This is a genomic window from Bradyrhizobium sp. McL0616, assembly GCF_049993385.1.
In the GTDB taxonomy this organism is placed as follows: Bacteria; Pseudomonadota; Alphaproteobacteria; order Rhizobiales; family Xanthobacteraceae; genus Bradyrhizobium.
The window spans coordinates 4,720,260-4,940,234 of record NZ_CP188255.1; the positions used below are offsets into that span (position 1 = coordinate 4,720,260).

The window sequence follows — 219,975 nt, forward strand, 5'->3', positions numbered from 1 at the left end:
GTGAAAACACGAATGCGTGCGGTACGATTGGCGTTGGATCCATGGGGCCTAAGCCAAGCGGTTCACTGCCTTCACAACCGCCAGCGTCATCGACCCCGCCGCCGCGCAGAAACTGAAACGAAGCCCCGCCGGTGGTGATGCCGGCGGGGTTTTTCGTCAAAGATTTTTCACAACCCAAAACCATCGTAGACGAACAGCTTTCATTGCAGACCACTTTCAGCTACTATAAGCCATTGAATTTGAACACACTTTTCCTTTCTTCGGATTCCCGTCAGGCCTATATTAATCGCACCAAATCACCAACTGGTGCGAACCAAGATGACCGAACAAACGTCCGACCATTTCTCCGAACGCGCCGTGTTCAAGTGTTCGCCCGAGCTGCTTGAGGTCATCGACCGCGCGGCGGCTGCGAGCTTCACCACGCGTTCAAGCTTCCTTCGCGGCACGGTGGTGGAGCGGCTGCGCCGAGAGGGCGTGATCCCCTCCCCGCGTGCGACTGCGGCGGGGGCTGCCTGACATGCGGGGCAATAGCAAACCTCACGAAGATCTCGTTGACGAGATCAATCATGGATCCTCCCATGATGCCTTTGCGATGCTGATCGCCGGCATCGCCGATCGGATCGAAGGCGCGCGCCTCAACCCCGTAAAGGTCTCGGACCTGGTGTCGATCCTCCGGGAGGACACGACCAAGCTTTACAAAGCCGTGATGCGGAAGGGCTAGGCGCAATGGCGGGCTCGATCTCACTTTCCATCAGCCAGCAATTCGATGGCCTCGGGAGGCCACTGGCTGGCGGGAAACTGCAGTTCTACCAGGCAGGAACGACCGCAACACCCCAAAGCGCCTATCAGGATAGCGCCCCGACGATCGTGCATCCAAACCCGATCACGTTGGACGCGGCGGGCCGTGTGTACTGGCTGACGACGGGCAGCGTTTCAAGGTTCGCTTTCAGATCCTCCCCATGGTCGATGGCATTCCGGCCTGGGTTGACGATGAAGCTCGCATCGAAACGGGCCGGTCGCAGACCTATGGCATCAGCGAACATCACCGATTGATTGTGGAGGAAGTCGAGGCTCCCAGCGTCGCCTTGGCGCACGCAATCGACATTGCAGCCCATCCCTAAGATCAACAACGAAAAGGTTCAACCATGGCAAATCGAGAAGCACTTGCGCGGTCCGCATTCGCCAAGCGTCATCCCGAATGGGAAGACGAGCTTAAGGGAGCCAATATCGGCATCGCGTGGGCGCATAAAATGGCGTCCGAAGGCAAGCTGACGCACAAGGAATACAAGGAATATGAGGCGCACCTCTGGAGCGAGATGCTCGAAAAAATGCCGATGGAGGTGTTTTCGGAGATGCAGGCCGATGGGTCGCTCAACGATCTGGAGGCCCTGGCGCGCGGTTACGAGGACGACCGCGATTCCCACGATGTGACTGAGGGTCGGAAGGCTATCGACCGGAAAGTGAAAGCTGACGTGCTTGAGCAAAAGTGGCTGGAAGGTGCAATCGACCACAAAATGTATGCGCAGCTTTCCCGCGAGCACGTCGGCAAGAGCGAACGTCTGGACGATTTGATCGCCGACGGTAAACACGATGACGCCGCAGTTGAGGCATTCGCGAGCCAGTATGATGACAAGCCCGACCATGACAACAAGCTCGCGAGCTGGCTGAACGAAAAGTACGGTGGCACGAAAAACCCGGACGGCAGCAAGTGGAAGCCGTATGAACCAAAGCGCGATACTCGCTCTAACCAAGAAAAGGCGACCGACAAGGCCGGCATCCTTGATCTCGACATGCTGGCCGATCTCGAGAGCGGCGGCGGTTCTGATCACTCTTCAGATGGTCCGCCTGGATATGTCGAGCGTGAGACGGTGCTCGATATGGGATCGATCCTCTCCGACAAATCGAGCAATGAAGACGATGGCTGAGCAAGACTCGAAAACCGGTCGGTTTCTACCCGGCAACAGCGGCAACGGTGGGCGTCACAAGGGTGCCCGCAACAAACTGCACGCTGATTTCATCCAAGCGCTGTTGGACCACTTCCACATGAAGGGCGCCGCAGAAAATGCGACTGCACTTCCGCGTGGTCAGGCCGCGATTGAGATCGTCTATCGGGAGAACCCACGCGATTATCTCAAGCTCATCGCGAGCGTGCTTCCCAAGGAATACACCATCGAGGACAACCGGTATGACGACGTCGGTGACGAAGAGCTTAGAGAAATCATCGACGACTTCCGCCGAAAAGCATCTGAGCGAGAAAGAGGCCAAAGCGTTGGCGAAGGCGCAAGCGGAGCTAAACCGGCGCTTAACTGAGAATCGGCTGAAATACTATCGGCCTTACCCTAAGCAACGATCGTTCCATGAAGCCGGCCTCGTTTATCGTGAGCGCCTGTTCATGGCGGCCAACCAGGTTGGCAAGACAATCGCCGGCGGGTCTGAGGCGGCAATGCATGCGACCGGTCGTTATCCCGACGACTGGAAGGGCAAAGTTTTTGACGAGCCCACCTTTGCGTGGGTCGGCAGTCCGACCGGCGAGACGTTGCGGGACAATCCGCAGCGCATCTTGCTGGGCCGCGTTGGGCAGCATGGGACTGGAACGATCCCGAAAGACGCGATCGTGGAAACGACGCCCGGCGCCGGCGTGTCTGACCTAGTCGGGAGCATCATCGTCCGCTGGGGCGGTGGTGGTGATGTTCAGGCTGGTCACAGCTCGATCGGCCTGAAATCCTACGTTCAAGGCCGCGAAAAGTGGCAGGGCGAAACCCTGCACTGGCTCTGGCTCGATGAGGAATGTCCGGAAGATATCTATTCGGAAGGCTTGACCCGAACAAACGTAACCGGTGGACCTGTCTGGCTGACTTTTACCCCTCTACTCGGCATGTCGGAAGTTGTGCGCCGCTTCCTGCTCGAGAAATCCCCGGACCGGCACGTCACGGTCATGACCATCGACGAGGCCGAGCACTTCACGCCGGAACGCCGCAAGCAAATCGTCGACGGTTACGCGGTGCACGAGCGGGACGCCCGCACCAAGGGCATCCCGATCCTGGGCTCTGGGCGCATTTTCCCGGTCACCGAGGAATCGATCACGGTCGCGCCGTTCGAGATCCCCACCCATTGGCACCGCATCGGCGGGATGGACTTCGGCTGGGACCATCCCTTCGCGGCAGTGGAGCTCGCCTGGGATGCTGACCAGGACGTGGTCTATGTGATCAAGGCCCATAGGCTGCGCGAGGCAACGCCCGTGGTGCATGCTGGCGCGATCAGGTCATGGGGGGCCCTGCCCTGGGCATGGCCTCGTGACGGCCGCCGGGAGACGTTGGAGGGCGCTGGCGTGGCGCTTGCAGAGCAGTACCGCGACCAGCAGCTCAACATGCTCCATGAGCACGCGCAGTTCGAGGACGGCTCCGTGAGCGTCGAAGCCGGCCTGATGGACATGTTGACCCGGATGGAGACCGGTAAGCTAAAGGTGTTCAGCACCCTGCTCGATTGGTTCGAGGAATTCCGTCTCTACCACCGGAAGGACGGCAAGGTCGTGAAGCTGGGGGACGATCTGCTATCGGCGACCCGCTACGGCATGATGATGCTGCGGTATGCAGAGCAGATCTATCGGCGGGACAAACCGCGGCGCCGGCGCGGGTTCTTCTGGGGTGGCGGGCACGACTCGGGCGCCTGGATGAGCGGTTAGTTTGCTAGCAATTTCGCCGGTGCCGGCAAATCATTCGTCCCGGTCGTCGATATCAACCGAAGGATAGTCCTGCACCGCCTTAGCGAACATAAATCGATCTATTCGAACTTTCATCGCGTTGACGCATTCAAGCGCCTTCTCGCGATAACAGGCCTGATTGTCGCGGAAAACCTCCCAGTTGGAGAGTTTTCTGCAGTTCTTGGCAACGTGATCGGAATCAAAGAAGACATAGCGAGTGGTATGCGCGAACGCGTTGCGAATGGACTTGATGATGCGCAAATCGTTGCGGTGGGCCTCATCGATCAGTTCGAACATGTAGGCAATTTCGATCTTTGAGGCGAAATTGCTGAGCGGGCCGCCTATTCCGAATATCCTGCTAGCGTCGGCGTTACTCAGTTGACGCCCGGCGGTTAGCAACAACTTTTCTAACCAGTCCTCAATGAGCCCGGCAATTACCAGTGCGTTTCCAGCCTCGGTTTGCCGGTTGAGCAACTGCCTCAGATCCATCTCAGTGATGGGCCTTCGCTCGTCTTCCGCCGTCAAATCCGCCTCCATACTATAAATGGTCCAGTCGGAACTAGTTTAACTTCAATGGAGCGGACGGTTTGGAACGAGCCGCCGGAGGCGGCGATGGCGCAGGCGTTGATGTTGAAGCGTCATTCATCTTTCTGCTCGCGACGTACGCACGATAGTCGCCATCGCTATCAATTCTCGTCATAGCATCCAAGCAAGGGGCTCGCCTTGCAAGTTGCCGAATTTTGTGAGCTGCCAGATCTGTCCCGTCGCGGAATCCAGCAAGTATTGATCGCCCCGAAACTGAGGGTGCATAAAGATCTGATATCGACCCGATTGTTTCAGCTCGGCGGTTTTTGGCAGATCTGGTGCTAGGCCAACTCCCTGCGCCGGTGAGCGGGCAACATAGAAAATGCTCGCAAGGACGGCGACAATGGCCGTGTAAACGAGCGTCCGCCGCCCAACCCGCTCCATATACATCATCGACCAAGCCTCCAAATCGAACTCAACCGAGACGGGCGCGCAAAGGCAAGCCCGCCTCGAACCTAGGTCGGTGGCTTACCCTGGAATTGAATGTTGCACTTTTTCTGAATGCTCGCCTGCTCGATCGCGACCATCTGGCCTTTCATGTTCGCAAGTTCGGCGGCAGTCTGTTTGTCTCCACCGACAAAAAACGCTGCCGGTCAAAACACAACGATGGCAGCCGCAGTAACAAGCCCGTCCTTGGTGCGCTGGCTGTCTTGTGCGCCAGAAAGGGTGGCAGCACGCGTGGAGATGCCTTGAGCCTCCAAAGCCAGTTGTTGGCATGTGTAAGATTGGTAGGCTACGGGCGAAACGTACATAGGCGTGATGTCCGACGAAGCGGACGCACAGCCACCCAACGCGGCGCCGAGCGCCACGATTCCCAAAACGCGCATGAACGTGCCCCCCGGCCGATTCTTAAAGGGCGATCCAAGCGCAACCATTACGCGAGATCAATAGGCCGCTCGTATAAGTAGTAAAAATACGGAGGACGATTGCCAAGGATCGCGCTGCAACAAGCAGTGGATTGAGCCGGTCGGTCCTTTGACCCGCCGCGACTCAGGCCGCGCTTTTCGCACCTGACGTCTTCCACCTAAAACTACTGTGGCTCGCTTGGCTTATCTCGCTCATGGCTTTCGGCTTCGGCGGCCGCGCACGCGTCCATGCCATGGCACCTGCTTAGATAGTACCGAGCTCCCGCGACGATCGAGCAAATCATCATCACGGAAACCAGCAGGAAGATCATCCACCGTCGAATCGACATTCCATGACCTTCTGCGGTGATAGCCTTCTATTCACGCTCAGCGCTTCGTGGGAATAACGGCCCTCAATGCTTCGTCGCCCGCAGCGGTAATGCAATAGGTGCTGCCGTCAGCTTGCTTCTCGATCCAGCCCTTCCTTATCATTCCGGCAATAGTCTGCTTACCAGCTGGATGCAATTGTTCTGCCCGAAGCCCCTTAGTCAGGTTCATTTTTTGTAAGGCGGTGCGCTCTGTAGAGTGCGGAATGTAACTAGGCCGCGCCGGCATTCATTTCCCTTTCGCGTTCGGCCCAATCTCTACAAGCTTCGGATGGCCCCTTTAATCAGCCGTCGCTTGCGGACGGCCTTTTCGTCGACTGAAGCCTGCGTGCCTGGGCGTAGACCGTGCCTGGGCGTAGACTATGATCTTGCCGCGCGAGGACTAGCCCTCTGCCGCTTAGGCGCTACCTTGATCTGCAAGCCCATGGCCGTAAGCACAGCGAGCACTGTGGTGAAGTTCGGAAGTGCTGAGTGGGTTTGGAAGGCTCGATAGATACTCTGCCGCTGTAAGCCCGTCTCCCTTGCCATTTCAGAGATATTGAAGTCGGCAAGCGCGTTCCCGATTGCTTTGCAAATTCTGTGGGGTTCAGCCGAAGCTAGCGCCATGTTCAGCTCGCTAGCAAGGTTCGAAGGGATGACTGGTCGGTACGTTTTCGTCATTTCGATCTCCCAAACAAAAAGAAGGGCCGGCTTTTTGAGCCGGCCCTTCTCCTCGAAAAGACGTTTTGCTTAGTACCTTGAGATGCCCGGGCCGCCAAAGCGGTAATTCACACGGACCGTCGCAAGATCAACGTCGCCGCCGGAATTGTAAGTCGCGGCAAGAGGCAAGCCAGTTGCTGTAGCAACGAAAGTCACGTCATGACGGTTGAGGAAAATATGGTCGTACTCAACGCCGACCGACCAATTAGGAGCAAAGCCGTACTCAAGACCTGCCCCCACAGTGCCGCCCCAACGCGTGTTCCAGTTGACCGATGCAGTTGCCAAGCCCGTGGCGTTCGAGATGAAGTCAAAGCGGCGATCAACGACGGCGGCACCACCCTTTGCGTAAAACAACACGTTGTTCCAAGCGTATCCGACTTGTCCGGTAAAGAGGCCGAAGGCATCGATCTTGCTCGAGAGCGAGTTCGCCGGATTGCCCAGATTTTGCGTTGTGCCATGAATGTCAGCCCAATCACCCTGGGCCTCAAGTCCGAACACCCACTGTGCCGACTGCCAGCGATAGCCAATCTGACCGCCAGCCACCGCACCGCTCGGATCATAGCAACCAAGGAAGATACCCACGGTGACATTGTGACGGCAGTCGCGCGCCCAGCCGCCGCCGCCGTTTGCACCGATGTAAAAGCCGCTCCAGTCGTAGACCGCTGCTGCGACCATCGGCGGAGCCTTGGTGTAAGGACGTGCGGCCATATCCGCCGCACTGGCCGGAGCCGACAGCCCCAAAGCAAGGATTCCGGCTGCAGCAAAAAAGAGTTTGTTCATATGTGTCTCCCCAGAAATGCGATTCGATTATTCAGGCGGCCGCCCAACTCTATGTCGAACGGTACGTCGTCCGCCTCCATATTGCTGTAGCGGGCATGCAACACTGATCGCCAAAGACAGGCGGAAATTCTTGATATTTGTTAGGGGGTTGAGTGGAACCCTAAGCCCGTTCAAGTGCGCTTCTCCGCGCCAAAGGGTGCGGTTTCGCATCTGCAGGTCGTGGGTGTGGAAAAGGTGTCGCTTACTCTGCCTGGCGTCGGAATCGCGTATGTTGGCGACGGCGACGGAATCCGGCTGGGACTGGACAGTTGCACCCGAGGGCGGCACGGCTTAGATCACGCGCGCCCTCGGGCAATCGATGCGGCGTTCACGCCGCAGGAGCTCACCAGACAGCAGGCCGCGGCCTTTCTTTTTCCAAATGGCGAAGCGCAGGCCTGTGGGGATTAGGACACACCTCCAGGAATGTTCAACAAGATTGGAACTGTCTGGATCTACTCGGCTTGTGTGGACGGCGGCCGCCTCTGCTCTAAAGAGGCTCAGCCTGTCCGGAAGGCCCCAGCATCATCTTGCCCCCCGGCCCCGATGCTGGGGCCTATTTCTTTGCACGAGGCACCATTGGACGAGACCTGGAGAGTAGTCTTCGCGATTAGTGCGACGGCTATTGCGGCCGGCGGCGCCTACTTTGCCATCCGGTTTATAATGGGATTGCATCTGTCACACGCGAGCCGTCAGGCAGGCAGCGCGAGATCACGAAAATGTGTGCATGATGTGTGAACGGCTAATTTCTTGCCAACTCAGCCAGCAGCTAAGTGCTTGAATTTGTTGGCTCCCCGGGCTGGATTCGAACCAGCGACCATCCGATTAACAGTCGGATGCTCTACCGCTGAGCTACCGAGGAAAAGGCGAACCAGTCGTTCGCGCGCGGCTGCGTATAACAAAGCCGCTTGCGCTTGCAAAGGACGAATTCGTCATCTTCCGCAACGCGTCGAGGAAGGGCCTTCCTGAAGTTCTTGGCGGCCCCTCCTCATGGCCAACAAGGACGAACTACTCGGCAATGAAGGACGTGGTCTTGGTGCCGGAATCGTAACGCAGCCTCAGCACGTTGAACTTGCAGAGGTTGACGTTCTTCCACAGCACGGACTCATCGTAATTCTGCCAGTCGACGCGGATGTTCCAGACGCAGCCTTCGCCGTCATCGTCGAACTCGACATAGGTGGACGCCTGGTTCTGGAGCACCTTGTCCAGCTCATTGTCCCATTCGTCCACGCCGTCGTCCGGCGCGTTGAAGCCCAGGAATTTGATGGCATAGCCGGTCTCGTTGACCACGGAGACGTTGCGGGCGTCGGCGGCAAAGGCCGCTGTGGCGGCAATCGAAAGTCCGACGGCGATCAGTCCAGACAGAAAATACTTCATGTGAAATCCCCCGATCGAAAAACGACTCCGGCGCCTGACGTCGATCGGCGCAGGCGCCGCGGCAACCCATGCATTGCCTGAAAGAATCGTCCGGAGCGCGATCGAAAGGTTATGACGCGATCGATCGGCACTCCGGAAGACGTGCGCGACGCGAGACGCGCACACCCTTTTCTTAGCGATTCCATTCACCGCAGCAAATGAACGGACATTCATAGATCCGCGCCGTTTGTTTTCTCCGGAGCGGGCACAGCCGCCGGCGCTAGCACTGCACCGTTGGCCTTGCCGGTGACCGCGCCGACCAGCGCCTTCACGGGATCGTCGCCGGGGGCAAAGCCGCCCTGGCGCAGGATCTCGTCGATCATCGGACGCAGCGCGTGCACCTTGAGGAGCTCGCCGGCGAGCCCCTCGCCGAAACCGACATTGCCGCCACCAGCGCCATTGCCGCCGAACGCGCCGCCGGTGTGCAGGATGCGGACGTCCTTCAGGTTTCCGATCGGCTTGACCATCTCGGCCAGCGCCGACGGTATGGTCTCGATCCGCTTCTTGGCGAGCTCGAAATCGATCATGTTGGGGCCGAGCTTGTTCTGTGCCTCGTTCTTGAGCGTGATGATTGCTGCCTCGGCCTCGCCGATGTTCCTGACGCCGACGGCCTTGATCTTGTTGGACTCGGCTTCCGCCGTGGCCAGCGTCTTGGTGGCCTCGGCGCGGTCGAGCGCCGCTTTCTTCTCGGCTTCGGCCGCCACGATCACCTCGGTCGATTTGCGCTCCGCCTCCGTGCGTGCGGCGAGCACCTGGGTCAGACGGGCGCGATCGGCGACTTCGACCGCGCGCGCGGTCACGACCTTTTCCTCCGCGGAGACGGCGATCGCTTCGGCTGTCTTGGCTTCGGCGACGGCCTCGGAGGTCTGCTTGCTCTTGGAGGCGATCTGGATCTCGTTCTCCTGCGTGGCGATCTGGATCTCGCGCTGCGCATCGGTCTTGCGCTTGTTGATCGCCAGATCCGACTCGATCACCGCGGTTTCCTTGACCTGCTTGGCGCCGGCTTCCTTCTCGGCGACAGCCCGGTCGGTATCGATACGGGCGTTCTCCTCGGTCAAGCGCGCGGTCTGTGTGGCGGTTGCGACTTCAGCCCGGGTGCTCGCGGTCTTGTTGGCGACATCGCGCTCCTGCGAGAGCTCGGCCTCCTTCTTGGTCCGTTCGATCGTCAGGGTCTGCTGCCGCGCCTCGAGGTCTTTCTGGGCGATCGCGACTTCGTTGTCGCGCATGATCGAGTTGCGGTCACGTCGGCGAGTCTCGGTGACCGTCTTCAGCTGGGTGAGACCTTCGGCATCGAAGAAGTTCTCAGGGTTGAAGAACTTGACGTCGGTCTGGTCGAGTTTTGTCAGTGACACCGACTCCAGCTCGAGGCCGTTCGACTTGACGTCGGACTCGACGGTGGCCTGCACGTGCTTGACGAAATCGCTGCGCTTTTCCTGCAGCTCCAGGATGGTCATGGTGGCTGCCACCGAACGCAGGCCGTCGACGAATTTTGCTTCGACCTGGTTACGCAGGGCCTCGGCGTCATTCGTCAGCGCGCCCAGCGTCTGGCTCGCGAGCGCAATGCTCTCATCGTCGGGGCGGACGCGCACGTAGAACTCGGCCACGATGTCGACGCGGAGACGGTCCTTGGTAATCAGCGATTCCCGCTCCTTGCGCTCGACGGTGAGCCGCAGCGTCTTCAAATTGACGCTGGCGTAGGAGTGGAAGATTGGCAGGATCATGGCGCCGCCGTCGAGCACGACCTTCTTGCCGCCGAGACCGGTGCGCACGAACGCCTCGTCGCGCGTGGCGCGTTTGTAGAGGATGGTGAAGACGATCCCCATGACGACGATCAGCGCGACGCCGATCATGGCCGGGACTGCGATATCGAACATGACTTTCTCCGATAATGATTTGCTAGCTGCTTAGAGGTGGTTTGGACGGCTTGAGTTCATCGTCGGCCTTGACCGCCACGAAGCGGGTGCCGGCGCGATCGACCAGAAGGACCAGGGTTCCCTGCGGCAATGGTCCCGATGCGGGCGCAGCGACCGCCCAGACGAAGTGCCGGTTGCCGTGGACATCGGCGACACTGACACGGCCGGGCGGCCCCTGGTCGAGCGGGCCGATGACGACCTCACCGACGCGGCCGACGAGATCGCCGAGACTTACGGCGTAGCTCTCATCCTTGGGAATGGCCCGCGCGATGGCACCGCTGGCGGCGCGGACCAGCGGAACCGACACCACGACCGCCCCGACCGAGGCGATCGTCGCGGGCAAGGGACCGGCGACCATCCGCGCGACATCCTGGATGAGGAAGCCAGTGATGGAGAATGCGCCGAGCACCAACAACAGGAAGATCAGAGGCGGCACGCCGCCGACATTGATCCAGGAGATCGCATTGATCACGCCGTTGTCGCTGGGATGACCGAAATCGATGGTGGTGCCGAGCATCTCGCTCAGCGAGGCCCCGACCAGCATCGAGACGACCTCGACTGAGCCGACGATGAGGATCATGGCCGCCGCGATCGCGAACGGCCTGACCTCCGGCGCCATGACGTGTTCGAGCAGTGCGCTCATGACACGTTACTCAGGAGCGGGACTTCAACCGCGCCAGCCTCGCTGCAATCTCCTTGTCGCGATGCAACGTGCTGAGCTCGTCGATGTCGCTCGAATACGGGATGCCCTGCGGCACGCCGGTGGCGCGCGCCACGGCCTTGCCCGCACGCAGTGCTTTCGCCGCAGCCGAGGCGCCGCCCTGTTTCCGGGGTGACGTCGAGGCCTGGTGGCTTGCGAGAGCCTCGCTCTTCGCGAGTTCGGCGCGACGCTGCTCGGCGTCCTGGAGCGCCGACAGGACGGCGCGCAACGAGGTGACGTTATTCTCGATCTTCTCGTTGTTCTCGTCGATGGCGCGGGACAGCACCTCGAACTGCGCCTCGAGGTCCATCTGGCGCGCGATGCCGGCGCGGGCGAGATCGTCGCGGCTATCAGCGATCGCGCCCTCGATCTTGGCGGCGAGGTCGGTCATCTCGCGCTCGATCTCGGTGCGCCTGGCGTTGAGACGGTATTCTTCGGCCCGCGCTGACGCGAGTGCGTCGCGCGCCTCGATTTCGGCCCGTTCGATCTCACGGATGGCCTGTCCGACCACCCCAAGCTTGTTCTTGCCTTCCGCCTGCTCGATCGCGTCATAGGCGATGCCGGCGATCAGGCGCCCGACTCGTGACAGGAAGTTCTCGGGAGCGGCTGCGATGGTATCCATGGCGTTCTCCTCCTCTGGCAGACTGTTCGGCGTGACGCCGTAGTGAACTTCGAAACCGTCATCGGTGCGGATCAGGTGCGCGGGTGCGCTCTGCCCCCACCCCTCCGCGTAGCCGGCATAGTCGAAGGGCACGCTGAAGCGCCCTTGCACGGTGGCAATCGAAATGGTGGCCGGGCCCTTGATCTTGGCGAGCTTGTCGTCGAGCGGCAGGCGACGGCCTTGGGCGGCGCGATAATCGGCGCGGTCGCGGAGGCCCAGCGTCACCAGGCGCGACGGCAGCGCGGTCTGCTTGCGGATCGGCTCATAGGCATGGGCATGCAGCAGCACGACGTTGGAGCCGACATTGTGGGTCCGCGCGACCTCATCCAGAATCTCCATCATGCGGTCATAGGCCTGGAACGTCGCCTCCATCGCGGCCTTGGCGGCCGGATCAGGGGCAAGCCTGTAACGCAGCGCAGACGGCGCGTTCTTAGGCGACGGGCTCATGGAAAGCACTAAAGCACCATTTTGGTGCTTTACAAGGGGGAAGCTCAATCACGTTCCACTGATCCTTATGCACTCTGTGGGTTAGTCGCGGGCCGCAGGTCGTGCGTTCAAGGCGGCTATCATGTCCAGAGGCTCTTGTGTCCCGGACAAGCTACAACGCCCCTCGCACGTTGAAGATGCGCGTAAACGCGCTTAAGGCGTTGCGGCGCAGAGCCGGGATCCAAGGGGCCGCATCGTACGCCGCTGCATGGGCCCCGGCTCAGCAGCGCACCGCTGAAGAGCGCTGCGCTGCATCAGGGGCACGAGAGTGATGTCGCGAGGCACGCCGCTCTCGCCGCGCCGTCATTGCGAGGAGCTCTTGCGACGAAGCAATCCAGACTGCCTCCGCAGATGCATTCTGGATTGCTTCGCTTCGGCCTTCGCTCTCGATAGAGCATTTCATCTCCGTCGCGGGCGTCTCGAACGCCCGCGAAATGCTGCGTTCAGCAGGACGGGCAAGCGGACAGTACGCGATCAACGCGAGCCAAAGGCGCAACCGTCATCGCTATCATTGAGGCGCCGACCACCCTTCGACGGGCTCATCTTCGCTCTCGCTCGCCGTTCCAAAAGATGACGAGAGTGCCGAGGCTACACGACGGCAGTGGCGCGTTTTGGGCCCAAAGCCGTGCTGTTGCTCTTGCGAAACACTTCCGCAACATCACGGACGATTCACCTTGGTGTCATCCAACATTCATAACCACCGCAAAGAATCGGGCAAATCATAGGGCTTTGCCGCGAGTTTTCTTTTGTGCGTTTCATGCGGAGGTGGCAATGCATTGCAGGTATCATCTAATAGCATCTACTGTCCCGTTGATGGCTTGGATGCTGGTTCCCGGTGTGGCGGCAGCGCAATCGATGTCGGATGCCGAGAAGATCGAACGGCTTGAGCGCCAGACCGAGATACTTCAGAGACAACTCAAGGAGCTTCAGAAGGAAATCGCGAGCACGCGCAAGAAGACCGATAAGGTGGAAGCCGTGCAGGCACGCGCTGTCGTGCCCGTGGCTGCGTCGCCTTCGCCGCCCGACAAGGGCCCGATTCTCAAGTCTCCGCCGCCCGCGATAACCGATAAGGTCAAGGTGACGGTGGGCGGCTTCATCGCGGCGGAATCGGTCTGGCGCCAGCGTAATGAGGTGGCCGACATCGGATCGAATTTCGGCGCGATACCTTATCCGTTCTCGCCGCTCTATCACGAGAACGAGTTCCACGGCACGGCGCGACAGAGCCGAATTTCCTTGTTGGTCGAGGGTGCAATCGATCCGCAGCAAAAGCTTGCAGGCTACTACGAGACGGATTTTCTCGGGGCGGGGAACACCTCGAACTTCAATCAGAGCAACAGCTGGGCTCCACGCTTACGCCAGGTCTATGGCACCTATGACAACCTGAACTGGGGCATCCATGTTCTCGCCGGTCAGTCCTGGAGCCTGCTCACGCAAAACGTGGTCGGGATCACGCCGCGCAAGGAAAACATCCCGCTGACAATCGATGCAAGCTACGTTGACGGCTTCAACTATACGCGCAATTGGCAGGTCCGTTTTGTGAAGGATTTTGGTCCGCAGGTGTGGTTCGGCGTTTCGGTCGAAACTGCCGCCAACATCGTTTCCGCCAGCACCGCGACCGCCCCGGCGGGCACCGGCGGCGCTTTCGCGAGTGGCGGCATCGTCAACGGCGTCGTCACCAATTTCGCCAATCCCGGAGGCAGCTTCCTGACCGGCGCGACCGTCACGACCGACAAGGCACCCGACATCATCGAAAAGGCCGCGTTCGACCCGGGCTGGGGCCACTACGAAATCCTGGCACTTCAGCGGTTCTTTACCGACAGCATGCTGACCTGTGGGCTCGCACCATGCATCGTCGGCTCGACCGCACAGGCTGGCACAACCTCCGAGAAGACGGCGTTCGGCTGGGGTGTCGGTGGCTCGGTTCTGCTGCCGCTCATTCCCAAACAACTCGAATTCACCGGCAGCGTCCTGTATGGGCAGGGCATTGGCCGCTACGGCGCAGGCCAGTTGCCCGACGCGACCATCGCAGCAGACGGCTCGCTAACGCCGTTGACCGGACTGCAGACGATGATCGGCTTGGTCGGCCATCCGATCGAGGGGCTGGACATCTACGCCTACGCCGGTCTCGAGCAGGTGGAGGCAAAGTACTTCAATTCCGGCACGACCTTGCTCGGCTATGGCAATCCTGGCTTCAGCAACGTTGGTTGTACGCTCGCGACCCCGAGTTCCTTTGCCGGCACGACGCCAACCAACTGCATCGCCAACAACCGTCGCCTGGAGGAGATCACGGTGGGCTTCTGGCAGAATCTGTACAACGGCGTCTATGGTCGCGTGGCTGCCGGTGCCCAATACGAATACATCAGGCGCCAAGCGTTCAATGGACTTGGCGGTGCACCTTCGACCGACGACAATATCGTCATGACATCGCTGCGGTGGTACCCGTTCTGAGTGAGGCAGCACAAGCGACTTCAACGCGAGGCGGCGTAGCGCGGGACCAGTGCCGCACCGCGGCTCGCGCGGTGATCGAACATTCCGAATTCGATAAAACTAAATCGTCTCGATCTGCGCGCAGATGTGCACGATCAACGAATCACTTCGTGTGGTTATAAACAGAGATATGACGTCCGAGGGACGCATCTGCGGCCGGCATCCGCAGCACATGACCCTCTTCCACAGCTTGTCCGCAGCATATCCACAGGCCGACTATGCCGGATTCGCGAGCCCGCGGAAGCTACTTGCTGCGCACAAATCCACAGGTCCGGGTCTACCCGCCGGCCTGGTCGAACACGGTGCGGCAGGCTTCGCTCAAGCTCGACCGGTTGCGCCGCAGGCACGCGGTGATGGCACGGACGTTGGGGATCTCGCCGGCGCAGAGCCGGTAGACGTCGGGCGTGCATGCCCGGCGCTGCTCCGGCGTCCCCTGCTGCGCATGGGCGGCGGAGGCAAACAGCGTCAGGAACAGCCCGACCGTCGACGCCCGGCGCGCCCTGCTCTTCACGCCCGCAAATCGCAAGAACCTCGCCTTCATGACCAGTCTCCTGTCTGCCCGACCCACGTTGGCCGGTGTGTGCAAAGGGGTAGGAGGAATAAATCGCGGGGGATGTGATCTCTTTCACACTGGCCGCTGCAGGGAGACGCCTAGGGTTCCACCTGCGGTTCCCTGGGGATTTTTTTGGGATTTTCAGGAATCGCTAACCAAACGGGACCCGATCGCCGGATCGTTAAAATGCGAACGATCGGCTCAATCGGGAAACAAACCGGCTCTGCGACAGTGCGCCATCCGCGTTCCGGAGGGTGCGATGAGCGAAGCCGAATTCAACTTGCTGCTGGATACCGTCCGCGACGCCATGGTCCATGACGATTTCGCGTTTGCGCCGGAGGAGAAATTCGTGCCCCGCTCGTGGAGCTACGACGCGACGCCCAAGGCCGCGAATGACAACGAGGGTGCCTGGCCCCTCCTGCCCTTTCCGGACAGCTGGTACGCGTCCTGCTGACCCCTAGCCAGGTCTCATTAGCCAGGTCTCATTAGCCAGGTCTCATTAGCCAAGTCTCATTAGCCAGTCTCATCAAGCCAGACCTTGCGAACGGACGCGCCCGCCGCGGTCACGATCAATTCTTGACGCTCTCCTCGCCGTCCTGCGGCGCCCTGTCGGGTGCGGCCGGCGGAAAGATGCTGTCATAGATCGCACGGGCCTCGGCAATGAGACGAGCCCGCTCCAGCTCAGACTTCGGGGTAAATCGGACGATCTCGCCCACGTGCTCTCCAGCGCTCGATGGTTGGGGACTGCATCCCTTCGCAGATGCGAAGTCTGTGCCATCGGGCCTGAATCGAGGGTTTCCAGCAAACCCCGGGCAAACCCGGTGACCGGGAGTCACCAAGCGACGCATAAGCGAAGGGCGAAACCCACGCTGATATCGGATTTATGATGATATATCAGTAGCTTGTGATGGAGGCCACGTCGGGACTCGAACCCGAGTAAACGGTTTTGCAGACCGGCGCGTAACCACTCCGCCACGTGGCCCCAACGAGGGCGGACCAATATAGAGGATCAAGGGTTTAGGCAACCGCCTTCGTCCGACTTGCCCTACCAACGTGTGACCGCTTCATGTGGCCGCTGCCGAAAAACAAAAAAGCCCCGCTGAGCGGGGCTTCTCCGTTATTGAGACCTGAGGAACGATCAGTACCTTGCGACGACCGGGCCGCCGAACTTGTAGTTCAAGCCGACCTTCGCGATCGAGAGCTTGTTCTTGAAATCGACGTTTGCCGTCGCAGGGGCACCGACGATAGGCGAGAAGTCCAATGCGACGTTCTTCTTCTCGAAGTCGATGTAGTCGTATTCAATGAACGCGCTCCAGTTTTGGTCAAACGCGTATTCGGCGCCCAAGCCCAGCAACCAACCCAATGTCGTGGCGCTCGCGCCGACGGATCCCACACCAAGACCAAAACCGCCGGGGATGCTGAGGCTGTGGTCGGTGTGCATCCAGGCCGCGCCACCCTTCACGTAGACAAGGGTGCGATCGCCAACGACGCCACCCAACCGGGCCGTCGCGGTACCCAACCAGTCGCTCTTCGCCGTGCAGGAGGCGGCGCCGGCCACGCAGGGTGTCGTGCCCTTCACGTCCATGCCCGCAATGTCACCCTGGACACCAAAGACAGCCCAGCCGGACTGGAAGTTGTAGCCGATCTGGCCGCCGCCGAGGAAACCGCTTCGGCTATTTTGGGCGATGGCAAACCCGCCCGGGATCGCGCCGCCGGGATTGATGGCGGTCAGCGTTGACTCTGTGGTGCCCCAACCGGCGCCGACGTGACCGCCGATATAGAATCCCGTCCAATTCCAGACGGCTGCCGGCGCAACATAGGGCGCCTTGACGGCCATGTCGGCTGCGTAACCCATCGAGGTGGAAGCCAGAAGAACGGCGGCGGCAGCGAGATGAATCTTCATAAAACCTCCGATAGATTGATCGAACTTCTACAATTCTACTGATGCCGGTAAACCTACGGTCGCTGATCCGGAACTACTAGTGTTCAAAAGCCACACCGCCTCTTGTTGAGGCTGCTGCATACAACGATCAGGGCGCTTGAGGCTCCACAGCGGGCACAGCGCGACGGATGCCGATTCAAGCGACGCTTTGTCGCGCTTGCAGCACCCGCGGCTCTATTCCTTTCCGGCGCTCGCGAGATACTGGCTGAGAATGTCTTCGGTCGGTCCGGCAGCGACGATCCGCCCCTGCTGAAGCAGGATCGCACGGTTGCAAGTGCTCTTGATGAGGTCGATGTCGTGCGAGGCCAGCACGAGAATGCCGGCGCGGGCCACGATCTCGTTGAGCCGTTGCCTCGCTTTGATCCGGAACTGCTGGTCGCCGACGCCGATCCATTCGTCGAGCAGCACGATCTCGCCTTCGACGGCGGTCGCGACCGCAAAGATCAGGCGCAACATCATGCCGCTGGAATAGGTGCGCAGCGGCAGATCAAGCCGGTCGCCGAGCTCGGTGAATTCGGCAATCTCCGCGCGGCGCGCGTCGATCTCGGCGCGCCGCGCGCCGATCACGAGGCCGCGGCGCATGATGTTCTCGTAGCCGGTGGCCTCCTCGTCGAAGCCGGCCGACAGGTCGAACAGCGACAGGCAGCGGCCGAGCACGTCGATGCTGCCCGCCGACGGATGGTAGATGCCCGCCAACACCCTCAGGAGCGTCGTCTTGCCGGCACCGTTGGCGCCGACGAGGGCGACGCGGTCGCCTGCGCGGATATCGAGACTGACGTCGTTCAACGCAGCGACGATGCGCGGGCGCGGTGCCTCCCGGCGCAGCGTCACGGCGCTGACGAACCGGCTGCGCAGCGAGCGGTCGCGAAACGACAGCACCGGAAACGTCACCGAGACGTTGCGAAGCACGATGTGGGCCGCGGTGCTCATGCGCGCCTCACAGCCAATATGCCACGCGGTGGCGGTATCGCGCGTAACAGCCGAGGCCGATCACGGCCACGATGGCCGCGTAGATGACCCCGAGCAGCCATTGCTCCGCGTCGGTCGGCTGCGACAGCAGCGGCCTGCGCACGAGATCGAGCAGCGTCGCGAAGGGATTGGCGCGGATCAGCCAGTGAAACGCGGTGCCGCGCACGGTGTCCTCGGTCCAGATGATCGGCGTCAGAAAGAAGACGAATTGCAGGCCGCTGACGATCGCAGACCCAATGTCGCGAAACCGCGCGCAGAGCATGCCGAGCGCAATGGAGCCGCCGAGCAGCGCGATCAGCAAAATCGCAAAGCCGGGCACTGCGAGTACGATGTTCCAGTGCAGCGGCCATGGCATTACGGCGTAGAGCAGCACCACGATCACCAGATGATGCGCGAAGATGAGGACGTTGCGTGCGATCATCTGCAGGACATGCACGATCAGCGGCGCCGGCACCGCCTTGATCAGATGCCCCGACGCCACGAAGATGTTGGAGCCCTCCTGTAGCGTGGTCGCGATCAGGGTCCAGACGATCAGGCCGACCGCGAACAGCGGCAGGAAGCCGGCAATGTCCTGCTTGAACAAGGTCGCATAGACCGTGCCGACGCTGGCGATCGTCGCCGCGAGCGTCAACGTGATCCAGAGCGGGCCAATCACGGTGCGCCGGTAGCGCAGCGAGATGTCCATCAGGGCGAGCGTGCCCCAACGATCGAACCGCACCGCCTGTGCTAGGATTTCCTTCGCTGCGGCCTGAATGCGACTGCCCCCTTTTACTTTCGGGATTCACGACGGTGTCACAGATAGCAGATGGCCAACATCTGGCCGAGGGTCTGTATCCGTCCACTCCCCCGGGGGCAATCAACCGTGCCGAGGATGCGGGCCGAAGTCAGGCTCGCTTGCCCCGCCGGACACCGCGCCGACGGTCCTTCACTGGCGGCTTCGGAGCCAATTCCGGCATTTCGGCCTGGACCTCGCGGTAGCGTGTTAGCATCCGTTCAAAACTGGCATTCAGCGTCTCGGCGATGTCGGGGCGCCGCTCCAGACCGGCCAGGATTATCGCGGCGGCCTCGATGGTCGACAGCCCGTCCTTGCGCGGCTCCTTGCGCAGGCGCCCGTAGCGCGAGGGGTGCGCCGGGTTGAGGATCACGCGCTGGCATTTCAGCATCCAGGGATTGCGCCACCACAGCGCCTTGGCCTGGCTCCAGGTGCCGTCGAGCAGCACCACGCCTTCGAGCTTGCCCAGGATGGCGCGCTGGTTCTCCGCGATCTCACCCTTGCGGGTCAGCGCCAGGATCTCACCCTCGGAATCGAGATCGGCCGCGCGTGCCGAGCCGAGATAGAGTACGGCCCAGCGTGCGGCATTCTCGACCGGATATCCGAGCGCCTTGGACAGGCTCGGCCAGGACAGGCCGACCCGGACCGTGGCCTTGGCGAAATGCTGAGCAGTCAGCCGCGCCGTTCCGAGCCCCTTGTCCTGCTCCTGCGGGTGCTGGAGGATCAGGAGCCCGAGGCGGTTTTCAATGGGCGTGACACTGTCGCAGACGCACAGCGGCATCGGCTTCTGGCAGTGGGGACATTCGGGGATCGGCTCGGCCGGCGCGGCGGCGGTGGGGTTCGACATGGTCGCCGCTATACGCTTGAAGCGGCGGTTCAACAACCCGCCTATTCCGCCGGCGCAGGCAGGGCGCGCGGCTCGGACCGGCGCCGCAGCCGGTCGATCAGCAGATAAATCACGGGCGTCGTGTATAGCGTCAGGATCTGCGAGACGAACAGGCCGCCGATGATGGTGATGCCGAGCGGCCGCCGCAGCTCCGTGCCCGGACCGGTCGCGACGACCAGCGGGATGCCGGCGAAGAGCGCCGCCATGGTCGTCATCAGGATGGGACGAAAGCGCGCCTGGCAAGCTTCGAAGATGGCTTCCGCCGAAGACAGGCCACGCTGGCGCTCGGCGTCGAGTGCAAAGTCGACCATCATGATGCCGTTCTTCTTGACGATGCCGATCAGCAGAATGATGCCGACGAAGGCGATCACCGTCAGCGGCGTGTTGGTGATTTGCAGCGCAAGCAAAGCGCCGAGGCCGGCCGAAGGCAGCGTCGAGATGATCGTCAGCGGGTGGGCGAGGCTCTCATAGAGCACGCCGAGCACGATATACATCGCCACCAGTGCGCCGAGGATGAGCAGCGGCTGGCGGCCGCTGGTCTTGGCGAAATCGCCGGCGTTGCCGTCAAAGCTGCCGCGGATGCCTTCCGGCATGTGCAGCTCGTCGACCGCGCGCTGGATGTTCTGGGTCGCGGCCTGGAGCGGCACGTCCGGCAGCAAATTGAACGACACCGTGGTCGAGGGCACCGACTGCGAATGATAGACCGCAAGCGCCGCGAGCCCGCGCGTTGCATGCACCACGGCTGACAGCGGCACCTGCACGTCGTTGGCGCCGGCGACATAGATGCGATCGAGATTAGACGGATCGACCTGGAATTTCGGATCGATCTCCAGCACGATCATGTACTGATTGCGCTGGGTGTAGATGATCGAGATCTGCCGCTGCGAGAAGGCGTTGTTCAGCGCATTGTCGATGTCCTGGACGCGGACGCCGAGCATCGCAGCCTTCTGGCGGTCGATGTTCAAGGTGAGCTGAAGCCCGCCGGGATCGCGATCGCTGGAGATATCGGTGATGCCTTCGACGCTCTCCATCCGCTTGGCCACGATCGGCGCCCATTGCTGCAACAGGCCGAGATCGGTGCTGGACAGCGTGTACTGGTAGTCGGAATCGCTTTGCCGCCCGCCGGCGCGCACGTCTTGTGCCGCGAACATGAACAGACGGATGCCGGGCACCGGGAACAGAGCACGCCTGAGACGGTCGATCACTACCTGGGTCGAGACGTGATCGCGTTCCTCCGGCGGCTTCAGGCTGATGAACATGGTGCCGCGGTTCGAGGTCGCGGCCCCCGGTCCCCCGCCTCCGCTGCCGACCGTCGAGCCGATGCCGGCCACCGCCGGATCCTGCATCACGATGTCGGCGAGCCGCTGCTGCAAGCTCAGCATCGACTGGAACGAGATGTCGGCCGAGGCGCGCGTGGCGCCGATGACGAAGCCGGAATCGTCGGTCGGGAAATAGCCCTTGGGAACCTTGATGTAGAGCACCACCGTGAGGCCGATGGTGGCGAAGAACACCAGGAGCGTCAGCAATGGGAATTCGAGCACGTTGCGCAAGGTGCGGGCGTAGAAGGCGACGATGCGCGTCAGCGAGCCCTCGATGATGCGGTCGAACAGGGTCGCGGTGCCCGAGGTGGTCTGCCGGATGTAATGGGCGCAGATCATCGGCGTGACCGTCAGAGACACCAGGGTCGAGACCACGATCGCGAAGGTCAGCGTCAGCGAGAATTCGCGCAGCAGGCGGCCGACGATGCCGTCCATGAAGATCAGCGGCGTGAACGCCGCGATCAGCGACAGGCTGATCGAGACCACGGTGAAGCCGATCTGCTTGGCACCCAACAGTGCCGCCTGCATCGGCGGCATGCCATGCTCGAGATTGCGGAACATGTTCTCGATCATCACGATGGCGTCGTCGACCACGAAGCCGACCGAGATCGCGAGCGCCATCAGCGACAGATTGTCGATCGAGAAGCCCGCGACCCACATCCCGGCACAGGTCCCGGCCAGCGCCAGCGGCACCGAGATGCCGGCCGCGATCGTCGGCGTGAGGCGACGCAGGAACACGAACACCACGACCATCACCAGGATGGCGGTCGCCAGCAGCGTCCACTGCATGTCCATGACGCTGGCGCGGATCGTGCTGGTGCGATCGACCAGCGTGGACACATCGACGCCGGCCGGAATCCACTGCTTCAGCTCGGGGATCAGCGCCTTGACCCGGTCGACGGTGTCGATGACGTTGGCATCGCCCTGCTTGGTGATCTGGATCAGGACCGCCGGCTGCTTGTTGAACCAGGCGATCGAGCGCGCATTGCGGACGCCGTCCTCGATGTCGGCGACATCTGACAGCCGCACGAAATTGCCGTTGGAGCTCTTGATGACGATGTTGCGGAACTCTGCGGCCGTGCGCATCTGCTTATTCAGCGACAGCGTCTCGCTCTGGCGTTCGCCGTTGAAGATGCCGACGGGACCGAGCGGGTTGGCGTTGATGATGGCGGTCCGCACATCGTCGGTCGCAATCCCGGCGTTCGACAGCGCTACCGGGTTGAGCTGGATACGCACCGCAGGCTGATCGGCGCCGCTCACCGTCACGTCCCCGACGCCCGGAACCTGTGAGATGCGCTGGGCGAGGACCGTATCGGCGACGTCGTAGATCGCGCTCGCCGACAGCGTCTTCGAGGTCAGCGCCAGCACGAAGACGGGCGCGCCGGCCGTGTTGGCCTTGCGGAAGCGCGGCAGCGCCGGCAGGTCGCTCGGCAGATCGACCAGCGCGGCATTGATCGCGGCCTGGACGTCACGGGCAGCCTTGTCGATGTTGCGGCCGATGTCGAACTGGAGCTGGATGTTCGCCGTGCCGAGCGAGGACGTCGAGGTGATCTGGTTGATGCCGGCGATTTCGCCGAGCCGTCGCTCCAGCGGTGCGGCGACGGTCGCGGCCATTACGGACGGATCGGCACCGGGACGGCTCGCCGAGACGAAGATGGCGGGAAAATCGACATTCGGCACCGAGGCGACGGGCAGGAACTCGTAGGCAACGGCTCCCAACAGGAACAGTCCGATCGAGAGCAGCGTGGTCGCGACCGGGCGGCGGATGAAGGGCTCCGAGATCGATGCCATCACTGCATCCCCTCGGTCGCCCCGGCCGTGGGCGGCGCGCCGGGCTCCGCCGGCGGCAGCGCTTGCTCGAGGCGGCTGTTGATGCGGTCGAGCGCGAGGTAGATCACGGGCGTGGTGTAGAGCGTCAAGAGCTGGCTGAGCAGCAGGCCGCCGATGATGGAGATGCCGAGCGGAAAGCGCAGCTCGGCGCCGGTGCCGCTCTCGATCGCCAGCGGCAGTGCGCCGAACAGCGCCGCCAACGTCGTCATCATGATGGGCCGGAAGCGCAACAGACAGGCCTGCACGATCGCCTCGTGCGCCGGCATGCCCTGCTTGCGCTCGGCCTCGAGCGCGAAGTCGATCATCATGATCGCGTTCTTCTTGACGATGCCCATCAACAGGATGATGCCGATCAGGCCGATCACCGAGAGGTCCTGCCCGCACAGCATCAGCGCGAGGATCGCGCCGACGCCGGCCGAGGGCAGCGTCGAGAGGATGGTGATGGGATGGATGTAGCTCTCATAGAGCACGCCCAGCACGATGTAGATCGTGATCACGGCCGCGAGCAGCAGCCAGGGCTGTCCGGCAAGCGCCTTGGCGAATTCGGCCGCGTCGCCGGCATAGACGCCGACGATGCTGTTGGGCATTTCGATGCGGGTCTCGATCGTCTTGACCGCCTCGACTGCATCGCCGAGCGCAGCACCCGGCGCGAGATTGAAGCTGAGCGAGATCGCCGGGAATTGCGCCTGGTGCGAGATCGCGAGCGGCGCCGTCGTGCGCTTGAGCGTCGCCACCGCGTCGAGCGGCACCTGGGCGTTGGGCGCACCCACGGTGCTGCTGGCGCCGCCCGGCAGATACAGCTTCGACAGGATCGAGGGATCGCGCTGGTACATCGGCAGCGCCTCCAGTACCACGCGGTACTGGTTGGCCTGGCCGTAGATGGTCGAGATCTGGCGCTGCGCAAACGCATCGTTCAGCGTATCGGTGATGCCCTGGAGACTGACCCCGAGCTGGCCAGCGCGGGTGCGGTCGACATCGAGCTGCGCCCGAAGGCCGCCTTCCTGCGCCTCCGAGGACACATCGCGAAACAGCGGATCGCGCCGCATCTCGTCAACCAGCTTGCGCGACCATTCGGAGACCAGGGTCGCGTCGGTGCCGGTCAGCGTGTACTGGTATTGCGAACGGCTCGACTGGGTCGAGATCTGCACGTCCTGCACCGGCTGGAAATAAACGGTCATGCCGGGAATGCCAGCCACCTTCTCCTTGAGGCGGGTAATGACCGCGCTGACATCGTCGTGCCGCTCGCCGCGGGGTTTCAGCGTCATGACGAGACGGCCGACATTGGTGGTCGGGTTGACCGAGCCTGCGCCGATCACCGAGACCACACCGGTCACATCAGGATCGGCCTTGATGGCGTCGGCGGCCTCGGCCTGCCGTTTTTGCATCTCGGCGAACGATACGTCGGGCCCGGCTTCCGTCACCGCCGTGATCGAGGCGGTGTCCTGGAGCGGCAGGAAGCCTTTTGGCGCGACGACATAAAGGACCAGCGTCGCAAGCAGCGTGGCGAAGGTCACGACCAGCGTGGTGCGCTGGTGCTGCAAAACCACGAGCAGCGTCCGGTGGTAGAACTCGACGGTGCGATCGATGAAGCGGCTGATCGCGGCGAGCCCTGGCACCGCAAATTCTTCATGAGCGTGCTTGAGCAGCCGCGAGCACATCATTGGCGTCAGCGTCAGCGAGACCACGGCCGAAGTCACCACCGCGATCGTCAACGTCAGCGCGAATTCGCGGAACATGCGCCCGACGAGACCCGACATGAACAGCAACGGGATGAACACCGCGATCAGCGAGACCGTCAGCGAGATCACAGTGAAGCCGATCTCACTGGCGCCCTTGAGCGAGGCCTGCATCGCGCTGTCGCCATTCTCCATATGGCGGACGATGTTCTCGATCATGACGATGGCGTCGTCGACGACGAAGCCGGTGCCGATGGTGAGCGCCATCAGCGACAAATTGTCGAGGCTGAATCCGGCAAAATACATGATGCCGAAGCTCGTGATCAGCGACAGCGGCAACGCCACGCCCGCGATCAGTGTCGCCCGCAACGAGCGCAGGAACAGCAGCACCACCAGCGTTACCAGCACCACACTCAGGATCAGCGTGAACTGCACATCGTGAACCGAAGCACGAATCGTGACGGTGCGGTCCGAGACGATGGTCAGGTGCACGCCGGCCGGAATTGCGCGCTGAACTTTCGGGATTTCGGCGCGGATCTGGCTGACCACGTCGATCACATTGGCGCCGGGCTGGCGCTGGATGTCGATGATGACGGCCGGCGTGCCCTGGTACCAGCCGCCAGTGCGGTCGTTCTCCAGCCCGTCGACGATCTGCGCGACGTCGCCGATCGTGACAGGCGAGCCGTTGCGATAGGCGATGATGATGGGACGGTAGGCGTCGGCCACGGCGATCTGGTCGTTGGCGGCGATGATGTAGGATTGCTGGGCGCCGTCGAGCGAGCCCTTCGGCCCGGAGACGTTGGCGTTGGAGATGGCGGCCCGCAGATCCTCCATGGCGATGCCATAGGCAGCCAGCCGCGCCAGATCCGCCTGGATGCGTACGGCTGGCTTCAGCCCGCCGAGCACCGAGACGCGCCCGACGCCGGAAATCTGGCTCAGCCGCTGTGCCAGTAACGTATCGGCGATGTCGCTCATCGCTCGCAGCGAGATCGTGTCGGAGCGCAGCGCCAGTGTCATCACCGGCGCATCGGCCGGGTTCACCTTGGCGTAGGTCGGCGGATAAGGCAGCGTCTTGGGCAGGACGCCGGCTGCGGCGTTGATCGCGGCCTGCACGTCCTGGGTCGCGCCGTCGATGTCGCGGTTGAGGTCGAATTGGAGCGATATCTGGCTGACGCCGAACGAACTCGTCGAGTTCATCGCCGACAGCGACGGGATCTGGCCGAGCTGCCGTTCCAGCGGCGCGGTGATCAGCGAGGCGATCACATCGGGGCTGGCGCCGGGAAGCTGCGTCGTCACCTGCACGGTCGGGAAGTCGACCTGCGGCAGCGCCGAGACCGGCAGCGCGAAATAGCCGAGCGCGCCGCCGATCAGCAGCGCGATGCCGAGCAGTGAGGTGGCGATTGGCCGGCGGATGAAGGGTTCTGAGACACCCATGGGATGCGCCTGCCGCTTAAGCGGCTGTTGTCGGGATCATGGCTGCTTGGCTCCACTTCCCGATTGCTCAGCCCCCTGCGCCGGTGCCGGACCGGTCTGGCCCTTCTGGTCGCCCTCGCTGCTCATTCGCTTGGCGCGCCGTTCCTGCCCGTCCTTGGTTCCGTCCTTGGCTCCGTCCTTGGGCTGGCCGTCTTTGACCTGCCCGTCCTTCTGGCCGTCCTTTTTCTGCCCGTCAGGTGCACGCGTGCGTTTGCGCGGCGCGAGATCGGCCGATGGCGTCTGCTCGTCGCGGCCGACGACGACCTTGGAGCCGTCGGCCAAATTGGCAAAGCCCGTCGTCACGACCCGATCGTTCGGCGACAGGCCGCTGGCGATCACCGCGTCATGCTCGTTCTGCTGCGTCACCGTCACGGGTTTGGCCGAGACGACGTCGCCGTCGCCGATGACGTAGCTGAAGGTGCCGATCGGACCGCGCTGGACCGCCGATGTCGGCACCACCAGCGCCTGCATCAGGGTCTCGACCTTGAGGCGGACATTGACGAACTGGCCCGGCCAGAGCTGGTAATTGGCGTTGGGGAACTCGGCCTTGAGCTTGAGCGTGCCCGTGGTCGGGTCGACCTGGTTGTCGATGCCGGTCAGCTTGCCGGTGTCGATCACGGTGACGCCGTCATTGCCGAACACGTCGACTGCCAGCGTGCTCTTGGCGGCAGCGGCATTGACGCGCATGATCTGCTGCTGCGGCAGGCTGAACCACACCGCGATCGGCCGCAATTGCGTGATGACGACGAGGCCGGTGGTGTCGGCGGCGTGGATGATGTTGCCCTGGTCGACCTGGCGCAGGCCGGCGCGGCCCGAGAGCGGCGCCACGATCTTGGTGTAGCTCAACGTCGCCGCCGCATTGTCGATCAAGGCCTGGTCGGCCTTCACCAGCGCCTCGGTCTGTGCGACCGCGGCGCGCTGGGTGTCGGCCTGCTGCTTGGAGCCGGCATTGGAAGCGGCGAGCTGCTCGTAGCGCGTCAGGTCGATGCGCTGGTTGGCGAGCTGGGCCTCGTCCTGAGCCTTCTTGGCGACGGCCTGGTCATACGTCGCCTGGTAGAGCGCCGGGTCGATCTCACCGAGCACGTCGCCCTTCTTGACGTCCTGACCTTCGGTGAATTTCACCGCGATCAACTTGCCGTCGACCTGCGAGCGTACGGTCACGGTGTTGAGCGCGCGGATCGCGCCGACGCCGTCGAGATAGACCGGCACGTCCTGGATGCGCGGCGTCGCCGCCAGCACCGGCACCGGGAGATCCGGGCGCTGGTTGCGGCCGTTCGCCTGCTGCGGCTGCTGATGCCAGACGGTCCAGCCGAGATAGCCGAGGCCGCCGAGGATCGCGAGCGTGATCAGGGTCATGACGAAGCCGCGGCCGCGCGACTTCTTCGCCGTCGCCTCTTTCGCGCCTTGCTTCGTATCCGGCTTAAAGAGCATTGACCGGTTTCTCCATTCGCGGCTCCCAGCCGCCGCCGAGCGCCTGATACAGGCTGACGATGGCGAGAAGCCGTGCGAGTTGGGCCTGCCACAGCGCGTCTTCCGCCTGAAATAGTGTCTGCTGGACGTTCAGCACGGTCACGATGTCGGCGGTGCCGGCGCGCAATTGCTGCTCGGCAAGATCGAACGCGCGCTTCGACGAGGTAACGACATCGCGCTGCAATTGCAGCTTGATCGTGGTTTGCTTGATCGAGTACAGCGCATTGTCTACGTCGGCAAAGGACTGGACGATGGTCTTGCGGTAGGTCTGGAGCAATTCATCCTGCCGCGCCTTGGCGAATTCGAAATTGCCGAGGATCTTGCCACCGTCGAAGATCGGTTGCGTCGCGCTGCCGACGAGCTGGAAGAACGCAGCATGCGGCTGGAACAGCGACACCAGCGCCGAGCTCTGATAGCCACCATTGCCGGTGAGCTGGATGGTCGGAAAGAACTGCGCGCGGGCGTTGCCGATATTCGCGGTCGCCGAGGCAAGCTGCGCCTCCTGGCGGCGGATGTCGGGCCGCTGCGTCAAAATCTCCGACGGCAGGCCCGGCGTGACGCGCGGGATCGCGATGTTGTTCAGCGAGCCGCCGAGCACGCGCACGCTCTCCGGCGGCCGCGACACCAGTACGGCGAGCGCGTTGATGTTCTGGTCGAGCGTCTGCCGCAGCGGCGGCACCAGCGCCTTCTGGTTGGCGACCACGCTCTCCTGCTGGGCAACATCGAGGTCGGTCCCGGTGCCGGCCTTGCGGCGCTCGCGAATGGCATCAAGGATGCGCTGCGCGCTGGCGATGTTGTTCTGGGCGGTGCGTAGCCGATCCTGCGAGGCCAGCACCTGGAAATAGGCATTGGCGACGCCTGAAAGGGTCGTCAGCGCGACAACATCGCGATCGAAGCGGTTGGCATGCGCGGTCTCTTCCGCCGTTTGCAGCGCGTCGCGGTTCTGGCCCCAGAAATCGAGCTGGTAGCTCGCGCTGAGCGAAGCCTGGTAGTTGACGACCTCACGGCCGCCATTGGTGAGCCCGGAGGCCGAAGAGCCGGAGGTGCGCGAATAGGCCTCCTGTCCGGTGCCGGAAAGGCTCGGCAACAGCGCCGCGCCCGCCTGCCGCGCCTGGGCGTCAGCCTCCACAATGCGCGAGACGGCGGCGGCGATGTCGAGGTTGACGGTCTGCGCCTCTTCCATCAATTGCGTCAGCTCGGTGGAACGGAAGCCGCGCCACCAATCCAGCGTCGGCGGCGCGTCGGCCTTGCCCGCGTATTTGTACTGCGCGGGCACATCGAGCGCCGGATCAGGAAGGTCCTGGGTCAGGACGCACGCCCCCGAGCTTGCCGCAAGGCACAGCACGGCACCCCAGCGCGCCGCGCGCAGCGTCCGGAACGCAGACCCAAGTGATCGCCGCATGGCGACCGCCGGAACTCGCTGTGTCACATCCACCCCCTGCCGGGCAGACCGAACCGCCGCCGCGCAGCCGGATTAACCGATTCGCAGCAGGGCAGTCGGGGGGCTTTGGGTAACTCGTTCACAGCGCGATGCTTTCTGCGGAACCTGAATTCCATCCTAGCCGGGTGCGGAACTGCGGGACAGTCCCGCACCTGCGAAAGACACATCCGAGCGCGCCGGCCTCCGGACCGGTAAAATACAAAATGTGCCTGTCTCACAGGGTCTTTTTGAATTCCCGCGTCATTCCAAAGCGCGTTCAAGCTTACCAAGATTTCATGTGATATTGTGGCCACACCGGAAGCGAGACCAGCGAAGGCGACCCGCCCTCCACTGAAACCTGCGCCGCAACGCACCGTAGCTTGTCCAGCACGAGGCAGGGGCATTTACGCATGCGTATCGCGGTCATCGGGACGGGCATCGCCGGCAACGCGGCGGCCTGGACGCTTTCGCGGCGCTATCCGGTGACGGTCTATGACCGCGAGCTGCGCCCGGGCGGTCACAGCCATACCGTCACCATCGACTACCGGGGCACGCCGGTCGCGGTCGACATCGGCTTTATCGTCTACAACGAGCTGAACTATCCCGACCTGACGGCCATGTTTGAGCATCTCGGCGTCGAGACGGTGGCGAGCTGCATGAGCTTTGCCGTATCCGCCGACGGCGGCCGGTTCGAATGGCGCGGCGGCGGCAATGATTGGTGGGCGACGGCCGCAGGCCTGTTTGCGCAGCCCGGCAACCTTCTCTCCCCGTCTTATCTGCGGATGCTCGCAGGCATCCTCAAGTTTGGCCGGCAAAGCGTCGACGACCTGCGTAACGGCCGCCTCGCCGGACTGACGCTCGGAGACTATTTTCGGGAACGCCAATTGTCGCAGCGGCTGCTGACCGACTATCTCGCACCGATGGGCGCGGCGATCTGGTCGGCACCCGCAAGCGAGATGCTCGATTTCCCGGCCGAAAATTTCATTGCCTTCTTCGACAATCATCGCCTGCTGCACTACGACCGGCCGGTCTGGCGCGCGGTCAAGGGCGGAAGCCAGCGCTACGTCGAGCAGCTCCAGGCCGCGTTCAAGGACAGCATCCGGCTCGGCTGCGCCGTCACGTCGATCGAGCGCACGGCGCATGGCGTCGTCGTTCATGACAGCCATGGCCGGCACGAGACTTACGATCACGTCGTGATCGCGGCCCATAGCGATCAGGCGCTCGCCATGCTCGCGGACGCAGACGCGCGCGAGCGCGAAATTCTCGGCGCCATCGGCTATTCCCCGAACAAGGTCTATCTGCATCGCGACACCAGGCTGATGCCGAGGCGCCGCGGCGCCTGGGCGTCCTGGAATTTCCTGCGCTGGCAGCGCGAGGACCGCGCCACCAACGATGTTGCGGTGACCTACTGGATGAACCGGCTCCAGGGCATCGATCCCGACAAGCCGTTGTTCGTCAGCCTCAACCCGCCGTTCGAGCCTGCGCTGGAACTCACCTTCGGCCAGTATCTCTGCGAGCATCCGCAGTACAATGCGGCGGCCTTCGCCGCGCAGAAGCGGCTGGACGAAATCCAGGGGCAACGGCACACCTGGTTTTGCGGCGCCTGGACTGGCTATGGTTTTCACGAGGACGGCCTGCGTTCCGGTCTTGCCGTCGCCGAAGCGCTCGGCGCAGTCGCGCCGTGGCGCGAGGCGCCGGTCGAGCTGGCGGAGGCCGCGGAGTAGCGCGATGGCGACCACAGCCCTTCCCGCAACCGATGCTGCTTCGCTCTATTTCGGCGACGTCATGCACGCGCGGCTCAAACCGATCGGCCATCGCTTCAGCTACCGCGTCATGAGCCTGCTGATCGATCTAGACCGGCTCTGCGAAGCCGATCGGCAATCGACGCTGTTCGGCGTCAACCGCGCCGCGCTCTACAGTTTCCACGAGAAAGACCACGGCCCGCGCGACGGCTCATCGCTCAAGGCCTATGCGGAGCGATGCGCCGCCGCGCACGATATCGACCTTGCCGGCGGCCGGGTCGAGCTGCTCTGCTATCCCCGCCTGCTCGGCTACGGCTTCAATCCGCTCTCGGTGTATTTCTGCTATCGCGTCTGTGGCGAGTTGGCACTGGTGGTCTACGAGGTCCGCAACACCTTTGGGGACATTCATCCGTACGTCCTGCCGGTGCGGCCGGGCGAACTGAATGATTCCGGCCTGCGTCAGCAGCACGAAAAACTGTTCTACGTCTCGCCCTTCATGCCGATGGCCATGCGCTATCACTTCCGCCTTCTGCCGCCGTCCGACACGGTCAAGCTGCGCATCCTGGAGAGCGATCGTGAGGGTCCGCTGCTCGCGGCGACCTTCAGCGGCCGCCGCCGCGCGCTCACCTCCCATGCCCTGCTGCGATCGCTCGTCGCTCTGCCGCTCGTGAGTTTCAAGGTCATGTCGGCAATCCATTGGGAGGCGCTGCGGCTCTGGCTGAAAGGCGCACGGCTGGTGCCACCACCTGATGTCGCAGGCAAGCCTGGCGCCGAAACCACCTTGGCGGCCGGCGAAACGCCCACATATATTGTCCGTCGCTGACCGCATGCGGGGCGTGCTCGGAGCTGGCGAAATTGAGAGTCGGGCGCGCGTGGCTGGCGGTCGGACTGTACCTGTGCAGGTGATGGATCCGCCGATGCCGAATGTCGTCTCGGTGACGCCAGATAGTGTGGAGACGGCGTTCGCCGACTTGCCGCGCCTCGTCCGTCTTGCGATCACCTTCGGCTCGCGGCTGCGGCGCGGCACGCTGGACGTCACTCTGCCGGACGGTCGCATGATCAGGCTCGGCGGGCAGGAGCCGGGCCCGAACGCGGTGATGCGGCTGCACAATTACGGCTTCGCGACGCGCCTGATCAACGGCGGCGATATCGGGATCGCGGAGGCCTATCTCGCCGGCGACTGGGATACGCCGGACCTGACGCAGTTTCTCTACCTGTTCTGCGTCAACCACGATCTGATCCAGGCCATGCTGCGCGACAAGCCGCTGATGCGGTTCGTCCAGGTGGTGCAACACTGGTTCAACCGCAACACAAGGCGTCAGGCGCGGCGCAACATCCACGCCCATTACGACATCGGCAATGCGTTCTACTCGTCCTGGCTCGATCCCAGCATGACCTATTCGTCAGGTCTGTTTGATGAAAGCACCACCGACCTCGCAGCAGCCCAGACCAACAAATATCGCCGCCTCGCCGAGGCGCTCGACCTGAAGCCGGGCCAGACGCTGCTCGAGATTGGCTGCGGCTGGGGCGGCTTCGCCGAATTCGCCGCCAAGACATTTGACGCGCGCGTCGTCGGTTTGACCATCTCGACCGAGCAGCGCGATTTCGCGCAGAAGCGCATCCAAGAGGCGGGCCTGGCTGAGAAGGTCGAGATCCGCCTCCAGGACTATCGCGACGAACGCGATCGCTACGACCGGATCGCTTCCATCGAGATGATCGAGGCGGTCGGCGAGCAGTTCTGGCCGCGATATTTCGCACAGTTGCGTGACCGGCTGCTGCCGGGCGGGCTTGCCGGCATCCAGGCCATCACCATCCAGGACAGGCTGTTCCAGGGTTACCGGCGCGAGGTCGACTTCATCCAGCGCTACGTCTTTCCCGGCGGCATGCTGCCCTCGCCGGCCGTGCTCAAATCGCTCGGGGACCGGTTCGGCGTCCCCGTTATCCGCGAGCGCATCTTCGGGCAAGATTATGCCAAGACGCTTGCCACCTGGCGAAATAACTTCCGTAACGCCTGGCCGGGCCTCGTCCCGCTGGGCTTTGACGACCGCTTCCGGCGGCTCTGGGAGTATTATCTCGCCTATTGCGAGGCCGGTTTCCTGTCCGGGAATATCGACGTCCGGCACGTCATCTTCGCAAAGCAGCAATAAGAGTTTGCGGGGGCGGCTTGCAAGGGTCGCTTGTAAGGCTGGCGACCCTACTTTAGGGTCTGCGCGCACGTCATAACCAGCCGGTAATTGCCTGACATGACCATCAAAAATGACGTTGTCGAATCGATCGGCAACACCCCGCTCATCAAGCTGAAGCGCGCCTCGGAATTGACCGGCTGCACCATTCTCGGCAAGGCCGAGTTCATGAATCCCGGCCAGTCGGTCAAGGACCGCGCTGGCAAATGGATGATCCTGGAAGCCGAGAAGCGCGGCGAGTTGAAGCCCGGCGGGCTCGTTGTGGAAGCGACTGCCGGCAACACCGGCATCGGCCTTGCGGTCGTGGCGAGCGCGCGCGGTTACCGCACGCTGATCGTGATCCCGGAGACGCAGAGCCAGGAGAAGAAGGATTTTCTGAAGCTGTGCGGCGCCGAGCTGATCGAAGTGCCGGCATTGCCTTACGCCAATCCCAACAGCTACCAGCATGTCGGCCGCAGGCTCGCCGACGAGCTGCGCAAGACCGAGCCCAATGGCGTGCTGTTCGCCGACCAGTGGAATAACCTCGACAATGCCAAAGCGCATTACGAGTCCACGGGGCCTGAGATCTGGGAGCAGACCAGCGGCAAGGTCGACGGCTTCGTCTGCTCGGTCGGCAGCGGCGGGACGCTGGCCGGCGTCAGCCGCTATCTGAAAGAGAAGAACAAGAACGTCCGCATCGCCTGCGCCGATCCGCACGGCGCGGGCATGTTCGAATATTTCAGGACCGGCGACCCCAAAGCGACGCCGGGCGGCTCGATCACCGAGGGTATCGGCCTCAACCGGGCAACCGCGATCGTCGAGAGCGCAAAGGTCGATGACGCCTATCTCATTCCCGACACGGACGCCGTCACCGTGATCTTTGAGCTGCTCCAGCACGAGGGCCTGTGTCTCGGCGGCTCGACCGGGATCAACATCGCCGGCGCCATGCGCCTCGCCAAGCAGCTCGGGCCGGGGAAAACGATCGTCACCGTGCTCTGCGATTCCGGCAGCCGCTATCAGTCAAAACTGTTCAACGCCGATTTCATGCGGGCCAAGAACCTCCCCGTGCCGGAATGGCTGGAGAAGCGCAGCAACATCAAGCCGCCGTACGTCTAAGCCCGGAGCTTAGCTCCAGGTCGGACGCGGCGTGCCTTGCGACACGCGCGCCAGACGTGCACCCGAGAGCGACGGGGTGGCCGCGGTCTGGCTCGGCTGGCCGGGATTGCCGTAAGAGCCTTCGCTCCCGCCGCTCGGCCAGAACGTGAGAGCAAGCATCAGCCCGAGATTGATCAGTCCGCCGATCGTCGTACCCTGATGCTCCTGTCCGATGGCCCAGGCCGGAAACCGCGTCGCGACCACGTGATCGACGATCATGAGCGCGAACCATGCCGGGATCACGCAGACCGGATCCCAGCCGATGTCGCGGATGCGCATCGATTGCAAGGTGAAGGTCCCAAGCCCCAAGAAGGCAATTGCGGCGATGATCGCCCAGTTCGACATGAGGTCGTCCGGCCGGATCATGCTCGGCGAAGTGGTGCGCAGGACGGCCATCGCGATCGCAAAGCAGATCGCAGTCATCACGATCGCAAGCGCGACCGAGGCCAGGAAGAAATGCAAGCGCCCGAGGCGGGCATTGAGGCCGAACACGAAACCGAGCATTGACGTATCCCCTTTCGCGCACCATGCACGGAAAGAGCTTTCGGACGCGTGAAGCGGCGGGAAGTCGCAAGCGGCACGGTTTTTAGCCCGCGACGAAATTGCGTAGAATTTTAAGCTTCGGCGTCCTCGCAGCCCTGCGAAGCCGAGGCACAATAATCGCGCCAGAACTGGCTATAGCCTGCCTCCACCCTGCCCGCGTAGATCTCGACATTGCCGGCGGGCGAGCCTGCGATCTGAGCCGGCAACTGCGCGCGCAACTTCGCCAGATGAGCGGGCTGGTGATATTCGCTTCGGGAATACCGTGCGCCACAAATCGCGCTGGCCCGCGAAGAGTGTAACTGATTCGCAAGCCGGGCCGGCCGATCGGCTACAAAGCCGGGATGTCCCGGAGATCAGCGCAGGATCTGGCTCAGGAACAGCTTGGTGCGGGCGTGCTGCGGGCTGGCAAAGAACTCATGCGGCGTGTTGGCTTCAATGATCTGGCCGGCATCCATGAAGACGACGCGGTTGGCGACTTCCTTCGCAAAGCCCATCTCATGGGTGACGACCAGCATGGTCATGCCTTCCTTGGCGAGGTCGACCATGGTGTCGAGGACCTCCTTGACCATCTCGGGATCAAGCGCCGAGGTCGGCTCGTCGAACAGCATCACCTTCGGGTTCATCGTCAACGCACGTGCGATCGCAACGCGCTGCTGCTGGCCGCCGGACATCTGGCCCGGAAACTTGTTGGCCTGGTGCGGGATCTTGACCCGCTCCAGAAATTTCATCGCGGTCGCCTCGGCGTCCTTCTTGGGAATGTTGCGCACCCAGATCGGCGCCAGCGTGCAATTGTCCAGCACCGTCAGATGCGGGAACAGGTTAAAACTCTGGAACACCATGCCGACCTCACGGCGCACCGCGTCGACATGCTTGAGGTTCGGTCCGAGCTCGATGCCGTCGACGACAATCTCGCCCTCCTGGAATTCCTCCAGCGCATTGATGCAGCGGATCAGGGTCGACTTGCCGGAGCCCGAGGGACCACAGATCACGATACGCTCGCCCTTCTCGACCTCGAGGTCGACGTCGCGCAGCACGTGAAACTCGCCATACCATTTGTTGAGGCCGGAAATGTTGACGATGGGACTATTGGACATGGCGAGCTCGATCAGTTGCGGCGGTGGGCGTTGAGGCGGCGCTCGACGAAGAGCGAGTAGCGCGACATTCCAAAGCAGAACAGGAAATAGATGATGCCGGCGAAAGCGAAGCCGGTGAAAGCGGTCGAAGGCGTCGACCATTTCGGATCGGAGAACGATGCCCTGAGCGAGCCGAGCAGGTCGAACAGCGCCACGATCGAGACCAGCGAGGTGTCCTTGAACAGCGAGATGAAGCTGTTGACGAGGTTCGGAATGACATGACGGAGAGCCTGCGGCAGCACGATCAGCGAGGTCGTCTTCCACCACGAAAGCCCGAGCGCCGCCGCCGCCTCGCCCTGCCCGCGCGGGATCGCAGCGAGCCCGCCGCGAACGTTTTCGGCCTGGTAGGCGCCCGTGAACAGCGCAATGCCGATCAGGGCGCGCACGAGACCGTCGACCGAAAAATTGCCTGGCAGGAACAGCGGCAGCATGTAGGTCGCGAAGAACAGCACGGTGATCAGCGGCACGCCGCGCCAGAACTCGATGAAGGCGATCGAGAAGATCCGGATCAACGGGATTGAGGCTCGTCGCCCCAGCGCCAGTGCGATGCCGATCGGCAGCGAGGTGACGATGCCGGTGACGGAGACCACCAGCGTCACCAGCAAGCCGCCCCACAAATTCGTGGCGACGATCGGCAGGCCGCCGTGATCCAGCCCCATCAGCTTGATGACGATCGCGATAGCGACGAACGTGGCAATGCATGATGCGAGAGGCCGCCCGCCGCTGCGCATGCCGCCGGTGAGAAAGAAAGCGATCAGCGAAACAAAAGCCGTGGTGATGGCGAAGTCGACCCAAACCGACTGGCCCGTTGCCTGGATCTGGTCGCGCAGCCAGGTCAGCGGGAAGATCAGCCAATGGATCGCGGTGCCGACCAGTACGATGAGGTTGCCGATGGCCCACAGCAACGGAGCGATGGCCGATGTCTTGCTCAGATTGAGCAGGACCTGCCCGGCGCTCATGATGCTGTCGTCGAACAGTTGCAGCAGCCCGGCTGTCCAGCTCAAGCCGAAGCCGGTGATGCCGCCGCCAAGCAGCAGGAAGAATGCGATCACCGGAAACGCGAAGAAAAATAGGCCGGCGCTGAGCCCCTTCGCCGGCAGGCGCGGGATGAGCAGCGGCACCAGCAGAACGACCGCCAGGAAGAGCACGAGGTTGACCCGCCAGCGCTCGGCTTCGGGATAGAAACCGTAGATCAGCTGCGGGAGCTTTGCCTGGATGAAGGGCCAGCAGGCGCCGACGGTAAACCCGGTATTCTCGGCGAGGCAGGCCGTGCGATCCTTGCCGGTCCAGACCGCATCGACCATCAGGAACCTGACGGTCGGAATGATGGTGTACCAGAGCAGCAAGGCGCCCAGGATCGTCAGCAGGATGTTGGTCGGCGAATTGAACAGGCGGGTGCGCAGCAAGCCGATGAAGCCCGTGGTCTTTACCGGCGCGGGACGCTCGGCGACGAGGTCCTCACGGACGAAGGATGACGCGCTGATGTCGGTCATGCGCCAAGGCTCCGGCTGATGCGCCAACCATAGATGCTCATGACGCCGCTGGTGATGAGCGAGATCAGGAGATAGACGCCCATCGTCATGGCGATGATCTCGATCGCTTGCCCGGTCTGGCTCAGCGACGTGCCGGCGAACACCGACACCAGGTCAGGATAGCCGATCGCGACCGCCAGCGAAGAATTCTTGGTGAGGTTGAGGTACTGGTTGGTCAGCGGCGGCACGATGACGCGCATCGCCTGAGGCACGACGATCAGCCGCAGCGTGGTACCGCGGCTCAGGCCCAGCGACGATCCCGCCTCCATCTGTCCCGCGTGGACGGACAGAATGCCGGCGCGCACAATTTCCGCGATAAAGGCGGCGGTATAGGTCGACAGCGCCAGCGTCAGCGCCACGAACTCCGGAATGATGCGCGAGCCGCCGGCGAAATTAAAACCCTTGAGCTGCGGCAGCTCGACAGTGAAGGGCCGACCGAACACCAGCATCGTGACCAGCGGGAGCCCGACGACGAGGCCCAGCACATAAGGCCAGATCCGGATCACCCTGCCGTACTGAAACAGCGCCCGCCGCGCGTAGGTGCGCAGCGCCAGCGCGACCACGATGCCGATCGCCAGCACCACCAGGAACGGCTCGAGCCCAGCTTCGCCGATCGGGCTCGGAATAACCAATCCGCGATTGCTGATGAAGGCGAGGCCGAACAGCGAAATGCTCTGCCGCGGATTGGGCAGCGCCGCGAGCACGGCCAGGTACCAGAACAGGATCTGGAACAGGAGTGGCAAATTGCGGATGAGCTCGACATAGATCTCGCCGATGCGCGATAGCAGCCAATTGGGTGACAGCCGGCACAGCGCGACGACGAAGCCGATCAAGGTGGCGAAGACAATGCCCACCACCGAGACCACGAGCGTGTTCAGGAGCCCGACCACGAACACCCGCAGGAACGTGTCGGAGCCGGTGTAGGAGATCAGGGTCTGGTTGACGTCGAAGCCGGCGTTGTTTCGGAGGAAACCGAAGCCGGCGGCAATGTGCTGGTTCTCGAGGTTGGTACGAGCGTTGGAGATGATCTCGTAGGCGATCCAGCCGAGGACCGCCGCGAAGGCAAACTGGACGGCGACGCCGTTCCAGCCTGCCTTTCCACCCAGAATGCGCCTGATCTTCAGTGCGATCTGGAGCGGCGGTTTACGAGCTTCGGTGCTCATGGCCACTGGCCTGCGGATCGCGCGGGATCAGCGGATCGGCGGCGCGTACTGAAGACCACCCTTGTTCCAGAGATTGTTGAGGCCGCGATTGATGCCGAGCGGCGAGCCCGCGCCGACGTTGCGATCGAACACCTCGCCGTAATTGCCGACGGCCTTCACGATCCGGATCACCCAGTCCTTGGTCACTCCGAGCTGCTCGCCGAAATTGCCGTCGCTGCCGAGGACGCGTTTCAGCTCCGGATTCTCCAGCTTGGCTTTCTCGTCGACGTTCTTCGAGGTCACGCCGAGCTCCTCGGCGGTAATCATGGCAAACAGCGTCCATTTCACGAGGTCGAACCACTGGTCATCGCCGTGGCGCACCATCGGTCCGAGCGGCTCCTTCGAGATGATCTCCGGGAGCACCATGTGATCGTTGGGATTGGCAAGCTTCAGACGGTTGGCGTAGAGGCCGGACTGGTCGGTGGTGAAGACGTCGCAACGCCCGGCTTCATAGGCCTTGACCGTCTCGTCGTTGGTGCCGAATGCGATCACCTCGTACTTCATGTTGTTGGCCTTGAAGTAGTCGGCGAGATTCTGCTCGGTGGTGGTGCCGGTCTGCACGCAGACCGAGGCGCTGTTCAGCTCGAGGGCGGAATTCACCTTGAGCGACTTCTTCACCATGAAGCCCTGCCCGTCATAATAGGTCACGCCGGTGAAGTTGGCGCCGAGCGAGGTGTCGCGCGAGAGCGTCCAGGTGGTGTTGCGCGAGAGCACGTCGATCTCGCCGGATTGCAGCGCCGTGAAGCGATCCTTGGCCGAAGTCGGCACGAATTTGACCTTGGTCGGATCGTTGAAGATGGCGGCCGCAATAGCGCGGCAGACGTCGACGTCGAGCCCGGTCCAGTTGCCCTTGTCGTCGGGCGAGGAGAAGCCAGGCAGGCCCTGGCTGACGCCGCAGGACAGCACGCCCCGGTCCTTGACGGTCTTGAGCGTTTGCGCGTCGGCGGCTTGGGCAGAGAGGCCGGCGGCGAGAGCAAGAGTGAGAGCCAGGGTTACGCGTTTCATGGGTTGAAGGCCTTTCAAAGTCGTCTCAAGGTCAGGAATGTTGTCTCAGGATCGTCTCTGCCAGGGCAAATCCTACTAAGACTAGCCCTGCAAAAGTCATGCTGGAAAACCTTGCCGAACACCCGCCCATCCTTGAAAGGCCATACCTTAATCCCCGCCGCAGGCGCCCGGCCGTCATGGCTGTAGCGCAAGGTCCGGTCAGACGGTGGATCGAAGGTCGCGGCAGGCCCCTCAACATGCGGCGACTGAATAGCACCTGCGCATCACAGAACGACTGGCGAGCCGGGTCAAGGGGTTGACGGGACTCTTCTGTGTTCTGTTATTAACGTTCGCGGCCCCAGCCCGGCCCGCTGGCGCACTCCGCGCCTGGCAGAAACGCGGTTTTGAAAGCAGACGCATGGATTCCTCGCACCCCTCCCAGCAGCACGCCGAAACCCGGCTGGTCACCTCCGGCCGCGACACCAAGGCGCAGAAGGGGTTCGTCAACCCGCCCGTGTTCCACGGCTCGACCGTGCTCTATCCGACCGCCGAGGATTTGCACGCCCATCGCGGCGAGTTCACCTATGGCCGCCATGGCAGCCCCACCACCAAGGCGTTCCAGGAGACGCTGATGGCGCTGGAGGGGCCGCAATGCGCTGGCGTCGGCATCGTGCCGTCCGGCCTGTCGGCGATCTCGACCACCCTGCTCGCGGTGCTGAAGACCGGCGACCACATTCTGGTCTGCGACAATGTCTACCGGCCCTCGCGCAATTTCTGCAACGGCGTGCTCGCCCGCTTCGGCGTCGAGACCAGCTATTTCGATCCGATGATCGGCGCGGGCATCGACAAGCTGTTCAAGCCCAACACCCGCGCGGTGCTGGTCGAGGCGCCGGGCTCGCAATCCTTCGAGATGCCTGACATCCGCGCCATCGCCGAGGTCGCACATGCCCGCGACGCGCTCGTCATCGACGACAACACCTGGGCGACGCCGCTCTATCATCGCTCGCTCGAGCAGGGCGTCGACATCAGCATGATGGCTGCCACCAAATATATCGGCGGCCATTCCGATATCATGTTCGGCACGATTTCGGCCAACGCCAAGGCCTGGCCGCAAATTGCCGAAGGCATCCGCCTGCTCGGCGTCTGCGCCGGCCCTGATGACGTCTTCCTCGCGCTGCGCGGCCTGCGCACGCTATCGGTGCGGCTCGCACAGCATCATCGCTCCGGCCTCGACATGGCGCGCTGGCTGGCCAGCCGGCCCGAGGTCGCGCGCGTGCTGCATCCGGGCCTCGAGACCGATCCGGGCCATGCGATCTGGAAGCGCGACTTCACCGGCGCCTCGGGCCTGTTCAGTATCGTGATGAAGCCGGTGCCGCAGACGGCGGTCGACACCATGCTCAACTCACTCAAGCTGTTCGGCATGGGCTTCTCCTGGGGCGGTTTCGAGAGCCTCGCGATTCCCTTCGATTGCGACGGCTACCGCACCGCGACCAAGTGGGCGCCGGGCGGTCCGACTCTGCGTCTGCATATCGGGCTCGAGAGCGTCGACGATCTCAAGGCCGATCTCGATCGCGGCTTCGCTGCCCTCAAAGCGGCAATGTGAGCCTGCTGACAAGGCATCACGCCGCGGGAACGAGCACCGACGCAAACGTTAACGCCGACGCGCCAACAAAGGGTTGATCCGCCGGCATTTGGCGCTAGCCTCATCAATCGACTCTCATCCGGACGTGGAGCATGGGAACGTTGGTTCTGCTTGATCTGATGGGCGGCGTGGCGCTGTTGCTGTGGGGCCTGCATATGGTCCAGAGCGGCATCCTGCGCGCCTTTGGCCCCGACCTTCGGCGACTCCTCGGCCAGGCACTCGGCAACCGCTTAAGTGCATTTGCCGCCGGCCTCGGACTCACCGCGTTGCTCCAGAGCAGCACCGCGACCGCGCTGCTCACCAGCTCCTTCGCCGCAGGAGGCTTGCTCAGCCTCGTCGCCGCGCTCGCCATAATGCTCGGCGCCAATGTCGGCACCACGCTGATCGTCCAGGCGCTGTCGTTCAATATCGCGGCCGTCGCGCCCGTGTTGTTCGTGGTCGGACTCGTCGCCTTCCGGTCTGGCCCACGTTCCCGGATCAAGGATATCGGCCGTATCGCGATCGGCCTTGGATTGATGCTGCTGTCGCTGCACATCCTGCTCGACACGCTGGCGCCGGCGGAGAATGCGCCCGGCGTCCGCGTCGTGATGGCGGCTATCACCGGCGATCCCGTTCTGTGCATCGTCGTCGCGGCTCTCATCACTTGGGCGGTGCATTCGAGCGTTGCCAGCGTGCTCCTGATCATGTCGCTGGCCTATTCGCAGTTCATTACGCCCTACGCCGCTCTCGCACTGGTGCTCGGGGCCAATCTCGGCAGCGCCATCAACCCCGTGTTCGAGGGGGCCAGACGCGACGATCCCGCGAGCTATCGCCTGCCGGTCGGCAATCTCATCAATCGCGTCGTCGGAATTGCGCTCGTCCTGCCGTTCCTGAGCGTGATCGCCGAGCGCATGCATATCTGGCAGCCCGATCTCGCCAAGATGACCGCGGCCTTCCACATCGCCTTCAACGTCGGCACAGCCGTCCTCTTCATCGGCCTGCTCGACACCATGTCGCGCCTGTTGACGTGGCTACTGCCAGATCGCGTGCAGGAGGCCGACCCGGCCCGGCCGCGCTATCTCGACGAGACCGCGCTGGAGACGCCGTCACTGGCGCTCGCCGACGCCGCCCGCGAGGCTCTGCGCATGGGCGATCTCGTCGAGGTCATGCTGCGCAAGGTGATGGCGGCGATGATGACGGGCGACCGCACGCTGGTCGACCAGGTCTCGAAGATGGACAATGTCGTCGACAGTCTCGACGAGGCGATCAAGCTTTACTTGACGAAACTGACACGCGGCAGCCTCGACGAGAGCGAGGGACGGCGAGCGATGGAGATCATCTCCTTTGCCATCAATCTCGAGCATATCGGCGACATCATCGACAAGAATCTGAGCGAGCTTGCGACCAAGAAGATCAAGCGGCGCTTCCAATTCTCGCCCGAGGGGTCCGAGGAGCTCGCCGCTTTCCACAAGCGTACCATGGAGTCGCTCCGCATTGCCTTTGGCGTGTTCATGTCGGGCGATGCCAACGAGGCTCGCAAGCTGCTGGTGGAGAAGACGGCGCTGAAGAACACCGAGCTCGCCGCCGTCGAGCGCCATCTCGACCGCCTGCGCGAGGGCCGGCCAGAGACCATCGAGACCACGTCGCTACATCTGGACGTGCTGCGTGACCTGCGCCGCATCCATTCGCATATCTGCTCGGTCGCCTATCCCGTGCTGGATGCGGCCGGTGAGGCCTATCGCAGGAGCGAGGCGGATGCGGCCGCCCTGCCCGCGGCAGGCGCGGCGTCGGCCTTGCCGCGCTGATCTTGAATCGGCCTCAGTTATCCAGCGTCTTCGATGCGCTGCCGCGGTTCTTCACGATCAACATAATGTTGCGCAGATAAATGATGGTCGCAAACAGCTGCCCCATGATGATGACAGGCTCACGCTTTACGACGCCGTAGATCAGTGTCATCAGGCCGCCGCCCATCGAGCAGAACCAGAACGCAATCGGCACCACGCTGTTTCCGGCGCGTTCGCTCGCGATCCACTGCACCAGGAAGCGCGCGGTGAAGAACAGTTGCGCGATCAGGCCGAACGCCAGCCAGAAGTCGAATTTGGCCACGAAGACGTCGTAGAAATAGTTGCTCAGCGCCTGGCCGTATTGAATGATCACGCGTTCACCTCAGTCACTTCTGGTGTCGGCTTCTTACGGCGGATCAGCCACCACACGCCGGCAAGATCCATGATTCCGATCCACAGCCGGTCGAAGAAACCGTAATTTGACACGCCGGAATGGCGCGGCCGGTCGATCACATCGACATAGGCGATCTCGTAGCCCTCGCGGCGCACCAGCGCCGGCAGGAAGCGATGCAGGCCGTCGAAATAGGGCATCATCAGGAAGACGTCGCGCCGGAACGCCTTCAGCCCGCAGCCGGTATCGCGCGTGCCGTCCTTCAGGATCGACCCGCGCACGCCGTTGGCGATGCGCGACTGGAATTTCTTGAAACCGGTGTCCTTGCGTCCGACCCGCTGGCCGGCGGCGAGCCCGACCCGCGCGCCCTTCTCGACCGCCGCGATCAGGTCCGGCAGGAAGGCGGGATTGTTCTGGCCATCGCCGTCGAGCGTCGCGACGATCGCGCCACGCGCCGCGCGCACGCCGCTGCGCACGGCCGCCGACTGGCCGGTCGATTTGGCGTGGCGAAGCTGCCGCAGATTGTCCCGCTGCGCCATGATGGCGGCCAGCCGCTCGCCGGTCGCGTCCGTCGAGCCGTCATTGACGTAGATGATCTCGTAGGGCCAGCGGCCGTCGAGCGCCGCGCTGATCTCAGCAATCAGCGGCGCGATGTTGTCGGCTTCATTGCGCACGGGGACGACGATGGAAACCGAAGGCTGGGACGACGACAAATGAGGCTCGTGGTTGGAATTGGCTTGGCTCGGGGAACCGGCGCCCCCGGCAGGCAGCCGCTTTTATGGGGCGGATGCCCCGCGGGCAACCCTTTTGAGGCGGCCACCGATCGGTCCGGGAAGGGCCACAATGGTGCCGTCGGCGCGGATGGCAAAGCCGAGCCTGCGGGCCGCAAACCAGTAGCGGACCGCCATGGCGCCCACCATGCCGACCAGGGCGCCGGCCGTGACGTCACTCGGGTGGTGCGCCAGCAACACCAGACGCGTCAGGATGATCACAATCGCGTAGGTGAACATGAACACGCGCAGACGCGGCCACAACGCCGAGACCGCAAACGCCAGCGCGAACGCGGTGATTGCATGGCCTGACGGCAGGCTCGCATAGGCTCCCGTTCCCTCAAACGGGATGAAGTTGAACGGATCAGCCTTGCCGCCGACGAAGGGCCGGCCCCGACCGATCAGATATTTCAGGACATCTCCGGCGAACGTCGACAGGGCAACAGAAAAAAACAGGAACTGGAGCCGCGTGCCTAAGCCCAACAGCAGCACGCGGCGGGTGCCGTGAAGCCCGGCCGCAACGAGCGCCACGACAACCAGCGCAACTCCCAGCACCAAGAGCACATTCTCGTCCTTGCCGAAATCGGTGAGGATGCGGATCGGCCACAGGCCAGGCGTGCCGCGCGCGGGCATCAACTGGATCTCGGTCAGATCAAAGGCGAGCATGAGCGTGATGACCAACGCCGCCCCAGCCGCACTGAGCCACAGCGAGTGCCGCGCCAGCTTTCGCGCGGCCTCGGCGCGGCGCGAATGCGAGGGCGTGTGCACGAGCTGAGCCAGCGCACCGCCAAAGATCGCGAGCAGTTGCGCGGGATAGCTCGCGCGCGGCGCAATGTTGGTGGAGGCCGACATCCTACTCGGTGCCTTCAGAGCGGAAGATCGAGATCGAGATCGCGCGTCCCTGCGAGAAATTATAGCCGTCGATACGCGCACCGACCTTGTAGCGCAGCCCGGTCGCTTCGGCGCGCTGCACGAAGCTGCGCTCCGAGCGCTGCTCGATCAGCGCGAACCGGCAGCTCCCCTGCCGCAGGAAGTCTGCAGCGCCGGAGCCATCCGTGAGCAGCGTCGAGGTGCCCGTCAGGAAGACGAGGCTTGGCTCGTGATAGCCGGCCGAGGCTGCTTTGGGCCCGACGCAGGTAACACTGCGCAAAGCGCGTGCGATTTCGATGCTCGGAAACACCGGCGTCAGCGACGGCAGCACGATGCCGTAGACCACGACCGCGAGCATCAGGGCTGCGACCAGCGCGTTGAGCACCGAGCGCTCGGCGCGGTTGTTGTCGTAGAGCCACCAGGCGAACAAGCCAAAGATCAGCGAGGCCGCGATGAACGGCCAGGCCACGAAGGCTGGCTGCCGCGTCAGCATGACCGCGCCGACCACCGCAATGATCGAGCCGAGTGCGGGGATCGCGAACCACCAGGCCGAACCGCGCATCAGCCAGGAGCGCGACAGCACACGCCGCTCCAGCGCGCCGACGGTGAGGATCGCGATCGCAGGGTACAGCGGCAGCACGTAATGCGGCAGCTTGGTGAGCACCGCCTCGAACACGATCCAGGACGGGATCAGCCAGGCCAGCAGGAACTGCGCGCCCGGCTCGCGCCGCGCCCGCCACACCGCAGGCGCAGCCATCGCCGCCAGCGGCGCGCCCGGCCAGAAGGTGATCCAGAACAGCGCCAGGTAAACACCGGGCGGAGCGCCATGGGACTCCTGCGCGCCGATCTTGCTCAGCATGTCGCCGCCGACGGAATCGGCGAAGAACGCATCGCCCGCGCGCCAGAAAATCGCGATGAACCAGGGCAGCACCAGCACCAGCATCCACATCAGGCCCCAGACCGGGCGCAGCTTCCACAGCCATGAGGCATCGCGGTCCTGGATCGCGAGCACGACCACGGTGAGCCCTGCGAACATCAGGATCAGCGGGCCCTTGATCAGGATGCCGACGGCAAGCGCGGTCCAGAAGATCGCGGGCCAGCTCCAGGGCGGATGCGTTTCGTCCTCGGCGCGCTGCCAGGACAGATAGGCCCGCGACATCGCGCCCATCGCGGCAACGACGCAAAACAGCAGCATCGCGTCGGTTTTCGCGAGCCGTGCCTCGACACCAAGCAGCACGGAGGCGCACATCAGCAGTGCGGCCAGCACTGCCGCGCGCCGCGTGACGAAGCCGAGCGCTGTCCAATAGGTCATGAGCACGGCGCCGATTGCGCCGATCAGCGACGGCAGCCGATAGACCCAGATTCGCAGTTCGGCCTTCGGCAACTTGAGTGCCGTTGCGATTTCGACAGCGGCGGATTGCAACCAGTAGATGCCGACCGGCTTCTTGTAGCGGACGTCTTCCTGGAAACGGATATCGACATAGTCGCCGCTCTCGACCATCTGCTTGGTGGCCTGCGCAAAGCGCGCCTCGTCGCGGTCGACCGGCGGGATGGTGAAGAAGCCGGGCAGAAACAGCAGCAGCGCACACAGCACGAGAAAAGCGACCGCACGGGCGTGGCTGGCGGTGGCGTAGTCGAGCATCAGCACGAGCCGGCTGCCCGGATTCACCGGCGTTTTCGGCTCTCGCGGCGCGCCAAAACGGGGGCTGGGATAGGTCTCGGCCATTGGTTCCGCTTACGCTGAAACCGCCATCGCCACAACCGCTTAAGGCAAGGTCATTGAATTCGAATGACAACTGTGTCCGCGGCGCCCGTGGCATCGATGATGGTGAGCCGGGCAAAGCCTGGACCGGGCGGATCGATCAGGCGCTGGCGCCGGCCGTCGATCTCGCCGAGGGCCGTACCGTTGACTATGACAGTCATCGGCAAGACCCCGCCCGCGACCTTCACGGGCATGGCAGCGGCCTCCGGCCCGCCGGAGCGGTCGACATCGATCCGGGAGCCGTTCAGCGGGAACTGGATATGGGGCGCCTGCTCACCCCCGGTCCGGACGAGTTCCCCGACCGGGCGGAACCGCTTCAACGGCAACGGCAGTTTGGCGTTGCTCGCAACCAGGGTTCCCTTCGGCGGCTTCGGCAACGGCGTCAGCGTCTTGCCGGTCCGGGCGAAGGCGTCGAACAGGATGGGGGCTGCGGCCACACGGCCGATCAGGCCGGGAACCGGGGCACCATCGGGCCGGCCGACCCAGACGCCGATGGTCATGCGGCCGTCGAACCCGACCGACCAGGCATCGCGATAGCCGTAAGAGGTGCCGGTCTTGAAGGCGATACGATTGTGGGGGGCGTTTTCCGGCGGCGGCGTTCCCAGCAGCACGTTGCCGACCTGCCAGGCCGCGACCTGATCCAGCAGCCGCAGCGGTTCGCGGTCATCCTTGCCGGCCATGACCTCGCGCAGCGGCTTGGTGGTGCCGAGCCGGGCAAAGCCCGTATAGAGTTGAACGAGGTCCTGCAGCGTCACGCCGACGCCGCCGAGGCCCATGGCGAGGCCCGGCGCTTCGTCTTTGGGCAGAACCAGATTGCCACCGGCCTGCCGCAGCCGCGACGATAGCCGGCTCGCGCCGACGCGGTCGAGCAGCACGATGGCCGGCACATTCAGCGACAATTGCAGCGCCTTCTTCACGGGCACCGTGCCCTGGAAGGTCATGTCGAAATTCTCCGGAGCATATGAGCCGAAGCGGACCGGGCGGTCGTCGATCAGACTGTCGGGATGGACAAAACCATCCTCGAAGGCGAGGCCGTAGATGAACGGCTTGAGCGTCGATCCCGGCGAGCGGATGGCGCGGGTCATGTCGACCTGCCCTGCCCGGCTGTCGTCGAAATAATCCGCCGAGCCGACGCGAGCGAGCACGTCGCCGCTGTCATTGTCGACGACGATGATGCCGACCGAGATGTTCGGCCCGAGCGCAATGGCGCGGTCGCGCGCCAAGGGCTCCAGCACCTTCTGGAGATTGGAATCCAGCGTCAGCTTGATGACCGGCGTATTCTTGACCGTCGCGAGCGCGCTGTCAGAAGCATGCGGGGCCAGGATCGGCATCGGCTTGCGCAGCTTTGACAGCGGGACGGCCTTGGCCTGACTGGCGTCGTCCGCGTTGACCACATGCTCCTCGACCATGCGGTTCAGCACGCGGTCGCGAGCCTTGCGCGCCGCATCGGGATAGCGATCGAGCCTGCGCGTCTCCGGCGATTGCGGCAGCGCCACCAGCAGCGCGGCCTCGGCCAGAGACAGCCGCTTCGGTTCCTTGCCGAGATAGGCGATCGAGGCTGCACGGATGCCTTCGAGATTGCCGCCATAAGGCGCGAGCGCGAGATAGAGGTCGAGGATCTGGCTCTTGCTCAAGCTGCGCTCGATCTCGATCGCACGCACCATCTGCCGCAGCTTCGCATAAAGCGAGCGTTGCCGCCGCGGCTCCATCAGCCGCGCAAGCTGCATCGTGATGGTCGAGCCGCCCGACACGATATGCCCGCGCGTCGTGAGCTGTAACGCGGCGCGGCCAAGCGCCAGAGAATCGATGCCGTCATGGGCGTAGAAGCGCTGGTCCTCATAGGCGAGCAGCAGCTTTAGATAGGTCGGATCGACGTTGGCCTTGGCATCGACCGGCAGCCGCCAGCGGCCGTCGGCCATGGCGTAGGCACGGAGCAGTTTTCCATTGCGGTCGACGACGGTGGTGGAGACCGCGCGCGACTCGTCGAACGGCAGCGGGCCGAGGGAATAGACCCAGCCGACGAAGCCGACGACGGCGAGGATGAAGGCGAACGCGGCGGCCGAAAGGGCACGCATAACACCGCGCCGCCCTGCTCTACCGCCGTCCTTGTTTAGCTCGCTCATCCCAGCATCACTCACTTCACCGTCCGCACCTCGACATTGCCCGTTCCCGTGCGGCCGTAGCGCGAGGGGTTGTACATGTCTTCGACATAGGCCTGCGGCAGCACGTATTTGCCGGGCGAGACTGCGCGCACGACATAGGCGACCGTGAAGACCGCCTTGGAATCCGCGGCCCGGTCGACGGCCGCCGTGAAGCGATCGTCGCGGAACTCGGTATTCTCCGGCTCCTGACCGTCCTCGATCCAGTCGAGCGTGCCGCTGTCACCCGACGACACCAGCTTTGGATTGTCGATCTCCAGGCCCGCCGGCAGATAGTCGGACACCATGATGTGGCCGTACTCGGGCTTGGCTTCGGTGATCTTCAGCACTACGGCAAAGCGATCGTTCTGCTTGACCTTGCTGATGTCCGCGGCGTTGCCGTCGAGCGTGAAGTAACTGCGCTCGATCTTGAAGCCGTTGGACGCCGCCGGCTCCGGCGTCACCGGCGAGCCCGACACCGAGATCACAGCCTGCACCGGTGCGTCGCCGGTGTTGGTGATCTTCAGCGGCTTGCCCTCCAGCGTCGCAGCCTTGTAGCTGCGGTAGAGCGCCGTCTTCACGGACTGGCCGTCGACCTCGATCGAGAGGTTTTCCTTCGCCAGCGCGCGCGCCGCCAGCACCAGCCACGCATTCTCCTGCGTCGAGGTGTAGGGCGTCAGCCCGCGCGCGGTTTCGACCCGCGACACTGCCTGAGTCAGCGTCGCCTTCGGCGCGTTGCCTTCGCTCGCAAGCGACACCAGCGCAGCGGCGTCGCGAAGCTGCGAGCCGTAATCGGTGCGGCCGAATTCGAGCACGGGTTTTGGCGCGAGGCTGTCGAGCGCGGCTCCATAGACCAGCTCCGCGCGGTTGCGGTCGCCGACCAGCGCGAGCGCCGCCGCGAGCTGCGACTTCGCAATCGGCGTCGCGAGGTTGTTCAGCTTGGTGTCCGCGAGGTAGCGGAGATCGCCGATTGGCGCTGCGCCGTTGCGGGCGAGCACGTAGAGGCCGTAGGCGAGATCGCGCCCACCGTCCTTCTCGGGCTCGTTGCCGTTGACGACGGAGTTGCGGATACGATCCAGCGCGTTCTTGAACAGCACGTCCGGCACCACAAAGCCCTTCTCGCGGGCGCGGGTCAGGAAGTCCGTGACATAGGCATCGAGCCAGGAATCGTCGCCGCCGGCCGACCACAGGCCGAACGAGCCATTGGAGCCCTGGCGGGCCAAAAGCCGCTCGATCGCGTCGCGGATGCGCTGGTCGACCTCGGTATCCATGGCCAGATGCGCGCCGGCCGCGAGATCGTTGACATAGAGCAGCGGCAACGCGCGGCTGGTAATCTGCTCCGAGCAGCCATAGGGATAGCGGTCGAGCGCTTTCAGGATCGTCGCCGCATCGAGCGCGGTCGACAGGCTCGCCGAGACCGAGACGCTGCCGGTGCCCGGCACGAGGTCGGAGAACATGTCCGAGGTCAGCGTCAGGCTCTCGCCCTTCGCCAGTGTGCGGATCGAGCGCCGCGCCAGCACCTGCGTCGCCGCCTTGACGTCGAACGCATAGTGCCGCGCCAGCGCCAGGCCGCTCGGCCCCTTGATGTCGACGTCGAGCGTCGCCTGCCCCGCCGCGGTCGCATCGAGCGCCAGCGAGAATGAGTTACGCTGCTTCGCGGCAAGCTTCACCGTGGTGGCGGGATTGCCGGTCATCTTCACCGGGCCGCCCGTCTTCACGTTGATGACGTAGTCGCCGGCCTGCCCTTCGACATTGTCGATCTCGAGATTGACCGTGCCGTGGTCGCCATTGAGCAGGAAGCGCGGCAAGGTCGTGGTCAGCACCACGGGATCGCGGATCACGACATCGATGTTGGCACGCCCGAGTTTCGTGGCGGTCCACGCCGCTGCCATCACGCGCGCGGTGCCGGCGAACTCCGGAATGTCAAAACTCACTTCGGCGGTGCCGTCGGCAGCAACGGTGACGATGCCCGAATAGAGCGCGAGCGGCTTCTGCGCCGGCGGCGAGCCCTGGAGCTCGGCCGCACCGGCGTCGCCGCCGGACTTGATCTGGCCGCGCGTGCCCGACATGCCGTCGATGAGCTGCCCGTAGAGATCGCGGAGCTCCGCGCTCAGCCGGCGCTGACCGAGATAGTAGTCATCCGGCGCCGGCGGCTTGTAATTGGTGAGGTTGAGGATGCCGACATCGACCGCGGCGATGACGATCTTGGCGTCCTCACCCGGATTGAGCCCGTCGAGCTTGACCGGGATTTTCAGCATCGCATTCGGCCGGATCAGCACCGGCGGTGAGAGCTTCACTTGTAGCGTACGGGTCTGCTTGTCGATGCCGAACCACTTTAATCCGATCGCCCGGCCCGGCATGCGCTGCGCGGCTGCGTCGAGCGGACGGCGCAAGGTCGCCACCACATAGGCGCCGGTGCCCCAGTCCTTGCCGACCGGAAGCCTCACCTGCGCGGTGCCTTCCTTGACGTCGATGGTCTGCGTCGTCAGCAGGCGATCGCCGAGCACGTTGATGGTGAGCTTGCCGGGAGTGCGCACGTTCACCGACACCGTCATGGTGTCGCCGGAGTCGTATTGCGGCTTGTCGATCGAGGTCTCCAGCAGATCCGGCGTGTCGGCGCTGCCGTCGGAGTACCAGCCGACGTCGAACTGCAGCGAGGTCACCGGGCCGTCTGCGTCGTTCGACTTGACGTCGAGCCGGTAGCGGCCGGGCTGGGGGTTAAGCGAAACGCGCGACGGCTTGTCAGCGGCGATGGTGACGTCGCCGTCAGAAACGCGCGAGGTCGACTTGACCGGCTCGTAATCCCAGTAATTGTTCTGGCGATACCATTGATAGCGCGACTCCATCTTCAGGAGTTCGTAGCGCAACCCGTCGCGGGGCAGCGTCTTGCCCTCGGGCGAGACGAACACGACATCGAACTCGGCCTTGTCGCCTTCGGCCACGTTCTTGTCGCCGAACAGCGGCTTGATGCCGATCATGGCGGCGGCAGGCGCGACCGGCAGCACCAGCTTGCGCTCGACGGCGCGGCCGCCGGTCTCGACCATGCGAACGAAGATCTGTGCTTCCTGCGGGCGCGTCGAGGCCGGCTGCTTCTCCAGCGTCACCGGGAAAGTCGCAACGCCATTGGCATCGGCCTCGGGCAGGTTCTCAAGCGGCGTGCGCTCGTTGGAGGTGGTCTGCTCGTCGTCGACGCCGAACTGGTAGCCGGCAAAGCCGGGCCGCTCAGTGGCGGGTGCAATCAGCATGTCGCCTTCGAGCTGGAGGCCCGAAGCCGGTGCGCCATAGAGGAAATGGCCGTCCGCCTTAAGCTCCACAGGAGCGTTAGCTTTGATCAGCTTGTCCTTGGCAGACAAGTCGAATTCGATCCTGTCAGGGACGTAGTCCTCGACCATGAAGGTGGTCTCGCCGACCGAATTACCCTTCGGGTCGGTGAAGGCGCGCACCCGCCAGGTCCCGGTCGGGACAGCGGAGTTGAGCGGCACGGACAGCGTGCGACCGCCCGCGCCTTGGTCGGACAGTACGGCGCGGCGGAATTCGACGCCGTCGGGGCGCTCGATCACCAAGGTCAGCGGACCACCGGTCACCGCATTGCCCTGCCCGTCGCGCAGGAGCGCGGTGAGATAGACGGTTTCGCTGGAGCGGTAGACGCCGCGCTCGGCATAGACGAAGGCGTCGGCGCCAGCCGGCACGACGCGGCCCGCCACACCGCGATCGGACAGATCGAAGGCCGAGGTCTTCAGGCTGAGGAAGGCATAGTCGGCCTTCTCGCCGGTGACCGTCAGCAGCGCCGGCGACAGCCCGCCCTCGCCGCGCGCAAGGCCGGCCTCGAACAGGACGTGGCCGCTGTCGTCGGTCTTGCGGGTCGCCAAGATCTCGTTGTTGCGGGCAACCAGCCGCACTTCGGCCTTCCCGACCGGATCGGTCGAGGCCAGCGAGTTGACGAAGACGTGGATGCCGTCATTGCCGGAATAGGCCGACACACCGAGATCGGAGACGATGAACCATTGGGTGGCGAGCTGGGAGTCGTCGTCAGAGCCCGGGCCCTTGGCGGCCGCCGTCATCACGTAGACGCCGGGCTGGAGCTCGCCGAGCGCCTGGTCGACCGGAAATGCAGTGGTGACGTCCTGGTTCAGCGTCATCGCAGTGGCGAGTTCACCGGACCAGACCTTGACGCCGCGTTCACCGCCGAGATCGGTTAGCTGGTACTTCGACAGCGTCTTCTGGAAGTCGCTGTCGACCACCGTGTTGATCAGATTGCGATCGCCGATCCGGAACACGTTGATGTTGACCGAGGGCGTGTTGACGCTGACCACGGGAATGCCGCGCTGGCCAGTTTTTGGCAGCACATAAGCGCGGCTGGTGAAGCGTACGAACGGTTTACGGTCACGCACATAGACGTTGAACTCGGCCGATTTCGGCAGGCCTTCCTTGACGGTGGACGGCAGGCCGGCGCGCAAGTTGATGTTGTAGCGCTCACCATGCTTCAGCCCGTCGACGCAGAGCTGCTTGCCCTCGGCCGACAGCGCCGGCTTGTCCTGGCCCGCCAGCGCCAGGAACGGCGCGAAATCGGTGCGCTTGGCAAGCTCCTCGGAGAACTGGAAGCAGGCGCGCGGACTGGCCGAGTCCGAATCCACGGTGTAGTCGAGCAGCCGGAAACCGTGCTCATCGCGCATCTTCTCATATTGGCCGCGGACGTCGGCGACCTCGCGCATGTCCAGCGACAGCCGCAGCGCATCCAGCGCCGGTCGCCACAGCTTGCGTTCGGAGAGCGACTTGCCGAGCACGGCGAGCGCGTCGGCCTCCTCGCCCGGATTGCCGGCGCGCATGTAAGCGATGTAGGCGGCGGTCGAGGCGCGCTCCAGCAGGAACGTCTGCTCGCTCGAGCTTTTGGGCGTGATCTGGAAGATGACTTTTGCGAGCCGCAGCCAGTTGCCGGCATCCCCCGGCGCGGTCGCCGCGATCTGGCCGAGAACTGACAGGCCCGTACGGTAGTCGTTGCGCCTGAACGCAGCGTCGGCATCGGTGCGCAGCGTCGCACTGGATTTGGCGACCGGCCCCGCCTCGCTCTTGATCTGTGCTTCCAGCTTGATCGCGGAATCAGCGAGATCGTCGCGCTTGAACGCCTTGTCCGCGGCCTGCGCTGAAGCCAGCCCAAGAACCGGACCAAGAACCAGGCCAAGGCAGAGCGTTGCGCAGACCGTGACGGCGCGAACCAGACCAATCATGACGGAGACTCCAGGAATCGCGGACGAGCGCCGCGTAAGGCAATGAAATGCGCGGAAAGGTGACCGACTCAAGGCGATGGAACCAGGATAGCAAAACGTCGCATGCGCCATGGCAAGCCGAGCCCAGAGGAGACCGATCAAGATACCGCCGCGCGCACCGTCCTAACGGCGCAGCAATACCAAGCCAGTCGACCGACGGCCGTGTCCCGGAAGCTAGCCAGCGCCCCCGGCGATGTGATCCATCGTCCAGTACGCTTCCGCTCAACCCGGCACCCTGACACTCCGCCGTCCCGCTTTGTCGCGGCTGTGAGGAAATCGGTTCGGTTCAGGCTTGGCTAAACACCAGATTTTTCATATTTGGGGTGATAGAAGACCGGCAGTCGGTAGCCGAGGCCGGCCCGGACGGTCCCGTAGCTCAACTGGATAGAGCATCAGATTTCTACTCTGAGGGTTGCAGGTTCGATTCCTGCCGGGATCGCCAGCCTTTCATCTCTCAAATTAATGGCTTGGCTGAGTAGCGGCTTCGTTCTGTTGAGCAAACCGTGTTGTGCGGCGTTCCGGAGTGCTGACAGCAAATTCAACGCGTTACGCGGCGCTACAAATCGCTCCACGCAACACGACCACAACACGAACGCTTCCCTATCTGTTCACTGGAGCCGGTCAATGACCGCGCTCATCGGGATCGTCCTCGGCATGTTGCTTGGCATCATCGGCCGCGAGTTGTGGCCGCGGCGGCGCGAGCTCCTGATGGCAGCGCTGCTGTTGCTGGTCTGGACCTATCGTCTGGTTCATGGTGGAGCTGTTCTTGCGGATGCGGCGCGGGTAGATATTCACACCCACGACGCGCAGTAGCTCGCGCGCGTTCCGAGGCTAGATCCGTTGTGGATTTGACTCGTGACCGCTGCCTCGTTTCGGTGGCGGCATGCCTCGACCCCAACGCCAATCCTCACTTGGCCACCACGCTGATGGTCGCCCCGTAAAGATCACGCTCGGAGAGATGCGCGAGACTGGCATCCGCGATCTGCTCGTCTTCGGCCAGGACTACAAGTGCAGCCACAACGTGAAGCTATCGGCCGCCTGCGTCGATCGATGGCCGGACGAGATCCGGCTGTCAGAATTGGAGCCGAGGTTCATCTGCCAAGCGTGCGGGAAGCGCGGCGCGATACTGCAGGGTGGCAGCGCGGCGGCCCGACTATGCTTGCGCGGATCGGGGTCCTGCGGGCGTTGAACCGGCACTACGTCCCCGAACTCGATCCAAAGGGGAAAGAGGGCCGCGTAACCTGAAGCGGACCAATGACCGAGGCCGCAAACTGAGCCGCCGGTCTCCGCGGATGGAAGACGCCGCCCGCTTAAATGTGTCGCGGGCGGCATTTTCCTCGTAGCACTCCGGGGCTGGCAAGAGCGCTTAGCCGCTACGGCTCCTGCGCATTTAGTTTCTATGAATGTGTCCTAATTCAACTGATGTGATGTTCTAATTGGGACAGCACCAAATCGTCTCAAAAGACAGGACGCGTATACTGTCCATGTCAGATGCACTGCCATCCATTCTGCAACAGTCGCTTCGGTTTCCTCTAATGGAACAACGATTCATGTTGCACCGTACACACACAGGGATAGCCTCGTGGATGCCGGGGCTGGTCCATATTTCACCTATTTTTTAAACCCGGCGCGGGCCGCAGCGTCGAAAGGTGCTGCGGCCTTCTTGCATTGCAAAATGCGCCAGCCTGAACCGGCGAGCCCAGCATTTAGATGCCGGATAACTTCTTGCCGGAGATAGCAAGGTGCAGGCTGAGCTTGAGTCACAATCTACCGAGGAGGAGCCGGATCAGGCGCATCCGCAGCCGAGTACCGAGTTTTGGATTTGCTCTGATGAAATTTCTCATGGCTTGTTGCACGTGCGACGTTCCGGAACTCAACGTCGCGCCCTCGTGCAGCGTTGCGATCGAAGTTCGCACCCGCTCTGCGCTGGGCATACGCAACTGGCGGCGGTTCTTCATGCAATCCTTGCAGCGCCTGACGAGGTAGCCGAGATGCTGCTCATAGAATGTATTGTTCATCGTCCGGATGTGGCCGTTCTTGCATCGCTCTGCGGTTCGGCGGTTATCAGCCGATCGCTGAATCGCCAGCTCCACGTTACGGTTTTCCGGACGTCCGCTGCCGCTTGTTCATTCGCTTTCGCTAGGCGCCTAGCTTCGACCGCCCATTCAGGGTGCAATTCGCAATGCTTCTTGAACCGCTGTGCGCTTACCAATGCCGGCGTTAGCCTTCCCGACGTGAGCCTGCTCAGCGTTTCGCCTTCAGTCAGCCTCCGCATAAACTCAGCGGCGAGGTCTTCCGCCATACCCGGGGGTGCATTGAGCCATGTCAGCTTTGCAGCGCGGCGGGCTTCACTCGAATACGTGGACATAGCGCCCCTCCACAAAGCGCACAATTGCGCTGCGGAGAGCGCGCCTGAGTCGGGGCGCTACCGTGACGAAGAGGCTGCTTCGAGGCTTCGCGAGCTCAGTACCAGTCGCGGTTGTTTTGAAAGCATGCCTGCATGGTGCGATCCCACACGAAATCCCGGCCGCCGCAGGGAGGACGTGGGCGCGACGTTGCCGGGCACTCGTTCCGTACGTTAGCGCCGGTACCCCAGCCATCTTTGCCAGCGGGTCATTGAAGCCTTCCCACCGTCCAACTGTGCAATATCGCTCACTCCGCCTTTATTCCGGCAGCCTTGATGATTGATGATTGGCCTGCCAGGCTTCCAGCCTGCCATCGGGGTCCGAGCCGGACTCCAATTACAAAGGCCCAATCGCTTTCGAGGTGTGACACAGAAAACGGGCGAGATGGTCATTCCACCGGTAAATCCACGGGCACCGCCCCTCGCTCAAGCCAATCGCCATGGTTCGGCAACATGGGCCTGTCACGGGGTGATATGAGCCCTTAACTTGGTCTTGTGTCCTATCCCAAAACTTGCGGTAGATGTTGGACGACCGTCCTGAACCTCGTTGGTACGACTGAAAGATGTCTTCTCAGCACGAAGAGCAGGCCGCGGAGCGTACAGATCTTGCCGAGGCGCATTCCGCCTGGGCACCGTTCGCAAGCTACGCGTTTTGCTGGCTGTGGCTGGCCAATACAGTGTCTGCCCTGGGGACCTGGATCCAGAACACGGCCAGCGCGTGGATCATGACGGACCTGGCGCCAAGCCCGATGACGGTCAGCCTGGTCCAGGCGGCCGCGCAACTGCCGGTGCTTCTGCTTGCACTGCCGGCCGGAGCGCTCGCCGACCTGATGGATCTCAGACGCAACCTGATCCTGTCGAACATGCTGATGTTGGTGGCGGCCATCGCGCTGGCGATCGTCGCGGCGCTGGGACACCTTGATGCCACCATCCTCCTGGCGCTGACGGCCCTGCTGGCAGTGGGCGCCGGGTTGAACAATCCGGCATGGGCCGCTTCCGTGCCGCTGACGGTGCCGCGTCAGGTGCTGCCACAGGCGCTCGTCCTCAACGCGGTCGGGTTCAATATCGCCCGCGCCGTCGGTCCTGCGGTGGGCGGACTGATCCTGACGGTTGCCGGTGCAACGGTCGCGTTCGCCACCAACGCGGCTTCCTTCGCCTTCGTTGCGCTGGTCATCGGCATTTTGCTGACCTTTCCGCGTACGCGGACGTCAATTGATGTCCCGCCCGAGCAATTCCGATCGGCGATGCGGGTCGGCCTCGCCCACGCGCTGGCCGAGCCGGTCGTGCGCAGCACGCTGATCCGCTCAGCGGCATTCTTCGGCTGCGCAAGCGCGATTTGGGCGCTGCTACCGTTGTATGTTCGTCAGGTGCTCGGGCTTTCATCCGCATCGTTCGGCGTGATGATGGGGGTCATTGGCGCCGGCGCGGTGCTGGGCGGACTGATCATGCCCCTGCTGCGCAAATTAATTTTGCGCAACAACCTGATCACGCTGGCCGGCGTGGCCTGCAGCCTGGCATTGGTTCCCCTCGCACTCATTCCCAGCGCCATGACCGCGTATCCGGCCCTGCTGGTGTTCGGCATCGGCTGGATCGTCGGCGCATCGAACCTGCAGGCGACGGTGCAGTTGGCGGCAGCGCCGTGGGTGCGCGCCCGCGTACTCGCGCTGTATCAAGCGATGTACAACGGCGGCATGGGTCTGGGCGCGCTGCTTTGGGGCGTGCTTGGCGAGCACGCGGGTCTGACGGGGACCATTCTCGCTGCGGGCCTTGCAGGCTGCGTTATCGCGCTCCTGACGCGAGCGGTGGAGCTCCCGGCTGAGATCGGCGATCCATCGGCTCCGGCCTTAGCGGTTCCCCGCACCTTGTCGATCGCGCAGGAGATGGCGCCGCTTCTACACAGCGCCCGGCATCGGCTGGTGCTCGCGATCAGCTACAGCATCGATCCGGCCGACGTTACTGCATTTCGCGCCGCCATGGCGGAGGTCCGGCTGTCCCGATATCGGCACGGTGCGGTGGGCTGGGTATTGTCGCGTGATGTCAGCGACCCGACGCACTGGGTGGAGACATTCCGTCTCCGTGATTGGCATGAACTGCAGCGGGGGATCGAGCACTACAATCTGATGGACAGCGAGGCCGTGGTTCGGGCCCGCGCCTATCACCGCGACGCGGAGCCGCCCCGCATGACGCTGCTGCTGCAAGAGCAGAAGACGTGACGCTGCACGCGACGCCTGCCACGGCGGGTAGCCCTTAGACACTGCTAAGAGATTGATTTTATTCAAAATGGCGCTTCTGCTGGGATCGCCAGTCTCCCAATTCAGAAATCCACGCTGAGCCCAAAGGAGCTGGCCCGGTCGCTCACGCACTCAGCGTCACAAGCACCGGCCTTAACCGATACGCATCGATCGCGGCATTCGACAGCAGCAATCTGCGCCGCTCCCCGCGCAGCATCAGGCGGTCGATCCTGTTCAGGATGAAGCGGGCGGAATCCTTGTGCTCACCGGAGAGCAGGCCAGACTGGTCGAGATATTTCCAGGCAATCTCGAAAGACTGTGCGCGCAACTCGGGATCGGTCATAGCCGCCCAACGTCGGCGAAGATCGGATGTTCCTATCAGCGAGCCTGCTGAAGGCTGCCACTAGATCTCGGTGTGATCAGTCCGTCGGCTCGTCGTCGCGCCGTTCGCGCGCGAGTTGATGCCAGGCCAAAGCGATTTCGATCAGTCGCTGCCGGTCGGCGCCTTCGGACGCCGCCGCCCGCTTCATCGCGGCCTCGGCTTCGTACTGTGGGTCGTACTTGGTACACATGAGGCCGACTCTAGCCGGCCGATCTGGACAAGTGCGTGGCAATTTTGTCCGTATGATTGCGGAGGCGTGCCGCGAGCGGTTTCGACACGCTCTAATTGTGGCCCATATAGAATTGCACTGGCGGTTTCAAACGGCTCAAGCCGCGCACAAAGCGGTGAGACCGGTTCATTCACGCCGATCTGTGAATTGCATCACAGCCGCGGCCCGGCGCGTTCGCTAAACAGCAACACAGCGCTCCACAGAACGCGGCAGAGGATCGATGGCTGTTCCCCTCATGAGACAAGAAGCAGAAGCCGCAGCACAGGCTGACACAGCGTCGTCGTTGCGTAAGGCCGACCTGCACGGCCTCGCCTGTCTCGCAACCATCGGCGTCGTGATGACCATCTGGATCGGCGCCCTGGTCTGGGCTGCGATGGCGTTCCTGAGCTGGCTTGTTTCGTAGCAAGCTCAAACAACCGCGCGTTAGAACAGGTAGTGCACGATCTGCACCGCCTTGATCCCTCCGCAAACGATCATGGCCCATAGCGCCAAGCTGATCTGGATTGCATCCAGCATGTTTCTGTCCCCCGTGACTCATGTACGATTTTTTCTTTGATCAATCGCGTGATGCCGCAAGGAGCGCCAGTGGAAATTTGAGGCAATTGTTGTGCGCTGCCGCGAGGATTCACCCGCAAAAATACGGGCTCCTGTGACCTCCAGAAACAAATGAGGCGGGCATCACGCCCGCCTCATTCAATCCAGAACTCGCTCGAACACTCAGTAGCAGGCGCGCGGATCAGCCTGCACATACTGGCCGCTCGGATAGCGGTAGTAGCAATTGCCCTGGGCGAAATAGTAGCCGGGACGCGAAGCGGCCGTGGCACCGGCGATCGCGCCGGTGGCCCCGCCGATCACGGCGCCTGCAGCCGCGCCCGAGGCGTTGCCGGAAATCAGGCCGCCGAGCACACCGCCGACGATGGCGCCGCCAAGCGCGCTTGCGCCGGGGTCTACTGGAGGCGGCGGAGGCGGCGGCGGTTCATAGGCGATCGGCGGCCCCGGCGGTGCGTAGGCCACCGGCTCGTCGTCGATATAGTCTTCGGAGATGTAGGCTGGCGGGCCGTCCATCCGCTGCGGATAATAGTACCAGACGCCGCCGACGTCCCACCACCAGCCGGGGCGGCCGTTGTGGACCTCATGGCGCCATCGCCCGCCGTCCCAGGCAAGGTTGCCGCGATAGGGGTGCCCGCCCCAGTCGCGCGCTGGCGCGGGACCGCGCGCCATGTAGCGTCCTGGGGGTGGGCCTCCAGGGCCGTGCGGACCAGCCCCGGGGCCGGGACCGGCGTGAACGGGGCCGCCGGGCTGCGGACCGGGCCGCACCGCCTGCTGCGGCGGGGGACCCTTGCGCATGTTTTGCGGATTGTTCTGGGGCGGCGCACCGGCGCCCGGCCCCTGGCTGTCCCTTCTCGGACCTGAATCCTGCGCCTGCGCCGAAAGCGCCAGCAATGACATGGCCGAAACCAAGGGAATGATGATCTTCTTGCGGTTGGACGCACTCATGCGTGCTTGACCCCTACTCTCTCGATTGCCGTGGTGCCTGCGCGATAGCCGATTCGGGTCGCGCCTGGCTGATGCCGGCCGACATAACTGACCTTCTTGATCAGCCAAGTCCCGTTACAAATGTTTAAGATCACGGCAATTTTTCGTCCGGACGTGTCTCGGAATGCGCTAGCGGGCTGGCTCGATTACATCGCAATTGCTGCGCCCCGACATCACGCAATCCTGCAGCTTGCTGGCGGCGGTGAGGTCGCGGGCGAGCCACAGGCCGACGCCGAGGATCACGGCAGCGATGATCAGCCCCGCAATAGCACCACGGCGGCTGTCGCCCGACTGTGGCTTGGGCCGAGAACGGGGTTTTTCGGCTGATTCAGGCTTTGCTGGTTCAGGCTTCGTTGGATCAAGCTTGGACATGACGCCCCTGTCGCTTCGCGAGGGCGGCTTTATCACCTCTGCGACGTCGCGTCACATCACGCTCAGCCCCGGGTCTGCTTCACCGCATCCTTGCGTGAAGTTTCGACCGCCGGGATCGCCTGCTGCACGCGCGGCGCGCAGCTCGTCAGGACGAACGCCGTCTGTGTGCATTCCCAGGCGGCACCCAGCACGGTGCTCTCGATCGGTTGCGGACGGCCGAGCAGCAGTACCGCGCCCGCCACCGCCACCGCGGCAACCGTCATTGCAAGGGCCTTCAGGCTCAGCCGGAAAAAAGTCATGCCCGTGCTCCGTCTCGTAGTGGGGCGGACGCTAGGCGCCGCCTCAGTGTGCCCCTATGAGGGACATCACAATTCGGCAGTTTTTCCGGGCTACGAAGGGATCGGCTGGTCCAGCGATTTTTCGTCTACCTGATCGGCTGCGATTATGGGTGGCGTTGCGGCGCGCGCGGATGTACACGCATCTGCGTCGCGTGGTGCCTGCTATGCCCAGCCGACGTACCAACAGGCAATGATGTAGGATTGAAAGCGAGGAAGGCAAGGCCCGTGAGTGGATTTAGGGAACCCGGGTTTTCAGACCGGCAGAAGGCGGCGCAGGACGCACGCAAGAATCTTTTGAACAAATTCAAATCGCAGCCGGGGCCGGATGATCCCGCTGTTGCGGCGAAGCGTGCCGAGCGCGAAGCCCTCGCGGCCAAGCGCGCCGAGGCGAAGGCTGCGCGTGAGGTGGAGAAGGCCGAACAAAAGCGTCGCGACGAAGAGGCTGCGGTGCTCGAAGCGGCGCGGATCGCCCGCGAAGCGGAAGAAGCGGCCGCGAAGCTGGCTGAAGCCGAGGCCGATCAAAAGGCCAAGCGCGACGCTCGCTACGCTGCCCGCAAGGCCAAGCGCAAGTAACGTTCACAAGTAACGTTCAACTGAAATTGAACTGAGGCACGCCTCAGTTCACACCTTACGACGGGACGGTCTTGCCGGACCCGCGAAATCTTGGCCCGATGCCAGGCGACCAACCCGGAATCGCGAAACACCGGGCTCGCCTCATTGAGGCGTCCCGGCATGACGGCGCAGGATCAATTCTTCTTCATCATCCCGTCGTCTTTCTTCATGCCGTCCTTCGACATCGTGTCCTTCTTCATACCGTCCTTCATGCCGTCGTCCTTGGACATGGTGTCTTTCTTCATGGCGTCCTTGGACATCGTGTCCTTCTTCATCATGCCGTCGTCCTTGCCCATCTTGTCCTGGGCGAAGGCGGCCGGCGAAAGCGCGAGGCCAAACGAGAGAGCGGCGGCGGAGACGCCGAGCACGATGCGGGTACGAATGGTCATGATTCATCTTCCCTTCGGGATGGTGTTTGTTAGCGACGGGTGCCGCTACACAATCTCGACGGATCGACGCCCTCGCTTGTTACGCGACGTTGTGGATTTTTTCGCAGGTCGGCCGCCCCGCGCAAGCGCCCCCGGACGGGGGGCGTCGCATTAACGCCCCAGAACAATTCCAAGGTCGGTGTGCGGCGCAGCAATCACGCGACTTGCAGCCGCATCCGATCTCGAACTATCAGATGAGAGAATATCGGGTGGAAGACCGGCTAGGATGGGCCCTGAGCCGGCCTCAAAACCCGATCATGCCAACAAGAAACAGTCCAAGGGGATCACGTCATGCTTACCCGCCGCAACCTGCTCGCGACCGCCGTCGCAGCACCCGCCATTCTCCGCTTCGGCATTGGCACCGCGCATGCCGCGACCACGCTGAAGATATCGCACCAATTCCCGGGCGGCACCATCGACAAGGGCGATTTCCGCGACCGGCTCTGCCGCATGTTCGCCGCCGAAGTCGCCAAGCGCAGCAATGGCGACATCGCCGCCGAGATCTATCCGAACTCCTCGCTGATCAAGACCAACGCGCAGTTCTCCGCGATGCGCAAAGGCGCGCTCGACATCTCGCTCTATCCGATGCCGTATGCCGGCGGCGAATTGCCTGAGACCAATATCGGCTTGATGCCCGGCCTCGTCACCACCTACGACCAGGGCATGCGCTGGAAGAAGGAGCCGGTCGGCAAGGCGCTCACCGATTTCCTCGCCGACAAGGGCATCATCCTGCTGTCCTGGGTGTGGCAGGCCGGCGGCGTCGCCAGCCGTTCCAAGGCGATCGTGTCGCCGGAAGATGCCAAGGGCATGAAGGTGCGCGGCGGCTCGCGCGAGATGGACATGGTGCTGCAGACCGCCGGCGCTTCGGTGCTGTCGGTGCCGTCGAACGAAATCTACGCGGCGATGCAGACCGGCGCCTGCGATGCCGGCATCACCTCCTCCACCAGCTTGATCTCGTTCCGCCTCGAAGAGGTCGCGAAGTCGCTGACCTCCGGCGCGGGCGCGTCGTACTGGTTCATGCTCGAGCCGCTGATGATGTCGAAGGCGATCTTCGACAAGCTGCCCAAGAACCAGCAGGACATCCTGCTGGCCGTTGGCGAGGAGCTCGAAACGTTCGGGCGCAAGGGCGCGCAGGACGACGATGTCGAGGTCACCAAGGTCTATGAAAAGGCCGGCGCCAAGGTCTCGGCGCTCGATGCCGCGACCGTCGGCAAGTGGCGCGACATCGCCCGCGATACCGCCTGGAAGGATTACGGTGCCAAGACCGCGACCGCGGCGAACCTGCTCAAGCTCGCCTCCGACGTCTCGGCATGATCCACGGTCCGCTTCCGGATCGTGACGGCCAGGCGACCGCTGCCGCAAGCACAGGCCTTGCGGCAGCGCTCGATCGCGGCCTCGCCATCCTCAACCGCATCATCGTCGTGTTCGCATCGCTCGCGCTGGTCGCGGCCTGCGCCATCCTGAGCTACAGCGTGCTCAGCCGCGCGCTGTTCCACGCCGCCAATTACTGGCAGGACGAGGCCGCCGTGTTCCTGCTGGTCGGCGCCACCTTCATGTCCGCGGCCTATGTGCAGCAGAACCGCGGTCATATCGGCATCGAGGCCTTCGTCGGCCTGCTGTCGCCGCTCGCAAACAGGATCAGGCTCTGGTTCGTCGATGTGGTGACGCTGCTGTTCTGTGTTTTCTTCGCCTGGAAGTCGTGGACGCTGGCGCATGAGGCTTACGTCGACGGCCAGGTCTCGAACTCGATGTGGTCGCCGCCGCTCGCCATTCCCTATTCGCTGATGGCGCTCGGCATGAGCCTGCTCTGCGTGCAGGTTCTCGTGCAGCTTGCGCTGCCCTTTGCAGGAAGCCGGCGGCCATGAGCGTTTTCGGTATCGGACTCTCTTATGGGCTCGCGACGCTGGTTGCGATGTTTTCCGGCATGCCGATTGCGTTTGCGCTCGGCGCGGTCGCCGTCGTGTTCATGGGCATCTACATGCCCGCAGCTTCGCTGGATACGGTGACGCAGAACGTCTATGAGGAAATGGCCTCTATCACGCTGCTGTCGATCCCGCTCTTCATCCTGAAGGGCGCGGCGATCGGCAAGTCGCGCGCCGGTCAGGATCTCTATTCGGCGCTGCACGCCTGGCTGCATCGCGTGCCCGGTGGGCTCGGTGTTGCCAACGTGTTCGCCTGCGCGCTGTTTGCGGCGATGGCGGGCTCCTCGCCCGCGACCTGCTCGGCAATCGGCTCGGCCGGCATCCCCGAGATGCGCAAGCGCGGCTACTCCGGCGGTTTTGCCGCCGGCATCATCGCCGCCGGCGGCACGCTCGGCATTCTGCTGCCGCCCTCGATCACCATGATCCTGTTTGCGGTCGCTGCGGAAAAATCGCTCGGACGACTGTTCCTCGCCGGCATCGGGCCCGGCCTGCTGCTGGTGTCCCTGTTCGGCGGCTATGCCGTGATCCGCTTCCGCCAGGAATATGCCGCGGCTGAAGCTGCCTACAAGAACGGCGGTCCCGAAGCGGCGATCCTCGCCCGTGACGAGTACACGCTCGCCGAGCGCTTCAGCGTGCTGCCGCGCGTGCTCCCCTTCGTCCTGCTGCTCACCGGCGTCATGGCCGCGCTCTATGGCGGCTATGCCACGCCGTCGGAGACCGCCGGCCTCGGCGGTCTGTTGGCGCTGGCGCTGATCGCGATGATCTACGGCGTGTGGCGGCCGAGCGACCTCGGCCCGATCATGAAATCGACGATCCGGGAATCGACCATGCTGATGATGATCATCGGCATGTCACTGCTCTATTCCTATGTGATGAGCTATCTGCACATCTCGCAATCGGCGGCCGAATCCGTCGTCGCGATGCAGCTGCCACGCTGGGGTCTACTGTTCGCAATCCTCGTGATGGTCGTGGTGCTCGGCTTCTTCCTGCCGCCGGTCTCGATCATCCTGATGACGGCACCGATCATCCTGCCGCCGTTGCGAGCCGCGAATTTCGACATCATCTGGTTCGGCGTGGTCATGACCATCGTGATGGAGATGGGATTGATCCACCCGCCCGTCGGCCTCAACATCTTCGTCATCCGCAACGTCGCGCCGGATATTCCCCTGAGCGAGGTGATCTGGGGCACGCTACCCTTCGTGCTGTTGATGATGGCCGCGGTGCTGCTGCTCTGCTTCGTGCCGGGGATCTCGACCGCGTTGCCGGACCTGGTGATGGGGGCGGACGGGAGCAGGTGATGCTCTCTCCACCGTCGTTGCGGGCAATGACGGAGAATTAGGAGGCAGCCCGCTTCTTCTTCGCATTCAGCGCGGATGCCACACGGCTCACGGGCGGCTTGCCTAGCACGCTGCTCATCGCATTCGTCGCCGCCAGCAGCTTCTCCATATCGACCCCCGTCGTGATCCCCATGCCCTCGAGCATGTAGACCACATCCTCGGTCGCGACATTCCCGGTCGCGCCGGGCGCGTAGGGGCAGCCGCCGAGGCCGCCGGCGGCGGCATCGATGACGCGGACGCCCTGCTCCAGCCCGGCATAGAGATTGGCGAGCGCCTGACCGTAGGTGTCGTGGAAATGCATCGCGAGCTTGGATGCGGGAATGTTGACAGCTACCGCGCGCAGCATGTCCTTGGCCTTGGTCGGCGTGCCGACGCCGATGGTATCGCCGAGCGAGATCTCGTAGCAGCCGAGATCCCACAGCGTGTTGGCGAGATCGGCAACGGCTTTCGGCTTGATCTCGCCGTCAAAGGGACAGCCCAGCACGCAGGAGATATAGCCGCGCACGGGCACGCCATCGGCCTTGGCGCGCGCAAGGACCGGCTTGAACCGTTCGATGGATTCCGCGACCGTGCAGTTAATGTTGGCCCGCGAAAAGCCTTCGGAGGCAGCGGCAAACACGGAGACCACTTTTGCGCCCGCCGCGCGCGCGGCGTCATAGCCCTTTTCGTTCGGGACCAGAACGTGGAATTCAGCACCCCTCACGTGGCTCACGCCGCGCAGTACGGCGTCCGAGCTTGCCATCTGCGGGATCGCCTTGGGCGAGACAAAGGCGCCGACCTCGACGGTGGTGAGGCCGGCCGCGACCAGCGCCTCGATGAAAGCGATGCGGACCTCGACGCTCACCGGCGTCTTTTCGTTCTGGAGGCCGTCGCGCGGCCCCATTTCGACGATGCGGACGGGCTCGCTCATGTCACTCACCGGAAGCCTCGACCACGGCGAGTTCGACGCCTTCCTGCACGATGTCGCCGACCTTGCACTTGATCGACTTCAGCACGCCGGCATAGGGCGCCCGCAGCGTCTGCTCCATCTTCATCACCTCCAGCGTGAGGATCGGCGCGCCCTTCTCGAGCGTTGCGCCCTCCTCGGCCAGCACTGCGACGACGGTGCCCGGCAGCGGCGCCGCGATCTTTTCTGCGGCGGTCTGCTCCTCGGTCTCGCCGCCGAACGGATCGACCCAGTGCAGGTCGAAGCGGCCATTGCGCGTGCGCAGATACAGCTCGTGGCCGCCGATGACGGCAGCGACCGATGATTTGACGCCGTCGAGCGTCAGGTCGAAGCCACCGTCCTTGGGTACGATCGCAAATGCCAACTCCCGTTCGCCGATCACCAGCGTCGACGGACCGCTGCCATAGTTCAACGCGACTTTCAGCTCAGGCCCGTGGCCGACGCGGAAGGCAAAATTGCGCTGGCGGCGGCCGACCGGCATCCAGCCAAAAGTCTGCCAGGGCGAATTCGCCTCTGTCTGCGCAGACTGCCGCTCGTCGTTGACGATCGCGGCAACCGCGGCACAGAGCTCGAGCTCTCCCGGAGCGGCCGCGGACGCCGTCAGAGCCGCCAGCTCGCGCTCGATGAAACCGGTGTCGATCGCATTCGCCCGCACCTTTGGATGGGTGATCAACGCCGACAGGAACGGGATGTTGGTGACAATGCCGCGGACGTCGGAGTCCTCCAGCCCGCGGTTCAACCGCTCGATCGCGGCATCCCGCGTCGGTGCCCACGCAATCATCTTCGCCAGCATCGCATCGTAGTAAGGCGACACCGCATCGCCCTCGCGATAGCCGGCGTCGACGCGCAAGCCTCCGGTTTCCGCCGGCAGCCGCCATGTCGAGATCCTGCCGACCGATGGCATGAAATTCTTGGTCGGGTTTTCGGCGTAGACCCGTGCCTCGACCGCATGGCCGTTGAGCCGAATCTCGTCCTGCTTCAGCGGCAACGCCTCGCCGAAGGCGACGCGCAGCTGCCATTCGACGAGATCGATACCGGTGATCAGCTCGGTCACGGGATGCTCGACCTGGAGGCGCGTGTTCATCTCGATGAAGAACACGTCCTTGCCATCGGAGACGAACTCGATGGTGCCGGCGCCGACATAATTGACGGCTCCGGCCGCTTTTCGCGCAGCAGCGCAGACCGTTTCGCGCTGCGCGGCATTGAGCGTCGGCGAAGGCGCTTCCTCGATCACCTTCTGGTGCCGGCGCTGCAACGTGCATTCGCGCTCGAACAGCGACAGCAGATTGCCGTGGCTGTCGCCGATCACCTGCACCTCGATGTGGCGGGGATTGTCGACATATTTCTCGATCAGCATGCGATCGTCGCCGAACGCCGCCTTGGCCTCGCGCTTGGCGCTGACGATCGCTGGCGCAAGTTCGTCGGCAGAACGCACGATACGCATACCGCGGCCGCCGCCGCCGGCGGATGCCTTCACGAGCACGGGAAAACCGGCCTTCTCGGCCGCCTTCGCCAGCGTCGCCTCGTCCTGCGCTTCGCCGTGATAGCCGGGCACCAGAGGCACGCCGGCCTTCTCCATCAGTGCTTTCGAGCCGGATTTCGAGCCCATCGCCGTCATCATCCCGGCGGTCGGGCCGACAAACACCAGGCCGGCATCGAAACACGCGTGTGCGAAATCGGCATTCTCCGACAGGAAGCCGTAACCGGGATGCACGGCCTCCGCGCCGGTCTTGCGCGCGGCTTCGATCAGACGCTCGACATTGAGATAGCTGTCACGCGCCCGTGCCGGGCCGAGCAGCACGGCCTCGTCGGCAAGCGCGACGTGCATCGCATCGCGGTCGGCCTCGGAATAGACCGCGACTGTACGCAGGCCCATGGCGCGGGCGGTGCGGATGACGCGGCAGGCGATCTCGCCGCGGTTGGCGATCAGAAGCGTGCGAAAACGCCGGTAGAGCTTTGAGCGGTCCATCGCATCACATCCTGAACAGGCCGAATTTCGTAGGCTCGATCGGCGCATTCGACGCCGCCGAGAGGCCGAGACCGAGCACGAGCCTCGTGTCGGCCGGGTCGATCACGCCGTCGTCCCAGAGCCGTGCGGTCGCATAATACGGATGCCCCTGGCTCTCATATTGCGCGCGGATTGGACTGCGGAACTTGTCTTCTTCCTCTTTGGACCAGCTATCGCCCTTGGCCTCGATATTGTCGCGCCGGACCTGGCTCAGGACCATCGAGGCCTGCTCGCCGCCCATCACCGAGATGCGCGCGTTCGGCCACATCCAGAGGAAGCGAGGTGAGTAGGCACGTCCGCACATGCCGTAATTGCCGGCGCCATATGAGCCGCCGATCACGACGGTGAACTTCGGCACGGACGCCGTCGCAACCGCGGTGACGAGCTTGGCGCCGTCGCGCGCGATGCCGCCAGCCTCATATTTCTTGCCGACCATGAAGCCGGTGATGTTCTGCAGGAACACCAGCGGAATGCCGCGCTGGCAGCACAGCTCGATGAAATGCGCGCCCTTCAGCGAGCTCTCGCTGAAGAGAATGCCGTTATTGGCGATGATGCCGACCGGATAGCCCCAGACATGGGCGAAGCCGCAGATCAGCGTCGTGCCGTAGAGCTTCTTGAACTCGTCGAACTCCGAGCCGTCGACGACGCGGGCAATGATGTCGCGTACGTCGAACGGTTTTCTGCCGTCGACGGGCACCACGCCGTAGATCTCCTCCGCCGCAAACAGCGGATCGCGCGGCGGATGCATGTTGAGGTTCGGCCGCGCCTGTGGCTTCAGCGTGCCGACGATGCGGCGGGCGATGCCGATCGCATGCGCGTCGTTCTGGGCATAATGATCGGTCACGCCCGACTGGCGCGAATGCACGTCGGCGCCGCCGAGCTCTTCCGCGGTCACGACCTCGCCGGTCGCGGCCTTCACCAGCGGCGGGCCGCCGAGGAAGATGGTGCCTTGATTGCGCACGATGATGCTCTCATCCGACATCGCCGGCACATAGGCGCCGCCGGCGGTGCAGGAGCCCATCACGATCGCGATCTGCGGGATGCCCTGCGACGACATCTGCGCCTGGTTGTAGAAGATCCGGCCAAAGTGGCGCTCGTCCGGAAAGATCTCGTCCTGGAGCGGCAGGAAGGCGCCGCCGGAATCAACCATGTAGACGCAGGGAAGATTGTTCTGCCGCGCGATGTCCTGCGCGCGCAGATGCTTCTTCACCGTCATCGGGTAATAGGTACCGCCCTTGATGGTGGCGTCGTTCGCCACGATCACGCATTCGCGGCCCGAGATGCGTCCCACACCGGTGACGATGCTCGCCGAATGCACGTCGCCGCCATAGAGGCCATGAGCCGCCAGCGGCGACAATTCCAGGAACGACGTCCCGGGATCGACAAGGAGATCGACGCGCTGCCGCGCCAGCATTTTGCCGCGCGATGTGTGGCGGTTGCGCGAGGTCTCGCCGCCGCCACCGGCGACCTGGCTGAGCTTCTCGCGCAAATCGACGACCAGCCCGCGCATGGCTTCTGAATTGCGCGCAAAGTCCTGGGATGATGGATCGATACTGGAATGGAGCGGCATGTGGTCCCGCGTTTCTGGTGATGTGATGAGAGGCCGCGACAGCTTTGCGGCAATTTTGGCTGGGTGGAGGGTTTACGCGGTTTCCGCCATCAGCTCGCGGCCGATCAGCATGCGGCGAACCTCCGAGGTGCCGGCGCCGATCTCGTAGAGCTTTGCGTCGCGCCATAGACGTCCGACCGGAAATTCGCTGGTGTAGCCGACGCCGCCGAGCGCCTGGATCGCCTCGCCCGCCATCCACGTCGCCTTCTCGGCGGAGTAGAGGATCGCGGCGGCGGCGTCCTTGCGCAGGCTGCGCGCGTGATTGGCGCGGTCGCAGGCGCGACCCACCGCATAGACATAGGCGCGCGTGGCCTGCCAGGTCGAATACATGTCGGCGAGCTTGCCCTGCATCAGTTGGAAGTCGCCGATCGGCTGCCCGAACTGCTTGCGCTCGTGCATATAGGGCACGACAGCATCCATGCAGGCCGCCATGATCCCGAGCGGGCCACCGGAGAGCACCGCGCGCTCGTAGTCGAGCCCGGACATCAGCACCTTGACGCCCTCGCCGACGCCGGCGAGCACGTTCTCCGCGGGCACCTCGCACTCATCGAAGAACAACGGGTAGGTGTTGGAGCCGCGCATGCCGAGCTTGTCGAGATGCGGGCCGTGGGTGAAGCCCTTAAAACCCTTCTCGATGAGGAAGGCGGTCATGCCGCGCGGGCCGGCTTCCGGATCGGTCTTGGCATAGACCACGAGCACGTCGGCATCGCCGCCATTAGTGATCCACATTTTCGAGCCGTTGAGCACGTAGCGGTCGGCGCGCTTGTCGGCGCGCAGCTTCATCGAGACGACGTCGGAGCCGGCGCCGGGCTCGGACATCGCGAGCGCGCCGACATACTCGCCGGAGATCAATTTTGGCAGATAGCGCTGCCGCTGCGCGTCATTGCCATTGCGGCGGATCTGGTTGACGCAGAGGTTGGAGTGGGCGCCGTAGGAGAGCCCGACTGCCGCCGAGCCGCGCGAAATCTCCTCCATGGCAACGACATGGGCGAGATAGCCCATGTTGGAGCCGCCATATTGCTCCGGCGCGGTCATGCCGAGCAGGCCGAGATCGCCAAAGCGCTTCCAGAGATCGGCCGGGAACAGATTGGCCTTCTCGACCTCGGCAGCGCGCGGGGCGACCTCCGCCTCAACGAAGGCGCGCACGGTGTCGCGCAGCATGCTGATGTCTTCGCCCAGATCGAAATCGATGCTCGGGATGTTCAAGGCGATTCCTCCGAATTCTTATCTGGACCGAACCTACCCCCGCCCGGGCGCCGCGGCGGTCGAAAAGGTTGCATTTTCCGCCAAGTTTGGCGAGGATTTTCCAAAGGACTTTCGATGCCCTTCCAAGCCGCGACCGCCACGCCCCGCCGCGCCATGACCCCCGCCGCCTTCGTCCGCGGCGTGGTCGCGGCTTACGGCCGTTATGGGCGGGATCCGGCTGAGGCACTCGCCAGGGGACAGGTCCTCCCGGACCTCGTCAAATCGATCAACGGGCGGGTGACAGCGGCTCAGTTCGAGACTCTCGCCGGCCACGCCATGCGCGAACTCGATGACGAGGCGCTCGGCTGGTTTTCACGGCGATTGCCATGGGGCACCTATGGCATGCTGTGCCGCGCCTCGATCACCGCGCCCAATCTCGAGGTCGCGCTGAAACGCTGGTGCCGGCATCACCGCCTGCTGACTGAAGACGTGCTGTTCGAGCTTGCGATCGGCAAGGAGACCGCGGCCATCTCCATTCGCGAGGCACGTGACCTCGGGCCTGTCCGCGAGTTCTGTCTCGTTACCCTGCTCCGCTACGTGCTCGGCTTCTCCTGCTGGGCCGTCGATTCTGCGATCGCGCTGCGTGCGGCGGAATTCCCTTACGCCGAGCCCGAGCACGTCTCGGTCTATCCGACCATCTTCTGCAAAACCGTCCGCTTCGACGCGGAGGACGCCAGCATCGTCTTCGACAAGCATTATCTCTCGCTGCCGCTCACCCGCAGCGCCGCTGATCTCGACAACATGCTCAAGGGCGCGCTGCGCCTGACCGTGCTGCCTTATCGCCGCGACCGCCTGTTGGTCGAGCGCGTCCGCCGCGTGCTGCGCGAGGCGCGCGGACGCATCCTGGGCGCGGAGGATGTCGCGAGTGAACTGGCCCTCTCGACCCGCACCATGCACCGCCGCCTGCGCGAGGAAGCGACCTCGCTGCGCGATCTGAAGGAAGAGGCAAAGCTCGAACTCGCCAAGCAGGAGCTGATGCGCGGGCGCACGCCGATCAAGCGGATCGCGGAGATCGCCGGCTTCCGCAACGAAAAGAGCTTTTCGCGGGCTTTCCGCAGCTGGACTGGCGCTAGCCCACGCGAGTTTCGCGGCAGGTATCGCTGAGTGTCTGGCCATTGCCTTTGTGTCCAATGGGACACAGCTGGCGCTAAACTGCGTCATCCCGCCGCAGGTCGCATTGCCGGTTCCCTGGACCGGAACTAGCGTCAAGACGGCTGCATCCCCAGTGCGGGAATGCTGGAGCGACCGCGTTTCGGGTCGGGGCGTGTCATGAAGTGGGTGGCGTACCGCCTGCGCGAGGCGGCTCAAATACATGCGTGTGCCCGGCGCCACTGCGCCTGGCTCTTCGCCGCATCGCTGTCGATCGGCATCGCCGCGTTCGCTTATCCGGCCGCCGCGCAAACCCAGGTCAATCAGACTTTCAATTCGCAGGGACCGAGCCCCCGCACCGGACCGAGCTACGCAGTCCAGTCGGCCGATGCGTTGCCGAACGGAACGGAGGCCGGCGCGGTCCAGACGATCCTCCCAGACTTCGCGCTCGGCGCGAACACCTACTTCGCTGGCGCGCCGAATGGCGGCATCTGGGTCACGACCAATGGCGGGTCCAGCTGGAAGCCACTGACCGACAACCAGGCCTCGCTGTCGATCGGCTCACTCAGCCTCGATCCCACCGATGGCAGCGGAAAGACCATCATCGCCGGCATCGGCATCACCGACAACGGCGAATACAGCCAGTTCAATCTCAACGGCGGCCGTGGCGGTCCGGCCACCGGCCTGCTCTACAGCAGCAATGGCGGCACGAGCTGGAGTTCACTGGGGCAGAACAGCGCCTTTGCCGGTGAGAGTGTGGTCAGTGCAATGGCGCGCGGCAGTACCATTCTCGCGGCGACCTTCGAAACCCAGGCGCCGCTCTCCGCGACGGCGGGCTATGGGCTGTTTCGCAGCACCGACGGCGGGGCAACATTCAGCATGGTCTCCGGCTCCGGCAACGGACTGCCGAATGGAGCGGTGACCTCGCTGGTCGCCGATCCGAATGATCCAACGACGTTCTACGCAGCGGTCAAGAACGGCGGCAACAAGAACGCCACGGCGGTCTATGTGAGCCACAATACCGGCGCGAGCTGGACGCCGGTCTTCACGTCCACCAACAGCAACGGCCTCATCAGCTCGGCTGATGCAACCTTGATCACGCTTGCCGCCGGCCCGAGCGGCTCTCTCGCGATCGCGCTCAGCGACCTCACGACCAAGTCACTCGTCGGCGTCTTTCTGTCGGCGAACCAGGGCGGAAGCTGGAACCAGCTCACCGCCGCACCGAACGTCGTTGCGGGCGGGCAGACGCCGGTCAATCTTCACCTTGCGATCGACCCGACCAACAAGAACATCGTTTATCTCTCCGGCGACGCCTATCAGACCTGTGGGGGCGCGAACCCGGGATCGTTCTGTTCGATCGAAGTGTACCGGGTGAATTACAATCCGGGCAACAACACGTCGACGGCGACCAGCCTGACGAACGAAGGCACCAACGCCAACCATTTCCTCGACGCCAACACGGTGCATGCCGACTCGCGCTCGATCACATTCGACCAGTCCGGCAATCTGATCCTGACCAGCGACGGCGGCATCTACAAGCTCTCCAACCCGCAAGGCAGCGGCACCTGGCAGGGCCTCAACACCAACCTCAGCGCATTCGAAGGCTATCAAGTCGCCTACGACGCCAACAGCAAGCGGCTCGGCATCGCCGCGCAGGACAACGGCGTCTCGCTGCAATCCGCGCCGAACAGTCCCGTGTTCAACGCCATCAATTTCGGCGATGGCGTCAACATCGCGTTCAACGACCGGACCCTGAGCGGACAGAGCGCGGTCTACTCGTCGTTCTACAATCTCGGATCCCTGAGCCGGATGATCATCAACAAGCAGGGCCAGATGGTGAGCCCCCTGCCCGATCCCTACGGCAATCCGGGCGGCATTCCGATCACCTGCAATGGCGGCCAATATTGCGCCGATGTCGTCAACGCCAACAACACGTTCTCCGCTCTGTTTGTGCTCAACCGGATCGATCCGCGGTTGATCGCCATTACCGGGGCTACAGACGTCTACACCACGCAGGACACGCTTTCCAACGCCAGCAGTGCAACCTCGGTCGATCTGACGCTGACCGATCTCGGCACGACCGGCGGGCCCTCGGTCGTCACCTACGGCACGGTCAACGACACACGCGCCATCGCCGTCGGGGCCGCCGGCAACTCCAACGGCGAAGTCTGGTTCTCCACCACCAATGCAGCGGGATCGCTGACGCAGCTAAGCAACTACAATGGCGCGACACCGACCGGTGATCGTGTTCGACAATCGCATCCAGTCCCGCATCTTCGTCGCCGACGCCAGCGATCTCTATTACACGCGCAACGCCGGTGGCGCCGCGACCTTTGCCAAATTGACCAGCGACCTGCCGCAGGGCTTCATCAGGCCGACCTCGGTCGAGTTCATCTCCAACAACGGCGTCAACGCGCTTCTGGTCGGCGGCATGAACACGCCGCTGTCCTGCACGTCGGCGCCGAACGGCTGCGTCATCTCCAGCACGCAAAGCCCGATCACCGTTGCCGACAGCGACTCTAACGGCCTGCTGTCGACTTGGCGCGCATTCGGCCAAGGCCTGCCCAACACGCTCGTCTATCAGATGGTCTACAATCCGACCGCCGACGTCCTGGCAGTGTCCTCGATCGGCCGCGGCGCCTATGTGCTCTACGACGTCACAAGCTACTTCCCGCAGGCGACCGCGCTCCAGTTCGGCCTCGCCGACAACGATTCCGCGCCTGATGCCTCCTATCTCACCAACGGCACGGTCGGCGTGCGTCCCCTGATCAAGTACGGCGCGGGTACGCTGACCATCGCAGGCAACGCGACCTATACCGGGGGCACCACAATCAACGGCGGCGCGCTGGTGCTGGGCAATGGCGGCGCGAGCGGCAGCGTGCTCGGCAACATCACTTTCTGCGCCAACGCCGCCGATCCGAGTTGTGATGTCTCGACCAATAAGACACTGGCGTTCAATCGCTCGGATATTTCCACCTATGCGGGCAGCATCACCGGGCCCGGTCAGGTGGTCCAGATGGGAACGGGTGCAACCATCCTGTCCGGCACCAGCAATTATAGCGGGCCGACTATCGTCGATGCCGGCACGCTGAGTGTCACCGGCTTGATCAGCTCCAGCGTCACCGTCAATTCCGGCGCGGCGCTGTCCGGTAACGGCACCGTTGGCAGCGTTATCATCAACGCCAACGGTTTGCTGGCCCCGGCACACCCGGGCAGTGTCCTGACCGTACAGGGGAGCCTCACCATTGCGACTGCGGGCGCCTATCTCGTCGAGATCAATGCCGGCGTGGCGGATCGCGTCAATGTCGGCGGCGCAGCCAATTTGGGCGGCAATTTGCTGGTTGCGCTGTTGGGGACCAATCTCGTCAAGCAGTCCTATCTGATCCTCAACGCCACCGGCGGCATCACCGGCACCTTTGCCGGCGTCAACAATCTGCCGGCAGGCTTGCAGGGGTCGCTGACCTACGACACGAACAACGCTGTCCTGTCGCTGTCGCTGAACTACAACGCGTTCGGCAATCTCAACGCCAACCAGCAGAACGTCGGGAATGCGCTGAGCCAGTTCTTCAATGCCAACGGCAGTATCCCCGTGAGCTATGTCGGATTTTCGCCGGCGGCACTGTCGCAGATCGCCGGCGAAGCCGCCACGGGATCTCAGCAGACGACCTTCCAGGCGATGAGCCAGTTCATCACGACCCTGCTCGATCCGTTCATTGACGGCCGAGAGACCGCGCCGGCTGCGAGCCCCGAGACCGGTTATGCGGACACAGCCAGCGCCTATGCATCGTCCCGCACGACACGATCCGAGCAAGAGCGCGCCGCCTATGCGGCCGTGTTCACCAAAGCGCCGCTGCGCCAGAGCTATGATCCGCACTGGAGTGTCTGGGCATCCGGCTTCGGGGGCTCGCAGACCACCGATGGAAACGGGGCCGTGGGATCGAATGCCGCCACCAGTCGCATCTTCGGCATGACCGCGGGCGGCGACTACCTGCTCTCGCCGCGGACGATTGCAGGCTTTGCGCTTTCCGGAGGCGGCACCAACTTCTCGGTCGCCAATTCCGGCACCGGCCGCTCCGATCTGTTCCAGGCGGGTGCCTACGTCCGACACACGGCGGGCGCCGCCTATATCGCGGGCGCGCTTGCCTATGGCTGGCAGGACGTCACGACGGACCGGATGGCGATGGCCGCCAAGCTGCACGCCGAGTTCAATGCCAATGCACTGTCCGGGCGCGTCGAAGGCGGCTATCGCCTTGCCACGCGGTGGATGGGTGTCACCCCCTACGCCGCCGGACAGTTCACCAGCTTCTGGCTGCCGACTTACGCGGAAACCGCTGTCTTCGGCGGCAACGCATTCGCGCTAGCCTATGGCGCGCAGACGGCGACCGATATGCGTACCGAACTGGGCGTCCGCGCCGACCGCTCCTTTGCGCTCTCGACCGGCCTCATGACGCTGCGGGGCCGGCTGGCATGGGCGCATGATTTCAACCCCGACCGAAACATCGCCGCGACCTTCCAGTCGCTGCCGGGCGCCTCCTTTGTCGTCAATGGCGCCGCCCAGGCCAGTGAGTCCGCGCTGACCACGGCGTCCGCCGAGATGGCCTGGCGGAACGGCTGGTCGACCCTGGCCACCTTCGAAGGTGAGTTCTCTCACGTTACCGCGAGCTACGCCGGCAAGGGCGCGGTGCGATATGCCTGGTAGCCCTGATCGGCCAACCGCGCACACGCTCGCTCCCCAAACGCGTACGGCCCCCGCGATCAAACGCAGAGGCCGCACTGTCTACGCTTTAACGCACATCACGACTTAGTTTGAGGTCGCACGAGCCTTGGGCTGCTTGGTCTGCTTCGGCTGGAACGCGAGCGCGTCGTTGGTGGTGGTCTTCGCGCCGCCGCTCTGCGAGCACGAGCCGCCCATACCAGCAGACGCGGCCCGGCAGGCCTCCATCGTCGGATAGCCGCAGCCGTGAGCGGCCTGGGCGCCATTGGTAATGCAGAAATCGTCAGCCTTCGCGGCCGGCGCACTCATGACAAGGAACGCAGATGCAAACAGCGTCGCAGCGGAGGCGACAAACGTCTTCGAGATCGGGGTCATATGTCTTTTCCTGCTTCAGGGTCCCACAAAAGAGGCCTCGGCATGCGACGCACGCTGAGGGTTCACACCTCGCATGTAGGCTGGGCTCAGGAACCGACAATCACGGTTCAGCGCATTGCAGGACTTCCTAAATCACATGTCACAGTTAGGTGAGCTACTAAGCTTATGTGACATTATCCGAATCAGCTTGGCAGCGCACGCGGCCTCCACAATTTCGGATTTTCGGCAAATAGAGCCGAGCGAGCGGCCCCTACCCTGCCGAGGCCGCCACGACCTCCTGCACCGGAAGCGGCACGTCCTTCGCCACGCCCAGCACCGGAAAGCTGCGGACGTTCTTCACGTTCGGCATCGCAGCAAAATGCAGGAGCTGCTGGCGCATGCTCTCGACGCTCGGCGCCACGCATTTGAGAAGGTAGTCGGTGTCGCCCGAAATCCGCCAGCACTGCTGGATGCGCGGGATCGCGGCGATCGAGCTCTCGAACGCCTCGAGCACCGGCTGGGCCTGGCTGCCGAGCTGGATCGAGACGAACGACACCACCTCATAGCCGAGCAGTCGCTCGTCGATGACGGCACGGATCGCCCGGATCACGCCGCGGCTGAACAGGGATTTCAGCCGCCGCAGGCAGTTGGGCGCGGAGACGCCGACGCGCAGCGCCAGCTCGTTGTTGCGGACGCGCCCGTCCTGCTGGAGCTCGGATAATATCTTCAAGTCGACGCGGTCGAGCTGGTGACGCCCCGCCATACCCACCTCGTCATGATCCCGTCATGCCTCGGATCAGCGAAGCACGCGGCGGAATCGCTGCCAAGGGCTCTCAGGAGCCGGGGACGGACTTCAATGCGTCCAGGGCTCGCCGCGCCGGAACGAGAAATTGTCGGAATAGGCGACCTGCCTGTGCAGCGACTCCTGCGGCACGATCACCTGGTAGGCGATGCCCTTGCGCTCGCAATAGGCGACGGCCTCGTCCTTGCTGTGGAAGCGCAGCGTGATCTGCTGCTTCATGTCACCGGACGAGGTCCAGCCCATCAGCGGCTCGACCGCGCGCGGCTGTTCGGGCTCGTAGTCGAGCTGCCATTCCTTGGTCTTGGACCGGCCGGATTGCATCGCGTTCTTGGCAGGCTTGAAAATGCGTGCGGTCATTGGCTGTTCGGCCCTCTTCGTCTTTTCGTTCGATTTTAATGCGTCACGGTAGCGGTTGGTGCAAACCGCGGGCATAGTATAGAGACACCTTTCGGGACCAGATCGGTGATTCCGGCCCCTGGGTAAGTCACCGACGGGTATAGTCATTATGCTGCACCGTGACAATTGCGTACCCGCCTTCCGCGCCGGGATCCCGCCCGGCGGCAATCCTCGCCGACATCAGCGTATCTGTCCCCTTCGAAAGCTCCCGTCGCATGGCCTTCCTGAACATCAGCGCAACCCTTCCCGAAAAAGGCCGCGACCTCAGGCTCGACCTGTTTCGCGGCGTCGCGAACTGGGCGATCTTCCTCGACCATATCCCCGACAACATCGTGAACTGGATCACGACGCGCAACTACGGCTTTTCCGACGCCGCCGACCTGTTCGTCTTCATCTCCGGCTATACCGCCTCCTTCGTCTATGCGCGAATGATGCTTGAGCGCGGCTTCCTGGTCGGCGCTACCCGCCTCACCAAGCGGGTCTGGCAGCTCTACGTCGCCCACATCATCCTGTTCGTGATCTACATCGCCTCGATCAGCTATCTGGCGCTGCGCTTCGGCGATTCCGAGATGATCAACGAGTTCAACGTCGCCGGCCTCGTCGACAACGCCACCGAGACGCTGCGGCAGGGCCTGTTCCTGCGCTTCAAGCCGCTCAATCTCGACGTGCTGCCGCTCTACATCGTGCTGATGGGCCTGTTTCCGCCGGTGCTGTGGTTCATGCTGCGCAAGCCTGACCTGACGATGGTGGTCTCCATCATCCTGTGGCTCTCCGCACGCCATTTCGGCTGGAATCTGACGGCCTATCCGGCCGGCCAATGGTACTTCAACCCCTATGCCTGGCAGGTGCTGTTCGTGTTCGGCGCCTGGTGTGCGATGGGCGGGGCACGACGCTCGGGAGCGGTGATCAATTCCCCAATCACGCTTTGGCTCTGTCTCGGCTATCTCGCCTTCGCGCTGGTGATGACCATGGCCGGCCGCTTCCCGAGCCTCGCTGCGCACTTCCCGGAATGGCTGTTCTCGGCCTTCAACCCGAACGACAAGACCAACCTCGCGCCCTATCGCTTCATCCATTTCGTCGTGATCGTGATCATGGTGATCCGCTTCGTGCCGAAGGACTGGCCGGGCCTGGAGTGGAAGATCTTCGATCCCGTGATCGTCTGCGGCCAACAATCACTCGCCGTGTTCTGCGTCGGCGTGTTCCTGTCCTTTGTCGGCCATTTCGAGCTATCGATGAGCTCGGGCTCGCTGTTCGCGCAGCTGTTCGTCTCGATCGCGGGCATCGCGATCATGACGACGGTGGCATACTACATTTCCTGGTCGAAGCGGCAGGACAAGCCGCTGAAGCCGCCGCCGAAGCCGGCGGCCGCCTCGGCCGCAAAAGCCGCCTGAGCCTGGCGGCAGCGAAGCCGCCTCAGGCCGCCGCTTCGCTGTCGAACTCGGTGAATTTCTTGTAGATCCAGTCGCGGCCGTCGTGGCGACGCCAGACTTTGCCGTAGACGAGCTGCCCGTTGATTGATCGGCGCGGTACGATCACGGTCCAGAGATGCCAGATCTCGGTCCAGCTCGATCGCGGACGGAGAGTTTTGGACGCAAGATCGAAAGCCATGACGGACACCTCGCGCGAAACGAAACGCCGCGACGAATGTGATCTCGTGTGATCCTGTAAATTGCCCATCGTCGCGCGCCGGAACCGCTTTGATAACAGCCACCAGGGCGGCCGCAACGACAGCTCGCGCTTAACCTAACCGATCAACCTTACTTGTCGAACGCAGGCCGCCTTGCCGGTTGAAACGCCTGCCTATTTTTCCTAAGATGCGTGCACGATTTGAGAATGAGCGCGCCGTTTGCAAAGTGCGCGTTTGGTGATTTCGAACTCAGACTGATTTTGAAATGATTGACTGCGCAGGTGGATGATCATGAATTTGCAATGTGGATATTTGCACCTGGCGATGGTTTCGCCACCCCCGACGCCGATTGCCAAGCCCCCTGCCGATAAGTCGTCGACGGCCGCCAACGACAATTATCCGGTCTGGCCGCTGATCCCGTTCCCGGCGGGCTGGTGCGCCTCGAACTGAGCAGCCCTCAAGAAAGCGCAACGCCGCGCAAGCGGAATATCATCGCTTGGCGGCGTCCGTTAGGCATTGGGCGCTGAAATCCCCAACACTCATATGTCTATGGCGACGCCCAAAGGTTCGATGAAGCTTTGGTAATTCTGCGCCGGTTAACCTGTTTTATTTCCAGCAAAAATCGCGCAGAGATCGTGTCTTGCGAAGAACAATCGCTGAGGCTTCAGGGGCGCATTTGACCGTGCCATCGGCAACCGGTGATGGATCGCCGCTCAGACGCCACTGCTGGCCGCGGCCGTGCTGTTGGCGCTGCTGCTGAGCGCGCCTTGCGAATTGTAGGTCTGCCCCGACTGGCTGCCTTGGCCGGCCTGCGAGCTGGCCGGGGATGTCTCGACCTCGGTCGTCCCGTCGGAATAGGTGATCGTCGTCGTCGTCATCCCGTTGACAGTGGTCGAGACCTCGCTGACGACCGTCTTGGACGAGCTGCCGCCGCCTCCCGAGCCCGAGCTTCCACCCGCCGATTGCGAGGACGAGGTGGCTGACGTGGAGGAGGTTGCGGGTGTCGACGACGTCGATGATGTTGCCGAGGAAGACGACGTCGCCGCGGACGACGACGAAGCGGTCGACGGGGTCGCCATCACCGCCGCGGAGGATGAAGCAATCGCACTGATCGACATGAAAACCTCGCCTGAAGGAAGCTGGGCGCGGCGCCGTTTGGGCGCCTGCTCTTCCCCTTCAACGCGAACCGCGCCGAAATCAGGCGTCGGCACCGCGACGAAATATCAGTGCGGGCAGTCAGGAGCGGATCGGTCGGGACGGCCGGCCTTCAGGCCGCCGCCCCACCCGCTCAGTAACTTTACTCAGTACTTGGCGATCACCGCTTGGCGCTTAGGGAATTGGGTGCTGTCCTGAGGCCGGAGCTGGCCGGCTGGCAGTGACATTCCGGCTGCTCCCGATCACCTCAGTAGGGATAGTTCACACCGACCGTCGCGGCATGGATCGTGTCCTTGAGGTGGGCCACGGTGATGCCTTCGATCGGGCTGATCAGCTGTATCGGGCCCTTCGTGCCGAAGTCGTGGTAATTGTATTCGACATTGGCCGACCAGCATGGCGCAAACGCCCATTCCACGCCGCCACCCAATGTCCAGCCGGTCCGCATGACGGACGCGCTTGGATCGATAGCTAAACCAGCGGCCGGACTGATATATGCGTCATCGATCTTTTCGTGAGTCCAAGCGACGCCACCTCGCGCATAGAACAGCCAGCCTGAGCCATAGGCGTAGCCGAACCGCGCGGTCACCGAGGCCAGAAAATCGTTCTTGAGGCCGAACTGCGACGGCACGACAAGGTTGCCGAGCGCGGGAAATCTGACACTGCTGCCATGTTGGCTCGAAAGGCTGGACCATGCGGCTCGGCCTTCGGCGCCGACGACCCAGTTGGATGCGAATTGATGGTCGCAGCCAGCCTGTCCGCCGCCGATAAAGCCGGCCGAACCGAAATCGACCGTACCCCCAGCGATGTTGATCGTGCGATCGTCGCTCGCGCCGCCGCCGAGATGAGCTCCGATATAGCAACCGGTCCAGTTGAAGGTGAGCGGAGCCACTGGAGGCGCCTGCAGCGCAACATCAGCCGCAAATGCCGTCGTCGCAGACAGGGCGAGAATCGCCGCACCACAGAGAGCTTTCAACATGTCCTGACATTCCCCATTGCACGCGCAGAGATAATGCACGCGAAGCTGACGCGGAGGTTGTGTGGCGGACACCATGTTGCGGCAGTGCTCTGCCGGCCTGAACCAACGCCAGCGGCGGAAGGAAATCCGCGTGTCGAAATCTCTAGGGAAATGAAGAAGGTCCAAGCCCGGGACTGGTCGGGGCAGCTGGATTCGAACCAACGACCTGCAGTACCCAAAACTGCCGCGCTACCAGGCTGCGCTATACCCCGAATGTCCGGTGAGCCCCGTCGATACACTCTTCCCAAAGCGCCATCAAGCTTCGAAAGCCGCCAGCAAGCACCTTAAGCGCGGCAAGCATCTCAAGCCGCCGGTAAGACGGCCACGGCGCCGCCAATCGGACCTATTTGCTGCCGAACAGGGGGTGGCCGACGCGGTCGCCTGGACGGATACCGTATTTCTGCGCTGTTCCCGCTGGCACCTCCAGGACGGCCCGGGCAAGGCCCTGGGACGAGATGATCTTGGTCGACAGGGTCTCGGTGTTTTCGGCGATGCGCAGGATGCGGCCGTCGGCGCGAATGAAGATCATGTCGAGCGAGATGTAGGTGTTCTTCATCCACATCGAGACTTCCTGCTCGGGATTGAAGTCGAACAGCATGCCTTTGCCGTCCGCCAATTGCTTGCGGTACATCAGGCCGGTCTGCTTCTCCTCGTCCGTCGTCGCGATCTCCACCGAGAACACTTGCACACCGTTCTTGGTGACGATCTCGAGCGGCTGGAAGCTGGCGGCGCGGACGGGTTGGCTTGCGATGGCGAAGCCGGCCACGACGAGGATGGCGGCAAGCCAGCCCCTGGCAAGGGACCAGACAGTGTTTCGATCAAGCTTCATGGGATGGCACTCGGGACAGCGCTAAGGCGTGGGACTGCGCCAATCCATACGCGCCGATGGCTGGAAAAGCCAGAAAAGGCGCACGGCCCTGACCGCACGCCTTTGCTCACGATTGCGGGAGTATTCAGCCTTAGTGCGACTGAGGTCCCGGCGATCCGGTCTCGGGGTGGATCTCGGCCGCCATCATGCCCTTGGAGCCAGGCCCGAAGCGGACCAGCACATATTGGCCGGGCCGCAATTCGGTCATGCCGAAGCGGCGCAGCGTCTCCATGTGCACGAAGATATCGGGGGTGCCCTCGCCGCAGGTCAGGAAGCCGAAGCCGCGCAGCCGGTTGAACCACTTGACCTGGGCCCGCTCGAGCCCGCTGGTCGCGGTGACCGTGACATGGGTGCGCGGCGGCAGCATCTGCGCGGGGTGGATCGCGGTCGACTCGTCCATCGAGACGACGCGGAAGGCCTGATAGCCCTTGGCGCGCTGGATGCACTCGACGACGATGCGGGCGCCTTCATAGGCAGTCTGGAAGCCGTCGCGTCGAAGCACGGTTACGTGCAGGAGCACATCGGGCCAGCCATTGTCGGGAACGATGAAGCCGTAGCCCTTTGAGGCGTCGAACCATTTGATGACGCCGTGAACCTCGACGAGGTTGGCGCTCGCCTCACCTAGTCCGGTGAAGGGACTGAGCGCGCTGTCGTGACCGGCGCCACCGTGCTCGCCCACGGGAACTCCCAGCTTCTTGGACTCAAATCCGTCCGACGACCCCATAACCCCGGACCCCACACCTGCCATGCAACCCGCCTCAATGGCGGAGCCGAATCACGCGTCTTTCGAGAACCTTCAGAGAATCTTCTCAACTGACGCGACACGAATCTTTCGAATCAAAAGATAACACTCCCGGTTGCGAGGCATAGATAAAAAAGAGATTCGCGGGAACCTATGAACAGCTTGCACAGGCGCGAATCAAATTGATGCCTCAATTACCGACAAAGGGCCCGAGCGCTTCGCCGATGTCGTGGCGAATGACGAGGTCGGCGATGTCGTCCTGCTCTGTCGGCTCGCGATTGATGATCACCAAACGTGCACCGGCGTTCTTCGCCATCATCGGAAAGCCCGCCGCAGGCCACACCACGAGCGAGGAACCTATGGCGATGAAGAGGTTGCAGGCTTGCGACAGCTCGGTCGCGCGCTGCATTTCATGCTCCGGCATCGCCTGACCGAATGAGATCGTTGCGGTTTTCACGGGCTCACCGCATGCGGTGCAGTTCGGCGCGGCGTCATCTTCGTCGAAGCGGCGCTTCACCCAGTCGAGCGGATAGGCCTGCCCACATCCGATGCAGCGCGCATAAGTGGTATTGCCGTGAAGTTCAATCACGCGATCGGCCGCGAAGCCCGAAGCCTGGTGCAGATTATCGATGTTCTGAGTGATGACCGCGGGAACCTTGCCGGCGCGGTGGAGTGCTGCGAGCGCGCGATGGCCGCGGCCGGGCTTTGCCGCCGCGAAGGTTTCTTCCATCGCAAAGCGCCGGCGCCATGACTCGTCCCGCGCCTCCTGGCTCGCGACGAATTCGTCGAACTGGATCGGACGGTTGCGGGTCCAGAGGCCGCCGGGTGAGCGGAAGTCCGGGATGCCGCATTCGGTCGAGATGCCGGCGCCGGTGAACGGCACGATCGTCTTCGCTTCGGCGATCATGTCGCCGAGCCGTTCAACGCCGCTGCGAAGATCCGATGCAATCATTCGCCGCCTCCTGATTTGTTTTCGGGCTAGCTGCAACATAGGCAAGCGACAAGATTGTTGACGCTCTTATCCACCGCCAAAATACTGCGAAGCGAAACGCGGTCGGTAATTTTTTCCGACCTTCGCTTATCACAATCCTGCAATGCCTCCTCCCCATTGACGCCCCAATCAGAAGCGCCAATGCATGTGTTGATGCGACTCAACGTAATTGCGGCGGCGGTGCTTGAGTTCAGCTGTGTACATATTTCAGAGGGGATTGATATGACCGAAGACGAAGACCGCAAGGCACGCGAACGAGATGAAATCGCCGCACGTGTTGCCGCCTTCCGCGCGACGCAGGAAAAATTCAAGCGTGAGCGTGACGAGTATTTCGTGTCGACGCTCGAGAACGCCCGCAAGGTGGAACGGCCCTCGCTCTGGCCGTAGCGCATCTCGTTAGATCATGGCGCACGAAAAAAGCCCGGAGCATCGCTCCGGGCTTTTCGCTTGCCGGTCTAGGACCAGCGGTTACCAATGATGGCGGTAATAGCGGTGACGGTAGTAGCCCGGGCCGCCGCCGTAATAGGCGTACGGGCCAGGACCGTAGGCGTAGGCCGGGCCGCCATAATAGCCGTAGCCGGGACCATAGGGATGGGACGCAGCGACTGCGCCCGCGGTGATCGCACCGGCGGCGAGGCCGAACGCAAGACCGGGGCCGATGCCGCGCGCCTCAGCGGGCGCAGGGGCCGCCAGCGCGGTCACACCGACCGCCGCAACGGTCGCAAGAACTGCGAGTGTCTTCTTCATGATCTCTCCTTCGCATCTGGGGAGACAACGTGGAGGGTCTGCGTTGGTTGCGCGCAGTCGCGGAACTCCAGCGCCAAAAAAATAGCGATACCGCGGGAACGAACTCGCGTTCCCTGAATTGAATCTGCAAGTGCAGAGCCTCCGCTATCCGGTAGAGGTAACAGCACGGAGACCCCGTCAGCATCCTCCGCGGTGCTGGCGGGGTTTTCAGTTTCACGCGAGGAAATGGCAGCCGACGCAAACGGCTGCCAACGGGGCGGAGATCGAGGAGGAGAGATTGCCAATATCCGCTTTGCTCGCCCGCATTCGCCGGCTCGTTCCCGGGAGCAGCGAACAGCATTACGACGAAATCGTCCGCAATTTTGGTGTCGGCGCCCTGCGTCCTCCGCCGACGCCGATGAGCGACGGTGAACTCGCCCGCGCCATTGCCGAGTTCCTGAAGGTATCGCCGTCCACGGAGTCCGTTGCGACGCTGGGCCGGCGGCTCGACCCCTCCTCGCCGCTTTAGTTGGGCGCTTTTTCCCGGATGAGGAACGGGCGCGGTGCCCGCGTGTTGATTTCGCCTTCGGATATCAAGAGGCTCGACATGCCGGTGTGGCTCGACATCCTGCTCAATCTGTCCGGCTATGCCGGCTTCGTCGCGATCGCAACGCGTGGCCCATCGTGCCAGCACATGGGTGCGGACGAGCAACTTTCCAGCGACGAGCTTTAGTTCGTATGCGGCGCCTGGCCCGCGGTGCGCACTAGGCGGTCGGCCTTGACCGCGACGCGCGTGTCATTGTCCTGCGGGCGCAGCGAGACGCTGATGACCACGAAGGCGAGACAGAACAGCGTTCCGACGACGGCGACGCGACGGTAGGTCTGGCGGTCGCCCTGATAAAACGACGGTTCTAAAAACGGGGTCATTGGCAAGATCGGTTTTCTTGATTGTCTTTGCCAGACACCTATCCCAACGGTGCGCAAGCGCAACGCGATTGGGCTTTTAACCTAACCGAATAGGGTTATCGCGATCCCCGCAAGCTTTCGTTTGGAGTTTGCGCAAGCATCAGATCTCGGCAAGCCACTTCAACGTCGCGCGAAAGCCGAGGCTGCGATGGCCCGCGACCAGCACGGTGCCGAACACCTCTGCGCCGTCCTCCCTGAACGTTCCGGAAAAACCGCTGGTGGCCTCCGCGCCCGCAAACAGCGGCCGAACCAGCGGGTCGGCGAACGGCGAGTGCTGGTTGGTGGCAAGCTCCCCTTTCCAGGTGCCGTTGCCGAATGTGTAGGAGCCGCGCGACCAGAAATACGGCCCTCCCCCGAGCAGCACGCCGTCGCGCAAAATCAAAACGCCACTGTCGCGGCCCTTCACGCCGTCGAGCATGTGGATGTGGATGGAGTAGAGCCCATTCTTCATGAAGCGCCCGCCAGTCGAGAGCGACGATAGCGCTGGCGGCGGAGAGCGTCGAGATGGCAGTGAGAAGGTCTCGCGGCTTGCTGACCACCTTTGTTCAGGCTTCGCCGCCATTTCGTTCTCAAAGAACGAATCGGAATCGACGAAATCGGCGCGGAGCAATTCCTAACAATTGGCGCACCTCGCGCGCTCGAGCATTCGATCATTCTCTCCTCGAGAGACGAGCACAGGACTGTGCGAAACATCGCGTTGACTCGTTTTGACGCAAGCCCTGCGCCGAGATCCCGGCAGCCACGACCTGTTCTGCATCCGACTCCATTTCGTTCTCAAAGAACGAATCGGAGTCGAGAAAATCAGCGCGACGCGAGTCCTAATGATGGATGAAGGCGCGCGTGATCTCTTTGCCAACGGCGCGAATGAGAAGACCACTGCAAACACGATGCTGATCTCGCAGCATGCGAGACCGGACACGCAGATATTGCCGCGTGTCCCCGATGCTCGACGATGATGCGCCTCAAGCCGCGCGCTTCGCGTTGCCCTTCTCGGCAAAGCATTCGAGGATCTGGATGCGGAGTTCTTCCGCGGCCGGTCCCTCGACCTTCCTGAGTTGATTCCAGAGCCGGATCACTTCGCGCTGTTTCTCGATGGTCATGAGTCACCTCCAAGGTGACTCATTAGAACAAAATGAGAACAAAAAGTCCAGCCCGCCCAGGAGATTTTCCACCGCTCCCGCCCTGAACCTTTCGGCGCCGCGGGAACCCAGGGCGACTGGCGATTTCGGCGGCAACTCATACGACAGCGCCGCCTGACGAATATCATCCGTCACCGCGGCGCTGTTGCTTTTTGGGTTTTCAACCTTAAGTTAGAAGCGCGGCTGGCGGCCAGGCGCTGAAATCCCATTGCCGTCAGCTAGAGAGCCCCGTGCGCAAGCGCGGGGTTTTTCTTGTGAGCGGCGACCCGGATCAGACCGAGTCCTTGGCAACCTTGAGCGGCGACGCCTTGACCGACTTGCTCGCGGGCTTGGCGGCGAACTGCATCGGCTCTTTCGTGAATGGATTCACGCCCATGCGGGCTTCGGTCGCAGGCTTGTTCACGACCGACATCTTCGCGAAGCCGGGAATGACGAACTCGCCGGACTCGTTGAGCTCCTTGTAGCCGACGGTTGCCATGTACTCGATGACCGACTTCACGTCGTTCTTCGCAAGCTGCGTGCCCTCTGCGATCGCATCGATCAACTGGGTCTTGGTCATCTTCGCCATGTCAAAAATCCTCTGAATTTGGTGCGCGCGAGCTACGATGTAACTCTGCCTAGGAAGCGGTAAAACCACGCAGCGCGCTTCTGTTCATGCCGACGGTCATGAAGCAACCGGGCTTAGAACCTATGGAAGCCGAAAACGCAAGCCGCAGTTTGACCTGAGTTCCGTAATCTTTCCCTCGGGAAATGGCGTCCGCGGCGTCGCAAGCTTCGACGACAAATCGAATTCGATAGTATCCCTAAAGAGTTCTGCTAGGACTTGGACTCGTCCGCGCCGGGGTGTGACCAGGTCGCTTGTGCGACCCGGCTGAGATATTTCGCCGGTGGCATTCCAAGCGACTTCTTGAACATGGTGATGAAGGCCGTCACCGATTCATAGCCGAGATCGGCCGAGACGCTCTGCACGCTCGCGCCCGCGGCCAGCTCCCGGATGGCGACGATCAAATGCAGTTGCTGACGCCAGCGTCCGAACGTCAGCCCCGTCTCCTTGACCACGAGACGCGCAAGACTGCTCTCGCTGAGCGCAACGTGCTTGGCCCACTCCGCCAGCGTGCGACGGTCCGCGGGATTGTCCGCCAAGGCCGAAGCGATCCGCTTCACACGCGGCTCGGTCGAGAGCGGCAGATGCAGCTGCTGGAGGGGCATACGCGGCAACTCGCCGAGAACAAGGCCGATCAGGCGCTCCCGCCTCGCATCGTCATGCTGCATGCCATCAGATAATTCGACGATCAATTCGCGCAGCAATGGCGAGATCGAAATGGTGCAGCACCGATCCGGCAGATCGACCAGCTCCGCCTCGATGTAGACGAAGAACAGCCGTGCATTCGCGGTGGCGCGATTGCTGTGCGCCATGCCGCTGGGAATCCACACCGCGCAATGCGGCGGCACCATCCACAGACCGCGCGCGACGCGGCAGGTGACGCCGCCGCCCAGCGAGACCACCAGCTGGCCCTTGCGATGGCTGTGGTCAGGCACCTCCCCTTTGCTGCCGTCTGCATCAACGCGCACGGCAATGACCGGCGCGGAGCGGTCATCCACGTCCAGGTCGAGCCAGGGGTAACTGAGGGGGTAACGGAGTGGCTGTCTCATCATTGACTGTTTTTAGCGATCGATTGGAATAATACGTAAATTAATCCAGCGCGAAAGTCGATAGATCTCGGGTCGCCAAGATCAAGGAGATGCGACCGTGCATGGCTCGATGACTTCGAAAGCCGCTGAATTGGGCCGGCAGGTTCGCACGCAAGCCGGCCATGTGCGTGGCCAGCAACGAGACGCCAGCGGCGTCCTGGCGTTCAAGGGCATCCCCTACGCTGCACCACCGGTCGGGCCGCTGCGCTGGCGCGCACCGCAACCGCCGACGCCGTGGACCGGCGTGCGCGATGCGTCGACCTTCGGCGCGGGGTGTCTGTCGTCGCTCGCGAACGATCATCGGCCGGGCCCGCGCGCTGAGGATTGCCTTTACCTCAATGTCTGGACCGCCGCGCAAGAGGCGGACGAGAAGCGGCCCGTGATGGTGTGGATTCACGGCGGCGGTTTTCAGTTCGGCTCTTCCGCCAATACCGCCACCGACGGCAGTCTGTTGGCGGCAAAGGGGGTCGTCGTCGTCAGTTTCAACTATCGCCTCGGCATCTTCGGCTTTCTCGCCCATCCCGATCTCGATGCGGAAGCGCCGTCGGGCAATTATGGGCTCAGGGATCAACTCGCGGCGCTGAGTTGGGTGAAGGCCAATATCGCCAGCTTCGGCGGTGACCCTGAGAACGTCACCCTGTTCGGTGAATCCGCCGGCGCCATGGCCGTCGGCATTCTGATGGCCTCGCCGCTCGCGCATGGCCTGTTTCACAAAGCCATCGGCGAGAGCGGCGCATTCTGGGATGGCCGGCACGGGCCACTCCAAAGTATTGACGAAGCTCGCGCGCGCGGCGTCGCTTTCGCGCGTCGGCAAGGCAATGCATCGATCGCAGCCTTGCGCGGCATGCCGGCTGAACAGTTGAGCGCAGCGGCGCCCTGGAGCTTTAGGCTCGACCACGTCACAGCGTCGTTCTCACCGAGCATCGATCATCATGTGATCCCGGACGTGCCCGCGCGGCGCTTCCTGCGCGACGAACAGATGCACATCCCCTTGCTGGCCGGCTGGAACAGCGCGGAGGAATTCCCCTTCATGTCGCTGTCCCTCCCCGCGCAATCGGCGCAAGCCTTTCGTGCCGCAGCCGAGGCGATGTTCGGCAGAGAGCGCCTGGCGGATTTTCTCAAGCTCTACCCCGCCGACACCGACGCGCAAGCCAAGGCGTCAGCCGCAGCACTCACCGGCGACATCGTGGTCGGCGAGCAGTGCTGGCAGTGGCTGCGGCTGCATCGCGCAAGCCGCGCGCCCGTCTACGGCTACCACTTCAATTATACGTCGCCCTACACGCCGATCGCCTCGCACGTTTCCGAAATCCCGTTCGTCTTCGGCACGCTGACACCGCAAGGCGTGATCGGGTGCACGACGCAGCCGGCTGAGGCCGACCGCGCGCTGTCGCAGGCGATGATGAGCTACTGGGTCAATTTCGCGACGCGCGGAGATCCCAACGGGCCCGGCCTGCCGCCCTGGCCGGCTTATGATGAGACCGACGTCGTGCAGATCCTCGGCACGACGATCGAGGCCGGGCCCAATCCGCAAGCCGATCGCTTCGGGTTCGTCGGCAGTTTCAGGCGGGACGGGGTACTTCCGATGCGTTGGCGCGTGGTGACGTAGGCGGCGCCAACGCGCCTGACTAGTCACCTCATCGTAAAACCTGTGGGCTCTGCATGCGTTGTTGAGACTTCAGTAACCCAACGCCTCCACTCTCCTCATCAGTATCGTTGCGTTGGAGTACCCCACAGTGCTGGATTTTGATGAGCTGCGTGAACTCGCGGCCGATGTTCGCGTGTTTGTCGGTGTCGCCGAAGACAAGGCCGAGGCGCTCAGAGCCGTGATCGCGGCTTATGACGTGGTGCTGGCGATCTTCCCGTCCCAAGAGGGCATGGGCCTCCACGTCATCAAGGGCAGCGCGATCCTCGACAAGATCGCAACATCACGGACCCACGCGATCTACAGCCACACGGCCATCGCGGTTCCCGACCTGCAACATGCCCAGGCGCTCAAGGTCCTGACGGCCCAGGTCGAGCAGCGGATTGCAGCGTAGCTACTGACGGCGATCTTGCCGGCCTCGCATGCGCGGCCCGCGCCTTGCCTTCACTTGCCTTGGCGACAAGACCGGCTAGCATCCCCTGCAACCACAAGGCGCCAATTCAACCGGCGCCAATCAAGGGGAGGCCACCATGACGACAAGCCGCGCCTGGCGCTTTCTGCTGTTGCCGCTCATCTTCGCCGCCACGCTGAGCATCGGCTCCGCCGCCGAGCTCAATCCTGCCGCCGTCGTCTATAAATTGCCGGACCAGATCCCCTGGGGCCCGGTCGACGCGCGCGGCGCGCAAGTTGCCGTCGTGGTCGGCGATCCCGACAAGCCCGGCTTCTACATGGTCTACAACAAGTGGACCAAGGGCAATCATTTCAGCCGCCCGCACTTCCATCCGAACGACCGCTACATCGTGGTGCTCCAGGGCACCTGGTGGGTCGGCTCAGGCCCGAAATTCGATCCCGACCACGGCACCGTGCCGATGCCGGCCGGCAGCTTCGTGACCCATTATGGCAAGCAGGTGCATTGGGACGGCGCCAAGGACGAGGACGCCGTGCTGCTGATCATGGGCGAAGGCCCGGCGACAGCGACGGCGGCGGAAGAGAAATAGCCGGGTCGCAATCCATCCTGTCGCGCCGCGTGGCATCTCCTGAACGGTACACTGAACTCGCTAAGGCGCGTCCGCGCTCTTGCGCGAGCCGCCAATTGAATAGGGCTTGTTCAGGAAATACTCCCGATTGCCCGTCGCAGCTTCCGCATATTGATCGATCGCGACGATGATCGCCTGCACATGCGCATAGCACCATCCTTCCCGCGTGGCTTTGCGTCGAACGTCCTCGAGGGCTTTCAGGAACGGAGACAGCTCGCGCTCATCATCGAACCAGCGGGGCATCACCATTTCCTCCCTCCAAGCACCCTGCCCGTGTTGTGATGCGCCGCGCTCTTCTTCAGCGCGTCGCGCTGCTCGCAGAGGCCATCGATCTTGACCAGCATCCGGCCGAGCAACGCCTCCGCCGAGGCCGTGCCGACGCCCGCGCGCTGGAGCTGGAGGATCTCCTTGCGCTGGCGCCCGAGCTGGATGCGCATGTGTTCGATCTCCCGCCTGATGAAGTCCAGGTCCGGCATGTTCAGCCCCCGTAATGACGAGACTGAATTAGAACAAAAAGAGAACAATGAGGCAAGCCGCTAGGGCTAGACGGGAACCCGGGCGGTCCCGACCAATTATGGATTCAGCGCCAAAATGAGCGAGGCGAGCAAGGGAACTAGCAGCGGCTTCCGTGCGGCCGATCCTTCGAGACGCCCCGCTCGAAGTGCGGGGTTTTCTTTTGAACCTTCCGTCGGCCAGCGCGTCTAATTGTTGAAGTCCCCAAACTTCACCCCCATCAGAAAGCCCCGCTTCCCCCAGGCGGGGTTTTCGCCTTTCCGGGGCTACAGTGACGGTACACTCGCCACGCTCTTTGCTGGCGTTGAATGCACTTCCCCAGGCAGCGACTGCCCGGGCCGCCACGCGGACACCAGGCCCTCGAGTTCGAGGCGAACGCACTCCACGACGCCGGCCCAGTCGTCTCTCTTTGGTTGCCTGAACAGCCTCATGGACCGATACCACGGGCTGTCGTCGCGGTTGCGCAGCCAGCGCCAATCCGGGTTGAAGGGCAATAGCGTCCAGACCGGAGCGCCCAGCGCGCCGGCAAGATGAACGACGCTGGTGTCGACCCCTATCACCAGATCGAGACAGCCAATCAGCGCGGCTGTCTCGCTGAAATCCGTCAGCTGTTCCGTCAGGTCGACGATGTCCACGCGTTCGCCGAGGAAGGCGCGGTCCTGATCCCGGACGTCCTTTTGCAAGCTGACGAACTGGACATCGCAATCCAGGACGGGAGCAAGCGTGTGCAGGGCCATCGATCGATCGCGATCATTCCTGTGAGCTGCATTGCCCGACCAGACAAGACCGACGCGGAAGCGATTGCGGGCGCCAAGCCGGTCCTCCCATGCCTTCACGCGCGCGACCGGAGGCGCGGGCAGATACGGTTCCGCGCTCGGGATCGTATCGAGCCGTGTCCTGAACGCTGAAGGCAGGGTTCCAAGAGGACAGTGCAGGTCGAACGCCAGCGACGTCGCAGACGGTCGACTGACGCAATTTGCGACGCCGGGTACTCCGGCCAGCAACTGCCGGATCGGAGGCTGGACCTCCAGGATGACTCGCGCCCCGAGTCCCGCCACCATGGGGACATAGCGCGCAAACTGAATTGAGTCGCCTAATCCCTCGTCAGCATGAAGCAATATGGTCTTGCCTTCGATCGGCTGGTCACCAAGCCAAAGGGATTGGGAAAAACCGCGATCGAGCAAACCGACAGGAAGTTTCCAGCGCGCTTCGCGCCCAAGCCAGCCTCGCTCGAAGTCTCCGGTCAGCAACTGAAGTGTCGCCAGATTGTAGATCGCCGGCGCGTTGCCCGGGTCGACCGTCAGCGATCTGCGAAAGGTCGCGAAAGCTTCATCCAGCAATTGCAGATTCAACAATACCAATGCTTTATTGGAAAGCGCTGCGGAAAAATCCGGTCGAAGTTCAAGCGCCCGATCGAAGCGCGCAACTGCCTGCTCCATTCGGCCAAGTCGCGCATGCAGTATGCCAAGTTTGTTGTGCGCGTCCGCCAGGCCAGGGTCCAGCGCAATGGACTTCTCGTAGTCGGCCTCCGCTTCCTCAAGCCGGTTCGCCTCTTGCAGGCAATCGCCGCGCATTTGATACAAGGCTGTGGAGCTTGGATCCAGTTTCCCGGCGACGTCCAGGCATTCGAGGGCTTCTGCATAGCGGCCGAGATTAAACAGCAGTCTGCCGCAGCTGTTCGCTGCCTCCAGATATTGCGGATGCAACTGTAGCGCCCGCTGGAAATGGAGCACAGCCTCTTCCATGCGATTGCGTTGCCGCAGCCAAATGCCGAGGCAATTCGAGACGACCGCATCCTGTGGTTTGGTCGCCGGGGCCTTGCTCCGGTGTTGCCGTGCTCCCGACCGCCACGCGGACACCAGGCCCTCGAGTTCGAGGCGAACGCAGTCCACGACGCTGGCCCAGTCGCCCCTCTTCGGCTGCCTGAACAACCGCATGGACTGATACCACGGGCTGTCGTTGCGGTTGAGCAGCCAGCGCCAATCCGGGTTGAAGGGCAACATCGTCCAGACCGGAGCGCCCAGCGCGCCGGCAAGATGAACGACGCTGGTGTCGACCCCTATCACCAGATCGAGACAGCCAATCAGCGCGGCTGTTTCGCTGAAATCCGTCAGCTGTTCCGTCGGGTCGATGATGTCCGCTCGTTCGCCGAGGAAGGCGCGGTCTTGATCCCGGACGCCTTTTTGCAAGGAGACGAACTGGACATCGCAATCCAGCAGAGGCGCCAGCGAGCGCAGGGCCAGCGATCGATTGTGATCGTTCTTGTGGCCTGGATCCCCCGACCAGACGAGACCGACGCGGAAGCGGTCGCGGGGGCCAAGCCGGTCTTCCCATGCCTTCACGCGCGCCGCCGGGGGCGCGGGAATGTACGCGTCCGCGAACGGGATCGTATCGAGCCGCGTCCCGAACGCCAGCGGCAGGCTTCCGAGAGGACAGTGCAGGTCGAAGGCCGGCGACGTCGCAGCCGATCGACTGACACAATTTGCGACGCCGGGCACCTCCGCCAGGAGCCGCTGGACCGGAGGCTTGACCTCCAGGATGACTTGCGCCCCGAGCGCGGCCACCAAGGGCACGTAACGCGCGAACTGAATCGAATCGCCCAAGGCCTCGTCGGCATGAAGCAAGATGGTTTTGCCTTCGATCAGCTGGTCACCAAGCCAGAGGGCTTGCGAAAAGCCGCGATCGGCAAGGCCGAGAGACGACGCCTTCCATCGGGCCTCGCGGCCCGACCAGCCCCGCTCGAAATCACCCGTCAGCATTTGAAGCAGCGCGAGGTTCCAGATCGTGTCTGCATTATCAGGGGCCAGCGCCAGCGATTTGTGAAAGGTCGCGAAAGCCTCGTCCAACGATTGCAGGCTCCACAACGCCCGTGCCTTCTCGTTGAGCGCTGCGGGAAAATTCGGACGAAGTGCGAGCGCGCGATCGATGCTCGCGAATGCCTGCTCCATCCGGCCAAGTCTCGAATGAAGCGTGCCGAGGTTCTTGTGCGTCTCCGCCTCGCCGGGGTTGAGCACAATGGACCGTTCGAAGTCGGCCTGCGCGTCCTCGAACCGGCCCAACCGCTGCAAGCAGAGGCCGCGCGTTTGATACAGAGCCGCGACATTTGGGTTGAGCCTGTCGAATGCGTTGAAGCACTCCAGGGCTTCGGCATACCGGCCGAGATCAAACAACAATTGGCCCTGTTTCGCTGCCTCCAGGCTCTGTTTCACGGCCGCCAGATTTTGCGGCGCGACCTTTTCGGATTGTTTGGCCGCGGCCCGGCGCAATTGACGATTCATAAGCTGACCAGAAAGGGAAAAGGAGGAGGTAGTTTCTGGTGCGAAGCTGGTGCAAAGCTGGCGCGGGCTCAATCGCAGGGAACGGGCCGTCCGCCCGGCAAAGGTTCAATCCGAACAGCCCGGTACCATCACGCGAGAGGCGCGACTAACCCACAGGCCAAGCCGCAATGAGGGTTCTCTTTTCGGGCCATCTCCGGCATAATGCGGCATGGCTAAAACAAAAGTGACCTTCAAGACCGTCCGCATTTCAGACAACGACTGGAAAATCCTGGCGGACTACCCAGACCACGAACAGCGCCAGATTACCGGCTTTACCAGCAAGGCGGATGCCGACGACTGGATCAACGGAGACCGCAAGATCGCGTGGCTCCGCTCTCAGGGCTACGCCAAGTGATTTAGCCCGAGTTGACGTAGCCCACCTCGACGTAGCTTTCGCGCGTCGCTCTTCAACTTCGCCCAAGTGGCATCGTTCAGAAGTGGACATTCCTTCGCATCGTCGCGAGGCGTCCACGGCTGTCTCGCTCACGCACACGCCCCCTGCCCCTTGTCGCATTTTGCTGCACAGGTCATCCTCAGAATGAGCCTGTCACCGCAATTATCGTGTCTCACTTGAGGGGTGCAGTCCAGCACTGTCACCGTAATCCCTGATACCTCGCCCCCTACGCTCCCCTGCGGGCATCCTGCTTGCCGATCGTGCAGCGCCACGCCGCGAGGCGTTCGGCCGGATGCTGCGCCATCCATTCGGCGAGCTGTGGCGCCCCTATCAGGCAGGACTGCATCGTCACATCGGCGAAGTCCGAGGTCGTGACGATCTGCTCGTGGCATTCCGTTGGAGATGAGAGACTGCAGAGCACGGCAATGATCCTGATCATGTCACGAGAACTCCCTCGAGCGGTTGGGGTTTGCGTTGCCGCCCGCATGGTCGACCCGCGGCTTGACCGGCTGCTCGTCGCCGGGATCATCCGGCGGAAAGATGGCATCGTAGATGGCGCGCGCTTCGCGGATCAGAAGCGCTCGCTCGCGCTCGGCCTTTGTGACCAGTCGAACAACCTCGCCCATATCGGCTCCAAGGCTGGCAAGAGAGGAAACAGAGATGGCGCGGTTGGGCGGCGACATCCGCCGCGCACCCCCCGGCATCAAGGGTACCATTCGTGTCCCGTGCTGGCGGCCGCACGCGTCGATGCCCTGGCCGCATCGGCGCTCGAAGCCTTCTCGGCGCGCCGCTGAAAGTCATTGGCAAGCATCTCGAGCCGGGCCGCGACCGCGACGTCCGTCGTGGTTCGGGCTGCGCGGAGCAGGCTCTGCGCCGTCTCCAGATATTCCTGTCCTCGTCGTGACATCGGCATCGTCATGACGCCCTCGCGCGGTTCTCTGGAAGCCTATCGAAAGCGATCGGGAACCGGCCCACCCAGTCGTAGTCGCCCTGCCGGCGCGCCGTGAAGCGTTCGACGCACTTTTTCGAGCAAAGGGGCTTTCGCCAGGAGTAGTAACGCACCAGACCAAACTTGCCGTCGCACACGGCACAGCGCCCGCTTCGACTGCGAAGATCTTCTGAACAGTTTGGCATGGGTGTCTCCTGTTGTGGTCGCGTCCGATGTTGCCGATCACCTTTTCTGTTGCATCGAGGGAGCCGCGTTCGACTGTCCTCCATGACTCGAGCGGCACCTGTCGTATCGCCGCCAGTGGAACCAACTTACGAGTCCGGTGCGGAGATATCTTTCAACAACGCGCCCGATATTGCCCATCCGCACGACTTGGGACGCGCATGGGGCGTACCCCAGCAACCGAGCGTTTGTGCAATGGACGCCCGATCCTGCGAACACCGATTACGGTGACAGTGCACTTAAATAGCTGAGTTCATCCATCCTCTGCCGCGGATGGCTTGGGCCCGCGCTTGGCTGGCTTGAGGACGCGCCCGGTCTGACGCTCAATACGAGCCAGAAAGCGGTCGTCGCCGAGCGGGCGGCCGATGCTCTCCGCTGAGCGCAGCGCGCCGAACAGATCCGCCTCCAGCTCGGTTGCCAGCAAATCGCCAAAGTCGGGAAAGCGATCGCGGATCGGCGTCAGCGCGGTGAGGCCGTCGTCCCGCCCGCGCAAATGGGCGCGCGTGCTCGCCCACCGCCAATCCTGCGCCCGCCGCACCAGCCGCGCCCGCACCGGGTTGAGCGACACGTAGCGCAGCGCTGCCGCAAGATGACGCTCGTCCATGGCGACGGCGCCGAACCGGCCCTGCCAGAAATGGCCGGTGCGCTTGCGTCTCGCCTGGACGGCTCCGGCATAGCTTCGATGCACACGGGCCAGCGCGCGGCGCAGACCGTCGGGGTCGGACGGCACCAGGATGAGATGCACGTGGTTTGGCATCAGGCACCACGCCCACACCTCGACGCCGGCTTCCCTGCAATTCGCAGCAAGCAGGTCGCGATAGAGCGCATAGTCGCCGTCCTCGAAGAACGTGCGCCACCGGACGAGGTTCGAAGTCTGCTCCGTAGATTACACGTCGGCTCGGGTTAAGGGCTTCATTGACGCCCCATGTCTCCCGCACCCACAGTTGGTCACCGGGCTTGCCGCAAGGGCACTTAGCAACCATCGCGCAATAGTTCGACTCACAACTCTTCCAGTCGAACACAGGCAGCCCGTAGTCTTTTTCCACGAAGACAGCTTTTGCAACGTGTATGGGCTGTGGTTTGATTATCCGCCGCGTCTGCGTTTTGCTGCCTTCCAATATCGCGCGCACCAGGCCGGCGCTGAAGATTATTGGGCGTTCTGTTCTCGATGGAGGTGTGATTGCATCCATGCACCTTCTTTCTGTTGTTGACGATGCACCAGGAGAAAAACGCCGGGCGATAAGGATGCATGCTCACCGCCCAGATGCAGGATGCGGAGAGAAGTCGTATACATCAAGAGGTTGCACAAAATTCTCTCATTAAGCGCTCACTGAGGCTCGCTATCCTCAATGTTAGGCGAGAGGCCACGACCATGTCCATCCCCGATGTCAACTTCCCCGACCTAACGCCCATCATCTATCTTCTCTACGGCATCATGGGCCTATTTTTAGTGGGAATGTGCGCGATCATCTTCTACATGCGCAAGCGGCACCCTCACGAGGTTTATGCAATCTGGCTCGTTGCATCGTTCTTCTTCACCATTCTTCTCGGCGCCAACATCGTTGCGCATAAGAACAATATCGGCCTGCTTGAAGTTTGCGGCTCATACGAAGAACACTGCAAGCAACTATACGCCATCATGACAAGTACTGGGGACGAACTGAAACTAATTGGCGTCTTCGTTGCAATAACGGTTACCCCCCAAGTTTTGGCTTATTTTCTGAGCGCGCTCTCGGGGTCAGCCACAGCGCCACGCTATGTGCGGACCATTCAACAAGCGGCAGCATGGAGCCTTATTAAGTTTGTAGCCGCTATCGGTGGAGGCATGGCAGGTTTAATCCTGTCCAACTGGATAGCCGGCCAAAAAACTGATCCCGACGATTTCATCTGGGGTCCGATGTTGATGGCGGTCGCATTTTTGTTGGCGTTTTTCAATCTCGCATTCTGGGACTTCTGGGGCTTTCTCGCTAAGAAGTACTCTATGGAAAGGGGCCTGATTAGCTTCCCGATCCGTGCACTGATTGCAGTTCACAAGTGGGCGACAAGAAACGTACCAAAACCTCGCCCATATGAGCTGCCCCGCGCTGCATTGATCGAGTTACTGAAATCAGATGCGGTATACAATTTCATCACGCAGAATAAAGAAAACACCTAACCGTCTATCAGTGCGAACCTTCCCAGGGCAGCGGCGAGGGGTACCGGCAATTACGGTGACAGTGCACTTAAATAGCTGAGTTCATCCATCCTCTGCCGCGGATGGCTTGGGCCCGCGCTTGGCTGGCTTGAGGACGCGCCCGGTCTGACGCTCAATACGAGCCAGAAAGCGGTCGTCGCCGAGCGGGCGGCCGATGCTCTCCGCTGAGCGCAGCGCGCCGAACAGATCCGCCTCCGGCTCGGTTGCCAGCAAATCGCCAAAGTCGGGAAAGCGATCGCGGATTGGCGTCAGCGCGGTGAGGCCGTCGTCCCGCCCGCGCAAATGGGCGCGCGTGCTCGCCCACCGCCAATCCTGCGCCCGCCGCACCAGCCGCGCCCGCACCGGGTTGAGCGACACGTAGCGCAGCGCTGCCGCAAGATGACGCTCGTCCATGGCGACGGCGCCGAACCGGCCCTGCCAGAAATGGCCGGTGCGCCTGCGTCTCGCCTGGACGGCTCCGGCATAGCTTCGATGCACACGGGCCAGCGCGCGGCGCAGACCGTCGGGGTCGGACGGCACCAGGATGAGATGCACGTGGTTTGGCATCAGGCACCAGGCCCACACTTCGACGCCGGCTTCCTCGCAATTTGCAGCAAGCAGGTCGCGATAGAGCGCATAGTCGCCGTCCTCGAAGAACGTGCGCGACCGGCCGTTGCCGCGCTGGGTGACGTGGTGCGGATGACCGGGAATGACGACGCGGGCAAGACGAGCCATGCCGCATCATGACCGCGAAACCGCGCGACGTCAATTTAGTGCACTGTCACCGTAATTCGGAGGTACAATCACTAATCGACGACATGGAAAAAGTTGCGACAGGGCTAGAGAGGCTTAGCTCGAAGCCGAGCATTCGGGCTTTCCTCGACTATTTCTACGCCCTAGAGGCCACGCCCCCAGCCGCACCGTCTACGGGGGTGCCCTTAAATGCGGTAGAGTTTGCCCATGGTCAGATTCTTGGAGCACAACGCTCTCTGAATGAGGGCGCAACCGCTCAGGCGCAGATACGAGTGACCAGAGCCGTTGGAATGCTGCGTAAACTTATTGACGAGGGTCGCGCCCTCGCCGCCTCCCAGCGTCCTAAGCCTTAGCCAGATATCCAAAACTAGATCGCTATCGCGGCCACTCGCGAACTGTGAGCTTTTCACGGGCAACATAGTTAGGACGGTTGGTGAGGTTGATGATCAGCGCGACCGCCGCCGTGGTAAATGCCCCCCTCGTGCTAACCGTTACGTCTTTGTAGGGCTTGGCTCGAAAGGTCATCGATGAACACAGCCCTTCGATTTTCTTGTTGTCGAAGGACATCTTGACCTGATGAGCGAACTCATTCCTGACCTTACGAATTAATTCACACTCTTGGCACTCGACCTCAGAGAGCAGGCCCAACGCTCGGACAGCAGCTATTCGTGCGGAGAAAGAGGATAGCGGGGCATTGAAGCCGGAAAGCAGCTTTTCGGCAGAAGACTTGTTGACGAGGAAGGCCATCAAGATGCGCTGCAGCAGATCATCTATGAATGCGGCCGCAGCAAGAGCGGCGCCGCGCTCGGTCTCCTTGTTGAAGTCCTCCAGGAACTCGCCGAATTCCTTCAGGTGAGGATGTGTCTCCTCAAGGGTCAAAACCCTATTTCGGACGCGGCTTACGGCGGCGAGCCGCCTCTCCTTCTTTTCATCGGTCACGAGTCAGTGCCTCCAGATCAGACCGATGACGGCCAGGCCGAAGCCCATGCACCACTGCCAGTATTTCAGCCAGAACTCGGCCATGACGTGCGCGGCCTTTGACGACCAATGCTTTTCGTAGTGCCCCTGCATAAACACCAGCGAGCTACCAGGGTCATTCTGGGGCGGGACATACTCGCCATCCCACCAGCGTTTCAAATGGGTTTTCATGCGAATCACTCCGTTTTTTAGACGGAGACCATCTATCATCCTCGGATTCACCGAAGTGCAAGCTTCAGAGTCCTATCCACCGATGAAACTTTGCGTTGAGGGAAAGCGGTGAAAAAGCCGATTTCGCTTGACCACCCACGCCTTGACGGCGAATCGCAAATCACCACCCCATGGGCAAAACGGAGCCGCCCATGAGCAAACTGAGATACCGGATCTACGTGGCGCTAGGGATAGTCCTAGGGTCACTTGCTGGCTACGGAATGGCTGAGAGCATTATCTGGCTACATCCCACTTGCGGGTGAAGGGTTTATCGAACGCCCGTCTGCTTCGCAGACCTTAGACCCCACGCCGCCCGCCCGAGGGGCGTTACAAGAGCCGTGGGGCTTAAGACACGGGGCCTCACTGAAATCGAATTCTGGATGGGTGCCTGCGCCATCCAAAAGGTCGTTAGAACAAGCCTCGAACGAGTGACACGCAATTGACACGCAACACCCTGCCCCATGTTGCATTTTGCTGCTATTTATCGCCCCCGGCTGCATCTGACGCCTGAAAAACAACAAACGTTCTCAAGGAGTTCACCGAAATGCGATACCTCCACACCATGCTGCGCGTACGCAATCTCGATGCGGCGCTGAAGTTTTATCAGGATGCGCTGGGACTGAAGGAGGTGCGGCGGATCGAGAACGACAAGGGGCGCTTCACGCTGGTGTTCCTGTGTTCGTCGGACGATCTCGAGACGCTGAAGAAGCAGCCACAAACGCGCGGCGCGCCGCTGGTCGAACTCACCTACAATTGGGACGAGGAAAAGTACGGCGAGGACCGCTTCTTCGGCCATCTCGCCTATGAGGTCGACGACATCTATGCCACTTGCGAGAAGCTGCAGAAGGCCGGCGTCACCATCAACCGGCCGCCGCGCGACGGCAACATGGCCTTCGTCCGCTCGCCTGATCTGCACTCGATCGAGCTGCTCCAGAAGGGCGAGCCGAAGGCGCCGGCCGAGCCGTGGTCGTCGATGCCGAATACCGGCCATTGGTAACGCGCGCGCCACTGGAACAAGCCCCCACCACGCGCGTTCTCTCTTCGACAATGCAATTGGAGGAGGACGCGATGGGAAAAGGTCTTTTGTTGTGGATGGTAGGCGTGCCGATCCCGGTAATCATTCTGCTGTGGCTGTTCTTCGGCCACTGATCGCCTGATCGACCCCTTGCAATGAAAGCTCCGCCTGAGGCGGAGCTTTTTGCATGATTGCCTCGCCGCAATCGCGGTCGTCGGCTGGATAAAATTCCGCTATCACCCGCGCAAGGCCAAACGCCGCGGGAGGACAACATGCCGGACACACAGCTGACGATCTGGGGCCGCGCCAATTCGGTCAACGTGCAGAAAGTGCTGTGGTGCCTTACCGAGCTTGGCCTGCCCCATGAGCGGATCGACGCCGGCATGCAATACGGCAAGACCCGCGAGGCCGACTATCTCGCGATGAATCCCAATGCGCGGATACCGACGCTGGTCGAGGGCGACTTCACGCTGTGGGAGTCCAATTCCATCATGCGTTATCTCTGCCTGGCGCATGGGCGCGGCACGCCGATCTACCCCGAGGCACCGAAGAGCCGCGCCGGCGTCGACCGCTGGCTCGACTGGACGCTGTCGATGGTGCAGCCGGTCGACCGCCCGGTGTTCTGGGGCATCGTGCGCACGCAGCCTGGCGAGCGCGACATGATCCAGGTGCAGAAGGATGCCGATGCGGCCGCCGAGGTCTGGGCGATCGCCGATCGCCTGCTGAGCGCGCGCCGCTTCATGGAGGGCGACCAGTTCACGCTCGCCGATATCGCGGTCGGCGCCTATGCGCGGCGCTGGCTCGGCGTCGAGGGCATCACCCGGCCGTCGCAGCCGCATCTGACGCGCTGGCTCGCCGAGCTCGGCAAGCGGGGCGGATTTGCGCAGTTTGTCGCACCGCCGATGTCGTGAGCGCTGACGCGGCTTAAGCTGCGATGAGAGCGCGATGAATCGCGACAGATGCGCAGGCGTCGGGCGTCACTCCCGCACGTGACGGCTACTGTGCATGGGGTTGTTTTCGACTTTTTTTTGTTTTGATGAGTCTGTTTGGCCCTAGCGCCAGCCGCGCTCGACCGCGACGACGCACATGATCAGCACAAGCGTGACGACGGCCGTCGCCAGCCGTGCGGTCCAGCTCAGGCCGCGGCCGACCCACAACAGCAGCGCGCAATACATCAGGGCGGGAACGAGCAAATCGGGCCGCAGCAGATCCGGCGACATGGTCCGCTAGCGCCTGACGCCGGCATCGACGCTGGTCGAGCCGCCGATCTTGACGCAGGTCCCGGCCGCCTCGACCCAGGTGAAGCCACGGCCATAGGAGGCGCAGGCGCCCGCCTTGGCGGACCCGGAGGCGCCCTTCAGCGGCAGGGTCTTGCCGGCCTGCGACGCCTCGGCGGCGGGCAGTCGCAAGGTCTCGGCCGTGGCCGCTGACGTCGCTGCGATGGAGAGGAGAATGAGGACGGTGGCGCGCATGCCCGCCTTGTAGCCCGGACCCGCGCCAGGCGCCATCCGGGGGCGCCTCAGAGGAACCTGATGCCGGCCGATTTGCCGCGGCGCCAGATCACCTGGCAGCTCCGCCCGGTCCGCGCATCCCGTGCGAAGGCCATCCGGATCACGCCCGGGAGCTGGCTTGCATCCTCGTCCGTCGTGATCTTCGCGCCCGTGCTCGAGATATCCTCCACCAGGCAGTGCCGCGCCGCGAATCCGCCCGCGAGCGTGATCCAGGCATGCCGCGACAGCAACTTGCGGGCCGCGCGCTTCGTGGGCTGTGGCATTGGCTTAAAATCTCCCGCTCCAGCGCTATCTCAGGGAACCCTAAGAAACGGTTGAAATTGCCGTCCGAATGATCCCGGGGCGGCTATCCACCGGGGGTCAAAAGACCGTTCCCGGACGGCTTGCCGACCGGCCCAAAGGCCATTATACGTTCGCCCGCCGTGGCCGCCGGGCTCGACTCGTGCGGCCGGCGGCCGTGCCGCGAAAAGCGGCGGGGCCTTGCGTTTGCTCCCTTCGTCTATCGGTTAGGACGCCACCCTTTCACGGTGGAGAGAGCGGTTCGATTCCGCTAGGGAGCGCCAACGAAATCAATCACTTAGCGCCCTCCTCCGCTTCCGTGTCCAACACATGGCCAATAAACGCGTTTGGACTCGCAGACGGCGTCGAGCGGCTGAACTCCGCGAGATGGGGCGGCTTTGCCTCGATTGGGCGGACGATGCGGATCTCGTTCTTGCGCGCGATGGACTGATCGCTTTGGCCGGCAGCTACGGCGCTGCGGCCGAGGCGATCGCGAGCTCGTCGACGATGCGTTGATCCTGCCCCATGCAGCCGACCAGACTCCCTGGGGCGGACGCTCGTCAAGGGTCGAGCTTTTGCACCACGCGCGGTGCCGACATTCCGAGCCCCGGCTGCTGTCGATCGATGCCCGGTCGTTGGCCAGCTGTCCGATCCGGCAATGCGGTCAAAGTCTCTTCGTCTTTCGTCAGCGCGTAAAGTCTATCGAGTTGACCGGCTGAACCAAGGAAGCTCTTAGCGATGTTCCTCAAGAGGAAGGCTCGACTTTCGGAAATGTTTGGATTGCAAGAAAGGGCCTTGTAATGACCTGCGATTTCTCTGCATCTGGCCGCTGTGATCATGTCGGCTCCATGAATTAATGATGTAACTGCACGACCTCCGGAGAGTTGCTATTTTTTCCGATGTTGCGTCGGCGGAGTATCGAAAACGAAATGACCAAGGGCTGGGCGCGGCCGTTCGAGGATCCGATCGAGGTGAACGGCCGGACTCTCGCGATGCTGCTCGATGCCGGCCGAGTACATGCGGCGCTGCCGAACAACGAGCACGACGCGCCAGAGTGGCTGGCTGCGATGGAAGCTCTGCTCCTCGTGGTCGAGCGCGGCGGCCCCACGCTGTTCGCCTGGATCGGCATCATGCGAGCGTTGAACCGGCACCAGTCCCGGAGTTTTAATCCTTGTGGGATGCGGCGGGACCGTTGCTTTCGAGGTGCAGCGAGGCTTTCTCAGCGTTCAGTTGGCTTATCAATTCTTTGATCCCGTCGAGCGTCGCCTGGTCGGTCACGCTCTCAGCGATCCACTTATAATGCGCGATTTTGCTATCGATGGCAGTGCACTTCTCACACATAGCTCGGCTCCCGTCCCCGGAGTCCGAACTAACTTTGATTAATGTTGTTCCGTGAACAGTCTAGCCAGCTGAGGATTGCGAACTCCAGAGAAATTGAAGTCGGATACACCCGACGGGAGTCCTGTCATCGGCCAGACAGGCCCGCCAGCATGACCGGCGGTCCTTTGCTTTTCCACACCCACGACGCGCAGTAGCTCGCGCGCGTTCCAAGACCATATCCGTTGTGGATTTGACTCATGACCGACGCCTCGGTTCGGTGGCGGCATGCCTCACCCGAACCGACGCCACAACACGCTTGGCCACCATGCTGACGGCCGCCCGGTCAAGATCACGCTGGGCGAGATGCGTGAGACCGGCGTGCGCGACCTGCTCGTATTTTGCCGAGACTACAAGTGCAGTCACAACGTCAAGCTCTCGGCCGCCTACGTCGATCGATGGCCGGACGATATCCGGCTGTCCGAGTTGGAGCCGAGATTCATCGCAAGGCGTGCGGCAAGCGAGGCGCAATTCTGCGCGGCGGCAGCGCGGCCACGATTTTGGCCATCCGGTAAAAAAACGGTCCCAGCACCCCTACATGCCGGGACCGTTGAGGACCTGGCGGTAATGGGATCGCCAAGCAATCCGACCCTAGGAAAATTCGGCAATCTGTCTGTTCACTTTTGGACGTCAGCTATAGAGTTCCATCGATGGGAATGGAGTAGCTGCAATGAAAGACATGCAGGCCCAGTTGGAAAAGCTCCGCACAGATGCGGCCGAGTGCGCCCTCATCCGCGACCTTGCGACCGATCCAAAGAAACGAGAGCTGTTCACCAGGCTGGCTGATCACCTAACGGTTCTCGCCTCAGAAGTTGAGCGCGCAATCGCGGACAGCGTAAAGCACAACTGATGAAGACAGGCTGGCAGCGGCCTTTTGAGGATCCGATCAGGATTGGCGATCGCACTTTGGTGACGCTACTCGACGCGGGCGAGTACATCACCGCCTTGCCCAAGAAGGAGCACGACGCGCCCGAATGGCTCGCCGCGATGGAAGCATTGCTCTTAGTGGTCGAGCGCGGCGGCCCGACCATGATGGCGCGGATCGGCATCATGCGGGCGATGAACCGTCGCTACGTCCCCGAGTTCAACCCAAAGGGCAAGGAGCCGCATTGGGGCCGGCGCAAGCTGAAACGGGATCGATGAAAGGTCCCCAACCGAGGCGGCCTAATCTTTAGGTCGGAGCCTTTAGGCCGGGCGAGGAGAGCCACTCGCTAATTTGGGAAGCGGTTTCCGCAAGCCGCACTCTTCGAAGAAGCATGTCACGCGCTACCCCAGGTGGGGTGCCACGAGCTTCTTTCCTCAGACGTTCAACCTCGTCCGAAGGGCGCTTGTCGAGGGGGTCGATTTGTTTGAAACGTCGCCGTTCCTGCATGGCGCGCTCCTTTCCCTAGAGGAAGGCGGGAGCGCAATCGGCGATCTCATCACAGATAAAAGCCGAGGTCCGGTCTGTGATGTTCTATTAACGCACGCGTAGCCGGTTGAGTTCTGTCCAGTAGTGCACACAACTCAAATTAGGCCACCGCACTTTTCAAACTAGGCCACCACGGGCCCGCCAACTGAGGCGGCCTTACTTCCGTTTTTCTTCTTGGGCTAAGTCAAACAAAAAATCCGCGAGCGCTTGCTTGCCAGCAAACTCCGCGGCCGTGCTGGACTGATATCCGTCTCCGGTCATCTTAATGCCCAGAGGTTGGCTCTTGCGACGTATCTCCCAGTTCCAGCGATCCTGGCATTCGCCGCGTCGAGAGGTGATGAGGTAATAATCGTGGACGGGGTGAGTGGCCATAGCACTAGACCCGGATTGCGGCACCGCAGCTACCGTATCGCAAAATAGGCCACTGCGAATATCAAATTAGGCCCTGAGGTCCGGAAGCAGGCCAGTGCCGACAGCACTAGCGGAGCCTGCATAGGAACGGTTCAAGCGAGCCTACGAGGTGCACTGCGGAAGAATCACCCTATAGCTTTCCGCAGTTCGCATTTGAGGCTGCCGATCGATGAAGTTGACCTGTGACCGTCCCTATTCCCAGCCGGACAGCCTCAACGCGCGGGACGACCTACGTGCGTCTGATCAAAGCTGACGGGCACGGATAGATTCGGACGCTGCTGTATTGTTCCTCGACTTTGTGAAGCGGGTCCGTCCCCAACGGAGTACCCCCTTTGGGCAGTCATCTTTTCCATTTCACCGGCATAAAACTGAACTGGCCAACCGGGCTGGCTCTTACCCTTCCAGTCCTAGCCCAGGAAAGCGGGCGGCGAGCTGCTAGCTAGCACTTCAGATTGAGGAACCAAGCATTGGGGCTGCTTTTGCTTTGCACAGCTTTGATTTTATCGGCCCTTTTCGGGATGGTTTTATACATAGCTTTTGATCTTCCCGAACATATTTACATCTCCGAGGACTAGGATTGGTCCGCGCGCCCATCCCCAATCAAATCAGTTCACTATGGTGGGAAACAGGCCAGCGCCGGGTGATCGTAGCCGGCATGCCGCCGATCGCCGGCCAGAGCGACCTCGGGCGTCCCCCCTTCTCACCATCCTAAGGCGTGTTGCACATGACGCAGTACTATTGCCGTGCTCTCACTGAAGTGGCCACCATTCCAGCGGTGATCCGCGGCATACGCCGCAACGGCAGCAAGAATGATGGCAAATCCGATCTTGCCCATATCAATGACGCTCGCCACGCCTTGTTTGACAGGGAGGCTGCCAAATGAGGCGCCTTGAACGAGAACCGGCCCATCGCCAACCGCGCGTTCGACGACGGGCTCTTCCGGGTGGATGGCGCTAGGTGTGCCCACGCCACAGACCGATATGTCAATCTCCGGGTTGGAGGGTCGTTCCAAGAGACGTCAACTAAGGTGGCCTTACTTCTCTTTTTCTTCCACTTGCTCATGCTCTAGGTCGCTGATCAGCTTCCCGATGCGCTCTGTGGTCGTTGGGTCGAGCGCGCCGCGCAGCAGGCGCTTGGATTGTTCCAAACGAAGGGCAATTTGCTCTTGGCGGGCTAGTTGGTCTGGCATCATTTGTGTTGCCTCCCAAGGTCAGACGGATGGGAGGCGAATAGTTCAAATCTTTTGCGGCGACGATGCGTGAGTTCGCGGCGCCTCACGCCTGTTTATGCAAGCCCCAGAATGCGATCACTAGAAGCGCCGCGGCCGCGATCCCTAGCAATGCGAGAATTGCTTCCGGCATGACGAATCAAGCCCCGCCCGTAGGCAACGTTACACGGAGGCGGAGTCCTGTCATCAGCCGGCTAGCGCTCTGGAGAACTACACGATTAGTCCGGCGGCCGTAGTCCAGGCGATCTCAGCCATTCGCTTATGTGCGAGCCGGTTTCGGCTTGTCGCACCCTGCGGAGGGCGGCCTCGCGTACTGGCCCATGAGGGAGCAATTCGGCTTCTTCGCGGAGGCGTCTCACTTCTTCGGCAAGACGCTCTTCAAGGGAGGTGGTTTGTTTGATCTGGTGTCGCTGCATGGCTGCTCCATCTAGAGGAGGCGGGAGCGCTAATGGCGTTCTCATCACCGATAAGACAGGGGACGCGCGGTGATCGCAGGAGTCTGGCACGTCCGGTTCCGGACACATGGTCAATACTGCTCACATCAAAAAAGTTAACGAAAGTGAACGAGGCCCACCGCCCTCCAAACGGGCCAGCGCCAAAGGGAAATGCCGCAGTGTGGTTCCAGCCCCTAATGCTCCCCCGGCTGCCGATTCAATTGCGGATCAGAGTGCCCAGGAGTGACTAGGCCCGCCAGCGTGAATCTTACCGACTGCGAAAGGCCGCCAACGGAGGCGGCGCATGACGCAGCAAGCTCCCCGCCCTGTCTGGTGGTCTAGGCCGATGGACGGGGAGCTGCTGCGCCGGACCCCCGTCGCATGACCAAGCTAAAACCGTGCCACGACAGTTTTGCGAAACTGACTTGTCTGCGCTCAATGAACGTTGAGGTTATCCAGCGGCAGGCGCAGTTCCGCCGCACGCTCCTCGCGATCTCGCTTGCGGAACTCACTTTCCAGCCGTTCGAATCTAGCCAATTCCTTGAGCGCTGCATCCAGCATTCGGTTGCGCCCGTCCGCATTCTGCTGCGTGCGTTCCGTCATACCCAAACTCCCGATGGCAGCGAGGATCCTAGACAACGACGCAAACTGCGAAAAGGTCGTCCCGTGACGGGAAATTACAGATTAATCACGGCGTGACGTGAAATGGCCCACCGGCGTGGACCGGCGGGCCCTTCGTCGTTACCGCCTCAACCGCCGGAACCGCTGCCGGTCGCGCTTCCTGTGTGCTCGTCCCCGCCGCTTCATTCGGCGCGCTCCGCTAGTATGAGGCGAAGCTTCGCCGTGATGATCGCTTAGTCCTCTGGCGAAAGCTGAGCGTACGTGGCCGCGAAGCGCTCAGCGCGCGTCGGCCATCTTCTTGAGGCCCGTGAGCATCCAGTCGAAGCTGATCCGGTTATCCCGGCAGTAGTCACTCAACGCTTCCGTCGTGGTCCGCCCGACCTTGGGAGGCGCTTCCAGCTGCGACTCGATGGCAAGCCACATGAGGCGGCTGCTGATGTGCCGCGATTGAGCTGGCACCGTCCTCGCTCAATCGGCCCTCGGCGGTTTCCCTCCGCTTGGCAACGTTGCGGCGGCGCTTCTGCTTTGCCTTTGCCATGGCTCAGACCTCCACCGATCGGTTGGACTGCACGGCCGCAATCGCGGCGCTCAGCTTGACCTCGGCCTTGGTCAGCAGGTCCGCGCGTGCGGCCGCATACTCCCGGTCCCGCCGCAATTGCTGCTGGATGGCGTTGAGCTTGGAGCGCGCCTTGTCGACGTCGCAGCGGACGTCCCGCACCAGGTCGGCCTCGGGCGAGGCTAGGATGAGGTCGTAGCTCCGGAACGAGAAGGTGTGCATGTTCGGGCGGCCGGAGGATTTATAGCTTGGCGACCGCCACCGCGCCGGGTCGCCTTCGCGAGAAGGCCCGATCGCTTCCGCCAGGTATCGAGCGGGAGCACGCAATCCGCAAGGCCCGGCAAGCCGAGACCAGCATGCACATGAGCGAATGGCTGAGATCGCCCGGACTCCTAAGTGAATGTTGAAACAGTTGCCGGCTGACCGTCACCTCCCGGTGTGTCATGCGGCTTTTGGCCTTTTTTTTGATGGTCTCGACGGCGGAGGATAAACGACCCTGCGTTCAGCCGGTCCTACCATGCGACCGCCTCGCGACCTGGGGGCGGGGCCGCGGACCAGTCGGCCCCCCGAACACCGCAGCGTCCTTGAGATTCTTACCCGGCTGGTTGACGGCAAGAGGATTGGTCGCACCCCCGCCAGAGTGTGTGATGTACTGGAAGTTAGGCTGTACCGTCCAACCGCCGTGCCTCCTTGATTGGCTGCCGGACATTGCATTCAGATCGCTCCGCAGGTTGGAGTTAGAGGAACTCCTCCTCGCTGCCCGTCTTGATTCTGCGGAGGAGCAGATGGCCAAGATCGAGAACATGCGTAGCGAAGAAGGACGTCCGGGCGGATGGAATATTGCTGCGGCCCTCGGCCTGTTGGCCGTAGCATTCCTGATCGATCGCGGCGCTCCGTCGAACGAAGATGCTGAAGACGCATCGCCGATGCCATCCAAAGAAAAGCGCGACGCTTCCACATCCGCCCTGGCTACGGAAAGTGAAAACCGCGGGCGGCAGGCTAAATCGCCTGCGGAAATTCCGGCCAAGGGCTGGAAAGACATCCTGCTGCGCGTCTTCGCCAACATCGGCGACCATCGGATCCTAGCTCTGGCCGCCGGCATGACCTACTACAGCATCCTCGCAATATTCCCTGCCCTCGCTGCACTCGTCGCGATCTATGGCTTCTTTTCCGACCCGAGCACAATCGCCAAGCATCTCGACGAGATATCCGGCTTCGTCCCGGGCGGCGCCATCGAAATTGCGCGAGAGCAACTTACGCGCGTGGCCACGAAGGGGGACCCAACCCTCGGATTTACCTTCGTAATCGGGCTCTTTATTTCGCTATGGAGCGCCAATGCCGCGATGAAGTCCTTGTTCGACACGATGAACATCGCCTACGGCGAGCAGGAAAAGCGCGGCTTCGTGAAGCTCAACGCTATTTCTCTGTCTTTCACCGTCGCTGCCATTGCTTTCGTCCTTATCGCGCTCGGCGCCGTGGTGGTGGTGCCGGTCGTTCTGGATTACGTGTGGCTTTCGCTTATTGCCGAACTCGTCATCCGCTGGGCTAGATGGCCGGTTCTGTTCGTGGCCGTCGCGCTAGCCTTGTCATCCGTCTACCGCTTTGGGCCGAGCCGCGAAGCTCCGCGCTGGAGATGGCTTACGTGGGGAAGCGTCGCGGCAACGCTGCTGTGGCTTTTCGCCTCTGCCCTATTCTCGTTCTATGCAGCCAATTTCGGGACTTTCAACGCGACCTATGGCTCGCTCGGTGCAGCGATAGGCTTCATGACGTGGCTTTGGATCTCGGCCATTGTGATTCTACTCGGCGCGGAGCTGAACGCCGAGATGGAACACCAGACCGCGCGAGATACCACGACCGGCGCGCCTAAACCGATGGGCGCTCGAGGCGCGAAGATGGCCGACACCGTCGGCGCGGCTCGCGCCTGATGGCCGCATTGGACGCCCTTCATGCCCATTTTGGAACCGAATTGCTGCAGGCCATCCATGCTCGATCCTTTCGCTCCCTGCATCGGCGGCATAGCGGCCTTCCTCGCCTCCCTTTCGTAGGTCCACAAGTGCGCGTAGCCTCGCGGCTCGACAGACGATCGTCGCTCTTCATGCTCGGGACGCTGACTCTCGGTTGGGCTCTGGATCATCTACGGCTCCATCCGGGGCGATTGGATGATCGTGGCCGCGAACGTAGTAGGCGCCACGCTCGCGGCCATCGTTCTCGGCTGCAAGCTCCGCGATCTCAAATCGCAACGCCGCCGAAGTCTTTCATCCACCGCCGAGGAATGCGAGAATGCTCATTGCGACTCCGGTCTCAGGCTCAATCGTAAGGGTCGCCGCCGACCGGACCACCATTTCAGCAAACCCGAGCAACACGCCATCGTGCCGGTCGAAGGCCACGGCATCGAAGGGATCGCACACGCCGGTGCCCCTGCGCTTTAAACGTGTCCTCCCTGAAGGCATTCTGTTCGTAGAGGAGCCCCTATGCCATACGCACTTTTTGAAGACGACCAGACGCTCAGCAAGGAATTCCTTACCGAGGAAGAGGTTTGGGCTCACGCCGAAGAGGCCGGCCTTGTTGATGTTGTCGCTGGGAAGACAGTTTTGGAAGACGGGTACACCATTCAGCCGTGCCAGCCGGACGATGAAACCGGCATCCCTGTCCCGCCACCAGCGGTGTCCTGATCTGACGCCCGTTCGCTTTGCGGACTTTGGACCCTACCTCTTATCGGTCCGCAGCGACGTCGTTTAGGCGCAAGGCAACGCTCCGTAGGTTTGTCTGTCCAATACAAGAGCGGGCGGTGTAAGAGCGGCTCTACAAGTTCAAGCAAGTACCGGTCAAGCCGCTCGCCGCGTAATACGCCCTCCAGGCTCCTCGGGCGGCTTGTTTGTTTTGAGGAGGAATGAACCGGGTGAAGATGGTCCGCTCCGGCGCGTATCCGACGATCTCGGCAGCAAGTGGCAAAAATCGGTTCATCCACGGGGTCACCCATGGTCCGTCAGGCCCGAAGAGATTCTGGAGATCAATGCAAAGATGAACCGTGTGTGGCCTAAGTGGCGCCAACAGCCTACCCATCCTCGTCTCCGTTAGAGCTTCCGATAGGTCACATGGGCGGTCGCAAATGGAATGCCTGCCCGCCCCGCGCTGCCTCGCACAATGCAGGCGTGGCGATCAATGGCATAGAACCAGTCGTCGAAGTTCAGCTTGGTGGACTTGCCGTCAGCTTGCGGGACATCCCGGGCGTATTTCCAGCAGAACGCGCAACCGGCCTATTCGCCCGTTGCTTCGCCTTCCAAAATTTCATGCCCCGTGTACTGACCGTTGCCAACCTTACGGATGGTCCAATGCAAGGTATCGCTGTTACCGTCATCGAACTCGTAAGTCTCGGTAAAGAGCACCGTATCGGAGTCTTCTTCCAATTTACCGTGAGCCGTGATGGTCGCCCTGCGTTGCAAGCCGCCGATAAGGCTTTCCAAGACGGCCCAACGCTCCAGGCTCCCGACGAAGAGAAGCTCAGGCAAGAATGCCGGAACGGCCCCTTTGAAATCGTCGATCCGCAGCTTTCCCAGTGGGCAGTATGTTGTGTCCCTCGAGATCGAATGCGACGCAGAAGATGCCAGCGACATGGGCTGGCGCGTTCAGGTGATCGCCAAGGATGAAGCCGAGCTCGGGCGCATCAACTATGCCGCGAAGACCACAACTGAGCGATTGAAACGCCGGTATTGCCTCAAGCGGTGACCGGATGATCCATCACGTTTCTCTCGGCAGCAATGACGTCAAGCGCGCAAGGGCCTTTTACGATCCACTCATGTTCCTCATCGGACTGCGGCTCCTTAAGTACTCGGAGCGTTCGCTCCACTATGGCGCCTCCGATATCATTTTCAGCATTGCCCCCCGCAGACGGGCAGCCCGCAACCGTCGGAGTTCACGTAGCCTTTCGGGCGCCGGATCGCGGCGGCCTCCGTCACCGCAGCCTCTGGCACTCGCAGATCGTCGTCTGAGACGGGCGCAATAGGGGGCGCTGTGGTGGCGGTGAGGCAGCAATCATTGTTCTCCCTCCCCGACGCGAATGTCATCGTGCCAGGCAGGAATTATATAGCCTTGGTCGACGTCGAACGAGAGGATGAGGGTCGATGAACGCACCCGCAGCAGAGGTAGCCTAGACCGCAACAACCGGCGCCGCGTCAAAAGGTGGTACTCAGCAAGCGCAGGGCAAGCCGGATGCAAAAACGACCGGGGAGATGAATGCTGACGGCAAGCGATAGCGTCTGATTCGACGACCAACTCGAAGGACTTCTAAGCCAACTACAGAGTGACCCCCTAATTGTCCTTGCGGGGAAGAGTTTGAAAGTGAGCAACATTGACCAGCTTGTATAGAACCCAAAGCGGATGCTGGGCCCCCGCGGAACTTAGTTCACGGTGGGCAGTTCGCTATTTGAAGTCATTACCAAAGGAGACTTCCTATGGAATTGATCCTTATTATAGTTGTTGTGGTGCTGTTGTTTGGCGGCGGCGGATACTGGGGTCGTCGTAGAGGTCATTGGTAAGCATTTGACACGGCAGCGTCGACAGAGCGAACGCGCCTTCACCGAATAAAGGGCTCATCCTTGCGGCGGCAAAGGATTTCAGTCCGGTGCTGGACGAACTTCCGAACTCGGCTTCTATTCGTGGCCGGCGGGATCGAGGCCGTCCGCCTTTTCAGGAACCTGAGCGTCAAAGACGAGCCCACATGAGATGCATCTCAGCGTAAGGTAATGCACGCCAGGACGAAGTTCTACGGCGCTCTGGATCGTGGAACGCGCGCTGCAGCGAGGACATCGAGAGCGGTTCGCCGCTATGGTCCTGCTGTTTTCCATTATCTGCCTCGCACGCGCGTCGAGAATGTCTGCTTCAAACGCCGGTCTAAGGAGGCCGGTTCCAACGTCCCCATTCGCTCGCTCGTGACTTGTCGTCCGCTACGCCGCTGTAGACGTGAACGTGTTCGAAGGTGACTTTCTGCTGGCCCTTGCCGCGATGCCGGTTCAAATGCCTCCGGCAGTGTGTGGGTGCGGGAAAGCTTGTTCGCGTGATTTAAATTCTCTTTGCGTCCCTCAAGCGTCTGCTCTGCAATCATCGCGCGGCGATAGCATTCCATCGCTGCGTTGTGAGACGCGAGCAATTGGGCCGCCAGCATCCCCTCCAACTCGTCCTTTGGATCTACGCCAGCAAAAAAGCTGAGGCCGGCCGTGCGCGGGCGATACCGTTCCGAATGTTCGGATTACATCGTCTAAGTGAAGGTGTTGGCTACTGGACAGGTCTTGGCCTGCGGCGGGGATCGCCTCCACGGAAATTATTTGCCGTTCCGTCGCTGGAACCAAAATCCCACCGTCCCATTGTCCCCTAAACAATGGAGGAACATCATGATTTCCAAATGTCTTGCAATAGCAATCCTGGCTACCGCCTCCATGAGCGGTGCAGCGTCGGCGCAAACAGCCACAAGCCAAGCGGATTCGACTACCAGTCCTTCCATGCACAAAGTGGGCGAATGGCGCGCGTCTAAGCTCGCCGGCGTCGACGTGTACAATGAAGCAAACGAGAAAATCGGCGACATCAATGAGGTAATTTTGGATAGGTCAGGCAAGGTGGCCAATGTCATTCTAGGTGTGGGCGGGGTTCTCGGCTTGGGTGAGCACTACGTGGCAGTTGCCTTCGATAAGCTGAAGTGGGTTGACCAGCCGGTGACCTCGACAACTGCGTCGACAACGTCGGCACCGCCGAATGCTCCTGCGCCGACTTCGGCTCCAGACAGTGCCACGCGAACCACCACCGGTGCCGCAACTACCACCACGACCACCACCACCACCAGCGCTAGTAAGAGTTGGTATCCCAATCACGCCGTGCTTAGCGCCACCAAGGACGAATTAAAGGCCATGCCGGAGTTTAAGTACTAACTCTCGACATACGATCCAAAAGCCGCCCCCAACGGGGCGGTCTTTTGTTTGAATGGCCGGATCGATGACGCGGGATTCTCCGTTGCGAAGAAAGGCCACTTAGAGCAAAGGAATCTAGGTCGGTGACGTCGAAGGTCAGGTGCCGCATTTCTTCGCGAAGGCACTACAAGCCACACGTTCCTAAGACAAAGGAGCCGCTGAGTTCTCACCCAGCGTATTGCAGCAAGGCGGCCGTCACTGATGACCGCTAAGGTCAGAAGAGGTCTTCGACAAGACAATCTTCGCAGGTCGGCTCGAGCATAGCACGCCCCTTTTCAACCCCGTCTTATTCATCGTCATAGTCGTAAGGTCTAGGTGCGTACTCCCTGTCGTTACGTGGACCGTAGTCTCTGTCGTAACGCCTTTGCCCGTAGTCGCGATATTCACGACGTGCGGGCCTATCGGCAAACAGCCGGATTGTGTTTGCCCTGTGGCGGTAGATTGCCACTCGGTCGCGTCGTGTTCTCTCTTCGGAGGTACAGCGATGAACTCGCCAGAATCGAGAAGCGTCGCCGGATCGCGGCCATCGACCTTAATCGGATTCTCGAACGGCGGCGCCCAGCCCTTGGTCATAAAGCCGTATTGCCATCTTTGTTGAGTTGCTGCCGCCCCTCAGTATCGCTGCGCGCTTCCCGCACGCTAAGCAGATGAACGAGGCTCCAACTCAGACAGTCGGATCTCGTCTGCCCATCGATCGACGTAGGCGGCCAATAGCACAGTTTTGCTACGCGCGCACGCGCGCGACAGAGAGAGAGACTAGGGAGGACTCCGGAAATCTCTCCCTCCTCACGGACGGGAGCCGCGCCGTAAACTTATTGCACTCATTCTTTGGATTTTTTCCAGCAACGAACCGCTCGAACCTGGCGCGAGCCGGCCGCGACCTGGCGGCATCCTTTCCTCGCGGACGGGCTATCAAAGCGACCACCCGCCAGCGGGTGGCGGGGCCGCTGACCTTGGCAATAGAATCGCCAGCCGGACAGCGCAAAGGCCCGGTTTGATGGGGTTCTCTCCGGGCCTTCGGCTCCGCTTCGTCGGGCTTCGGTTCGGGATCAACTTAACCGTCGCAGACGAGACGCCGGCAACGGATACAATCACAGCCTGAGTCGGATGGTCGAATTGAGGCGCAACCGGCAGAGCGGCGCGCCGCTCCAACCCCGTCGACCGCTCAGAAGTTCGTCCGCGAAACGTCAGCGCGATCTTCGATCACGAGACGCTGGCGAATATCCAGCCATCTTTCAAAAGCGACACTGACGTCGTCCCGCCATCTCCATACGAGCCGACATTTTGCGACGGTAAGAAAGCCGTCGAGCGTGATGTAGAAGTGTATCGGAAGAAGGCCTAATCCATCTGCATGCACTTGGGCGTGTTTCCGGCTAACGCCATAGGCAACAATCCGTAATTCTCGGCCCTCAAAGAACAAGAGGCCATCCGTGTAATGCTTGATCATGCGCCAATCCTCTGTCCGCGGCCCGCGCTGGCTTTGGCACTTCAAGGAACAGCATGTTTATCGGCGCTGACGATACTACCCCTCCAAACGTCGCTAATATCGAAAACACAATTCACGGTTAAACGCGCATATTTAATAAAAAACGACCGGCCCCTCGCATTGCATAGCCATCTCGACATCCCGCAGCGTCGCAACCGGGTTCGCGCGCATCACCGCCGCCATCGCGGTAGCAAGCCGGTGTTGATCCGCAGTACGAAGCATTGGTTTACGCAAATCTCCGCGAACGATTTTTCGCTTCGATATATCTGAAGCCGGGCGAGTTATCCGTGTGCTCCAGGACGATGGCGAGATGCCCGATGGCGCCCGGATAACTAAAGCGCTGCAATGGACGAATTGATTGCTGCACTGCGCCCAGGAAAACCGTCCATGAATCTGCATTGTCGATTAGTTCTTCCACTTGTTGGTGAGGCCGACCATGCGTCTCCTGTTTGGAATCGTCGCGATTGCGATGGCCCCGACCTGGATGGGGTTGACGCCGACCACCGCAGTAGCCCAGGAGTTCAATGATAGCTGGTCCATTATCCCAAAGGCACACGCAGAGCCGGCTCCCGAGGCACCCAATCGAACTAGCCAGCCGCAAACCGAAGGCCGGACCGAACAACAGCCGGCACGTTCAGATCGCTCAACGGCCCAATCCTTTGCCCGCACTTTTTCCGGAAAAGCTTCGTTCTACTCGTACGCAAACGGAAAGACGGCAAGCGGTTCTTCGTTTGATCGAAATGAACTAACCGCCGCGCATCGCAATTTTCCGGTTGGCACCAAAGTGCGCGTGACCCGTGGCGACCGCAGCGTCGTCTCATGATGCGTCCGGTGCTGTCGACGATGAGAGCTCGCTCCGTGCCGCCTTTGACTGCTCGGTAAGACTTGATCTTTCCGGATGGAGTCTCCCTGATCTCCGAGTAGCCTGCTGCGCGCAACTTCGCGATAGTTTCTTCCGAAGTCAGTGCAAGCGCAGGCGAACCAACCCAAACCAGTACAAGGTCCCGCGCTCCCTTACGCTCGCCCAACGGTTGCACTTCAATCTCGCGCCCGACGCCGATCGTGCGGAACGGTGCCGGCAAAGGCAGCAGGCGCTGCGTTAGTGTCCTGCTTCAATCGCTCGGCGCGCGGAAGTGGTGCCGTATGCTCGTAAATCAGAGAGGCGGCCTTGAGACCGAGGATGTGGCTGTTGTTGGTTCTGGCGACGCACTACCTCTGCGGCGTAGCACTCGCACGTTTGAACGTAAGCGGCGAAGTTCCGCCTCGATTTCATCTGCCGCCCATTCGACGCTCAGTTTCCGCAGTTCATCCATCGCCGCCTGAATCTCTGCGTCGGATAGCGGCGCGGGCCGCCGCGAGAAAAAAGCCAACTTCATAGAATCTCTCGCTCATCGCCGGCGGTCAGGTGACCTGATCAAGCGCAGTCCGCATCAATGGTTCCAACTCAGAATTAAGCCATGGCTTTTTTTTGACCGACGCCGGCAGAGCCGCAAGCGTTAATGCTACCTGGCAAGCATAATTCCGGAGTTTGATTGCGCCGTTGGGCCGCGGTGCTAGACCTGTACATGCCGGGGCCGGTCGCATAGTTCACCAAGAGATTTTCAAACCTGGACGGCCGCAGAGCGCGAGTTCAATTTTAACTGAGCTGGAGCTCGACGATGTGGCCTTACGGTATTACGGCGCTTTGCGTCGTCTCCCGATCGTCGGAGCCGTCGACGTCATGTTCCTGAGGTTCGATGTCCCCGACGAACCCCGGCCGTAGTCGTCCGGACTCGCCAAGCGGCTCGGAAGGGCTGTATTGCTCGCCAGATTACTTCACTGAAAGCTATTCTTTTCGAGTTGGTTTCATGTGGCCGATCTTCGCAATTGAATTGGGGAGGAACTGACCTGATGTACCTGGAAACGGTCCGCCTGTATCTCGAAGTGCGCCGGCTGCGACATGCCGTTGCCAGCAGCATCGCTCACAAACGGCGTCGAGTTACATCGCCTGCAAGGCGGCGGCGGCCGTCCAAAGCATCAGACCCCACGTCGCCAAGAATTGTGCGGACAGCCAATGCAGTGGTTTCAGCTTGCACTGATCGGACTTGCCGTGACGGTCGCCGCGACCTGCTACACTCATTTTGCAATTAGGCGGTAACGGGCCTCGCGACAACATCAATTCGACTTCACGCTGACGGCGGATGCGATCCAGTCCAGCGCAATGGCGCTCAGAGTTGGATTGGGACCCGCCGCGCGGTTAGCGCCGGCAACCGGATAAGACGCCATGTCGTAGTTTTTCTTTTCGAGCAGATCGCCCTGCGCCTTCGAACGATCGCCCTCGGCCGCGAACAGGTCGGAGGCCGCGCCGCCGAGGCCGCTGAAGAGGCTCGATCCAATATTCAAATTGGCCATGTCTCAAACTTCCCACAATCGGCTCAGGCCCAGACACCTGTAAGATTGAACAAGGTCTGCCGCGGACCATAGAGGCCGTTCGCCACAGCACTGGCAATGACCGCACGACAGTGGGCGACGTCGGCCGCTTTGACTGCGGCATCGTATGCTGGCCACGCCGGTGGCGTGTTGTTGTAGGCGGCCTTTGCTGCCCCTAGTGCGGCCTACCTCGCGCCTTCCGCGATAGCCACATTGGCCTTGTGGGCGGACTCTTGCGCCGGTGTAGTCATTTGATCTTCTCCTACTGCAACGCTGCGACACGGCAGCCGAGCGGCATGAAGCCTTTGGGGATCAGTGGCCGCGCAAGATCCTGGATCGCAGCCCGCCAATCCGGGGTTCGCTTTGCGCGAGCCAGTTGCAACTCCGTTACCGAGACGGTGACGTGCTGCTCTTCGTTGGTCTTCGGGTTGACGACTTCGACAAGATAGTCGGCCATCTACGTGTTCTCCTTGATGCCGCCGGTTAAGATGATGTTGGCGAGGGCCATTCTTCGGGACTCCTCAACGCCGCCCTTCAAGAAGCGCGAGACGAATTCTGGATTGCTGATCGCATCTTTTTTCCAGCGCTCTGCCGCCTCGTACTCCGGCTCGGTCACATGTGACCTGTGAGCGTTTCCTTTATGATTCGATCGTCGATGCCGAGTTCGCGCAGCATTGCCGCCGTTCCGGCCATCTCGCGGTGACCAGAGGATGGTTGCTCAGGGTGAAGGCCCGACATTGCCACGTCGACGTGATCGCCCTTTGCGACGATCTCGTGCAGGTCGCGAAATTCCTGCAACTGCGCCGGTCCGCCTCCGACGAATGAGGAGGCCCATTTTGGGTCGGCCTTGAGTTGATCGAGGCGGGTTGCGGCTTCTGTCGGCGTCGACGGTAGCGCGGTCGCTGGGGGAATTATGGGCTGCTCGGTCAACCGCAACGCCGCCGCCAGTTCATCCGCAGCCGTCTTGGCCGCTTCGGTCTTGGCGCGGTGTCCCGCCAGCTTGTCCGCAGCGCCGGGTTTCCGCTCGGCAGCCTCCAGTGCGAATTCGGCGACCTGCTCCTCGAGCGCGGCGAGCGCACCGCGCGCGCAATCGAGTTTTTCCCGGACGCTGGGCGCCCGCAAGGTCGGCTCGGGATCAGAATGCGTCGGGCCGGCCTCTTCGCCGGATTGCCTTCGGAACATGGACAGAATCCTCACGCCGCTTCGCTGTGCTGCTGACGCGGCTGCTTGGCCGCAAGCGCGTCCTCGATCAGGTTCGCCAGGAACTGAGACACCGGCCGGCACTCCGCCGAGGCCGCGGCGCGGATCGCATCGGCAAGCTCAACCTTCGGTCGGAAGCTCAGATGGGGTTTCGACATTGTTGTCCTCCGTTGTGGACGCGAACATCCCCTCCTCCCGAGCGGCCAGCAACGCACCGCGAGTGCGCCGTGGCCGCATGTGTGGACGGCGGCGACGAACCCACCGGCGCCGCATCCGCGCCGTCATCTCCGGATCTTCAACGAACTCGATCCGCGCGATGCCGAGCGCCAGCGCATCGAGAACCAAGCCGAGCGACTGCTCGCCGAGACGCTTCAATGGCTCCGGGGAGATAGCTTGGACGCATAGCCGGACGCCCAGCCCGTGATGTGGTCGATCGTCTCATGCGTGATGCCGAGCTCGTCGCCGCGCCGGCGGATCAAGTCCACCAGGTCGTCACCATTGGTGATGATCCGCGGGACCGCTGGAGGGGCGCCAAGAGGCGCTGGTGCGGCCTCCGGCTCGCTGGCGGGCACCTGCGCCTGTTCGGCGCTGCCTCAACGGGAGCCGCGTGGGCGGCCTTCGCGCGCTCGAACTGCGGGGGCATGCTGTAGAACGGAGAACGGCGGCTGGAACCCCTATATTCATCGAAGCCGTCGAGGAGGTCCAACTGCTTGCTCATGTCCGGGGTGAAGCGATGCAGATGTGGACGAGAGTTCTGAGAGCCGTCGCCAAAAAAAATGGAGGCCGGCGCGAACGTGGCGAAGGACGTCGATAATCGGGGCGGTCGAGAGTTCCGGCCCCCACCCACCCCCACCCCGGCCTTTTGCCCGGGAACCATGGCCATTTCGCGCCGATCACAGGTTTCGCCAAATAGCTGATAAAACTTATAAAAACGCGATATCAGATCATGTGATCACTGTCGAGTTAGTCGGGTAACATCGAGGTAACAACTAGCGGCGACAAATACGCACAACGCCGCGCACTTTAACGCGGAGCCGAACTGCTCAGTAGCTCACGTTCGGCTTGCAACCAGAAGTCCCTGTCCCGGCCCCAAGGCCGCCCTGCTTCCTCCCAGAGCTGATAGGCACGACGCCGCGTGGCATCTTCAAAACCGATAGCCTTCAGGCGGTCGATCCTCGTCCGTATAACCTCTCCGAATGCTTCGAGCCGAGTTACCGCCGGGCGATCCCGAACCAGGCTGAGCATTCGATTTGCTAATTCAAGCTGATGCTCCAATTGCTGAAGCTCGGCCATGAGGTCCATCTCACCTACCCGTGCTTAAAACGAGATAATCGGAGCCGAAGCAAATTGTTCATCGAGCGCAAAGGCCCCGGGCCCCCTAGCGACGTTTGACAGCCCACCCGCTCCCGCTCACAGTGTCTCCTTTGGCGGAGGGCTGATAAAATGGACTACCGCAAGGAGCTAGAAGCGCTGATGGCCGAGACGGCGGCATTGGCATCGCGCACAGCCGCGAGCGGGATCAAGCCACCTGCCCCTCTCCCACCAACTCCGATCGACATTGTGGCGATTCTCAACGAACCCAGCCGAGTGCCCCAGCGCCTGCTTAATCTCGGTCCGCCCGAACGCGAGCAGATTAGCAAGCGCGTCGAGAATTTCAGGGGGCACCAAGAGCGCTTTCGGCGGGAGCGCGAGGACTATTTTTCCAGGACCATGCAGCGTGTGCACGAGTCGATGAAAGGCGGGAAGCCGCCCGACGATTAGGTGATTTTAAGAGGAGCGTTTTCGATCTCGACTCGTTATTGGTAACCACAAGACGTCCATCCGCCTAGAAAACGAATTTTGGAACAGCTTTCGGGAAATCGCTTTGTCCCGAGGAATGCGCGCCCAGGACCTTGTCAGCGAAATCGATAGTCGACGAAGTCACGAGACTGTCGTGCGCGATTCGGCTTTTCGTTCTCGAATCCTACCAAGCACGTGCACAAGCGGCGCATCACAACGCTACGCCCGCCGTGTTCAGGAATCGCCTTGAAGGCCATTCGGTCTAGGTGCCCGCGCGTTTCCTGGACGACCGAGAGCTGCTAGCAGCTTGGAGTTGGCGCTCCTTTCCGCTACAACTTCTCTCTGGGGGAAATCCATGAACGCAGCGCGCCTGAGAGAACTATGTGAGCTAATCGTCGCCACCGAAGCTAGCTTCAATGTGCAAAACCTTTTGTAGCAATTGACGACGGACCTGAATCAAATCACGTCTAATCCGGGTCAACCGCAGTTCCAAACGTCCTTCGCTCAAAACCTGTCCACGCTGCGGAATGTATGGGCTCAGATGGCCGCAACGTTTTCGCCCGCGCAAGCCAAACTGTTGGAGGAGATTAAGGCCCGACCAATTTTTGTCGACGATAGCGGCGTCAAGTTAGACCAGGCTGTCACCGTTTCGCGTCGTCCGAACAACCGCCCGGCTTACCACCCTGGTTGATGCAGGCCCGGTACAGCCACGCCACAACGTAACTGCCCGCCCATACCCCCGCCCCCTCCTCGATGGTTCTGAAGGTGCCGTACTGTCTCCTGACTAGTGCGCGATTTTTTGAGATTCAGGGGTGCGACAGCGGATCGAGAAAGGCAGCCGGCGGCTTCCGCTTTGGCGCGCAAACCGGACTCGGTTGAACATCGGGTGGATTCCGAAGAGTGCCGGTGGCGGCCTCAGGCGACGGAGCAAAAGCATTTGCCTCGCTGACGTCCGCAACACTTGTTTGAAACGTGGTCATTAGCGACCCGGCTTGCTGCAATCCTTTCCATAGCGCCCCCGCATGCCTCTAGCGGCAGATCCCGTGGGGGTTCAGATGCTGCTCGACCTTGTTTCCGATACCGTTGTAGATTAGCGCACTTGTTGGCCGTTTTCCCGCCAGTTTCCGTAGGCAGTAGCAAATGTCGCTCGATGATAGCGGAACAAAACAACCACCAACTGCTCCCTCCGTGAAGAATGAAATGGCTGGCCTTATTGCGAGCAAGGACTGGTCAACGACGGAGTTAGGTGACTCGAATAAGTGGTCTCCCACCCTCAGGCTTATCGTTGGGATAATGACAGCGTCCGGCTTTCCGATGGCGGTACGATGGGGGCCCGAATTCATCCTGATCTACAATGACGGATACCGGCCAATTTTAGCGGACAAGCACCCGTGGGCACTCGGGCTGCCGTTTCGCGTCGTATGGCCGGAAGTGGTTTCGGATCTGATCCCGCTTCAAGAAGCAATTCTCGCTGGCGAAAGCCCTGGCGTTTATTCCGAAGACCGGCCTCTCACAATTCGCCGCCGTGGCAACAGTTTTGAGACAGCGCATTTCACCGTCAGTTACAGTCCGATACCCGATCCGTTATCGCCGACCGGCATAGGTGGCGTGCTCGTCACAGCCGTGGAAACAACTGAGCGCCTGAGGGTTGAAAAAGCACTGGAACTGAAAACCCAAGAACTATCCGAAGCCAATCAGCAGTTACATGATGGGCAGACCCTTTACCGATCTGCACTTTCCGCGGGCCGAATGGGCACATGGGAGACAGACCTAGTCGCCAAGACGAGACTTTGGACGCCGGAAGGCATGGCGCTGTTCGGGATCAACCTTCCAGGTGGCCGCGGACAAGTGGGAGGCACCCAAGACGAATATTGGTCGGCGCTACATCCCGATGATCGATATTTGATGCAAAAGTTACACGAGCTCGCCGAAGTCCAAGACTCATTTACGTCTGAGTACCGGGTGGTGTGGCCGGACGGCACAATTCTTTGGCTTAGGGGCCACGGCCGCGTTATCTCTCGCATGCCGGACGGAAAAGCTCACCGGCTCATCAGCATTGTAGCCGACGTCACTGAACGCAAAGCTGCAGAAGACCATGTTCAATTTTTAATGCATGAGCTATCGCACCGCTCGAAGAATTTGCTGACGGTGATTCAATCGATTTCTCGCCGAACGGCTCGCACTACCACGACGATGGTGGAATTCGAAAGCCGGTTCGGACAACGTCTGCAGGGCCTCGCCGCATCACACGATGTGTTAGTTCACAATAGATGGCAAGGAGCCAGCCTCGTTGACCTGATGCGGCAACACCTTATTCCGTTCCTAGACATTCAAAGCTCGCGAGTCGAACTATCCGGCCCAGACATTGTCGTAACGGCGGAAGCAACCCAGGCGATCGGACTCGCAATCCACGAACTTACGACAAATGCGATCAAGTACGGCGCACTTTCGCTGCCTGCCGGCAAGGTGAAGATATCTTGGTCGCTCGACAGTGAATCGCTTGCAATGCCCCATCTGTTGTTAAAATGGATCGAGCAAGGCGGTCCTCGCGTAGTCCCGCCGTCCCGGAATGGTTTTGGCCACCTCGTGATCGGCGAAATGATTGAACGTTCTCTAAACGCGAAGGTCGCTCTCGATTTTGCTCCGCGCGGACTGGAATGGAGCGTAACCATTCCAACAACTCATCTTGTTCTGATCCAGGCAAAGGTTGGGAGCGAGACCAGCGCTTAATTTTTCCCGCTTCGGGGGCATTCCGACCGAATTACGTTGCCGGCGCTATGTCTTTTAAGCGCCTTTAGCTAGCGGCGGTAAACTCGATGTCGAACAGCGGCGTGTGGCCCGACCGCATTTACGCCGACTACAACTGGAGCAAAATTGCTTCGTTCCCTCAACAAGTGCGGACGATTGAGGGGAATTGAACTGACGTTTCAGCGCTTATCGAAAAAGGGCGTCGTTATGTGCGCGCCAAGCCTGGTCCGAGAGCCAGTTGTATTCTTGATCGGGCATGACAGGTACGGTTCTCATCATTTCCTTCGTGATGGGAAGAAAGAAGCTCGACCGATCCTCCGTGACCTTAAGAGATCGGATCGGCACCACGATGCTGTCCTTTCCGGTGGTGAAAAATCCACCCGAGGCGACAATCGCGTAGTCTCGCCCGTCTTTGGTGCCGAAAACGATATTTCGCACCTCGCCGACGATCTTATCATCGGAACTACGGACTTCTGCCCCAATCATTTGGTCGGTCCTCAGACCGGGTGTAAGTTGGTCGATCCTTACTAAAGGTTTGGCGCCTTTTTTATCGCGGTTCCCCAAGGACGCGCCACGCTTTGCTTTTGGTTCACTAGCAGTATTTTGCTTGTCCGCCTCTTCCTCATCGTTGTCCCCCAAGGACCCCATGGGCGGTCCCGCGATCAGTTCGCGAATGTTGGCGAGGAGACGTTCACAGTCTTCATGACGTCCATAAGAGCGAAGCGTGAGCGCGGCGTCCCTTAAGCTCCGGAGGTCGCGCACGGACTGGCTGTTAGCTGGCCCTCGCAATCGCGGATTTTGCTGGATCGCCTCCTCAAGCTTTGCGTCTGCAATTTGACACTCGGCCAGCGCCTCGGTGGCGCCGAGGGCGCTTATCAGCACAGCCATCAACACAATTCTTGCGGTCGTCATTGCGCGGCGCCCTTCTGCTGGTTTGCGCCCTTTGCAGTCAGTGAACTCAGCGGAACGTCCAAGCTATAAACAAATCCGTCTGGCTTATATGCCAGTTGAACTTGTCCACTTAACTGATGCCCGAGCGATCCGATCATGCGGGAGCCAAAACTTCGTCGGGTAGGCTCTTCGACCCTGGGACCACCGCTTTCCGCCCATGTCATTTGCAGTCGTTGATTTGCGTCATCGATCTTCCAAGATATCTGCACGCGCCCGCTTGAAACCGATAACGCGCCAAATTTGGTGGTGTTTGTGCCAAGCTCGTTGAACGTCATCGCCAGGGCGATAACGGCGCCAGAAGTAATTCCGATATCCGGTCCCTCAATCGAAAAACGCCCCGCGCCCTTGCTGTCATAAGGCTCAGTCGCACTGCGAACCGTCTGGGCAAGACTGGCATTCGCCCACCGAGCTTGCATCAAGAGGTCGTGCGCTCTTCCAAGCGCAACCAACCTGCCTTCGATAGCCTGCTGCCCGTGCTCGATGCTTGGGGCCGTTCGAAGGCTCTGGGACGCTATCGCGCTGACCGTTGCCAGGGTATTCTTGATGCGATGATGCAGCTCTTCCAGGATGAGCTTCTGCAGCGTGTCAGCTGCCTCGCGCTCCTTCGCGTCTATGCCGGCTTGCGCGAGTAGGACCTTTCCATCGATGCTGGCTTGCTCAAGCAGAAGGCGCAGGCTGTCATTTTCCGCGGTGAGTGAGTCTTGCGCGGCTGAGCGAACGGTCGCCCCGGCTCGACCGAGCGTTTCAACCGCAAGCGGTATGGCGGTCTCTGGGACGACTTTCAGCGCACCGGCGCCGACCATATTCCGCAATTCCTCTATCATTTCCTTTACGTCGATGGGTTTGCCGAAGAAGCGGCTATCTGCGGGCTTATCCTCGTCGGTTGGCTTTACCTGACCGGACACAAGGATGATCTTGATCGAGGGCCAGCGAAGGTGCACGGCCTGCGCCAACTTCAGTCCATCCATCGTGCCAGGCATCTGGATATCGGAAAACAACAGAGAGATGTCGGAACGAGATTCGAGGATGGAAAGTGCTTCATCAGCATTGACCGCTTCCACCGCATTGAAGCCGGCGTCCTCGACGATATCGAGGGATCGCATTCGCAACACCATTTCGTCTTCAACAACAAGAACAGTTGGGGCCTGATCAGATTTCATGATTGCCTAAGGTCAGAGGACTGCAGCGCCCGAATTCTAACGGGATGCGGCTGTTGAACTGTCGTCGCAAAACGGCGGGGACAGTCGAGCTAAACTTGGTCGGAAATGGGGAAAGCCGCGCCTAGCGGCGGATCATCACAACACGCGTTACAAGAACCGGCGCCGCCGGATCACTGTTCCTCAAACAGGAACTACCAAGTTCAGGCCAAGTCTGATGCGAGCAGTCGATGAGAGAAGACCGAACCTGAAGCCGATCTCCCTTCGCGAGAGCAACACTCTCACCTGCCTCGACACTTGGTGCAAACGCAGGCAGCGCGACGGCTGAAGTTCCCAGGATTGCGAGGATTGCGAGGATTGCGATTGCCGCGAGAGATTGAACCATCTTGAGCTACTGACATTTCGGGCAATCCCGCCGACGCTCGGGGACGTTTAACAACAATTAGGATGGGAAATCGTTCCCTCGTTGCACCTATACTTGCGGGCCCAAGAGTCGCCCCGTGAAGCAGCCGCGGGTGCGCATGTTCAAGGACTCATGGGGGACCAGCGGCCCACCGAGGACAGGATTGATCTGGACAGTATCGGGCAGTCACGTCTTCGCCAAACGCGAGCGAGATTCAGACGACGCTGAACATAAAGGTCTACGGGGCGCCAGCCGAGGAGCCTGACTCTTCGCTACCTTTCCGGGTCGCCGCCCAAAAATGAAACGGAATGACGGGCGTCGGCCCGCCGCCGGATGTCCACACCCACGACGCACAGTGCTCGCGCGCGTCCCGAAGCCCTAGCCGTTGTGGACTTGACTCATGACCGACGCCTCGTTTCGGTGACGGCATGCCTCGACCCCAACGCCACAACTCACTTGGCTACCATGCTGACGGCCGACCGGTGAAGATCACGCTGGGCGAGATGCGCGAGAGCGGCGTTCGCGATCTGCTCGTGTTCTGCCAGGACTACAAGTGCAGCCACAACGTGAAGCTCTCGGCCGCCTATGTCGATCGATGGCCGGACCAGGCGTGCGGCAAGCGCGGGGCCGTTCTGAGGGGTGGCAGCAACGCAACAAGGATGGCAATACGGTTTCATGACGAAGGGCTGGGCGCGACCGTTCGAGGATCTGATTGAGGTCGACGGCCGCGAGCTGGTGACGCTGCTCGACGCCGGTCAGTACATCGCCGCGTTGCCGAAGAAGGAGCACGATGTGCCGGAGTGGCGAGCAGCGATGGAAGCCCTGCTTTCAGTGGTCGAGCGCGGCGGCCCCACGCTGTTCGCCCGGATCGGCATCATGCGAGCGTTGAACCGGCATTACGTTCCGGAGTTGAACCCGAAGGGGAAAGACCCGCATTGGGGCCAGCGCAAGCTGAAGAGGGATGAATGAGGCCCGCCAACCGAGGCGGCCTTACCGGATGCCCATGAACAGTGCCGCAACGAATAGTGCCGCGCCAAAGGCTGCAATGCCAAGGCAAATGCGCGCGTGCACTGAATATGGATTGGTGTGGGGTTGTTCAACCATGGGTCTCACCTCGGCGGCTGCAAGCCGGGCGATTTGAGCCACTCGTTTATTTGAGATCCGGTCTCGGCCTGACGAACCCTGCGCTTGGCGGTATCGCGTACGGGCCCATGAGGAAGCAGTTCGGCTTCCTCGCGAAGTCGTCTAGCTTCTTCGAGAAGGCGGTTTTCAAGTGAAGTTGTTTGTTTGAAACGTCGCCGTTCCTGCATGGCGCGCTCCTTTCCCTAGAGGAAGGCGGGAGCGCAATCGGCGATCTCATCACAGATAAAAGCCGAGGTCCGGTCTGTGATGTTCTCTTAACGCACGCGTAGCCGGTTGAGTTCTGTCCAGTAGTGCACACAACTCAAATTAGGCCACCGCACTTTTGAAACTAGACCACTGAGGTCGGAAACAGGCCAGCACCAGCTGTTCGTTGCTAGCGGGCGTCAATCCTCCCAAATGCGTTCACCGCACCTGTCACATTGGTAAAGGCGGACCGTCCGGCCGGTCTTGACGTCTAGCATTGAGGTCGTCTGGCGAAGTGGATTCGCGCGAGCCGGGCAGTGCGTGGGTGCAGGCCGGGGCTGGCGAGAAGATTCGGACATGCCGGTTTATGCGCTCGAAAACCAAAATAGGCCACTGCGAGATTTTAGACTAGGCCTAATTCGGTTCACCCCAATCGACGAACAAGGCTGCTCCCGCCCCGGGAGGAACCGGAGCCGCGGCCGGCTATTCTATTTATACTCGCTGGCTCGCCGCCGAGCTGGCGAAGCGGCCCCGGCGATACCTGGCCCCCCCAGCCAGGCCGGGGCCGTCTCTCCGCCCCAGGGAGTTTTACGCGTTCAGCACGCGAGCACCCGTTGCGTTCTTCCGCCTGCTGAGCAAGTAGCTCGCCTCTCGGCGAGCGGCAACAGGGCTAGTCACCGCAACTACCGCTCGGTGGAGCAGCGTTTCTGAGCCGTCTGACGCAACCCGGTAAATCTCGATAATGAAGCTCACCGGCCATTCCATGTTCACGAACGTGAACGAGAACAAGCCGGAGTCGTTCCGGTCCGCAAATCGGAGGGCGCCTGATTCACATATGTGTGCGCCGGAACAGCCTGAGACCGGGGCTGGCTGCATATTTCACTTAGATCTTTTTTACCCGGTTTCATTTTGACCGTGCGCGGGCCGCAGCGAACAATCGCTGCGGCCTTCGTCTTAAGGCCCCAAGGATAACAGCTCGGTGAACGAAGCCGTTTGTCGCTCCCCTCGAAGCAGTCTGGAAACAGTCAGAGCTCAGCCTGTCTGCACGAACGAGGGGAATTCAGATGATCGCTCTTAAAATGGTTGCTCTTGCGCTTGGTGTCGGGATTGCTTGGTGGATCTATTCGGGTGACTTCGGCACCGATGTAGTTCTCGCCATCGCCGCTTGCCTCTCATAACGAGAAAGGCCCGCCAGCCTGAACCGGCGGGGCCTTTAATTTGCATCCGCGGAAACCTTTCCCGGCACTGTTCGTCCTACTAGTATCCGGGATTTTTGTTAGTTCCATCTCGGGGCTGGAATGAACACCGCCGCCGGGACGCTGTATTTGAGCCCGGCGGCGTATTTGTCTCAGCTCCGTTTCCTCAACCGCTTGGCGTGAGCCGCCAGCCGCTGCCGGTCGCGCTTCCTGTGCAGTCTGCGCCGGCTCTTCATTCGTCGCGCTCCGCCAAGATGCGCCTGATCTCTGTCGTGATGATCATCTGTTGCGCTGGCGATAACCGCGCGTATCTCGCCGCGATGTTTGCGGCCTGCGTAGCGACCGTCTCTCGACCGCGGCGCTCGTCCATCATCTGCTTCAAGCCCTTAAGGCAGCCGGTGAGCATCCAGTCGAAGCTGATCCGGTTATCCCGGCAGTAGTCACTCAGCTTTTCCGACATGGTCCGCCCGACCTTGGGAGGCGTTTCCAGGCCCATTCAATCGCGAGCCACAACAGCCGCCCGTTGATGTTGCGCGGACTGCTGGCGCCGTCTGTGCCCAGCCGGCCAAGAGGCGTCTCCTCGCGCTTGCTAAGCCGTCTGGCGACATTGCGGCGACGGGTGACAGCCCGGCGACTGGGCTTTTGCTTTGCCTTTGCCATGGCTCAGCCCTCCCGCGCTGCAGCTATAGCGGCGCTCAGCCTGCTCTCGGCCGCCGTGAGCAGCTTTGCCCGAGCCGCGGCGTGCCTTGGAGAGATCGCAGGCCACGTCGCGCACGAGATCGCTGTCAGTTGACCTCACGATCAGCTCCGAAACACGAAGGTGTGCATGTTCGGGTCGCGGCGGTTCGGCGCCGACGACCAGCGGCTATGCGTGGTCGAGGGAGGGAATGTCCAAAGGTTCGCGTCGGCCGCCCGCGGGGAAGGCGAAGATGTTGGATAGTGCCTGAACGGGCTTGGGGGACTCGCTGGTGCGTTCGCCGTTTTCCGGCTGTCTGGTGGCAGGTTGAGCGGTCAACGAATCCACGGGTTCGGTTGGGCGTTCTATGGGCGAGTTTGCCCGTGGCGTGCTATGCACGCGGTCAGCCTGGGTCATTTGGATTTCCGTCCCTTGTAGTCGAGGTTAGAGCCGAGTGGAAGTTGCTGCTTCCGTCTCGGCTCGAATTCTTGTAAACTAAAATTATGAAGAGATCAATTTCCGTAAACAAAAAATCGCGGGGACGGCCAAAGAAGGCTGGCGGGGTGGATCCCGTCAGCGCTGTTCGTCTGCCTGCCGACGTAACAGCGGAGGTTGATGCCTGGGGTGAGGCGCGCGAGCTAAGCCGTTCCGAGGCCATCCGACGGCTGGTCGAGATCGGACTTACCGTAAAGACGCCCGCGCGGCCTGCCGCCGGCAAGCCCGACCGAAAGTTGCGCGCTCAGGAGCTCGCCACAAAGGTGATCGAAAAGATTATCGATCCCGCTGCACCGCGGGAAGAACAGGCCCAGCGCCGACGACGGCTAACCAAGGGGCCGACAGAGTTTCGCGGGGCTCGCCTTGATCAGCCGATGGTGAAGAAATGACGACGGCCGACCAATACCGACTGAACGCCGCCAACTGCGCTCAGATGGGTGAAGCGGCTGAAAATGAGCCGGACAGAAATCGGTTCAAGCGAATGGAAGCCGCATGGCGCGCTTTGGCGGAAGAGCAAGATTGGTTAGACGGAGAAAAGTCGTCGTTGAAGCCGCCCTCCGCCTAATCTACTCAAAACCTTTCGGTACCTTATCCGGCTGAAGCGAGCGCAACCTTGCTCACGCTCGGCGCGCTCGGCAACATCGCGTGGCACTACGCGGTCGACGACGCTGTCCTGACGACGCTCGGCGACAACCAGGTCGTCCACGAGTCCTGGCACCTCACGATCTCGGACAACCACAGCGGAAGGCCCCCAGCAGCGAGTCGCACTGAGCCTGTCACACCACTGCTGTCAGCTTGAGGTGTGGCCTGAGAAGGTCCGTCCGCAGAGGACCGTTCGCAAGAAGAAAGCTGGGCGAATCCATCTGGAACCCTCAATGCCAGCCGCTGTTCCTAGGGGCAATCGGGTGCCCTCGACGGTGAGCGAGGTGGCGTTCGGAACGTTACGATGCACAGCATGTTGACGTCTCGCCGAGGGGCCGACCAACCGTCCTTGGAGTGTCAAATGACCAAGCGCAAACCAGCGACCTCGAAGCATACCCGCGGCCCGAAAACAGTCGCGAAGGCCCAACAGGCTGCTCAAGCGATTGTCAGAAGTCCGAAAGCGAGTGCTTCGCATTTCATTGCCGCAGACTCGAACGAACCGCCCACAAAGCGTTTTCGGGTTTCCCAAGAGGACACCCTCATTGATAATCCGCCGCCTTTTGTTGGGACCCCGGAGACTGCTTTCCAGGTGACAGAGAGTGATTCAAAGAGAGAGATTGATTTTTTGTCGTCGGCCAGGGCAAACTTGCGGGCTTATCAAGCGCTGTTGCTGAAAATGGCACAAGCCAACATGCAACTTGCAATCGAGTACGCCCAAAGGCTGGCAACGATTAGGTCGCCCCTTGAACTTCCCAGCCTAGTTGCAGAGTTCACTAGCAAGCGGATTGCAATGTTCCGGGAGCATTCGGCAGAGATGGTCAAATTAGGTACCAAGCGATGACCTTCTAACACTCAAGATCATGATGCCGTTTAGGCTAAGGGACTTTATTGTATTGCGCTGCGGCCTCCGCCTGGCCACTCGCGCGTGAGAGCAGCTTGGAATAGTCCGACGCCCGCAGTGCAAACTGACGCTGGTTCAGTCGGACGACCGGGATCTGGTGCCGCTTGCAAAGCGCTTTCACGGCCCTGGTGCCTTCAAAGCCAAGTGCGGCTGCCACGGCGGGAAAATGAATAAGTTGGCGTCAGGTGGTGCATTTTCCAAGGAAGTAAGCAAGGAAGAGCGCCCGCTTGCGCGGGCTTGATTGACTTGATTGTTTTTCAAGGGCTCGCTTTAGGGCATGCAAAAACTCGATCGCCCTCGCGCCGCAACCCTGTCATTTCCTGTCATGCAGCCCTGACATTTCCTGATGTACATTAGCCAGTCCTCGCGCGCGGAGCGCGTATTGCGCGGAAATTCCTCGCGCGCTAGCGCCCGTGCATACTGCGGGCGAAACTCGCAGCGCGTATTGCTCCGAGAATTCCTCACGCGTGCATACTGGTCGCGAAACTCCCTATCCGGGCCTATTATAGGCGCCTCTCCCGTATTGCGCGGGATCCCCAGCGCGCGCGTATTCCTCCCGAAACCTGATTTCCGCCCTTTGTTTATTGCCAGGGGCACCGCAATCAATGACGCAAATGACGCATTTTGCATAGAGTCCCCCACGCGCGCATTCCCCTTCCCCTATTCTAACAAATTCTCTGTGGAGTCTCTGGTAAGTGCGTCACAGTGCGTCATCCGTCATTGGCGCCTATGCCATGGTCGGCGCGTCGCAGTCGGCTTTCCGCGCTCCCAACCGAGACGCTCGAGCGCTGCACCGATGCGGCGCTGCTCAGCGGTCCCGACCCGGCCCGTCTCCATACGCAGGACGACCCTGGCCACCTCACTGATGGTCACCTCCGTCTTGTCGACAAGGTATCCAGCAATGCTTTCTTCCCAGACGTCCGCCTCATACCGGTTCGATTGCTGGGGCGCGATCAGCTTGCGCTCCTCATCCTTCGTTGGCCACCACTGCTCGGCGTTACGGTAGCGCTGCACGGCCTCCGCAAAGAGCTGGTCGCGGTCAGCGGCGAGTCTCGCAATATCGATATGGCCGCACTTGACGGGCCAGAAACGTCGCCCGCCTGTCTCGTCGCGTAGGTACGTGTCCCGGTTCGTTGTGCCAACGAACACGCACTGACGGGGCTCGATCACTTCGAGGCGACCGTGGCTGGGCCGATACTTCTCCGTCGTCCGCGTAATGAATGCCTTCAATAGCGCCGTATCGGCCCGTCCCATGGCATGCATTTCCGACACTTCGATCAGCCACTTGCCGCGAAGATGCTGCTGCGCATCCTTGCCAACGTTCAGATCGGGCATGGCATCACTGAACCACCCGCCCCCCAGTACGCCGCATGCCGAGCTTTTCATCGCCCCCTGTGGCCCCTCAAAGATCAGCATGTGGTCGCACTTGCAGCCCGGCCGGAAGATCCTCGCCACCATTGCAATCAAGAACATGCGACCGATAGCGCTGGTGTATGGGGTGGATTCGGTACCCAGGTATGTGGTGAGCCAAGTGTCCAGGCGCGGAATGCCATCGTGCCGCAGTCCGTCGAGATAGTCCCGAACGGGGTGATAGGACCGATCATCCGCATACATCGTCACCGCGCTGCCGACGGTTTCTTTGCTGACGCGCTTGATCCCCGCATGCTGCATCCAATGCTGAACGCGGATGACGTCGGCGTCTGTGATCGGCCGCGGAATCGTGGTGCCGTCACCGATTGACCCCACTAGCATCGGGATCCGTTGCATCTCATCAAAAGCGAACGCGCCGGCCAATTCCGGCGCACCTTTGATCGCCGTAACGGCGTTGGCCAAGTTGGCGATAATGCCGCCCTTCGCATCGATTTGGCATTCGTGGTGCCATGCGGGTCGCATCATCATGAGAGAGTTGGCCGCCCCATAGGGCAGCGGCGGTGCGGTAACCTTCTTTTTCTCGGCCTTGTGTGGCAACGGCGGTTTATTGAGCCGCTCAATCATCGCCTCAATGCGATCTAAATCGGTATCGGTCATCAGTGCCGGGCCTTCTTGCTTTCAAGCATATCGACCAAGATTGCGCGGAGCATCTGCCTTTCAGAGCCGACTGGCCACGGTATCCGCCCCTCGAGCATACCGCGGCGGAGAGCCTCCGTTTGCTCTGCGGTTGGCCTCCGCGCTTCGCCCACAGCGTTCATTCCTGCGATAAATCTTTCATTCGGATCGCCGGGCAGAAACAGTCGCGCTTCGAACTCGGCGCACGTAAGCACCGTCCTCGCGACGTCCATTTGCTTGAGCGCGATAAGCTTATCGTTGGCATTAAGCCGATTTAGGTTTCGATGACTGATCTTGTCCGCGACCCAGCCATTGGAGACAGCCTTACGCAGCGCTCCCATGCGCTCACGGATCTCGGTCAGGTCGTCGATCCAACCGCAGTAGCAGTCATACAGACGGTCGAAGATTTCAGGAGTGAGCGGCACCCATTCGGGCGAGCCGGCGTTCGCGTGATTAGACATATGGGTCTCCATGCCGCTCGATGCGGCGGTTGAGGACCCGATCGATGAAGATAGTTGCTAAAACCGCGAAACGGTGATACCGAAAGGCTGCAACGCAATTCGAATATCCCCGCCTCGGTCTCATCGACCGGGGCGTTTTTCGTTTCAGGCTGCAATCGCTTCGCGCGCGGTCACCCAAGCCGCATTCGCTTCCTCACTGATCCGTACGCACCGGCCCACCGGGAACGTCTTGGGCGCCTCACCCTGCTTCTGAAGCTTGTAGAAGAACGGTCGCGAAAGACCGTGCAGTTCACACCATTGATCAATGGAATAGGAGCGCATGTTGGTCTCCGTATGCAAGCGACGGCCCAGCAAAGGGCGCGCTCGCGAATTGGTTCGATATGTGGGATTGTGCTGGTCTGAGCAGCTGTAAACGTCGGCGCGGCGGTCTGAGCGTCGCGAGGGGGTTTGAGCCCGCTATCGTCTATAAAGGCTCACTGATATTCATGTACAATTCGTTACCCGCCGAAGCGCGGCGCGCCTGACCGGATTGCGTCGGCGATGTAGGACGGTGCCAAGTACCCATAGTGTTTTTCCACCATGCGCGTGTCCTTATGGCCGAGATTCCTCGCGACAAGCATCAGGGGCACGCCGTTCATGACGGCGTGGCTCGCCCAAGTGTGTCGCAATACATGGAAATTCGCCGGCTTGATCTTCGCCGCCTTACAGGCTTCGGCGATCGGATCCTTTTGGTGATCGCGGAGCCAGGGCTGGCTATCGTCTTTGAGAAAAAGCACCTCGTCACCGGGTCGTCCCTTGGAAATCGAAGCAAAGAACGTCGTGCCCTCAATGGTCAGCACGACATGCCGCGGCTTGTTTGATTTCGACTCTCTGATGCCAACCGTGCCGCTGTCCGGATTAAAATCCGATATCGTAAGCGCGCAAAGCTCTCCGTACCGCGCGCCAGTCTCGAGAGCGCCGCGGACCAAGCGCCGGAAAGCAGGCGAACACGCATCCAACAGCTGCTTAACCTCATCCATATCCAGATAGCGAATGCGCGCTGAGTCCACCCCCTCGAACGGCTCGACCCGGCGCCATGCTATATCCGAGGCAACCTTTCCGCCGCGCCAGGCACGGTTCAGTGCTGCCTTCAAGACCGTGAGGATCCGGTTTGCGGTCGACTTCCGGCGCCGGCTACTCTCGGGATGCGTCTGCGTTTTGAACCTTTGCTCTTGCCCCTGCTTCGTCCGAATACGAGCGGGCGCCTTGGCCAGTTTCGTTAACCATTCCTGAATTTGATCCGTGCTTAGCGCCGCAACCTCAGTCTTTCCGAGTGCTGGCAGTATGAAAGCGTCGGCGGCGTAGCGCCCTTCCCGGCCAGACTTTCGGTTCGTTTCCAGAAATTCGACATAGGATTTGATGGCATCAGCCACAGTAAGCGGCTTGGTCTTGCCAACGGCTGCGTGTGCGCGATCTACCATCCGAGACCGCGCCAGTGTCTGCGCCTGCGGGAAACTGAGGATGGCCACGCCGTCTGGATCGCTGAAATCGTCAGCAACTCCGATCGTCTCGACCTCATACTTCGCATTGCCGACGTAGTGACGGGCGAGCCACTTTCCGGCCCCGCTCAGCGGCTTCCGATATCCGAGATGCAGTCCCGGCTCCAAAGTGCGGAAGTAGGGCTTACCGCGCGCCTTGAGCCGGCTGCGGGCCGTTCGGCTCTCGAGGTTGGCATCTCGGACGGTGCGGGCCATGGATATCCTTGGAACGGCAAGCGAGGCCGTGTCCAATAAATGTCCAATATATGTGCGTTTAAGTCAATAGACGCCGGTGGTTCTAAGTAGTCAATTTCGTTGGTATTATTGGGCTATTTGCAACATCCGTATATACCTGTAGACGTTGTTCCAACCCTTTCACGGTGGAGAGAGCTCCGCTAGGGAGCGCCATCCTGTCAGTAGCTGCCGCAGCAATGCTTGAATTTCTGCCCTGAGCCGCAGGGACAGGGATCGTTACGGCTGACGTCGCTTGATCCGTAGCGCAGCCGGTTGAGGATCTTCCTGTTCTGCTCGAGGATCATCTTGCGGCGGGTCTCCTGCACGCCGATCACCGCTGCGTTGTCGCCGGGCTCCCAGAATGCCTGCGGCTTGAGATGCGCAAGCTTGCCGCTGACGTAGACCGGGTAAAACCAGCCGAGCGTTCCGTCACGCAGGCGCTGCAGCGTCGTCAGGTCGTAGAGAAAGAACCCCGCCTCGACCAGCATCGCGTTGATGTCCTGGAAGTCGTCGATGTCGGTCTCGCACACGACCGCACTGCAATTCTCCAGCACATCACGCGCGCCCGTCAGTGCGGCCTTTTCCGCGCCCTGCACGTCGAGCTTGAGCAGGAACGGCGGCTTGAGCGACAGCTCCCTGACCAGCGCATCGAGCGTGGTCGCCGGCACCTTGACCTTGCCCTTCGTGAGGTCGTTGACGCGCGACCAGTAGACGTCGCCTGCCGGGCGCACCGATGACCAGTACGGGTGCACCGACTCGGTGATCTCGATCTCGCCTTCATGGTCGGTGATGGCGCAGATGCGATAGTGCCCGCCAAGCGCATCCTTGATCGCCTTGAGGGAGTCTTCATAGATCCGGTTGGCGTCGACGTTCAGTGGCACCGCACCGCTGAGGCACGAAAGATGGTTGAGCACGAAGTGCCCATCGGCGCAGCCGAGGTCAATGACGGACCCGTAGCGTACGCCCTTCTCGAACAAATTCTGCAGCGTTGCGCTGAAATCGGCCGCCTGCATGAAATCAATCCAAACGATATAGAATTGATCACTAACACGCGATCCGCGACGCGATCAACTCGGCGTCGTGACGCCGGCCTGTCGGCAGCCATCATTGGCCGAGGAAGCTGCTCCGCACCTTCGCGCAGGCAATCCCGACTGAACTAGACGTAGCGGACGATGATGCAAGGATAGTCCGCCGCGAGCTTCGCATAGCTGTAAGGGCGAAAGTCGTTCTTCGGGACGTGCGTGCAGGACGCAGGCCGCAAAAAGTCTGCCGGCCGGGCATGAACCTTCCCGCCCCTCACCTTCGACAAATGTCCGAAGAGAGCCGCGACGCGCGGGACGCAAGGCCGTGGCAGTCGCTACGGCGTTATGGATGTTGAAAGACCTGGTTACGGCTCATGGAGCAGCGCAAATCGACCTCGGACGAACCGGCCGGCGTCCCCTCGGCCGCGCCAGCGGCGCCGCCCTGGATGCACCGCACGGCACAGCACGCGCCGGACCGGCGCGCCAGGATGCTGGAGCACATGGCGCGCGCCAGATCCGGGCCGCAGCCCCAGGCCGCGACACCGGAGCCATCGCGCAAAGGCGCCAAGGAAAACGGCACCATGGACTATGTGGCCGACTTCGTCGCCCGCATGATCCTGTTCGGCCTCATCGGGATCGCATTCCAATCGCGCTTCCCGCTGTGTCTCGGTGCCTTTCTCTTTTTCACGGACGGCGAATTCATCGAATGGGTGCTGCGGAAGAGCGGCATCCGGTTCGAGCCCGACGCGATCGGGCCCGACATCGTCAGATGTTTTGTGGCCTGGTTCGGATGGGGAACGCTGCTCACATCCTGGCAAGCCTCCGCGCCGGTCTGGCTGATGCCATGGATGCCTCCGAGCGGGTCATGGTCCTTCATTGGCGCCACCGCCCTCATGCTCGCCATCGTCGAAGCCATCGCGGGCGTGATCATGCGACGGGCTTTGCCGTGGTTCGGACTCAGGATCGGGCCGGACAGCCTGGCGTGGACGCCGATCCAGCTCGTTGTCGGCCTTGGCCTCCTCGCTCCCCTAATCCTCTTCGACTATTCGACGTCCGCGATCACGCGATGGCTCGCGGGCCTCTGAGCACTCGTATTCAGGTCAATGCCTTCATTACGTGACCAAGGCGCTGTCAGGTCTCCGTAAGCCGCTCCAGCTAGCCTCAAGCGACCCGATTCCCGAAGGACCGACCTCGCCGAAGAACGCGGGCTGCCGGCATGTGCGGTGACAGATGAGCCGTTTGGAGCCGCAGCAGTTGCGACAGATCGCGATCGTGTCGCGCGCGCTGGCGCGGCAGGATGGCGTCGACTACCGGCAGAGCTCCAGGCGCGAGCGCCATCAGTACCGCCGCGAAGCGGTCATCACGCTGCTCGGCAACTGGACGCTGGACGACATCCGCCGCGCCGACGACGTCATCGACAATTGCAGGGACAGCTGACGCAACGAAAGAGCCCGCATCTTTCGAAGGCACCCGCCCGGTTTACTACCGACGTCATGATTAACCGGAAATTTACCCCTGCTCCTGAATTCGGGTATCATTCGCTTAGAATTTGATCGCTACCGTGGAATTTACGGAAATAATCCGAAACACGATTGGCGCTCATGTCCGTCTCAGAGTTCCTCAGGCAGCGCGCAGTGGACGTCACGGTGAGCGGCAGTTACTCGCTGCATCGCTGGTACGATTGCGAAGGCAAGCTCCGCTCCTTCGCCTGCCGGACCAAGCGCGTCTCGCCGTTCCGCATGATCGTGGACGTGCCGGTCGTCGGCAAGGTCGGCGAGCGCGTGACCTCCTACTTCCAGGACTTTGGCGAGTTTGAGTGCACGATCAGCGCGACGCTGAAATCCGGCTTCCTGATGGAGCTCGACATGACCCGGGCGCGGCGCGCCTGGATGTCGGAAAAGCTGACCTGGCTCGAGAAAAAGCAGAAGGACGCCAGCATCGAGGACCTGCGGCGCGACGCGCGGTTCGTGCCTCAGGCCTCGCATACGTTCCTGACGCTCGCCAATGGCGGCACCCATCCCTGCTTCATCGTCGACGTCTCCACGGCAGGCGTCGCGGTTTCCTGCGAATACGACCCTCCGATCGGAACGGCGCTCGCGGTTGGCGCCTGCGTCGGGCGCGTCATCCGCAAATTTGCCAGCGGCTTTGCGGTGAAATTCGCCGAGAAGCAGCAGCGCGACGACCTTTCACGTCTGATCGTGCGCTCGGTCGTGCCTCAGCCAGCCTGAATTGCCGCCGCATCGCTGCCCTACCGCGGCCCCATTGCGGGATCAGCTTCTGAAGGTCTGTGCCTCATGCCAGACTTCATTTGCAGACTCGCGATCGGGGGACCGAATGGCAGTCGACAAGATTACCTGGGACAGGGTCGGCCGGGTCACCGAACCCGGACGCTACATGTACACGTTCGGCTGGCTCACCATCACCGCCGGCGACCTCGCGATCTGGCAGCAATATCCGCAGGCGGCATTCACGGTGCTCGGACAGAATGCCATGCCGAATGAGGCCGCGGGCGGGGAATTCCATCTCGGCGCCTTTGACGTCGCACCCGATGCCCCACCGCCCTTCACCAGGCACTGATCGCCAGGCGCAGAACAGCCCAGGAAGGCATGGCATGCCGGTTGCTTGATCAGCGGCATGACCCATCTTGCCGCCGCCGACCAAACCTTCCTGCTGCTGGTGATCGCCTTCTGCCTGGGCTCGTGCCTGATCCGCGCGTTCTGGGAATTGGAACAGGCCCGCGCCCGCCGCCGCGCCCCGTCACCTCGCCGACGCACAACGAAGCGTGACTAGGCGGGTCTCGTACCCCGGGTGTTGTCGGCGTACCGTCAATGCGGCCACTGGACTTGCGGTCAGGACACGTGCATCGTGAATCGAAGAAACCTTCATATTCCTTTGATCTAGCTCATCAATCGCGACCTGATATGGGGCGCGCGGTTGCTGCCGTTCATTTCGAACAGGTCCCGTCATGCGATTGTTTGCGTTGATACTTCTGGCCTTTACGACGAGCGGAAGCGCATTGGCCCAGACACTGGAATGCCGGACTATTGCCGAGCCTGCGGCGCGGCTCGCCTGCTATGACAAGACCACCCCGCCCCTTGCCGCCGTAACGGCACCAAACCGGACGCCCACCTCGAAGTCGCAGGCCAACTCCGAGACGAACATGGACTCGCGGAGTGCCGAGGATGCCATGGTGACGGCGCGGATGAACGGAATCTGTCGCGGTTGTTAGGCGACGCGACAGCAAGCGCATGACACATGGTCGCATCGGTTGAAGTGGATAAGCCAGCCAAGGGAACCTATTTTCGACGCCGATGTACCTGATTGAAGCGTTACCCACCGTCATCGGAACGGCCGCCATCGCCCCGGCGCTGCTGATGCTGTGGCTCGTTATTGCCGCAGAGGAACGCCCGGGGCCGCCGGCCCAGGTCTGGACCGCCTTCCTGCTCGGCGCAGCCAGCATTTCCCTTCTCGGTCTCGCCCGCGCCCCCTTCGCCAAAATGGTTGCTGCGCCCGACAATCCCTGGGCCGCGCTCGCCATGCATTCGATCTTCGGCGTCGCGCTGCCCGAGGAAGCCGTCAAGGTGATCGCCATCGTGCTGGTCTCCTCGACCAAACGGCGGACCTTCGCCAATCCGATGGACACCGTGGTCTATGGCGCCGCCGTCGGCCTCGGCTTTGCGGCCTACGAGAACCTCGCCTATCTCGTGCAGCACGCCGAGATGTGGCGGTCGCTTGCGGCCCTGCGCAGCGTGCTCACCGTGCCGTTCCACGGTGCGCTCGGCATCATCGCCGGCGCGTATCTCACGATCGCGCGCGCTGGCACGGCACTGGGCGCGAACCGCCATCATCGCGACTGGGCGCGTCTTTCCAGCCGGCTGCTGATGCTGGCGGGTCCGCTGGCCCTGCATTCAGCCTTCGACTTCCCGCTTCTCACCCTGCAACGAATGCCGGATCTCGACCCGACGCTGCGGATGTGGCTCGGCGCGGCGAGCCTTTTGATCGGCTTCAGCTCGATTGCCTTCGCCATGCGCCTGGTGCGGCGCGTCGCCCGCCACCACGCGCCGCGAACCGATGTCGCGCGAGAGCGGCTTAGCCAGCTGCGCCGGATGTGGGCGCTGCTGCTCGCCGGTGGCGGCGTCGGCTTCCTCGGCCTCGCCTTCGTGCTCACCTCGATCCATCACTGGCTGATCAATCCCGAGCGCAATCTGACGCTGGCTTTGATCCCGATTGGCCTCACCTCGATCCTGCTCGGCCTTGCGCTGCTGATCGTCACAACCGCGATCTACATTCTCGGCCGCAACCGTATCCGCACCAGCGGCGGAGGTTTTTCGTCTGCGCACGGCGGCGGGTGAGTCACGGGATGGCCAGCGCACTGCGCACATACTAGATTGAGCCGCATCCGCTTCCCACGACGCAGAGGCCACCATGACATCGCCAGAGGATTTTTCACGGCTGCAATCCGCCATGAGCCAGGCGGTGAAGGCGCATTGGAAGGCCTTTTTGTTCGAAGGCATCCTGCTCGCCGTTCTCGGCATTGCCGCACTGATCCTTCCGCCGCTCGCGAGCCTTGCGATCGCGATCATCCTCGGCTGGATGTTTTTGATCAGCGGCATCGGCGGGCTGATCGTGACCTACTGGGCGCGCAGCACACCGGGCTTCTGGTGGTCGCTGATTTCGGCTGCGCTGGCCGTGTTTGCCGGCATGCTCCTGCTGGCGCGGCCGATGCAGGCCGTGCTGACGCTGACCATCGTGCTCGGCGCCTATTTCCTCGCCGAGGGCGTTGCCACCATCATGTACGCGCTGGAGCATCGCCGCGAGATGAGCGGTCGCTGGTCGTGGCTGCTGATCTCGGGCCTCGTCGACATCGCAATCGCATTCATGGTGATCACGGGATTGCCGAGCTCGGCGGAATGGGCCATCGGCGTCCTCGTCGGGATCAACCTCCTGTTCGGCGGCGCCACCCTGATCGGCATGGCGCTGGCGGCACGCAACAGCAACAGTTAAGGCGCCTTGTCGCCTGCCAGGCCGATTGGGGGGTGACAACCCGCCAATCGGACGCTATATGACGCTCCATGATCACCGTCGCCACCAGCTATTTTTGGTATTTTACCTACGACAGCTCGCTGGCGGCGGGAGGATCGCGCTCAATCTGACACATTGCAGCAAACGTCCGAACAGCCGCCAGACCTGGCGGCTTTTTTATTGGCCGGCAGGTTCTCAAAATGACAGGAGCCCGCCGTGCTGAGCACGACCGACGATCTTCGTATCCGCGAACTGAAAGAGCTGAGCACGCCGGAAGAGGTGATGCGGGAAGTCCCGCGCACGCTCACCGCGACGCGCGTGGTGATGGCGTCGCGCAACGCGATCCATTCCATCCTCAATGGCCAGGACGACCGCCTTCTGGTCGTGGTCGGCCCCTGCTCGGTGCATGATCCCAAGGCAGCGCTCGAATATGCGGAGCGTCTCGCGAGCTTGCGCGAAGACCTCGCCGACCAGCTCGAGATCGTGATGCGGGTCTATTTCGAGAAGCCGCGCACCACGGTCGGCTGGAAGGGCCTGATCAACGATCCCGGCCTCGACGGCAGTTTCGACATCAACAAGGGCCTGCGCCTGGCGCGCAACGTGCTGTCGGCCATCAACAATCTCGGCCTGCCCGCCGGCGCCGAATTCCTCGACATGACGACGCCGCAATACATCGCCGACCTCGTGTCCTGGGCCGCGATCGGCGCGCGCACGACCGAGAGCCAGATCCATCGCGAGCTGGCCTCTGGACTGTCCTGCCCGGTCGGCTTCAAGAACGGGACCGACGGTAATGTGCGCATCGCGGCCGACGCGGTGAAATCGGCCTCGCATCCGCATCATTTCATGGCGGTGACCAAGCGCGGCCGCTCGGCGATCGCCTCGACCGCCGGCAATGAGGACTGCCACATCATCCTGCGCGGCGGCAGCAAGCCGAACTACGATGCGGCAAGCGTCGCGGAGGCCTGCAACGAGCTGGCGAAATCCGGCGTCGCGCCGCTGGTGATGGTGGATGCGAGCCACGCCAATTCGAGCAAGAAGCCGGAGAACCAGCCGCTGGTCACGGCCGACATCGCCGGCCAGATTTCCGGCGGCGAGGACCGCATCATGGGCGTGATGATTGAGAGCAATCTCGTCGCCGGCCGTCAGGACGTGGTGCCGGGCAAGCCGCTCACCTACGGCCAGAGCATCACTGACGGCTGCATCGACTGGGCGACCACGGCAACGGTGCTCGAGCAGCTCGCCGACGCCGTCGAGATCCGGCGCAACGCGAAGCGCGCCGGGCTGCACGAGCGTTCCGCGTAAGCTGAGGCAAAAGCGGGCGGGGCGATGCTGTTCGCGCCCTGCCCGCCGCTGCCACGGCCTAGCAGCCGCGGCAGATGCTCTTGATCTTCTTGTCGAGCGCCGCGTCTTCCTTGTTCACGGGATTATTCGGGTCGTTCAAATTTTTCTCGTTCGGCACATCACCGGCCCGCGGCTGACGATGACCGACCGGTGCCTCCGGCAACGACCCGGACGTGGCGCCGCCGGATGTCGACCCCTTGGTGCCGGTCTGCGCGACCGCTGCGCTGCCGAGCAAGGCCACGAGCGACGCGGCCACAATGATCCTCTTCATTTCGTACCTCCAGTCCTCAAACCTTCGTCTCCTCCGTCACCGCTCAGTCTCGGGCGGATAGAGGTGAACGTCGCCGCAATAATCCACGATACGATAGCGCGTTTCCATCACCGTATCACCCGCCTCGGCTGCGGTATTTTGCACCGCCAATACATAATTCGGCCCCACCGGCGACTTGCCGGCGCCGCCGGGAATATCGATGACGTAGTCAGGCTGACACAGTCCCGACACCCGCCCGCGCAACTGCCGCATCAAGTCCTGCCCCTGCGCTAGCGTGGTGCGCAAATGCGCGGTGCCCGGCGCGAGATCGCCGTGATGCAAATAATAGGGCTTGATCCGGCATTCGACGAAAGCACGCATCAAATCCGACAGAGCGGTGACGTTGTCATTGACGCCGCGCAAAAGCACGGATTGGCTCACCAGGGGAATTCCGGCATCGACGAGCCGTGCGCAGGCGGCGCGCGCCGCCTCCGTCAACTCGCGCGCATGGTTGGCATGCAGCGCAACCCAAACGGTCGCGCCCGTAACCTTCAGCGCGGCGACCATCTCGTCGCTGATGCGCGCAGGGTCCGCCACGGGCACGCGGGTGTGAAGGCGGATGATCTTGACGTGATCGATCGCGGCGAGATCGGCCATGATCTCGCTCATGCGCCGCGGCGACAGCATCAGGGGATCGCCGCCGGTCAGGATCACCTCCCAGATTTCGCTATGCGAACGGATGTAGTCGATCGCCGCGCGATAGGCGTTGTCCGAGAGCGCGTTCTCCTTGCCGGGGCCAACCATCTCGCGGCGGAAGCAGAAGCGGCAATAGACCGCGCAGACGTGAACGAGCTTGAACAGCACGCGATCTGGATAGCGATGCACGATGCCCGGCACTGGCGAATGCGGATGATCGCCGATCGGATCGGCGTTCTCGCCCGGCTGCACCTCGAGCTCGGCTGCGGTCGGAACGAACTGGCGCGCGATGGGATCAGCGGGATCGGACGTATCGATCAGCTCGACCAGCGCCGGCGTGATCGCGACTGCATAGCGCGCGGCGACGCGTTCGAGCGCCGGCAGCGCCGAGGCGGGCGCAAGGTGCTCGGCGACGAGCTCGGCCGGCTCGCGGAGTGTGCGTGCAAGGTTGGTCTTCGTCATGTGTCACTTAACGTTTCATTTGCAGGCGGCGTCCACACTACTTGATCAATTCGCGATGCGCCGCTTGCCAGCATCACCAGCCGGTCGAAGCCGAGCGCGACGCCGCTCGCCTCGGGCATCTCAGCTACCGCAGCGAGAAAGTCCTCGTCCAGCGGATAGGCTTCGCCGTAGCGAAGCTGCTTCTCCGCCATCGACTCCGTGAAGCGGCGGCGCTGCTCCTCGGCGTCGGTCAACTCGCCAAAGCCGTTAGCAAGCTCGACGCCGCAGGCATAGACCTCGAACCGTTCGGCCACCCGCGGATCATCCGCCTTGACGCGCGCCAGCGCCGCCTCTGGAGATGGGTATTCGAACAGAATGGTCAAACGCCCCTGCCCCAGATGCGGCTCGACATGCTCGACCAAAACCTTGCTGAAGATGTCCGACCAGGTGTCGTCCCCGGCGACACGGACCTTGGCAGCGGCCGCGGTGGCAAGGGCGGCACGGTCGCCCTCGTCGCCCGAAATGGTCGCAAGCAGGTCGATCCCGGCGAATCGCTCGAAGGCGTTGGCGACCGTGAGCAGCTCCGGTTCGGCGAAAGGGTCGGCGGTCCGGCCGCGGAAGGAGAAGGTTCCGATTCCGGCGGCCTGCGCCGCCCGGGCGATGACGACAACGGTGTCGGCCATGATCGCGTCATAGGGCGCATCGGCCCGGTACCATTCCAGCATGGTAAACTCCGGCAAATGCAGGTCGCCTCGCTCGCGATCGCGGAACACCCGGGCGAATTCGAAAATCCGGGGCTCGCCGGCCGCCAGCAGCTTCTTGCAGGCGAATTCCGGGGAGGTCCGCAGGTAACGCCTGGCACGGTTGCCGTCGGGACGCATGATCTCCGTCCGCGGAGCATGCAGATGGGTCTCATTGCCCGGGGAGACCTGGAGAACGGAGGTTTCGACCTCGACAAAGCCCTGTTCGGCGAAAAAGGCCCGCAAGGCCCCGGTGATGGCCCCCCGCGCCTGGAGGAACGGCCGCCGATCGAGGTGCCGCGAGGGGGACCAGAATGGCGAAATCGGCTTGTCCCCAACCATTAGGCGACCGCTCCGCAGGCCAGCAAAATGCTGGCATTCAACGACAAAATGCGTATGTTGCGGCCCGAAACGGGCGCCGAGGTCTGATTTGAGGCCCCAGGTCCCCCATCAATTCGACCACGTCCTGGCCGGTGCCGGACCAAGCAAGCAGGAAATATCGCTTTGAAAGTCATCGCCAGTTCTATTCGCAAGGGCAACGTGATCGAGCAAGACGGCAAGCTATATGTCGTCGTGACCGCCGAGAACATCCACCCCGGCAAGGGCACCCCGGTCAGCCAGATCGAAATGCGCCGAATCTCGGACGGGGTAAAGATCTCCGAGCGTTACAAGACCACCGACCAGGTCGAGAAGGCCACGATCGAAGATCGCAACTTCACCTTCCTGTATGAAGATGGTGACGGCTACCACTTCATGAACCCGGAAACCTATGATCAAGTCCAGGTGTCCAAGGACGTCATCGGCGACTCGGCCGCCTATCTCCAGGAGAGCATGACGGTCAAGCTGTCGACGCACGACGTCAACGTGGTGTCGATCGCGTTGCCTCAGCGCGTGACGCTGGAAGTGGTCGAGACCGAGCCCGTGACCAAGGGCCAGACCGCGTCCTCCTCCTACAAGCCCGCGATTCTCTCCAACGGCGTGCGCACCACCGTGCCGCCGCACATCGCGGTCGGCACCCGCATCGTGGTGATGACCGAAGACGGCTCCTACTCCGAGCGCGCCAAGGACTAAGCGAGGGATCAGGACAGGTGGCCGCCGGGGGCGAGACAGTGGGTAGGACAAGTTTCCGCTTCGTCTCGCTTCTTCTGGCGTCGCTTTCGCTCCTCGCCGCCACTCCGCTCTCTGCGGACGAAATCCGCAGCCCCTCGCTCACGGCCCTGCGCGTCGATTGGCGCGCAGCGCTCGACCAGCTCCGCACCGAGATCAACAGCCGCCCCCAGATCGCGGGCGATTTCATCTTCGTGCCGCGCCGTTCGGTGCCGCGCTACGATCCTCGAGCGATGCCGGCGCTGGTGCAGCTCAACGCGGTCTCCTCGCAATTCTTCACCGGCATCGCGCGCAGCGCCGTTCCGGTCCTCCTGCCGTTCGATGCCGGCGCCTATCTGGAAGCCCAGCGCAACGGCGCACCATCGAGCCTGTCGCTGTCGCGCTACCAGGCCGATTTCAACCCCGTCGATATGTTCGACGCCGGCGCTGCCGGTTACAGCGCGAGCTTCTCATTCGAGCCCGGTGCCGGCGACGGCATGCCATCGCGCACCTTCGCAAAACCGGTCGAGGTGCAAATCACGGGATCGGCGCTCGTCTACGACATCGCCGACCCCACCGGCGGCAAGGGCGAGCCGGTCAAGCCGCTCGCGGCAATCTATCCGGACCTGCGCAAGTTCATCCGCGAAGGTTATGTCCGCTACGCCTTCTCCCGTTTCGGCGTCGCCTATGTCGTGTCCATCCAGTGCCTGGACAGCGTCGCAAAACCGCGGCGGCTCGCCTGCAAGGAAGCCTACCCCGTTGCCGAGCGCTTCCTGAAGGCGCTGCACGTTGCCGGTGGCCAGCGCCTGCGGCCGCTGATGGATGTTGCCTCCGACATCATCGATCGTCCCGCGGAACGTTCGGCGGACTTCAGCTACCGGCCGAGCGGGGACATCATCCCGAACACCGGCTATCGCAAGCAGGGCGGCCATCCCGACGTGATGGCCTATGCGCAGATCCGCTTTCCGCTGGAAAAGACGCCTGCCTTCGTGCATTCGCAATCCTACGCCAAACGCGACAAGAATGACGGCCCGACCGCCTATCCCTGGCGCGACAATTTCTGCGAGTCCCGCAGCTTTGAAGTCTGGCAATGCGGCGGCGGCTACGGCCATCAGGGCGAGGACATCCGCGCCGCCGACTGCCCGTCACCCGGTGACGGCCGCGAACCCTGCGATCCCAAGCAGCGCGGCGTCGTTGCGGTGCGCGATGCCATTGTGATTAGGACCTCCAAGGACCAGGCCGCAACGCTCGAGGTCAACAGCCGCACCGAGCACATTCGCTTTCGCTACATGCACATGAACCCGCAGGCGATGAACGCGGATGGCCTGCTCAACGGCCGTATCGTCGCCGAGGGCGAGAGGATCGGCGTGGTCTCGAACTATCTCGACCATCCCGCCGGCACCTCCATGCACCTGCATTTTGACGTCCAGGTGTTCACCCGCGACGGCTGGATCTGGGTCAGCCCCTACGCCACCCTGGTCTCCGCCTACGAGCGCCTGATCCGCGCCCGCGGCCGCGAGATCGGCCCGGAAATCGCCGGCGCCACGCAGCCGGTCGCACACGCGCTGCCCGAGGACGTGGTCAAGCCCGACCAGCGCGAGGGATCGAGCAGCGACGAGAATTGACGCTCTGCCTGCGCCCCAGCGCGCAGTACCGTCGATGACGGTTCGGTGACGGTCCCCTCTCCCCGTGAGGCCTGACAAGGCTTGCTTCCAGACCATCCGCGCGACCAGGACCTTCTCTGGCCCCAGAATTGCTTGGCTCCCGGCAGGGAAACAGGATGAAGGGAAGCACATGCGTTGTCTCACTACGGTGGCCGTGCTGGCCGCAGCGTTCGCCGTGCCGGTCCATGCGCAGGAGTTGAGCGGCACGCTGAAGAAGATCAAGGACACCGGCGCGATCACACTCGGGATACGCGACAGTGCCGTTCCCTTCAGTTACATCGACGACAAGCAGAAGATCGTCGGCTACGCCGTCGACATCTGCATGAAGATCGTCGACGAGATCAAGACCGAGCTCAAGCTCGACAAGCTCGAGGTGAGCGAAAACATTGTCACGTCGTCCACCCGTATTCCGCTGATGGCGAACGGGACCATCGACCTCGAATGCGGCTCGACGACCAACAACGCCGACCGCCAGAAGCAGGTGTGGTTCACCAACACGCATTTCCTCACGGCGAGCCGCTTCGTATCCAAGAAGGCGCTGAAGCTCGACCAGGTCGATGACCTCAAGGGCAAGGCCGTCGTCTCGGTCTCGGGCACGACCAACATCACCCAGCTCAACAAGGCCAATGCGGCCCGCTCGCTCGGGATCACCGTGATGAATGCGAAGGACGTCCCGGAAGCATTCCTGATGGTCGAGACCGACCGCGCTGAGGCATTTGTCATGGACGATATCCAGCTTGCGGCTATGATCGCCGGCTCGAAAGATCCGTCGCTCTACGCCATCAGCACCGGCGCATTTTCGGATCCGGAGCCCTATGGCATCATGCTGCGCAAGGACGACGCGCCGTTCAAGGTGGTGGTCGATCGCGCGACCGCAAAGCTCTACAAGAGCCCCGAGATCGAGAAGATTTACAACAAATGGTTCATGGAGCCGGTGCCGCCGCGCGGCCTGAACTTCCATGTGCCGCTGCCGACCTCGCTGAAGAAGTCGTTCGAGAACCCGTCAGACAATCCCGATCCAGCGTCTTACGGAGGCTGATGCAGGGCACGGCGCGTAGCCCGGATGAGCGAAGCGACCTCCGGGATTCTGGCGGCGACTGTTCCGGGGTGTCGCTTCGCTCATCCGGGCTACAGGCTACTGATCACTCCAACAACGTCGTGAGCTCCGCGCCCTCGTCGGCCACGAACACCGCGATCAATTCCGCAGGTTCCGTGGTGCTGGCATTGGCCGAGACCAGATGCGTCGCGCCCGGCGGCTCGAAGAAGGACTGGCCGACGCCAAACGTCTCGACCGGGCCGCCGCCGAGCTGGGAGCGGATCTCGCCCTTGGTGATGTAGGCGGTCACCGAGCCCGCGTGGCGATGCGGCCTTGAAAACCCGCCGGGACCGTAGAACACACGTACGATGGTGACACGTTTGCCCGGCACGTTGGGCAGCGCGTAGGAGCCGATCGGCTCGACCTTGTCGAGCGGCGAGCTCTCGGCGGCGGTCGCGCAGAGCGGCGCAAGCGCACCGGAGACCGTATCCATCGTCATCGGGAGCACCTTGCCGATCGCCAGCGCGCAAGCGAGCCCGCCGACGACGGCGAGCGCCATCGAGCGCGATGGCAATTGCCCCCGTGTAGCGTCCAAACTTAATGCAGTCATGTTGATCTCCCCTCGTTGCAATCAGGATGCCGCGGCATTTGCCGCAACCGGCCGCTGCGCCGGCGTCCAGCGATAGGCCGCGCCAAAACGGTTCCAGACGTTGATCGAAGCAATCGCCGAAGTCAGGTACATCAGCTCCGTCTCGGAGAATTCGCGGTTCACTTCAGCGTAGACCTCGTCGCTGACGCCGTCGGGCAAGACAGTCAGCGCCTCGGCCCACGCCAGCGCTGCACGCTCGCGCGCCGAGAAGATCGGCGCCTCGCGCCAGACCGCGACCAGATTGAGCTTGTCCACGGGCACATGAATGCGTTCCGAGAATAGGATGTGGTGCTGCACGCAGAAGGCGCAGCCGTTGATCTGCGAGGCGCGCAGCTTGACCAGCTCGAGGAGCTGCTTGTCGAGGCCGGCCTTGGCCGCAACCTGGCCCAGCGCGAGCACCAGATCATATGCATCGGGCGCAATCTTCTTGAAATCCTCGTACTCGCTGCGGGCGTGTGACATTGCCGTTCACCTCGTGTTATTATAAGAGCACTTATATCTTATAAGAGGCCTTATATGACACGCAAGCCGGCTGGCATCACGAAATCGCAAATGGGGCAGAAGGCGCCCAGGGCGGACGCTGCGGTGCGGGTGCCTGCCGCAGGCGAAGGCAAGCGCGGCGAGCAAGGCTATCTCGGCTACCTCTTGCGCCAGGCCCATGCCGCGGTGCGGCTGAAGATGGAACGCACGCTCGCCGATCTCGGCGTGACCTCACCGCAATTCGCCGTGCTGACCATGCTTAATGCCTATCCGGGCCTATCCGGTGCCGACGTCGCCCGCCTCACCTTCCTGACACCGCAGACCGTCGGAGTGATCATTCGTAACCTCGAACGCGACGGCGCGATTGAGATGACGCCTCATCCCGTCCACGGTCGCATCCAGCAATGGACGCTGACGCTGCGCGGCGCAACGCTGCTGAAGGCGTGCCGGGAACGTGTTATCGCGCTGGAGAAACGTCTCGTGACGGGGCTCGACGGCAAGGCCGAGGTCGCCATCCGCCGCTGGCTCGCCGGCATCGCGGCCGATTTGCAGGACGAGGACTAGTCGCCGCCATCGCCCCCATCGGCATCCGAGAAGTCGAAGTCGCCACCGCCCTGAATGCCGCGGCCGGAAGTTTCTGCAATGATCATCATGATCACGACCAAAAGCCCTGCACCGAAGGGCCAGGGATTGGCGCGAATGATATCGAACAGCTCCCGCATGCGTGCATTCTGCGCCGACAGGAACAAACCGAACGTAAAGTCGCACGCCTGAAATTGGGGATTTGTCGTTCCGCGGAAGGGCGCCCTATCCGCCCTTCAATATTTCCTTAACCTTATCGTCGGACCACGTCTCACTCGCGGCGATCACCCGAACACGGCTGTTGTCTGCGGCGTTCACCAGCAGATGCGAACTCACCCGGTCGCCGCTCGGCTCCAGGTGCAGATCCGTTTCAGGCTTCCAGCTCAGCGTCGTTGCAAGATCGCCGGCGAAAATGTGCCAGCGTGATCCGTCGTCGAGTTCGACGACATGGCTTTCCGCATGCGCGCGTATCTTCATTCCACCCCGAAATCTCGTTGAAGAGTGCGAGCCCCGGCGATCGGCCGGGGCCCTGCGCCGTCAATCGTTGTCGTGATGAATCACGGTCTTGCTGCGATTGCCGTCTGAATCTTCCCTCTTGATCACCGTGGTGCGATCCTCAGGAGCACGCTCCTTGATGACCGTGGTGCGGTCACGATCGCGATCGCGGTCGCGATACTCCGGGGACTGACCGACCGTCACGCCGGCGCCGACCGGACCGACGTGAACGCCGACTTCATCTGCGAACGCGGGGGCCGCGATGGCCGTGACCATGGCCGCGGTCAAAAGATACTTCCTCATCTTATCCTCCTCCAATGTGGTGCGGAGGGAATGCGGGAGTGCGACACTTTGTTCCGGGGAACGTGACGTCTAACACCAGTTCCTCATGTTCCAGGAACCACTCACAGCCGCCATGTTTCCCGCTACAATGCGCCCATGAAGCAAGCTGATTCCTCGGCCAATCACACCCGCCGCGCCCTCCTCAAATCCACGCTCGGCGCAGCCGCCCTGCTGACGCTTCCGACACGTGTTCTGGCTTCACCGCCCGGCTTCGATGAATGGCGCGAGGGTTTTCGCGTGCGTGCGATGGCCAAGGGCATTTCGCCTGCGACCTGGCAACGCGCGATGGCACGGGTCGAGCCGGACATGAGCGTATTCAAGCAAATGCGTAACCAGCCTGAATTCCACGAGCAGGTCTGGCAATACATCAACCGCCGGGTCTCCGACTGGCGCATCATCAACGGCAAGATCGCACTGAAGAACAACGAGACGCTACTCGCGCGCATCGAACGCGACTTTGGCGTCGAACGCGGCACGCTGCTGGCGCTGTGGGGCGTGGAATCGGCTTACGGCGATCCGCTGGTGCAGCAGAACCACATGACGCCGGTGTTTCCTTCGCTTGCGGCACTCGCCTGGAACGAACCGCGGCGCAAAGCCTATTGGGAGACCGAGCTGATCAACGCGCTACGCATCGTCGACAAGGGCTGGAGCACGCCGGACGAGATGCAGGGCTCCTGGGCCGGCGCGATGGGCCATTCGCAGTGGATGCCGGAAGTCTGGCTCAATGTCGGCATCGACTATGACGGCGACGGCAAGGTGTCGCCGTTCGGCAAGCCCGACGACGCGCTGGGATCGACGGCAAAATATCTCGTCAATCGCGGCAAGTGGCGTCGCGGCGAGCACTGGGGCTACGAGGTCCGCGCGTCCGGCGACATGAGTGGCAGCCGTACCTATGCGGCGTGGCAAGCCGCCGGCGTCACCCGCGCCGATGGCCAGCCGTTTCCGCTGCCGAATGCGTCCGCGCAGATGTGGACACCGGTTGCGGGCGGGCCGACCTTCCTGCTGGGACCGAATTTCAACGCGGTGAAGAGCTACAATCCCTCGATGAACTATGCGCTGGCGATCTGCCATCTCGGCGACCGCTGCCTTGGCGCGCCGCCCTTCATCCAGCCCTTCCCCGGCTCCGAGCGCGTGCTCACGCTCGCGGAGGTGCAGGAGATGCAGACGCGGCTGACCAAAGCCGGTTTTGACACCGGCGGCACCGACGGCCGCGTCGGCAACGACACCATGAAGGCGATCAAGGATTTTCAGCAGCGCGCCGGGATCATGCCCGCCGATGGGTATGGCGGGCTGAAGGTGCTGGCCAAGCTGCGGCAGGGGTCGTAGGCCGCCTCAATGCCGGTACTGCGGCTCCTCGGCGTCGAGCTGACGCCGGATCGCCGCAAGATGCAGACGCGCGGATTCGGAATCGCCCTCCCGCATCTGCTTGTAGGTCTCGGCCGCAATGGCGGGATCGACCGGCAGCACTTTTCGTCCCGTGGACATCGCCAGCACCTGCACTTCTGCGGCGCGTTCAAGGTAATAGAGATCGTCCCACGCCTCCGCGATGGTCGGGGCCAGCACCATCACCCCGTGATGCTTCATGAAGACGATGTCTGCATCGCCGACAGCGGATGCAATGCGCGCGCCTTCGCGGTTGTCGAGCGCAAGGCCGTTATAATCGCGGTCGACCGCCGTGCGGCCATAAAACTTCAATGCAGTCTGCCCGGCCCAGATCAGGGGATCGCCCTCGGTCATCGACAGCGCCGTGGCATAGGGCATGTGGGTGTGGAATGCGACTTTCGCGCGCGGCAAGCGCTTGTGCATCTCGGCGTGGATGTAGAACGCCGTCGCCTCGGGCTCGCCCTCGCCGTCGAGCACGTTGCCGTGGAAGTCGCAGATTAGAAGCTTTGACGCGGTCAGCTCGCGAAAGGCGTAGCCATAGGGGTTGACGAGGAAGAGGTCGTCATGGCCCGGCACGACAGCCGAGAAGTGGTTGCAGATGCCCTCCTCGAAACCGTTGCGCGCCGCCATGCGGAAACAGGCGGCAAGATCCTCGCGCACGGTACGGATCGCATCGGTCGCGAGATCTGGACGGTTCGAGCGAACGGGTGTCGGTGAGGTGGCGTGAAGGCCGTGCGCCATGGCGAAGGAAACCTCTATCGGTCGGGATTTGCCCGCCTTGTACAGGGCCGACGCCTGCGCGTCAGCCCCTCCGGCCGCCACCCTGCCCTTCGCGCAATGCGCGGCGGTCTATTGCCGCCGCGGAACGCCACCGGCATTCATGCCGCCGTCGATCACGAGTTCGGTGCCGGTGACGTAGCGCGAGGCATCGGACGCCAGATACAGCACGCCAGAGGCAATCTCGGCTGCCTGGCCGGCGCGGCCGAGCGGCGTTGCCACCTTGGCACGCTCCTCCGGATCGATCGGCGCGTTGCCCTGATTGCCGGCCGCGCTCGTCGGTATCTTGCCCCATATCGGCGTGTCGATGATGCCGGGATGCACGGAATTCACGCGGATGCCGTCGCCGGCCGCCGCGCACTCCATCGCGATCGATTTGGCGAACAGCCGTACACCGCCTTTCGTCGCCGAATAGGCCGACAGCCCCGGCGCGCCGCGCAGGCCCGCGAGCGAAGACATCATGACGATCGAGCCCCCGCCAGTTTTGCGCATCAAAGGCAGGCAATGCTTCACCGAGAGAAACACCCCGTCGAGATTGATCGCGTTCTGCTTGCGCCAATCACCAAGCGTCATGTCGACGATCGAGGGCACGGCGATGCCGATACCGGCGTTGGAGACCATGATATCGAGCCGGCCGTAGCGCTTGCCGACATCGGCGACGATCTCGATCCAGCGCTCCTCGCTGGTGACGTCCTGTTCCAGGAAGATCGCCTTGCCGCCAGCCTTGGTGATGCGCCCGGCGAGCTCCGGGCCTTTCAGTTCGTCGATGTCGGTGGCGACGACGGTCGCGCCCTCGCGCGCAAACAGCTCGACGATGGCTTCGCCAATGCCGGATGCGCCGCCCGTCACCAGTGCGACCTTGCCTTCAACCTGCCCTGCCATGTTCACTCCCTTTTTTTGTTGTTTAGGCCGTCATCTAATCACGGATGGCCCCTGATCCGGTAGCGCGACGTCGATGACGCGAAACTGCACGCGTTCGGCGCCCTGGTAGCGGTCGACCGACAATGAGCCTGCGACATGCAATTGCTGCCCGCGGTTAGCGACCAGCGCATTGCCGAGTTTTTGCCCGACCGAGCGAAATGCGATGCCGTTGACGATGGCGCCGTCGCCCGACTTGAAGCGCAGCCGCAGATGCGCCTGACCGACCTCGTCGGCATAGACCAGTTGGTGCGCAGGTAGCGCCAGCACGACCTCCGGATTGCCGCTGCCGAAGGGGCCTGCGCGATTGAGCGTGGCCGCAAGCTCCGTCGTTACCGCGCGCGCGGACACCGCGCCGTCGATATAGAGCTCGTTGACGTGGCGCGCCTCGGCGACGTCGCGCGCGAGCGCATTCTCCAGATAGGCGCGGAACTCGGCGAGCTTTTCTTTCCGCAGCGTGACGCCCGCGGCCATCGCGTGGCCGCCGCCCTTGAGCAGAATGCCGTTGGTAACCGCTTGTCGCACCGCCTTGCCGATGTCGACGCCGGCAATGGAGCGGCCCGAACCGGTGCCGATGCCGCCGGGCTCGAGTGCAATGGCAAAGGCGGGCCGCGAAAACTTCTCCTTGAGCCGGGAGGCAACGAGGCCGACCACGCCGGGATGCCAGCCTTCGGAGGCCGTCACGATGACGCTGATCTTGTCCTCGAGCCCGATCGAGGCGAGCGCCTCGGCTTCGGCCTGTGCTTCGGCGGCCTGCTCGATGACGCGGCGTTCGGCGTTGAGGCGGTCGAGCTCGGCCGCGATCCGCGCCGCTTCGACGTTGTCGCCTTCGAGCAGAAGCCGCACGCCGAGATCGGCGCGGCCAATGCGGCCGCCGGCATTGATGCGGGGCCCCAGCATGAAGCCGAGATGCCAGGCCTCCGGCGGGCCGTTGAGCCGCGCGACATCCATCAGCGCGGTATGGCCGACATGGTCGCGCCGCCGCATCGCGATCAGGCCTTTGGCGACGAAGGCGCGGTTCAGCCCGATCAGCGGCGCCACATCCGCGACGGTGCCGAGCGCGACGTGATGGAGCATGCCGAGCAGATCAGGCTCAGGCATCTCCGCATTCCAGAAGCCGCGCTGGCGCAGCTCGCGGTTGACGGCGACGAGCGTCACCAGCACCAGCCCAACGGCGGCGAGATGGCCGAGGCCGGAGAGATCGTCGAGCCGGTTCGGATTGACCAGCGCATCGACCTCCGGAAGATCCGTGCCGGCCTGGTGGTGGTCGATCACGACGACGGACAGGCCCAGGCGTTTTGCCTCAGCCAGAGGCTCTATGCTCGTGGTGCCGCAATCGACGGTGACGAGCAGCGTGGCGCCTTTGCCTGCCAGCCCCCGAACGGCTTCGACGTTGGGGCCGTAGCCCTCAAAGATCCGGTCGGGGATGTGGATCAGCGGATCGAGCCCGCAATGGCGCAGATGCCAGGCGAGCAGCGCTGCGGAGGTCGCGCCGTCGACGTCGTAGTCGCCAAAGATCGCGACCTTCTCGCCCTTCTCCGCGGCGTCTGCAATCCGCTTGGCGGCCGCCTCCATCTCCGTCACCGTGTACGGATCCGGCATGAGCTTGCGGATGGTCGGATCGAGGAAGTCGGCGACAGCATCGATATCGACGCCGCGGCCAGCCAGCACGCGCGCCAGCATTTCCGGCAATTGATGACGCTGCACGATGGCGAGCGCCTTGGCCGCGCCGCGCGCGTTCAGCCGGTCGCGCCAGAGCTTGTCGGTGAGCGAACGCGCCACGCCCAGGAAGGCCTGGGGCGCTTCGACGGGCAAGGCGGTGGCGGGCGGCGTCATGATTCGAGAGGGTCTCGGGACTCTGGCCGGACGCGATTGTGCGGCTTCCAGCTGGCTTAAGGGATTGGCCGGCAATCCCCCGGGAATTGCAACGGCAGCAGCGCACAAAGCGGTGGATGGCCTGTCCAGAGTGACTACCATTTAGGCACTCCGCGGAACAGCAAATTAAGCAGGCGTTAGGCGGAATCCTCGAAAAAGACTCGTATTCGATCTGTGAAGTTTTGTTCCGGGTTCTTTGCAGATCAGGCCTCATTGCCAAGGGAAAGCTACCCGATGTCTGCTGCGCTGGGTTTCAAAGCCAAGCCGATCGCCACCGAACCCGCCGATGATGATTCCGACATCTCCGCGCTGATCAACCGCCTCACCGCGGAGGTCAACCAGATCGCCGTCGACAAGACCAAGTCGATCCAGCAGATCACCAACCAGATGAAGATGCTGGCGCTGAATGCGCTGATCGAAAGCTCGCGCGCTGGCGCGCAAGGTGCGGGCTTCGCCGTGGTGGCGCAGGAGGTGCGCGGCGTCGGCCAGCAGGTCGAGACCATCGCACGCGAGCTCGAGACCCAGCTCACCAAACGCACCGGCGACCTCGTCTCGTCGATCGAGCGGATGAGCCAGCGCTCGCGCGGCGAGCGCATGATGGACCTGTCGCTCAACGCGATCGAATTGATCGACCGCAACCTCTATGAGCGGACCTGCGACGTGCGCTGGTGGGCGACCGATTCCGCCGTGGTCGACTGCGCGGCCTCCCCGGGCGCCGCAACCGTCTCCCATGCATCGCAGCGCCTCGGCGTCATCCTTGGCGCCTACACCGTCTATCTCGACCTCTGGCTCTGCGACCTCGACGGCAACGTCATCGCCAACGGGCGCGCCGACCGTTTTCGCGCCGTCGGCCAGAACGTCGCCCACACCAAATGGTTTCGCGAAGCCAAAGGCCTGCGTTCCGGGGACGACTATGTCGCCGGCGATGTCGAGAACCAGCCGCTGCTCGGCAATGCCCAGGTTGCGACCTATTGCGCCAGCGTGCGCGCCGGCGGCCAGGCCAATGGTGCGCCGATCGGCGTGCTCGCGATCCATTTCGACTGGGAGGCGCAGGCCCGTGCAATCGTCCAGGGTGTGCGCGTCGGCGACAACGACAAGGCCCGCGTGCTGCTGGTCGATTCCAATTTCCGCGTCATCGCCGCCTCAGATGGCCACGGCATTCTCAGTGAGCGCGTCTCGTTGTCTCATAACGGCCAGCGCTCCGGCTTCTATCAGGACCGCACAGGCACGTTGGTCGCCTTCCATGCGACGCCCGGCTACGAGACCTATCGCGGCCTCGGCTGGTACGGCGTGATCGTCTGCGCGGCGTGAGGCTCGATGCCGCCGGGCGGCCTCACAAACAAAACCGCGAAAACAACCCCATGCACAGTAGCCGGAGCGCTGTTTTCATGATGGTTTTCGCGCGCGCCGGTTGAGCCGTTTGACTCGTCGGGCAAAACACCGGCATTCTGCGATCATCCGCAATGCGTGCATGCGTCGTCCGTGACGGCCACAGACTTGATCTGCCTCACGCGAGATAGCCGGATACGCCGTCCCACAAGAGCTTCAGCGCCGTCACGACCAGCAACCCGTAGCAGGCGCGATAGATCTGCTGCTGGTCCAGCCTTCCGTGCAACCGCCAGCCTAACCAGACGCCGCTGGGAATGGCGAGCAGGCACACTGCCATCACGATCCAGACGTTCCCGGCCGGCCGCACCAGCAGCAACCACGGCACCGCCTTGGTCGCGTTGCCGACGGTGAAGAACAGGCTCGTCGTCCCGGCATAGACTTCCTTGCTGAGACCGAGCGGCAGCAGATACATCGCCAGCGGTGGTCCGCCGGAGTGCGCAACCATGGTGGTCAGGCCCGAGGCGAGACCGGACGCGACCGCCTTCGGCGTCGAACGCGGGCGAATTGCGACCTTGGGATCGCTGACAAACCACAGGCCGACGAAGATCAAGGTGACGACCGCCATCACGATCGCGACGGCGCGATGGTCGAGCACGCGGAACAAGAGATAGCCGAGACCGATACCGATCACGAGCCCGGGCAACAGCAGCACGAGGTCCGGCTTCGACCAGGTCGAGGGTTTCCAATAGCGCAGCGCGAACAGGTCCATCGCGATGAACAATGGCGCGAGCAGCCCACCGGCCGTCGCCGGGTCCATCACGAACGACAGCAGCGGAATGCCGACGATGGAAAACCCGCCGCCGAATGCGCCCTTCATGAAGCAGATCAGAAACACGCCGGCAAAGGCGATGAGGACAGTGGTGACGGTCAGTTCCATGGACGTCCTCCACAATAGCCGGGCCCGCGAGGAGCCCGATCGCAGCCGAACAATCGAGGCGCACCTAGATTGATCCGACATACGTATCGGTTCAATCGAAACATTGAACTCGGTACAATCGCGACTCCCGATCTCGCCGGCACCCGAACTTACAATTACTCAGTTGATTTCCATTTCATCTGATGATTATAGATTTATCAGACAATACTGGAAGCTGCGTCATCAAGCGCGGCAGGAGAGCTGGATGGCGGAAACAATTCTGGTCCTCAACGGACCCAACCTGAACCTGCTCGGCGTGCGCGAGCCTGAAATCTACGGGCGCGACACACTCGACGACATCAAGACGCGCTGCATTGGCCAGGGCGCTAAGCACGGCTTCGAGGTCGACTTCCGACAATCCAATGCCGAGGGCACACTGATCGACTGGCTGCATGAAGCACGCGGCACAAAGGTCGGGGTTGTCATCAATCCCGCCGGCTATTCGTTCCACTCGATCGCGCTGCTGGACGCCCTGAAGATGTTCGATGGCCCGAAAATCGAAGTCCACATCACCAACATCCACAAGCGCGAGCCGATGTATCAGAAGTCGCTGATGTCGCATGGCGTCACCGGCGTGATCGCGGGCCTGGGTACCGCCGGTTATCTGCTCGCCATCGACGGAATAGCGGCGCTCGCCAAGATCGAGACCAAGGCCGGCAAGACCTGACGGCGCACATCAAAAACATAAACCGACATTGGAGGAGACTATGGCTGTGAATAGGCGGCAATTCAGCGCGACGGCGATCGGATCAATGGCGGCTCTTTGGGCTGCACCCTCGATCGCGCAAACCAAGAAGATCAGTCTCAAGGTCGGCGGGCAGTTCGCGGACAGCCATCCGTCGTCGAAGGCGATGGACGGCGCCTGTGCCGATATCCGCAAGCAATCGGACGGCCGCATCGACATCCAGTTCTTCCCCAGCGCCCAGCTTGGTTCGGATGCGGCGATGCTCACCCAGGTGCGCTCCGGCGCGCTCGACATGATGACGGCCTCCGGCATCTCGATGCAGGTCGTCTCGCCGGTCGCCGGCATCAGCGGCATGGCCTTCGCGTTCAGTGACTATGCTCATGTCTGGCAAGCCATGGACGGCGAACTCGGCGCCAGCATCCGTGATGGCCTCGACAAGGTCGGCCTCTACGCTTTCCCAAAGATCCTCGACAGCGGCTATCGCAACATCACGACCAGCAACCACCCGATCAATACGGTCGAGGACCTCAAGGGCATGAAGATGCGCGTGCCGCCGAGCCCGGTGTGGGTGTCGCTGTTCACGGCGCTCGGTTCGTCCCCGACTTCGATCACGATCAACGAACTGTATTCGGCGCTTCAGACCAAGATCGTGGACGGGCAGGAAAATCCGCTCACCATCATCGAGTCCGGCAAATATTACGAAGTGCAGAAGTTCTGCTCCATCACCGAGCACATGTGGGACGGGCTCTGGATCATCGCCAACGGCAAGCGGATCAAATCGCTTCCCGCGGAGGATCTGGCTCTCATTACCGGAACGTTCGAGGCGGCAACACTCAAGCAGCGCACCGAGACAGAGCGGCTCAACACCGAGCTCGAAGGCAGCCTCAAAGGCAAAGGTCTCGTCTTCAACCGTCCGGACAAGGCGCAATTTCGCGACGCCCTGACCAAGGCCGGCTTCTACGCGGAGTGGAAGCAGAAATACGGCAACGAGGCCTGGGCAGTCCTGGAAAAATACACTGGCAAGCTTGCCTGACGTCACGACCATGGAAAGCGGCCAGATGCAGTCCGATGGCCTGGCGGCGGTGACGCCGCCCAGGACATTGCTGCGCAAGGTGGATCGGGCGCTCGGGACGATCATCGCGATTCCGACCGCAGCGCTCGTCCTGCTTGAGGTGCTCGTGCTGCTCGGCGGCGTCATCGCCCGCTACGTATTCCATCATCCGATCATCTGGTCGGACGAGCTGGCATCGACCTTGTTCCTGTGGCTCGCCATGCTCGGCTCTGCGGTCGCATTGCATCGCGCCGAGCACATGCGCATGACCGCGATCGTTGGAATGCTGTCGCCGCCGGTTCGCCTGGCCCTCGACGTCGTCGCAATCGTCGGCGCCCTCACCTTCCTGATCCTGATCCTGCCGTCAGCGTATGAGTTTGCGGCCGACGAGATTCCGGTGACGACACCGGCGATGCAGATCTCGGACGCATGGCGCGCGGCCGCACTGCCGGTGGGCTTTGCCGTCATGATCCTGATCGGCTTCATCAGGCTTGCCGAGGCCGGCAATTGGCGCCATATCGCCGGCGCCGTCGGTGCCGCCGCGATACTGGTCGGCGGGCTCACCTTGCTGCAACCGACTTTCGAAAATCTCGGCAACCTCAATCTGCTGATCTTCTTCGTCGGCATCGTCGCCGCACTGATCTTCGCCGGCGTCCCGATCGCGTTTGCCTTCGGGCTCGCGACATTCGGCTATCAAATGCTGACGACGGACACGCCAATCGTCGTCGTGGTCGGGCGGATCGAGGAAGGCATGTCGCACCTGATCCTGCTGTCGGTGCCGCTGTTCGTCTTCCTCGGGCTACTGATCGAGATGACCGGCATGGCGCGCGCAATGGTCAACTTCCTGGCAAGCCTGCTCGCCCATGTTCGCGGCGGCCTCTCCTACGTCCTGATCGGCGCGATGTATCTCGTGTCCGGTATCTCCGGCTCGAAGGCAGCCGACATGGCGGCCATCGCGCCTGCGCTGTTCCCGGAGATGAAGGCGCGAGGATCGAAGCCGGGCGAGTTGGTTGCGCTGCTGTCCGCGACGGGGGCGCAGACCGAGACGATCCCGCCGAGCCTCGTGCTGATCACCGTCGGGTCAGTTACCGGCGTCTCGATCGCCGCGCTGTTCACCGGCGGACTGTTGCCGGGCCTCGTGGTCGGCGCGATCCTCTGCTTCGTGGTCTGGCGACGCAATCGCGGTGAGGATCTCTCGCATATCACCAAGGCCTCAGCCCGCGAGATCGCGCGCTCCTTCGTCATTGCCTTGCCTGCAATCGCCCTTCCCTTCGTGATCCGCGCCGCCGTCATCGAGGGCGTGGCCACGGCGACCGAGGTCTCCACCATCGGCATTGCCTATGCGGCGCTCGCCGGCCTTCTGATCTACCGCCAATTCGACTGGCGCCGCCTCTATCCGATGCTGGTCGAGACGGCGGCGCTGTCAGGCGCCATTCTCCTCATCATCGGCGCCGCGACGAGCATGGCCTGGTCGCTCACGCAATCCGGCTTCTCCCGCGACCTCGCCTCCGCCATGACCGGCCTGCCGGGCGGGGTGCCGACGTTTCTCCTGGTCTCGATCGCCGCTTTCGTCGTGCTCGGCAGCGTGCTCGAGGGAATCCCCGCGATCGTGCTTTTCGGTCCCCTGCTGTTCCCGATCGCAAAGCAGGTCGGCGTCCACGAAGTCCACTACGCAATGGTCATCATTCTGGCGATGGGCGTGGGCCTGTTCGCCCCGCCCTTCGGTGTCGGCTATTATGCGGCCTGCGCGATCAGCAAGGTGCATCCGGATGCAGGGCTGAAGCCGATCGCGGGCTACATTGTCGCGTTGATCGTCGGCCTGTTGCTGGTGGCGTTCATTCCGTGGATCTCGATCGGATTTTTGTGAGGCCTCATGCCTTCCTCCGCTGACCGGCGCTGGGACAGCGAGACCGATCTCCTGATCGTCGGGGCTGGTGCTGCCGGGATGACGGCGGCTCTGGTCGGCACCCTCCAAGGACTTCGCGTCGTCCTCTGCGAGAAGTCCGACGTTGTTGGCGGAACGACCGCGACATCGGCGGGCTCGGTCTGGATCCCCGGCAGCCGGCAAAGCACGGTCGCGGGCGTGCCGGACTCGATCGCGGCCGCCAAGACCTATCTCCTGGCCCTGCTCGGTGCGAACGCCTGCGACCAACGGCTTGCCGCTTACCTCGACTCGGGGCCGGTCGTTCTCGACTATCTCGAACGGCGCACGAGCGTCGCTTTCGCGCCCCCGCCGGTTCACCCGGACTATCGCGACCTGCCAGGTGCCGCAATTGGAGGGCGGGCGCTTGGAACTCTTCCGTTTGACGGCCGCAAGCTCGGCCCGGACTTTGCGCGTGTGCGGCCGCCGCGCCGGGAATTCATGGTGCTGGGCGGCATGATGGTCGGCAAAGCCGACATTCACGCGCTGGTCCGGCCGTTCGGTGCATGGCGCAACTTCATCCACGCGCTCGGATTGCTGCTCCGCCATGCCGCCGATCGGCTCCGCTTCAAACGCGGCACGCGCCTCATCATGGGCAACGCGCTGGTCGGGCGGCTGCTCTACGATCTGCGGCGTCTGGCCGTCGATATCCGCTATCAGACCGCGCTGAAGGACCTGGTCCGCGACGGCGACGACATCGTTGGCGCCGTGCTGAGCTCGCCGTCGGGAGACCTTGCGATCCGGGCGCACCGGGGCGTCGTGCTGGCGACCGGCGGCATCGGCTGGAGCCAAGAGCTCCGCGAGCGGCTGCTGCCGGAGGACGCGCGTCGCTACTCGCTGGCCCCAACCTCCAACACCGGTGACGGCCTCCTCGCCGGCGAGCGCGCATCCGGAGAGATCGACCGAACGCTGGCAAGCCCGGCCCTGTGGATGCCGAGCTCGGTGATGCAGCAGCCCGACGGCCACCTTTCGGTCTTTCCGCACATCATGCTCGACCGCGCCAAACCCGGACTGCTGGCAGTCGATGGCAGTGGGCGCCGTTTCGTCAACGAGGCCGGGTCCTATCACGACTTCGTCGAGGGCATGCTGCGCTCGAACCGTTCAGCCGCGAGCATTCCGGCCCACCTGATCTGCGACGGGAGCTTCATCGCGGATTTCGGCATCGGGCTCGTTCATCCCGGCACGCGCGACCTCCGCCCTTTCATTGCCGCCGGCTATCTGGTGGAGGGCAACACCATCGCCGTGCTCGCGGACAGGCTGGGCGTGGACGACGATGCGCTGTCCCGCACGATCGAAAGCTACAACGCCTTCGCCCGAAGCGGTATCGACGCGGAATTCGGGCGCGGCACAACCGAGCTCAACCCGTTCAACGGTGATCCCGCGAACAAGCCCAATCCGTGCCTCAGACCGATTGTCCCCGGCCCCTGTTATGCCGTGACCGTGTGGCCCTCGGATCTGGCGAGCAGCGCCGGTCTGCGCACCGATTCCAATGGCCGCGTCCTGCAATCGGGCGGCGAACGCCCGATCAGGGGACTGTACGCCATCGGCAACGATGCCGCCTCGATCTTCCACGGTACGTATCCGGGCCCCGGAACGATGATCGGGCCTGCCATCGTCTTTGCCTGGCGGGCGGCCATGGACGCAGCCGGTGCGCTGGACGCTGCGCTGAAACCACTGGAATGAGCCATGCGCGCAGCGTCAAACATGCTAGACTCAGGGATCATGAGAGGCCTCCAGTGCTGACGAAAAGCTCAACGACCGAGACGGTTGGCGAATCCGTTTATCGGCGGATCCGCTCCGACATCATCTTCGGCGTCCTGCCGCCCGGACACAAACTGAGGCTCGAGCGGGTCAGCGAAAGCTACGGCACGTCCATCAGCACGCTGCGCGAGCTCTTGAACCGCATGTGCGCGGAAAGCCTGATCGTCGCCGAGGGCCAGCGCGGCTTCGAGGTCGCGCCGGTGTCGGCGGACGAGTTCAGGCAGGTTGCCGAGCTGCGCCTTCTGCTGGAGAACCACGCGCTCGAGCAATCCTTTTCCGCGGGCGATCTCGACTGGGAGGGCCGCGTGGTATCCGCCCACTACAAATTGGGCGTGATGGAAAAGCGGATGCTGGAGGGGCAGCGCCAGGATCAGGAGCTGTGGAAACAGTGCGACTGGGACTTCCACCATTCCCTGATCTCGGCTTGCGGATCGAAAGTCCTGCTGGACGCCCATGCCGGCGCTTACGATCGCTATTTGCGCTATCAGATGATCGCCGTCGTGTTCCGCGGAGAAATCGCAGCACGCGAGCATCAGGTGCTGCTCGAGGCCGCTCTTGCCCGCGATTGGAAACGCGCCCAGACGATCATGGCGTCGCACATCCAGGGATGCGTCGAGCACGCGCTGAGGGAAGACAATGCAGGCGTCTTCGGCAATGTGCCGAAGCGGGCGGCCAATGCTGCGACCAAGGGTACCGATATCGATCTGAATCGAGCGCCCAAGGCCCGAGCGGCGAAAGCCTCGCAACGCAGCCGCAAGTGAGACGGCCAGGTCCGTTACGCCGCAATGTCCAAGCTGTCAGACCCTACCTCGCGCGCGACCTCCGATAGCTCGGGCCATGCACCGCGAGACGGCTTTGCCGATCTCGTCCCCGAACTCGGCGTTTCCAACATTCAAGTCAGCTTGTCGTTCTGGAAAGACCTGCTCGGCTTCGACATCGCCTACGACCGTCCCGACGCCCGGTTTGCGTATCTGGTCAGGGGGCGCGTGCAGGTGATGCTCTGCGAATTGAACGGACGCTGGGAGACGTCCGAGATGCGACGCCCGTTTGGACGCGGCATCAATTTTCAGATGGTCGTCGATCGCATCGCGCCGATGCTGAAGGCTCTCGACGATGCCAAATGGCCGCTCTACGAGCCGCCGAATGAAGCCTGGTATCGGGTCGGCGACCAGGAAGTCGGGCAGCGCGAATTTCTCGTCCAGGATCCGGATGGTTACCTGCTGCGGTTCGTCGAGCGGCTGGGAATGCGCGAACCGTCGTAACGTCGACCAGTCACGCCGAAGGCACTCCCGTGCAGGAGATCCAAATGACGCTACCGAAGGTGAGCGTCGCGGCTTGCTCGGGTCGCAGAAGCGCCCTCATCGAGGGCCGTCGGGGCGGCGTCGATCGACGTTGCCCGCGACGTGCGTTGCGGCCCGACCTTTCGCTGGAAAAAGAGGCCCGGCAGCACTGAAGGCAGCCCAAAGGTCATTCCGAGGAATGCCAGAAACACATCGAGATAGTTCAAGTCCATCTTGTTGCCTGTTGCTGTCGACGCAAACACACCTCAGTACATTTGGTCTAATTTTGAGTATAATACCTGATGCAAATCGGAGCAATGAGAACATTGATCTCGGTGCAATAATCCGAGGCGCCGCGTGGGCCGAGCAATCTTCCCGCCCTGGGCTTCGATCCGGCCATCCGCGGGGATGCCATCGCGTTCGCATCTGGCGGTTTGGGCGTTTTTCGGCAACGCAGGCCCGTTCCAGGCAAGAGCCCGCCGCATTGCTCGGATAGGGTCGCGTCGCATCACGTTCATCGACGTGAGAGCGTGAGCATCGTTGGCTTTGGTCAACTCACGCTTTCGACCATGCTGAGGAGACATGCCATGAAGATCGTCGTCATCGGCGGAACGGGGTTGATCGGATCCAAGCTCGTGGCGAAGCTCAAGCAGAAGGGCCACGAGGCCGTGGCGGCCTCGCCGAAATCGGGCGTGAACGCCGTGACCGGGGAAGGTCTGGCTGCGGCCCTCGCTGGCGCGGATGTCGTGGTCGACGTGGCCAACGCGCCGTCGTGGGAGCCTGCCGCCGTGCTCGAGTTCTTTGAGCGGTCGAGCAAGAACCTCGCCACGGCCGAGGCCGCAGCGGCCGTCAAGCATCACGTGGCGCTGTCGATCGTGGGAACCGATCGCTCGCCCGACATCGCCTATTTTCGGGCCAAGCTCGCGCAGGAGACCATCGTCAAGGCCTCGCCGATCCCCTACTCGATCGTGCGTGCCACCCAGTTCTTCGAATTCCTCGGCGCCATCGGCGAGGCGGGTGTGGCCGGGGGCAAGATCGTCGTTCCCTCGGCGTTGTTCCAGCCCATCGCGTCCGACGACGTTGCCGATCGCCTCGCGGAGGTCGCAACAGGCCAGCCGCTGAACGGCACGATCGACATCGCGGGCCCCGAGAAGGCTCCGTTCAACGAGTTCGTTGCGCGCCGCCTGAAAGCGTCTGGCGACAGCCGGCCGGTGGAGGGAGACCCAAAGGCGCAGTATTACGGCACCGCCATTCACGACACGTCGCTGGTCCCGCTCGGCGAGGCGCGGCTCGGAAAAACGCCGCTCGCGACATGGCTCACGACTGTCTGAGGATCACCCATCCACCGCAACCACGGCAATGAAGGGAATTCCATGCGCAGATTGCTGATCGCGACAGCGGTTTATGCCGCGTCCATCCTGGTGGCACCGGCAGCCGAGCCGCAGCCCGCAGCGGCGTCCGCCAAAGTGAGCGTTGTATTCGACCAGGCGCTGCCAAATGTACCGGGCAAGAGCATGAAGGGCGTGCTGGTCGAGTATGGCCCCGGAGGCTCCTCACCGGCCCACATCCACGCCCGCTCCGCGTTCATCTATGCCACCGTGCTGGAAGGCGCGATACGCAGTCAGGTCAATGACGAACCCGCCAAGGTGTTTCACAAGGGAGAGAATTTCTCCGAGAAGCCAGGCGATCACCATGCCATCAGCAGCAACGCCAGCGATACCGAGCCCGCCAAGCTGCTTGCTGTCTTCGTGGTGGATACGGACGACAAGGTGCTGACGGCGCCTCTCCCGAAATAGCGCCAGCGTCCAAACGCTGGCATCATGCTCGGCGCGCGGCCATCTCCGCCGCAAGCAGCACCGCCGCGCGGGTCGCGCCGGTCGATGCGATGCCCTGGCCTGCGATGTCGTAGGCGGTGCCGTGCGCGGGCGTGCAGATCGGAAACGGGAAGCCGCCGAGCAAGGTGACGCCGCGATCGAACCCCATCAGCTTCATCGCGATCTGGCCCTGGTCGTGATACATCGTCAGCACCGCATCGAAGGCGCCGGCCTTGGCGCGCAGGAACACTGTGTCGGCCGGGAACGGCCCCTCGACGGCGATGCCCTCGCGCTGGCCCGCTTCGACCGCAGGCGCGATGATGTCGATCTCCTCGCGGCCGAAATTGCCGCCGTCGCCGGCATGCGGATTGAGACCCGCGACTGCAATGCGGGGACGCGCAAAGCCGGCGTTGCGCATGCAGGCATCGGTCAGCGTCAGCGCACGATGAATACGGTCGCCGGACAGCCTTGCAGCGACGTCCTTGAGAGGAATATGCGAGGTGACCCGCGCGTTCCAGAGCTCGCCCAGCACGTTGAATTCGCTGGCCGGGGTCTTGAGGCCGGCGATCTCCGCGGAGAACGCGATCTCGTCGTCATAGTCGGCGCGGGCCAGCCGCATCGCCTGCTTGTTGAACGGCGTGAAGCAGACGGCGTCGACGCGTCCGTCGCGGCCGAGCTCGAGCGCGTGCCGGTAGTTGGCCAGTGCGAATTGTCCGCCGGCAAGGGTCGCGGTTTTCGGTTCGACCGCTTTGGGATCGAGATGGCCGAGATCGACGAACAGCGCATCGCCTTTCGTAGCGCGAAGGTCGGCGCTTCTCTCCACTGTCGTCAGCTCCGGCGCGACGCCGGCAACGCGCGCGCCCTCCTCGAAGATGCGGCGGTCGCCGATTACGACGAGGCGGCAACGGGCGCGGACCTCGTCCAGTGCGACGAGCATCGCGGTCAGCTCCGGGCTGATGCCGGCGGGATCTCCCATTGCGAGCGCAATGAGCGGCTTTGCGGTCATATGGTCACCTTTTCCTGGGCCGTCGTCTCGGTGGTGGGTGGCGCGGGCTTGCGCAGCAGGCGCGCGAGCTGCAACACGAGCGGAAGCAGCAACAGCACGATGCCGCCCACCACCAGGCTCGTCACCAGCTTGTTTGCAAAGAAGATCCCGAGCGATCCCTTGGACATCAGCATCGACTGCCGGAACGCATCCTCGGCCTTGTCGCCGATGACGATCGCGAGCACCAGCGGCGCCAGGGGATAGAACAGCTTCTTGAAGAGATAGCCGACGACGCCGAAGCCGAGCATCATGACTACGTCGAGATAGGAGTTCGACACCGAATAGGCGCCGACGACGCAGATGATCACGATCAGCGGCGCGATGATCACGAAGGGAATCCGCATCAGGGCTGCGAACACCGGAACGGTGAGCAGCACCAGCACAACCGCGACGATGTTGCCGACATACATCGAGGCGATCAGGCCCCACACAAAGTCCTTTTGGTCGACGAACAGCATCGGCCCGGGATTGAGGCCCCAGATCATCAGCCCTCCCATCATCACGGCTGCGGTGGCCGAGCCGGGAATGCCGAGCGAGAGCATCGGCAGCAGCGCGCTGGTGCCGGCCGCGTGATCGGCGGTCTCGGGCGAGATGATGCCTTCGACCTCGCCCGTGCCAAAGTAGCGGCCGCGACGCGAGAAGCGGCGGGCGATGCCGTAGCTCATGAAGGACGCCGCCGTCGGGCCGCCCGGCGTGATCCCCATCCAGCAGCCGATCGCGGCGCTGCGCAGCAATGCGACGCTATGGCGTGGCAAGCGGCCGATTGCGCGAAACACCTCGCGCCATTCAATCTTCGATGACACGGCGCGGGCGTGAAACTCCTCCTCGACCGCGACCAAGAGCTCACCGATGCCGAACAGCCCCATCACCGCAACGACGAAGTTCACGCCCTTCACCAATTCGTCGATGCCCATGGTGAGGCGCACGCTGCCGGAAACGGTGTCGATGCCGATGGCGGCGATCGCAAAGCCGATCGCGAGCGCCACCACGGTCTTGATCGGCGCAGCACCACCCATGCCGACGAAGCTGGCAAAGGCGAGGAAATAGACCGCGAAATATTCCGCAGGCCCGAACGCGAGCGCGACCTGCGCCACCCATGACGCCAGGAAGGTGATCAGGATGACGCCGACCAGCGCGCCGAACGCCGCCGAGCCGAAGGCGGTGGCGAGCGCGGTGGTCGGCCGTCCGTCGCGCGCCATCGGGTAACCATCGAAAGTGGTGGCAACCGACGATGGCTCTCCGGGGATGTTGAACAGGATCGAGGTCACCGAGCCGCCGAACAGCGCGCCCCAATACATGCTGGAGAGCAGGATGATGGCCGAGACCGGCTGCATGCCAAAGGTCAACGGCAGCAGCAGCGACACGCCGTTCGGCGCACCCAGCCCCGGCAGCACGCCGACGAGAATGCCGAGCAGCACGCCGACCACCATCAGCGCCAGATGCGGCAGCGTGACCGCGATGGTGAAGCCGTGCAGGAGTTCCCCGAGATTGTCCATCGGCCTCTCCTCAGAAGCCGAACGCGGCGGCGAGCGCGCCGTGCGGGAGCGACACCTGGAACATGCGCTCGAACACGACATAGAGCGCGAGCGCAGTGGCCGCCGCCATCGCCAGCGAGCGAAGCAGCGATTGATGCCGGGGTATCGCAATCACGGCAAAGATGTAGAGGGCGGAAGCAAGATACATTCCGAGCAGCGGAATCGCCGCCACGAAGATCGCAGCCGGCACGAACAGGCCGGCCAGCCGGCGCAGCTCGATCGGCGTAATCGCGACGGGAACGTTGGCGAGTGACGTGGCCGGCAGAACACCCCGCACCAGATTGTAGAGGCTGCCGAGCACGATGATGATTCCGGTCAGGAACGGGAATGTGCCGGAATCCACGCCCGCGCTCGACCAACCGATGCCGTTGTCCAGGCTGGAGACCACCACCACGACGCCAAAACTGCCGGTGAGGATGGCGGTCGCGAGTTCAAGGGCGCGGCGCGAGATCATCAGAGACTCCAGCTGGGCGCGAGATAAGGGGACATCATGGCTTGATGAGCCAGCCCTGCTCGCTTGCGACCTGCCTGAGGTGTTCGAGGTCCTCCTTGATGAACTTGTCGAATTCGGCACCGGTGAGGAACGTGTCGATCTGCGAGCTCTTCTCGATGTAGTCCTTCCATTCCGGCGTGGCCTGCACCTTCTTCATGAGGTCGATGTAGAACGCCGCCTGGTCCGGCGTGACCTTGCCGGGCAGCCACACGGTGCGCGGCTGCTCGTATTGCGCGATGTCGAGGCCCTGCTCGACGCAGGTCGGCACATCGCTCCAGCCTTCGGTCGCGGTGATCTTGGCGCCCTGCGGCAGCCGCTTCGGACTGAAGACACAGAGCGGTCGCTGGGTGCCGCCGCGCCATTGCCCGAGGCTTTCGCTGGGATTGTTGACGTGGGAATCGATGTGCCCGCCGGCGAGCTGCACGGCTGTTTCAGCGCCGCTCTTGAAGGGGATGTAGGTCAGCTTCACGTGACCGGCCTTCTCGATCATGCGGGTCAGGACCTCGTCGGTGTCCTTGGACTGCGCGCCGCCCATCTTGAAATCGCCCGTGGCCGCAGCCTTCAGATAGTCGGGCGCGGTCTTGTAGGGCGAGTCCTGCTTGACCCAGAGCAGGAACTCGTCCTGCGCCATGGCGGCGATCGGGGTGAGATCGGTGTAGTTGAAGGCGACCTTGGAGACGAGCGGCTGCTGCCAGGCGTTCGAGGTGCCGAAGATCACCTTGTAGGGATCGCCGGCGGACGCCTTGCCGTAGACGTAGCCTTCGGCGCCGCTGCCGCCGGCCTTGTTGACGACGACGATCGGCTGGTCGGTCAGCTTGTACTTGGTGATGATGTTCTGCACCGCGCGGGCGATGTTGTCGGTACCGCCGCCTGGACCTGCGGTCGCGACGAACTCGATCGGCTTCTGCGGCTGCCAGGCCGCGAGCGCAGGCGTGGCGCCAGCGAACACGAGTGCGGCTGCGGACAGCAGAAAACTTGACGTGCGACCCATGATTCCCTCCGGCTGATTTTTTGATTATTTTGTTGGTCTTGTGTCTGTCGTTGCGGCGCCCGCTCAGGCGACGCGTTCCTCGCGCCTCCCTGAGGCGGACACGATTGCGCCCTGCTGCTCGAAGGTTTCGATTTCCTGGTCGCTGAACCCGTGCTCCGCCAGCACCTCGCGGGTGTGCTCGCCGTAGACGGGCGCGCCCGAGAGAACCTTGCCGGGTGTCTCAGAGAACTTGACCGGCAGTCCGATCGTCTTCACCGGGCCGAGCGTGGAGTGCTCGACCTCGACCACCATTTCGCGCGCCAGCGTCTGCGGATCGCTCAGCGCCTCCAGCATGTCGTGCACGGGTCCGCAGGGCACGCCCTTGTCGTCGAGTGCGGCGAGCCAATGCGCGCGCGACTTCGTGCGGAAGCGCGCGCTCAGGACCGCTTCGAGCTCTTTGAGATGCGCCATGCGGTCGGCGCCGGTGACAAAGCGCGGATCGGCGGCGAGCTCGCTCGCGCCGAGCGCTTCCAGCATCAAGAGCCAATGCTTCTTGTTGGCGCCGCCGACCACGAGCCAGCCGTCGGAGGCCTCAAAGGCCTGATACGGTGCGTTGAGCGGATGCGCCGAACCCATCGCGCGCGGCGCGGTGCCGGCGGCAAGCGCGATGGTCGACTGCCAATAGGTCTGCACCAGGGCTGCTTCATAAAGCGAGGTCTCGACCCACTGCCCTTCCCCGGTCTTGAGGCGATGGGTGTAGGCGGCCAGAATTCCCATGCTCGCGAGCAGCCCGGCGGTGATGTCGGACAGCGGCGGGCCGCATTTCACCGGCGGGCCGTCGGGACGCTCGCCGGTAAAGCTCATGATGCCGCTCATGGCCTGCGCGACCAGATCAAAGCCGCGGCGGTGCTTGTAGGGGCCGGTGCGGCCAAAACCCGACAGCGAGCAATAGATCAGCGCCGGGAATTTCTCGTGCAGCGCCTCATAACCGAAGCCGAGGCGCTCCATCGCACCCGGCGCGAAATTCTCCACCAGCACGTCGGCGTCCGCGATCAGCCGCAGCAAGACCTGTTTACCGCCGTCGGTCTTCAGATCCAGCACGATGCCGCGCTTGTTGCGGTTCATCATCAGGAACGACGCCGCCTCGTCGCCGATCTTCGGCGGCACGGAATGGCGGGTGTCATCACCGTTCGGCGATTTCTCGATCTTGATGACGTCGGCGCCCATGTCGGCCAGCATCAACGTGCAGGTCGGCCCCGCCATGACATGGGTGAGATCAATGACCTTGAGGCCGGCGAGCGGCCCCGATCGGCGGGAGTTTTTTTGCGATCGGTCGCTTTGCATCGGCCTGTCCTATTGACCGCGCCATTGCGGCGCGCGCTTGGTGAGGAAAGCATCGAGCCCTTCGCGAAAATCCTGGCTCGTGTAGCACATCAGGATGAGGTCTTCGCCCTCGTCCCGCGTCAGCCGCTTTTGCAAGCGGGCGACGGCCTGCTTGGTCGCATTCAACGTCAGCGGCGCGTGGCTGGCCAGGAGCCGCGCGACCTCCTCGGCACGCCGCTCAAGTGCGGCGCCATCCTCGACGACCTCGCCGAGCAACCCGACATGTGCCGCCTCCGTGGCCTCGACCAGACGTGCGGTGAAGATCAGATCCTTGACGCGCGCGGCGCCGATGAGCGCGGTGAGACGGCTGACATTGGACATCGACAGGCAATTGCCGAGCGTTCGCGCAATGGGAAAGCCGATTTTTGCGCTTGTCGTGCCGATGCGCAGGTCGCAGGCCGCGGCAATGCCCGCCCCGCCGCCGGTGCAGAAGCCGTTGATCGCCGCGATCGTCGGCACCCGGCACTGCTCGAGCGTGGTCAGCACTCGATCGATCCGGTTCTCGTAATCGATCGCGTCCTGCGGCGTCTTGAATTCGCGGAACTGGTTGATGTCGGTACCCGAGGCGAAAGCCTTGTCGCCTGCGCCGCGCAGCACGAGTACCTTGATCGCGCGATCGCCATTGGCCTCCTCGCAGATCGCGGCGAGCCGCTCATACATGGCGAAGGTGAAGGCATTACGGGCCTGCGGGCGGTTGAAGGTGATCCGCCCGATGCCGTCCTCAATCTCGAAAACGAGGTCTTTCGCCTCTGCGACTTCCAGGTCCATCTTCCCGCCCCCTTCTGTTTTTTACATTTTTGAATGCAAAATTTGCGATTATCAAGCTGGAACTTTCGATAAGCCGCGATTAAATTCAGTTTTGCATGCAAATTGGAGCTCGATGCCATGCTTCATGAAGAGGTCGTCGGCCGCATCCGCGACATCCTGCTCGACGGCGAAATCCCGCCGGGCGCGCGAATTCCCGAGCGCGAGCTGTGCGAGCGGCTCGAGATCTCGCGCACCCCGCTGCGTGAAGCGCTCAAGGTGCTCGCCGCCGAAGGCCTCGTGCAGCTCTTGCCGCATCGCGGCTCGCGCGCGGCCAAGCTGACCGACAAGGACATGCGCGACCTCTTCGAGGTTTGCCAGGGCCTCGAGGCGCTGGCCGGCGAGCTCGCCTGCGAGCGAATCACCGACGCCGGGATCGCCGAGATCGCCGCCGCCCACGCGTCGATGGTGCAGCATTATCGCGAAGGCGATTTGATCCAGTATTATCGCGGCAACCGCGCCATTCACGAGGCCATCGTCAATGCGGCCGGAAATCCCGCACTGACCGGGCTCTACACGTCCGTGACCGCGCGCATCCGCCGCGCGCGCTATGTCACGCCGATGACGCCGCAGCGCTGGGCGTACGCCGTCAGCGAGCACGAAGCGATCCTGAATGCGCTCCAGCGCCGCGACGGCGTCGGCCTTTCCCACATCCTGCGCGCGCATCTGCGGCACAAGCGCGAGGAGGTCTTGCAGGCCGGCTTTGCGGAGATGGAAGCGAGCGAGCTCACGCTGCGGATTGCGTGAGGTGGTTCACTGACCTCGCGCGCTAGGCGCGATTGCCGAACAGATCGAGCGTGATCGATCGCAGCCAGCGGTGAGCGGGGTCGCGATGGTAGCGCTCGTGCCAATATTGAGCGATCTCGATCCGCGGAAGCGCAACCGGGGTCTTGAACGCGGTCATTCCGAGCGGCCCGGCGACGATGGCGGCCAGATTGGCGGGCAAGGTCGCAACGCCATCGGTCTGCGAGGCGACGATCGCGCCCGCGATGAAACTCGGCACCTGCAACAGGATATTGCCGCGGGCGATCGCACGTGTGAGCACGCGCTGCGTCTCGAGATGGGCCGCATGTCCGGTCTCGGACGCGGTGATCAGGATGTGCTGCTCGTCGAGAAATCCCCGGCGTGTCCGCGCTTGCGCCGACCTCGGATGCCCTCGCCGAACCACGCTGGCATAGCCGTCGGAGTAGAGCCGTTGCGAGCGAAGATGCCCCGCCGCCCGCGGCAAGGCGCCGAGCGCAAGGTCCGCCTCCCCCGATTCCAGCTTGAGCGCAAAGTGCCGGGAGTCGAGCGGCATCGCACGTACCTGGATGCGCGGCGCGAGTTCGGCCATGCGCGCGACCAATGGCGGAAGGAACCGCACCATGCCGACGTCGGTCAAAAGCAGGCTGAAGGTCTTCTCCGAATTGCGTGGATCGAACGGCAGCCGCTCCTGCCACAGCGCATCTGCCATTTCGAGCAAGGCGCGGACCTGCGAGGCCATCTCGACGGCCCGCGCCGTTGGCTGAACGCCGCTGCCTCTGCGCACGAACAGGGGATCGTCGAAGCGCAGGCGCAATCGGGCCAGCACTTTGCTGACGGCCGGCTGCGTGGCGTCGAGGCTTGCGGCAGCACGCGTGATGCTGCCTTCGCGGGTCAGCGCGTCGAGCACGCGCAAATCGCGAAAGTCGATCCCGGAAGATTCCATTTTTGGCATATGAAACATTCCCCTTGAGCCATGGACTAAGCTTCGCCGTTTGCTATCCTGCAGTCAATCGAACGGCCACGCGAATACGGAGGAAGCCATGACCAAATTCGTGATCGAGTCTCACTTCCGCCTGCAGGAATGGGTGGCTGAGGAGAAGGGCTACTTCCGCGACGAAGGGCTCGACTACGAGTTTCGCGAGCTGATCCGCTCGACCGAAGGCCAGCACCACAACAAGGTCAATGAAGGCGCCTTCCAGAGCATCGAGAAGGGACGCAAGGCCGACGTCAGCTGCGCCTGCCACTGGACCGTCAACGTCGCCGCCTCGAACGGCCACGCCAAGCTTTACGCAGATGTCTATTCAGTCGCGCCTTCGGGTATCTTCGTTCCGGCCGACTCCAAAATACGCACGCCTTCCGACCTTGCGGGCGTCCCGATTTCGGTCGGCTTCCAGTCAGGCAGCCATTATTCGACCATCCAGGCGCTCGAGCCCTACCTCGCGCCCGGCCAGATCAATCTGACCTTCGAGGACGGCATGCTGTTTCGCCGGATGGAGCTGCTGTTCGAGGGCAAGAGCGAGGCCGCCGCGCTGTTCAACGGCCCCTATTATTTCGCCGAGCAGCTCGGCTATCGCAAGATCATCGACACCACCTTCATGATCGCGTCCATGATCAATGGCGATCCGGCGCCCGAGGACGTCATGCGCTATTTCCGCGCGCTGAAGAAAGCCCAGCGCGATATCGACATGCGCCCGGAGCTCTATACCCGCTACTACAAGAACGAATTTCCGGAGCGCTTCCACGCAGCCATGGATACGCGGCGCTGGGGGCCCGGCGAGCGGATCGTGTTCGAACCCTATTCGCGAGAGATCTACGAACAGTCGTTCGACTGGATCGAGAAGCACGGCATCTTCAAAGACGGCACGATGGGCGACGGCAGCTACGACAAGGCCACGGTCGCCTTCGGGAGGATTTGAGCGGCGGGCGAGCACGTGCGGCACAAGCGCGAGGAAGTCTTGCAGGTGGGGTTTGGGGGGCGGAGGCGAGTAAGCTCACGCTGAACATCGCGTGAGGGGCTAATACCGTCGTGCCCGAACGGCAGCTGCGGTGAAGACCCCTCACCGCACCCCTTTGCCTGAGAGACGGTCACACTTATCGTCTCATGCCGTCTTCACGTTTGCCCCGATCAACGGCAATCGTCGTCGTCGCGATCGCACGGGCGGCCGCCGTCATGGTCGTCCGCATCACGACCAAGTCCGGTCTCCGGCGTGAACGAAACGCCCCGGAGCGCTTCCGCGAAGCGCGCGGTGCGCACCGTGGTGAACGTCTCGCTCCCCGGCAGCGCAGTCGCGGCAAGCTTGTCCTTGATCATGACAAGCCTGTTCGGATCGGCGCCCTGGTCGCCGCCGCCACTCACGGTGGAGGTGATCGCCCAGATCGATGCCGTGCCGTCGGGATTGACGCGTCCGACGATGTTACGCAGGCCGTCGGTTGCGGGCGACCATGGCAGGCCGGTCGCAGCATTGTTGCCGGTCGGGTAGCCCCGCACGGTATAGGGTACGCCGAGACCAAGTCCAGCCTGCAGCGTGTAGCTCAGCTTCCAGGTCTTGGCCGTGTCGTCGAACACCCATTTCTGCAAGCCCGCTCCGGTCTGGGCTGCGGCGGCAGTGTAGGTGCTGGTCGCGGCACTGAAAGTATTGGTGCCGTCGCCCTCGTCGGCCACATAGAGCGTCTTGGCATCCGCGAACCAAACGCCGAACGGGAACGAGGTCGCTGTCTTGGCGAGATTGGTCGGGAAGCCCTTGAGCACGCACATATTGTAGGGCGTGACGCCGAGCGTCTGAAGCTTTGACGCATCATAGAAGATCGGCGTCGTCGGCAGCTTTGCCGATGCGCTAGGCAGACCGACGCCATTGGGGCATGCCAGCGGCTTGCCATTGGCGTCGAAGCCAGAGTTGTCGATGAAGTACACCGTGTTGATGCCGTTACCGCCGCTGCCTTTCGTCACATAGATCACGTCGTTGAACACGGTCAGGCCGCGGAAGTTGGTGTCCTTGCCAATCTTGTCCGCCTTCAGACTCAACTCGGTGACATTGAAACTGCCGGCCGGCGTCGGCAGGCCCGGATCAGGCTGGTCGACGAGCGAAGCTCTCGCAGCTGTCATGATCTGCGCGCCGGCGCCGATGATCACGCCATTCGGCTGAGGATTGCTGCCGTTGCCAGCGTTGCCGGTGGCATAGAACACGTTGGCGCCAGGCCGGTCGTTCAGGATAGCGGCGCGCCCGTTGTTGCCGCTGTAGGCGTTGGTCTTGGTGAAGCGGAAGCGGCCATGCTCGTCGACCGTCGCGATCACGCGCGAGAACGACGATGTCACCGGGTTGGTCGAATCGACGACGTCCGGCGTGTTGGAGTTGGACACGTCGATCGCGTCGATCGGAGCGATGTAGCCCATGAACGATACGCTGTGGCGATCGATCGAGAGGTTCAGCCCGATTTCGGACTTCGACGGAAAGCTCGTCACCATCTGGTCCTTGTTCGACGTGACGCCGTGCTGACCGCTGTTCGGCACTTCCAGCGACTGGACGCGATGGCCGTTCAGCCGCAGTTCGTCGAGCACGATCTTGGCCGTGATGCCAAAGGAGCTGTCGACCAGATCGTTGCTGAACACCATCGGATAGGTGCCGTCCGTGGTCGCCGCGGCGCAATTGGGCGTCACGCAGTTCGGCGGCAATTGGGTGACGCCAGCCGCGATGTTCGAAGCCTTGTTGTCATAGACCGCCCGGCTCAGGAGCAAATGGCCCGGGCGGAAATGAAAATCGTCCTGATCGGCCCGCGCCGGCATACTGGCCAGCGCGGTCGACGCGAGCAGGGCAGACACAAGCACGGCCCGCGGAAGTCCCACGAACGTGCGCAATCCTTTAACAGCCATTGGTGTTCTCCCAATTTTATGATTTTCGCAAGACGGGCGGCCGGCCAACTCACGGCTCGGTGCGCACGCAGTGTGCGAGCGGACTGTTACAGGAATGCGAATGAGATGCGACGCGCCTCAGCTTCCGCTCAGGGCGCGCGAACGCCCGACGGCTGACCGCAAAAGAGATATTAGTGAAATGCGGTGCCTAACCTAGCAGCCGAGCTGGTCGGCGACCCCACCAAAATCCTTGGCGACGATGTCCCAATTGCCGGTGGCTTCGAAATCGACCTTCTGCAACGGCCCGTATTCCGTCGGCCGCGCAACGAACGCCGTCTTCAGGCCGTTCTTCTGTGCGGCGGCGAGATCGCCATTGTGGGCGGCAACCATCATCACCTCTGCCGGCTTGAGGCAGAGCAGGCGCGCGGCGCCGAGATAGGCCTCGGGATCGGGCTTGTAGTGCTGGAACAGCTCGGCCGACATGATGAGGTCCCAGGGAAGCCCTGCGAACTTCGCCATGTTGGTGAGCAGCGCGACATTGCCGTTCGACAGCGGCGAGATCACGAATTTGGTCTTCAGCCGCGTCAGTCCGGCGACGCTATCGGGCCACGGATGCAGGCGATGCCAGCCCTTGGTGATGTAGTCGAGATCGGCCTCGGTCAGGCCCTTGATCGCAAACTTTTCGACCAGCTTCTCCAGGGAGCGGCGGTGCAGATCGTCGAGCATGACATAACCGCGCTCGGGATGTTTGCGCACGTCGTCCATGGAGGCCATGTACATGCCGCGCCAGCCGTCGACCAAAGCGGTCCAGTCGGCGCTGATGCCGCGGCCCTTCGCCCACCACATGAAGTCGGTGATCAGGCTGGTGCGCCAGTCCACAACGGTACCGAACACGTCGAACACCAGGGCTTTGACGGCGGTGAGATCGGACATGCGCGCTTCCCTTGTTCTTATCGTTGTCGTGCGGGGGAGCGCAGAGCGCGCCCCCGGAATGACGGCTGTGTATTAGTCGAGGTGGAACTTCGCCAGCTCGCGGTGCTCGGCCTTGATGTAGCGCACGGTGCCGGTGACGGAGCGCATCACGACCGTTTCGGTCTCGATCACGCCGTCCTTGCGGAACTTCACGCCCGACAGCAGCGAGCCGGTGGTGACACCGGTGGCGGCGAACAGGCAGTCGCCCCGCGCCATGTCCTCGATGCCGTAGATCATCTTGGGATCGTTGACGCCCATTGAGGCAGCACGCTCGCGCTTGTCGTCAGCGTCGAGGATGAGGCGACACTGCATCTGGCCGCCGATGCAGCGCAGCGCCACGGCTGCGAGCACGCCTTCCGGCGCGCCGCCGGTGCCGATATACATGTCGACGCCGGTGTTATCAGGGTCAGCGCAGTGGATCACACCGGCGACGTCGCCGTCGGTGATGAGGCGCACGGCCGCACCCGTCGAGCGCACGCTCTCGATGATGCCAGCGTGGCGCGGACGGTCGAGCACGAGCACGGTGATCCCTTCCGGCGCGACGCCCTTGGCCTTGGCGAGACGGCGGACGTTATCGGCCGGGGTGGCGTCGAGCTCGACCACGCCCTTGGCGTAACCGGGGCCGATCGCGAGCTTCTGCATGTAGACGTCGGGCGCGTGCAGCAGCGTGCCGCCGTCGGCCATCGCCATGGTGGCAATCGAGCCCGGCATGTTCTTGGCGCACAGCGTGGTGCCTTCGAGCGGGTCGACCGCGATGTCGACCTTCGGACCGGCGTTCATGCCGACCTTCTCGCCGATGAACAGCATCGGCGCCTCGTCGCGCTCGCCCTCGCCGATCACGATGGTGCCCTCGATCGGCAGCTTGTTCAGCTCGCGCCGCATCGCGTCCACCGCCGCCTGGTCGGCCGCCTTCTCATTGCCGTGCCCGCGCAGCCGCGCCGAAGACACCGCGGCCCGCTCCGTCACGCGCACGATTTCCAGTGTGAGAATGCGCTCGAGCAACGCGTGCGGCGGCACTGAAATATGGGTCGACATCTGGCTAACTCCTTCAACAGCTCTCGGCGGACGTTCGCCGCATCAATTCGCAACATCGCGGTTCGTTCGAACCGTGGTGTTGATGCTCTCTTTGAGCATGATCTTTCCGGAAAAACGCTTCACACTTTTCCGGATCATGCTCTAGTTCTTCTCGATCCGGATGACCTGCGGCCGTCCGCTGATCACCTTGTCGTGCTGCACGGCGGCGAGCGCCCGGCGCACCGCGTCCTCATGCGTGGCATAGGTAATCAGGATGACGGGCACGGGCACCGCCCTGCCATTTGCCGGCGCAGCACCGCCATTGGGATGACGCTGCACGATCGACTCGATCGAAATCTTCTGCTCCGCGAGCCGGGTCGCGATCGCCGCCGCGGTGCCCGGGAAATCGCGCGCCAAAAGGCGGATGTAGTAGCCGCCCTCGTGCCGCTCCATCGGCGCCTTCTTGGTGTCGCGCAGCTGCGAGATCGGCCGGCCGAACGGATTGGCGCGGATGCCGCGCGCAACATCGGCGATATCTGCGACGACGGCGGATGCGGTGGCCGCGCCGCCCGCACCGGGACCAACCAGCGTGATCGGCGGAATGCCCTCGCCATCGATCGTGACCGCATTGGTGACACCCATCACCTGCGCGATCGAGGAGGATTTTGGAACCATGGTCGGATGCACGCGCTGCTCGATGCCCTTGGCGGTGCGAACGGCAACGCCGAGCAGCTTGACGCGGTAACCGAGATCGGCCGCCGCGCGCAGATCTTCCGGCGCGATGGAGGAGATACCTTCGACATACACCGCGCTTTGAGCAACTTTCGTGCCGAAAGCGAGGCTGGCGAGAATGGCGAGTTTTTGCGCGGTGTCATGGCCGTCGACGTCGAAAGACGGATTGGCCTCGGCATAACCGAGCCGCTGCGCATCCTTCAGGCACTCGGCAAACGACAGGCCCTCCTGCTCCATGCGGGTCAGGATGTAATTGCAGGTGCCGTTGAGGATACCATAGACGCGGTTGACGCCGGTTCCCGCGAGACCTTCGCGCAACGTCTTGATGACGGGGATCGCAGCGCCGACCGCTGCCTCGTAATTCAGCGCCCCGCCGTGCTTTTCAGCGGCTTTGGCGAGCTTCAGGCCATGCTTGGCGAGCAACGCCTTGTTGGCGGTGACGACGGACTTGCCGGCGTTGAGCGCGGCCGCGACGGCCGAGAGCGCGGGATCGCCGGCGCCGCCCATCAGCTCGACGAAGCAGTCGATGCCGGGATGGGTTGCGAGCGCCATCGGATCCTTGACCCATTCGACGCCGCGCAGATCGACGCTGCGCTTCTTTGCCTTCGAGCGCGCGGTGACGGCGACGACGCGAATGCCGCGGCCGCTGCGGCCCGCGAGCACGCGGGCCTGGGTTTCAATCAAACGGACAACTTCGGCGCCCACGGTGCCGAGCCCCGCTATGCCCACTTTCAGGGGTGCGACCATGATGCTTTTCGAAAACCTGTCGAAGAGAATTAACGCCGGTTGGCGAGCGGAACGACGTTGTGCAACGTTTCGATGCCGCTTTCAAGGAAGCGGCGCACGCCGCGTGCGGCCTGCCTGATCCGTTGCTCGTTTTCCACCATGGCGATGCGGACATATCCTTCGCCATGCTCGCCGAAGCCGACGCCGGGCGACACCACGACGCCGGATTTCTCCACCATCAGGGTTGCAAACTGCATGCTGCCGACGCTGCGGAACGCTTCCGGAAGCGGTGCCCAGGCAAACATCGAGGCGTCCGGCGGCGGAATTTCCCAGCCGGCCCGGCCAAACGACTCCACCAGCGCCTCGCGGCGCTTGCGGTAGGTGTCACGCATCTCCTTGATGCAATCGTCAGGACCGTTCAGCGCGGCGGTCGCGGCGACCTGTACCGGCGTGAACGCGCCGTAGTCGAGATAGGATTTGACGCGGGCAAGTGCTGCGATCACGCGCTCATTGCCGACCGCAAAGCCCATGCGCCAGCCGGCCATCGAATAGGTCTTCGACATCGAGGTGAATTCGACGGTGACGTCGATCGCGCCCGGCACCTGGAGCACCGAGGGCGGCGGGTTGCTCTCGTCGAAATAGACCTCGGCATAAGCCAGATCGGACAGGATCAGGATCTCGTGCTTCTTAGCAAACGCGACCAGGTCCTTGTAGAAGTCGAGGCTCGCGACATAAGCGGTCGGGTTCGAGGGATAGCAGACGACCAGCGCCAAGGGCTTCGGGATCGAATACACGATCGCCCGCTCCACCGCCTCGAAGAACTCCGGCGTCGGCTCCGAGGGCACCGAGCGGATCACGCCGCCTGCCATCAGAAAGCCGAAGGCATGAATCGGGTAGCTCGGGTTCGGACAGAGGATGACGTCGCCGGGCGCGGTGATCGCCTGGGCCACGTTGGCAAAGCCCTCCTTCGAGCCGAGGGTGGCCACCACCTGGGTGTCCGGATTGAGCTTCACGCCGAAGCGGCGCTCGTAATAGGCGGCCTGGGCCCGGCGCAGCCCGGGGATGCCGCGCGAGGCCGAGTAGCGGTCGGTGCGCGGCTTGCCCAGCGTCTCCTTGAGCTTCTCCAGCACATGCGGCGGCGCCGGCAGGTCCGGGTTGCCCATGCCGAGGTCAATGATGTCGGCGCCGGCATTCCGCGCGGCCGCCTTGGCCCGGTTGACCTGCTCGAACACGTAAGGCGGAAGGCGGCGGATGCGGTAAAAATCGTCCATGGGTCCAGGCATCGGTTCTTGGGCTCCGGGCAACCGGTCAGGGCAGAATCAAGAGGCCATGACCGCCTCTCGGAAAGGCACCGCCTCCTCTGGCGAAAATCACTCAAAATCAATTATTTGGAGCGACTTTCGGCGGCGAGAGCTGAAGTTCTTCGCCCTGACTCTCGGCTGAATTAAGGTCTTTTAGCACGGAGTGGCGGAGGCGCCAGCGATTACCTTGCACCGCATCGCTCGCAGTCCCCGTAACTTGCCTCTTACTTGGCATCCTTGGCGGCGACGGCCTGGCGGTCACGGGCGGCGGCCAGCTCCGCCTCGATCTTGGCGCGCTGGTCAGGCGGGATGATTGCCTGATCACGGTCCGGAGGCAGATCGTGGACCGGAAGGTAGGCACCGGGCTCCCTGGGATGTGCCGGCGTGTCGGCAGCCGACATGTCCGCGAGCTGGCTCGAGCAGCCGCCCAGGGCGAGCGCCGCGATTAGCAGCGCGCCGCGGATCGGCAGCGTCTTTTGCAGGTCCCACAACGCCAACACTTGGGAAATCCCCTACTCGTCCCAATGCAAGGCTGCCGGAAGCTTATCCAACAACCTGCCCAAGCTCAAACCATTGCTGCCCACAAATGGTACGAGCGAGAAATCATCCAAGGCCCACGGCACGAGAGGTGCACTCCGATTGTGACGAAAGCAAGAAGCCGTATCGCAGTGCAGCACATCTTGGCGCGTGTTTAACGCCAAACATGCGAGCTTCGCGGTGACGAATACGGAATGAATCGTTACTGTCGCCTTCATGAGTACCGCCACGACCGACACGCCCAAATCTGATACGAAGTTCAATGCGGAAGCCTTCGCGATGAATCTCGCGCAGGCCATGGAGAGCGGCGGCAAGGCGCTCGCCGCATATCTGAAGCCGCGCGAAAGCGGCGAGGTGCAGGATCGTCCGCCGCCCGAGCTCGCCGAAGTCATCAAGACCTTCACGTCGGTCGCCGAATACTGGCTGTCGGATACATCGCGATCGTCCGATCTCCAGACCAAGCTGGCCAAGGATTATCTCGACCTCTGGGGCTCGGCGGCGCGCCGCATGGCCGGTCAGGACGCTGCGCCTGCGATCGCCCCCTCGCCGCGCGACAAGCGCTTTGCGGATGCGGAATGGAAGTCGAACCAGTTCTTCGATTTCATGATGCAGCTCTATCTGCTCACGACCAGATGGGCGCAGGAGCTGGTGCGTGATACCGAAGGGCTCGATCTGCCGACCCGCCGCAAGGCCGAGTTCTACGTCCAGCAGATCACCAACGCGATATCGCCGTCGAACTTCGTGCTGACCAATCCGGAAGTGCTGCGCGAGACGGTCGCAAGCAGCGGCGGCAATCTCGCGCGCGGCCTGAAGATGCTGGCCGAGGACATCGCCGCCGGCAAGGGCACGCTGAAGATCCGCCAGTCCAATCCGGACAACCTCGTCGTCGGCGTCAACATGGCGACGACACCTGGCAAGGTGATCTACCAGAACGAGATGATGCAGCTGATCCAGTATTCGCCGACCACGGAGAACGTGCTGCGCACGCCGCTCCTGATCGTGCCGCCCTGGATCAACAAGTTCTACATCCTCGATCTCAAGCCGGAGAAATCCTACATCAAGTGGTGCGTCGACCAGGGCATCACCGTGTTCGTGATTTCATGGGTCAATCCCGACAAGCGGCTCGGCGCCAAGAGCTGGGAGGACTACATGAAGGAAGGCCCGCTCACGGCGATGGACGTGATCGAGCGGGTCACCGGCGAGATGAAGGTGCACGCTGCCGGCTATTGCGTCGGCGGCACGATGCTCGCGACCACGCTGGCCTGGCTCGCCGAGAAGCGCCGCCAGCGTGTGACCTCGGCGACGTTCTTCGCAGCGCAAGTCGACTTCACCCATGCCGGCGATCTGCTCGTCTTCGTCGACGAGGAGCAGATCGCGGCGCTCGAGCAGGACATGAAGGCGTCCGGCGTGCTCGAAGGCTCCAAGATGGCGATGGCCTTCAACATGCTGCGCTCCAACGATTTGATCTGGTCCTACGTCGTCAGCAACTATCTGAAGGGCCAGCAGCCGAGCGCGTTCGACCTGTTGCACTGGAATTCGGACGCCACGCGGATGACCGCGTCGAACCATTCCTACTACTTACGCAACTGCTATCTGGAGAACCGGCTGTCGACGGGCACCATGGTGCTCGACAACACCCTGCTCGACCTCTCCAAGGTCAAGGTGCCCGTCTACAACCTTGCCACCCGCGAGGACCACATCGCGCCGGCGGAATCGGTGTTGTACGGCTCGCAATTCTTCGGCGGGCCGGTGAAATACGTGCTGTCCGGCTCCGGCCACATCGCCGGCGTCGTCAATCCGCCCGCCTCGAACAAGTACCAGTACTGGACCAACGACAACGTCAAGGACGTCAACGTCGCCCAGTGGATGAAGGATGCGGTGGAGCACAAGGGCTCGTGGTGGCCGGACTGGCGCGAATGGCTGGGCGGGCTCGATCCGGAGGAAGTCCCGGCGCGCAGCGTCGGCAGCGAGGCGCTGCCCGCGATCGAGGACGCCCCCGGCAGCTATGTCAGGGTTCGCGCATAGCGGAATCTTTCTCGCTTGTATAAGCTCGCTTTCAGCACAGCGATGACAGAGGGGACCGGACTATGACGCGCGAATTGTTCTGGCTGACGTGTACGGTGATCCTGACCGGAATTCTCTGGGTTCCCTACACCATCAATCGCTGCCAGATTCGAGGTCTCGGTGGCGCCATGGCCAATCCCTCGCGCGGCGACAAGCCGCAATCGGAGTGGGCGAACCGCCTGATGTTCGCGCATGACAACGCGGTCGAGAACCTCGTGCTGTTCGCGCCGCTGGTGCTGATCCTGAACGCGATCGATTATTCCTCGAAATGGACGGTGCTCGCGTGCGCCGTCTATTTCTGGTCACGCGTCGCGCATCTGATCGTCTACGCGATGGGGGTCCCGGTGTTCCGCACGCTGGCCTTCACCGTCGGCTTCCTGGCGCAGGCCGTACTGGCGCTGGCGATTTTCAAGGTGGTTTGAGGCAACCCAAGCGAGGGATTCCCGACGATCAGCCGGCCGCTTTGCGGACGACGAGATTGAGCATGTTGGCCGGCGTCTGATCAAAGCTCTGGATCACGGATGTCTCCGACGACAGCGTGATCCACGGACCCGCGCTGGCGTAGGTCGCTTCCAGCCAATCGGGCGAAACATAACTGTAGTAGCGCCCGAGGCTGTCGCGACCATCGCTCTCGCCCATCTTGTAGCTGGCGTAGAACACGCCCGACGGCTTCAGCGCCCGATGAATCCGCCCGAGAATGCCGGCGAGTTCGTCGCGGGGCACGTGCAGCAGACAGGCGCTGGCCCAGACGCCGTCATAGGCCTGTTGCGTCTCCAGTTCGTCGAACCGCATCGCTTCGACGGGATGGCCGAGCCGCCCCGCGGCGATCTCGGCCATTTCAGGCGAGCCGTCGGTCGCGCGCACCGAAAAACCTTCGGCCAGCATCACCGCCGAATGATTGCCGGCGCCGCAGCCGAGCTCGAGGATCGCACCACCTCGCGGCAGCAGAGCGAGAAAGCCCCGCAACCGCGTCGAGGGCGCCTTGGCCCAGTCCGCATAGGACTGGGCGTTGCTCCGATAGAATTGCAGCGTGCTCTCGTCCATGGCGTCACTCGCTCGGGGAGGCGCAGCCCTACGCCTCCGGCAATCCCAGCATTAGCCGCATGTTCTGCACGGCCGCACCCGAGGCGCCCTTGCCGAGATTGTCGAGCCGCGCGACCAGCACCGCCTGGTGGTACTTGTCGCTGGCGAAGACATAGAGCTCGAGCATGTTGGTCTCGTTGAGCGCCTCCGGTTCGAGCTTGCCGCCCTTGGTCGTCTCGTTCTGAAGCGGCATCACCGAAACGTATTTCGAGCCGGCATAGCGCTTGGCCAGCGCGGCCTGCAGATCGGCGCCGCTGGGCTTGCCCGGCAGCGTGTCGAGCTGGAGCGGCACCGACACCAGCATGCCCTGCCGGTAATTGCCGACCGAGGGAATGAAGATCGGCCGCCGCGTCAGGTTCGAATAAAGCTGCATCTCCGGCAAATGCTTGTGCTCGAAGCCGAGGCCGTAGAGCTCGAACGACGCCGCGCTGCCGTCTTCAAAGCTCGCGATCATCGACTTGCCGCCGCCGGAATAGCCGCTCACCGCGTTCACGGTGACGGGATAGTCAGGCGGCAGCAGGCCGGCATCGACGATCGGCCGCAGCAGCGCGATCGCGCCGGTCGGATAGCAGCCCGGGTTGGAGACCTTTTTCGCGGCCTTGATCTTGGCGGCCTGGTCGGGCGCCAGCTCCGGGAAGCCGTACGCCCAGTCGGGTGCGACCCGGTAGGCGGTCGAGGCGTCCAGCACCTTCGGGCCCGAGGCGCCCATGCTGTCGATGAGCGCGACCGTCTCCTTGGCGGCATCGTCAGGCAGGCAGAGGATGACGAGATCGACCTCCTCCATCAGCGCCTTCTTGGCCGCGGGGTCCTTGCGCTTGTCGTCGGGGATGGTTTTCACCACGACGTCGCTCTGAAGCTTCAGCCGTTCGTTGATACCGAGCCCGGTGGTGCCGGAGCCGCCGTCGACGAAAACGGTGGCGAGCTTTTTGGCAGCGCCGGAGGTCGGGGCTTTGGTGGTTTCCGTGAGGCTCATGGCGCGCTCCTTTCGAGCTTGTTGGTTTCGTCCGCGAAGGCTTCCGGCCTCACGTCCTGCATCAGTTGCGCGATCTCCTTCGCATCGGCATGGACTTCCGCGCCGAGCGCATTGGCGATCGCCGTATAGTCGGCGTCGGACTTTTGCTGGTTGAGCTTGAAGCTGCCTTCGACCTCTTCAACCGTCATCACCAGACCCACGATCGCCTTCTTCATCGCTTCGAGCCGTCCGGCCGTCATCTTGCCCGACGTCCACGGCTTCTTCGGCAGCAGCCAATTCTCGAACTTGTCGCTGAGCGTGTCGACCTGCACCGACAGCTCGTCGTCCGACAACAGCCGCACCGGCCCGCTCAAATGCACCGACTGGTAGAGCCAGGTCGGCACCTGATCCGGCGAGACGTACCAGTCCGGCGATACATAGGCATCGGGGCCGTTGACCGCGAGCAGCCAGGAGATCGCGCCGTCCGCAAGCTTTAGCAGCGGATTGTGACGAGCAACGTGAAAGGCGGCATGCGGCGTCCCGTCAGCGGCATAGGTCAGATAGAACGGCAGCGACGAGGCGATTGGCTTCTTGCCGTCGAAAGCACACATGGTGCCGAAGCCGCGCTCGTCGGCGAATTTCAGGCTCGCCGCGCGGTCCTGCTTGAAAAAGGGTGGCGTGTACATCGTGGTCTCCTGCTGGGCCTTCGTGGGGCCGCCGGATCAGATCGCGCTGACAGGAGAGAGAATGCCGCGGATCGGGTCCAGCGGCAAAGACGATGATCTCAAACGCGATCGACCGCCCAAACCGCTAAAGAGCGGCGGCGGCGACGGGCGAACATGATGGTCGCAGCGTTGATCATGGCCGGCGGCTATAAGGCCAGCCGCGGTTTTCGTCAAGGTTCAAGGCGTCAGATCACCCGCCAGAGCCATTCCATGATCTTCGCGATCACGTCGCCGAACAGCAGCAGTGCCGCCGACCAGACCAGCGCAGAGACGAAATTGGCGGCCTGGAAACTCCAATAGGGCATTTCGAAAATGCCGGCGGCGAGCGGCACCGAGGCCCGCAAGGGGCCGAAGAAGCGGCCGATGAAGATGCTGGGCACGCCCCAACTGCGCACGAAGGCCTCGCCCTTGGGGAGCAGTTCCGGATAGCGCGAGAGCGGCCACAACTGTGCGACCTGCTCCTTGTAGCGATAGCCGAACCAGTAGGAGACCCAGTCGCCCAGCGCCGCACCGATGCCGCCGGCAATCCAGACCGGATAGAAGCTGATGCCACTCACCCCGATCAGGGCGCCGATGGCGACCAGCGCGCCCCACGCCGGGATCAGGAGCGAGATGAAGGCGAGCGACTCCCCGAAGGCCAGCAGGAACACGATCGGGGCCGCCCAGGCCTGGTGAGCGCGCACGAAATCGGCCAGTGCGTGCGCATACTGCTCCATTCCAGATAGCCTTCCCGCCCCGCCTCGAGGCCTGCTCGATGAAAAGCACTGGTAAGCCAGGGACTTGTGTGACATCAAGTCACAAAGCCCGGTCCAGGCCGGACGGGCATGTCAAATTGCCGGGAATTGGCGGGCCGGCGGCGTAAAATCGCCAGGATTGGCTCCCAACCCCACTGCTCGGCCGCCACGCGGTGACCTTTCTAAGCCAGAAGTGGCATAGTCGGCCCAACCGATTCGCCGCTCGCGCGGCCCTCAAAGTGCATCAAGATACATGTCCAAACAGTTGAAGCCCAAGGCAAAAGACGACTTTTTCGGCGGTAATGAGCCGAAGTCGCGCGCGCCCGCCAAGACGGCCTCGCGAGCTGGCGGCGCCGAAGCCGACTACACGGCGGCCGACATCGAGGTGCTCGAAGGCCTGGAGCCGGTCCGACGCCGGCCCGGAATGTATATCGGCGGTACCGACGAGAAGGCGCTGCATCACCTCTTCGCCGAAGTCATCGACAACTCGATGGACGAAGCACTGGCCGGGCACGCGACCTTCATCGGGGTCGAGCTCAGCGCCGACGGTTTCCTGACCGTCACCGACAACGGCCGCGGCATCCCCGTCGATCCGCATCCGAAGTTTCCGAAGAAGTCGGCACTCGAAGTCATCATGTGCACCCTGCATTCGGGCGGCAAGTTCGACTCCAAGGTCTACGAGACCTCCGGCGGTTTGCACGGCGTCGGCATCTCCGTGGTGAACGCCCTCTCCTCCCTGCTCGAGGTCGAGGTCGCGCGCAGCCAGAAGCTCTACCGCATGACATTCGAGCGCGGGCACCCGAAGGGCAAGCTCGAGGATCTCGGCAAGATCAACAACCGCCGCGGCACCCGCGTGCGCTTCAAGCCCGATACCGACATCTTTGGCGCCAAGGCCGCGTTCAAGCCACAGCGCCTGTTCAAGATGACGCGCTCGAAGGCGTATCTGTTCGGCGGCGTCGAGATCCGCTGGAACTGTTCGCCCGAACTCCTGAAGGGCGTCGAGGACGTGCCGGCGGAAGCGACCTTCCATTTCCCCGGCGGTCTCAAGGATTATCTCGCCGCCGCCATCCACGCCGATACGCTGGTGCATCCCGATATCTTCTCCGGCAAATCGGGGCGCAACGGCGCGCATGGCGCCTGCGAATGGGCGGTCGCCTGGACCGCGGATGCCGATGGCTTCCTCTCGTCATACACCAACACCGTGCCGACACCCGATGGCGGCACGCATGAATCCGGTTTGCGCAGCGCGCTCTTGCGCGGCCTGAAAGACCACGCCGAACGCGTCGGCCAGGGCAAGCGCGCGTCCTCGATCACCTCGGAAGACGTCATGGTCGGCGCCGCCGTGATGCTTTCGGTGTTCGTGCGCGAGCCAGAATTCCAGGGCCAGACCAAGGATCGCCTCGCTACTGCCGAAGCGCAGCGTATCGTCGAACAGGCGATGAAGGATCCGTTCGACCATTGGCTCTCGGGCAATCCGAACATGGCCAACCGGCTGCTCGACTTCGTGGTTGATCGCGCCGAGGAACGGCTGCGCCGGCGTCAGGAGAAAGAAACCGCGCGCAAGACCGCCGGCAAGAAGCTGCGCCTGCCCGGCAAGCTCGCCGATTGCAGCGATGCGGGCCTGGACGGCTCAGAACTCTTCATCGTCGAGGGCGACTCGGCCGGCGGCAGCGCCAAGCAGGCGCGCGACCGCAAGACCCAGGCCGTGCTGCCGCTGCGCGGCAAGATCCTCAACGTCGCCTCCGCCGGCAAGGACAAGCTGACCGCGAACGCCCAGCTCGCCGACCTCGTGCAGGCGATCGGCTGCGGCATGCTCGCGCAGTATCGCGAAGAGGATTTGCGCTATCAGCGCATCATCATCATGACCGACGCCGACGTCGACGGCGCCCACATCGCCTCGCTGCTGATCACGTTCTTCTACCGGCAGATGCCGCGGCTGATCGACGAAGGACACCTCTTCATCGCGGTGCCGCCACTCTACAAGCTGACCCACGGCACGAAGTCGATCTACGCCCGCGACGACGCGCACAAGGCGGCGCTGATCAAGAGCGAGTTCAACGCCAACGCCAAGGTCGAGGTGAACCGCTTCAAAGGCCTCGGCGAGATGATGCCGGCGCAGCTCAAGGAGACCACCATGGATCCGGCCAAGCGGACCATGCTCAAGGTGGTGCTGCTCGCCGACGACCGCGACACCACGGCCGATTCCGTGGAGCGCCTGATGGGCACCAAGGCCGAGGCGCGATTCGCGTTCATCTCGGACAAGGCTGAGTTCGCCAATGACGATCTGCTCGACGTCTGAGGCCACGATTTCTCGTCAAAAAGCCCCGGCTTGAGGCCGGGGCTTTTTTATTTGTGGTGACGGTGCCGCTTTTTCTCCGGCGATTCTCCCGAGCGAGCCCGACTCGGCCAACGACTCACCGGCGCGAAGGGTGAGGCAGGACTGCCTCCATTTCGGACAAAGGCGAATTGCTAACGAAAACCTACCCGCAACCGAACTCCAGAAATCTTCTTAAACTATTGAATTGATGTCATTTTTTACGAAGCAGGCGACAGCTCCTCAAAACCCGGCCGACCGGCGTTTTCCGGCGACTGTGCCTGCGGTGCAACAGCATTCCGGCGCGAAACGTCTATAGTCCGGGCATCAGATGACACGAACTTCAGTGCGCTCGCGCCTGCTACAGACCAAGTTGGGGATTTTATCATGAAGAAGATTTTGCTGGCTCTGACCGCGGTTGCGGCGATGACTGGTTCGGCCTCGGCGGCCGACCTCGCGGCCCGTCCGTATGTGAAGGCTCCGGTGATTGCGCCGATCGCAAACTGGACCGGCTTCTACATCTTCGGTGGCGCCGGCGGTGGCGTCTCCGACGCCGACCAGCACGTCCAGACCACGGTCGGTGCGATTCCGTTGACGATCGATCAGCGCCAGGGCGGTTCGGGCTGGTTCGGCACCGTCGGTCTCGGCTACGACTGGCAGTTCAGCGGCACCTGGGTCGCTGGCGTGTTCGCTGACGGTCAGTTCGGCAGCATCCGCGCCACCATCCAGGATCCGACCATTGGCATCACCGGCACCCAGAAGCTGGAAGATTCCTGGGCCGCTGGTGTGCGCCTCGGTTATCTGGTCGCCCCGAACGTTCTCTCCTACGTCAACGGCGGTTACTCTGGCGCCCACTTCGGCCAGACCAACTTCATGACCCTGGCCGGCGTTCCGAATGGTACCCACCTCGGCAGCTACAACCGCAACGGCTGGTTCGTCGGCGGCGGCGTCGAGAACAACCTGAACATCTTCGGCATCTCCTCGCCCGGCTGGTTCATGAAGACCGAATACCGTTCGGCCTTCTACAACGCCAAGACCTCCGACGAGCTGACCAATGTCGGCAACCTTCCGGTCGGCAACAGCATCCGCGCCAACAGCTGGAACCAGACGATCTCGACCTCGCTGGTCTACCGCTTCAACTGGACCGGTCCGGTCGTCGCCAAGTATTGATCTGATCTAACTTCAGACGTCAAAGCCCCGGCATCGCCGGGGCTTTTTCGTTTTGGAGAGATCTAGCGCGCAGCGCTCGCTTTCAGCGACCGGTACGCCTCTGCGAGCTGGCTCTCGATCCTGATCCAGTCAGCCTCCGTGATCGCCTCGGCCCGCGCATCGCGAAATGCCATGGCTTCGGCTCGCACGATGCCGAATTGTTTGATCCCGGCTTCGTCCGGGCTCTTGCCATGGGTCAGCGCCGCGACGCGCGCGATAGTCAGGCCATAGTCGCGCGGGGCTGCCGCTTCGCGGCGTGCCTGCCACCAGTCGAGCTCGAGGCGGGCCGCCTCCCCCACGTCGAACGCCGCGGGCGCGGCAGGCGCAAAATCGCGCTAAAACGCCAGGAGGGCTGGCAGGGCCGCATCGGCCTCCCAGCGTGACCGCGTCGGCTGGAACGTCCTGGCGGCCTCGGCCGCGCAAAACGCGACATGCAGGCTCCTGAACGGAGAAAAGCCGAACTGCGTCCGGGTCGATTCGTAGAGGTGGTAGAACAGCGCGGCATAGCGCTTGTCGTAATAGTCGCGCCACATCGCGGTCTCCAGCCGCGCCATGTCGGCCGAATCGAACGCTCGCGGATCCGCCCGGCGCGGAACCGTGGCATAGGCCGCAACCAGCGCGGCTGCGAGCGCGACACCCGCGATGATCTTGCGCACGGGCATACGTCCTCCCCGCGGTCCTGCGTCCGCAGCCATTGTATCCGAACCGAAGCTACGGCTAGTCTGGCCGCAAGTTTTCGCGTCCTGCGGCGATCGTTGATGCCGCAAGCCGCGACAGAAGCGGACCCATGGGGAGGAATGCATGCGCAGATTTCTGCTGATCGCAGGCCTGTTTGCCCTCGCCGTCGGCCTGCTCTGGATCGGACAAGGCACGGGCACCATTGCCTGGCCGCGATCGAGCTTCATGGTCAACCAGTTGCAATGGGCCGGCTATGGCGCAGCCATGGCGGGCTTCGGGCTGGTGCTGATCTGGCAGAGCAACCAATAGAAGAAACCAGGGAATAAAAGCATGACATCCAGCCGGTTCGATCTCCGCGGCAAGGTCGCGGTCGTAACAGGAGGCAATGGCGGCATCGGGCTCGGCCTGGCGCACGGGCTTGCCGATGCCGGCGCAGACATCGCCGTAGTCGGACGCAACGAAGCGAAGTCGGCCGCGGCCGTTGCCGATCTCAGCCAGCGTGGCGTGAAGGCGATCGCCGTCACCACCGACGTCACCGACAAAGGGGCTATCGCCGCGATGGTCGAGCGCGTCGTCAAGGATCTCGGCCGCATCGACATCCTCATCAACAATGCCGGCATGAGCATCCGCAAGCCGCCGCACGAACTCGAACTCGACGAGTGGAACAAGGTGATCGACACCAACCTCACCAGTGCCTTCCTGTGCTCGAAGCTGGCCTATCCGGCGCTGAAGGCGTCCGGCAACGGCAAGGTGATCAACATCGGCTCGATGATGTCGATCTTCGGCGCGAGCTTCGCCACCGCCTATGCGGCGAGCAAGGGCGGCATCGTGCAGTACACGCGCGCCTGCGCCAATGCCTGGGCGCCGGACAACATCCAGGTCAACGCCATCCTACCGGGCTGGATCGACACCGACCTCACCCGCGGCGCGCGGAAAGAGGTCTCGGGCTTGCACGAGCGCGTGCTGGCGCGCACGCCTGCGGGTCGTTGGGGCGATATCGACGACTTCGCCGGCATCGCGGTGTTCCTCGCCTCGCCTGCCTCGAACTTCGTCACGGGCACTGCGATCCCCGTCGATGGCGGCTTCTCGGTGATGGCGTAAGCCACCGTTGCGTCGCCAACAAAAAAGAAGCCCCGGCCGAAGCCGGGGCTTTGAATTTTGGCAGTGATCGTTTCTTGTCTTGCTGGTCGTTCGTTGCGTCGAACTTCGTGCTCAGTAGCGGGCGATGACCGGCGCGTCGAACTTGTAGCTCGCGCGCACGACGGCCCACTGGATGTCGCGCGGCTTGGCATCGAAGCTGTAATTGCCCGAGGTGCCGCCGAGCTGATAAGTCTGGCTGCCGAAGGCCGCGTAGTTGTACTCGAGGCCGACGATCCAGTTGCGGGTGATGCCGTATTCCCAGCCGGCGCCGACGGTCCAGCCGTTCGCCCAGTGGGTCTGACCGCCCGAACCCTGCGCCACTCCGACCGTGTCGGTGACGTTGAGACGGTTGTTTACGCCGGCATAGCCGCCCTTGATGTAGAACAGGTTGTTCTGCACGGCGAAGCCGGCGCGGCCGACGACGGTCGCGAGAACGTTCGCACGCCAGGTGAAGATGTCGTCGCCCGCACCGAAAGCGGTGTTGACGACGGTGCCCTTGTTGTCGAGGCCGGAGATCGTGCCTTCCATGCCGAACACGTAGTTGTTGGCCTGCCAGTTGTAGCCGATCTGGGCGCCGCCCATGATGCCGGCACCGCGCTGGCGATAGCCCTGGCCCGGCGTCAGATCGCCGAACGGCGCACCGACGCCATTGTTGATGAACTGCTCGTTCGTCCATGCTCCGCCGATGTGGCCGCCGACATAGAACCCGGTCCAGTTGAACAGCGGTTCGATATAAGCCGGCGCCTTGGTGTATTGCCGCGCGCCGAGATCGGCAGCGGAAGCAGCGCCGGTCGAAACCAGAGCGGTCGTGCAGGCGAAGGCGGCAATCAATTTGTTACGCATGGTACACCCCGTGTCCTTTGATGGGTGCACGCTCACACGCAGTTCTTACTCAAATTTGAATCAAGAAAGTTAAGACGCCGGATTGACGAATTGCGGCCACTGAATCCGTTGGCGCTGTTGCCCGCGCGCAACGCGCCATGCGCGATTTAACGCGGCGTTATCCCTACCGAATTCCCGCGCGCTGCGATGGCGCGACGGCTTTCGAATGCACGTGCTCGGGCCGCACGCCGAGCGCAATGAAGCGCGCCGGGATACCCTGAAGCCATGGTAGCGCGGTGATGAGGCGCACGATCAGCGGAACCTTCAGCGGCTGGTCACCGCCTTGCAGCGCGCCGCTGATGATGTTGTTCTGCACGACCACCTGCATCGCCTGCGTCATTTTCACCGGAAACTCGCGGCGACGCCGCACGGCATCGAGTTCGTTCTCGGTTGGACAGCCGCGCTGAAGCTTCTCCGCGAGCAGGTTTGCGGTTGCGACCGCATCCTGTACGGCAAGGTTGACCCCGACGCCGCCGACCGGCGACATCGCATGCGCGGCATCGCCGATGCAGAGCAGGCCCGGCCGCGTCCAGCGTTGCAGGCGGTTGATCGCGACGGTGAGAAGCTTGACGTCGTCAAAGCTCTTCACGTCGGCAATTCCGCGCTTGAGCACCGGCGCCATGCGCACGACGTCGTCGAGCAGCGCCGGCAATCCCCTCGCCTTCACCGCATCATATTGCCCCTTGGCGATGACATAGGCGCATTGCCAATAGTCGCCGCGGTCAAAGGTGACCATCATCTTGCCGGGCTCGACACGCGCAAACAAATTCTCGGTCTCCTCGGGAGTCCGGCCGGCGCGGAACCAGAGCACGTCCATCGGCGCGCCGATCTCCTCGACCTTCAGCCCCGCGCGCTCGCGCACCGTCGAATTCCGGCCATCGCAGGCGATCGTGAGCTCGGCCTCGATGTCGATGATGCCATCCGGCGTCTTCGCGCGCACGCCGGTGATGGTCTCGCCGCGGCGGATCAGGTCGACCGCCTCCGCGCTCATCATCACCTTGAGCGAAGTGAAGCGGCTACCTGCCTCGCGCAGGAAATTCAAAAAATCCCACTGCGGCATGAATGCGATGAAGGGGTATTTGGTGTTGAGCCGGCCAAGATCGGCGATCCGCACATGCGTGCCGCCGAACAGGCCGTCCATCGTCTGCAAGCGCTGATGCGGCAGCTTCAGAAAGCCATCGATCAGGCCGAGCTCGTCCATCACCTGGAGCGTCGAGGGATGCACGGTGTCGCCGCGAAAGTCGCGGAAGAAATCCCCATGCTTCTCCAGCACCACGACATCGATGCCGGCCCGTCCCAGGAGATAGCCGAGCATCATGCCGGCAGGACCACCGCCGACGATGCAGCAGCGGACCTTTCGGACGCGCGATGTGGGCTGATCTGGCGTGACTGCTTCCATGACCCGAGTCTCGCTGCGGCATCGATGAACCGGTTGTAGCGCCGACGAGCGTCGGGAGCATGTTCAATTTGAGAAACCGCTCAATTGTTGCTGCGGTTCGCGGTGCGAAAGCTCTTGACCTCCGATACGCTGCCGTCACGGTAGGTCAATTCGACCGACATGAACTGCGTTGCTGGCGGCAGCTTCTGGTAAAGCAGCATGCCGGCCGAAATTGCGCTGGGATCCCGGAGATCGCAGGGCGGCAGCTTCAGCACCTTGTCCGGCACCGCCGTGTCGATGCCGATCCGCACCTCGCGGATCGCGCAGCGATACGACACCAGATGCGAGTAGTAGACCAAGAGCCCGTTGAACTCGCGGAACGAGAGCCAGCTCGTCGCGGTCATGTCGAGGATCTTGCGCTGGTCGCGGATCAGCGCCGCCTCAGGGTCGAACTTGATCGGAAACGGTCCCTGCATGTCGCCGGATTGATCGACGTAGCGGACCTCGATCGTGCCGGCCGCAGCGTCCGGCGGCAATTCGATCGACGGGTTCGGCATTCGCTTGCGCGTGCGCGGATCGAGCGTGTCGATGAAGCCGGTCTCACGGAAATCGCCATTGCCGGCCATGCGCCACGAAATTCCGATCGTGGGATCAGCAAAGGAAAACACCACCGACCAACCGCCATTGTGGCGCGAGAAGCTCGCGATCGGCGCGTTGGTGGTCTCCTCCTTCGACACGCGTGGCACCGAGACCGGCGGCAATGCCGCAACCTTCTGCGGCGGCGGATCGGCCGGCCGCGCGGCAGCCGCGTCCTTGGCGATGCCGCTGAGAAAGACGTCGTCGACCATCTGGTCGAAATAGACCGGCACCTGCTTGTGCTTGACGGTGTCGGCCATCTCGCTGACCAGGCGGCGCGTGTGCTGCGCGACCTGCACGAGATTCTCGCCGGGCTGGAGCAGCTCGCGCGCGAAGGTGCGCGTGAACACCGAATTGGGATTGGAATCGTCGTTGGACAGACGATCGAGCGCAGTCTGGCGCGGACCTGCGGAGAACACCGAGAACACGCCCTCGGGCAATTGCGTCATCGGCGCGAGCCCGCCGCCGCCGGCGACCGCGCGCGTGCCGGAACGCTCGAACGGATTGTTGCGGCAGGCGTCGAACACCAGGATCGATGTCCGCGCCTTCTTGTTCTGGAGGCGCTCGACGATGCGGTCGGCCAAAACGGAGGCGTCACGCACCAGCTCTTCCTGGCCTTCGGCCGCCGCGGGCACGTCGGTCGGCAGCAGATAGTTCTGGCCCGCGATCTCGAAACCGTGGCCGGCGTAGAAGAAGAACGCGGTGTCGCCCGGCTCGATCGCCCGGTCGAAAGCGAGCAGCGTCTCGGAGAATTGCTGTCGATTCTGATTTTCGGCAACCATCACCGCGAAGCCGAGTTGCTTCAGCGCATCGCCCATGGTGCGGGCGTCGTTGACGGCCTTCAGAAGCTTCGGAACGTTCTTGTAGTCGTTGTTGCCGACAACGAGCGCGACGCGCTTTTCGGCATGCGCGGAGCTTGCGAAGCCGCCCAGGCTCGCCACGAGGCCAACCGCTGCCAGAATTCTGAAAAGCCGACGCGTCATCGTAACATTCCCGTTGCGGAACGGCTCCCCCTCGATCCCCCACGAACCGTTCATCGGGAACCCGGCGCCGCTGATGTGATAGTCGGTCCAGCCATATCGGCGGTTCAACGACCTGGCCTTTGCTTCCACCATCTGGCCTATGGCAGATTCCAGCGGAATCTGCTCTTTCTTGGGCAGAATTCGGTACGAGACGAGGGGCTGCCGTGTATCGCTGGTGCACCGACGAGGTCGAGCCGCACGACCGCTTCGACTTTTGGCGCGAAGTGCGCGCCAAGGGGCTATTCGGGGTCACGGCGGAACTCGAGCGCGAACGACGCGCGGACTTTTTCGGCGAATTCTCGATGCGACAGCTTGGCAATGGTACACTCGTCGAGCTCAAGGCCTCGTCCTACGCGGTCGAACGCAGCCAGGCCGATATCGGCCGCGCGCCGGGGGACAGCATCTGCGTCTACCAGCAACTTGGCGGCGGCGGCTGGTTCGGCGGCATGCGCTCCAGCGATTTCGCGATCGCCAATGGCAGCTTCGCCACCAGTCACACTGACCTGCCCTATCGCACCAAGCCGCTCGGCACGGGTGGATTTCACCTGCGGATTCTGAAGATCCCCGTGAGCGGCCTCGCGCCGCAGGACAAGCGCATGCGCGAGCTTGCGCCCAAGATGTTCAACGATTCGGGTTTGGCGCCCCTGCTCGATGCCTGCTTTGCCGATCTCGGCGAGGTCGCCGTGAGCGACGGTTCGTCCGAGGCCGCTCCGCTGGTGCAGGCGCTGGGGCATCTGGCGCTGATCGAGCGCGGCCTCGTCAGGCCTGGCAGCCGGCGCGGACAGGGCGCGCTCCGGACCGCCCGCCTGTCGCTGGCGCGCCGGCTGATCGCGCGCCACCTGCAAGACCCGGATCTAGCGCCGACGCAGGTGGCCGACCTGCTTGGCGTCTCCGTGCGTCATCTGCACATGCTGTTCGAGGCCGCCGACCGCAGCTTCTCGCAGACGGTGACGGAAGAGCGGTTGAAGCAGAGCCGCCGCCTGATGCGGGAAGCGCCGGAGCGGCTGATCGCGGATATCGCGTCCGCCTGCGGCTTCGAAAGCCTGGCGACCTATTACCGGGTCTTCAATGCCGCCTACGGCATGGCGCCCGGCGATTTCCGGGCCCGGGCCTCGGAGGCGCGGTAGCCACCGCAACAAAGCCCCCCGTCTGGACCGCCTGCCAAGCTGGAAAAACCGAGCTGCGCCCGTTATTTGGACAAAACCTCAGGGTTTTAGGGCCTTCCCGCGGCTGCTCCATTGACTTTGGCCGATTCCCGCCTATGTTCCGGGTCGACGCGGCTCGGTATCGAAGAGCGATTCCTGAGCCTGGCGCTCTGTTCGCGTGAGTCAGCACCCGCAGCTTCTTTGAAAGCGCGCCGTTTTGGGGTGGAACGCGACAGCCTTATCACCCTCGATTCCGAACGGCGGTTTCGACCAGAGGCTCAATGTCCTTTTCAAATCTCGGACTTTCCGAAAAAGTCCTCGCCGCAGTGGCGGCCACCGGTTACACCACCCCCACCCCCATCCAGGAACAGGCGATCCCCCACGTCCTCGCACGCAAGGACGTCCTCGGAATCGCCCAGACCGGCACCGGCAAGACCGCGGCCTTCGTGCTGCCGATGCTCACCATTCTCGAAAAGGGTCGCGCCCGGGCGCGCATGCCGCGCACCCTGATCCTGGAGCCGACCCGCGAGCTCGCGGCGCAGGTTAAAGAGAATTTCGATCGCTATGGCGCGGGCCAGAAGCTCAACGTTGCGCTGCTGATCGGCGGCGTCTCGTTCGGCGACCAGGACGCCAAGCTGACGCGCGGCGTCGACGTCCTGATCGCAACGCCCGGCCGGCTGCTCGACCATACCGAGCGCGGCGGCCTGCTGCTCACCGGCGTCGAGCTGCTCGTCATCGACGAAGCCGACCGCATGCTGGACATGGGCTTCATTCCCGACATCGAGCGCGTCTGCAAGCTCGTCCCGTTCACGCGGCAGACCCTGTTCTTCACCGCGACCATGCCGCCGGAGATCCGGCGCATCACCGAGACCTTCCTGCACAATCCGCAGAAGGTCGAAGTCTCCAAGCCCGCCACCACCGCCGTCACCGTCTCGCAGTGTCAGGTCCCGGCCGGGCGCGAGGCGCATGAGAAGCGCGAATTGCTGCGACGCCTGCTGCGCGAGGCCAAGGATCTCCAGAACGCGATCATCTTCTGCAATCGCAAGCGCGAGGTCGCCGTCGTTCACAAATCGCTGCAGAAGCACGGCTTCAGCGTCGGCGCCCTGCACGGTGACATGGACCAGTCGGCCCGCACGGCGGCACTCGAACAGTTCCGCAAGGGCGAGCTGCCGCTGCTGGTCGCCTCCGATGTTGCCGCCCGCGGCCTCGACATTCCCGAGGTCAGCCACGTCTTCAATTTCGACGTCCCCCACCATCCCGACGACTATGTTCACCGCGTCGGCCGCACCGGCCGCGCAGGCCGATCCGGCATGGCGATCTCGCTGGTGACGCCGCTCGACCAGAAGTCGATGGTGGCGATCGAAAAGCTGATCGGCCAGAGCATTCCGCGCGCCGAGGGCAACTACGAAGTGAACGCCGAGGCCGGCGAGCAGAGCGAGCGCCCGCGTGAGCAGCGCGGACGGGACCGTGACCGCTCCCGCGGCGGACGCAGCAAGCCGCAGCGCGGCCGCGACCGTGAACGCAGCCATGAGCCGCGCGAATCGCGCGGCGAGGCAAGGCCTTCAGCCGAAACACAGCCCGCTCCCGAGGCGAGACCTGCACGTGAGCCGAAGCCTGCACGCGAGGCAAGGCCTCCGCGCGAAGCAAACCAATCATCCGAGCCGCGTCACGGCTCGCGTCAGCAGGCCAATCCATCGCATGTGCCGTCGATCGGCCGTCCGGAGCCGCGCCGCCAGCGCGAAGCCGACACCGAGCCCGGCGACCACTCGCATCTCCCGGCGTTTCTGCTGCGCCCGGTGCGCTCGCCTGCGGGCGCCTGAGGCGCGACGCAGTTTGGGTCGCGGTTGAGCCAGACCGCCGCGACACTTTTTCTGATGCACCAGCGACCGGTTATTTACCGGCCGTTCACGATCGTCATCTAGCCTGAGGCCATAATTTAAGCATTGCTGCGGGCGGCGGCGCACCGACCGCTGTGGGGTAGTTTCTGTGGTCAAGGTGTTCGACGAACACGAACGCACGATGGCGTTCGCCGAGGTGGCACTCGGTCAGATTCGATCGCTCAAGCAAACCGCAATCCCCCGCAATTATGAAATCTGGTACGTTTACGCGACCGGCTACAACGCGCCGCTCAACAAGATCATCAACGAGACCCTGGCGCGCAACGGCAAGCTGACCGAAGCCGATCTCGAGCAGATCTACGACACCTATCTCTCGCACATCAAGACAACCGAGCGCATCGACAAGGTCGGCACGCGCGTCATCGGCGAGATCGACGACGTGATGACGGTCTTGAGCGACGCGCTCGGCATGACCGGCGCCTATGACGCCAGCCTGTCGGGTGCGACCGAAAAATTGTCCTCGGCCGAGAGCCGCGACCAGATCAAGGCGATCGTCGAGACGCTGCTGCGTTCGACCGGCGCTATGCGCGAGACCAACAAGGCGCTGGAAGACCGGCTGACTCTGTCGAAGAACGAGATCAGCAATCTCCAGCACAGTCTCGAGGCGATCCGCGCCGAGAGCCTGACCGATCCCCTGACCGGGCTCGGCAACCGCAAATATTTCGATCGCATGATCGACCTGGCCGTGCAGAGCGCGCTCGCCTCGGGTGAGCCGCTGTCGCTGCTGCTGTTCGACATCGATCATTTCAAGTCGTTCAACGATTCCTATGGCCATCTCACCGGCGACCAGGTGCTGCGCCTGGTCGGCCTGTCCATGAAACAGACCATCAAGGGCCAGGACATCACTGCGCGCTATGGCGGTGAGGAGTTCGCCGTGCTGCTGCCCAACACCGCGCTGCGCCAGGCTCTTACCGTCGCCGACCACATTCGCCGCGCCGTGATGGCGAAGGAGTTGAAGAAGAAGTCGACCGGCGAGATCCTCGGCCGCGTCACCATCTCCGTGGGCGTCTCCATGCTCAAGCCAAGCGACGACACCGATGCGCTGATCGAGCGCGCGGATGCCTGCCTCTACGCCGCCAAGCGCAACGGCCGCAACCGCGTGATCTGCGAAGCCGATCCGGAATATGCGGTCGAGACCCACAACCGGGTGGCGTGACGCGGAAGCCGAGCGCGCTTGACATTCCAACCTGACGAACGACATCTTCCTCGCCGCCGAACGGCACCTGACCGCGAGCATCCAGAGGACTTGTCGTCTTGCCCAATCCTCACGATTTTCACACCCCGCAACCGTCCTACACCAGAGACGAGCTGCTGAGATCGAGCGAAGGCGGCTATTTCGGCCCGGGCAACGCGCAATTGCCGGCACCACCGATGCTGATGATGGATCGCATCAGCGAGCTCAGCCTCGACGGCGGCGAGTTCGGCAAGGGCCAGATCGTAGGCGAGCTCGACATCGTGCCGGGCCACTGGTTCTTCGATTGCCACTATCGCGGTGACGCGATGATGCCGGGAAGCCTCGGCCTGGACGCGATGTGGCAGATGATCGGCTATTGGCTCGGCTGGTCGGGCTCACCGGGCAAGGGGCGCGCCATCGGCGTCGGCGAGGTCGAGGTCACGGGGGTTGTCACACCGGATACGCGATGCGTGCGCTACGAGGTCGCCATGCGCATGGTCCGGCGCGGCAAGCTCGTGCTCGGAATTGCCGACGGTCGCGTGCTCGCTGACGGCACCTGCGTCTTCGTGGCGAAGGATATGCGGGTCGGCCTGACCAAAGCCGTGGACTGAGCTTAAGCTTTTCGCTTGGCGCGCTTTCGAACAAGGCTCTTCTTGCTCACCTTCCTCGGCGCTTTCGCGGGTTTGGCGGCTTTCTTCGCCGGCTTGCTCGCCCCCCTCTTCGTTCCTTTCTTCGTCTTCGGTCGCCTCTTCACCTTGGCGCGCACCGCGGCGGCGAGCGCCGCCCTCGCCCATTGCGCAAGCTCCTCGGAATCGTCGAACAGGCGAGCCGGCAGCTCCCAATAGGAGTTCACCAGCACGGTCTTGGCGCGGGTCGAGTACTGAAACGGCTTTGAGCCTTCCGCCTCAAAATCCGGAATCGTCATCTCGTCAGCACGGAAGAATAGCCCGGCGCGCAAGGCCAGCGCGAAGTTGGTCCCATCGGCCGAGATGCCGTAGCCGGAAAACATCTTGCGGATGGTGACGGGGCCAAAATCGGCGAACAGGTCGATCAGGAATTCGCGGTCCATGGAAGGCTTCCCTGCACAAGCAAGCGAACCCTCATAGCATCCTCGTCATTGCGAGCGAAGCGAAGCAATCCAGACTGTTCCGGCGGAGACAGTCTGGATTGCTTCGCTTCGCTCCTCGCAATGACGCTTGGGGTTACCCGTCGATCTTCGCCGGACGCAGCTCGACCGACTCGCCGCAGCCGCAGGCGGAGATCTGGTTGGGGTTGTTGAAGACGAACTGGGCCTGCATCTTGTCGGCCTTGTAGTCCATCTCGGTGCCGAGCAGAAACAGCACGGCCTTGGGCTCAACCAGGATCTTGACGCCCTTGTCCTCGACGACCTCGTCGGTCGGGCGGATATCGTGGGCGTATTCGACCGTGTAGGACTGGCCGGCGCAGCCGCCGTTCTTCACGCCGACGCGCAAGCCCACGATCTCGGAATCGGCGCGCTGGGTCAGCTCGCTGATGCGCTGGGCGGCGGCATCGGTCAGCCGCATCACCTGCGGACGCGGGCGCCGCGGTTTCGGAGTGGATGCTGGTGTTGAGCCGGACGATATCTGTGTCATGTCAGTGATGTGGTCCGTTGCTGAGCGAATTCAATGCCAGAGTTACGCGTCACCACATATTGAGGACGAGACGGGCCTCGTCGCTCATGCGTTCCGGCGTCCATGCCGGCTCCCAGATCACCTTGACGTCGACCACGCCGACGCCGGGAACGCTGGCGACCGCGTTCTCGACCATGGTCGGCAGCTCGCCGGCGGCCGGGCAGTTCGGCGTCGTCAGCGTCATCTGGACGTCGACGGAACGGTCGTCCTTGATCTCGACCTTGTAAATCAGGCCGAGCTCGTAGATGTCGGCCGGGATTTCCGGGTCGAACACGGTTTTGAGGCCAGCGATGATCTCGGTGGTAAGACGCTCGGTCTCCTCCGGCGGCAACGCCGAATGGGTCTCCATCGGATTGGCTTTGATTTCGGCCGTGTCACTCATGAGAACAAATCCCGCGCCTTCAAAAGCGCCTGAGCCAGATGATCGACTTCTTCCCGCGTATTATACATGCCGAACGACGCCCGGCATGTGGCCGTCACGTTGAACCGCTCTAAAAGCGGCATGACGCAATGGGTGCCGGCGCGCACCGCGATGCCCTGGCGGTCGATCACGGTGGCGACGTCGTGGGCGTGTGCGCCCTTGAGCTCGAAGGAGATCACCGGGCCCTTGCCCCGCGCCGTGCCGATCAGCCGCAGCGAATTGATCTCGCGCAGCTTCTCCTGGGCATAGGTGACGAGATCGTGCTCATGCGCGGCGATGCGCTCCTTGCCGATCGAATTGACGTAATCGATGGCCGCACCGAGGCCGACGGCCTCGACAATCGCGGGCGTGCCCGCCTCGAACTTGTGCGGGGGATCGCCATAGGTGACGACGTCACGCGACACTTCGCGGATCATCTCGCCGCCGCCATTGTAGGGACGCATCGCGACGAGGTGGTCGTACTTGGCCCAGAGCACGCCGATGCCGGTGGGACCGTAGACCTTGTGGCCGGTGAAGACGTAGAAGTCGCAGCCGAGGTCCTGGACGTCGACGGGCAGATGCACCGCGCCCTGGCTGCCGTCGACGAGCACGGGAATGCCGCGGGCGTGGGCGATCTTCACGACGTCCTTGACCGGGACGATGGTGCCGAGCGCGTTCGACATCTGCGTGATCGCGACCAGCTTGGTCTTGGACGTCAGCAGCTTCTCGAATTCGTCGATGAGGAAATTGCCCTCGTCGTCGACCGGCGCCCATTTGATCACGGCGCCCTGACGCTCCCTGAGGAAATGCCAGGGCACGATGTTGGAGTGATGCTCCATGATCGAGATGACGATCTCGTCACCTTCTTTGATGTTCGGCTGCCCCCAGGACGACGCGACCAGGTTGATCGCCTCAGTCGCGTTGCGGGTGAAGATCACTTCCTCAGGTCGGCCGGCGTTGATGAACTGCGCGACCTTGGTGCGGCCACCCTCATAAGCTTCGGTCGCAGCGTTGGCGAGGTAATGCAGGCCGCGATGCACGTTGGCGTATTCGCTCGTATAGGCCTGCGTCATGCGGTCGAGCACCGCGCTCGGCTTCTGCGCGGAAGCCGCGTTGTCGAGATAGACCAGCGGCTTGCCGTAGATCTGCATCGCGAGCGCCGGAAAATCCTGGCGCACGCGCGCGACGTCATAGGCGCCGTTCTTGACTGCGGGATGCGTGCTCATTGGCGGCGCTCCAGCCAACGCTCGGCAATGCCGATCACATGCTCGCGCAAGCTATCATCGGCGATCTGCTCGATCGCTTCGCCGACGAAGGCCTGAATCAGCAGCGCCTGGGCCTGCTTCTCCGGCAGGCCGCGCGCCTTCAAATAGAACAGCAGAGTGTCGTCCAGCGCGCCGGCGGTGGCGCCGTGGCCGCAGGAGACGTCATCGGCAAAGATCTCGAGCTCCGGCTTGTTGTCGGCCTCGGCTTCGTCCGACAGCAGCAGCGCGCGGGTCATCATCTTTCCGTCGGTCTTCTGCGCGTCGGGCCGGACGATGATGCGGCCCTGGAACACCGAATGGGCGCGGTCGTCGATCACGGCACGGAAGATTTCGCGACTGACGCAGTTCGGCACGGCGTGATCGACGACCAGCGTGGTGTCGCCATGCTCGGTCTTCTGCAACAGGTTGACGCCATTGACCGAGAGCTCGCTGCCCTCGCCCGCCATCGTAATAAGCCCCTGGAGGCGACTGACGGCGGCGCCGGTGGTCATGTTGAAGAAATTGAGCTTTGTATTCGCGCCAACCGTGACGAATTGCGACGTGATGTTCACCGCGTCAGGCGCGTCGTCCATTAAACGGATATGCGCGACGTCGGCTTTGTCGCCGACCGAGACGATAACGGCGTCATTGACCTGGTAGGCCTTGGCGCCGGCCGCCACAAAGCTCTCGATGATGGTGGCGCGGGCGCCGTTTCCGACCGCAACCTGCGAACGGGTGAAGGCTGACGCAGACGCGGCCGTCGCGATGTGGATGATCTGGATCGGTGCGGACAGCTGCGCGCCGTCGGCGATCGACAATACAACGCCGTCGGTCGCCATCGCAGCATTCAGTGCGATCACGGCATCGGTGGCCGGGGTCTTCAGGAGCCCGGCATCCTTTTCCAGCGTCTCCCGCAGCGTCTTGAAACTCACCTCGGAGGCGAGCGCCTTGACGTCGGACAGATCGGCCGCGAACACGCCATCGACCAGCACCAGCTTGCGGGCGCCCTCGATCGCGTGCGCCTTCACGGCATCCGCGGCGCGCTTGAGAGCGGTCGCATCAGGTGCGGCCGCGAGCGGCAGCACCTCGCCGACCAGCGCGCGCAAATCGGTGTATTTCCATTCCTCGATCCGGCGGTGCGGCAGGCCGAGACGTTCATAGGTCTCGAACGCCTCGCGGCGTGCCGCGATCACCGCGGGCGGACCCGGCAGCCGGCCTTCGGCGCTGGTGAAGAGATCGCTCACCGCGCGGCCCTTTCCGGTCTTTGCCACAGCAACGTTCATCGCAAAATTCCTTACGCAGCGTCCTCGAACTGGGTGTAGCCGGACGCTTCCAGCTCCAGCGCCAGTTCCTTGCCGCCGCTCTTCACGACACGGCCCTTCGACATCACGTGCACCACGTCGGGCACGATGTAGTTGAGCAGCCGCTGATAATGGGTGATGACGACCATCGCGCGCTTGGGCGAACGCAGCGCGTTGACGCCGTCGGCCGCAATGCGCAGCGCGTCGATATCGAGGCCGGAATCCATCTCATCGAGGATGCACAGGCTCGGCTCGAACAGCGCCATCTGAAGCACTTCGTTGCGCTTCTTCTCGCCGCCGGAGAAGCCGACATTGACACCGCGCTTGAGCATGTCCTGCGGGATGTTCAGCGACTTCGAGACCTCGCGGACCTTCCTTAGGAAGTCCGGCGTCGAATATTCACTCTCGCCGCGGGCCTTGCGCTGCGCGTTCAGCGCCGTGCGCAGGAAAGTCATGGTAGCAACGCCGGGAATCTCGACCGGATACTGGAACGCCAGGAACACGCCCTTGGCGGCGCGTTCTTCCGGTTTCATCTCCAGCAGGTCTTCGCCCTTGAACAGGATCTGGCCGCCCGTGACTTCATAGCCGGGCTTGCCGGCGATGACGTGGGAGAGCGTCGATTTGCCGGAGCCGTTCGGCCCCATGATCGCGTGCACCTGGCCCTCGTTCACGGTCAGCGTCAGCCCGTGGAGGATCTCACGCTCCTCGACACGAACCTGCAGGTCTTTCACTTCAAGCAAAGCGGTCATTATTTTTTCCATCTATTCCCTCGTCCCGAGAAGCGCCCGAGGCGCGTCTCGAAGGATGAGGCCAACAATTATTCCGGTATCCATCCTTCGAGACGGCCGCTTGCGCGGCCTCCTCAGGATGAGGTCGGCGATTAGCCAACCGACCCTTCAAGCGAGATCGAGATCAGCTTCTGCGCTTCCACCGCGAATTCCATCGGCAGCTGCTGCAGCACGTCCTTGACGAAGCCGTTTACGACGAGGCCGACGGCTTCTTCCTGGGAGAGCCCGCGCTGGATGCAGTAGAACAGCACATCCTCGGAGATCTTCGAGGTCGTCGCCTCGTGCTCGAACGTCGCCGAGGAGTTCTTGGCCTCGATATACGGCACGGTGTGCGCGCCGCATTTGTCGCCGATCAACAGAGAATCACAGGCCGTGAAGTTGCGCGCGCCGGTCGCCTTGCGATGCGCGGTGACGAGCCCGCGATAGGTATTCTGCGACTTGCCGGCGGCGATGCCCTTCGAGATGATCCGGCTCGACGTGTTCTTGCCGAGATGGATCATCTTGGTGCCGCTGTCGACCTGCTGATACCCGTTCGAGATTGCGATCGAATAGAACTCGCCGCTGGAATTGTCGCCGCGCAGAATGCAGCTCGGATATTTCCAGGTGATCGCCGATCCCGTCTCGACCTGAGTCCAGGAAATCTTGGAGCGGTTGCCACGGCAGTCGCCACGCTTGGTGACGAAATTGTAGATGCCGCCCTTGCCTTCCGAATTGCCGGGATACCAGTTCTGCACCGTCGAATATTTGATCTCGGCGTCATCGTGCGTAACGAGCTCGACCACGGCGGCATGCAGCTGGTTCTCGTCACGCTGCGGCGCGGTGCAGCCTTCGAGATAGCTGACGTAGGAACCCTTGTCGGCGATGATCAGCGTACGCTCGAACTGGCCGGTGTTGCGCTCGTTGATGCGGAAATAGGTCGACAGCTCCATCGGGCAGCGCACGCCCGGCGGCACGTAGACGAACGAGCCGTCCGAGAACACCGCCGAGTTCAGCGTTGCGTAGAAATTGTCCGAGGTCGGAACCACCGAGCCGAGATATTTCTGCACCAGCTCGGGATGCTCGCGGATCGCCTCCGAGATCGGCATGAAGATCACGCCGGCCTTCTTCAGCTCCGCCTTGAAGGTGGTCGCAACCGAAACCGAATCGAACACCGCGTCGACCGCGATCTTGCGCCGGGCCGGATCCTGATCGCCGGGCTTCGGCTCGACGCCCTCGAGCATCGCGACTTCCCGCAGGGGAATGCCGAGCTTCTCGTAGGTCTTGAGGATCTCCGGATCGATCTCGTCGAGCGAGGTGACCGTCTTCTTCGGCTTCGGCGCCGAGTAATAATAGAGGTCCTGGAAGTCGATCTTCGGATAGTCGACGCGCGCCCAGGTCGGCTCGGTCATGGTCAGCCAGCGCCGATACGCCTCAAGCCGCCACTGGAGCATCCAGGCGGGCTCGTTCTTCTTCTCGGAGATGAACCTGACGGTGTCTTCGGACAGCCCCTTGGGGGCTTTTTCGGACTCGATCTGGGTCTCAAACCCATAACGATACTGGTCGACGTCGATGCGCTTGACGCGCTCGACCGTCTCTTGGACGGCTGGCATTCTATCCTCCGCTCGCGGTTTCAAGGACCGCGGTGGATCAAACTCGGACGAGTATTACGATGTTTTTTTGCCGAAAGCACGCGCTTAGAACCATTCAAGCCGTGTTTCGTCGCTCTTCTCTAAGTAGGGTATTACCGAGCTTTCGCCAAGCCTCTAACGCCCTGTTGATGTCCTCGGGTCCCGTGGACCAGCCCAGACTGAGGCGCACTGCTCCCTGGGCCACGGTGGCATCATACCCCATGGCCGACAGGACATGCGACGGCTGGACCTTCCCCGAGGAACAGGCCGACCCCGAGGAAACCGCGATGCCTTCGAGGTCGAATCCGATCACAGCGGTTTCGGCCTTGAGCCCGGGCGCTGTGAACAGAACGGTATTTGGCAACCGCTCTGCGTCGTCCGCGAGGACGGTCGCCCCGGCAATCGCTCGAATGCCATTTCCCAAGCGATCTCTCAGGCTTGTCATCCGCTCCGCATCTTCCGGCAGAGCCTGAAGCGCGGCATTCACCGCCGCGCCGAAGCCGGCAATACCGGCGACATTCTCGGTTCCGGCCCGCCGGCCGAGTTCCTGTCCGCCGCCCCGCAGCACCGGCTCCAACCCGGCGATTCCCTCCGCCGCCACCAGCGCGCCGACGCCCTTGGGGCCGCCGATCTTGTGTGCAGAAAAGGTCGCAAGGTCGCTGCCTACCGCGTTCATATTGAACGCAATTTTGCCGAACGCCTGGATCGCGTCGACGTGCAGCAGGCCGCCGGCATCGTGAACAATCCGCGCCGCTTCTGCGATTGGCTGAAGCGCCCCGGTTTCGTTGTTGGCCGCCATGATGGAGACCAGCGCCGGTGGGCCGTCGCTGAGCAGTCCTCTGAGGTGATCGAGATCGAGCACGCCGGAGCGCGTAACCCGGATCTGGGCGATCCTATCGGCCGAGAAACGGCCACCTGACAGCACCGAGGGATGCTCGACCGCCGAGACCAGCAGCCGCTCGACAGGACCACGGGACGGGCCGCGCAGGCCGGGCGACAGCGCCAGCGCATTGGCCTCGGTTCCCGCGGAGGTGAACACGACGTTGCGCGGCAATGCCCCCACCGCCGCCGCGAGCGCAGCACGCGCCTCCTCGACCAATCGTCGGGCGTCGCGGCCCTCGGCGTGAACCGACGACGGATTGCCGACGAGATCCCAGGCCGCCGACATCGCCGCCCGCGCTTCGGCACGAAGCGGCGTGGTCGCATTCCAGTCGAGATAGACGCGGTCGGGCATTTTGCCGTCTTACCACCTTTTGCATTCCTGCCAACGGAACCCTGTCACGCCGGATGCGGGACCGCGCTGGTCGGCGCGGCAGCCGCAAGGCGCAATCCGAACAATGGCCGCAGCCAGTTGATCCGCCGCACCACCTCGTAGGTGACGACGCAAGCGAGCGCTGTCCCGACGATGACGATCGATGACTCGGCCAGAGCAGAAAGGCCGCTGCCGTGCAGCGCATGAGCGATCATGATGATCGCGGTCTGGTGCACGATGTAATAGGGGAAGATCGCATCCGTCAGATAGCGGCGCACCGGTCCGTCAGAGGTCGCAAGCCAACGCCTGGCAAAACCAAGCACCGCGACCATGGCCAGCCACTGGTAGGAGCCATAGGCGACGCGGGCAAACGCGCTCAGTGCCGACGGTGGGACCTCCGATAGGCCGGCGCCTGCGCGGACCAGAATGAAGACCAGGAAAAGTACGGCCGCGAACGCAAGCGCCGTCCAGCGCTGGCCCTCCATGTCACACCAGATGCCATCTTGTTTTCCCAGGAGAAAGCCAATCAGGAAGGCGGTGGCGTAGTCCGCGTGGTTGTACCAGTCGCCGAACAGCGCATGCGTCGACGGAAACGCTGGGAAGAGGAAGAGGCGCCACACCGCAAATACCAGGCACGGCACGATCAGCACCCATGGCCCGCGCAGGATCGCCGCAATGCGCGCGCCCAGCCACTCGGCTGCGCCGGGCCAAACCAGCAGCACACCGGCCAGCGCCATGGAGTAGACCCAGAGATAGACCACGAACCAGAGATGGTTCCAGGTCGGAAGCACGATGCAAGGGCTTGGGCAAAACTGCGACCCGAACGCGAAGTAGTGCTGCGTATAGAAATCGGCAAAGCCGTCGGGATAGCCGAGCGCCTCGACGATCTGGTCGTAGGCCTGCGGCGGCACGATCACCAGCATGCCGAAGATCAGGGGAATCAGCAGCCGCGCCGACCGTGCGCGGACGAAGGGCCCCAACATGGATTTGCCGAGCATGAAGCGGGTCGCCACCCCCGACACCAGGAATAGCAGCGACAGCCGCCAGGGGTTGAGGACCAGCATCAACGGCTCCAGCCAGGTCAGCCGATGCGCGCTCTTGATATGAAATCCCCAGGACACGTAGAGCATGCCGACGTGGTAGAAGATCAGCAGTCCAAAGGCTCCAATCCGCACCCAGTCGAGATCGATGCGCCGTTCCTTGGTCGAGAGTTTTTCTGAATTCGGCATGGCTGTCTCCTCCCAAAGCGTTCGCCAGGCAGGGATATCGGGCCATGGCTGACCTCCAGAATGCGCCGGAGCGGGAGCACGTCGAGATCGCTTGGGATCAAGACCGATTCCGAGGGGACGAGGCGAAGCCGGTTGGGACCAGCGGTTGGTTTGGCGGGATCGATCGCGGCGACTGGACCATGTTTGGCGCGATCGCGATCGTGACGATCGCCATCGCCGTCGTGAACGCGCTGTCCGCTGCACAGGATATTGCCAAGGGCGGTGGCCGATACGACCTCAGCCGGTTCCTGCTTTGGGAGCTGTCGAGCGCCGCGGTGATCCTGCTGTCGGTGCCGATCCTGGTACTGGCGGTTCGGCGCATGCGCCGGACACCAAAACTGGCCTCCCGCGCCGGGATCGCAGCGATCGCACTGGTGTCGTTCGCGACCGTCCACATCACCGGAATGGTCTGGATCCGGAAATGCGTGCTCTGGCTCGCCGGCGGCTCCTATGATTTCGGCCTCTCGCTCGAACGCGTGTTTTACGAGTTTCGCAAGGATTTGGTGACTTGCCTGCTGCTCTCCGCCACCATCTGGCTCATCGACAGCCGCCGCGAATTGCTGCGTGAGCGGCAGCGAGCGCCGGTCGCGACTGCCGCGCCAGCGCCTGGGACAACCGGGCCGATCTGGCTGCGCGACGGCAGCAGCCGGATCCGCGTCGAGCCGCGGGAGATTGTGTCGGTCTCCTCCGCCGGCAATTACATCGAGTACGGGCTTGCCGACGGCACCACGCATTTGATCCGGGGCACACTGGCTACGGCCGAAGCGGAACTGGCGCGCTTCTCCATCATCCGCGTCCACCGCATGCGCTTGGCCAATCTCGACCGGGTCACCGGCGTGGAATTCAAGCCGTCCGGCGATTTTGAGCTCATTCTGAACAATGGCGAGAGGCTTCAGGGCAGCCGCCGCTATCGCTCGTCCGTGGCATCGCTGGGCATTCCGGCCGCATCTACCTAAATCACTCCCGACTCCGCGATAAATCGACGCGATTTCAGAGAGTTACTTCGGCTGCGGCGCGTGGCCAACCTCCCGACGGCCGGTGGCGGGCGCACTGCGATAAGCTGCTAACCTCTTGAGCAAATTGCCGGATGTCGAAGATGCTTGCTTTTTGACCTACGCCTCATGTTAGAACGCGCGCGTCAGTTCACCGCGCGCCGCTCGCGCATCATCCGAGGGCGCCGCTCCACCCTTCCATTCGCGGCTTGGTCGGCACAGCAGCCGATGAAGTCCGTGCAATCGGTTGGTTGTTGAGGACCGTCTTCAAGGGATCAAGAGATCATCCATGCCTGAAGTTATTTTCACCGGCCCTGCTGGCCGCCTCGAAGGCCGCTATCACCCGGCCAAGCAGAAGAACGCGCCGATCGCGATGGTCCTGCATCCGCATCCGCAGTTTCACGGCACGATGAATCATCAGATCATCTACCAGTGCTACTACGCGTTCGCGCATCGCGGCTTCTCGGTGCTGCGCTTCAATTTCCGCGGCGTCGGCCGTAGCCAGGGCTCGTTCGATCACGGCACCGGCGAATTGTCGGATGCGGCAGCCGCGCTCGACTGGGCGCAGACCATCAATCCCGAAGCACGTGCCTGCTGGGTCGCTGGCTTCTCCTTCGGCGCCTGGATCGGCATGCAGCTTTTGATGCGCCGCCCCGAGGTCGAAGGCTTCATCTCGATCGCGCCGCCGGCCAATCTCTATGACTTCTCGTTCCTCGCGCCCTGCCCGTCTTCGGGCCTGATCGTGCATGGCGAGAAGGATGCGGTGGTGCCGCCGAAGGACGTCAACACGCTGGTCGAGAAGCTGAAGACGCAGAAGGGCATCGTGATCGACCAGCAGGTCATCCCCGGCGCCAACCACTTCTTCGACGCCAAGCTCGAGCCGTTGATGGAGACCATCACGGCGTATCTCGACATGCGTCTGGCGAACGTTCGCTAAGACATCAATGGGCTCCTTCGTCGCCTTGCTGCGTGCCGTCAATGTCGGCGGCACCGGCAAGCTGCCGATGAGCGAGCTCAAGGCCATGCGTGAGGAGCTCGGCTTCGCCGCCGTGCGCACCTATATTGCGAGCGGCAACGTTGTCTTCACAAGCCGCAAGTCGGAAGCTGCAATCAAGACCGCCCTCGAAAAGCGCCTGAACGCCTACGCCGGCGCGCCGCTTGGGGTGCTCGTGCGTAGCGCCGCCGAGATGGCACAAGTCTTGGCCGACAATCCTTTTCCAAAGGCCGCGCCCAACCGAACCGTCGCGATCTTCCTCGACAAGGCTGCGCCGGCGGACGCGCTCGCCGGCATCCGCGGCCAGAACAACGAGGAAGTCCGTCTCGGCCGCCGCGAGATCTACGTGCACTATGGCGACGGCATGGGCACGTCGAAGCTCGTCATCCCTGCCGCCAAGACCGGCACGGCGCGCAACATGAACACGATCGCGACGCTCGCTAAGATGGCCGCAGAGATCTAATCTTGCTTCAGCGCGGCCGCGGATGGCCCCGTCGGCTTAACGCTCAGGCAGCGAGCTTGAGCAGATGCGCATCGTGGCGCGCGAGGAAAGCCCGCAGCAACTGCGAATAGTCCGCGCTAACAGCGGTTTGAACGCTCGGACGCTTCGCCAGTTGTGCACGCCACGCCCACACCTTCGGCAGATCCTTGAAGATGCTGAGCTCGGTCAGCTCGTCGAACAGGTCAAAATAGCGAAAGATCGGGGCGAACACGGCGTCGACCAGGCTGAACGCCTCGCCGGCGAAGAACGGGCCTGCGCTTAGCGCAGCTTCCACGCGCGCGAACTTCGCCGACAGTGCCTGGCGCTTGCTTTCGAACGTCGCCGGGTCGGTCGTGGTCTCCAGTCCCCAGAGATCGCCGAGGATTGCCGAACCGAACTCCATCCACGCACGATGCTCGGCCCGCGTCAGCGCTTCCGTCGGATGCAGCTTCGCGCCTGCTTGCGTCTCCTCGATGTACTCACAGATCACGTTGCTCTCGAACAGCGCAACCTCGCCCTTGTCGGTTGCAACCACCAGCACCGGCACTTTTCCCAGCGGCGACAGTTTCAAAAACCAGTCCGGCTTATTGGCGAGATCGATGTCGATCCGTTCGAACGGCACGCCCTTCTCGTTGAGCGCGATCACGGCGCGCTGCACATAGGGGCAGAGCTTGTGGCTGATCAGTTTGAGCGATGCGGTCATGGCAAGATCCCGGCGGTTGGATGCAACTGCATCAAACATAGATGCATTTGCATGTATCCGTCAAGTTCGATGCGTCTGCATCGACCGGCCGTGACCTACGGCCGCGCGATCACCCCGCCCGTCATCGGCATCGGCACGCCCGTGGTGGCCGGATAGGACAGCGGCAGGCCCTTCAGGCCGCGCGCAGCGAGGAAGCCGAAGGCCTGCGCCTCGATGGCGTCGGAGGCCCAGCCGAGCGTCTCGGCGGCCTCGACACTGGCTGATCCCACGCTCTCCCGCAGCATCCGCAGCATGGTGAGGTTGCGGGCGCCGCCGCCGCAAACGATCCAGCTTCGTGGCCGCCGCGGCAACAACGGGATGATGCGAGAGATCGCGGCGGTGGTGAAGGCGGTGAGCGTCGCCGCACCGTCGGCCGGCGCGACATCGCCGAGCTTGAGCGCGGCAAAATCGTTGCGGTCGAGCGATTTCGGCGGCGGAGCTGCGAAGAACGGCAGCTCCAGCGCCCGCGCGATCCAGGCCTCGTCGACCTTGCCGAGCGCGGCGAACTTGCCTTCCGTGTCGAACGCCTGGTTCATGGTGCGGTACATGAAATCGTCGAGCAGCGCGTTGCCGGGTCCGGTGTCGCAGGCGATCAGCGTGTCGTTGCCGTCGATATAGGTGATGTTGGAGACGCCACCGATATTGACCACGACGATCGGCCCTTCGCGCTCCAGCGATTGCGCCAGCGCGCGGTGGTAGACCGGCACGAACGGCGCGCCCTGCCCGCCGGCCGCGACGTCGGCGGCGCGGAAATCGTGCATCACGGGAATATGGATCGCCTTGGCCAGCGCCGGCGCATCCCCGATCTGCACCGTCAGCCGCCTCTCGGGACGGTGCAGCACGGTCTGGCCGTGGAAGCCGACGATGTCGATCTCCTCCGGCTTCATCCGGTTCTGGGCGACGAAGGCGGCGACCGCCTCGGCATGGGCCAGCGTCACCGCGCGTTCGGCCTCGGCCAGAATCCCCGGCCGGGCCTCGCGTTGCGGCAGGTGGACAGCTTCGGAGAGCGCCTGGCGCAGCAGATTGCGCTCGGCCGGGCTATAGGGCCGGTAGCCGGACGGTCCGAACGCCTTGACCTGCTTTCCGTCGGTTTCGATCAGCGCGACGTCCACCCCGTCCAGCGAGGTTCCGCTCATCAAACCGAGTGCCGTCAACATCATGGATCAGCGTCCTCAATAGACCCCACTCTGGCATGCCGATCTTGTGCCAGAGGGACACATCTTATAATGCCTCAGCGCCAAGTGGCGGGCGGCAATCGAGTTCCCACGGAAAACCCTTAAATTGCTCCCAAAACAGTAAACCAAGAATTGTCAGGTTCGCCGACAGATGACTGTATTTAAATCGGATTTCCTCAATACCCTCAAGGAACGTGGATTCATCCACCAGTGCTCCGATTTCGAGGGGCTGGACGCACTCGCCGCCAAGGGCGAGGCGATCGCCTATGTCGGCTACGACTGCACCGCCCCCTCGCTGCACATCGGCAACTATTTGACCATGATGCTGCTGCACTGGTTTCAGCAGTCCGGCAACAAGCCGATCACGCTGATGGGCGGCGGCACCACCATGGTCGGCGATCCCTCCGGCAAGGACGAGACGCGCGCGATCCGCACCGTTGCCGAGATCGAGGCCAACAAGGCCTCGATCCGCGGCGTGTTCGCAAAAGTGCTGCGCTATGGCGACGGCAAGAGCGACGCCATCATGCTCGACAATGCGGAGTGGCTGACCAAGCTCAACTGGATCGAGATGCTGCGCGACGTCGGCCGGCACTTCTCGGTCAACCGCATGCTGACCATGGATTCCGTGCGCCTGCGCCTCGAGCGCGAACAGGAGATGAGCTTCATCGAGTTCAACTACATGGTCTGCCAGGCCTACGACTTCGTCGAGCTCGCGAGGCGGACCGGCTGCCATTTGCAAATGGGCGGCTCGGACCAGTGGGGCAACATCATCATGGGCG

230 protein-coding genes, 5 tRNA genes and 1 pseudogene (1 of these 236 cut by a window edge) are annotated in these 219,975 nt (G+C 62.8%); 95 read left to right on the forward strand and 141 right to left on the reverse strand.

The window, feature by feature from the left end:
* Positions 1-318 precede the first annotated feature (318 nt).
* Positions 319-516: a hypothetical protein gene (locus tag ACPPVR_RS22985; protein ID WP_426608862.1), complete on the forward strand. Its 198-nt coding sequence runs from the start codon at positions 319-321 to the stop codon at positions 514-516.
* A 1-nt stretch (position 517) separates the two neighbouring features.
* Positions 518-721 (forward strand): hypothetical protein, encoded by a 204-nt coding sequence (locus ACPPVR_RS22990; protein WP_426608863.1) that lies wholly within the window; start codon positions 518-520, stop codon positions 719-721.
* Between the two features lie 124 nt (positions 722-845).
* Here the strand turns inward: ACPPVR_RS22990 and ACPPVR_RS22995 are convergent, their stop codons facing one another.
* Complete coding sequence (locus ACPPVR_RS22995) at positions 846-1,115, reverse strand: hypothetical protein (RefSeq protein ID WP_426608864.1); 270 nt, start codon at positions 1,113-1,115, stop codon at positions 846-848.
* A 30-nt stretch (positions 1,116-1,145) separates the two neighbouring features.
* Here ACPPVR_RS22995 and ACPPVR_RS23000 point away from each other — a divergent pair, with 30 nt between their 5' ends.
* The 3 genes from ACPPVR_RS23000 to ACPPVR_RS23010 are packed head-to-tail and all read left to right on the forward strand — an operon-like array spanning position 1,146 to position 3,682.
* A complete protein-coding gene (locus tag ACPPVR_RS23000) occupies positions 1,146-1,925 on the forward strand; it encodes a hypothetical protein (protein ID WP_426608865.1) in 780 nt (259 codons plus the stop codon).
* Positions 1,918-2,310: a hypothetical protein gene (locus ACPPVR_RS23005; protein ID WP_426608866.1), complete on the forward strand. Its 393-nt coding sequence runs from the start codon at positions 1,918-1,920 to the stop codon at positions 2,308-2,310. Before ACPPVR_RS23000 ends, ACPPVR_RS23005 begins: the two co-directional genes overlap by 8 nt.
* On the forward strand, positions 2,246-3,682 hold the full coding sequence (locus ACPPVR_RS23010; RefSeq protein ID WP_426616163.1) for a terminase large subunit domain-containing protein: 1,437 nt from the start codon (positions 2,246-2,248) through the stop codon (positions 3,680-3,682). Before ACPPVR_RS23005 ends, ACPPVR_RS23010 begins: the two co-directional genes overlap by 65 nt.
* A 30-nt stretch (positions 3,683-3,712) precedes the next feature.
* Here ACPPVR_RS23010 and ACPPVR_RS23015 read toward each other — a convergent pair whose 3' ends face one another.
* The 9 genes from ACPPVR_RS23015 to ACPPVR_RS23055 form a co-directional block, all read right to left on the reverse strand.
* A complete protein-coding gene (locus ACPPVR_RS23015) occupies positions 3,713-4,225 on the reverse strand; it encodes a hypothetical protein (RefSeq protein WP_426608867.1) in 513 nt (170 codons plus the stop codon).
* 171 nt (positions 4,226-4,396) lie between these two features.
* Positions 4,397-4,678 carry a hypothetical protein gene (locus ACPPVR_RS23020; RefSeq protein WP_426608868.1) on the reverse strand — a complete coding sequence of 94 codons (282 nt, stop codon included), beginning with the start codon at positions 4,676-4,678 and terminating at the stop codon, positions 4,397-4,399.
* 1,198 nt (positions 4,679-5,876) lie between these two features.
* Entirely contained in the window at positions 5,877-6,176 is a 300-nt protein-coding gene (locus ACPPVR_RS23025; protein ID WP_426608869.1) for an addiction module antidote protein, read from the reverse strand.
* 69 nt (positions 6,177-6,245) lie between these two features.
* Complete coding sequence (locus tag ACPPVR_RS23030; RefSeq protein WP_426608870.1) at positions 6,246-6,995, reverse strand: outer membrane protein; 750 nt, start codon at positions 6,993-6,995, stop codon at positions 6,246-6,248.
* Between the two features lie 823 nt (positions 6,996-7,818).
* Positions 7,819-7,893 (reverse strand) — tRNA-Asn (locus ACPPVR_RS23035).
* 146 nt (positions 7,894-8,039) lie between these two features.
* The gene (locus tag ACPPVR_RS23040; protein ID WP_426608871.1) at positions 8,040-8,408 is read right to left on the reverse strand and encodes a hypothetical protein; all 369 of its coding nucleotides are present in this window, start codon (positions 8,406-8,408) and stop codon (positions 8,040-8,042) included.
* A gap of 209 nt (positions 8,409-8,617) precedes the next feature.
* Positions 8,618-10,321: a flotillin family protein gene (locus ACPPVR_RS23045; RefSeq protein ID WP_426608872.1), complete on the reverse strand. Its 1,704-nt coding sequence runs from the start codon at positions 10,319-10,321 to the stop codon at positions 8,618-8,620.
* Between the two features lie 22 nt (positions 10,322-10,343).
* Entirely contained in the window at positions 10,344-11,003 is a 660-nt protein-coding gene (locus tag ACPPVR_RS23050; protein ID WP_426608873.1) for an OB-fold-containig protein, read from the reverse strand.
* A gap of 10 nt (positions 11,004-11,013) precedes the next feature.
* Positions 11,014-12,177: a PspA/IM30 family protein gene (locus ACPPVR_RS23055; RefSeq protein ID WP_426608874.1), complete on the reverse strand. Its 1,164-nt coding sequence runs from the start codon at positions 12,175-12,177 to the stop codon at positions 11,014-11,016.
* 600 nt (positions 12,178-12,777) lie between these two features.
* On the opposite strand from ACPPVR_RS23055, the gene ACPPVR_RS23060 reads away from it, so the two are divergent.
* The gene (locus ACPPVR_RS23060) at positions 12,778-14,655 is read left to right on the forward strand and encodes a hypothetical protein (RefSeq protein WP_426608875.1); all 1,878 of its coding nucleotides are present in this window, start codon (positions 12,778-12,780) and stop codon (positions 14,653-14,655) included.
* A gap of 316 nt (positions 14,656-14,971) precedes the next feature.
* On the opposite strand, the gene ACPPVR_RS23065 is transcribed toward ACPPVR_RS23060, so the two are convergent.
* Positions 14,972-15,235 (reverse strand): hypothetical protein, encoded by a 264-nt coding sequence (locus ACPPVR_RS23065; protein ID WP_426608876.1) that lies wholly within the window; start codon positions 15,233-15,235, stop codon positions 14,972-14,974.
* A 271-nt stretch (positions 15,236-15,506) separates the two neighbouring features.
* Here ACPPVR_RS23065 and ACPPVR_RS23070 point away from each other — a divergent pair, with 271 nt between their 5' ends.
* On the forward strand, positions 15,507-15,701 hold the full coding sequence (locus ACPPVR_RS23070; protein ID WP_426608877.1) for a hypothetical protein: 195 nt from the start codon (positions 15,507-15,509) through the stop codon (positions 15,699-15,701).
* A gap of 115 nt (positions 15,702-15,816) precedes the next feature.
* On the opposite strand, the gene ACPPVR_RS23075 is transcribed toward ACPPVR_RS23070, so the two are convergent.
* The 10 genes from ACPPVR_RS23075 to ACPPVR_RS23120 all read right to left on the reverse strand — a co-directional run bounded on the left by ACPPVR_RS23075 (position 15,817) and on the right by ACPPVR_RS23120 (position 28,986).
* Positions 15,817-15,963 (reverse strand): hypothetical protein, encoded by a 147-nt coding sequence (locus ACPPVR_RS23075; RefSeq protein WP_426608878.1) that lies wholly within the window; start codon positions 15,961-15,963, stop codon positions 15,817-15,819.
* A 192-nt stretch (positions 15,964-16,155) separates the two neighbouring features.
* A tRNA-Cys gene (locus tag ACPPVR_RS23080) sits at positions 16,156-16,229 on the reverse strand.
* A gap of 156 nt (positions 16,230-16,385) precedes the next feature.
* The gene (locus tag ACPPVR_RS23085; protein WP_426608879.1) at positions 16,386-17,084 is read right to left on the reverse strand and encodes an outer membrane protein; all 699 of its coding nucleotides are present in this window, start codon (positions 17,082-17,084) and stop codon (positions 16,386-16,388) included.
* Between the two features lie 279 nt (positions 17,085-17,363).
* A complete protein-coding gene (locus ACPPVR_RS23090) occupies positions 17,364-18,119 on the reverse strand; it encodes an ABC transporter ATP-binding protein (RefSeq protein ID WP_426608880.1) in 756 nt (251 codons plus the stop codon).
* A gap of 7 nt (positions 18,120-18,126) precedes the next feature.
* Positions 18,127-18,843: an ABC transporter permease gene (locus tag ACPPVR_RS23095; protein ID WP_426616164.1), complete on the reverse strand. Its 717-nt coding sequence runs from the start codon at positions 18,841-18,843 to the stop codon at positions 18,127-18,129.
* A 199-nt stretch (positions 18,844-19,042) separates the two neighbouring features.
* Positions 19,043-19,777 (reverse strand): tRNA-uridine aminocarboxypropyltransferase, encoded by a 735-nt coding sequence (locus ACPPVR_RS23100; protein ID WP_426608881.1) that lies wholly within the window; start codon positions 19,775-19,777, stop codon positions 19,043-19,045.
* Between the two features lie 41 nt (positions 19,778-19,818).
* A complete protein-coding gene (locus ACPPVR_RS23105; protein WP_426608882.1) occupies positions 19,819-22,926 on the reverse strand; it encodes an efflux RND transporter permease subunit in 3,108 nt (1,035 codons plus the stop codon).
* Positions 22,926-26,075 carry an efflux RND transporter permease subunit gene (locus ACPPVR_RS23110; protein WP_426608883.1) on the reverse strand — a complete coding sequence of 1,050 codons (3,150 nt, stop codon included), beginning with the start codon at positions 26,073-26,075 and terminating at the stop codon, positions 22,926-22,928. Before ACPPVR_RS23110 ends, ACPPVR_RS23105 begins: the two co-directional genes overlap by 1 nt.
* 36 nt (positions 26,076-26,111) lie before the next feature.
* Positions 26,112-27,545: an efflux RND transporter periplasmic adaptor subunit gene (locus ACPPVR_RS23115; RefSeq protein WP_426608884.1), complete on the reverse strand. Its 1,434-nt coding sequence runs from the start codon at positions 27,543-27,545 to the stop codon at positions 26,112-26,114.
* Positions 27,535-28,986: an efflux transporter outer membrane subunit gene (locus ACPPVR_RS23120; protein WP_426608885.1), complete on the reverse strand. Its 1,452-nt coding sequence runs from the start codon at positions 28,984-28,986 to the stop codon at positions 27,535-27,537. The genes ACPPVR_RS23115 and ACPPVR_RS23120 overlap by 11 nt, the downstream gene beginning before the upstream one ends.
* Positions 28,987-29,414: 428 nt before the next feature.
* Between ACPPVR_RS23120 and ACPPVR_RS23125 the strand changes: the two genes are divergently transcribed.
* The 4 genes from ACPPVR_RS23125 to ACPPVR_RS23140 all read left to right on the forward strand — a co-directional run bounded on the left by ACPPVR_RS23125 (position 29,415) and on the right by ACPPVR_RS23140 (position 34,024).
* Positions 29,415-30,728, forward strand: a complete 1,314-nt coding sequence (locus ACPPVR_RS23125) for an NAD(P)/FAD-dependent oxidoreductase (protein WP_426608886.1) — start codon at positions 29,415-29,417, stop codon at positions 30,726-30,728.
* Positions 30,729-30,732: 4 nt separating this feature from the next.
* On the forward strand, positions 30,733-31,569 hold the full coding sequence (locus ACPPVR_RS23130; protein WP_426608887.1) for a DUF1365 domain-containing protein: 837 nt from the start codon (positions 30,733-30,735) through the stop codon (positions 31,567-31,569).
* Between the two features lie 94 nt (positions 31,570-31,663).
* Complete coding sequence (locus ACPPVR_RS23135; protein WP_426608888.1) at positions 31,664-32,893, forward strand: class I SAM-dependent methyltransferase; 1,230 nt, start codon at positions 31,664-31,666, stop codon at positions 32,891-32,893.
* Positions 32,894-32,989: 96 nt separating this feature from the next.
* The gene (locus ACPPVR_RS23140; protein WP_426608889.1) at positions 32,990-34,024 is read left to right on the forward strand and encodes a cysteine synthase A; all 1,035 of its coding nucleotides are present in this window, start codon (positions 32,990-32,992) and stop codon (positions 34,022-34,024) included.
* 9 nt (positions 34,025-34,033) lie between these two features.
* Here ACPPVR_RS23140 and ACPPVR_RS23145 read toward each other — a convergent pair whose 3' ends face one another.
* The 5 genes from ACPPVR_RS23145 to ACPPVR_RS23165 all read right to left on the reverse strand — a co-directional run bounded on the left by ACPPVR_RS23145 (position 34,034) and on the right by ACPPVR_RS23165 (position 39,478).
* Entirely contained in the window at positions 34,034-34,567 is a 534-nt protein-coding gene (locus tag ACPPVR_RS23145) for a DUF805 domain-containing protein (protein WP_426608890.1), read from the reverse strand.
* Positions 34,568-34,959: 392 nt separating this feature from the next.
* Complete coding sequence (locus ACPPVR_RS23150; protein WP_426608891.1) at positions 34,960-35,700, reverse strand: amino acid ABC transporter ATP-binding protein; 741 nt, start codon at positions 35,698-35,700, stop codon at positions 34,960-34,962.
* 11 nt (positions 35,701-35,711) lie between these two features.
* Positions 35,712-37,232 (reverse strand): amino acid ABC transporter permease, encoded by a 1,521-nt coding sequence (locus ACPPVR_RS23155; protein WP_426608892.1) that lies wholly within the window; start codon positions 37,230-37,232, stop codon positions 35,712-35,714.
* On the reverse strand, positions 37,229-38,434 hold the full coding sequence (locus ACPPVR_RS23160; RefSeq protein ID WP_426608893.1) for an amino acid ABC transporter permease: 1,206 nt from the start codon (positions 38,432-38,434) through the stop codon (positions 37,229-37,231). Before ACPPVR_RS23160 ends, ACPPVR_RS23155 begins: the two co-directional genes overlap by 4 nt.
* Before the next feature lie 27 nt (positions 38,435-38,461).
* Entirely contained in the window at positions 38,462-39,478 is a 1,017-nt protein-coding gene (locus ACPPVR_RS23165; protein WP_426608894.1) for an amino acid ABC transporter substrate-binding protein, read from the reverse strand.
* A 397-nt stretch (positions 39,479-39,875) separates the two neighbouring features.
* Between ACPPVR_RS23165 and metC the strand changes: the two genes are divergently transcribed.
* Positions 39,876-41,060, forward strand: a complete 1,185-nt coding sequence (gene metC, locus ACPPVR_RS23170; RefSeq protein WP_426608895.1) for a cystathionine beta-lyase — start codon at positions 39,876-39,878, stop codon at positions 41,058-41,060.
* A 131-nt stretch (positions 41,061-41,191) separates the two neighbouring features.
* The gene (locus ACPPVR_RS23175) at positions 41,192-42,883 is read left to right on the forward strand and encodes a Na/Pi cotransporter family protein (protein ID WP_426608896.1); all 1,692 of its coding nucleotides are present in this window, start codon (positions 41,192-41,194) and stop codon (positions 42,881-42,883) included.
* 13 nt (positions 42,884-42,896) lie between these two features.
* On the opposite strand, the gene ACPPVR_RS23180 is transcribed toward ACPPVR_RS23175, so the two are convergent.
* The 6 genes from ACPPVR_RS23180 to ACPPVR_RS23205 all read right to left on the reverse strand — a co-directional run bounded on the left by ACPPVR_RS23180 (position 42,897) and on the right by ACPPVR_RS23205 (position 54,018).
* Positions 42,897-43,235 carry a lipid-A-disaccharide synthase N-terminal domain-containing protein gene (locus ACPPVR_RS23180; protein ID WP_426608897.1) on the reverse strand — a complete coding sequence of 113 codons (339 nt, stop codon included), beginning with the start codon at positions 43,233-43,235 and terminating at the stop codon, positions 42,897-42,899.
* Positions 43,232-43,966, reverse strand: coding sequence for a glycosyltransferase family 2 protein (locus tag ACPPVR_RS23185; protein ID WP_426608898.1), 735 nt, complete (start codon positions 43,964-43,966; stop codon positions 43,232-43,234). Before ACPPVR_RS23185 ends, ACPPVR_RS23180 begins: the two co-directional genes overlap by 4 nt.
* Before the next feature lie 63 nt (positions 43,967-44,029).
* Entirely contained in the window at positions 44,030-44,875 is an 846-nt protein-coding gene (locus tag ACPPVR_RS23190; protein WP_426608899.1) for a phosphatase PAP2 family protein, read from the reverse strand.
* 1 nt (position 44,876) lies between these two features.
* A complete protein-coding gene (locus ACPPVR_RS23195) occupies positions 44,877-46,619 on the reverse strand; it encodes an ArnT family glycosyltransferase (RefSeq protein WP_426608900.1) in 1,743 nt (580 codons plus the stop codon).
* Positions 46,620-46,669: 50 nt separating this feature from the next.
* Entirely contained in the window at positions 46,670-48,778 is a 2,109-nt protein-coding gene (pbpC, locus tag ACPPVR_RS23200) for a penicillin-binding protein 1C (protein ID WP_426608901.1), read from the reverse strand.
* An 11-nt stretch (positions 48,779-48,789) separates the two neighbouring features.
* Positions 48,790-54,018 (reverse strand): alpha-2-macroglobulin family protein, encoded by a 5,229-nt coding sequence (locus tag ACPPVR_RS23205; protein ID WP_426608902.1) that lies wholly within the window; start codon positions 54,016-54,018, stop codon positions 48,790-48,792.
* A gap of 404 nt (positions 54,019-54,422) precedes the next feature.
* Here ACPPVR_RS23205 and ACPPVR_RS23210 point away from each other — a divergent pair.
* Positions 54,423-54,499 (forward strand) — tRNA-Arg (locus tag ACPPVR_RS23210).
* A 182-nt stretch (positions 54,500-54,681) separates the two neighbouring features.
* Positions 54,682-54,870, forward strand: a complete 189-nt coding sequence (locus ACPPVR_RS23215; protein WP_426608903.1) for a hypothetical protein — start codon at positions 54,682-54,684, stop codon at positions 54,868-54,870.
* Positions 54,871-55,817: 947 nt separating this feature from the next.
* Here the strand turns inward: ACPPVR_RS23215 and ACPPVR_RS23220 are convergent.
* Positions 55,818-56,150: a hypothetical protein gene (locus tag ACPPVR_RS23220; RefSeq protein WP_426608904.1), complete on the reverse strand. Its 333-nt coding sequence runs from the start codon at positions 56,148-56,150 to the stop codon at positions 55,818-55,820.
* An 874-nt stretch (positions 56,151-57,024) separates the two neighbouring features.
* Between ACPPVR_RS23220 and ACPPVR_RS23225 the strand changes: the two genes are divergently transcribed.
* Positions 57,025-58,674, forward strand: a complete 1,650-nt coding sequence (locus ACPPVR_RS23225; protein ID WP_426608905.1) for an MFS transporter — start codon at positions 57,025-57,027, stop codon at positions 58,672-58,674.
* Between the two features lie 142 nt (positions 58,675-58,816).
* Here ACPPVR_RS23225 and ACPPVR_RS23230 read toward each other — a convergent pair whose 3' ends face one another.
* Both ACPPVR_RS23230 and ACPPVR_RS23235 read right to left on the reverse strand, forming a co-directional pair.
* Positions 58,817-59,035, reverse strand: coding sequence for a hypothetical protein (locus ACPPVR_RS23230; RefSeq protein WP_426608906.1), 219 nt, complete (start codon positions 59,033-59,035; stop codon positions 58,817-58,819).
* A 76-nt stretch (positions 59,036-59,111) separates the two neighbouring features.
* Complete coding sequence (locus ACPPVR_RS23235) at positions 59,112-59,264, reverse strand: hypothetical protein (protein WP_426608907.1); 153 nt, start codon at positions 59,262-59,264, stop codon at positions 59,112-59,114.
* A 274-nt stretch (positions 59,265-59,538) separates the two neighbouring features.
* Between ACPPVR_RS23235 and ACPPVR_RS23240 the strand changes: the two genes are divergently transcribed.
* Positions 59,539-59,706 carry a hypothetical protein gene (locus ACPPVR_RS23240; RefSeq protein ID WP_426608908.1) on the forward strand — a complete coding sequence of 56 codons (168 nt, stop codon included), beginning with the start codon at positions 59,539-59,541 and terminating at the stop codon, positions 59,704-59,706.
* A gap of 314 nt (positions 59,707-60,020) precedes the next feature.
* On the opposite strand, the gene ACPPVR_RS23245 is transcribed toward ACPPVR_RS23240, so the two are convergent.
* From ACPPVR_RS23245 to ACPPVR_RS23255, 3 genes are all read right to left on the reverse strand, one after another.
* On the reverse strand, positions 60,021-60,800 hold the full coding sequence (locus ACPPVR_RS23245; protein WP_426608909.1) for a hypothetical protein: 780 nt from the start codon (positions 60,798-60,800) through the stop codon (positions 60,021-60,023).
* Between the two features lie 168 nt (positions 60,801-60,968).
* A complete protein-coding gene (locus tag ACPPVR_RS23250; protein WP_426608910.1) occupies positions 60,969-61,211 on the reverse strand; it encodes a hypothetical protein in 243 nt (80 codons plus the stop codon).
* A gap of 62 nt (positions 61,212-61,273) precedes the next feature.
* Entirely contained in the window at positions 61,274-61,510 is a 237-nt protein-coding gene (locus ACPPVR_RS23255) for a hypothetical protein (RefSeq protein WP_426608911.1), read from the reverse strand.
* A gap of 264 nt (positions 61,511-61,774) precedes the next feature.
* On the opposite strand from ACPPVR_RS23255, the gene ACPPVR_RS23260 reads away from it, so the two are divergent.
* The gene (locus tag ACPPVR_RS23260; protein WP_426608912.1) at positions 61,775-62,122 is read left to right on the forward strand and encodes a DUF6481 family protein; all 348 of its coding nucleotides are present in this window, start codon (positions 61,775-61,777) and stop codon (positions 62,120-62,122) included.
* A gap of 173 nt (positions 62,123-62,295) precedes the next feature.
* Here the strand turns inward: ACPPVR_RS23260 and ACPPVR_RS23265 are convergent, their stop codons facing one another.
* A complete protein-coding gene (locus ACPPVR_RS23265; RefSeq protein WP_426608913.1) occupies positions 62,296-62,550 on the reverse strand; it encodes a pentapeptide MXKDX repeat protein in 255 nt (84 codons plus the stop codon).
* A 330-nt stretch (positions 62,551-62,880) separates the two neighbouring features.
* Between ACPPVR_RS23265 and dctP the strand changes: the two genes are divergently transcribed.
* From dctP to ACPPVR_RS23280, 3 genes are read left to right on the forward strand one after another with little or no spacing between them, the layout of a single operon-like run.
* The gene (gene dctP, locus ACPPVR_RS23270) at positions 62,881-63,903 is read left to right on the forward strand and encodes a TRAP transporter substrate-binding protein DctP (RefSeq protein WP_426608914.1); all 1,023 of its coding nucleotides are present in this window, start codon (positions 62,881-62,883) and stop codon (positions 63,901-63,903) included.
* Positions 63,900-64,454 (forward strand): TRAP transporter small permease, encoded by a 555-nt coding sequence (locus tag ACPPVR_RS23275; RefSeq protein WP_426608915.1) that lies wholly within the window; start codon positions 63,900-63,902, stop codon positions 64,452-64,454. The genes dctP and ACPPVR_RS23275 overlap by 4 nt, the downstream gene beginning before the upstream one ends.
* Positions 64,451-65,809, forward strand: a complete 1,359-nt coding sequence (locus ACPPVR_RS23280; protein ID WP_426608916.1) for a TRAP transporter large permease — start codon at positions 64,451-64,453, stop codon at positions 65,807-65,809. Before ACPPVR_RS23275 ends, ACPPVR_RS23280 begins: the two co-directional genes overlap by 4 nt.
* Positions 65,810-65,846: 37 nt before the next feature.
* Here ACPPVR_RS23280 and ACPPVR_RS23285 read toward each other — a convergent pair whose 3' ends face one another.
* From ACPPVR_RS23285 to ACPPVR_RS23300, 4 genes are all read right to left on the reverse strand, one after another.
* Positions 65,847-66,758, reverse strand: a complete 912-nt coding sequence (locus ACPPVR_RS23285) for a hydroxymethylglutaryl-CoA lyase (RefSeq protein WP_426608917.1) — start codon at positions 66,756-66,758, stop codon at positions 65,847-65,849.
* Between the two features lies 1 nt (position 66,759).
* Positions 66,760-68,763 carry an acetyl/propionyl/methylcrotonyl-CoA carboxylase subunit alpha gene (locus ACPPVR_RS23290; protein WP_426608918.1) on the reverse strand — a complete coding sequence of 668 codons (2,004 nt, stop codon included), beginning with the start codon at positions 68,761-68,763 and terminating at the stop codon, positions 66,760-66,762.
* A 4-nt stretch (positions 68,764-68,767) separates the two neighbouring features.
* A complete protein-coding gene (locus tag ACPPVR_RS23295) occupies positions 68,768-70,372 on the reverse strand; it encodes a carboxyl transferase domain-containing protein (RefSeq protein ID WP_426608919.1) in 1,605 nt (534 codons plus the stop codon).
* Positions 70,373-70,444: 72 nt separating this feature from the next.
* Positions 70,445-71,572, reverse strand: a complete 1,128-nt coding sequence (locus ACPPVR_RS23300) for an isovaleryl-CoA dehydrogenase (protein WP_426616165.1) — start codon at positions 71,570-71,572, stop codon at positions 70,445-70,447.
* 159 nt (positions 71,573-71,731) lie between these two features.
* Between ACPPVR_RS23300 and ACPPVR_RS23305 the strand changes: the two genes are divergently transcribed.
* Both ACPPVR_RS23305 and ACPPVR_RS23310 read left to right on the forward strand, forming a co-directional pair.
* Positions 71,732-72,760 carry an AraC family transcriptional regulator gene (locus tag ACPPVR_RS23305; RefSeq protein ID WP_426608920.1) on the forward strand — a complete coding sequence of 343 codons (1,029 nt, stop codon included), beginning with the start codon at positions 71,732-71,734 and terminating at the stop codon, positions 72,758-72,760.
* A gap of 2,206 nt (positions 72,761-74,966) precedes the next feature.
* Positions 74,967-77,444, forward strand: a complete 2,478-nt coding sequence (locus ACPPVR_RS23310; protein WP_426608921.1) for an autotransporter domain-containing protein — start codon at positions 74,967-74,969, stop codon at positions 77,442-77,444.
* 102 nt (positions 77,445-77,546) lie between these two features.
* Here ACPPVR_RS23310 and ACPPVR_RS23315 read toward each other — a convergent pair whose 3' ends face one another.
* The 3 genes from ACPPVR_RS23315 to ACPPVR_RS23325 all read right to left on the reverse strand — a co-directional run bounded on the left by ACPPVR_RS23315 (position 77,547) and on the right by ACPPVR_RS23325 (position 78,972).
* Entirely contained in the window at positions 77,547-77,834 is a 288-nt protein-coding gene (locus ACPPVR_RS23315; protein WP_426608922.1) for a DUF3551 domain-containing protein, read from the reverse strand.
* Positions 77,835-78,084: 250 nt separating this feature from the next.
* On the reverse strand, positions 78,085-78,576 hold the full coding sequence (locus tag ACPPVR_RS23320; protein WP_426608923.1) for an Lrp/AsnC family transcriptional regulator: 492 nt from the start codon (positions 78,574-78,576) through the stop codon (positions 78,085-78,087).
* Positions 78,577-78,666: 90 nt separating this feature from the next.
* A complete protein-coding gene (locus tag ACPPVR_RS23325) occupies positions 78,667-78,972 on the reverse strand; it encodes an ETC complex I subunit (RefSeq protein ID WP_426608924.1) in 306 nt (101 codons plus the stop codon).
* A gap of 254 nt (positions 78,973-79,226) precedes the next feature.
* Between ACPPVR_RS23325 and ACPPVR_RS23330 the strand changes: the two genes are divergently transcribed.
* Positions 79,227-80,402: an OpgC domain-containing protein gene (locus tag ACPPVR_RS23330; protein ID WP_426608925.1), complete on the forward strand. Its 1,176-nt coding sequence runs from the start codon at positions 79,227-79,229 to the stop codon at positions 80,400-80,402.
* Between the two features lie 22 nt (positions 80,403-80,424).
* On the opposite strand, the gene ACPPVR_RS23335 is transcribed toward ACPPVR_RS23330, so the two are convergent.
* Positions 80,425-80,619 (reverse strand): hypothetical protein, encoded by a 195-nt coding sequence (locus ACPPVR_RS23335; RefSeq protein ID WP_426608926.1) that lies wholly within the window; start codon positions 80,617-80,619, stop codon positions 80,425-80,427.
* Between the two features lie 343 nt (positions 80,620-80,962).
* Here ACPPVR_RS23335 and ACPPVR_RS23340 point away from each other — a divergent pair, with 343 nt between their 5' ends.
* Positions 80,963-81,088, forward strand: a complete 126-nt coding sequence (locus ACPPVR_RS23340) for a hypothetical protein (RefSeq protein WP_426608927.1) — start codon at positions 80,963-80,965, stop codon at positions 81,086-81,088.
* A gap of 263 nt (positions 81,089-81,351) precedes the next feature.
* On the opposite strand, the gene ACPPVR_RS23345 is transcribed toward ACPPVR_RS23340, so the two are convergent.
* Positions 81,352-81,516, reverse strand: a complete 165-nt coding sequence (locus tag ACPPVR_RS23345) for a hypothetical protein (RefSeq protein WP_426608928.1) — start codon at positions 81,514-81,516, stop codon at positions 81,352-81,354.
* Between ACPPVR_RS23345 and ACPPVR_RS23350 the strand changes: the two genes are divergently transcribed.
* Positions 81,497-81,991 carry a hypothetical protein gene (locus tag ACPPVR_RS23350; protein WP_426608929.1) on the forward strand — a complete coding sequence of 165 codons (495 nt, stop codon included), beginning with the start codon at positions 81,497-81,499 and terminating at the stop codon, positions 81,989-81,991. The two genes, ACPPVR_RS23345 and ACPPVR_RS23350, sit on opposite strands and share 20 nt — an antisense overlap.
* A 49-nt stretch (positions 81,992-82,040) precedes the next feature.
* On the opposite strand, the gene ACPPVR_RS23355 is transcribed toward ACPPVR_RS23350, so the two are convergent.
* The 5 genes from ACPPVR_RS23355 to ACPPVR_RS23375 all read right to left on the reverse strand — a co-directional run bounded on the left by ACPPVR_RS23355 (position 82,041) and on the right by ACPPVR_RS23375 (position 85,370).
* On the reverse strand, positions 82,041-82,769 hold the full coding sequence (locus ACPPVR_RS23355; protein WP_426608930.1) for an outer membrane protein: 729 nt from the start codon (positions 82,767-82,769) through the stop codon (positions 82,041-82,043).
* Between the two features lie 174 nt (positions 82,770-82,943).
* A tRNA-Pro gene (locus tag ACPPVR_RS23360) sits at positions 82,944-83,020 on the reverse strand.
* Between the two features lie 131 nt (positions 83,021-83,151).
* Positions 83,152-83,637 carry a DUF192 domain-containing protein gene (locus ACPPVR_RS23365; protein WP_426608931.1) on the reverse strand — a complete coding sequence of 162 codons (486 nt, stop codon included), beginning with the start codon at positions 83,635-83,637 and terminating at the stop codon, positions 83,152-83,154.
* Positions 83,638-83,767: 130 nt separating this feature from the next.
* Complete coding sequence (locus ACPPVR_RS23370; protein ID WP_426616166.1) at positions 83,768-84,400, reverse strand: cold-shock protein; 633 nt, start codon at positions 84,398-84,400, stop codon at positions 83,768-83,770.
* A 208-nt stretch (positions 84,401-84,608) separates the two neighbouring features.
* Entirely contained in the window at positions 84,609-85,370 is a 762-nt protein-coding gene (locus ACPPVR_RS23375) for an SIR2 family NAD-dependent protein deacylase (protein WP_426608932.1), read from the reverse strand.
* A 180-nt stretch (positions 85,371-85,550) separates the two neighbouring features.
* Between ACPPVR_RS23375 and ACPPVR_RS23380 the strand changes: the two genes are divergently transcribed.
* Complete coding sequence (locus ACPPVR_RS23380) at positions 85,551-85,796, forward strand: hypothetical protein (RefSeq protein WP_426608933.1); 246 nt, start codon at positions 85,551-85,553, stop codon at positions 85,794-85,796.
* 81 nt (positions 85,797-85,877) lie between these two features.
* On the opposite strand, the gene ACPPVR_RS23385 is transcribed toward ACPPVR_RS23380, so the two are convergent.
* Positions 85,878-86,156: a hypothetical protein gene (locus ACPPVR_RS23385; RefSeq protein WP_426608934.1), complete on the reverse strand. Its 279-nt coding sequence runs from the start codon at positions 86,154-86,156 to the stop codon at positions 85,878-85,880.
* A 277-nt stretch (positions 86,157-86,433) separates the two neighbouring features.
* Between ACPPVR_RS23385 and ACPPVR_RS23390 the strand changes: the two genes are divergently transcribed.
* Positions 86,434-86,664 carry a hypothetical protein gene (locus tag ACPPVR_RS23390; RefSeq protein WP_426608935.1) on the forward strand — a complete coding sequence of 77 codons (231 nt, stop codon included), beginning with the start codon at positions 86,434-86,436 and terminating at the stop codon, positions 86,662-86,664.
* A 78-nt stretch (positions 86,665-86,742) separates the two neighbouring features.
* Positions 86,743-86,868 (forward strand): hypothetical protein, encoded by a 126-nt coding sequence (locus tag ACPPVR_RS23395; protein WP_426608936.1) that lies wholly within the window; start codon positions 86,743-86,745, stop codon positions 86,866-86,868.
* Here the strand turns inward: ACPPVR_RS23395 and ACPPVR_RS23400 are convergent.
* Positions 86,865-87,062: a hypothetical protein gene (locus tag ACPPVR_RS23400; protein ID WP_426608937.1), complete on the reverse strand. Its 198-nt coding sequence runs from the start codon at positions 87,060-87,062 to the stop codon at positions 86,865-86,867. The two genes, ACPPVR_RS23395 and ACPPVR_RS23400, sit on opposite strands and share 4 nt — an antisense overlap.
* 139 nt (positions 87,063-87,201) lie before the next feature.
* A complete protein-coding gene (locus ACPPVR_RS23405; RefSeq protein ID WP_426608938.1) occupies positions 87,202-87,552 on the reverse strand; it encodes a GrlR family regulatory protein in 351 nt (116 codons plus the stop codon).
* Positions 87,553-87,808: 256 nt separating this feature from the next.
* Between ACPPVR_RS23405 and ACPPVR_RS23410 the strand changes: the two genes are divergently transcribed.
* A complete protein-coding gene (locus ACPPVR_RS23410) occupies positions 87,809-88,057 on the forward strand; it encodes a hypothetical protein (RefSeq protein WP_426608939.1) in 249 nt (82 codons plus the stop codon).
* A 6-nt stretch (positions 88,058-88,063) separates the two neighbouring features.
* On the opposite strand, the gene ACPPVR_RS23415 is transcribed toward ACPPVR_RS23410, so the two are convergent.
* The 3 genes from ACPPVR_RS23415 to ACPPVR_RS23425 all read right to left on the reverse strand — a co-directional run bounded on the left by ACPPVR_RS23415 (position 88,064) and on the right by ACPPVR_RS23425 (position 89,893).
* A complete protein-coding gene (locus ACPPVR_RS23415) occupies positions 88,064-88,201 on the reverse strand; it encodes a hypothetical protein (protein WP_426608940.1) in 138 nt (45 codons plus the stop codon).
* Between the two features lie 310 nt (positions 88,202-88,511).
* Entirely contained in the window at positions 88,512-88,808 is a 297-nt protein-coding gene (locus ACPPVR_RS23420) for an HU family DNA-binding protein (RefSeq protein ID WP_426608941.1), read from the reverse strand.
* Between the two features lie 248 nt (positions 88,809-89,056).
* The gene (locus tag ACPPVR_RS23425) at positions 89,057-89,893 is read right to left on the reverse strand and encodes an AraC family transcriptional regulator (RefSeq protein WP_426608942.1); all 837 of its coding nucleotides are present in this window, start codon (positions 89,891-89,893) and stop codon (positions 89,057-89,059) included.
* Between the two features lie 109 nt (positions 89,894-90,002).
* Here ACPPVR_RS23425 and ACPPVR_RS23430 point away from each other — a divergent pair, with 109 nt between their 5' ends.
* The 3 genes from ACPPVR_RS23430 (at position 90,003) to ACPPVR_RS23440 (ending at position 92,572) form a co-directional block, all read left to right on the forward strand.
* Positions 90,003-91,538 (forward strand): carboxylesterase/lipase family protein, encoded by a 1,536-nt coding sequence (locus tag ACPPVR_RS23430; protein WP_426608943.1) that lies wholly within the window; start codon positions 90,003-90,005, stop codon positions 91,536-91,538.
* A 127-nt stretch (positions 91,539-91,665) separates the two neighbouring features.
* Positions 91,666-91,968: a hypothetical protein gene (locus tag ACPPVR_RS23435; RefSeq protein ID WP_426608944.1), complete on the forward strand. Its 303-nt coding sequence runs from the start codon at positions 91,666-91,668 to the stop codon at positions 91,966-91,968.
* Positions 91,969-92,104: 136 nt separating this feature from the next.
* Positions 92,105-92,572, forward strand: coding sequence for a cupin domain-containing protein (locus ACPPVR_RS23440; RefSeq protein WP_426608945.1), 468 nt, complete (start codon positions 92,105-92,107; stop codon positions 92,570-92,572).
* Positions 92,573-92,632: 60 nt separating this feature from the next.
* On the opposite strand, the gene ACPPVR_RS23445 is transcribed toward ACPPVR_RS23440, so the two are convergent.
* The 3 genes from ACPPVR_RS23445 to ACPPVR_RS23455 form a co-directional block, all read right to left on the reverse strand.
* Entirely contained in the window at positions 92,633-92,854 is a 222-nt protein-coding gene (locus tag ACPPVR_RS23445) for a hypothetical protein (RefSeq protein ID WP_426608946.1), read from the reverse strand.
* Positions 92,854-93,087: a hypothetical protein gene (locus ACPPVR_RS23450; protein ID WP_426608947.1), complete on the reverse strand. Its 234-nt coding sequence runs from the start codon at positions 93,085-93,087 to the stop codon at positions 92,854-92,856. Before ACPPVR_RS23450 ends, ACPPVR_RS23445 begins: the two co-directional genes overlap by 1 nt.
* A gap of 303 nt (positions 93,088-93,390) precedes the next feature.
* Positions 93,391-96,390, reverse strand: a complete 3,000-nt coding sequence (locus ACPPVR_RS23455) for a tetratricopeptide repeat protein (protein ID WP_426608948.1) — start codon at positions 96,388-96,390, stop codon at positions 93,391-93,393.
* Positions 96,391-96,610: 220 nt separating this feature from the next.
* Here ACPPVR_RS23455 and ACPPVR_RS23460 point away from each other — a divergent pair, with 220 nt between their 5' ends.
* The gene (locus ACPPVR_RS23460) at positions 96,611-96,796 is read left to right on the forward strand and encodes a hypothetical protein (RefSeq protein ID WP_045007218.1); all 186 of its coding nucleotides are present in this window, start codon (positions 96,611-96,613) and stop codon (positions 96,794-96,796) included.
* Positions 96,797-97,061: 265 nt separating this feature from the next.
* Here the strand turns inward: ACPPVR_RS23460 and ACPPVR_RS23465 are convergent, their stop codons facing one another.
* The 4 genes from ACPPVR_RS23465 to ACPPVR_RS23480 all read right to left on the reverse strand — a co-directional run bounded on the left by ACPPVR_RS23465 (position 97,062) and on the right by ACPPVR_RS23480 (position 98,817).
* A complete protein-coding gene (locus ACPPVR_RS23465) occupies positions 97,062-97,274 on the reverse strand; it encodes a hypothetical protein (RefSeq protein ID WP_426608949.1) in 213 nt (70 codons plus the stop codon).
* Between the two features lies 1 nt (position 97,275).
* Positions 97,276-97,461, reverse strand: coding sequence for a hypothetical protein (locus tag ACPPVR_RS23470; protein WP_426608950.1), 186 nt, complete (start codon positions 97,459-97,461; stop codon positions 97,276-97,278).
* 77 nt (positions 97,462-97,538) lie between these two features.
* Positions 97,539-97,754 (reverse strand): hypothetical protein, encoded by a 216-nt coding sequence (locus tag ACPPVR_RS23475; protein ID WP_426608951.1) that lies wholly within the window; start codon positions 97,752-97,754, stop codon positions 97,539-97,541.
* 505 nt (positions 97,755-98,259) lie between these two features.
* Positions 98,260-98,817 (reverse strand): transposase, encoded by a 558-nt coding sequence (locus ACPPVR_RS23480; protein WP_426616167.1) that lies wholly within the window; start codon positions 98,815-98,817, stop codon positions 98,260-98,262.
* A gap of 561 nt (positions 98,818-99,378) precedes the next feature.
* Here ACPPVR_RS23480 and ACPPVR_RS23485 point away from each other — a divergent pair.
* Positions 99,379-100,161 carry a hypothetical protein gene (locus ACPPVR_RS23485; protein WP_426608952.1) on the forward strand — a complete coding sequence of 261 codons (783 nt, stop codon included), beginning with the start codon at positions 99,379-99,381 and terminating at the stop codon, positions 100,159-100,161.
* 81 nt (positions 100,162-100,242) lie between these two features.
* On the opposite strand, the gene ACPPVR_RS23490 is transcribed toward ACPPVR_RS23485, so the two are convergent.
* From ACPPVR_RS23490 to ACPPVR_RS23500, 3 genes are all read right to left on the reverse strand, one after another.
* A complete protein-coding gene (locus ACPPVR_RS23490) occupies positions 100,243-100,914 on the reverse strand; it encodes a transposase (RefSeq protein WP_426608953.1) in 672 nt (223 codons plus the stop codon).
* 393 nt (positions 100,915-101,307) lie between these two features.
* Positions 101,308-101,871 carry a transcriptional regulator gene (locus ACPPVR_RS23495; RefSeq protein ID WP_426608954.1) on the reverse strand — a complete coding sequence of 188 codons (564 nt, stop codon included), beginning with the start codon at positions 101,869-101,871 and terminating at the stop codon, positions 101,308-101,310.
* Positions 101,872-101,874: 3 nt separating this feature from the next.
* A complete protein-coding gene (locus tag ACPPVR_RS23500) occupies positions 101,875-102,081 on the reverse strand; it encodes a hypothetical protein (protein ID WP_426608955.1) in 207 nt (68 codons plus the stop codon).
* A gap of 583 nt (positions 102,082-102,664) precedes the next feature.
* Here ACPPVR_RS23500 and ACPPVR_RS23505 point away from each other — a divergent pair.
* Positions 102,665-103,117, forward strand: a complete 453-nt coding sequence (locus tag ACPPVR_RS23505; protein ID WP_426608956.1) for a VOC family protein — start codon at positions 102,665-102,667, stop codon at positions 103,115-103,117.
* Positions 103,118-103,407: 290 nt separating this feature from the next.
* Complete coding sequence (locus ACPPVR_RS23510; protein ID WP_426608957.1) at positions 103,408-104,046, forward strand: glutathione S-transferase family protein; 639 nt, start codon at positions 103,408-103,410, stop codon at positions 104,044-104,046.
* A 141-nt stretch (positions 104,047-104,187) separates the two neighbouring features.
* On the opposite strand, the gene ACPPVR_RS23515 is transcribed toward ACPPVR_RS23510, so the two are convergent.
* Genes ACPPVR_RS23515 through ACPPVR_RS23525 form a run of 3 tightly spaced genes read right to left on the reverse strand, consistent with a single transcriptional unit; the run spans position 104,188 to position 104,909 of the window.
* A complete protein-coding gene (locus tag ACPPVR_RS23515; protein WP_426608958.1) occupies positions 104,188-104,355 on the reverse strand; it encodes a hypothetical protein in 168 nt (55 codons plus the stop codon).
* A gap of 6 nt (positions 104,356-104,361) precedes the next feature.
* Positions 104,362-104,607 (reverse strand): hypothetical protein, encoded by a 246-nt coding sequence (locus ACPPVR_RS23520; RefSeq protein ID WP_426616168.1) that lies wholly within the window; start codon positions 104,605-104,607, stop codon positions 104,362-104,364.
* Between the two features lie 47 nt (positions 104,608-104,654).
* Positions 104,655-104,909: a PilZ domain-containing protein gene (locus ACPPVR_RS23525; protein ID WP_426608959.1), complete on the reverse strand. Its 255-nt coding sequence runs from the start codon at positions 104,907-104,909 to the stop codon at positions 104,655-104,657.
* A 225-nt stretch (positions 104,910-105,134) separates the two neighbouring features.
* Between ACPPVR_RS23525 and ACPPVR_RS23530 the strand changes: the two genes are divergently transcribed.
* Positions 105,135-105,209, forward strand: a tRNA-Glu gene (locus ACPPVR_RS23530).
* Positions 105,210-105,485: 276 nt separating this feature from the next.
* Here the strand turns inward: ACPPVR_RS23530 and ACPPVR_RS23535 are convergent.
* The gene (locus ACPPVR_RS23535) at positions 105,486-105,764 is read right to left on the reverse strand and encodes a hypothetical protein (protein WP_426608960.1); all 279 of its coding nucleotides are present in this window, start codon (positions 105,762-105,764) and stop codon (positions 105,486-105,488) included.
* Between the two features lie 90 nt (positions 105,765-105,854).
* On the opposite strand from ACPPVR_RS23535, the gene ACPPVR_RS23540 reads away from it, so the two are divergent.
* The 4 genes from ACPPVR_RS23540 to ACPPVR_RS23555 all read left to right on the forward strand — a co-directional run bounded on the left by ACPPVR_RS23540 (position 105,855) and on the right by ACPPVR_RS23555 (position 109,007).
* Complete coding sequence (locus ACPPVR_RS23540; protein ID WP_426608961.1) at positions 105,855-106,175, forward strand: hypothetical protein; 321 nt, start codon at positions 105,855-105,857, stop codon at positions 106,173-106,175.
* Positions 106,176-106,972: 797 nt separating this feature from the next.
* On the forward strand, positions 106,973-107,152 hold the full coding sequence (locus ACPPVR_RS23545) for a hypothetical protein (protein ID WP_304501303.1): 180 nt from the start codon (positions 106,973-106,975) through the stop codon (positions 107,150-107,152).
* Entirely contained in the window at positions 107,152-107,445 is a 294-nt protein-coding gene (locus ACPPVR_RS23550) for a hypothetical protein (RefSeq protein WP_426608962.1), read from the forward strand. Before ACPPVR_RS23545 ends, ACPPVR_RS23550 begins: the two co-directional genes overlap by 1 nt.
* Before the next feature lie 1,403 nt (positions 107,446-108,848).
* Positions 108,849-109,007 carry a hypothetical protein gene (locus tag ACPPVR_RS23555; protein ID WP_426608963.1) on the forward strand — a complete coding sequence of 53 codons (159 nt, stop codon included), beginning with the start codon at positions 108,849-108,851 and terminating at the stop codon, positions 109,005-109,007.
* A gap of 150 nt (positions 109,008-109,157) precedes the next feature.
* On the opposite strand, the gene ACPPVR_RS23560 is transcribed toward ACPPVR_RS23555, so the two are convergent.
* The 4 genes from ACPPVR_RS23560 to ACPPVR_RS23575 all read right to left on the reverse strand — a co-directional run bounded on the left by ACPPVR_RS23560 (position 109,158) and on the right by ACPPVR_RS23575 (position 111,185).
* A complete protein-coding gene (locus tag ACPPVR_RS23560) occupies positions 109,158-109,316 on the reverse strand; it encodes a hypothetical protein (protein WP_426608964.1) in 159 nt (52 codons plus the stop codon).
* A 905-nt stretch (positions 109,317-110,221) separates the two neighbouring features.
* A complete protein-coding gene (locus tag ACPPVR_RS23565) occupies positions 110,222-110,389 on the reverse strand; it encodes a hypothetical protein (RefSeq protein WP_426608965.1) in 168 nt (55 codons plus the stop codon).
* Positions 110,390-110,683: 294 nt separating this feature from the next.
* Complete coding sequence (locus tag ACPPVR_RS23570) at positions 110,684-110,830, reverse strand: hypothetical protein (protein WP_426608966.1); 147 nt, start codon at positions 110,828-110,830, stop codon at positions 110,684-110,686.
* Between the two features lie 118 nt (positions 110,831-110,948).
* Complete coding sequence (locus tag ACPPVR_RS23575; RefSeq protein WP_426608967.1) at positions 110,949-111,185, reverse strand: hypothetical protein; 237 nt, start codon at positions 111,183-111,185, stop codon at positions 110,949-110,951.
* A gap of 563 nt (positions 111,186-111,748) precedes the next feature.
* Between ACPPVR_RS23575 and ACPPVR_RS23580 the strand changes: the two genes are divergently transcribed.
* The 3 genes from ACPPVR_RS23580 to ACPPVR_RS23590 all read left to right on the forward strand — a co-directional run bounded on the left by ACPPVR_RS23580 (position 111,749) and on the right by ACPPVR_RS23590 (position 113,635).
* A complete protein-coding gene (locus tag ACPPVR_RS23580) occupies positions 111,749-112,888 on the forward strand; it encodes a YihY/virulence factor BrkB family protein (RefSeq protein ID WP_426608968.1) in 1,140 nt (379 codons plus the stop codon).
* Positions 112,889-113,122: 234 nt separating this feature from the next.
* Entirely contained in the window at positions 113,123-113,392 is a 270-nt protein-coding gene (locus ACPPVR_RS23585; RefSeq protein ID WP_426608969.1) for a hypothetical protein, read from the forward strand.
* Between the two features lie 42 nt (positions 113,393-113,434).
* Positions 113,435-113,635 carry a hypothetical protein gene (locus ACPPVR_RS23590; RefSeq protein WP_426608970.1) on the forward strand — a complete coding sequence of 67 codons (201 nt, stop codon included), beginning with the start codon at positions 113,435-113,437 and terminating at the stop codon, positions 113,633-113,635.
* A 402-nt stretch (positions 113,636-114,037) separates the two neighbouring features.
* On the opposite strand, the pseudogene ACPPVR_RS23595 reads toward ACPPVR_RS23590, so the two are convergent.
* Positions 114,038-114,577, reverse strand: a pseudogene (locus ACPPVR_RS23595) (DUF3833 family protein).
* Between ACPPVR_RS23595 and ACPPVR_RS23600 the strand changes: the two are divergent.
* The 3 genes from ACPPVR_RS23600 (at position 114,492) to ACPPVR_RS23610 (ending at position 116,881) form a co-directional block, all read left to right on the forward strand.
* On the forward strand, positions 114,492-114,689 hold the full coding sequence (locus tag ACPPVR_RS23600; RefSeq protein WP_426616336.1) for a hypothetical protein: 198 nt from the start codon (positions 114,492-114,494) through the stop codon (positions 114,687-114,689). The pseudogene ACPPVR_RS23595 and the gene ACPPVR_RS23600 sit on opposite strands and share 86 nt — an antisense overlap.
* A 725-nt stretch (positions 114,690-115,414) precedes the next feature.
* Positions 115,415-115,498: a DUF3309 family protein gene (locus tag ACPPVR_RS23605; RefSeq protein WP_420738275.1), complete on the forward strand. Its 84-nt coding sequence runs from the start codon at positions 115,415-115,417 to the stop codon at positions 115,496-115,498.
* An 852-nt stretch (positions 115,499-116,350) separates the two neighbouring features.
* Positions 116,351-116,881, forward strand: a complete 531-nt coding sequence (locus ACPPVR_RS23610) for a PRC-barrel domain-containing protein (RefSeq protein WP_426608971.1) — start codon at positions 116,351-116,353, stop codon at positions 116,879-116,881.
* Between the two features lie 1,204 nt (positions 116,882-118,085).
* On the opposite strand, the gene ACPPVR_RS23615 is transcribed toward ACPPVR_RS23610, so the two are convergent.
* Positions 118,086-118,367, reverse strand: coding sequence for a hypothetical protein (locus ACPPVR_RS23615; protein ID WP_426608972.1), 282 nt, complete (start codon positions 118,365-118,367; stop codon positions 118,086-118,088).
* A gap of 475 nt (positions 118,368-118,842) precedes the next feature.
* Between ACPPVR_RS23615 and ACPPVR_RS23620 the strand changes: the two genes are divergently transcribed.
* A complete protein-coding gene (locus ACPPVR_RS23620) occupies positions 118,843-119,229 on the forward strand; it encodes an RlpA-like double-psi beta-barrel domain-containing protein (protein ID WP_426608973.1) in 387 nt (128 codons plus the stop codon).
* A 1,331-nt stretch (positions 119,230-120,560) separates the two neighbouring features.
* On the opposite strand, the gene ACPPVR_RS23625 is transcribed toward ACPPVR_RS23620, so the two are convergent.
* From ACPPVR_RS23625 to ACPPVR_RS23660, 8 genes are all read right to left on the reverse strand, one after another.
* Positions 120,561-120,797: a hypothetical protein gene (locus ACPPVR_RS23625; protein WP_426608974.1), complete on the reverse strand. Its 237-nt coding sequence runs from the start codon at positions 120,795-120,797 to the stop codon at positions 120,561-120,563.
* 280 nt (positions 120,798-121,077) lie between these two features.
* On the reverse strand, positions 121,078-121,272 hold the full coding sequence (locus ACPPVR_RS23630) for a hypothetical protein (RefSeq protein ID WP_426608975.1): 195 nt from the start codon (positions 121,270-121,272) through the stop codon (positions 121,078-121,080).
* Complete coding sequence (locus tag ACPPVR_RS23635) at positions 121,273-121,431, reverse strand: hypothetical protein (protein ID WP_426608976.1); 159 nt, start codon at positions 121,429-121,431, stop codon at positions 121,273-121,275. It lies immediately after the preceding gene.
* Positions 121,428-121,997 (reverse strand): hypothetical protein, encoded by a 570-nt coding sequence (locus tag ACPPVR_RS23640; RefSeq protein WP_426608977.1) that lies wholly within the window; start codon positions 121,995-121,997, stop codon positions 121,428-121,430. Before ACPPVR_RS23640 ends, ACPPVR_RS23635 begins: the two co-directional genes overlap by 4 nt.
* Before the next feature lie 11 nt (positions 121,998-122,008).
* Positions 122,009-122,173 carry a hypothetical protein gene (locus ACPPVR_RS23645; RefSeq protein ID WP_426608978.1) on the reverse strand — a complete coding sequence of 55 codons (165 nt, stop codon included), beginning with the start codon at positions 122,171-122,173 and terminating at the stop codon, positions 122,009-122,011.
* Entirely contained in the window at positions 122,136-122,390 is a 255-nt protein-coding gene (locus ACPPVR_RS23650; RefSeq protein ID WP_426608979.1) for a hypothetical protein, read from the reverse strand. The genes ACPPVR_RS23645 and ACPPVR_RS23650 overlap by 38 nt, the downstream gene beginning before the upstream one ends.
* The gene (locus tag ACPPVR_RS23655) at positions 122,387-122,587 is read right to left on the reverse strand and encodes a hypothetical protein (protein WP_426608980.1); all 201 of its coding nucleotides are present in this window, start codon (positions 122,585-122,587) and stop codon (positions 122,387-122,389) included. The genes ACPPVR_RS23650 and ACPPVR_RS23655 overlap by 4 nt, the downstream gene beginning before the upstream one ends.
* Before the next feature lie 451 nt (positions 122,588-123,038).
* The gene (locus tag ACPPVR_RS23660; protein WP_426608981.1) at positions 123,039-123,308 is read right to left on the reverse strand and encodes a DUF2934 domain-containing protein; all 270 of its coding nucleotides are present in this window, start codon (positions 123,306-123,308) and stop codon (positions 123,039-123,041) included.
* 150 nt (positions 123,309-123,458) lie between these two features.
* On the opposite strand from ACPPVR_RS23660, the gene ACPPVR_RS23665 reads away from it, so the two are divergent.
* The 3 genes from ACPPVR_RS23665 to ACPPVR_RS23675 all read left to right on the forward strand — a co-directional run bounded on the left by ACPPVR_RS23665 (position 123,459) and on the right by ACPPVR_RS23675 (position 126,524).
* A complete protein-coding gene (locus ACPPVR_RS23665) occupies positions 123,459-123,776 on the forward strand; it encodes a hypothetical protein (RefSeq protein ID WP_426608982.1) in 318 nt (105 codons plus the stop codon).
* A gap of 58 nt (positions 123,777-123,834) precedes the next feature.
* The gene (locus ACPPVR_RS23670; RefSeq protein ID WP_426616169.1) at positions 123,835-124,044 is read left to right on the forward strand and encodes a ribbon-helix-helix domain-containing protein; all 210 of its coding nucleotides are present in this window, start codon (positions 123,835-123,837) and stop codon (positions 124,042-124,044) included.
* A gap of 890 nt (positions 124,045-124,934) precedes the next feature.
* Entirely contained in the window at positions 124,935-126,524 is a 1,590-nt protein-coding gene (locus ACPPVR_RS23675) for an HWE histidine kinase domain-containing protein (RefSeq protein WP_426608983.1), read from the forward strand.
* A 204-nt stretch (positions 126,525-126,728) separates the two neighbouring features.
* Here the strand turns inward: ACPPVR_RS23675 and ACPPVR_RS23680 are convergent, their stop codons facing one another.
* Both ACPPVR_RS23680 and ACPPVR_RS23685 read right to left on the reverse strand, forming a co-directional pair.
* On the reverse strand, positions 126,729-127,454 hold the full coding sequence (locus tag ACPPVR_RS23680; RefSeq protein ID WP_426608984.1) for a PRC-barrel domain-containing protein: 726 nt from the start codon (positions 127,452-127,454) through the stop codon (positions 126,729-126,731).
* Complete coding sequence (locus ACPPVR_RS23685; RefSeq protein WP_426608985.1) at positions 127,451-128,653, reverse strand: sensor histidine kinase; 1,203 nt, start codon at positions 128,651-128,653, stop codon at positions 127,451-127,453. The genes ACPPVR_RS23680 and ACPPVR_RS23685 overlap by 4 nt, the downstream gene beginning before the upstream one ends.
* Positions 128,654-129,535: 882 nt before the next feature.
* On the opposite strand from ACPPVR_RS23685, the gene ACPPVR_RS23690 reads away from it, so the two are divergent.
* Positions 129,536-129,769, forward strand: a complete 234-nt coding sequence (locus tag ACPPVR_RS23690; protein WP_426608986.1) for a hypothetical protein — start codon at positions 129,536-129,538, stop codon at positions 129,767-129,769.
* Entirely contained in the window at positions 129,729-130,022 is a 294-nt protein-coding gene (locus ACPPVR_RS23695) for a hypothetical protein (protein ID WP_426608987.1), read from the forward strand. The genes ACPPVR_RS23690 and ACPPVR_RS23695 overlap by 41 nt, the downstream gene beginning before the upstream one ends.
* A gap of 1,785 nt (positions 130,023-131,807) precedes the next feature.
* Here ACPPVR_RS23695 and ACPPVR_RS23700 read toward each other — a convergent pair.
* A complete protein-coding gene (locus ACPPVR_RS23700) occupies positions 131,808-132,035 on the reverse strand; it encodes a hypothetical protein (protein WP_426608988.1) in 228 nt (75 codons plus the stop codon).
* Between the two features lie 779 nt (positions 132,036-132,814).
* Between ACPPVR_RS23700 and ACPPVR_RS23705 the strand changes: the two genes are divergently transcribed.
* The 3 genes from ACPPVR_RS23705 to ACPPVR_RS23715 all read left to right on the forward strand — a co-directional run bounded on the left by ACPPVR_RS23705 (position 132,815) and on the right by ACPPVR_RS23715 (position 134,229).
* On the forward strand, positions 132,815-133,135 hold the full coding sequence (locus ACPPVR_RS23705) for a ribbon-helix-helix protein, CopG family (protein WP_426608989.1): 321 nt from the start codon (positions 132,815-132,817) through the stop codon (positions 133,133-133,135).
* Positions 133,132-133,311 (forward strand): hypothetical protein, encoded by a 180-nt coding sequence (locus tag ACPPVR_RS23710; protein ID WP_426608990.1) that lies wholly within the window; start codon positions 133,132-133,134, stop codon positions 133,309-133,311. Before ACPPVR_RS23705 ends, ACPPVR_RS23710 begins: the two co-directional genes overlap by 4 nt.
* A gap of 438 nt (positions 133,312-133,749) precedes the next feature.
* Positions 133,750-134,229: a Phasin protein gene (locus ACPPVR_RS23715; protein ID WP_426608991.1), complete on the forward strand. Its 480-nt coding sequence runs from the start codon at positions 133,750-133,752 to the stop codon at positions 134,227-134,229.
* A gap of 777 nt (positions 134,230-135,006) precedes the next feature.
* On the opposite strand, the gene ACPPVR_RS23720 is transcribed toward ACPPVR_RS23715, so the two are convergent.
* From ACPPVR_RS23720 to ACPPVR_RS23740, 5 genes are all read right to left on the reverse strand, one after another.
* Positions 135,007-136,317, reverse strand: a complete 1,311-nt coding sequence (locus tag ACPPVR_RS23720; protein ID WP_426608992.1) for a VapE domain-containing protein — start codon at positions 136,315-136,317, stop codon at positions 135,007-135,009.
* Complete coding sequence (locus tag ACPPVR_RS23725; protein WP_426608993.1) at positions 136,317-136,796, reverse strand: hypothetical protein; 480 nt, start codon at positions 136,794-136,796, stop codon at positions 136,317-136,319. The genes ACPPVR_RS23720 and ACPPVR_RS23725 overlap by 1 nt, the downstream gene beginning before the upstream one ends.
* Positions 136,797-136,940: 144 nt before the next feature.
* The gene (locus ACPPVR_RS23730) at positions 136,941-137,117 is read right to left on the reverse strand and encodes a helix-turn-helix transcriptional regulator (RefSeq protein WP_426608994.1); all 177 of its coding nucleotides are present in this window, start codon (positions 137,115-137,117) and stop codon (positions 136,941-136,943) included.
* A gap of 176 nt (positions 137,118-137,293) precedes the next feature.
* Complete coding sequence (locus ACPPVR_RS23735; RefSeq protein ID WP_426608995.1) at positions 137,294-138,529, reverse strand: tyrosine-type recombinase/integrase; 1,236 nt, start codon at positions 138,527-138,529, stop codon at positions 137,294-137,296.
* Positions 138,530-138,726: 197 nt separating this feature from the next.
* Complete coding sequence (locus tag ACPPVR_RS23740; RefSeq protein WP_426608996.1) at positions 138,727-139,560, reverse strand: FkbM family methyltransferase; 834 nt, start codon at positions 139,558-139,560, stop codon at positions 138,727-138,729.
* 383 nt (positions 139,561-139,943) lie between these two features.
* On the opposite strand from ACPPVR_RS23740, the gene ACPPVR_RS23745 reads away from it, so the two are divergent.
* The 8 genes from ACPPVR_RS23745 (at position 139,944) to ACPPVR_RS23780 (ending at position 145,893) form a co-directional block, all read left to right on the forward strand.
* Entirely contained in the window at positions 139,944-140,654 is a 711-nt protein-coding gene (locus ACPPVR_RS23745; RefSeq protein ID WP_426608997.1) for a hypothetical protein, read from the forward strand.
* A gap of 145 nt (positions 140,655-140,799) precedes the next feature.
* Positions 140,800-141,006, forward strand: coding sequence for a hypothetical protein (locus ACPPVR_RS23750; protein ID WP_426608998.1), 207 nt, complete (start codon positions 140,800-140,802; stop codon positions 141,004-141,006).
* A 164-nt stretch (positions 141,007-141,170) separates the two neighbouring features.
* Positions 141,171-141,797: a PilZ domain-containing protein gene (locus tag ACPPVR_RS23755; protein ID WP_426608999.1), complete on the forward strand. Its 627-nt coding sequence runs from the start codon at positions 141,171-141,173 to the stop codon at positions 141,795-141,797.
* 106 nt (positions 141,798-141,903) lie between these two features.
* Positions 141,904-142,146: a hypothetical protein gene (locus ACPPVR_RS23760; RefSeq protein ID WP_426609000.1), complete on the forward strand. Its 243-nt coding sequence runs from the start codon at positions 141,904-141,906 to the stop codon at positions 142,144-142,146.
* A 57-nt stretch (positions 142,147-142,203) separates the two neighbouring features.
* On the forward strand, positions 142,204-142,359 hold the full coding sequence (locus ACPPVR_RS23765) for a hypothetical protein (protein ID WP_426609001.1): 156 nt from the start codon (positions 142,204-142,206) through the stop codon (positions 142,357-142,359).
* A 521-nt stretch (positions 142,360-142,880) separates the two neighbouring features.
* Positions 142,881-143,921 (forward strand): PrsW family glutamic-type intramembrane protease, encoded by a 1,041-nt coding sequence (locus tag ACPPVR_RS23770; protein WP_426609002.1) that lies wholly within the window; start codon positions 142,881-142,883, stop codon positions 143,919-143,921.
* A gap of 73 nt (positions 143,922-143,994) precedes the next feature.
* Positions 143,995-144,573 carry an HdeD family acid-resistance protein gene (locus ACPPVR_RS23775; protein ID WP_426609003.1) on the forward strand — a complete coding sequence of 193 codons (579 nt, stop codon included), beginning with the start codon at positions 143,995-143,997 and terminating at the stop codon, positions 144,571-144,573.
* A gap of 234 nt (positions 144,574-144,807) precedes the next feature.
* The gene (locus tag ACPPVR_RS23780; RefSeq protein ID WP_426609004.1) at positions 144,808-145,893 is read left to right on the forward strand and encodes a 3-deoxy-7-phosphoheptulonate synthase; all 1,086 of its coding nucleotides are present in this window, start codon (positions 144,808-144,810) and stop codon (positions 145,891-145,893) included.
* 58 nt (positions 145,894-145,951) lie between these two features.
* On the opposite strand, the gene ACPPVR_RS23785 is transcribed toward ACPPVR_RS23780, so the two are convergent.
* From ACPPVR_RS23785 to epmA, 3 genes are read right to left on the reverse strand one after another with little or no spacing between them, the layout of a single operon-like run.
* Positions 145,952-146,203, reverse strand: coding sequence for a hypothetical protein (locus ACPPVR_RS23785; RefSeq protein WP_426609005.1), 252 nt, complete (start codon positions 146,201-146,203; stop codon positions 145,952-145,954).
* Between the two features lie 36 nt (positions 146,204-146,239).
* Positions 146,240-147,340 carry a lysine-2,3-aminomutase-like protein gene (locus ACPPVR_RS23790; RefSeq protein WP_426609006.1) on the reverse strand — a complete coding sequence of 367 codons (1,101 nt, stop codon included), beginning with the start codon at positions 147,338-147,340 and terminating at the stop codon, positions 146,240-146,242.
* Positions 147,337-148,401: an EF-P lysine aminoacylase EpmA gene (epmA, locus tag ACPPVR_RS23795; RefSeq protein WP_426609007.1), complete on the reverse strand. Its 1,065-nt coding sequence runs from the start codon at positions 148,399-148,401 to the stop codon at positions 147,337-147,339. The genes ACPPVR_RS23790 and epmA overlap by 4 nt, the downstream gene beginning before the upstream one ends.
* 162 nt (positions 148,402-148,563) lie before the next feature.
* Here epmA and efp point away from each other — a divergent pair, with 162 nt between their 5' ends.
* The 3 genes from efp (at position 148,564) to ACPPVR_RS23810 (ending at position 151,848) form a co-directional block, all read left to right on the forward strand.
* Complete coding sequence (gene efp, locus ACPPVR_RS23800) at positions 148,564-149,130, forward strand: elongation factor P (protein ID WP_426609008.1); 567 nt, start codon at positions 148,564-148,566, stop codon at positions 149,128-149,130.
* A gap of 17 nt (positions 149,131-149,147) precedes the next feature.
* The gene (locus tag ACPPVR_RS23805; protein ID WP_426609009.1) at positions 149,148-150,770 is read left to right on the forward strand and encodes a M23 family peptidase; all 1,623 of its coding nucleotides are present in this window, start codon (positions 149,148-149,150) and stop codon (positions 150,768-150,770) included.
* 169 nt (positions 150,771-150,939) lie between these two features.
* Entirely contained in the window at positions 150,940-151,848 is a 909-nt protein-coding gene (locus tag ACPPVR_RS23810) for an amino acid ABC transporter substrate-binding protein (RefSeq protein ID WP_426609010.1), read from the forward strand.
* 103 nt (positions 151,849-151,951) lie between these two features.
* Here ACPPVR_RS23810 and ACPPVR_RS23815 read toward each other — a convergent pair whose 3' ends face one another.
* Both ACPPVR_RS23815 and ACPPVR_RS23820 read right to left on the reverse strand, forming a co-directional pair.
* Positions 151,952-152,455: a cupin domain-containing protein gene (locus ACPPVR_RS23815; RefSeq protein WP_426609011.1), complete on the reverse strand. Its 504-nt coding sequence runs from the start codon at positions 152,453-152,455 to the stop codon at positions 151,952-151,954.
* Between the two features lie 21 nt (positions 152,456-152,476).
* Positions 152,477-152,956, reverse strand: coding sequence for a carboxymuconolactone decarboxylase family protein (locus ACPPVR_RS23820; protein ID WP_426609012.1), 480 nt, complete (start codon positions 152,954-152,956; stop codon positions 152,477-152,479).
* Positions 152,957-153,010: 54 nt separating this feature from the next.
* Here ACPPVR_RS23820 and ACPPVR_RS23825 point away from each other — a divergent pair, with 54 nt between their 5' ends.
* The gene (locus tag ACPPVR_RS23825; protein WP_426609013.1) at positions 153,011-153,538 is read left to right on the forward strand and encodes a MarR family winged helix-turn-helix transcriptional regulator; all 528 of its coding nucleotides are present in this window, start codon (positions 153,011-153,013) and stop codon (positions 153,536-153,538) included.
* On the opposite strand, the gene ACPPVR_RS23830 is transcribed toward ACPPVR_RS23825, so the two are convergent.
* The 3 genes from ACPPVR_RS23830 to ACPPVR_RS23840 form a co-directional block, all read right to left on the reverse strand.
* On the reverse strand, positions 153,535-153,696 hold the full coding sequence (locus tag ACPPVR_RS23830; RefSeq protein ID WP_426609014.1) for a hypothetical protein: 162 nt from the start codon (positions 153,694-153,696) through the stop codon (positions 153,535-153,537). The genes ACPPVR_RS23825 and ACPPVR_RS23830 overlap by 4 nt on opposite strands.
* An 85-nt stretch (positions 153,697-153,781) precedes the next feature.
* Positions 153,782-154,033 carry a hypothetical protein gene (locus ACPPVR_RS23835; protein ID WP_426609015.1) on the reverse strand — a complete coding sequence of 84 codons (252 nt, stop codon included), beginning with the start codon at positions 154,031-154,033 and terminating at the stop codon, positions 153,782-153,784.
* A 60-nt stretch (positions 154,034-154,093) separates the two neighbouring features.
* A complete protein-coding gene (locus ACPPVR_RS23840) occupies positions 154,094-154,354 on the reverse strand; it encodes a hypothetical protein (protein ID WP_426609016.1) in 261 nt (86 codons plus the stop codon).
* A gap of 135 nt (positions 154,355-154,489) precedes the next feature.
* Here ACPPVR_RS23840 and ACPPVR_RS23845 point away from each other — a divergent pair, with 135 nt between their 5' ends.
* Positions 154,490-155,719 carry a lytic murein transglycosylase gene (locus ACPPVR_RS23845; RefSeq protein WP_426609017.1) on the forward strand — a complete coding sequence of 410 codons (1,230 nt, stop codon included), beginning with the start codon at positions 154,490-154,492 and terminating at the stop codon, positions 155,717-155,719.
* Positions 155,720-155,725: 6 nt separating this feature from the next.
* Here ACPPVR_RS23845 and ACPPVR_RS23850 read toward each other — a convergent pair whose 3' ends face one another.
* From ACPPVR_RS23850 to recJ, 3 genes are all read right to left on the reverse strand, one after another.
* Positions 155,726-156,517 carry an aldolase gene (locus ACPPVR_RS23850; RefSeq protein ID WP_426609018.1) on the reverse strand — a complete coding sequence of 264 codons (792 nt, stop codon included), beginning with the start codon at positions 156,515-156,517 and terminating at the stop codon, positions 155,726-155,728.
* A 108-nt stretch (positions 156,518-156,625) separates the two neighbouring features.
* Positions 156,626-157,435 carry an SDR family NAD(P)-dependent oxidoreductase gene (locus tag ACPPVR_RS23855; protein ID WP_426609019.1) on the reverse strand — a complete coding sequence of 270 codons (810 nt, stop codon included), beginning with the start codon at positions 157,433-157,435 and terminating at the stop codon, positions 156,626-156,628.
* Positions 157,436-157,465: 30 nt separating this feature from the next.
* Positions 157,466-159,307, reverse strand: coding sequence for a single-stranded-DNA-specific exonuclease RecJ (recJ, locus tag ACPPVR_RS23860; RefSeq protein WP_426609020.1), 1,842 nt, complete (start codon positions 159,305-159,307; stop codon positions 157,466-157,468).
* Between the two features lie 273 nt (positions 159,308-159,580).
* On the opposite strand from recJ, the gene ACPPVR_RS23865 reads away from it, so the two are divergent.
* Complete coding sequence (locus tag ACPPVR_RS23865; RefSeq protein WP_426609021.1) at positions 159,581-160,657, forward strand: methyl-accepting chemotaxis protein; 1,077 nt, start codon at positions 159,581-159,583, stop codon at positions 160,655-160,657.
* A gap of 196 nt (positions 160,658-160,853) precedes the next feature.
* Here the strand turns inward: ACPPVR_RS23865 and ACPPVR_RS23870 are convergent, their stop codons facing one another.
* A complete protein-coding gene (locus ACPPVR_RS23870) occupies positions 160,854-161,612 on the reverse strand; it encodes a sulfite exporter TauE/SafE family protein (RefSeq protein WP_426609022.1) in 759 nt (252 codons plus the stop codon).
* A 244-nt stretch (positions 161,613-161,856) separates the two neighbouring features.
* Here ACPPVR_RS23870 and ACPPVR_RS23875 point away from each other — a divergent pair, with 244 nt between their 5' ends.
* Genes ACPPVR_RS23875 through ACPPVR_RS23900 form a run of 6 tightly spaced genes read left to right on the forward strand, consistent with a single transcriptional unit; the run spans position 161,857 to position 168,331 of the window.
* Entirely contained in the window at positions 161,857-162,318 is a 462-nt protein-coding gene (locus tag ACPPVR_RS23875; RefSeq protein WP_426609023.1) for a type II 3-dehydroquinate dehydratase, read from the forward strand.
* A 40-nt stretch (positions 162,319-162,358) separates the two neighbouring features.
* A complete protein-coding gene (locus ACPPVR_RS23880) occupies positions 162,359-163,369 on the forward strand; it encodes a TRAP transporter substrate-binding protein (RefSeq protein ID WP_426609024.1) in 1,011 nt (336 codons plus the stop codon).
* A gap of 25 nt (positions 163,370-163,394) precedes the next feature.
* On the forward strand, positions 163,395-165,254 hold the full coding sequence (locus tag ACPPVR_RS23885) for a TRAP transporter large permease subunit (RefSeq protein WP_426609025.1): 1,860 nt from the start codon (positions 163,395-163,397) through the stop codon (positions 165,252-165,254).
* A gap of 6 nt (positions 165,255-165,260) precedes the next feature.
* Complete coding sequence (locus tag ACPPVR_RS23890) at positions 165,261-166,991, forward strand: FAD-dependent oxidoreductase (RefSeq protein ID WP_426609026.1); 1,731 nt, start codon at positions 165,261-165,263, stop codon at positions 166,989-166,991.
* Positions 166,992-167,047: 56 nt separating this feature from the next.
* Entirely contained in the window at positions 167,048-167,830 is a 783-nt protein-coding gene (locus ACPPVR_RS23895; protein WP_426616170.1) for a GntR family transcriptional regulator, read from the forward strand.
* A gap of 24 nt (positions 167,831-167,854) precedes the next feature.
* On the forward strand, positions 167,855-168,331 hold the full coding sequence (locus ACPPVR_RS23900; protein ID WP_426609027.1) for a bleomycin resistance protein: 477 nt from the start codon (positions 167,855-167,857) through the stop codon (positions 168,329-168,331).
* Positions 168,332-168,381: 50 nt separating this feature from the next.
* Here the strand turns inward: ACPPVR_RS23900 and ACPPVR_RS23905 are convergent, their stop codons facing one another.
* Entirely contained in the window at positions 168,382-168,576 is a 195-nt protein-coding gene (locus ACPPVR_RS23905; protein WP_426609028.1) for a hypothetical protein, read from the reverse strand.
* 360 nt (positions 168,577-168,936) lie between these two features.
* Between ACPPVR_RS23905 and ACPPVR_RS23910 the strand changes: the two genes are divergently transcribed.
* Complete coding sequence (locus ACPPVR_RS23910; protein ID WP_426609029.1) at positions 168,937-169,680, forward strand: SDR family oxidoreductase; 744 nt, start codon at positions 168,937-168,939, stop codon at positions 169,678-169,680.
* Positions 169,681-169,722: 42 nt separating this feature from the next.
* The gene (locus ACPPVR_RS23915) at positions 169,723-170,145 is read left to right on the forward strand and encodes a cupin domain-containing protein (RefSeq protein WP_426609030.1); all 423 of its coding nucleotides are present in this window, start codon (positions 169,723-169,725) and stop codon (positions 170,143-170,145) included.
* A 22-nt stretch (positions 170,146-170,167) separates the two neighbouring features.
* Here ACPPVR_RS23915 and ACPPVR_RS23920 read toward each other — a convergent pair whose 3' ends face one another.
* From ACPPVR_RS23920 to ACPPVR_RS23945, 6 genes are all read right to left on the reverse strand, one after another.
* Positions 170,168-171,169: a 4-hydroxythreonine-4-phosphate dehydrogenase PdxA gene (locus ACPPVR_RS23920; RefSeq protein WP_426609031.1), complete on the reverse strand. Its 1,002-nt coding sequence runs from the start codon at positions 171,167-171,169 to the stop codon at positions 170,168-170,170.
* Positions 171,166-172,704, reverse strand: coding sequence for a tripartite tricarboxylate transporter permease (locus ACPPVR_RS23925; protein WP_426609032.1), 1,539 nt, complete (start codon positions 172,702-172,704; stop codon positions 171,166-171,168). The genes ACPPVR_RS23920 and ACPPVR_RS23925 overlap by 4 nt, the downstream gene beginning before the upstream one ends.
* A 10-nt stretch (positions 172,705-172,714) precedes the next feature.
* Positions 172,715-173,197 (reverse strand): tripartite tricarboxylate transporter TctB family protein, encoded by a 483-nt coding sequence (locus ACPPVR_RS23930; protein ID WP_426609033.1) that lies wholly within the window; start codon positions 173,195-173,197, stop codon positions 172,715-172,717.
* A 34-nt stretch (positions 173,198-173,231) separates the two neighbouring features.
* Positions 173,232-174,227, reverse strand: a complete 996-nt coding sequence (locus ACPPVR_RS23935) for a Bug family tripartite tricarboxylate transporter substrate binding protein (protein ID WP_426609034.1) — start codon at positions 174,225-174,227, stop codon at positions 173,232-173,234.
* 63 nt (positions 174,228-174,290) lie between these two features.
* Complete coding sequence (locus tag ACPPVR_RS23940; RefSeq protein WP_426609035.1) at positions 174,291-175,550, reverse strand: CaiB/BaiF CoA transferase family protein; 1,260 nt, start codon at positions 175,548-175,550, stop codon at positions 174,291-174,293.
* A gap of 9 nt (positions 175,551-175,559) precedes the next feature.
* On the reverse strand, positions 175,560-176,357 hold the full coding sequence (locus ACPPVR_RS23945) for an enoyl-CoA hydratase/isomerase family protein (protein WP_426609036.1): 798 nt from the start codon (positions 176,355-176,357) through the stop codon (positions 175,560-175,562).
* A gap of 117 nt (positions 176,358-176,474) precedes the next feature.
* Between ACPPVR_RS23945 and ACPPVR_RS23950 the strand changes: the two genes are divergently transcribed.
* On the forward strand, positions 176,475-177,140 hold the full coding sequence (locus tag ACPPVR_RS23950; RefSeq protein WP_426609037.1) for a GntR family transcriptional regulator: 666 nt from the start codon (positions 176,475-176,477) through the stop codon (positions 177,138-177,140).
* A 22-nt stretch (positions 177,141-177,162) separates the two neighbouring features.
* Here ACPPVR_RS23950 and ACPPVR_RS23955 read toward each other — a convergent pair whose 3' ends face one another.
* Positions 177,163-178,089, reverse strand: a complete 927-nt coding sequence (locus tag ACPPVR_RS23955; RefSeq protein WP_426609038.1) for a LysR family transcriptional regulator — start codon at positions 178,087-178,089, stop codon at positions 177,163-177,165.
* A gap of 88 nt (positions 178,090-178,177) precedes the next feature.
* Here ACPPVR_RS23955 and ACPPVR_RS23960 point away from each other — a divergent pair, with 88 nt between their 5' ends.
* Positions 178,178-179,053, forward strand: a complete 876-nt coding sequence (locus ACPPVR_RS23960; protein WP_426609039.1) for an ABC transporter substrate-binding protein — start codon at positions 178,178-178,180, stop codon at positions 179,051-179,053.
* A 209-nt stretch (positions 179,054-179,262) separates the two neighbouring features.
* Here ACPPVR_RS23960 and ACPPVR_RS23965 read toward each other — a convergent pair whose 3' ends face one another.
* The 6 genes from ACPPVR_RS23965 to ACPPVR_RS23990 all read right to left on the reverse strand — a co-directional run bounded on the left by ACPPVR_RS23965 (position 179,263) and on the right by ACPPVR_RS23990 (position 186,229).
* Complete coding sequence (locus ACPPVR_RS23965; protein WP_426609040.1) at positions 179,263-181,005, reverse strand: hypothetical protein; 1,743 nt, start codon at positions 181,003-181,005, stop codon at positions 179,263-179,265.
* Positions 181,006-181,197: 192 nt separating this feature from the next.
* A complete protein-coding gene (locus ACPPVR_RS23970) occupies positions 181,198-181,917 on the reverse strand; it encodes a haloacid dehalogenase type II (RefSeq protein ID WP_426609041.1) in 720 nt (239 codons plus the stop codon).
* A 72-nt stretch (positions 181,918-181,989) separates the two neighbouring features.
* Complete coding sequence (gene glpX / locus ACPPVR_RS23975; protein WP_426609042.1) at positions 181,990-182,991, reverse strand: class II fructose-bisphosphatase; 1,002 nt, start codon at positions 182,989-182,991, stop codon at positions 181,990-181,992.
* Positions 182,992-183,132: 141 nt separating this feature from the next.
* Complete coding sequence (locus tag ACPPVR_RS23980) at positions 183,133-184,449, reverse strand: homoserine dehydrogenase (protein ID WP_426609043.1); 1,317 nt, start codon at positions 184,447-184,449, stop codon at positions 183,133-183,135.
* Positions 184,450-184,478: 29 nt separating this feature from the next.
* The gene (locus ACPPVR_RS23985) at positions 184,479-185,699 is read right to left on the reverse strand and encodes an LL-diaminopimelate aminotransferase (protein ID WP_426616171.1); all 1,221 of its coding nucleotides are present in this window, start codon (positions 185,697-185,699) and stop codon (positions 184,479-184,481) included.
* Positions 185,700-185,953: 254 nt separating this feature from the next.
* Positions 185,954-186,229 (reverse strand): hypothetical protein, encoded by a 276-nt coding sequence (locus ACPPVR_RS23990; protein WP_426609044.1) that lies wholly within the window; start codon positions 186,227-186,229, stop codon positions 185,954-185,956.
* A gap of 253 nt (positions 186,230-186,482) precedes the next feature.
* Between ACPPVR_RS23990 and ACPPVR_RS23995 the strand changes: the two genes are divergently transcribed.
* Both ACPPVR_RS23995 and ACPPVR_RS24000 read left to right on the forward strand, forming a co-directional pair.
* Positions 186,483-188,291, forward strand: a complete 1,809-nt coding sequence (locus tag ACPPVR_RS23995) for a PHA/PHB synthase family protein (RefSeq protein ID WP_426609045.1) — start codon at positions 186,483-186,485, stop codon at positions 188,289-188,291.
* 62 nt (positions 188,292-188,353) lie between these two features.
* Positions 188,354-188,752 carry an MAPEG family protein gene (locus ACPPVR_RS24000; RefSeq protein ID WP_426609046.1) on the forward strand — a complete coding sequence of 133 codons (399 nt, stop codon included), beginning with the start codon at positions 188,354-188,356 and terminating at the stop codon, positions 188,750-188,752.
* 28 nt (positions 188,753-188,780) lie between these two features.
* Here ACPPVR_RS24000 and ACPPVR_RS24005 read toward each other — a convergent pair whose 3' ends face one another.
* From ACPPVR_RS24005 to ACPPVR_RS24020, 4 genes are all read right to left on the reverse strand, one after another.
* Positions 188,781-189,374, reverse strand: coding sequence for a class I SAM-dependent methyltransferase (locus tag ACPPVR_RS24005; RefSeq protein ID WP_426609047.1), 594 nt, complete (start codon positions 189,372-189,374; stop codon positions 188,781-188,783).
* A 28-nt stretch (positions 189,375-189,402) separates the two neighbouring features.
* Positions 189,403-190,386: an N-acetyl-gamma-glutamyl-phosphate reductase gene (gene argC / locus ACPPVR_RS24010; protein ID WP_426609048.1), complete on the reverse strand. Its 984-nt coding sequence runs from the start codon at positions 190,384-190,386 to the stop codon at positions 189,403-189,405.
* Positions 190,383-191,051, reverse strand: coding sequence for an FMN-binding negative transcriptional regulator (locus ACPPVR_RS24015; RefSeq protein ID WP_426609049.1), 669 nt, complete (start codon positions 191,049-191,051; stop codon positions 190,383-190,385). The genes argC and ACPPVR_RS24015 overlap by 4 nt, the downstream gene beginning before the upstream one ends.
* Before the next feature lie 224 nt (positions 191,052-191,275).
* The gene (locus ACPPVR_RS24020; RefSeq protein WP_426609050.1) at positions 191,276-191,806 is read right to left on the reverse strand and encodes a DedA family protein; all 531 of its coding nucleotides are present in this window, start codon (positions 191,804-191,806) and stop codon (positions 191,276-191,278) included.
* Positions 191,807-192,077: 271 nt separating this feature from the next.
* Between ACPPVR_RS24020 and parE the strand changes: the two genes are divergently transcribed.
* On the forward strand, positions 192,078-194,123 hold the full coding sequence (gene parE / locus ACPPVR_RS24025) for a DNA topoisomerase IV subunit B (protein ID WP_426609051.1): 2,046 nt from the start codon (positions 192,078-192,080) through the stop codon (positions 194,121-194,123).
* A gap of 402 nt (positions 194,124-194,525) precedes the next feature.
* The gene (locus tag ACPPVR_RS24030) at positions 194,526-195,308 is read left to right on the forward strand and encodes an outer membrane protein (protein WP_426609052.1); all 783 of its coding nucleotides are present in this window, start codon (positions 194,526-194,528) and stop codon (positions 195,306-195,308) included.
* A 62-nt stretch (positions 195,309-195,370) separates the two neighbouring features.
* On the opposite strand, the gene ACPPVR_RS24035 is transcribed toward ACPPVR_RS24030, so the two are convergent.
* Both ACPPVR_RS24035 and ACPPVR_RS24040 read right to left on the reverse strand, forming a co-directional pair.
* Entirely contained in the window at positions 195,371-195,646 is a 276-nt protein-coding gene (locus ACPPVR_RS24035) for a hypothetical protein (protein ID WP_426609053.1), read from the reverse strand.
* A 36-nt stretch (positions 195,647-195,682) separates the two neighbouring features.
* Complete coding sequence (locus tag ACPPVR_RS24040) at positions 195,683-196,003, reverse strand: hypothetical protein (protein WP_426609054.1); 321 nt, start codon at positions 196,001-196,003, stop codon at positions 195,683-195,685.
* A 145-nt stretch (positions 196,004-196,148) separates the two neighbouring features.
* On the opposite strand from ACPPVR_RS24040, the gene ACPPVR_RS24045 reads away from it, so the two are divergent.
* Entirely contained in the window at positions 196,149-196,334 is a 186-nt protein-coding gene (locus ACPPVR_RS24045) for a hypothetical protein (protein ID WP_247347112.1), read from the forward strand.
* 21 nt (positions 196,335-196,355) lie between these two features.
* The gene (locus ACPPVR_RS24050; protein ID WP_426609055.1) at positions 196,356-197,126 is read left to right on the forward strand and encodes an SDR family NAD(P)-dependent oxidoreductase; all 771 of its coding nucleotides are present in this window, start codon (positions 196,356-196,358) and stop codon (positions 197,124-197,126) included.
* A gap of 111 nt (positions 197,127-197,237) precedes the next feature.
* Here ACPPVR_RS24050 and ACPPVR_RS24055 read toward each other — a convergent pair whose 3' ends face one another.
* From ACPPVR_RS24055 to ACPPVR_RS24065, 3 genes are all read right to left on the reverse strand, one after another.
* The gene (locus ACPPVR_RS24055) at positions 197,238-198,008 is read right to left on the reverse strand and encodes an outer membrane protein (RefSeq protein ID WP_426609056.1); all 771 of its coding nucleotides are present in this window, start codon (positions 198,006-198,008) and stop codon (positions 197,238-197,240) included.
* Between the two features lie 163 nt (positions 198,009-198,171).
* Positions 198,172-199,446: an FAD-dependent oxidoreductase gene (locus ACPPVR_RS24060; protein WP_426609057.1), complete on the reverse strand. Its 1,275-nt coding sequence runs from the start codon at positions 199,444-199,446 to the stop codon at positions 198,172-198,174.
* Between the two features lie 80 nt (positions 199,447-199,526).
* On the reverse strand, positions 199,527-201,044 hold the full coding sequence (locus ACPPVR_RS24065; RefSeq protein WP_426609058.1) for a caspase family protein: 1,518 nt from the start codon (positions 201,042-201,044) through the stop codon (positions 199,527-199,529).
* A 203-nt stretch (positions 201,045-201,247) separates the two neighbouring features.
* Between ACPPVR_RS24065 and ACPPVR_RS24070 the strand changes: the two genes are divergently transcribed.
* The 4 genes from ACPPVR_RS24070 (at position 201,248) to fabA (ending at position 205,911) form a co-directional block, all read left to right on the forward strand.
* Positions 201,248-202,210 (forward strand): helix-turn-helix transcriptional regulator, encoded by a 963-nt coding sequence (locus ACPPVR_RS24070; RefSeq protein WP_426609059.1) that lies wholly within the window; start codon positions 201,248-201,250, stop codon positions 202,208-202,210.
* 299 nt (positions 202,211-202,509) lie between these two features.
* Entirely contained in the window at positions 202,510-204,048 is a 1,539-nt protein-coding gene (locus tag ACPPVR_RS24075) for a DEAD/DEAH box helicase (RefSeq protein ID WP_426609060.1), read from the forward strand.
* Positions 204,049-204,214: 166 nt separating this feature from the next.
* Positions 204,215-205,282: a GGDEF domain-containing protein gene (locus ACPPVR_RS24080; RefSeq protein WP_426609061.1), complete on the forward strand. Its 1,068-nt coding sequence runs from the start codon at positions 204,215-204,217 to the stop codon at positions 205,280-205,282.
* 98 nt (positions 205,283-205,380) lie between these two features.
* Positions 205,381-205,911 carry a bifunctional 3-hydroxydecanoyl-ACP dehydratase/trans-2-decenoyl-ACP isomerase gene (gene fabA / locus ACPPVR_RS24085; RefSeq protein ID WP_426609062.1) on the forward strand — a complete coding sequence of 177 codons (531 nt, stop codon included), beginning with the start codon at positions 205,381-205,383 and terminating at the stop codon, positions 205,909-205,911.
* 2 nt (positions 205,912-205,913) lie between these two features.
* Here the strand turns inward: fabA and ACPPVR_RS24090 are convergent, their stop codons facing one another.
* The 9 genes from ACPPVR_RS24090 to ACPPVR_RS24130 form a co-directional block, all read right to left on the reverse strand.
* Positions 205,914-206,369, reverse strand: coding sequence for a TfoX/Sxy family protein (locus tag ACPPVR_RS24090; protein ID WP_426609063.1), 456 nt, complete (start codon positions 206,367-206,369; stop codon positions 205,914-205,916).
* Between the two features lie 133 nt (positions 206,370-206,502).
* Positions 206,503-206,913: a HesB/IscA family protein gene (locus tag ACPPVR_RS24095; RefSeq protein WP_426609064.1), complete on the reverse strand. Its 411-nt coding sequence runs from the start codon at positions 206,911-206,913 to the stop codon at positions 206,503-206,505.
* Between the two features lie 49 nt (positions 206,914-206,962).
* Positions 206,963-207,334 carry an SUF system Fe-S cluster assembly protein gene (locus ACPPVR_RS24100; protein ID WP_071914314.1) on the reverse strand — a complete coding sequence of 124 codons (372 nt, stop codon included), beginning with the start codon at positions 207,332-207,334 and terminating at the stop codon, positions 206,963-206,965.
* A complete protein-coding gene (locus tag ACPPVR_RS24105) occupies positions 207,331-208,578 on the reverse strand; it encodes a cysteine desulfurase (RefSeq protein ID WP_426609065.1) in 1,248 nt (415 codons plus the stop codon). Before ACPPVR_RS24105 ends, ACPPVR_RS24100 begins: the two co-directional genes overlap by 4 nt.
* Positions 208,575-209,879: a Fe-S cluster assembly protein SufD gene (sufD, locus tag ACPPVR_RS24110; RefSeq protein ID WP_426609066.1), complete on the reverse strand. Its 1,305-nt coding sequence runs from the start codon at positions 209,877-209,879 to the stop codon at positions 208,575-208,577. The genes ACPPVR_RS24105 and sufD overlap by 4 nt, the downstream gene beginning before the upstream one ends.
* Positions 209,880-209,890: 11 nt before the next feature.
* A complete protein-coding gene (sufC, locus tag ACPPVR_RS24115) occupies positions 209,891-210,646 on the reverse strand; it encodes a Fe-S cluster assembly ATPase SufC (protein WP_426609067.1) in 756 nt (251 codons plus the stop codon).
* A 131-nt stretch (positions 210,647-210,777) separates the two neighbouring features.
* Complete coding sequence (sufB, locus tag ACPPVR_RS24120) at positions 210,778-212,274, reverse strand: Fe-S cluster assembly protein SufB (protein WP_426609068.1); 1,497 nt, start codon at positions 212,272-212,274, stop codon at positions 210,778-210,780.
* A gap of 94 nt (positions 212,275-212,368) precedes the next feature.
* Positions 212,369-213,526, reverse strand: coding sequence for a cysteine desulfurase family protein (locus ACPPVR_RS24125; protein WP_426609069.1), 1,158 nt, complete (start codon positions 213,524-213,526; stop codon positions 212,369-212,371).
* 44 nt (positions 213,527-213,570) lie between these two features.
* Positions 213,571-214,773 (reverse strand): acyltransferase family protein, encoded by a 1,203-nt coding sequence (locus tag ACPPVR_RS24130; RefSeq protein ID WP_426609070.1) that lies wholly within the window; start codon positions 214,771-214,773, stop codon positions 213,571-213,573.
* Positions 214,774-214,817: 44 nt separating this feature from the next.
* Between ACPPVR_RS24130 and ACPPVR_RS24135 the strand changes: the two genes are divergently transcribed.
* From ACPPVR_RS24135 to ACPPVR_RS24145, 3 genes are all read left to right on the forward strand, one after another.
* On the forward strand, positions 214,818-215,768 hold the full coding sequence (locus ACPPVR_RS24135) for a LytTR family DNA-binding domain-containing protein (RefSeq protein ID WP_426609071.1): 951 nt from the start codon (positions 214,818-214,820) through the stop codon (positions 215,766-215,768).
* A gap of 325 nt (positions 215,769-216,093) precedes the next feature.
* A complete protein-coding gene (locus ACPPVR_RS24140; protein ID WP_007591562.1) occupies positions 216,094-216,741 on the forward strand; it encodes an alpha/beta hydrolase in 648 nt (215 codons plus the stop codon).
* A gap of 7 nt (positions 216,742-216,748) precedes the next feature.
* Positions 216,749-217,261, forward strand: a complete 513-nt coding sequence (locus tag ACPPVR_RS24145) for a DUF1697 domain-containing protein (protein WP_426609072.1) — start codon at positions 216,749-216,751, stop codon at positions 217,259-217,261.
* Positions 217,262-217,304: 43 nt separating this feature from the next.
* On the opposite strand, the gene ACPPVR_RS24150 is transcribed toward ACPPVR_RS24145, so the two are convergent.
* Entirely contained in the window at positions 217,305-217,982 is a 678-nt protein-coding gene (locus ACPPVR_RS24150; protein WP_426609073.1) for a glutathione S-transferase family protein, read from the reverse strand.
* A 95-nt stretch (positions 217,983-218,077) separates the two neighbouring features.
* Positions 218,078-219,181, reverse strand: a complete 1,104-nt coding sequence (locus tag ACPPVR_RS24155) for an anhydro-N-acetylmuramic acid kinase (protein ID WP_426609074.1) — start codon at positions 219,179-219,181, stop codon at positions 218,078-218,080.
* A 166-nt stretch (positions 219,182-219,347) separates the two neighbouring features.
* Between ACPPVR_RS24155 and tyrS the strand changes: the two genes are divergently transcribed.
* On the forward strand, positions 219,348-219,975 hold the 5' portion of the coding sequence (gene tyrS / locus ACPPVR_RS24160; RefSeq protein WP_426609075.1) for a tyrosine--tRNA ligase. The gene runs 626 nt beyond the window's last position; 628 of the gene's 1,254 nt are visible here — the first part of the coding sequence; its start codon is at positions 219,348-219,350; the stop codon falls past the right edge of the window.

Excerpts from the sequence above, each read along its gene's own strand:
- ACPPVR_RS23715 (WP_426608991.1), top strand. The coding sequence starts at position 133,750 with ATGACCAAGCGCAAACCAGCGACCTCGAAGCATACCCGCGGCCCGAAA.
- ACPPVR_RS23900 (WP_426609027.1), top strand. The coding sequence starts at position 167,855 with ATGTCCAAGCTGTCAGACCCTACCTCGCGCGCGACCTCCGATAGCTCG.
- ACPPVR_RS23525 (WP_426608959.1), bottom strand. The coding sequence starts at position 104,909 with ATGCCACAGCCCACGAAGCGCGCGGCCCGCAAGTTGCTGTCGCGGCAT.
- ACPPVR_RS23275 (WP_426608915.1), top strand. The coding sequence starts at position 63,900 with ATGATCCACGGTCCGCTTCCGGATCGTGACGGCCAGGCGACCGCTGCC.
- ACPPVR_RS24075 (WP_426609060.1), top strand. The coding sequence starts at position 202,510 with ATGTCCTTTTCAAATCTCGGACTTTCCGAAAAAGTCCTCGCCGCAGTG.
- ACPPVR_RS23950 (WP_426609037.1), top strand. The coding sequence starts at position 176,475 with ATGCTTCATGAAGAGGTCGTCGGCCGCATCCGCGACATCCTGCTCGAC.
- ACPPVR_RS23380 (WP_426608933.1), top strand. The coding sequence starts at position 85,551 with ATGCATGTGTTGATGCGACTCAACGTAATTGCGGCGGCGGTGCTTGAG.
- ACPPVR_RS23305 (WP_426608920.1), top strand. The coding sequence starts at position 71,732 with ATGCCCTTCCAAGCCGCGACCGCCACGCCCCGCCGCGCCATGACCCCC.
- ACPPVR_RS23685 (WP_426608985.1), bottom strand. The coding sequence starts at position 128,653 with ATGAAATCTGATCAGGCCCCAACTGTTCTTGTTGTTGAAGACGAAATG.
- ACPPVR_RS23030 (WP_426608870.1), bottom strand. The coding sequence starts at position 6,995 with ATGAACAAACTCTTTTTTGCTGCAGCCGGAATCCTTGCTTTGGGGCTG.
- ACPPVR_RS23965 (WP_426609040.1), bottom strand. The coding sequence starts at position 181,005 with ATGGCTGTTAAAGGATTGCGCACGTTCGTGGGACTTCCGCGGGCCGTG.
- ACPPVR_RS23335 (WP_426608926.1), bottom strand. The coding sequence starts at position 80,619 with ATGGCTTTCGATCTTGCGTCCAAAACTCTCCGTCCGCGATCGAGCTGG.
- ACPPVR_RS23605 (WP_420738275.1), top strand. The coding sequence starts at position 115,415 with ATGGAATTGATCCTTATTATAGTTGTTGTGGTGCTGTTGTTTGGCGGC.
- ACPPVR_RS24000 (WP_426609046.1), top strand. The coding sequence starts at position 188,354 with ATGACGCGCGAATTGTTCTGGCTGACGTGTACGGTGATCCTGACCGGA.
- ACPPVR_RS23930 (WP_426609033.1), bottom strand. The coding sequence starts at position 173,197 with ATGATCTCGCGCCGCGCCCTTGAACTCGCGACCGCCATCCTCACCGGC.
- ACPPVR_RS23960 (WP_426609039.1), top strand. The coding sequence starts at position 178,178 with ATGACCAAATTCGTGATCGAGTCTCACTTCCGCCTGCAGGAATGGGTG.
- ACPPVR_RS23575 (WP_426608967.1), bottom strand. The coding sequence starts at position 111,185 with ATGCACACCTTCTCGTTCCGGAGCTACGACCTCATCCTAGCCTCGCCC.
- ACPPVR_RS23340 (WP_426608927.1), top strand. The coding sequence starts at position 80,963 with ATGGTTTCGCCACCCCCGACGCCGATTGCCAAGCCCCCTGCCGATAAG.
- ACPPVR_RS23425 (WP_426608942.1), bottom strand. The coding sequence starts at position 89,893 with ATGAGACAGCCACTCCGTTACCCCCTCAGTTACCCCTGGCTCGACCTG.
- ACPPVR_RS24145 (WP_426609072.1), top strand. The coding sequence starts at position 216,749 with ATGGGCTCCTTCGTCGCCTTGCTGCGTGCCGTCAATGTCGGCGGCACC.
- ACPPVR_RS23755 (WP_426608999.1), top strand. The coding sequence starts at position 141,171 with ATGTCCGTCTCAGAGTTCCTCAGGCAGCGCGCAGTGGACGTCACGGTG.
- ACPPVR_RS23165 (WP_426608894.1), bottom strand. The coding sequence starts at position 39,478 with ATGAAACGCGTAACCCTGGCTCTCACTCTTGCTCTCGCCGCCGGCCTC.
- ACPPVR_RS23475 (WP_426608951.1), bottom strand. The coding sequence starts at position 97,754 with ATGACGATGCCGATGTCACGACGAGGACAGGAATATCTGGAGACGGCG.
- ACPPVR_RS23420 (WP_426608941.1), bottom strand. The coding sequence starts at position 88,808 with ATGGCGAAGATGACCAAGACCCAGTTGATCGATGCGATCGCAGAGGGC.
- ACPPVR_RS23115 (WP_426608884.1), bottom strand. The coding sequence starts at position 27,545 with ATGCTCTTTAAGCCGGATACGAAGCAAGGCGCGAAAGAGGCGACGGCG.
- ACPPVR_RS23430 (WP_426608943.1), top strand. The coding sequence starts at position 90,003 with ATGACTTCGAAAGCCGCTGAATTGGGCCGGCAGGTTCGCACGCAAGCC.
- ACPPVR_RS23005 (WP_426608866.1), top strand. The coding sequence starts at position 1,918 with ATGGCTGAGCAAGACTCGAAAACCGGTCGGTTTCTACCCGGCAACAGC.
- ACPPVR_RS23540 (WP_426608961.1), top strand. The coding sequence starts at position 105,855 with ATGACCAAGGGCTGGGCGCGGCCGTTCGAGGATCCGATCGAGGTGAAC.
- ACPPVR_RS23560 (WP_426608964.1), bottom strand. The coding sequence starts at position 109,316 with ATGATGCCAGACCAACTAGCCCGCCAAGAGCAAATTGCCCTTCGTTTG.
- ACPPVR_RS24105 (WP_426609065.1), bottom strand. The coding sequence starts at position 208,578 with ATGAGCACGCATCCCGCAGTCAAGAACGGCGCCTATGACGTCGCGCGC.
- ACPPVR_RS23140 (WP_426608889.1), top strand. The coding sequence starts at position 32,990 with ATGACCATCAAAAATGACGTTGTCGAATCGATCGGCAACACCCCGCTC.
- ACPPVR_RS23060 (WP_426608875.1), top strand. The coding sequence starts at position 12,778 with ATGACGAGAGTGCCGAGGCTACACGACGGCAGTGGCGCGTTTTGGGCC.
- ACPPVR_RS23790 (WP_426609006.1), bottom strand. The coding sequence starts at position 147,340 with ATGACGAAGACCAACCTTGCACGCACACTCCGCGAGCCGGCCGAGCTC.
- ACPPVR_RS23880 (WP_426609024.1), top strand. The coding sequence starts at position 162,359 with ATGGCTGTGAATAGGCGGCAATTCAGCGCGACGGCGATCGGATCAATG.
- ACPPVR_RS23385 (WP_426608934.1), bottom strand. The coding sequence starts at position 86,156 with ATGAAGAAGACACTCGCAGTTCTTGCGACCGTTGCGGCGGTCGGTGTG.
- ACPPVR_RS23145 (WP_426608890.1), bottom strand. The coding sequence starts at position 34,567 with ATGCTCGGTTTCGTGTTCGGCCTCAATGCCCGCCTCGGGCGCTTGCAT.
- ACPPVR_RS23695 (WP_426608987.1), top strand. The coding sequence starts at position 129,729 with ATGACGAAGGGCTGGGCGCGACCGTTCGAGGATCTGATTGAGGTCGAC.
- ACPPVR_RS23000 (WP_426608865.1), top strand. The coding sequence starts at position 1,146 with ATGGCAAATCGAGAAGCACTTGCGCGGTCCGCATTCGCCAAGCGTCAT.
- ACPPVR_RS23280 (WP_426608916.1), top strand. The coding sequence starts at position 64,451 with ATGAGCGTTTTCGGTATCGGACTCTCTTATGGGCTCGCGACGCTGGTT.
- ACPPVR_RS23500 (WP_426608955.1), bottom strand. The coding sequence starts at position 102,081 with ATGAAAACCCATTTGAAACGCTGGTGGGATGGCGAGTATGTCCCGCCC.
- ACPPVR_RS23240 (WP_426608908.1), top strand. The coding sequence starts at position 59,539 with ATGAGACAAGAAGCAGAAGCCGCAGCACAGGCTGACACAGCGTCGTCG.
- ACPPVR_RS23155 (WP_426608892.1), bottom strand. The coding sequence starts at position 37,232 with ATGACCGACATCAGCGCGTCATCCTTCGTCCGTGAGGACCTCGTCGCC.
- ACPPVR_RS24050 (WP_426609055.1), top strand. The coding sequence starts at position 196,356 with ATGACATCCAGCCGGTTCGATCTCCGCGGCAAGGTCGCGGTCGTAACA.
- ACPPVR_RS23320 (WP_426608923.1), bottom strand. The coding sequence starts at position 78,576 with ATGGCGGGGCGTCACCAGCTCGACCGCGTCGACTTGAAGATATTATCC.
- ACPPVR_RS24095 (WP_426609064.1), bottom strand. The coding sequence starts at position 206,913 with ATGACACAGATATCGTCCGGCTCAACACCAGCATCCACTCCGAAACCG.
- ACPPVR_RS23300 (WP_426616165.1), bottom strand. The coding sequence starts at position 71,572 with ATGCTGCGCGACACCGTGCGCGCCTTCGTTGAGGCGGAGGTCGCCCCG.
- ACPPVR_RS23630 (WP_426608975.1), bottom strand. The coding sequence starts at position 121,272 with ATGGCCGACTATCTTGTCGAAGTCGTCAACCCGAAGACCAACGAAGAG.
- ACPPVR_RS23785 (WP_426609005.1), bottom strand. The coding sequence starts at position 146,203 with ATGAAGAGGATCATTGTGGCCGCGTCGCTCGTGGCCTTGCTCGGCAGC.
- ACPPVR_RS24150 (WP_426609073.1), bottom strand. The coding sequence starts at position 217,982 with ATGACCGCATCGCTCAAACTGATCAGCCACAAGCTCTGCCCCTATGTG.
- ACPPVR_RS23910 (WP_426609029.1), top strand. The coding sequence starts at position 168,937 with ATGAAGATCGTCGTCATCGGCGGAACGGGGTTGATCGGATCCAAGCTC.
- ACPPVR_RS23315 (WP_426608922.1), bottom strand. The coding sequence starts at position 77,834 with ATGACCCCGATCTCGAAGACGTTTGTCGCCTCCGCTGCGACGCTGTTT.
- ACPPVR_RS23020 (WP_426608868.1), bottom strand. The coding sequence starts at position 4,678 with ATGATGTATATGGAGCGGGTTGGGCGGCGGACGCTCGTTTACACGGCC.
- ACPPVR_RS23505 (WP_426608956.1), top strand. The coding sequence starts at position 102,665 with ATGCGATACCTCCACACCATGCTGCGCGTACGCAATCTCGATGCGGCG.
- ACPPVR_RS23215 (WP_426608903.1), top strand. The coding sequence starts at position 54,682 with ATGACCGCGCTCATCGGGATCGTCCTCGGCATGTTGCTTGGCATCATC.
- ACPPVR_RS23835 (WP_426609015.1), bottom strand. The coding sequence starts at position 154,033 with ATGAAGATACGCGCGCATGCGGAAAGCCATGTCGTCGAACTCGACGAC.
- ACPPVR_RS23090 (WP_426608880.1), bottom strand. The coding sequence starts at position 18,119 with ATGAGCACCGCGGCCCACATCGTGCTTCGCAACGTCTCGGTGACGTTT.
- ACPPVR_RS24060 (WP_426609057.1), bottom strand. The coding sequence starts at position 199,446 with ATGGAAGCAGTCACGCCAGATCAGCCCACATCGCGCGTCCGAAAGGTC.
- ACPPVR_RS23675 (WP_426608983.1), top strand. The coding sequence starts at position 124,935 with ATGTCGCTCGATGATAGCGGAACAAAACAACCACCAACTGCTCCCTCC.
- ACPPVR_RS23230 (WP_426608906.1), bottom strand. The coding sequence starts at position 59,035 with ATGACCGATCCCGAGTTGCGCGCACAGTCTTTCGAGATTGCCTGGAAA.
- ACPPVR_RS24005 (WP_426609047.1), bottom strand. The coding sequence starts at position 189,374 with ATGGACGAGAGCACGCTGCAATTCTATCGGAGCAACGCCCAGTCCTAT.
- ACPPVR_RS23970 (WP_426609041.1), bottom strand. The coding sequence starts at position 181,917 with ATGTCCGATCTCACCGCCGTCAAAGCCCTGGTGTTCGACGTGTTCGGT.
- ACPPVR_RS23245 (WP_426608909.1), bottom strand. The coding sequence starts at position 60,800 with ATGAGTGCGTCCAACCGCAAGAAGATCATCATTCCCTTGGTTTCGGCC.
- ACPPVR_RS22990 (WP_426608863.1), top strand. The coding sequence starts at position 518 with ATGCGGGGCAATAGCAAACCTCACGAAGATCTCGTTGACGAGATCAAT.
- ACPPVR_RS23885 (WP_426609025.1), top strand. The coding sequence starts at position 163,395 with ATGCAGTCCGATGGCCTGGCGGCGGTGACGCCGCCCAGGACATTGCTG.
- sufD (WP_426609066.1), bottom strand. The coding sequence starts at position 209,879 with ATGAACGTTGCTGTGGCAAAGACCGGAAAGGGCCGCGCGGTGAGCGAT.
- ACPPVR_RS23660 (WP_426608981.1), bottom strand. The coding sequence starts at position 123,308 with ATGGCCGAGCTTCAGCAATTGGAGCATCAGCTTGAATTAGCAAATCGA.
- ACPPVR_RS23640 (WP_426608977.1), bottom strand. The coding sequence starts at position 121,997 with ATGTTCCGAAGGCAATCCGGCGAAGAGGCCGGCCCGACGCATTCTGAT.
- ACPPVR_RS23355 (WP_426608930.1), bottom strand. The coding sequence starts at position 82,769 with ATGTTGAAAGCTCTCTGTGGTGCGGCGATTCTCGCCCTGTCTGCGACG.
- ACPPVR_RS23865 (WP_426609021.1), top strand. The coding sequence starts at position 159,581 with ATGTCTGCTGCGCTGGGTTTCAAAGCCAAGCCGATCGCCACCGAACCC.
- ACPPVR_RS23135 (WP_426608888.1), top strand. The coding sequence starts at position 31,664 with ATGCCGAATGTCGTCTCGGTGACGCCAGATAGTGTGGAGACGGCGTTC.
- ACPPVR_RS23565 (WP_426608965.1), bottom strand. The coding sequence starts at position 110,389 with ATGACGGAACGCACGCAGCAGAATGCGGACGGGCGCAACCGAATGCTG.
- ACPPVR_RS23120 (WP_426608885.1), bottom strand. The coding sequence starts at position 28,986 with ATGCGGCGATCACTTGGGTCTGCGTTCCGGACGCTGCGCGCGGCGCGC.
- ACPPVR_RS23925 (WP_426609032.1), bottom strand. The coding sequence starts at position 172,704 with ATGGACAATCTCGGGGAACTCCTGCACGGCTTCACCATCGCGGTCACG.
- ACPPVR_RS23775 (WP_426609003.1), top strand. The coding sequence starts at position 143,995 with ATGACATCGCCAGAGGATTTTTCACGGCTGCAATCCGCCATGAGCCAG.
- ACPPVR_RS23255 (WP_426608911.1), bottom strand. The coding sequence starts at position 61,510 with ATGACTTTTTTCCGGCTGAGCCTGAAGGCCCTTGCAATGACGGTTGCC.
- ACPPVR_RS23740 (WP_426608996.1), bottom strand. The coding sequence starts at position 139,560 with ATGCAGGCGGCCGATTTCAGCGCAACGCTGCAGAATTTGTTCGAGAAG.
- ACPPVR_RS24130 (WP_426609070.1), bottom strand. The coding sequence starts at position 214,773 with ATGCCGAATTCAGAAAAACTCTCGACCAAGGAACGGCGCATCGATCTC.
- ACPPVR_RS23945 (WP_426609036.1), bottom strand. The coding sequence starts at position 176,357 with ATGGACCTGGAAGTCGCAGAGGCGAAAGACCTCGTTTTCGAGATTGAG.
- ACPPVR_RS23025 (WP_426608869.1), bottom strand. The coding sequence starts at position 6,176 with ATGACGAAAACGTACCGACCAGTCATCCCTTCGAACCTTGCTAGCGAG.
- ACPPVR_RS23870 (WP_426609022.1), bottom strand. The coding sequence starts at position 161,612 with ATGGAACTGACCGTCACCACTGTCCTCATCGCCTTTGCCGGCGTGTTT.
- ACPPVR_RS23935 (WP_426609034.1), bottom strand. The coding sequence starts at position 174,227 with ATGGGTCGCACGTCAAGTTTTCTGCTGTCCGCAGCCGCACTCGTGTTC.
- ACPPVR_RS23555 (WP_426608963.1), top strand. The coding sequence starts at position 108,849 with ATGACGCAGTACTATTGCCGTGCTCTCACTGAAGTGGCCACCATTCCA.
- ACPPVR_RS23585 (WP_426608969.1), top strand. The coding sequence starts at position 113,123 with ATGATCGTGGCCGCGAACGTAGTAGGCGCCACGCTCGCGGCCATCGTT.
- ACPPVR_RS23125 (WP_426608886.1), top strand. The coding sequence starts at position 29,415 with ATGCGTATCGCGGTCATCGGGACGGGCATCGCCGGCAACGCGGCGGCC.
- ACPPVR_RS23130 (WP_426608887.1), top strand. The coding sequence starts at position 30,733 with ATGGCGACCACAGCCCTTCCCGCAACCGATGCTGCTTCGCTCTATTTC.
- ACPPVR_RS23150 (WP_426608891.1), bottom strand. The coding sequence starts at position 35,700 with ATGTCCAATAGTCCCATCGTCAACATTTCCGGCCTCAACAAATGGTAT.
- ACPPVR_RS23830 (WP_426609014.1), bottom strand. The coding sequence starts at position 153,696 with ATGCGGGAGCTGTTCGATATCATTCGCGCCAATCCCTGGCCCTTCGGT.
- argC (WP_426609048.1), bottom strand. The coding sequence starts at position 190,386 with ATGAGCCTCACGGAAACCACCAAAGCCCCGACCTCCGGCGCTGCCAAA.
- ACPPVR_RS23375 (WP_426608932.1), bottom strand. The coding sequence starts at position 85,370 with ATGATTGCATCGGATCTTCGCAGCGGCGTTGAACGGCTCGGCGACATG.
- ACPPVR_RS23195 (WP_426608900.1), bottom strand. The coding sequence starts at position 46,619 with ATGGCCGAGACCTATCCCAGCCCCCGTTTTGGCGCGCCGCGAGAGCCG.
- ACPPVR_RS23940 (WP_426609035.1), bottom strand. The coding sequence starts at position 175,550 with ATGCAAAGCGACCGATCGCAAAAAAACTCCCGCCGATCGGGGCCGCTC.
- ACPPVR_RS23980 (WP_426609043.1), bottom strand. The coding sequence starts at position 184,449 with ATGGTCGCACCCCTGAAAGTGGGCATAGCGGGGCTCGGCACCGTGGGC.
- ACPPVR_RS23810 (WP_426609010.1), top strand. The coding sequence starts at position 150,940 with ATGCGTTGTCTCACTACGGTGGCCGTGCTGGCCGCAGCGTTCGCCGTG.
- ACPPVR_RS23855 (WP_426609019.1), bottom strand. The coding sequence starts at position 157,435 with ATGGCAGGGCAGGTTGAAGGCAAGGTCGCACTGGTGACGGGCGGCGCA.
- ACPPVR_RS23550 (WP_426608962.1), top strand. The coding sequence starts at position 107,152 with ATGAAGACAGGCTGGCAGCGGCCTTTTGAGGATCCGATCAGGATTGGC.
- ACPPVR_RS23770 (WP_426609002.1), top strand. The coding sequence starts at position 142,881 with ATGTACCTGATTGAAGCGTTACCCACCGTCATCGGAACGGCCGCCATC.
- ACPPVR_RS23520 (WP_426616168.1), bottom strand. The coding sequence starts at position 104,607 with ATGCGCGCCACCGTCCTCATTCTCCTCTCCATCGCAGCGACGTCAGCG.
- ACPPVR_RS23290 (WP_426608918.1), bottom strand. The coding sequence starts at position 68,763 with ATGGACCGCTCAAAGCTCTACCGGCGTTTTCGCACGCTTCTGATCGCC.
- ACPPVR_RS24090 (WP_426609063.1), bottom strand. The coding sequence starts at position 206,369 with ATGGACCGCGAATTCCTGATCGACCTGTTCGCCGATTTTGGCCCCGTC.
- ACPPVR_RS23395 (WP_426608936.1), top strand. The coding sequence starts at position 86,743 with ATGCCGGTGTGGCTCGACATCCTGCTCAATCTGTCCGGCTATGCCGGC.
- ACPPVR_RS23730 (WP_426608994.1), bottom strand. The coding sequence starts at position 137,117 with ATGCGCTCCTATTCCATTGATCAATGGTGTGAACTGCACGGTCTTTCG.
- ACPPVR_RS23470 (WP_426608950.1), bottom strand. The coding sequence starts at position 97,461 with ATGGGCGAGGTTGTTCGACTGGTCACAAAGGCCGAGCGCGAGCGAGCG.
- ACPPVR_RS24020 (WP_426609050.1), bottom strand. The coding sequence starts at position 191,806 with ATGGAGCAGTATGCGCACGCACTGGCCGATTTCGTGCGCGCTCACCAG.
- ACPPVR_RS23110 (WP_426608883.1), bottom strand. The coding sequence starts at position 26,075 with ATGGGTGTCTCAGAACCCTTCATCCGCCGGCCAATCGCCACCTCACTG.
- ACPPVR_RS23405 (WP_426608938.1), bottom strand. The coding sequence starts at position 87,552 with ATGAAGAATGGGCTCTACTCCATCCACATCCACATGCTCGACGGCGTG.
- ACPPVR_RS23205 (WP_426608902.1), bottom strand. The coding sequence starts at position 54,018 with ATGATTGGTCTGGTTCGCGCCGTCACGGTCTGCGCAACGCTCTGCCTT.
- ACPPVR_RS23955 (WP_426609038.1), bottom strand. The coding sequence starts at position 178,089 with ATGCCAAAAATGGAATCTTCCGGGATCGACTTTCGCGATTTGCGCGTG.
- ACPPVR_RS23985 (WP_426616171.1), bottom strand. The coding sequence starts at position 185,699 with ATGGACGATTTTTACCGCATCCGCCGCCTTCCGCCTTACGTGTTCGAG.
- ACPPVR_RS23570 (WP_426608966.1), bottom strand. The coding sequence starts at position 110,830 with ATGTGGCTTGCCATCGAGTCGCAGCTGGAAGCGCCTCCCAAGGTCGGG.
- ACPPVR_RS24100 (WP_071914314.1), bottom strand. The coding sequence starts at position 207,334 with ATGAGTGACACGGCCGAAATCAAAGCCAATCCGATGGAGACCCATTCG.
- ACPPVR_RS22995 (WP_426608864.1), bottom strand. The coding sequence starts at position 1,115 with ATGGGCTGCAATGTCGATTGCGTGCGCCAAGGCGACGCTGGGAGCCTC.
- ACPPVR_RS23820 (WP_426609012.1), bottom strand. The coding sequence starts at position 152,956 with ATGTCACACGCCCGCAGCGAGTACGAGGATTTCAAGAAGATTGCGCCC.
- parE (WP_426609051.1), top strand. The coding sequence starts at position 192,078 with ATGTCCAAACAGTTGAAGCCCAAGGCAAAAGACGACTTTTTCGGCGGT.
- ACPPVR_RS23725 (WP_426608993.1), bottom strand. The coding sequence starts at position 136,796 with ATGTCTAATCACGCGAACGCCGGCTCGCCCGAATGGGTGCCGCTCACT.
- ACPPVR_RS23085 (WP_426608879.1), bottom strand. The coding sequence starts at position 17,084 with ATGGCCGTCAAGGCGCCCTATGTTGCGCCGGCAGCCGTCTGGAATTGG.
- ACPPVR_RS23265 (WP_426608913.1), bottom strand. The coding sequence starts at position 62,550 with ATGACCATTCGTACCCGCATCGTGCTCGGCGTCTCCGCCGCCGCTCTC.
- ACPPVR_RS23460 (WP_045007218.1), top strand. The coding sequence starts at position 96,611 with ATGGCTAAAACAAAAGTGACCTTCAAGACCGTCCGCATTTCAGACAAC.
- epmA (WP_426609007.1), bottom strand. The coding sequence starts at position 148,401 with ATGGTTGGGGACAAGCCGATTTCGCCATTCTGGTCCCCCTCGCGGCAC.
- sufC (WP_426609067.1), bottom strand. The coding sequence starts at position 210,646 with ATGACCGCTTTGCTTGAAGTGAAAGACCTGCAGGTTCGTGTCGAGGAG.
- ACPPVR_RS23845 (WP_426609017.1), top strand. The coding sequence starts at position 154,490 with ATGAAGCAAGCTGATTCCTCGGCCAATCACACCCGCCGCGCCCTCCTC.
- ACPPVR_RS24155 (WP_426609074.1), bottom strand. The coding sequence starts at position 219,181 with ATGATGTTGACGGCACTCGGTTTGATGAGCGGAACCTCGCTGGACGGG.
- ACPPVR_RS23615 (WP_426608972.1), bottom strand. The coding sequence starts at position 118,367 with ATGATCAAGCATTACACGGATGGCCTCTTGTTCTTTGAGGGCCGAGAA.
- ACPPVR_RS24015 (WP_426609049.1), bottom strand. The coding sequence starts at position 191,051 with ATGTACACGCCACCCTTTTTCAAGCAGGACCGCGCGGCGAGCCTGAAA.
- ACPPVR_RS23710 (WP_426608990.1), top strand. The coding sequence starts at position 133,132 with ATGACGACGGCCGACCAATACCGACTGAACGCCGCCAACTGCGCTCAG.
- ACPPVR_RS23515 (WP_426608958.1), bottom strand. The coding sequence starts at position 104,355 with ATGTCGCCGGATCTGCTGCGGCCCGATTTGCTCGTTCCCGCCCTGATG.
- ACPPVR_RS24065 (WP_426609058.1), bottom strand. The coding sequence starts at position 201,044 with ATGACGCGTCGGCTTTTCAGAATTCTGGCAGCGGTTGGCCTCGTGGCG.
- ACPPVR_RS23325 (WP_426608924.1), bottom strand. The coding sequence starts at position 78,972 with ATGACCGCACGCATTTTCAAGCCTGCCAAGAACGCGATGCAATCCGGC.
- ACPPVR_RS23050 (WP_426608873.1), bottom strand. The coding sequence starts at position 11,003 with ATGAGCGCACTGCTCGAACACGTCATGGCGCCGGAGGTCAGGCCGTTC.
- ACPPVR_RS24055 (WP_426609056.1), bottom strand. The coding sequence starts at position 198,008 with ATGCGTAACAAATTGATTGCCGCCTTCGCCTGCACGACCGCTCTGGTT.
- ACPPVR_RS23485 (WP_426608952.1), top strand. The coding sequence starts at position 99,379 with ATGTCCATCCCCGATGTCAACTTCCCCGACCTAACGCCCATCATCTAT.
- ACPPVR_RS23535 (WP_426608960.1), bottom strand. The coding sequence starts at position 105,764 with ATGATCACAGCGGCCAGATGCAGAGAAATCGCAGGTCATTACAAGGCC.
- ACPPVR_RS23445 (WP_426608946.1), bottom strand. The coding sequence starts at position 92,854 with ATGCCCCGCTGGTTCGATGATGAGCGCGAGCTGTCTCCGTTCCTGAAA.
- ACPPVR_RS23750 (WP_426608998.1), top strand. The coding sequence starts at position 140,800 with ATGAGCCGTTTGGAGCCGCAGCAGTTGCGACAGATCGCGATCGTGTCG.
- ACPPVR_RS23250 (WP_426608910.1), bottom strand. The coding sequence starts at position 61,211 with ATGTCCAAGCTTGATCCAACGAAGCCTGAACCAGCAAAGCCTGAATCA.
- ACPPVR_RS23095 (WP_426616164.1), bottom strand. The coding sequence starts at position 18,843 with ATGGACATCTCGCTGCGCTACCGGCGCACCGTGATTGGCCCGCTCTGG.
- ACPPVR_RS23045 (WP_426608872.1), bottom strand. The coding sequence starts at position 10,321 with ATGTTCGATATCGCAGTCCCGGCCATGATCGGCGTCGCGCTGATCGTC.
- ACPPVR_RS23610 (WP_426608971.1), top strand. The coding sequence starts at position 116,351 with ATGATTTCCAAATGTCTTGCAATAGCAATCCTGGCTACCGCCTCCATG.
- ACPPVR_RS24140 (WP_007591562.1), top strand. The coding sequence starts at position 216,094 with ATGCCTGAAGTTATTTTCACCGGCCCTGCTGGCCGCCTCGAAGGCCGC.
- ACPPVR_RS23065 (WP_426608876.1), bottom strand. The coding sequence starts at position 15,235 with ATGAAGGCGAGGTTCTTGCGATTTGCGGGCGTGAAGAGCAGGGCGCGC.
- ACPPVR_RS23285 (WP_426608917.1), bottom strand. The coding sequence starts at position 66,758 with ATGAGCGAGCCCGTCCGCATCGTCGAAATGGGGCCGCGCGACGGCCTC.
- ACPPVR_RS23890 (WP_426609026.1), top strand. The coding sequence starts at position 165,261 with ATGCCTTCCTCCGCTGACCGGCGCTGGGACAGCGAGACCGATCTCCTG.
- ACPPVR_RS23330 (WP_426608925.1), top strand. The coding sequence starts at position 79,227 with ATGGCCTTCCTGAACATCAGCGCAACCCTTCCCGAAAAAGGCCGCGAC.
- ACPPVR_RS23545 (WP_304501303.1), top strand. The coding sequence starts at position 106,973 with ATGAAAGACATGCAGGCCCAGTTGGAAAAGCTCCGCACAGATGCGGCC.
- ACPPVR_RS24135 (WP_426609071.1), top strand. The coding sequence starts at position 214,818 with ATGGCTGACCTCCAGAATGCGCCGGAGCGGGAGCACGTCGAGATCGCT.
- ACPPVR_RS23345 (WP_426608928.1), bottom strand. The coding sequence starts at position 81,516 with ATGACGACGACGACGATCACCTATTCCGACGGGACGACCGAGGTCGAG.
- ACPPVR_RS23490 (WP_426608953.1), bottom strand. The coding sequence starts at position 100,914 with ATGGCTCGTCTTGCCCGCGTCGTCATTCCCGGTCATCCGCACCACGTC.
- ACPPVR_RS23665 (WP_426608982.1), top strand. The coding sequence starts at position 123,459 with ATGGACTACCGCAAGGAGCTAGAAGCGCTGATGGCCGAGACGGCGGCA.
- ACPPVR_RS23920 (WP_426609031.1), bottom strand. The coding sequence starts at position 171,169 with ATGACCGCAAAGCCGCTCATTGCGCTCGCAATGGGAGATCCCGCCGGC.
- ACPPVR_RS23310 (WP_426608921.1), top strand. The coding sequence starts at position 74,967 with ATGGCGCGACACCGACCGGTGATCGTGTTCGACAATCGCATCCAGTCC.
- ACPPVR_RS23815 (WP_426609011.1), bottom strand. The coding sequence starts at position 152,455 with ATGACTGCATTAAGTTTGGACGCTACACGGGGGCAATTGCCATCGCGC.
- ACPPVR_RS24045 (WP_247347112.1), top strand. The coding sequence starts at position 196,149 with ATGCGCAGATTTCTGCTGATCGCAGGCCTGTTTGCCCTCGCCGTCGGC.
- ACPPVR_RS23915 (WP_426609030.1), top strand. The coding sequence starts at position 169,723 with ATGCGCAGATTGCTGATCGCGACAGCGGTTTATGCCGCGTCCATCCTG.
- ACPPVR_RS23590 (WP_426608970.1), top strand. The coding sequence starts at position 113,435 with ATGCCATACGCACTTTTTGAAGACGACCAGACGCTCAGCAAGGAATTC.
- ACPPVR_RS23465 (WP_426608949.1), bottom strand. The coding sequence starts at position 97,274 with ATGATCAGGATCATTGCCGTGCTCTGCAGTCTCTCATCTCCAACGGAA.
- dctP (WP_426608914.1), top strand. The coding sequence starts at position 62,881 with ATGCTTACCCGCCGCAACCTGCTCGCGACCGCCGTCGCAGCACCCGCC.
- ACPPVR_RS24125 (WP_426609069.1), bottom strand. The coding sequence starts at position 213,526 with ATGCCCGACCGCGTCTATCTCGACTGGAATGCGACCACGCCGCTTCGT.
- ACPPVR_RS23875 (WP_426609023.1), top strand. The coding sequence starts at position 161,857 with ATGGCGGAAACAATTCTGGTCCTCAACGGACCCAACCTGAACCTGCTC.
- ACPPVR_RS23400 (WP_426608937.1), bottom strand. The coding sequence starts at position 87,062 with ATGACCCCGTTTTTAGAACCGTCGTTTTATCAGGGCGACCGCCAGACC.
- ACPPVR_RS23100 (WP_426608881.1), bottom strand. The coding sequence starts at position 19,777 with ATGTCGAACCCCACCGCCGCCGCGCCGGCCGAGCCGATCCCCGAATGT.
- ACPPVR_RS23850 (WP_426609018.1), bottom strand. The coding sequence starts at position 156,517 with ATGGCGCACGGCCTTCACGCCACCTCACCGACACCCGTTCGCTCGAAC.
- ACPPVR_RS23415 (WP_426608940.1), bottom strand. The coding sequence starts at position 88,201 with ATGACCATCGAGAAACAGCGCGAAGTGATCCGGCTCTGGAATCAACTC.
- ACPPVR_RS23580 (WP_426608968.1), top strand. The coding sequence starts at position 111,749 with ATGGCCAAGATCGAGAACATGCGTAGCGAAGAAGGACGTCCGGGCGGA.
- ACPPVR_RS23235 (WP_426608907.1), bottom strand. The coding sequence starts at position 59,264 with ATGTGTACCAAGTACGACCCACAGTACGAAGCCGAGGCCGCGATGAAG.
- ACPPVR_RS23620 (WP_426608973.1), top strand. The coding sequence starts at position 118,843 with ATGCGTCTCCTGTTTGGAATCGTCGCGATTGCGATGGCCCCGACCTGG.
- ACPPVR_RS23450 (WP_426608947.1), bottom strand. The coding sequence starts at position 93,087 with ATGCCGGACCTGGACTTCATCAGGCGGGAGATCGAACACATGCGCATC.
- ACPPVR_RS23625 (WP_426608974.1), bottom strand. The coding sequence starts at position 120,797 with ATGGCCAATTTGAATATTGGATCGAGCCTCTTCAGCGGCCTCGGCGGC.
- sufB (WP_426609068.1), bottom strand. The coding sequence starts at position 212,274 with ATGCCAGCCGTCCAAGAGACGGTCGAGCGCGTCAAGCGCATCGACGTC.
- ACPPVR_RS23440 (WP_426608945.1), top strand. The coding sequence starts at position 92,105 with ATGACGACAAGCCGCGCCTGGCGCTTTCTGCTGTTGCCGCTCATCTTC.
- ACPPVR_RS23365 (WP_426608931.1), bottom strand. The coding sequence starts at position 83,637 with ATGAAGCTTGATCGAAACACTGTCTGGTCCCTTGCCAGGGGCTGGCTT.
- ACPPVR_RS23160 (WP_426608893.1), bottom strand. The coding sequence starts at position 38,434 with ATGAGCACCGAAGCTCGTAAACCGCCGCTCCAGATCGCACTGAAGATC.
- ACPPVR_RS23745 (WP_426608997.1), top strand. The coding sequence starts at position 139,944 with ATGGAGCAGCGCAAATCGACCTCGGACGAACCGGCCGGCGTCCCCTCG.
- ACPPVR_RS23995 (WP_426609045.1), top strand. The coding sequence starts at position 186,483 with ATGAGTACCGCCACGACCGACACGCCCAAATCTGATACGAAGTTCAAT.
- ACPPVR_RS23840 (WP_426609016.1), bottom strand. The coding sequence starts at position 154,354 with ATGAGGAAGTATCTTTTGACCGCGGCCATGGTCACGGCCATCGCGGCC.
- ACPPVR_RS23370 (WP_426616166.1), bottom strand. The coding sequence starts at position 84,400 with ATGGGGTCGTCGGACGGATTTGAGTCCAAGAAGCTGGGAGTTCCCGTG.
- ACPPVR_RS23175 (WP_426608896.1), top strand. The coding sequence starts at position 41,192 with ATGGGAACGTTGGTTCTGCTTGATCTGATGGGCGGCGTGGCGCTGTTG.
- ACPPVR_RS23105 (WP_426608882.1), bottom strand. The coding sequence starts at position 22,926 with ATGGCATCGATCTCGGAGCCCTTCATCCGCCGCCCGGTCGCGACCACG.
- ACPPVR_RS23070 (WP_426608877.1), top strand. The coding sequence starts at position 15,507 with ATGAGCGAAGCCGAATTCAACTTGCTGCTGGATACCGTCCGCGACGCC.
- ACPPVR_RS23735 (WP_426608995.1), bottom strand. The coding sequence starts at position 138,529 with ATGGCCCGCACCGTCCGAGATGCCAACCTCGAGAGCCGAACGGCCCGC.
- ACPPVR_RS23825 (WP_426609013.1), top strand. The coding sequence starts at position 153,011 with ATGACACGCAAGCCGGCTGGCATCACGAAATCGCAAATGGGGCAGAAG.
- recJ (WP_426609020.1), bottom strand. The coding sequence starts at position 159,307 with ATGACGCCGCCCGCCACCGCCTTGCCCGTCGAAGCGCCCCAGGCCTTC.
- ACPPVR_RS22985 (WP_426608862.1), top strand. The coding sequence starts at position 319 with ATGACCGAACAAACGTCCGACCATTTCTCCGAACGCGCCGTGTTCAAG.
- ACPPVR_RS23645 (WP_426608978.1), bottom strand. The coding sequence starts at position 122,173 with ATGTCGAAACCCCATCTGAGCTTCCGACCGAAGGTTGAGCTTGCCGAT.
- ACPPVR_RS23040 (WP_426608871.1), bottom strand. The coding sequence starts at position 8,408 with ATGAAGTATTTTCTGTCTGGACTGATCGCCGTCGGACTTTCGATTGCC.
- ACPPVR_RS23225 (WP_426608905.1), top strand. The coding sequence starts at position 57,025 with ATGTCTTCTCAGCACGAAGAGCAGGCCGCGGAGCGTACAGATCTTGCC.
- ACPPVR_RS23510 (WP_426608957.1), top strand. The coding sequence starts at position 103,408 with ATGCCGGACACACAGCTGACGATCTGGGGCCGCGCCAATTCGGTCAAC.
- metC (WP_426608895.1), top strand. The coding sequence starts at position 39,876 with ATGGATTCCTCGCACCCCTCCCAGCAGCACGCCGAAACCCGGCTGGTC.
- ACPPVR_RS23700 (WP_426608988.1), bottom strand. The coding sequence starts at position 132,035 with ATGTCGGAAAAGCTGAGTGACTACTGCCGGGATAACCGGATCAGCTTC.
- ACPPVR_RS23190 (WP_426608899.1), bottom strand. The coding sequence starts at position 44,875 with ATGTCGGCCTCCACCAACATTGCGCCGCGCGCGAGCTATCCCGCGCAA.
- pbpC (WP_426608901.1), bottom strand. The coding sequence starts at position 48,778 with ATGAGCGAGCTAAACAAGGACGGCGGTAGAGCAGGGCGGCGCGGTGTT.
- ACPPVR_RS23760 (WP_426609000.1), top strand. The coding sequence starts at position 141,904 with ATGGCAGTCGACAAGATTACCTGGGACAGGGTCGGCCGGGTCACCGAA.
- ACPPVR_RS23765 (WP_426609001.1), top strand. The coding sequence starts at position 142,204 with ATGACCCATCTTGCCGCCGCCGACCAAACCTTCCTGCTGCTGGTGATC.
- ACPPVR_RS23680 (WP_426608984.1), bottom strand. The coding sequence starts at position 127,454 with ATGACGACCGCAAGAATTGTGTTGATGGCTGTGCTGATAAGCGCCCTC.
- ACPPVR_RS23720 (WP_426608992.1), bottom strand. The coding sequence starts at position 136,317 with ATGACCGATACCGATTTAGATCGCATTGAGGCGATGATTGAGCGGCTC.
- glpX (WP_426609042.1), bottom strand. The coding sequence starts at position 182,991 with ATGTCGACCCATATTTCAGTGCCGCCGCACGCGTTGCTCGAGCGCATT.
- ACPPVR_RS23295 (WP_426608919.1), bottom strand. The coding sequence starts at position 70,372 with ATGCCGCTCCATTCCAGTATCGATCCATCATCCCAGGACTTTGCGCGC.
- ACPPVR_RS24030 (WP_426609052.1), top strand. The coding sequence starts at position 194,526 with ATGAAGAAGATTTTGCTGGCTCTGACCGCGGTTGCGGCGATGACTGGT.